General features: G+C 38.3%; 222 protein-coding genes, 2 tRNA genes and 16 pseudogenes (1 of these 240 running past the window's edge). 106 read left to right on the top strand and 134 right to left on the bottom strand.

Annotation, left to right across the window (positions count from 1 at the left end; all coding sequences use genetic code 11):
• Positions 1-2015, top strand: the 3' portion of a protein-coding gene (gene tamL / locus N4G44_RS08985) for a translocation and assembly module lipoprotein TamL (RefSeq protein WP_474926118.1). Its footprint begins 589 nt before the window's first position; the window shows 2015 of its 2604 coding nt (coding positions 590-2604); its start codon lies off the left edge, out of view; it ends in the stop codon at positions 2013-2015.
• Here the strand turns inward: tamL and N4G44_RS08980 are convergent.
• Together N4G44_RS08980 and N4G44_RS08975 are read right to left on the bottom strand one after the other, a co-directional pair.
• Complete coding sequence (locus N4G44_RS08980) at positions 2012-2593, bottom strand: SanA/YdcF family protein (protein ID WP_474926117.1); 582 nt, start codon at positions 2591-2593, stop codon at positions 2012-2014. The two genes, tamL and N4G44_RS08980, sit on opposite strands and share 4 nt — an antisense overlap.
• A 32-nt stretch (positions 2594-2625) precedes the next feature.
• Positions 2626-3748 (bottom strand): annotated as a pseudogene (locus N4G44_RS08975) (2Fe-2S iron-sulfur cluster-binding protein).
• 32 nt (positions 3749-3780) lie between these two features.
• Between N4G44_RS08975 and N4G44_RS08970 the strand changes: the two are divergent.
• The 11 genes and pseudogenes from N4G44_RS08970 to N4G44_RS08920 all read left to right on the top strand — a co-directional run bounded on the left by N4G44_RS08970 (position 3781) and on the right by N4G44_RS08920 (position 14380).
• Positions 3781-4341 carry a TlpA family protein disulfide reductase gene (locus tag N4G44_RS08970; RefSeq protein WP_474926116.1) on the top strand — a complete coding sequence of 187 codons (561 nt, stop codon included), beginning with the start codon at positions 3781-3783 and terminating at the stop codon, positions 4339-4341.
• Positions 4342-4363: 22 nt separating this feature from the next.
• Positions 4364-5335 (top strand): iron chelate uptake ABC transporter family permease subunit, encoded by a 972-nt coding sequence (locus N4G44_RS08965; RefSeq protein ID WP_474926112.1) that lies wholly within the window; start codon positions 4364-4366, stop codon positions 5333-5335.
• A gap of 197 nt (positions 5336-5532) precedes the next feature.
• Positions 5533-6456 (top strand): ABC transporter ATP-binding protein, encoded by a 924-nt coding sequence (locus N4G44_RS08960; protein WP_474926110.1) that lies wholly within the window; start codon positions 5533-5535, stop codon positions 6454-6456.
• 162 nt (positions 6457-6618) lie between these two features.
• Positions 6619-7071, top strand: a complete 453-nt coding sequence (locus tag N4G44_RS08955) for a MarR family winged helix-turn-helix transcriptional regulator (protein ID WP_048503994.1) — start codon at positions 6619-6621, stop codon at positions 7069-7071.
• Between the two features lie 55 nt (positions 7072-7126).
• Positions 7127-9520: a 3-hydroxyacyl-CoA dehydrogenase/enoyl-CoA hydratase family protein gene (locus N4G44_RS08950; RefSeq protein ID WP_474926106.1), complete on the top strand. Its 2394-nt coding sequence runs from the start codon at positions 7127-7129 to the stop codon at positions 9518-9520.
• Positions 9521-9559: 39 nt separating this feature from the next.
• The gene (locus N4G44_RS08945; RefSeq protein ID WP_474926104.1) at positions 9560-9922 is read left to right on the top strand and encodes a four helix bundle protein; all 363 of its coding nucleotides are present in this window, start codon (positions 9560-9562) and stop codon (positions 9920-9922) included.
• A gap of 36 nt (positions 9923-9958) precedes the next feature.
• Entirely contained in the window at positions 9959-11137 is a 1179-nt protein-coding gene (locus N4G44_RS08940) for a thiolase family protein (protein WP_474926103.1), read from the top strand.
• A gap of 115 nt (positions 11138-11252) precedes the next feature.
• A pseudogene (locus N4G44_RS08935) lies at positions 11253-13027 on the top strand (acyl-CoA dehydrogenase family protein).
• A 154-nt stretch (positions 13028-13181) separates the two neighbouring features.
• On the top strand, positions 13182-13436 hold the full coding sequence (locus tag N4G44_RS08930; RefSeq protein ID WP_474926102.1) for a hypothetical protein: 255 nt from the start codon (positions 13182-13184) through the stop codon (positions 13434-13436).
• An 83-nt stretch (positions 13437-13519) separates the two neighbouring features.
• Positions 13520-13855, top strand: coding sequence for a YegP family protein (locus N4G44_RS08925; protein WP_474926100.1), 336 nt, complete (start codon positions 13520-13522; stop codon positions 13853-13855).
• 78 nt (positions 13856-13933) lie between these two features.
• The gene (locus tag N4G44_RS08920; protein WP_474926099.1) at positions 13934-14380 is read left to right on the top strand and encodes a phosphohydrolase; all 447 of its coding nucleotides are present in this window, start codon (positions 13934-13936) and stop codon (positions 14378-14380) included.
• Here the strand turns inward: N4G44_RS08920 and N4G44_RS08915 are convergent.
• From N4G44_RS08915 to N4G44_RS08905, 3 genes are all read right to left on the bottom strand, one after another.
• Entirely contained in the window at positions 14377-14718 is a 342-nt protein-coding gene (locus N4G44_RS08915; protein WP_474926098.1) for a DUF2490 domain-containing protein, read from the bottom strand. The genes N4G44_RS08920 and N4G44_RS08915 overlap by 4 nt on opposite strands.
• A 23-nt stretch (positions 14719-14741) precedes the next feature.
• Positions 14742-15092 (bottom strand): DUF2490 domain-containing protein, encoded by a 351-nt coding sequence (locus N4G44_RS08910; protein WP_474926097.1) that lies wholly within the window; start codon positions 15090-15092, stop codon positions 14742-14744.
• Positions 15093-15163: 71 nt separating this feature from the next.
• Positions 15164-17065, bottom strand: coding sequence for a TonB-dependent receptor plug domain-containing protein (locus N4G44_RS08905; RefSeq protein ID WP_474926095.1), 1902 nt, complete (start codon positions 17063-17065; stop codon positions 15164-15166).
• Positions 17066-17580: 515 nt separating this feature from the next.
• Between N4G44_RS08905 and uvrA the strand changes: the two are divergent.
• Positions 17581-20372 (top strand): annotated as a pseudogene (uvrA, locus tag N4G44_RS08900) (excinuclease ABC subunit UvrA).
• A 57-nt stretch (positions 20373-20429) separates the two neighbouring features.
• On the opposite strand, the gene N4G44_RS08895 reads toward uvrA, so the two are convergent.
• The gene (locus N4G44_RS08895) at positions 20430-21065 is read right to left on the bottom strand and encodes an NAD(P)-dependent oxidoreductase (protein WP_474926092.1); all 636 of its coding nucleotides are present in this window, start codon (positions 21063-21065) and stop codon (positions 20430-20432) included.
• Between the two features lie 264 nt (positions 21066-21329).
• On the opposite strand from N4G44_RS08895, the gene N4G44_RS08890 reads away from it, so the two are divergent.
• Together N4G44_RS08890 and N4G44_RS08885 are read left to right on the top strand one after the other, a co-directional pair.
• A complete protein-coding gene (locus tag N4G44_RS08890; RefSeq protein ID WP_474926091.1) occupies positions 21330-22100 on the top strand; it encodes an alpha/beta hydrolase in 771 nt (256 codons plus the stop codon).
• Positions 22101-22490: 390 nt separating this feature from the next.
• Positions 22491-22562 (top strand) — tRNA-Arg (locus tag N4G44_RS08885).
• Positions 22563-22622: 60 nt separating this feature from the next.
• Here the strand turns inward: N4G44_RS08885 and N4G44_RS08880 are convergent.
• The 3 genes from N4G44_RS08880 to N4G44_RS08870 all read right to left on the bottom strand — a co-directional run bounded on the left by N4G44_RS08880 (position 22623) and on the right by N4G44_RS08870 (position 25668).
• Positions 22623-23537, bottom strand: coding sequence for a helix-turn-helix domain-containing protein (locus N4G44_RS08880; protein WP_474926088.1), 915 nt, complete (start codon positions 23535-23537; stop codon positions 22623-22625).
• Positions 23538-23612: 75 nt separating this feature from the next.
• Positions 23613-24410 (bottom strand): SDR family oxidoreductase, encoded by a 798-nt coding sequence (locus tag N4G44_RS08875; protein WP_474926086.1) that lies wholly within the window; start codon positions 24408-24410, stop codon positions 23613-23615.
• Positions 24411-24609: 199 nt separating this feature from the next.
• Entirely contained in the window at positions 24610-25668 is a 1059-nt protein-coding gene (locus tag N4G44_RS08870) for a 3-oxoacyl-ACP synthase III family protein (protein ID WP_474926085.1), read from the bottom strand.
• Positions 25669-25912: 244 nt separating this feature from the next.
• Between N4G44_RS08870 and N4G44_RS08865 the strand changes: the two genes are divergently transcribed.
• On the top strand, positions 25913-26314 hold the full coding sequence (locus N4G44_RS08865; RefSeq protein ID WP_474926083.1) for a hypothetical protein: 402 nt from the start codon (positions 25913-25915) through the stop codon (positions 26312-26314).
• A complete protein-coding gene (locus N4G44_RS08860) occupies positions 26299-29256 on the top strand; it encodes a DEAD/DEAH box helicase (protein WP_474926082.1) in 2958 nt (985 codons plus the stop codon). Before N4G44_RS08865 ends, N4G44_RS08860 begins: the two co-directional genes overlap by 16 nt.
• A 97-nt stretch (positions 29257-29353) precedes the next feature.
• On the opposite strand, the gene N4G44_RS08855 is transcribed toward N4G44_RS08860, so the two are convergent.
• The 4 genes from N4G44_RS08855 to N4G44_RS08840 all read right to left on the bottom strand — a co-directional run bounded on the left by N4G44_RS08855 (position 29354) and on the right by N4G44_RS08840 (position 32931).
• A complete protein-coding gene (locus tag N4G44_RS08855) occupies positions 29354-30652 on the bottom strand; it encodes a T9SS type A sorting domain-containing protein (RefSeq protein WP_474926080.1) in 1299 nt (432 codons plus the stop codon).
• A 178-nt stretch (positions 30653-30830) separates the two neighbouring features.
• Positions 30831-31331, bottom strand: a complete 501-nt coding sequence (locus N4G44_RS08850; RefSeq protein WP_474926078.1) for an endonuclease V — start codon at positions 31329-31331, stop codon at positions 30831-30833.
• Positions 31332-31347: 16 nt separating this feature from the next.
• The gene (locus N4G44_RS08845; protein ID WP_474926076.1) at positions 31348-31710 is read right to left on the bottom strand and encodes a VOC family protein; all 363 of its coding nucleotides are present in this window, start codon (positions 31708-31710) and stop codon (positions 31348-31350) included.
• Positions 31711-31887: 177 nt separating this feature from the next.
• Positions 31888-32931, bottom strand: coding sequence for a M28 family metallopeptidase (locus N4G44_RS08840; RefSeq protein WP_474926072.1), 1044 nt, complete (start codon positions 32929-32931; stop codon positions 31888-31890).
• Between the two features lie 88 nt (positions 32932-33019).
• On the opposite strand from N4G44_RS08840, the gene N4G44_RS08835 reads away from it, so the two are divergent.
• Positions 33020-34120: an aminotransferase class I/II-fold pyridoxal phosphate-dependent enzyme gene (locus tag N4G44_RS08835; RefSeq protein WP_474926071.1), complete on the top strand. Its 1101-nt coding sequence runs from the start codon at positions 33020-33022 to the stop codon at positions 34118-34120.
• A gap of 226 nt (positions 34121-34346) precedes the next feature.
• Here the strand turns inward: N4G44_RS08835 and N4G44_RS08830 are convergent, their stop codons facing one another.
• Positions 34347-37082 carry a sodium-translocating pyrophosphatase gene (locus tag N4G44_RS08830; RefSeq protein WP_474926070.1) on the bottom strand — a complete coding sequence of 912 codons (2736 nt, stop codon included), beginning with the start codon at positions 37080-37082 and terminating at the stop codon, positions 34347-34349.
• Between the two features lie 133 nt (positions 37083-37215).
• Between N4G44_RS08830 and N4G44_RS08825 the strand changes: the two genes are divergently transcribed.
• Both N4G44_RS08825 and N4G44_RS08820 read left to right on the top strand, forming a co-directional pair.
• Entirely contained in the window at positions 37216-38943 is a 1728-nt protein-coding gene (locus tag N4G44_RS08825) for an amidohydrolase (RefSeq protein ID WP_474926068.1), read from the top strand.
• Positions 38944-39025: 82 nt separating this feature from the next.
• Positions 39026-39979, top strand: coding sequence for a SphA family protein (locus N4G44_RS08820; protein ID WP_474926066.1), 954 nt, complete (start codon positions 39026-39028; stop codon positions 39977-39979).
• 79 nt (positions 39980-40058) lie between these two features.
• Here the strand turns inward: N4G44_RS08820 and N4G44_RS08815 are convergent, their stop codons facing one another.
• From N4G44_RS08815 to pdhA, 13 genes are all read right to left on the bottom strand, one after another.
• On the bottom strand, positions 40059-40670 hold the full coding sequence (locus N4G44_RS08815; protein ID WP_048503974.1) for an inorganic pyrophosphatase: 612 nt from the start codon (positions 40668-40670) through the stop codon (positions 40059-40061).
• Between the two features lie 16 nt (positions 40671-40686).
• Positions 40687-40989: a DUF7935 family protein gene (locus N4G44_RS08810; protein ID WP_474928311.1), complete on the bottom strand. Its 303-nt coding sequence runs from the start codon at positions 40987-40989 to the stop codon at positions 40687-40689.
• Positions 40990-41012: 23 nt separating this feature from the next.
• Positions 41013-41198, bottom strand: a complete 186-nt coding sequence (locus tag N4G44_RS08805; RefSeq protein ID WP_474926063.1) for a hypothetical protein — start codon at positions 41196-41198, stop codon at positions 41013-41015.
• Between the two features lie 24 nt (positions 41199-41222).
• Positions 41223-42335, bottom strand: a complete 1113-nt coding sequence (locus tag N4G44_RS08800) for a hypothetical protein (protein ID WP_474926060.1) — start codon at positions 42333-42335, stop codon at positions 41223-41225.
• A gap of 144 nt (positions 42336-42479) precedes the next feature.
• Positions 42480-43412: a phytanoyl-CoA dioxygenase family protein gene (locus N4G44_RS08795; RefSeq protein WP_474926056.1), complete on the bottom strand. Its 933-nt coding sequence runs from the start codon at positions 43410-43412 to the stop codon at positions 42480-42482.
• A gap of 91 nt (positions 43413-43503) precedes the next feature.
• Entirely contained in the window at positions 43504-43968 is a 465-nt protein-coding gene (locus tag N4G44_RS08790) for a hypothetical protein (protein ID WP_474926053.1), read from the bottom strand.
• Complete coding sequence (locus tag N4G44_RS08785; RefSeq protein WP_474926052.1) at positions 43965-44414, bottom strand: hypothetical protein; 450 nt, start codon at positions 44412-44414, stop codon at positions 43965-43967. The genes N4G44_RS08790 and N4G44_RS08785 overlap by 4 nt, the downstream gene beginning before the upstream one ends.
• A complete protein-coding gene (locus N4G44_RS08780; protein ID WP_474928310.1) occupies positions 44411-44917 on the bottom strand; it encodes a JAB domain-containing protein in 507 nt (168 codons plus the stop codon). Before N4G44_RS08780 ends, N4G44_RS08785 begins: the two co-directional genes overlap by 4 nt.
• The gene (locus tag N4G44_RS08775; protein ID WP_474926051.1) at positions 44854-45087 is read right to left on the bottom strand and encodes a UPF0758 domain-containing protein; all 234 of its coding nucleotides are present in this window, start codon (positions 45085-45087) and stop codon (positions 44854-44856) included. Before N4G44_RS08775 ends, N4G44_RS08780 begins: the two co-directional genes overlap by 64 nt.
• Positions 45088-45122: 35 nt before the next feature.
• Complete coding sequence (locus tag N4G44_RS08770; protein WP_474926049.1) at positions 45123-45701, bottom strand: murein L,D-transpeptidase catalytic domain-containing protein; 579 nt, start codon at positions 45699-45701, stop codon at positions 45123-45125.
• Between the two features lie 15 nt (positions 45702-45716).
• Positions 45717-46385: an ABC transporter ATP-binding protein gene (locus N4G44_RS08765; protein WP_474926047.1), complete on the bottom strand. Its 669-nt coding sequence runs from the start codon at positions 46383-46385 to the stop codon at positions 45717-45719.
• Positions 46386-46581: 196 nt separating this feature from the next.
• The gene (locus N4G44_RS08760) at positions 46582-48198 is read right to left on the bottom strand and encodes a 2-oxo acid dehydrogenase subunit E2 (protein ID WP_474926046.1); all 1617 of its coding nucleotides are present in this window, start codon (positions 48196-48198) and stop codon (positions 46582-46584) included.
• Positions 48199-48306: 108 nt separating this feature from the next.
• Positions 48307-49308 carry a pyruvate dehydrogenase (acetyl-transferring) E1 component subunit alpha gene (gene pdhA / locus N4G44_RS08755; protein WP_474926044.1) on the bottom strand — a complete coding sequence of 334 codons (1002 nt, stop codon included), beginning with the start codon at positions 49306-49308 and terminating at the stop codon, positions 48307-48309.
• Between the two features lie 743 nt (positions 49309-50051).
• On the opposite strand from pdhA, the gene N4G44_RS08750 reads away from it, so the two are divergent.
• From N4G44_RS08750 to N4G44_RS08740, 3 genes are all read left to right on the top strand, one after another.
• A complete protein-coding gene (locus N4G44_RS08750; RefSeq protein ID WP_474926042.1) occupies positions 50052-50573 on the top strand; it encodes a phosphatase PAP2 family protein in 522 nt (173 codons plus the stop codon).
• An 87-nt stretch (positions 50574-50660) separates the two neighbouring features.
• Positions 50661-51137: a BlaI/MecI/CopY family transcriptional regulator gene (locus N4G44_RS08745; protein WP_474926041.1), complete on the top strand. Its 477-nt coding sequence runs from the start codon at positions 50661-50663 to the stop codon at positions 51135-51137.
• An 18-nt stretch (positions 51138-51155) separates the two neighbouring features.
• Entirely contained in the window at positions 51156-52943 is a 1788-nt protein-coding gene (locus tag N4G44_RS08740) for a DUF4153 domain-containing protein (protein WP_474926040.1), read from the top strand.
• A 144-nt stretch (positions 52944-53087) separates the two neighbouring features.
• Here N4G44_RS08740 and N4G44_RS08735 read toward each other — a convergent pair whose 3' ends face one another.
• The gene (locus tag N4G44_RS08735; protein ID WP_048503964.1) at positions 53088-53450 is read right to left on the bottom strand and encodes an RNA recognition motif domain-containing protein; all 363 of its coding nucleotides are present in this window, start codon (positions 53448-53450) and stop codon (positions 53088-53090) included.
• 335 nt (positions 53451-53785) lie between these two features.
• On the opposite strand from N4G44_RS08735, the gene N4G44_RS08730 reads away from it, so the two are divergent.
• From N4G44_RS08730 to N4G44_RS08675, 12 genes and pseudogenes are all read left to right on the top strand, one after another.
• On the top strand, positions 53786-54196 hold the full coding sequence (locus N4G44_RS08730) for a DUF6157 family protein (protein WP_474926037.1): 411 nt from the start codon (positions 53786-53788) through the stop codon (positions 54194-54196).
• Positions 54197-54291: 95 nt separating this feature from the next.
• The gene (locus N4G44_RS08725) at positions 54292-54684 is read left to right on the top strand and encodes an acyl-CoA thioesterase (protein ID WP_474926036.1); all 393 of its coding nucleotides are present in this window, start codon (positions 54292-54294) and stop codon (positions 54682-54684) included.
• Complete coding sequence (locus N4G44_RS08720) at positions 54681-55241, top strand: helix-turn-helix domain-containing protein (RefSeq protein ID WP_474926034.1); 561 nt, start codon at positions 54681-54683, stop codon at positions 55239-55241. The genes N4G44_RS08725 and N4G44_RS08720 overlap by 4 nt, the downstream gene beginning before the upstream one ends.
• 288 nt (positions 55242-55529) lie before the next feature.
• Positions 55530-58361, top strand: coding sequence for a heavy metal translocating P-type ATPase (locus N4G44_RS08715; RefSeq protein ID WP_474926032.1), 2832 nt, complete (start codon positions 55530-55532; stop codon positions 58359-58361).
• A gap of 5 nt (positions 58362-58366) precedes the next feature.
• Positions 58367-59095, top strand: coding sequence for a DUF72 domain-containing protein (locus tag N4G44_RS08710; RefSeq protein WP_474926031.1), 729 nt, complete (start codon positions 58367-58369; stop codon positions 59093-59095).
• A gap of 286 nt (positions 59096-59381) precedes the next feature.
• A complete protein-coding gene (locus tag N4G44_RS08705; protein WP_474926029.1) occupies positions 59382-59948 on the top strand; it encodes a polysaccharide deacetylase family protein in 567 nt (188 codons plus the stop codon).
• A gap of 35 nt (positions 59949-59983) precedes the next feature.
• Positions 59984-60214 carry a hypothetical protein gene (locus N4G44_RS08700; RefSeq protein WP_474926027.1) on the top strand — a complete coding sequence of 77 codons (231 nt, stop codon included), beginning with the start codon at positions 59984-59986 and terminating at the stop codon, positions 60212-60214.
• 108 nt (positions 60215-60322) lie between these two features.
• Positions 60323-60982: a YggS family pyridoxal phosphate-dependent enzyme gene (locus tag N4G44_RS08695; RefSeq protein ID WP_474926025.1), complete on the top strand. Its 660-nt coding sequence runs from the start codon at positions 60323-60325 to the stop codon at positions 60980-60982.
• Positions 60983-61038: 56 nt separating this feature from the next.
• A complete protein-coding gene (locus N4G44_RS08690) occupies positions 61039-62223 on the top strand; it encodes a sigma-54-dependent transcriptional regulator (RefSeq protein ID WP_474926023.1) in 1185 nt (394 codons plus the stop codon).
• 96 nt (positions 62224-62319) lie between these two features.
• Entirely contained in the window at positions 62320-63003 is a 684-nt protein-coding gene (locus N4G44_RS08685; protein ID WP_474926022.1) for an MATE family efflux transporter, read from the top strand.
• Positions 63004-63026: 23 nt separating this feature from the next.
• Positions 63027-63679 (top strand): annotated as a pseudogene (locus N4G44_RS08680) (MATE family efflux transporter).
• 91 nt (positions 63680-63770) lie between these two features.
• On the top strand, positions 63771-64970 hold the full coding sequence (locus N4G44_RS08675) for a hypothetical protein (RefSeq protein WP_474926020.1): 1200 nt from the start codon (positions 63771-63773) through the stop codon (positions 64968-64970).
• A gap of 288 nt (positions 64971-65258) precedes the next feature.
• Here N4G44_RS08675 and N4G44_RS08670 read toward each other — a convergent pair whose 3' ends face one another.
• Both N4G44_RS08670 and N4G44_RS08665 read right to left on the bottom strand, forming a co-directional pair.
• Positions 65259-65762 carry an N-acetyltransferase family protein gene (locus N4G44_RS08670; protein ID WP_474926019.1) on the bottom strand — a complete coding sequence of 168 codons (504 nt, stop codon included), beginning with the start codon at positions 65760-65762 and terminating at the stop codon, positions 65259-65261.
• A gap of 84 nt (positions 65763-65846) precedes the next feature.
• Complete coding sequence (locus N4G44_RS08665; protein ID WP_474926017.1) at positions 65847-66413, bottom strand: Crp/Fnr family transcriptional regulator; 567 nt, start codon at positions 66411-66413, stop codon at positions 65847-65849.
• A 77-nt stretch (positions 66414-66490) separates the two neighbouring features.
• Between N4G44_RS08665 and N4G44_RS08660 the strand changes: the two genes are divergently transcribed.
• Positions 66491-67180 (top strand): HAD family hydrolase, encoded by a 690-nt coding sequence (locus N4G44_RS08660; protein ID WP_474926016.1) that lies wholly within the window; start codon positions 66491-66493, stop codon positions 67178-67180.
• 29 nt (positions 67181-67209) lie between these two features.
• Here N4G44_RS08660 and N4G44_RS08655 read toward each other — a convergent pair whose 3' ends face one another.
• The 4 genes and pseudogenes from N4G44_RS08655 to era all read right to left on the bottom strand — a co-directional run bounded on the left by N4G44_RS08655 (position 67210) and on the right by era (position 71662).
• Complete coding sequence (locus tag N4G44_RS08655; RefSeq protein ID WP_474926014.1) at positions 67210-67638, bottom strand: hypothetical protein; 429 nt, start codon at positions 67636-67638, stop codon at positions 67210-67212.
• A gap of 104 nt (positions 67639-67742) precedes the next feature.
• A pseudogene (locus N4G44_RS08650) lies at positions 67743-70144 on the bottom strand (alpha/beta hydrolase family protein).
• 51 nt (positions 70145-70195) lie between these two features.
• Positions 70196-70720 (bottom strand): DoxX family protein, encoded by a 525-nt coding sequence (locus tag N4G44_RS08645; RefSeq protein WP_474926013.1) that lies wholly within the window; start codon positions 70718-70720, stop codon positions 70196-70198.
• A 67-nt stretch (positions 70721-70787) separates the two neighbouring features.
• A pseudogene (gene era, locus N4G44_RS08640) lies at positions 70788-71662 on the bottom strand (GTPase Era).
• 130 nt (positions 71663-71792) lie between these two features.
• On the opposite strand from era, the gene N4G44_RS08635 reads away from it, so the two are divergent.
• From N4G44_RS08635 to N4G44_RS08625, 3 genes and pseudogenes are all read left to right on the top strand, one after another.
• Positions 71793-72110 carry a hypothetical protein gene (locus tag N4G44_RS08635; protein WP_474926011.1) on the top strand — a complete coding sequence of 106 codons (318 nt, stop codon included), beginning with the start codon at positions 71793-71795 and terminating at the stop codon, positions 72108-72110.
• A gap of 55 nt (positions 72111-72165) precedes the next feature.
• Complete coding sequence (locus N4G44_RS08630) at positions 72166-72729, top strand: Crp/Fnr family transcriptional regulator (RefSeq protein ID WP_474926009.1); 564 nt, start codon at positions 72166-72168, stop codon at positions 72727-72729.
• A 271-nt stretch (positions 72730-73000) separates the two neighbouring features.
• Positions 73001-73326, top strand: a pseudogene (locus tag N4G44_RS08625) (DMT family transporter).
• A 60-nt stretch (positions 73327-73386) separates the two neighbouring features.
• On the opposite strand, the gene N4G44_RS08620 reads toward N4G44_RS08625, so the two are convergent.
• The 5 genes from N4G44_RS08620 to gpmI form a co-directional block, all read right to left on the bottom strand.
• Positions 73387-74157 carry a class I SAM-dependent methyltransferase gene (locus N4G44_RS08620; protein ID WP_474926008.1) on the bottom strand — a complete coding sequence of 257 codons (771 nt, stop codon included), beginning with the start codon at positions 74155-74157 and terminating at the stop codon, positions 73387-73389.
• On the bottom strand, positions 74157-74966 hold the full coding sequence (map, locus tag N4G44_RS08615) for a type I methionyl aminopeptidase (protein ID WP_474926006.1): 810 nt from the start codon (positions 74964-74966) through the stop codon (positions 74157-74159). Before map ends, N4G44_RS08620 begins: the two co-directional genes overlap by 1 nt.
• Positions 74967-75043: 77 nt before the next feature.
• A complete protein-coding gene (locus tag N4G44_RS08610) occupies positions 75044-75475 on the bottom strand; it encodes a BT0820 family HAD-type phosphatase (protein WP_474926005.1) in 432 nt (143 codons plus the stop codon).
• 92 nt (positions 75476-75567) lie between these two features.
• Positions 75568-76545, bottom strand: coding sequence for an acyl-ACP desaturase (locus N4G44_RS08605; protein ID WP_474926003.1), 978 nt, complete (start codon positions 76543-76545; stop codon positions 75568-75570).
• A 152-nt stretch (positions 76546-76697) separates the two neighbouring features.
• The gene (gene gpmI, locus N4G44_RS08600; RefSeq protein WP_474926002.1) at positions 76698-78239 is read right to left on the bottom strand and encodes a 2,3-bisphosphoglycerate-independent phosphoglycerate mutase; all 1542 of its coding nucleotides are present in this window, start codon (positions 78237-78239) and stop codon (positions 76698-76700) included.
• Between the two features lie 186 nt (positions 78240-78425).
• On the opposite strand from gpmI, the gene N4G44_RS08595 reads away from it, so the two are divergent.
• Entirely contained in the window at positions 78426-78749 is a 324-nt protein-coding gene (locus N4G44_RS08595; RefSeq protein ID WP_474926000.1) for a translation initiation factor, read from the top strand.
• Positions 78750-78751: 2 nt separating this feature from the next.
• On the opposite strand, the gene N4G44_RS08590 is transcribed toward N4G44_RS08595, so the two are convergent.
• The 3 genes from N4G44_RS08590 to N4G44_RS08580 form a co-directional block, all read right to left on the bottom strand.
• Positions 78752-79549, bottom strand: a complete 798-nt coding sequence (locus tag N4G44_RS08590) for a leucine-rich repeat domain-containing protein (protein WP_474925998.1) — start codon at positions 79547-79549, stop codon at positions 78752-78754.
• Between the two features lie 158 nt (positions 79550-79707).
• Positions 79708-81852 carry an alkaline phosphatase PhoX gene (locus N4G44_RS08585; protein WP_474925996.1) on the bottom strand — a complete coding sequence of 715 codons (2145 nt, stop codon included), beginning with the start codon at positions 81850-81852 and terminating at the stop codon, positions 79708-79710.
• Positions 81853-82200: 348 nt separating this feature from the next.
• Positions 82201-84030 (bottom strand): cytochrome-c peroxidase, encoded by a 1830-nt coding sequence (locus N4G44_RS08580; RefSeq protein ID WP_474925995.1) that lies wholly within the window; start codon positions 84028-84030, stop codon positions 82201-82203.
• Between the two features lie 223 nt (positions 84031-84253).
• Here N4G44_RS08580 and N4G44_RS08575 point away from each other — a divergent pair, with 223 nt between their 5' ends.
• From N4G44_RS08575 to N4G44_RS08565, 3 genes are read left to right on the top strand one after another with little or no spacing between them, the layout of a single operon-like run.
• Positions 84254-84709 carry a hypothetical protein gene (locus N4G44_RS08575; RefSeq protein ID WP_474925993.1) on the top strand — a complete coding sequence of 152 codons (456 nt, stop codon included), beginning with the start codon at positions 84254-84256 and terminating at the stop codon, positions 84707-84709.
• A 16-nt stretch (positions 84710-84725) separates the two neighbouring features.
• On the top strand, positions 84726-85580 hold the full coding sequence (locus N4G44_RS08570; RefSeq protein ID WP_474925992.1) for a nucleoside phosphorylase: 855 nt from the start codon (positions 84726-84728) through the stop codon (positions 85578-85580).
• A 9-nt stretch (positions 85581-85589) separates the two neighbouring features.
• Positions 85590-86141: a hypothetical protein gene (locus N4G44_RS08565; RefSeq protein WP_474925990.1), complete on the top strand. Its 552-nt coding sequence runs from the start codon at positions 85590-85592 to the stop codon at positions 86139-86141.
• Between the two features lie 85 nt (positions 86142-86226).
• Here the strand turns inward: N4G44_RS08565 and N4G44_RS08560 are convergent, their stop codons facing one another.
• Together N4G44_RS08560 and N4G44_RS08555 are read right to left on the bottom strand one after the other, a co-directional pair.
• Positions 86227-86577 (bottom strand): Rossmann-fold NAD(P)-binding domain-containing protein, encoded by a 351-nt coding sequence (locus tag N4G44_RS08560; protein ID WP_474925988.1) that lies wholly within the window; start codon positions 86575-86577, stop codon positions 86227-86229.
• Positions 86574-86984 (bottom strand): Rossmann-fold NAD(P)-binding domain-containing protein, encoded by a 411-nt coding sequence (locus N4G44_RS08555; protein ID WP_474925987.1) that lies wholly within the window; start codon positions 86982-86984, stop codon positions 86574-86576. Before N4G44_RS08555 ends, N4G44_RS08560 begins: the two co-directional genes overlap by 4 nt.
• Before the next feature lie 531 nt (positions 86985-87515).
• Between N4G44_RS08555 and N4G44_RS08550 the strand changes: the two genes are divergently transcribed.
• The 8 genes from N4G44_RS08550 (at position 87516) to N4G44_RS08515 (ending at position 93050) form a co-directional block, all read left to right on the top strand.
• Entirely contained in the window at positions 87516-89708 is a 2193-nt protein-coding gene (locus N4G44_RS08550) for a type VI secretion system Vgr family protein (protein ID WP_474925985.1), read from the top strand.
• Between the two features lie 2 nt (positions 89709-89710).
• Positions 89711-90520 (top strand): hypothetical protein, encoded by an 810-nt coding sequence (locus N4G44_RS08545; protein WP_474925983.1) that lies wholly within the window; start codon positions 89711-89713, stop codon positions 90518-90520.
• A 12-nt stretch (positions 90521-90532) separates the two neighbouring features.
• Positions 90533-90805 carry a hypothetical protein gene (locus N4G44_RS08540; RefSeq protein ID WP_474925981.1) on the top strand — a complete coding sequence of 91 codons (273 nt, stop codon included), beginning with the start codon at positions 90533-90535 and terminating at the stop codon, positions 90803-90805.
• Positions 90806-90816: 11 nt separating this feature from the next.
• On the top strand, positions 90817-91281 hold the full coding sequence (locus N4G44_RS08535; protein WP_474925980.1) for a DUF4280 domain-containing protein: 465 nt from the start codon (positions 90817-90819) through the stop codon (positions 91279-91281).
• Positions 91251-91721, top strand: coding sequence for a hypothetical protein (locus tag N4G44_RS08530; RefSeq protein WP_474925978.1), 471 nt, complete (start codon positions 91251-91253; stop codon positions 91719-91721). The genes N4G44_RS08535 and N4G44_RS08530 overlap by 31 nt, the downstream gene beginning before the upstream one ends.
• Entirely contained in the window at positions 91691-92392 is a 702-nt protein-coding gene (locus N4G44_RS08525) for a DNA/RNA non-specific endonuclease (protein WP_474925977.1), read from the top strand. Before N4G44_RS08530 ends, N4G44_RS08525 begins: the two co-directional genes overlap by 31 nt.
• Positions 92393-92404: 12 nt before the next feature.
• The gene (locus N4G44_RS08520) at positions 92405-92752 is read left to right on the top strand and encodes a hypothetical protein (RefSeq protein WP_474925975.1); all 348 of its coding nucleotides are present in this window, start codon (positions 92405-92407) and stop codon (positions 92750-92752) included.
• 115 nt (positions 92753-92867) lie between these two features.
• Entirely contained in the window at positions 92868-93050 is a 183-nt protein-coding gene (locus tag N4G44_RS08515) for a hypothetical protein (RefSeq protein WP_474925973.1), read from the top strand.
• Between the two features lie 222 nt (positions 93051-93272).
• Here the strand turns inward: N4G44_RS08515 and N4G44_RS08510 are convergent, their stop codons facing one another.
• A complete protein-coding gene (locus tag N4G44_RS08510) occupies positions 93273-94574 on the bottom strand; it encodes a hypothetical protein (protein ID WP_474925972.1) in 1302 nt (433 codons plus the stop codon).
• Between the two features lie 338 nt (positions 94575-94912).
• Entirely contained in the window at positions 94913-95470 is a 558-nt protein-coding gene (locus N4G44_RS08505; protein WP_474925969.1) for a DNA-3-methyladenine glycosylase I, read from the bottom strand.
• A gap of 134 nt (positions 95471-95604) precedes the next feature.
• On the opposite strand from N4G44_RS08505, the gene N4G44_RS08500 reads away from it, so the two are divergent.
• Positions 95605-95904, top strand: coding sequence for a hypothetical protein (locus tag N4G44_RS08500; RefSeq protein ID WP_040999076.1), 300 nt, complete (start codon positions 95605-95607; stop codon positions 95902-95904).
• 121 nt (positions 95905-96025) lie between these two features.
• The gene (locus N4G44_RS08495) at positions 96026-96838 is read left to right on the top strand and encodes an enoyl-ACP reductase FabI (RefSeq protein ID WP_474925967.1); all 813 of its coding nucleotides are present in this window, start codon (positions 96026-96028) and stop codon (positions 96836-96838) included.
• Between the two features lie 167 nt (positions 96839-97005).
• On the opposite strand, the gene N4G44_RS08490 is transcribed toward N4G44_RS08495, so the two are convergent.
• From N4G44_RS08490 to N4G44_RS08450, 9 genes and pseudogenes are all read right to left on the bottom strand, one after another.
• Complete coding sequence (locus N4G44_RS08490; RefSeq protein ID WP_474928309.1) at positions 97006-97140, bottom strand: glycoside hydrolase family 30 beta sandwich domain-containing protein; 135 nt, start codon at positions 97138-97140, stop codon at positions 97006-97008.
• A gap of 123 nt (positions 97141-97263) precedes the next feature.
• Positions 97264-98315: pseudogene (locus N4G44_RS08485) on the bottom strand (glycoside hydrolase family 30 protein); the annotation flags it as partial.
• 170 nt (positions 98316-98485) lie between these two features.
• A complete protein-coding gene (locus N4G44_RS08480) occupies positions 98486-99310 on the bottom strand; it encodes a glycoside hydrolase family 16 protein (RefSeq protein ID WP_474925965.1) in 825 nt (274 codons plus the stop codon).
• Positions 99311-99373: 63 nt separating this feature from the next.
• A pseudogene (gene bglX / locus N4G44_RS08475) lies at positions 99374-101594 on the bottom strand (beta-glucosidase BglX).
• Between the two features lie 9 nt (positions 101595-101603).
• Positions 101604-103031 carry a glycoside hydrolase family 30 protein gene (locus N4G44_RS08470; protein ID WP_474925962.1) on the bottom strand — a complete coding sequence of 476 codons (1428 nt, stop codon included), beginning with the start codon at positions 103029-103031 and terminating at the stop codon, positions 101604-101606.
• 3 nt (positions 103032-103034) lie between these two features.
• Positions 103035-103232, bottom strand: a pseudogene (locus N4G44_RS08465) (RagB/SusD family nutrient uptake outer membrane protein); the annotation flags it as partial.
• 38 nt (positions 103233-103270) lie between these two features.
• Complete coding sequence (locus N4G44_RS08460) at positions 103271-104584, bottom strand: RagB/SusD family nutrient uptake outer membrane protein (protein WP_474925957.1); 1314 nt, start codon at positions 104582-104584, stop codon at positions 103271-103273.
• Positions 104585-104596: 12 nt separating this feature from the next.
• Positions 104597-106960: pseudogene (locus N4G44_RS08455) on the bottom strand (SusC/RagA family TonB-linked outer membrane protein); the annotation flags it as partial.
• Between the two features lie 31 nt (positions 106961-106991).
• The gene (locus N4G44_RS08450; RefSeq protein WP_474925956.1) at positions 106992-107513 is read right to left on the bottom strand and encodes a TonB-dependent receptor plug domain-containing protein; all 522 of its coding nucleotides are present in this window, start codon (positions 107511-107513) and stop codon (positions 106992-106994) included.
• A 174-nt stretch (positions 107514-107687) separates the two neighbouring features.
• Between N4G44_RS08450 and N4G44_RS08445 the strand changes: the two genes are divergently transcribed.
• The 4 genes from N4G44_RS08445 (at position 107688) to N4G44_RS08430 (ending at position 113100) form a co-directional block, all read left to right on the top strand.
• Positions 107688-108875 carry an MFS transporter gene (locus tag N4G44_RS08445; protein WP_474925955.1) on the top strand — a complete coding sequence of 396 codons (1188 nt, stop codon included), beginning with the start codon at positions 107688-107690 and terminating at the stop codon, positions 108873-108875.
• Positions 108876-108897: 22 nt separating this feature from the next.
• The gene (locus N4G44_RS08440; protein WP_048503925.1) at positions 108898-109686 is read left to right on the top strand and encodes an NUDIX hydrolase; all 789 of its coding nucleotides are present in this window, start codon (positions 108898-108900) and stop codon (positions 109684-109686) included.
• Positions 109687-109813: 127 nt separating this feature from the next.
• Complete coding sequence (locus N4G44_RS08435; RefSeq protein ID WP_474925954.1) at positions 109814-110992, top strand: acyl-CoA dehydrogenase family protein; 1179 nt, start codon at positions 109814-109816, stop codon at positions 110990-110992.
• Positions 110993-111153: 161 nt separating this feature from the next.
• Positions 111154-113100: a T9SS type A sorting domain-containing protein gene (locus N4G44_RS08430; protein WP_474925953.1), complete on the top strand. Its 1947-nt coding sequence runs from the start codon at positions 111154-111156 to the stop codon at positions 113098-113100.
• 66 nt (positions 113101-113166) lie between these two features.
• Here the strand turns inward: N4G44_RS08430 and N4G44_RS08425 are convergent, their stop codons facing one another.
• The 5 genes from N4G44_RS08425 to N4G44_RS08405 form a co-directional block, all read right to left on the bottom strand.
• Positions 113167-115860 carry a PD-(D/E)XK nuclease family protein gene (locus tag N4G44_RS08425; RefSeq protein ID WP_474925950.1) on the bottom strand — a complete coding sequence of 898 codons (2694 nt, stop codon included), beginning with the start codon at positions 115858-115860 and terminating at the stop codon, positions 113167-113169.
• Complete coding sequence (locus N4G44_RS08420; RefSeq protein WP_474925948.1) at positions 115857-116393, bottom strand: DUF922 domain-containing protein; 537 nt, start codon at positions 116391-116393, stop codon at positions 115857-115859. The genes N4G44_RS08425 and N4G44_RS08420 overlap by 4 nt, the downstream gene beginning before the upstream one ends.
• 2 nt (positions 116394-116395) lie before the next feature.
• On the bottom strand, positions 116396-116800 hold the full coding sequence (locus N4G44_RS08415; RefSeq protein ID WP_474925945.1) for a hypothetical protein: 405 nt from the start codon (positions 116798-116800) through the stop codon (positions 116396-116398).
• A gap of 62 nt (positions 116801-116862) precedes the next feature.
• Positions 116863-117498, bottom strand: coding sequence for a 16S rRNA (guanine(527)-N(7))-methyltransferase RsmG (gene rsmG, locus N4G44_RS08410; protein ID WP_474928308.1), 636 nt, complete (start codon positions 117496-117498; stop codon positions 116863-116865).
• A gap of 87 nt (positions 117499-117585) precedes the next feature.
• Entirely contained in the window at positions 117586-118923 is a 1338-nt protein-coding gene (locus N4G44_RS08405) for a M28 family metallopeptidase (protein ID WP_474925944.1), read from the bottom strand.
• Positions 118924-119099: 176 nt separating this feature from the next.
• Here N4G44_RS08405 and N4G44_RS08400 point away from each other — a divergent pair, with 176 nt between their 5' ends.
• The 4 genes from N4G44_RS08400 (at position 119100) to N4G44_RS08385 (ending at position 121809) form a co-directional block, all read left to right on the top strand.
• Positions 119100-120296, top strand: a complete 1197-nt coding sequence (locus N4G44_RS08400) for a pyridoxal phosphate-dependent aminotransferase (protein WP_474925942.1) — start codon at positions 119100-119102, stop codon at positions 120294-120296.
• Positions 120297-120512: 216 nt separating this feature from the next.
• Positions 120513-121100 (top strand): peroxiredoxin, encoded by a 588-nt coding sequence (locus N4G44_RS08395; protein WP_474925940.1) that lies wholly within the window; start codon positions 120513-120515, stop codon positions 121098-121100.
• Between the two features lie 152 nt (positions 121101-121252).
• Positions 121253-121561: a thioredoxin family protein gene (locus N4G44_RS08390; protein WP_040999045.1), complete on the top strand. Its 309-nt coding sequence runs from the start codon at positions 121253-121255 to the stop codon at positions 121559-121561.
• On the top strand, positions 121561-121809 hold the full coding sequence (locus N4G44_RS08385) for a DUF6952 family protein (protein ID WP_034727575.1): 249 nt from the start codon (positions 121561-121563) through the stop codon (positions 121807-121809). The genes N4G44_RS08390 and N4G44_RS08385 overlap by 1 nt, the downstream gene beginning before the upstream one ends.
• 395 nt (positions 121810-122204) lie before the next feature.
• Here N4G44_RS08385 and N4G44_RS08380 read toward each other — a convergent pair whose 3' ends face one another.
• Genes N4G44_RS08380 through N4G44_RS08370 form a run of 3 tightly spaced genes read right to left on the bottom strand, consistent with a single transcriptional unit; the run spans position 122205 to position 124446 of the window.
• Positions 122205-122894: a Bax inhibitor-1/YccA family protein gene (locus N4G44_RS08380; protein ID WP_474925937.1), complete on the bottom strand. Its 690-nt coding sequence runs from the start codon at positions 122892-122894 to the stop codon at positions 122205-122207.
• 34 nt (positions 122895-122928) lie between these two features.
• Complete coding sequence (locus tag N4G44_RS08375; protein WP_474925935.1) at positions 122929-123366, bottom strand: peptidylprolyl isomerase; 438 nt, start codon at positions 123364-123366, stop codon at positions 122929-122931.
• Between the two features lie 45 nt (positions 123367-123411).
• Positions 123412-124446, bottom strand: coding sequence for an acyl-CoA reductase (locus N4G44_RS08370; protein ID WP_474925934.1), 1035 nt, complete (start codon positions 124444-124446; stop codon positions 123412-123414).
• 59 nt (positions 124447-124505) lie between these two features.
• Here N4G44_RS08370 and N4G44_RS08365 point away from each other — a divergent pair, with 59 nt between their 5' ends.
• The 9 genes and pseudogenes from N4G44_RS08365 to N4G44_RS08325 all read left to right on the top strand — a co-directional run bounded on the left by N4G44_RS08365 (position 124506) and on the right by N4G44_RS08325 (position 133602).
• Complete coding sequence (locus N4G44_RS08365; protein ID WP_040999034.1) at positions 124506-124856, top strand: 4Fe-4S binding protein; 351 nt, start codon at positions 124506-124508, stop codon at positions 124854-124856.
• 124 nt (positions 124857-124980) lie between these two features.
• Positions 124981-126044, top strand: a pseudogene (serC, locus tag N4G44_RS08360) (3-phosphoserine/phosphohydroxythreonine transaminase).
• Positions 126045-126168: 124 nt separating this feature from the next.
• Positions 126169-127134: a D-2-hydroxyacid dehydrogenase gene (locus tag N4G44_RS08355; protein ID WP_474925931.1), complete on the top strand. Its 966-nt coding sequence runs from the start codon at positions 126169-126171 to the stop codon at positions 127132-127134.
• A gap of 3 nt (positions 127135-127137) precedes the next feature.
• Complete coding sequence (locus N4G44_RS08350; protein WP_474925928.1) at positions 127138-128382, top strand: DUF1015 domain-containing protein; 1245 nt, start codon at positions 127138-127140, stop codon at positions 128380-128382.
• Positions 128383-128529: 147 nt separating this feature from the next.
• A complete protein-coding gene (locus N4G44_RS08345) occupies positions 128530-129840 on the top strand; it encodes a M28 family peptidase (RefSeq protein ID WP_474925927.1) in 1311 nt (436 codons plus the stop codon).
• A 1-nt stretch (position 129841) separates the two neighbouring features.
• Entirely contained in the window at positions 129842-130966 is a 1125-nt protein-coding gene (locus N4G44_RS08340; RefSeq protein ID WP_474925924.1) for a M20/M25/M40 family metallo-hydrolase, read from the top strand.
• Positions 130927-131199 carry a hypothetical protein gene (locus N4G44_RS08335; protein WP_474925923.1) on the top strand — a complete coding sequence of 91 codons (273 nt, stop codon included), beginning with the start codon at positions 130927-130929 and terminating at the stop codon, positions 131197-131199. Before N4G44_RS08340 ends, N4G44_RS08335 begins: the two co-directional genes overlap by 40 nt.
• Positions 131200-131202: 3 nt before the next feature.
• Positions 131203-132561 carry a M20/M25/M40 family metallo-hydrolase gene (locus tag N4G44_RS08330; RefSeq protein ID WP_474925921.1) on the top strand — a complete coding sequence of 453 codons (1359 nt, stop codon included), beginning with the start codon at positions 131203-131205 and terminating at the stop codon, positions 132559-132561.
• A gap of 777 nt (positions 132562-133338) precedes the next feature.
• On the top strand, positions 133339-133602 hold the full coding sequence (locus N4G44_RS08325; protein WP_474925920.1) for a hypothetical protein: 264 nt from the start codon (positions 133339-133341) through the stop codon (positions 133600-133602).
• Positions 133603-133700: 98 nt separating this feature from the next.
• Here the strand turns inward: N4G44_RS08325 and N4G44_RS08320 are convergent, their stop codons facing one another.
• From N4G44_RS08320 to N4G44_RS08295, 6 genes and pseudogenes are all read right to left on the bottom strand, one after another.
• The gene (locus N4G44_RS08320; RefSeq protein ID WP_474925919.1) at positions 133701-134867 is read right to left on the bottom strand and encodes a retropepsin-like aspartic protease; all 1167 of its coding nucleotides are present in this window, start codon (positions 134865-134867) and stop codon (positions 133701-133703) included.
• A gap of 138 nt (positions 134868-135005) precedes the next feature.
• A complete protein-coding gene (locus N4G44_RS08315; RefSeq protein WP_474928307.1) occupies positions 135006-136046 on the bottom strand; it encodes a peptidylprolyl isomerase in 1041 nt (346 codons plus the stop codon).
• An 81-nt stretch (positions 136047-136127) separates the two neighbouring features.
• Positions 136128-136640 (bottom strand): FKBP-type peptidyl-prolyl cis-trans isomerase, encoded by a 513-nt coding sequence (locus N4G44_RS08310; RefSeq protein ID WP_474925917.1) that lies wholly within the window; start codon positions 136638-136640, stop codon positions 136128-136130.
• 304 nt (positions 136641-136944) lie between these two features.
• Positions 136945-137997, bottom strand: a complete 1053-nt coding sequence (locus N4G44_RS08305) for a spondin domain-containing protein (RefSeq protein ID WP_474925915.1) — start codon at positions 137995-137997, stop codon at positions 136945-136947.
• Complete coding sequence (locus tag N4G44_RS08300; protein ID WP_474925912.1) at positions 137994-138236, bottom strand: hypothetical protein; 243 nt, start codon at positions 138234-138236, stop codon at positions 137994-137996. Before N4G44_RS08300 ends, N4G44_RS08305 begins: the two co-directional genes overlap by 4 nt.
• A gap of 112 nt (positions 138237-138348) precedes the next feature.
• Positions 138349-139421 (bottom strand): annotated as a pseudogene (locus N4G44_RS08295) (branched-chain amino acid aminotransferase).
• Between the two features lie 85 nt (positions 139422-139506).
• Here N4G44_RS08295 and mnmC2 point away from each other — a divergent pair.
• A complete protein-coding gene (mnmC2, locus tag N4G44_RS08290; protein WP_474925907.1) occupies positions 139507-140181 on the top strand; it encodes a tRNA (5-methylaminomethyl-2-thiouridine)(34)-methyltransferase MnmC2 in 675 nt (224 codons plus the stop codon).
• 288 nt (positions 140182-140469) lie between these two features.
• The gene (locus N4G44_RS08285) at positions 140470-140886 is read left to right on the top strand and encodes an NUDIX domain-containing protein (RefSeq protein ID WP_040999013.1); all 417 of its coding nucleotides are present in this window, start codon (positions 140470-140472) and stop codon (positions 140884-140886) included.
• 23 nt (positions 140887-140909) lie between these two features.
• On the opposite strand, the gene N4G44_RS08280 is transcribed toward N4G44_RS08285, so the two are convergent.
• Positions 140910-141614: a DUF4294 domain-containing protein gene (locus N4G44_RS08280; RefSeq protein ID WP_474925901.1), complete on the bottom strand. Its 705-nt coding sequence runs from the start codon at positions 141612-141614 to the stop codon at positions 140910-140912.
• 51 nt (positions 141615-141665) lie between these two features.
• Here N4G44_RS08280 and chrP point away from each other — a divergent pair.
• Both chrP and rpe read left to right on the top strand, forming a co-directional pair.
• Positions 141666-142737, top strand: a pseudogene (gene chrP / locus N4G44_RS08275) (chryseobasin maturation metalloprotease ChrP).
• A gap of 334 nt (positions 142738-143071) precedes the next feature.
• Entirely contained in the window at positions 143072-143722 is a 651-nt protein-coding gene (rpe, locus tag N4G44_RS08270) for a ribulose-phosphate 3-epimerase (RefSeq protein ID WP_474925899.1), read from the top strand.
• 327 nt (positions 143723-144049) lie between these two features.
• Here rpe and chrI read toward each other — a convergent pair whose 3' ends face one another.
• From chrI to chrA, 3 genes are all read right to left on the bottom strand, one after another.
• Positions 144050-144541, bottom strand: a complete 492-nt coding sequence (gene chrI / locus N4G44_RS08265) for a chryseobasin maturation helper ChrI (protein ID WP_474925897.1) — start codon at positions 144539-144541, stop codon at positions 144050-144052.
• Between the two features lie 292 nt (positions 144542-144833).
• Complete coding sequence (locus N4G44_RS08260) at positions 144834-145673, bottom strand: multinuclear nonheme iron-dependent oxidase (RefSeq protein ID WP_474925896.1); 840 nt, start codon at positions 145671-145673, stop codon at positions 144834-144836.
• 3 nt (positions 145674-145676) lie between these two features.
• Entirely contained in the window at positions 145677-145889 is a 213-nt protein-coding gene (gene chrA / locus N4G44_RS08255) for an MNIO class RiPP chryseobasin precursor ChrA (protein ID WP_474925894.1), read from the bottom strand.
• A 189-nt stretch (positions 145890-146078) separates the two neighbouring features.
• Between chrA and N4G44_RS08250 the strand changes: the two are divergent.
• A pseudogene (locus N4G44_RS08250) lies at positions 146079-147922 on the top strand (alpha-L-fucosidase).
• Positions 147923-147981: 59 nt separating this feature from the next.
• Here the strand turns inward: N4G44_RS08250 and N4G44_RS08245 are convergent.
• The 11 genes from N4G44_RS08245 to N4G44_RS08195 form a co-directional block, all read right to left on the bottom strand.
• Positions 147982-148398 (bottom strand): nucleoside-diphosphate kinase, encoded by a 417-nt coding sequence (locus N4G44_RS08245; protein ID WP_474925892.1) that lies wholly within the window; start codon positions 148396-148398, stop codon positions 147982-147984.
• 586 nt (positions 148399-148984) lie between these two features.
• A complete protein-coding gene (gene rsgA / locus N4G44_RS08240) occupies positions 148985-149911 on the bottom strand; it encodes a ribosome small subunit-dependent GTPase A (protein ID WP_260545190.1) in 927 nt (308 codons plus the stop codon).
• A gap of 165 nt (positions 149912-150076) precedes the next feature.
• Positions 150077-151156 (bottom strand): chorismate mutase, encoded by a 1080-nt coding sequence (locus N4G44_RS08235; protein ID WP_040998996.1) that lies wholly within the window; start codon positions 151154-151156, stop codon positions 150077-150079.
• 427 nt (positions 151157-151583) lie between these two features.
• A complete protein-coding gene (locus N4G44_RS08230) occupies positions 151584-152057 on the bottom strand; it encodes a hypothetical protein (RefSeq protein ID WP_474925889.1) in 474 nt (157 codons plus the stop codon).
• Positions 152058-152172: 115 nt separating this feature from the next.
• Positions 152173-153279: a DNA polymerase III subunit gamma/tau gene (gene dnaX / locus N4G44_RS08225; protein ID WP_474925888.1), complete on the bottom strand. Its 1107-nt coding sequence runs from the start codon at positions 153277-153279 to the stop codon at positions 152173-152175.
• A gap of 99 nt (positions 153280-153378) precedes the next feature.
• On the bottom strand, positions 153379-154020 hold the full coding sequence (locus N4G44_RS08220; protein WP_474925887.1) for a TetR/AcrR family transcriptional regulator: 642 nt from the start codon (positions 154018-154020) through the stop codon (positions 153379-153381).
• A 6-nt stretch (positions 154021-154026) separates the two neighbouring features.
• Positions 154027-154893 (bottom strand): aminotransferase class I/II-fold pyridoxal phosphate-dependent enzyme, encoded by an 867-nt coding sequence (locus N4G44_RS08215; RefSeq protein ID WP_474928306.1) that lies wholly within the window; start codon positions 154891-154893, stop codon positions 154027-154029.
• Positions 154845-155282, bottom strand: a complete 438-nt coding sequence (locus N4G44_RS08210; RefSeq protein ID WP_474925886.1) for a hypothetical protein — start codon at positions 155280-155282, stop codon at positions 154845-154847. Before N4G44_RS08210 ends, N4G44_RS08215 begins: the two co-directional genes overlap by 49 nt.
• Positions 155283-155662: 380 nt before the next feature.
• On the bottom strand, positions 155663-155845 hold the full coding sequence (locus tag N4G44_RS08205; protein ID WP_474925884.1) for a helix-turn-helix domain-containing protein: 183 nt from the start codon (positions 155843-155845) through the stop codon (positions 155663-155665).
• The gene (locus N4G44_RS08200) at positions 155800-156021 is read right to left on the bottom strand and encodes a hypothetical protein (protein ID WP_474925882.1); all 222 of its coding nucleotides are present in this window, start codon (positions 156019-156021) and stop codon (positions 155800-155802) included. Before N4G44_RS08200 ends, N4G44_RS08205 begins: the two co-directional genes overlap by 46 nt.
• 95 nt (positions 156022-156116) lie before the next feature.
• The gene (locus tag N4G44_RS08195) at positions 156117-156860 is read right to left on the bottom strand and encodes a helix-turn-helix transcriptional regulator (RefSeq protein ID WP_474925879.1); all 744 of its coding nucleotides are present in this window, start codon (positions 156858-156860) and stop codon (positions 156117-156119) included.
• An 81-nt stretch (positions 156861-156941) separates the two neighbouring features.
• On the opposite strand from N4G44_RS08195, the gene N4G44_RS08190 reads away from it, so the two are divergent.
• From N4G44_RS08190 to N4G44_RS08170, 5 genes are all read left to right on the top strand, one after another.
• On the top strand, positions 156942-157589 hold the full coding sequence (locus N4G44_RS08190) for a DUF1349 domain-containing protein (protein ID WP_474925876.1): 648 nt from the start codon (positions 156942-156944) through the stop codon (positions 157587-157589).
• A gap of 498 nt (positions 157590-158087) precedes the next feature.
• Entirely contained in the window at positions 158088-158252 is a 165-nt protein-coding gene (locus tag N4G44_RS08185) for a hypothetical protein (protein ID WP_474925874.1), read from the top strand.
• Positions 158253-158262: 10 nt separating this feature from the next.
• Positions 158263-158874 (top strand): response regulator, encoded by a 612-nt coding sequence (locus tag N4G44_RS08180; RefSeq protein ID WP_474925872.1) that lies wholly within the window; start codon positions 158263-158265, stop codon positions 158872-158874.
• Between the two features lie 108 nt (positions 158875-158982).
• Positions 158983-159972: an MFS transporter gene (locus N4G44_RS08175; RefSeq protein ID WP_474925870.1), complete on the top strand. Its 990-nt coding sequence runs from the start codon at positions 158983-158985 to the stop codon at positions 159970-159972.
• A 415-nt stretch (positions 159973-160387) separates the two neighbouring features.
• Positions 160388-160804: a hypothetical protein gene (locus N4G44_RS08170; protein WP_474925869.1), complete on the top strand. Its 417-nt coding sequence runs from the start codon at positions 160388-160390 to the stop codon at positions 160802-160804.
• 84 nt (positions 160805-160888) lie between these two features.
• Here N4G44_RS08170 and N4G44_RS08165 read toward each other — a convergent pair whose 3' ends face one another.
• The 10 genes from N4G44_RS08165 to N4G44_RS08120 all read right to left on the bottom strand — a co-directional run bounded on the left by N4G44_RS08165 (position 160889) and on the right by N4G44_RS08120 (position 169363).
• Complete coding sequence (locus N4G44_RS08165; RefSeq protein ID WP_474925867.1) at positions 160889-161404, bottom strand: thermonuclease family protein; 516 nt, start codon at positions 161402-161404, stop codon at positions 160889-160891.
• Positions 161405-162578: 1174 nt separating this feature from the next.
• On the bottom strand, positions 162579-163232 hold the full coding sequence (locus N4G44_RS08160; protein ID WP_474925864.1) for a LuxR C-terminal-related transcriptional regulator: 654 nt from the start codon (positions 163230-163232) through the stop codon (positions 162579-162581).
• Positions 163233-163234: 2 nt separating this feature from the next.
• Entirely contained in the window at positions 163235-164227 is a 993-nt protein-coding gene (locus N4G44_RS08155) for a sensor histidine kinase (protein WP_474925863.1), read from the bottom strand.
• Complete coding sequence (locus tag N4G44_RS08150; RefSeq protein WP_474925861.1) at positions 164200-164424, bottom strand: hypothetical protein; 225 nt, start codon at positions 164422-164424, stop codon at positions 164200-164202. Before N4G44_RS08150 ends, N4G44_RS08155 begins: the two co-directional genes overlap by 28 nt.
• Positions 164425-164600: 176 nt before the next feature.
• A complete protein-coding gene (locus N4G44_RS08145; protein ID WP_474925859.1) occupies positions 164601-164864 on the bottom strand; it encodes a CHASE3 domain-containing protein in 264 nt (87 codons plus the stop codon).
• Between the two features lie 1105 nt (positions 164865-165969).
• Positions 165970-166269, bottom strand: coding sequence for a DoxX family protein (locus tag N4G44_RS08140; RefSeq protein WP_474925856.1), 300 nt, complete (start codon positions 166267-166269; stop codon positions 165970-165972).
• 89 nt (positions 166270-166358) lie between these two features.
• The gene (locus N4G44_RS08135) at positions 166359-167114 is read right to left on the bottom strand and encodes an SDR family oxidoreductase (RefSeq protein ID WP_474925854.1); all 756 of its coding nucleotides are present in this window, start codon (positions 167112-167114) and stop codon (positions 166359-166361) included.
• A gap of 300 nt (positions 167115-167414) precedes the next feature.
• Positions 167415-167795 (bottom strand): VOC family protein, encoded by a 381-nt coding sequence (locus tag N4G44_RS08130; RefSeq protein WP_474925853.1) that lies wholly within the window; start codon positions 167793-167795, stop codon positions 167415-167417.
• Between the two features lie 45 nt (positions 167796-167840).
• A complete protein-coding gene (locus N4G44_RS08125) occupies positions 167841-168434 on the bottom strand; it encodes a dihydrofolate reductase family protein (protein WP_474925851.1) in 594 nt (197 codons plus the stop codon).
• A 53-nt stretch (positions 168435-168487) separates the two neighbouring features.
• Complete coding sequence (locus tag N4G44_RS08120; protein WP_474925848.1) at positions 168488-169363, bottom strand: alpha/beta fold hydrolase; 876 nt, start codon at positions 169361-169363, stop codon at positions 168488-168490.
• Positions 169364-169623: 260 nt separating this feature from the next.
• Between N4G44_RS08120 and N4G44_RS08115 the strand changes: the two genes are divergently transcribed.
• The 9 genes from N4G44_RS08115 to N4G44_RS08075 all read left to right on the top strand — a co-directional run bounded on the left by N4G44_RS08115 (position 169624) and on the right by N4G44_RS08075 (position 178062).
• A complete protein-coding gene (locus N4G44_RS08115) occupies positions 169624-169794 on the top strand; it encodes a bacteriocin-like protein (protein ID WP_474928305.1) in 171 nt (56 codons plus the stop codon).
• Between the two features lie 30 nt (positions 169795-169824).
• Complete coding sequence (locus N4G44_RS08110; protein WP_474925847.1) at positions 169825-169971, top strand: bacteriocin-like protein; 147 nt, start codon at positions 169825-169827, stop codon at positions 169969-169971.
• Positions 169972-170202: 231 nt separating this feature from the next.
• Positions 170203-171474 (top strand): two-component regulator propeller domain-containing protein, encoded by a 1272-nt coding sequence (locus N4G44_RS08105; RefSeq protein WP_474925845.1) that lies wholly within the window; start codon positions 170203-170205, stop codon positions 171472-171474.
• Positions 171441-171944: a hypothetical protein gene (locus tag N4G44_RS08100; protein ID WP_474925844.1), complete on the top strand. Its 504-nt coding sequence runs from the start codon at positions 171441-171443 to the stop codon at positions 171942-171944. The genes N4G44_RS08105 and N4G44_RS08100 overlap by 34 nt, the downstream gene beginning before the upstream one ends.
• A 212-nt stretch (positions 171945-172156) precedes the next feature.
• A complete protein-coding gene (locus N4G44_RS08095; RefSeq protein WP_474925842.1) occupies positions 172157-173164 on the top strand; it encodes a sensor histidine kinase in 1008 nt (335 codons plus the stop codon).
• Between the two features lie 39 nt (positions 173165-173203).
• On the top strand, positions 173204-173818 hold the full coding sequence (locus N4G44_RS08090) for a response regulator transcription factor (RefSeq protein ID WP_474925841.1): 615 nt from the start codon (positions 173204-173206) through the stop codon (positions 173816-173818).
• Positions 173819-174085: 267 nt separating this feature from the next.
• On the top strand, positions 174086-175663 hold the full coding sequence (locus N4G44_RS08085) for an autotransporter outer membrane beta-barrel domain-containing protein (RefSeq protein ID WP_474925839.1): 1578 nt from the start codon (positions 174086-174088) through the stop codon (positions 175661-175663).
• 330 nt (positions 175664-175993) lie between these two features.
• Complete coding sequence (locus tag N4G44_RS08080; protein WP_474925837.1) at positions 175994-177058, top strand: terpene synthase family protein; 1065 nt, start codon at positions 175994-175996, stop codon at positions 177056-177058.
• 2 nt (positions 177059-177060) lie between these two features.
• Positions 177061-178062 carry a terpene synthase family protein gene (locus N4G44_RS08075; RefSeq protein WP_474925835.1) on the top strand — a complete coding sequence of 334 codons (1002 nt, stop codon included), beginning with the start codon at positions 177061-177063 and terminating at the stop codon, positions 178060-178062.
• A gap of 402 nt (positions 178063-178464) precedes the next feature.
• Here N4G44_RS08075 and N4G44_RS08070 read toward each other — a convergent pair whose 3' ends face one another.
• A complete protein-coding gene (locus tag N4G44_RS08070; RefSeq protein ID WP_474925833.1) occupies positions 178465-180003 on the bottom strand; it encodes a toxin-antitoxin system YwqK family antitoxin in 1539 nt (512 codons plus the stop codon).
• 224 nt (positions 180004-180227) lie between these two features.
• A complete protein-coding gene (locus N4G44_RS08065) occupies positions 180228-180794 on the bottom strand; it encodes a hypothetical protein (RefSeq protein WP_474925832.1) in 567 nt (188 codons plus the stop codon).
• A 1226-nt stretch (positions 180795-182020) separates the two neighbouring features.
• Between N4G44_RS08065 and N4G44_RS08060 the strand changes: the two genes are divergently transcribed.
• The 3 genes from N4G44_RS08060 to N4G44_RS08050 all read left to right on the top strand — a co-directional run bounded on the left by N4G44_RS08060 (position 182021) and on the right by N4G44_RS08050 (position 184742).
• Positions 182021-183631 (top strand): sensor histidine kinase, encoded by a 1611-nt coding sequence (locus N4G44_RS08060; RefSeq protein ID WP_474925830.1) that lies wholly within the window; start codon positions 182021-182023, stop codon positions 183629-183631.
• Between the two features lie 8 nt (positions 183632-183639).
• Positions 183640-184269 carry a response regulator gene (locus N4G44_RS08055; RefSeq protein ID WP_474925828.1) on the top strand — a complete coding sequence of 210 codons (630 nt, stop codon included), beginning with the start codon at positions 183640-183642 and terminating at the stop codon, positions 184267-184269.
• A gap of 185 nt (positions 184270-184454) precedes the next feature.
• Complete coding sequence (locus tag N4G44_RS08050; RefSeq protein ID WP_474925826.1) at positions 184455-184742, top strand: hypothetical protein; 288 nt, start codon at positions 184455-184457, stop codon at positions 184740-184742.
• A gap of 249 nt (positions 184743-184991) precedes the next feature.
• On the opposite strand, the gene N4G44_RS08045 is transcribed toward N4G44_RS08050, so the two are convergent.
• The 13 genes from N4G44_RS08045 to N4G44_RS07985 all read right to left on the bottom strand — a co-directional run bounded on the left by N4G44_RS08045 (position 184992) and on the right by N4G44_RS07985 (position 194256).
• Positions 184992-185243 (bottom strand): hypothetical protein, encoded by a 252-nt coding sequence (locus N4G44_RS08045; protein ID WP_474925823.1) that lies wholly within the window; start codon positions 185241-185243, stop codon positions 184992-184994.
• Entirely contained in the window at positions 185183-185656 is a 474-nt protein-coding gene (locus tag N4G44_RS08040) for a hypothetical protein (protein ID WP_474925821.1), read from the bottom strand. Before N4G44_RS08040 ends, N4G44_RS08045 begins: the two co-directional genes overlap by 61 nt.
• Before the next feature lie 45 nt (positions 185657-185701).
• The gene (locus N4G44_RS08035) at positions 185702-187201 is read right to left on the bottom strand and encodes a CocE/NonD family hydrolase (RefSeq protein WP_474925818.1); all 1500 of its coding nucleotides are present in this window, start codon (positions 187199-187201) and stop codon (positions 185702-185704) included.
• Complete coding sequence (locus N4G44_RS08030; protein ID WP_474925817.1) at positions 187162-187443, bottom strand: hypothetical protein; 282 nt, start codon at positions 187441-187443, stop codon at positions 187162-187164. The genes N4G44_RS08035 and N4G44_RS08030 overlap by 40 nt, the downstream gene beginning before the upstream one ends.
• 54 nt (positions 187444-187497) lie before the next feature.
• Positions 187498-187944: a nuclear transport factor 2 family protein gene (locus N4G44_RS08025; protein ID WP_474925816.1), complete on the bottom strand. Its 447-nt coding sequence runs from the start codon at positions 187942-187944 to the stop codon at positions 187498-187500.
• Positions 187945-188018: 74 nt separating this feature from the next.
• Positions 188019-188306, bottom strand: coding sequence for a serine hydrolase (locus N4G44_RS08020; RefSeq protein WP_474928304.1), 288 nt, complete (start codon positions 188304-188306; stop codon positions 188019-188021).
• A complete protein-coding gene (locus N4G44_RS08015; protein ID WP_474925814.1) occupies positions 188291-189034 on the bottom strand; it encodes a serine hydrolase domain-containing protein in 744 nt (247 codons plus the stop codon). The genes N4G44_RS08020 and N4G44_RS08015 overlap by 16 nt, the downstream gene beginning before the upstream one ends.
• A 153-nt stretch (positions 189035-189187) precedes the next feature.
• Positions 189188-190600 (bottom strand): S41 family peptidase, encoded by a 1413-nt coding sequence (locus N4G44_RS08010; RefSeq protein ID WP_474925812.1) that lies wholly within the window; start codon positions 190598-190600, stop codon positions 189188-189190.
• A 144-nt stretch (positions 190601-190744) separates the two neighbouring features.
• Entirely contained in the window at positions 190745-191425 is a 681-nt protein-coding gene (locus N4G44_RS08005; protein WP_474925809.1) for a CPBP family intramembrane glutamic endopeptidase, read from the bottom strand.
• A gap of 69 nt (positions 191426-191494) precedes the next feature.
• Positions 191495-192076 (bottom strand): Crp/Fnr family transcriptional regulator, encoded by a 582-nt coding sequence (locus N4G44_RS08000; RefSeq protein WP_474925807.1) that lies wholly within the window; start codon positions 192074-192076, stop codon positions 191495-191497.
• Between the two features lie 138 nt (positions 192077-192214).
• Positions 192215-192697, bottom strand: a complete 483-nt coding sequence (locus N4G44_RS07995) for a cupin domain-containing protein (protein WP_474925805.1) — start codon at positions 192695-192697, stop codon at positions 192215-192217.
• Positions 192698-192719: 22 nt separating this feature from the next.
• Complete coding sequence (locus N4G44_RS07990; protein WP_474925803.1) at positions 192720-193142, bottom strand: Dabb family protein; 423 nt, start codon at positions 193140-193142, stop codon at positions 192720-192722.
• A gap of 10 nt (positions 193143-193152) precedes the next feature.
• The gene (locus N4G44_RS07985) at positions 193153-194256 is read right to left on the bottom strand and encodes a hypothetical protein (RefSeq protein WP_474925801.1); all 1104 of its coding nucleotides are present in this window, start codon (positions 194254-194256) and stop codon (positions 193153-193155) included.
• A gap of 401 nt (positions 194257-194657) precedes the next feature.
• Between N4G44_RS07985 and N4G44_RS07980 the strand changes: the two genes are divergently transcribed.
• From N4G44_RS07980 to N4G44_RS07965, 4 genes and pseudogenes are all read left to right on the top strand, one after another.
• Complete coding sequence (locus tag N4G44_RS07980; protein ID WP_474925799.1) at positions 194658-195347, top strand: response regulator transcription factor; 690 nt, start codon at positions 194658-194660, stop codon at positions 195345-195347.
• A 26-nt stretch (positions 195348-195373) separates the two neighbouring features.
• The gene (locus N4G44_RS07975) at positions 195374-195961 is read left to right on the top strand and encodes a hypothetical protein (RefSeq protein ID WP_474925796.1); all 588 of its coding nucleotides are present in this window, start codon (positions 195374-195376) and stop codon (positions 195959-195961) included.
• Positions 195939-195989: pseudogene (locus tag N4G44_RS07970) on the top strand (hypothetical protein); the annotation flags it as partial. The gene N4G44_RS07975 and the pseudogene N4G44_RS07970, both read left to right, overlap by 23 nt.
• Positions 195990-196001: 12 nt before the next feature.
• A complete protein-coding gene (locus N4G44_RS07965) occupies positions 196002-196766 on the top strand; it encodes a sensor histidine kinase (protein WP_474925794.1) in 765 nt (254 codons plus the stop codon).
• A gap of 20 nt (positions 196767-196786) precedes the next feature.
• Here N4G44_RS07965 and N4G44_RS07960 read toward each other — a convergent pair whose 3' ends face one another.
• The 9 genes from N4G44_RS07960 to N4G44_RS07920 form a co-directional block, all read right to left on the bottom strand.
• A complete protein-coding gene (locus N4G44_RS07960) occupies positions 196787-197242 on the bottom strand; it encodes a DinB family protein (protein ID WP_474925792.1) in 456 nt (151 codons plus the stop codon).
• An 83-nt stretch (positions 197243-197325) separates the two neighbouring features.
• Positions 197326-198084 carry a glycoside hydrolase family 3 C-terminal domain-containing protein gene (locus tag N4G44_RS07955; RefSeq protein ID WP_474925789.1) on the bottom strand — a complete coding sequence of 253 codons (759 nt, stop codon included), beginning with the start codon at positions 198082-198084 and terminating at the stop codon, positions 197326-197328.
• Positions 198084-199790: a glycoside hydrolase family 3 protein gene (locus N4G44_RS07950; protein ID WP_474925787.1), complete on the bottom strand. Its 1707-nt coding sequence runs from the start codon at positions 199788-199790 to the stop codon at positions 198084-198086. Before N4G44_RS07950 ends, N4G44_RS07955 begins: the two co-directional genes overlap by 1 nt.
• Before the next feature lie 131 nt (positions 199791-199921).
• Positions 199922-200800 (bottom strand): alpha/beta hydrolase, encoded by an 879-nt coding sequence (locus N4G44_RS07945; protein WP_474925785.1) that lies wholly within the window; start codon positions 200798-200800, stop codon positions 199922-199924.
• A gap of 11 nt (positions 200801-200811) precedes the next feature.
• A complete protein-coding gene (locus N4G44_RS07940; protein WP_474925782.1) occupies positions 200812-201978 on the bottom strand; it encodes an esterase in 1167 nt (388 codons plus the stop codon).
• 239 nt (positions 201979-202217) lie between these two features.
• Complete coding sequence (locus N4G44_RS07935) at positions 202218-204509, bottom strand: glycoside hydrolase family 3 protein (RefSeq protein WP_474925780.1); 2292 nt, start codon at positions 204507-204509, stop codon at positions 202218-202220.
• 10 nt (positions 204510-204519) lie between these two features.
• Positions 204520-204729, bottom strand: a complete 210-nt coding sequence (locus N4G44_RS07930; protein WP_332386933.1) for a hypothetical protein — start codon at positions 204727-204729, stop codon at positions 204520-204522.
• Positions 204708-205556: a TonB-dependent receptor gene (locus N4G44_RS07925; protein WP_474925776.1), complete on the bottom strand. Its 849-nt coding sequence runs from the start codon at positions 205554-205556 to the stop codon at positions 204708-204710. The genes N4G44_RS07930 and N4G44_RS07925 overlap by 22 nt, the downstream gene beginning before the upstream one ends.
• On the bottom strand, positions 205553-206743 hold the full coding sequence (locus tag N4G44_RS07920) for a hypothetical protein (RefSeq protein WP_474925774.1): 1191 nt from the start codon (positions 206741-206743) through the stop codon (positions 205553-205555). The genes N4G44_RS07925 and N4G44_RS07920 overlap by 4 nt, the downstream gene beginning before the upstream one ends.
• 399 nt (positions 206744-207142) lie before the next feature.
• Between N4G44_RS07920 and N4G44_RS07915 the strand changes: the two genes are divergently transcribed.
• Complete coding sequence (locus tag N4G44_RS07915) at positions 207143-207892, top strand: NUDIX hydrolase (RefSeq protein ID WP_474925772.1); 750 nt, start codon at positions 207143-207145, stop codon at positions 207890-207892.
• 146 nt (positions 207893-208038) lie between these two features.
• Here the strand turns inward: N4G44_RS07915 and N4G44_RS07910 are convergent, their stop codons facing one another.
• The gene (locus N4G44_RS07910; protein ID WP_474928303.1) at positions 208039-208326 is read right to left on the bottom strand and encodes a DUF3592 domain-containing protein; all 288 of its coding nucleotides are present in this window, start codon (positions 208324-208326) and stop codon (positions 208039-208041) included.
• A 586-nt stretch (positions 208327-208912) separates the two neighbouring features.
• Between N4G44_RS07910 and N4G44_RS07905 the strand changes: the two genes are divergently transcribed.
• Entirely contained in the window at positions 208913-209377 is a 465-nt protein-coding gene (locus tag N4G44_RS07905) for a MaoC family dehydratase (protein ID WP_474925770.1), read from the top strand.
• Between the two features lie 241 nt (positions 209378-209618).
• Here N4G44_RS07905 and N4G44_RS07900 read toward each other — a convergent pair whose 3' ends face one another.
• A complete protein-coding gene (locus N4G44_RS07900) occupies positions 209619-210623 on the bottom strand; it encodes an SDR family oxidoreductase (protein ID WP_474925769.1) in 1005 nt (334 codons plus the stop codon).
• 526 nt (positions 210624-211149) lie between these two features.
• On the opposite strand from N4G44_RS07900, the gene N4G44_RS07895 reads away from it, so the two are divergent.
• From N4G44_RS07895 to N4G44_RS07875, 5 genes are read left to right on the top strand one after another with little or no spacing between them, the layout of a single operon-like run.
• Positions 211150-211401, top strand: a complete 252-nt coding sequence (locus tag N4G44_RS07895; protein ID WP_474925767.1) for a hypothetical protein — start codon at positions 211150-211152, stop codon at positions 211399-211401.
• Positions 211323-211841, top strand: a complete 519-nt coding sequence (locus N4G44_RS07890; RefSeq protein ID WP_474928302.1) for a hypothetical protein — start codon at positions 211323-211325, stop codon at positions 211839-211841. The genes N4G44_RS07895 and N4G44_RS07890 overlap by 79 nt, the downstream gene beginning before the upstream one ends.
• An 8-nt stretch (positions 211842-211849) precedes the next feature.
• Positions 211850-212212 (top strand): hypothetical protein, encoded by a 363-nt coding sequence (locus tag N4G44_RS07885; RefSeq protein WP_474925765.1) that lies wholly within the window; start codon positions 211850-211852, stop codon positions 212210-212212.
• Positions 212213-212226: 14 nt separating this feature from the next.
• The gene (locus tag N4G44_RS07880; protein ID WP_474925764.1) at positions 212227-212994 is read left to right on the top strand and encodes a M13-type metalloendopeptidase; all 768 of its coding nucleotides are present in this window, start codon (positions 212227-212229) and stop codon (positions 212992-212994) included.
• 11 nt (positions 212995-213005) lie between these two features.
• Positions 213006-213179 (top strand): M13-type metalloendopeptidase, encoded by a 174-nt coding sequence (locus N4G44_RS07875; RefSeq protein ID WP_474925762.1) that lies wholly within the window; start codon positions 213006-213008, stop codon positions 213177-213179.
• 261 nt (positions 213180-213440) lie between these two features.
• On the opposite strand, the gene N4G44_RS07870 is transcribed toward N4G44_RS07875, so the two are convergent.
• Together N4G44_RS07870 and N4G44_RS07865 are read right to left on the bottom strand one after the other, a co-directional pair.
• Positions 213441-213528, bottom strand: a tRNA-Ser gene (locus tag N4G44_RS07870).
• A gap of 127 nt (positions 213529-213655) precedes the next feature.
• Positions 213656-214225 (bottom strand): DUF6624 domain-containing protein, encoded by a 570-nt coding sequence (locus tag N4G44_RS07865; RefSeq protein WP_474925760.1) that lies wholly within the window; start codon positions 214223-214225, stop codon positions 213656-213658.
• Positions 214226-214457: 232 nt separating this feature from the next.
• Here N4G44_RS07865 and N4G44_RS07860 point away from each other — a divergent pair, with 232 nt between their 5' ends.
• Both N4G44_RS07860 and N4G44_RS07855 read left to right on the top strand, forming a co-directional pair.
• Positions 214458-217268, top strand: coding sequence for a TonB-dependent receptor (locus tag N4G44_RS07860; RefSeq protein WP_474925757.1), 2811 nt, complete (start codon positions 214458-214460; stop codon positions 217266-217268).
• 4 nt (positions 217269-217272) lie between these two features.
• Positions 217273-218298: a phytase gene (locus N4G44_RS07855; protein WP_474925755.1), complete on the top strand. Its 1026-nt coding sequence runs from the start codon at positions 217273-217275 to the stop codon at positions 218296-218298.
• Positions 218299-218364: 66 nt separating this feature from the next.
• Here N4G44_RS07855 and N4G44_RS07850 read toward each other — a convergent pair whose 3' ends face one another.
• The 12 genes from N4G44_RS07850 to N4G44_RS07795 all read right to left on the bottom strand — a co-directional run bounded on the left by N4G44_RS07850 (position 218365) and on the right by N4G44_RS07795 (position 229778).
• A complete protein-coding gene (locus tag N4G44_RS07850; RefSeq protein ID WP_474925754.1) occupies positions 218365-218667 on the bottom strand; it encodes a hypothetical protein in 303 nt (100 codons plus the stop codon).
• Positions 218668-219308: 641 nt separating this feature from the next.
• Complete coding sequence (locus N4G44_RS07845; RefSeq protein ID WP_474925753.1) at positions 219309-220031, bottom strand: sterol desaturase family protein; 723 nt, start codon at positions 220029-220031, stop codon at positions 219309-219311.
• Between the two features lie 199 nt (positions 220032-220230).
• Positions 220231-220503 carry a hypothetical protein gene (locus N4G44_RS07840; protein ID WP_474925751.1) on the bottom strand — a complete coding sequence of 91 codons (273 nt, stop codon included), beginning with the start codon at positions 220501-220503 and terminating at the stop codon, positions 220231-220233.
• Between the two features lie 36 nt (positions 220504-220539).
• A complete protein-coding gene (locus N4G44_RS07835) occupies positions 220540-221232 on the bottom strand; it encodes a S41 family peptidase (protein WP_474928301.1) in 693 nt (230 codons plus the stop codon).
• 398 nt (positions 221233-221630) lie between these two features.
• A complete protein-coding gene (locus tag N4G44_RS07830) occupies positions 221631-221747 on the bottom strand; it encodes a hypothetical protein (protein WP_474928300.1) in 117 nt (38 codons plus the stop codon).
• Between the two features lie 163 nt (positions 221748-221910).
• Positions 221911-222117 carry a hypothetical protein gene (locus tag N4G44_RS07825; RefSeq protein ID WP_474925750.1) on the bottom strand — a complete coding sequence of 69 codons (207 nt, stop codon included), beginning with the start codon at positions 222115-222117 and terminating at the stop codon, positions 221911-221913.
• On the bottom strand, positions 222114-222650 hold the full coding sequence (locus N4G44_RS07820; protein ID WP_474925749.1) for a hypothetical protein: 537 nt from the start codon (positions 222648-222650) through the stop codon (positions 222114-222116). Before N4G44_RS07820 ends, N4G44_RS07825 begins: the two co-directional genes overlap by 4 nt.
• 205 nt (positions 222651-222855) lie before the next feature.
• Positions 222856-223782 (bottom strand): T9SS type A sorting domain-containing protein, encoded by a 927-nt coding sequence (locus tag N4G44_RS07815; RefSeq protein WP_474925746.1) that lies wholly within the window; start codon positions 223780-223782, stop codon positions 222856-222858.
• A gap of 78 nt (positions 223783-223860) precedes the next feature.
• Positions 223861-225159 (bottom strand): hypothetical protein, encoded by a 1299-nt coding sequence (locus tag N4G44_RS07810; RefSeq protein ID WP_474925745.1) that lies wholly within the window; start codon positions 225157-225159, stop codon positions 223861-223863.
• Positions 225160-225465: 306 nt separating this feature from the next.
• Positions 225466-228774 carry a TonB-dependent receptor gene (locus tag N4G44_RS07805; RefSeq protein ID WP_474925743.1) on the bottom strand — a complete coding sequence of 1103 codons (3309 nt, stop codon included), beginning with the start codon at positions 228772-228774 and terminating at the stop codon, positions 225466-225468.
• Between the two features lie 67 nt (positions 228775-228841).
• Positions 228842-229429, bottom strand: coding sequence for a FecR family protein (locus tag N4G44_RS07800; RefSeq protein ID WP_474925741.1), 588 nt, complete (start codon positions 229427-229429; stop codon positions 228842-228844).
• 37 nt (positions 229430-229466) lie between these two features.
• Positions 229467-229778 carry a hypothetical protein gene (locus N4G44_RS07795; protein WP_474925740.1) on the bottom strand — a complete coding sequence of 104 codons (312 nt, stop codon included), beginning with the start codon at positions 229776-229778 and terminating at the stop codon, positions 229467-229469.
• A gap of 242 nt (positions 229779-230020) precedes the next feature.
• Here N4G44_RS07795 and N4G44_RS07790 point away from each other — a divergent pair, with 242 nt between their 5' ends.
• Entirely contained in the window at positions 230021-230647 is a 627-nt protein-coding gene (locus tag N4G44_RS07790; RefSeq protein ID WP_474925738.1) for an RNA polymerase sigma factor, read from the top strand.
• Positions 230648-230686 lie beyond the last annotated feature (39 nt).

Genomic DNA, 230686 nt, shown 5'->3' with positions numbered 1-230686 from the left:
AAGATTATTACTATAACATCACAGACCCTACCGTAAAAGGTCTTTACTGGCAGAAGCTCGACAAAAGCCTTATCCGGTCCGGACAGAGACTGGACCAGACCGTTCTTGAGAAAGAAGTGACCCGTATCAATGATCTGATGAGAGAAAACGGATATTACAGATTTAACAGTTCGAACGAAGAGATTTATTTCGTGGCAGATTCCCTGAAAAGCAAAAAACAGGTCCCTCTTACCCTTGAAATCCATAAAGACTCTGCCGATCATCCTTATAAAGTAGCGACTATAGGAAATATAGATGTAGCCATCGTTAATGAAGCCGGTGATTTCCCAAAAAATACAGTTAAAGACAGTTTAAGAAGGATTAGGTTCCATAAAATGGACGACAGCTACAAAACCTCTTCTTTATGGAGAGCGGTGATTGTAGACAACAAGAAAGTCTATGACCAGAAAGCCCTTGATCTTACCAAAAGAAATTTCATTGCCATGAATAATTTCAGTATTCTGAAAGCAAGGGATTCCTTAAGAAGAGGAGGCGTTACGGCACCTAATGACAGTATTGTAGATGTGCTTTATGTACTGAAACCTCTTCCGAAATACGAACTAAAACTGGGAACGGATATCAACTACTCACAGATTCTTAATCTTGGGGTATCCCCTTCTGTTGACCTCACCACAAGGAATGTTTTCAGAGGGGCAGAAAACCTTTCTACCAGTATTTCGGGAACATTCGGTTCCATCAGAAGTACAAAAAACATTGATAAAAGAGAGCTTGCCTACGAAATTTCGGCACAGGCTTCCCTGAATTTCCCAAGGCTTCTTCTGCCGTTTAATTATTATAAGCTTCTTCCCAAAAGATACACCCCGATCTCTTCCATTATTTTAGGAGCTTCATTGCAGAACAACATCGGTTTAGGAAGGGTTAACTTTAATACAGGATTGAATTACCAAGCGAATGTAAATGACCAGGTGTCGCACAGGCTTACCCTTTTCAATACCCAGGTCAGCCTTACGAAAAATAAGGATGCTTATTATGATTATTTTGCGAATGATGAGATTATCAGAAGGGATGTATTTGCCGGATATTTTGCCAGCAAACCGCCGGAACTTCAACAACAGTTTAATTCCGGGCAGCTCAGCATAGATGATGTCTCTGAATTAATTCTTGGGGATACGGCTTACCTTCAAACACTTGATAAAAGAGGCCAGGACCTTATTTTAGCGTTTATGGGATCACTGGTTAATAAAGACAGACAGACCCAGGATGTTCTGATCTCTTCCATGATTTATAATTTTGTATATAGCGAAATTGGTAAAAAAGATTATCCCAATGCATTTTATTTTAATGGAAAAGTAGAGCTTGCAGGTAATATTTTAAGCATTTTCAATCAGAAAAGAGATGCAGGAGGCGTTGTGACAAGTCCACAAAGAACCATTTTCGGAATTCCTTATGCCCAGTTTGTGAAATTTGACATCGATACCCGAAAATATTTTAAATTCAATGGAAATCAAACCTTAGTTTTAAGACAGTTCATCGGACTTGGAATTCCATACGGGAACTCTACCGGCATGCCTGTAATTAAGTCGTATTTCAATGGTGGATCAAATGACATCAGAGCCTGGGTGGCATTTGGAGGACTTGGTCCGGCAGACTCACAGGTTGATGAAAGGGTTCGTACCTATATGACCAGCAATGTAAAGCTTACCACAAACATAGAATACAGGATTCCTTTTAATGATATGTATGAAGGTGCCCTATTTACGGATATCGGAAATACATGGAGTCTTAAAAACTACAACGACGGGTACGGAGATGAGTTTAAATTCAATAAGTTCCTGGGACAGATGGGAATCGGCAGCGGGTTTGGGTTAAGGGTAAATGTTGCTTACATCACTTTACGACTTGACCTTGCCTATAAGATCTACGATCCGAACAAGCCTGAAGGTGACCGATGGAGGTTTAAAAATTTCCAGCCTTTTAAACCAACATTGAATATCGCATTCGGATATCCTTTCTAATCCGGAGAAATTCCCAATATGAAGTAGACTACAGCAATCACTCTGGCGAGTATTTCCCTGATCTGGTTTCTGTAGTAGCTTTCGGGCTTCGTAACATCCTGTGCATCGAATCCGAGAGCATTCATATTATTATTTCTTGCAAAAAACAAGGCGCGGAGATTATGAAAACCCTGTGATACAATAATCACGTCTTTCTTTTTATAGACGTCTTTACAGCGAAGTATACTTTTATAGGTGTTAAATCCTTTAGGATCTTCAATAATGATATCTTCGGGAACGCCTTCCTGGTTCACCAGGTAATTCTTCATGGCAGCTGGCTCATTGTAGCCTTTACTTTTTTCTCCGCTTACAATAATCTTTTTGATCTTGCCATGATGGTAAAGAAGTGCCGCCGCATCCATCCTCTTGGTAAAATAAGGATTGGACTGTCCTGATCTCATCTTAGGCGAAGTTCCTAAAACAAGAGCAATTTCCCGGGGCGGAATTTTAGAAATCTTGGTATAGGTACGCCCGTTGGTGAGTCCGAAAACCCATGCATTACAAAGGCATATCAGCAGAATACCTATTTCTGCCGACACAAAACCCAAGTTAAATATGTTCCTGATGATTCTCAACTAAGATCAAAGTTAAGCTTTATTTTCTTACTTTTTGCAATGGACATACAAGCTAATATTTTCCCCTGCAGTTCTTCCTTCTCCGTCAGATATTCATTCTCAAGCAGCTCCACTTCACCTTCTTCAAGATAACATTCACAACTTCCGCAGATACCGGATTTGCATGAGTAAGGCACCGGAAAATTCTGGATCAGAAGCTGCTGCAGGATTTTTTCTTTATTGTCCGGAAGATGGGTTTCATATTCTTTTCCAAGTATTTTAAAGTCAACCTCTATATTTTCAATCAGTGGAAATTCCTTTTCTACAGGATAGATATCATCATTGTATTCTTCAAAAAGCTCAAAATGAATGTTCTTTTTCGGAATGCCGTGGTGATAGCAGGCATTAGCGAGTGATTTAATCATCTCTCCTTTACCGCATATCAGAACTTCATCTACTGCATCCCAGATCGTAGATTCCTCGTCGGTATCATCAAGATGCAGGATCTGATTAATGATGAGATTCAGTTTCTTTTCATCCAGTCTCCCGAAGAAAAACCGGTCAGCCGTTTGCTCTTGCGAAAAGAAATAGAAGATCTGAAGCCTGTCGTCGTAGATTCTTGCAAGGTTGTCAAGCTGTTCTCTGAAAATAAGCTCCTCGGAGCTTTTATTTCCAAAAAAAGAAAAAGTCTGGTACGAGGTTCTGTGTGAAGAATATTCTTAAAATGGCTCAGGATCGGGGTAATTCCTATTCCTGCTGCAAATGCAACAATCGTCCTGAATTCGCTCGGTTTGGAAACCAGTGTAAATCTTCCGGAAGGTTCTCCCACCATCAGCTCATCCCCAACATGATAATTTTTAAACAGCTCTGAAGTAGCACCTTCAGATGAATTGATCTTTATTCCAAGGGAAATTTTTTCTCGTAAGGTGCCGAAGTCATTGAATAATCATTAATAACTTCCTGGCCATGAGCAATAAATTTTATGCTGACAAACTGTCCCGCCTCAAACCTGAAATTCTCCTGCAAACTCCCCGGAATCTCGAATTCCAGAGAAAAAGTATTTTTGGTCAGTTGTTCCTTTTTCGCTATTTTTAACGGATGAAACTGTATCAGTTTCCCTTTATAGATTTGTTGTTCCATACTTCAATTCAAAAATAGTCAAAAAATAATTTATGAAGAAGATAATTTTATCCGCGCTTGTTTTCACTGCTCTTTACAGCTGCAAAAAAGAAGGCCAGAAAACAGACGGCACAGCTGTGGCAGACTCAGTTTCCGTTACAGACCATACAGCATCTGCAACGGAGGCTTATACTTCCAGGGAACTTTCTCCTGAAAACCTTGGGAAATATTTAGCTCAGAAAAATGATACTTTATACGTGACTAATTTCTTTGCCACATGGTGCGGACCCTGTATGAGAGAAATTCCTCATTTTAAGAATAAAATGGAAGAATTAAAAGGTAAGCCGGTAAAATTTACATTCATTAACCTTGATGATAAGTCCGAATGGAATACCTCTGTAAAAACATTTGCGCAGAAAAATAATCTTGCGAAAGACATTATCCTGTTAGATGGCCAGAAACTGGACGCTACGTTCTTCAGTAGCAATTTCAAGCAGTGGGATGGCGGGTCAATTCCTTTTACTTATTTGAGAAAAGGTGACAAAACCGATGAATATCTGGGAATGATGACAGAAGAAGTATTGAACTCTAAAGTTGATGCCCTTTTAAAATAAAACATCCAGATTCTTTCTGACCATGTCGAAAAAATTCAAAATCCTGTGTTTACTGTTGGCGGCTGCTATTATTTTTACCGCAGTCATCAATCTGAACACAGGATTTTTAAGTTTAAATTTCCAGGATTTTTTCCAGGATTCTTCTCAGAGCCAGATTGCTGAAATCCGTATTAACAGAGTGCTCGTAATGCTTCTGGCTGGAATTTCTATTCCTACCTCCGGATTTCTAATGCAGGAATATTTTCAGAATCCTCTGGCAGGTCCTGATATTTTAGGAATCACCTCTGTAGCCAGCTTATCCGTAGCATTTTATATTTTCTTTTCTCATGATTTTCTGATTCCGGAATTTTTACAGAACAGTTTTCTCAGTCTTTCAGCAATTGCAGGAAGCTTTGTTTTGATGCTTGTTTTGCTTTCCATGTCGAATAAATTTCAGGATAAATCTTACCTGATTATATTTGGGTTTCTGGTTTCGGCATTTGCCGGTGCCGTGGTTTCGCTGCTTCAGTTTTATGCGGAAAACCAAAGCCTGAAAAACTATATTTTATGGTCTTTCGGAGCGAATAATATGGTGACAAGGAATCAGATTTATGTATTATCCATTCTTGTTTTTGGCGGAATTTTCATTTGTTTTAAAACTATAAAACCTCTGATCGGAAACTCATTGGGAACTTCCTATGCACAAAGCTTGGGAGTCAATCTCAATCAGCTGAAAGTTCTGATCATTGCCGCTTCTTCTTTGCTTTCGGCTTCCATTACTGCTTTTCTGGGACCTATTTTATTTATCGGGATCATTGTTCCGCATTTCTGCAGGCTCATCTACAACCCGTCCAAACTATGGCAGCAATGGATATTGAATATGTTTCTCGGAATGCTGATCATGATGCTGTTCTCTATAGCCGCGGAAAAGACACAGATCCCTATGAATGTGATAAGCTCTGTATTTGGTATCCCGGTAATCTTAATGATGCTTTTGAAACAGAATAAAGTTTAGGAGTCGATGTCAATAAGTCAATGGTCAATTGTGAATTTAATGCGTTATTCATCCAATAAAGCATAGCAATAATTAAGATCTGCTTGATCTGCTAAATCTGCGAGCGTATATTTTTTCTCTCGCAGATTTAGCAGATCGAGCAGATTTAAAATAGTATTTTTGTAAACAATGCATCTTTAGCAATTAATCAATATTCAATGTTCCTACAAATCAAGCAAGCCAATATAGGCCATGACAAAACTTTAATTTCGGATGCTTACGCAGATCTGAAACTGGGTGATGTATGTCTTTTAATTGGAAATAACGGCGTAGGAAAAACAACACTCATCAAGTCTATTTTACATCAGACTCCCCTTTTAAATGGTGAAATTTTTATCAATAACAAAAATATCAGTACCCTTTCCGTTAAAGAAATCGCTGAAAATATTGCTGTGGTTTTCTCAAAATCAAATATCCCGCAGCATTATACTGTTGAAGATCTTATTTCATTGGGGAAATACATCTACTACCCTTTTTATTTTGAACTTAGAAAAGAGGACAGAGATGAAGTAGCTCATATTATTGATGAGCTGGACCTTAATCAATATAAACACACCCTTCTTAAAAATCTTTCCGACGGAAATCTTCAGAAAGCATTCATTGGCCGGGCGATTACCCAGAATTCTCCGGTGATTATCCTGGATGAACCAACCACGCATCTGGATGAAAAAAACAAACTCATTATCTTAAAGACTCTTCGCAAATTGGCTAAGGAGCAGCATAAAATTATCCTGTTCTCTTCCCATGACTGGAGACTGGCCAAAGAGTTTGCAGACAAGATCTGGTATGTAAAGGATAATCAGCTTTTTTCGGGGATTGTAGAAGATGTATTGCTGCAGCATGAAGAGCTCACCAATGTTTCATTGTTCCAGGTCAATGATAATTTTGTTCCGCCTTCCATACAGGCTCCGCAGGTTCATAAGGAAATGCTGTATTCTTTATTGCAGAAAAATTTCGAAAAAAACCTTTCCGCCCTGCATTTTGAATATAAAAACGGTTTTTGGGAAATTATCGCCGATGACACAACATGTCAATATGAATCCTTTGAAGAAATAGTTAATTTCGTTAAAAACATTCATTAATACCGCATTTACATTAAATATTTCACATACTATGCATGCATAGTATTATGCTAATCATACAATTTAATCTGTTTATTATCAGCTTGTTAACAAAATTTAACGTTAATAAATACTATGCATGCATAATATTTACTACATTTGGGTAACACCATTCGTAGATAAATGATGGATAATAAAGAAAAAATAGAAAACGTAGATTTAGTTTTAAAACAGACCTGGCTGGCTGTTTCTAAAATGTACACAGAACTTGCCCAGGAGCATGACTCTACCGCTGTACAAGCTTTGACCCTTCTTAAAATTGATCCCAAAGAAGGAACCCGCAGTACCAACTTAGGACCTAAAATGGCTATTGAGCCAACTTCCTTAACCAGAATCATCAAACTTCTGGAAGATAACGGGTACATCTATAAGGAAAAAACTACCACCGATAAAAGGGAAGTAATTATTAAACTTACGGATAAAGGTCTGAATTCAAGGAATATGTCCAAGGAAGTGGTCGTGAATTTCAACAAGAAAGTGATGGAAAAGATTGCTCCCGAGAAGATTGAAACCTTCAAGGAAGTAATGTCGGAGATCATGAAAATCGCCAACGAATTATTAAACAACAGAAAATAAATTATCATGAAACCATATGGTTGCATATGACCTTATTAATAATAAAAATTTACATATGAAAAGAAGAATCAAACATGTGACGGTTCTTGGTTCAGGAATTATGGGTAGCGGTATCGCAGCACATTTCGCCAATATCGGGGTAGAAGTGTCTCTTTTGGATATCGTTCCTTTTGAACTGACGGAAGCTGAACAGAAAAAAGGTTTGACCAAAGATGACAAAGCGGTAAGAAACAGAATAGCTTCTGAAAACTTTGAAAAACTGAAAAAAGCAAGTCCTGCCCTTCTCTACTCTCCGAAATTTGCGGATAGAATTACCATAGGCAACTTTGATGATGATCTGCAAAAGATCAAGAATACAGACTGGATTATTGAAGTGGTTGTTGAAAAACTTGACATTAAGAAATCTGTTTACGAAAAAATTGAGCAGTTCAGAAAACCCGGAACATTGATTTCTTCTAATACATCAGGAATTCCTATTCATTTTCTAATTGAAGGAAGAAGCGATGATTTTAAAAAATATTTTGCCGGAACGCACTTCTTCAACCCTGTAAGATATCTTCCTCTTTTAGAGATTATCCCTACTCCGCACACTCTGCCGGAAGTGGTGGATTTCTATATGAACTTTGGGGCTAAATTCTTAGGAAAAACAACAGTTTTAGCCAAAGACACTCCAGCCTTCATTGCCAACAGAATCGGGGTTTTCTCGATGATGGATCTTCTTCACAATGTACAGAAATTAGGTTTAACCGTTTCTGAGGTTGATAAACTGACAGGGCCTGTTATCGGACGTCCGAAATCAGCAACATTCAGAACCGCTGATGTGGTAGGTCTTGACACTCTGGTAATGGTAGCCAACGGGGTGCGCCAGAGCGGTGCCGAAGCCAATGATTTTAATGACGTTTTTGCCCTTCCAGGCTATATCCAGAAAATGATGGATAATAAATGGTTAGGTTCCAAGACTGAGCAAGGCTTCTACAAAAAAGTAAAAAATGCAGAAGGAAAATCTGAAATTCACGGATTAAACCTTGATACCCTTGAATATGAGCTTCAGGGCAAATCTTCTTTCCCTACTTTAGAATTAACGAAAAATATCGATAAGCCAATCGATAGATTTAAAGTTCTAATCGGAGGTAAAGATAAAGCCGGAGAATTATACAGAAAATCTTTAGGCGCATTATTCGCTTACGTTTCCCACAAAGTTCCGGAAATCTCTGATGAAGTCTATAAAATTGACGATGCCATGAGAGCCGGTTTCGGATGGGAAAACGGGCCTTTTGAAATCTGGGATGCCGTAGGAGTTCAAAAAGGTATTGAACTGGCAAAAGATGCAGGCTACGAAGTTTCAGACTGGGTGAAAAATGTTGAGTCCTTCTATAAAGTAAACGATGAAGGACAAAGTATCTTCGTTGATAAAAATTCAGGGCAATACAATACCATTCCAGGTCAGGACGCCTTCATTATTTTAGATAACATTAGAAAGAACAAAACCCTTTGGAGCAATTCAGGATCGGCAATTGAAGATCTTGGCGACGGAATCATCAACTTTGAGATCCGCTCAAAAATGAACTCCCTGGGAGGCGAAGTTCTTGATGGATTAAACAGGGCTATCGATTTAGCAGAAAAAGAATATGACGGATTGGTAGTTGGAAATCAGGGAACCAATTTCTCTGTAGGAGCCAACCTTGCCATGATCCTTATGATGGCTATCGAGCAGGACTGGGACGATCTGAATATGGCAATCGCTTACTTCCAGAAATCTATGATGAGAGTACGCTACTCTTCTATTCCTGTAGTTGTTGCCCCTCACGGAATGACCCTTGGCGGTGGCTGTGAAATGACCATGCACGCAGACAGAGTGGTTGCTGCCGCAGAAACTTATATCGGATTAGTGGAAACCGGAGTCGGAGTAATTCCCGGCGGTGGTGGTACCAAAGAACTGACATTAAGAACTTCCAGAGAATTCCATGCTGATGACGTTAAAAATAACAGACTTCGTGAAGCATTCATGAATATCGCAATGGGTAAAGTAGCCACATCCGCGTATGAAGCTTATGACATGGGAATTCTTGAAAAAGGAAAAGACATTGTCTCCGTAAGCAAAAACAGACAGATCGCCGAAGCTAAAAAAGTTGCCAAACTATTGGCAGAACAGGGCTATACCCAACCTATCGAGCAGAAAGTAAAAGTTTTAGGAAAAGACGCCCTAGGAATGTTCTACGTAGGAACAGACCAGATGCTTACCGGAAAATATATTTCTGAGCACGACAAAAAGATTGCAGATAAATTAGCCAACGTAATGGTAGGAGGAAATCTTTCCGAACCAACCGTAGTTACCGAACAATATTTATTAAATCTTGAAAGAGAAACATTCTTACAGCTTTGCGGTGAAAGAAAAACGTTAGAGAGAATTCAGTACATGTTACAGAATGGGAAACCGTTGAGAAATTAGATTTTTCTGTAAAATGTAAAAAGTATTAATGTATTCACGATGCACAATTTTAGAGATTTAGAAGTCTGGACAAAATCAATGAAACTTTGTAAAATATTTTACCTGGCTTCAAATGATTTCCCAAAGGATGAAATGTTTGGACTTACCTCTCAGTCCAGAAGAAGTCTTTACTCAATTCCTTCTAATATTGCTGAAGGTGCAGGTCGTGATACAAATGCTCAGTTTTCACATTTTCTGAATATTGCTTTAGGTTCTTCATTTGAATTTGAAACTCAGATTTTAATTGCAAATGATTTGGGATTTTTTAAAAATGATGATTTTAATGTCATTTATTCAGAAATCAAACACATACAAAATATGTTGGCAAAATTGAAGCAAAAATTTAATACTCAAACATTTTAATCATTAATACATTTTACGTAAATACTTTAATACAAAATGAAACAAGCATATATAGTAAAAGGATACAGAACAGCAGTAGGAAAAGCACCTAAAGGTTCCCTTCGCTTTACTCGTCCAGATGTAATGGCCGCTACAGTTATTGAAAAATTAATGGCTGAATTACCTCAATTAGATAAAAACAGAATTGATGACCTTATCGTGGGAAATGCAATGCCGGAAGCTGAACAAGGGCTGAACGTAGCGCGTTTAATTTCTTTGATGGGTCTGAATACAGACAAAGTTCCGGGAGTTACCGTAAACAGATATTGTGCATCAGGAAGTGAGGCGATTGCTATTGCTTCTGCAAAAATTCAGGCAGGAATGGCTGATTGTATCATCGCAGGAGGTACGGAATCCATGTCTTATATTCCGATGGGTGGTTACAAGCCGGTTCCGGAAACAGACATCGCCAAAACAAACCCTGATTATTATTGGGGAATGGGTTATACTGCGGAAGAAGTAGCCAAGCAATATAATATTACAAGAGAAGAACAGGATCAGTTTGCTTTCGAATCTCATATGAAAGCTTTAAAAGCTAATCAGGAAGGAAAATTTGCCAATCAGATCGTTTCAATTCCTGTAGAATATAACTTCCTGGACGAAAATCAGAAAATGCAGTCTAAAAAGTTTGATTTTTCTGTGGATGAAGGTCCAAGAAAAGATACCTCCTTAGAAGGATTGGCTAAACTAAGACCTGTATTTGCGAACGGAGGAAGCGTAACTGCCGGAAATTCATCTCAGATGAGTGACGGAGCCGCTTTCGTAATGGTTATGAGCGAAGAAATGGTCAAAGAATTAGGACTTGAGCCGGAAGCCAGATTAGTGGCTTATGCTGCAGCAGGTCTTGAGCCTAGAATCATGGGTATGGGACCAATTTATGCCATTCCAAAAGCTTTAAAACAGGCAGGTCTTGAACTAAAAGATATCGATTTGATCGAACTTAATGAAGCCTTTGCATCTCAATCAGTAGCAATCAAGAAAGAATTAGGCTTAAATCCTGATATTTTAAATGTAAACGGAGGAGCAATCGCTCTTGGTCACCCACTTGGATGTACCGGTACAAAATTAACCGTTCAGCTTCTTGACGAAATGAGAAGACGCGGCAATAAATACGGAATGGTTTCAATGTGTGTGGGTACAGGACAGGGAGCAGCTTCAATCTTTGAACTTCTTTAAAAAAATGTACTGATGTATTTATGTAAAATGTATTTATGAAAGAATTAATCATTAATACATTTTACATGAATACGTTAATACAACATTACTAATCGTTATAAAAATAAAATAATATATGGCAACATTAAAGGGCGGAGAATTCCTGATCAAGGAAATTCCTGCAAATGACATTTTCAGTATTGAGGAACTGAACGAAGAGCAAAAAATGCTTCGTGATTCTGCAAAAGAATTTATCGACAGAGAAGTGGTTCCGCAAAAAGAACGTTTCGAGAAAAAGATTATGCTTTCACAGAAGAAACAATGCGTAAGCTTGGAGATATGGGATTGCTTGGAATATCGGTTCCTGAAGAATATGGAGGTTTAGGAATGGGCTTTGTAACAACAATGCTTGCCTGCGACTACATCTCAGGAGTAACAGGGTCATTGGCTACAGCATATGGAGCTCACACCGGAATCGGTACACTTCCTATCGTTCTTTACGGTACTGAAGAGCAGAAGAAAAAATATCTTCCGGATCTGGCTACAGGTACAAAATTCGGAGCCTATTGTCTTACGGAGCCGGATGCAGGTTCTGATGCCAATTCAGGAAAAACAAGAGCAAAGCTTTCCGAAGACGGAAAACATTATATCATCAACGGACAGAAAATGTGGATCTCCAATGCAGGATTTGCAGATACATTCACGTTATTTGCTAAAATCGATGATGACAAAAACATCACAGGTTTCGTGATCAACCGTTCTGAACTTGAAAATCCGGGAAGCATTACTTTCGGAGAGGAAGAACATAAACTAGGAATCCGTGCTTCTTCTACCCGCCAGGTTTTCTTCAACGATATGAAAATTCCGGTAGAAAATCTTTTAGGAGAAAGAAATAACGGTTTTAAAATCGCTTTAAATGCATTGAATGTGGGCCGTATCAAATTGGCTGCTGCATGTCTTGATGCTCAGAGAAGAATCTTAAACTATTCTATCCAGTACTCCAACGAAAGAAAGCAGTTTGGAGTTTCTATTTCCACTTTCGGAGCTATCAGAAAGAAAATTGCTGAAATGGCTACTGGTGTTTTCGTAAGTGAAGCAGGATCTTACAGAGCAGCTAAGGATATTCAGGATAAAATCGATGAGCTGGTGGCAGGTGGAATGGATCACCAGGCTGCAGAGCTTAAAGGAGTTGAAGAATTTGCTGTAGAATGTTCTATCCTTAAAGTTTTCGTATCTGATCTTGCCCAGCACACTGCTGATGAGGGAATTCAGGTATACGGAGGTATGGGATTCTCTGAAGATACCCCAATGGAAGCAGCTTGGAGAGATTCAAGAATTTCAAGAATCTACGAAGGAACCAACGAAATCAACAGATTACTATCCGTAGGAATGCTGATTAAGAGAGCAATGAAAGGAGAACTTGATTTATTGTCTCCTGCTATGGCGATCAGCAAAGAATTAATGGGTATTCCTTCATTTGAAGTTCCTGATTATTCAGCGTTTATGAGTGAGGAGAAAGCCATTATTGCCAACCTTAAGAAGGTATTCTTAATGGTTTCCGGAGCTGCTCTTCAGAAATATATGATGGATATTGAAAAACAGCAACACTTATTATTAAATGCTTCTGAGATCCTTAACCAGATCTATATGGCGGAATCTGCCGTATTAAGAGCTGAGAAACACTTCTCACCTGATTCTGTGGAAGCCGCAATGGCACAGCTTAATCTTTATAAAGCTGTTGAAAAAATCATTGTAGCCGCTAAAGAAGGAATTATTTCTTTCGCTGAAGGCGACGAGCAAAGAATGATGCTTTCAGGATTAAGAAGGTTTACAAAATATACCAATCATCCTAATGTAGTAGCTTTAACTGAAAAGATTGCAGCACACTATATTGGTAAAGGAGCTTATTAGTCTTTATAACATAAATTTGATTGAAGCGTCTCATCTTTTTGAGGCGCTTTTGCTTTTAACTGAAAGGAATTCAAACCTATATAAATCTATAAAGCCCTAAAAAATTCCGGATTTCAATATTTTTTTATACTTTTATTTAAAATTCAAAAACCTTATGAAAATCTTATTATTTCCTTTAATCCTGATTCCTATAGCGTTATCTGCCCAGAAAGAAGATCAAAAGCAGCCTGTGCTGAAAAAAGATACTACAAAAATTTTCAATTTCAAGCATATAGAAGATACAAAGGCAAAAACCAATACGGATAAGAAGGAACTTTATAAAATACTTACTGTAAAGCCTAAAGATACAGCAGCATATATAGCCTTAAAACAATCTGAAAAAAGGATTATTCAAAATACAGGATACTGAATCCCGACATTCCTGAAAAAACATCAGCAGACACAAAAAAGGCACAGCCTTCTAAATAATTAAAAACAAAAAAATTTATTACTATGGGAAAATTTGTTATCTCGAAAAGGACAGACAATGACTTCAAATTCAATCTTAAAGCCGGAAACGGACAGGTGATCTTAACAAGCCAGGGATACGGCTCAAAATCCTCGTGTGAAAATGGTATAGAATCGGTACGTACCAATTCGCAGGACGATTCGAAATTTGAAAGAAATACAGCCAAGGACAACCGATGCTATTTCAATTTAAAAGCCGGAAACGGGCAGATCATAGGAACCAGCCAGATGTACGAATCTGAAAATGGAATGGAAAACGGCATAGAATCTGTAAAAACCAATGCCCCGGGTGCCTCTGTGGAGGATGAAACCATTATTTAAAATACGTAAAATAATCTCAATAAAAATGTCTTATTTTTTAAGGCATTTTTTATTTTTGTATTCTATTTTCAATTTGAAATGACAAAAGAAGAAATGCTCAACCGAGCCATAAAAATAGCTGATAAAGCACACAAAGGACAAACCGACAAATACCATACTCCCTACATTGCCCACGTAATGCGCGTGATGGAATACGGCAAAACAATAGACGAAAAAATCGTAGGCGTTCTGCATGATGTGGTAGAAGACCATCCGGAAGAGTTCAGCCTGGATTATTTAAGAGCCGAAGGCTTTCCTGAGTATATTATTTTTGCCATCAGCTGCCTCACCAAATTTGATCCCGAAGAAGATTACGATGAGTTCGTTAAAAGAACAGAAAGATCCCCTCTTGCTGTCGCAGTAAAGCTTAATGATCTTCGTGACAATATGGACCTCAGAAGAGTAAACAGAGAACTGACCCCTAAAGATATCAAAAGGTTTAACAAATACTTGAAAGCCTACCGTTATCTGATAGAGAAATATTAATCCGCTCCGGGGAAATCATATGTTTTTGTAGGATGGTTCGTACCGTCGATATTGATGTTCAGGGCCAGGTAAATAAAGTGAAGGTTTCTATTCCCCTTTGCTTCAAATTCACGTTGCCATAAATATCCTGTCAGGATCCCGAAAACATCATCAATCTGATAGCCGAATCCTCCATATACCCTGTTTCTTGCGAAAGTAGGCTTCATCGGGCTTACCAGGAATATTTCATCATAAGCATTCGCGAAAACAGTGCCTTTTTTTACCGTTTTTGCATTAAGGGGAACACTTACGTTCAGACGGTATCTGTAACGCATTCTTTGGGAAGATTTGTCCGTCACAGGTTCATAAAACCAGCTTTTTTCTACACGAAAACGGTTTTCAAACTTAACGATTCCTTTTTAAGATCGATCACGTCCTGCAGCCAGACTCTGAATTCCTCTCTGCTCAAACTGTGATCTTTATAATTCACATATCTTCCAAGACCTATAAATGGTTTGTGGTTTTTGGTTAGATTATACCCTACTCCCCCTTTGATCTCGTAATAATCCGGGTAAGTATAATCTTCATTTCCTCTGAGCTGACCTTCTGCATAGAGGAAAAATTTGGGATGAAACTTGTAGGTCAGAGTCACTGCATTGAAGCTGGAAATGTGTTCCTGGGCTTTTAAAAAGGTCATACTTAAAAGTACACTCAAACTGAAAAAAAGTTTCATAAAAAATTTTTGCAAAAGTAATCGATTTAACAATTTGTTAATATTAATTTTTATTAATCACGAATTAACATTTATTTAATATTGATCGTATATGAGAAGCCTAAATGAAACCATCTTTGGGGCATTTCAACTCCGAATGCTTCCGTATATTTTGTATTCGTTAAATTATTGATCAGCACATAAACCGAAAAGTCTTTTTTGGAGAAGCTCAGCTTTTCATCAAGGAGATTATAAGTTCCCAGATTCAGCCTTTCATTGTAACGGTAAACCAGTTCATTCGTGAAATAGTTCAAGAATTTGGTTTCCAGTTTGGCTACCACCTGATGTTTGAGATTGTCCAAAATATATCTGGAAACCAATCCGTTGGATTCTTTTACCTTACTGTCCAGATACGTATATCCTGCCGTATATTTCAGCCAGTCAAAAACCCTGTGGCTCAATTCTACTTCAACCCCTTTGGTATCAATTTTTCCGACATTCCTAGCATACCATATCTTATCAGCAACATCTGTTTTCACCCAATCGATAGAATTATTGGAATTCCTCATAAACCCGCTCACTTTAGCTAAAAATCTGTTGCTCTGGTATTGATATCCGATCTCAGAGGAAAGGGCATTTTCAGGAAGAAGATCAGGATTTCCCTGTTCAGTTTTACTTATATAATAAAGATCTGTAAACGTAGGAACCCTATGGACTTTGGCGATATTTCCGTAGATTTTATTATTCTGATTGAAATTATAACCTACATCCAATCCGGGATAGAAAAAGTTCCCTTCTTTCGAATAATTCGCCCACGAAATTCCGGGGCTGATGTTCAGCTTTTTATCCAGTAAAGAAAAATGATGCTCAAAGAAAACCTGTGATACAAAACGGTTTCGTTCCCCTAAATTGTTACTGGCCAGAAACTCCTTTCTCAGTTCAACACCCACACCGGTCGTTCCCAATCCCCATTGGTAACTGGAATTTACTTCGCCTCCTACGTTATTCCCGATGTGCATATTTCTGTAATAACCCGGATTATTTCTTAGGAACACATACATATCTTCTCCCCGTCTCCAGTATACATTTGAGTTGATGTTCAGGTTCCCAAACTTTTGCTGATGGGCAAGGCTCACAATAGATGCCTGGGTTTCCTCATACTGCTCCTTTGCATCTTTTGAAGCATAAAAACCATTGGCCCCGAACTTCTTCTCAGAAAAGCCGGCCTGCAGCTTCAGATCCCCGTTTTTAATGTTCAGCCTGCTTTGGTAAAAAACATTCCGGATCTCATAATCCGTATTGTACATATAACCCTGAGATGTCGCCGAATTGGCCTGAAGCGAGTTAGAAAACTTTTCATTTCCCAGCTGAGCATTGAAGCCGAATCCATAAGTTTCGTAATCTCCGCCGTCAGCACTTATTTTTACCCGTTTTCCCGGGTTTGTTTTTGTAATAATATTAATAACGCCGGCGTAAGCATTCTGCCCAAATCTTCTGGCTGCCGGACCTTTGATGATCTCTATTCTCTCCACATCATCCATATCTACAGGAACATTCATGGAATTGTGGCCTGTCTGGGAATCGTTCATCCTGATGCCGTTCAGCAACAGCAGAACCTGCTCAAAAGAACTTCCCCTGAATCCTATATCGCTCTGCACACCGTTGGCCCCTCTCCTTCTGATATCCATTCCCGGAACCTGCTGAAGAATTTCATCGATACTTTTGGCAGGAGAATTGGCAATATCTTCCTTCGTAATAACGGTAATATTCTGATTGGCGCTTTTATAAGGTGTTGAAGTAAACTTTCCCTGAAATTCAATAATTTCAATATCCGTTGTTTTTTCCTGCGCATGCGCGTAAAGCATTGATCCCAATAAAAAAATACTTCCAATCTTCTTGATCATAATAGTTCCCGTTTTGTTCTTAATCAGTTTCTTTAATAATGGGCTCAAAAGTAAGGGAGTTCCTGAAGACAGGCAAATGATACTTGTCATAAAAAAAGATGCAGTACGGATATACTGCATCTTTCGATGGGAATAATTTTTATCTTTTTCTCATTAAATGTGTAACAAGATCTCTGAATAACTTTCTCATTTCTATATTACAAATTTATGAATACAATTTTAACTAATTTTAAAATACAAAGCAATAGTAAAATGCAAAAACATAATGAAAATCATTAATAGTTTTAAAATACGATAAGAATATGCCATTTGAAAACAATGCAGGAGATTTTTTTATTCCAGCCTATGCTTTAAGTCATAAAAGCAAAATATTTCTGTTCCATTAATCCCGGATTATATATTTGTATCGGAGAAATTTAAGCACACTTTTTCCGCTAAAAATTCGTAATTTTGTGGGTCTTAATTTTGTGATGATCAATCTTCTTTTTACATCCTTTTTGACCTCGTTTACTTAGGAAGTAAAGAGCTCTTTCAGAACCAGGAATAAAGAAGTATACTCATCATCATAAAAATAAGTCTCAGTCAGTATAATTTGAATAAAAAGCATGACTAAAACAACAGAAATAGATATAAAAAAACAGATCTTCGTTAAGAATGCACACCTTAACAATCTGAAGCATATAGACGTTCTCATCCCGAAAAATAAGCTGATCGTGATTACAGGAGTTTCCGGAAGCGGAAAATCTTCCCTGGCATTCGATACTATTTATGCCGAAGGACAGAGAAGATATGTAGAAAGTTTAAGTTCGTATGCGCGCCAGTTTTTAGGTAAACTGGAAAAACCAAAAGTGGACGATATCAAAGGACTTGCCCCTTCTATTGCCATACAGCAGAAAGTGATTTCTTCCAATCCCCGTTCTACGGTCGGAACTTCTACGGAAATCTATGATTATATGAAGCTTCTTTTTGCCAGAATCGGGAAAACATTCTCCCCGGTATCAGGTGAAGAAGTAAAAAAGATTCCGTTTCGGATGTGATAGATTTCATCAAAGCTTCTAAAAAAGAAACCTCATTTCTACTCACGGCTCCTTTGGAATATGATGCCGCCAATTTCAAAGAAACGTTGAATGTTTTAAAGTTAGCCGGTTTCACAAGGCTTGAGATCAACGGTAATGTAGCCGGTATTGAAGACCTTGAAAGCTTTGGATTTACACCGGAAAAAGGAATGGTAATCAATCTCGTGATCGACCGTTTTTCTTATGAAGAAGATGAAAGTTTCCTTCAGAGGCTGGCAGATTCTATCCAGATGGCATTTTACGAAGGACATGGTTATTGTGCGCTGAAGAATACCGATTCCGGAAAAGTAAAGGAATTTTCCAATAAATTTGAGCTTGACGGCATGGAGTTCCTGGAACCGAATGTCCATTTTTTCAGCTTTAACAATCCATACGGAGCATGTCCAGCATGTGAAGGATACGGAAAAGTAATCGGAATAGATGAGGATCTTGTAGTTCCAAATAAAACGTTATCCGTTTATGAGGATGCGGTAGTTGCCTGGAGAGGAGAAAGCATGAGCGAATGGAAAAAAGCATTCATCAAAAAAGCCGGTGATTTTCCGATTCATAAGCCTTATCACCAGCTGACTAAGGAACAGAAAAACTTCTTATGGAAGGGAGACGGAAAAAGCAGCTTCCCTTCTATTAATAATTTCTTCAAAATGCTTGAAGAAAACCTGTATAAGATCCAATACCGCGTTATGCTGTCCAGATACAGGGGAAAAACGCTGTGCCCTACCTGTGAAGGGTTGAGACTCCGTGAAGAAACCAGCTGGGTAAAAGTAGACGGGCACAATATCCAGTCTATGATCGAGCTTCCGCTGGATGAGCTTTATCCTTTAATAGACGGCCTGAAACTTTCCGAACACGATCAGGATGTTGCCAAAAGATTATTATACGAGATCAAAACCCGTATTGAATTTTTATTAAAAGTAGGTTTAGGCTATTTAACCTTAAACAGAACCTCCAATACCCTTTCCGGCGGTGAAAGCCAAAGGATTAATCTTGCTACCAGCCTTGGAAGTTCGTTGGTAGGATCCATTTATATTCTGGATGAACCTTCTATCGGACTGCATTCAAGAGATACAGAAAACCTGATCGGCGTTTTAAAGAATCTCCGCGACCTGGGAAATACCGTGATTGTAGTTGAACATGATGAAGATGTGATGAAAGCCGCCGATTACATCATCGATATCGGCCCGGAAGCAGGTTACCTTGGCGGTGATCTGGTATTTGCCGGAGATTATAATGATCTTAAAAATGCAGATACCCTTACCTCAAAATATTTAACCGGAAGAATGGAAATTGAAGTTCCTAAAAAGCGCAGAAAAGCCAAGGAATGGATCCATATCAAAGGAGCAAGACAAAATAATCTGAAAAATATAGATGTAGACGTTCCTCTGGAAAGCCTTACAGTGATCTCAGGAGTTTCCGGAAGTGGAAAATCTACGCTGATGAAGGAAATTTTAACCAATGACATCCAAATCCAGCTTGGAATGGGTGGTAAAAAAGGAGATTATGACTCTGTAGAATTTCCTAAGAAGCTGATTAAAAATATTGAGCTGATCGATCAGAACCCGATCGGGAAATCTTCACGTTCCAATCCTGTTACCTATCTGAAAGCCTATGATGATATCAGGGATCTTTTTGCCAAACAGAAAGTCTCCAAAATGATGGGTTATAAGCCTAAGCATTTCTCTTTCAACGTCGACGGCGGAAGATGTGATGAATGTAAAGGTGAAGGAGTGATCAATGTTTCCATGCAGTTCATGGCAGATATTGAGCTTGAATGTGAGGTATGTAAAGGCACCCGTTTTAAAAACGAGATCCTGGAAGTGAAATTCGATGAGAAAAGCATTTCCGATATCCTTCATATGACGGTGGATGAAGCTTTAGAGTTCTTTAAAGATAATAACGAAGAAAAAATCGTTACCAAACTGAAACCTCTTCAGGAAGTCGGATTAGGCTATCTGCAGCTCGGTCAGAGCTCTTCTACCCTTTCCGGTGGTGAAGCACAGCGTGTAAAGCTGGCCTCATTCCTTGTTAAAGGCGTAACAACAGACAAAACGCTGTTTATCTTCGATGAACCTTCTACAGGACTTCACTTCCATGATATCCAGAAACTGCTGAAATCTCTGCAGGCCCTGATCGATCTCGGCCATTCGGTGATCGTTATTGAGCATCAGCCGGATATTATCAAATGTGCAGATTACATTATCGACATCGGCCCAGAAGCTGGAAAATACGGTGGTGAAGTTGTTTTTGCCGGCACACCGGAAGGTCTTGCCAAGGACAAAAAGTCTCATACGGCAAAATATATCAAGGAAAAGCTTGAAAATTAAATAAAAATAAAACAGAGAGCCGCTTGGCTCTCTGTCTTTTTATCATCATACCTTTACTTATACATTATAAAGAAAGGGACTCTGTTTAATATAGGTCCTGTCATCGATCTGGGAAACCAAAAATTCAGACAGGTCTGTCGCACTGATTTTCTCTCCCGGGCAATCTGTAAGGTTCGTTTCCTTTTTAAACCGTTCGGAAGTCGGAATGATCAGCGGAAGCCTTACTAAGGTCCAATCCAGATGGCTGTTCACCAGAAGATCATACTCATCCTGTTTGTCTTTTGTTGTTTTAGGATAATTCTGATACATCCAGTCTGTGGCTGCCTTTACTTTGCTGTTTTTATGGTCAAAAGGAGTATCTACATTCAGCCCGGTAATGGTAATGTACCGTTTAATTCCATGAAGATTCATAGATTTTATGACGTTTTTTGTTGCATCAGTAAATATAGGATCCTCTCCGGCAGGCTGCCCTATTTTGCTGATAACTGCACTGCAACCCGTAATAAGACGGTTTACAGACTCAAAATCTCTTGCGTCTCCCTGTACAATTTCAATTAAAGGGCTTTCTATAGTTAAATTTCCGGGAGTACGAAGTAAAAGCATGATGGGATATTCTTTTTTCAGAAGCTCTTGGATAAGATAATGTCCTGATTTTCCGGTGCCGCCTATCACGGCTATTTTATCTGTTTTCATAATGATCTCTTTTGTTGATGAGTAGAATGCAATAAAGATGAGGAACAGCTCATGTCCTTATGCATTCTTTGATTTTGAAAAATAATAGATTTGGGTTCAGAAAAATGAACCTTAGGGTTTCAGGCACTTAGAAATGTACCTGAATAAATGGTGATATTTATAAAGAGATATTAATAGTTCAAATATAATTATTTTTCCTGAAAAGAAATACCTTTCCTTTATTTTGTAAAATATTCATTAATTTACCATAATTGAATAAACCATATGAAATATAAAATAATAGGTGTTCCCTTCCTTATTCTGTCATTATATAACTGTTCTTCCAGAACCAATTTTAATCCAGACCATAATTATGAAACCAGGCTGGATACTCTGACATTCTTTGACAAAAGCAGAAACCGGAAGATTCCGGTTGCCTTCTACAGTCCGAAAACAGATCAGGCACTGCCCAAACAGCAGGTCGTTATTTTTAGTCATGGTTACGGTGCCAATAAAGGCGGAGATTATCTCATTTATTCATATTTAACCCAAAAATTAGCTTCAAAAGGATATTTTACGGTGAGTATTCAGCATGAGCTCCCTACGGATGAACTTATCCCTACAGAAGGGAAAATCCAGACCGTAAGAATGCCCTTCTGGGAAAGAGGCTCCGACAATATCCTATTTGTTTTGAATGAGCTTAAGAAAACCAGACCGGAGCTTGATTATAAACACCTTACGCTGATTGGCCACTCCAACGGCGGAGATATGACTGCTTTATTTGCAGGTAAACATCCTGAGCTTGTTTACAAAGTCATCACTATGGATAACCGAAGGATGTATCTTCCCCGCACTTCACTTCCCCGGATATATACCCTACGTTCCAATGATTATCCTGCTGATGAAGGCGTGCTTCCATCCCCTGAAGAACAGAAAAAATATCACATCACCATTCAGCCCACCGATATTAACCACGGGCATATGGATGACAAAGGCAGTGAAAAAGAGAAGGAAACACTGAATAAATACATTTTGCAATATATTGAAAAACAATAATTTACAAACTTATCAACAACAAATTGTGGATAAGTTGTGAATTTTAACATTAAATTCATGTTTTGTATTAAAAATAGTGCTACATTTACTATGTAATACAACTGAAATGAAATCATTTTTTGCTTTTTTCAGCTTTGAAATTGCAATTAAATTTGAAATAAAAATTTAAGCACAGCATTGTCGGCTGTGCTTTTTATTGTTGTCTAATTAAAAAAATGAGATGTATTTATCTACTGGATCCGCTCCTAAAGAGCGGATTCTTTTATGCAACGAATTCTGAAATAAAATTTTTGAAGATACAAGCTGAAAATAACATAAAAAATAAAAGACTTCGGAATGTCGAAGTCTTTTGTTTTTTTTAATTTAATTAGTATTTTTATCATCCTCAAAGGCTCCATAGTTCAACGGATAGAATAGAAGTTTCCTAAACTTTAGATCCAGGTTCGATTCCTGGTGGAGCTACTTTAATATATCATTGACGACCTTTTTAAATGTCTATATCAAGTATCGTATCCAATAAGATTAATTGAAAGATTGTTTATAGCCCAAAGGAGTGATTTCCATTTTCTTTTTAAACAGCTTGTTGAAAGACTGCGGATGCTCAAATCCTAAAGCATAAGCCACTTCTGAAACAGAAAAACTGGTCCCCGTAAGGTATTCTTTAGCCTTTTCGATCAGCTTTTCATGAATATGCTGCTGGGCATTCTGTCCGGTAAGATTTCTCAGCATATCACTCAGATAATGGGGTGAAAGATTCATCTCCGAAGCAAGGAATTCCACTGTGGGAAGCCCTTTGGTTAATGTTTCCTGCCTGTTGAAATAATCTTCCAGTATCGTTTCCATTTTGGATAATAAATCGTTGTTGACCGCTTTTCTTGTGATGAACTGTCTTTTATAAAAACGGTTACTGTAGTTCAGCAAAACCTCGATATAGGAAATAATTACGTCCTGGCTTACCTCATCAATGGCAGTATTCAATTCATTCATAATATTGTCGAGCAATCCGGTTATGGTTGTCTTCTCCTGATCGGACAAGTGCAGAGCCTCATTCGTATCATAAGAAAAGAACCCGAATTTCTTGATATTCTTTCCCAAAGGATAGGTGCGTATAAAATCCGGATGCACCAGCAGTGTATATCCGCAGTAAGAAGTATCCGCTTCTGTCGACAGAATCTGCCCGGGCGCTGTAAACATCATCCCTCCTTCATTGAAATCATAATATCCCTGTCCATAGCCCATTTTTCCATTTTCAGAAAACTTATAGGAAATCTTATAAAAATTCAGATAAAAGCTTCGGTCCAGAAGTTCCTTATGAACAATCATTTTCGTATTATCTACCAGGCTCACCAGCGGATGAAGCGGCTTTGAAAGCTGCAGCATACTGTGAAGCTCCGATATCGACGAAATTTTTATTGGAGTATGATCCTTCTTTTCCATAGTATAAAGTTATTAAATATTTAAATGAAAACAGCACAAGCAGATGACTTGTGCTGCTTCTATATTCAGTGTATATTAGATAAACTGCTTTCCAAACTGTTCTCTGAAAGCCTCGTCTCCCAGTTCCAGACGCTGTGCATAAATTGCTTTTGCATCTTCACCTGCTACATATCTCAATTGTTTCTTACCGTCTGTAGCTGCTTCGTAAACAACCTCAGCAATCTGCTCCGGCTCAGAAGCCGCGGCCATCATTCCTTCCATACTGGAAAAAAGAGAGTTAGTCATTTCTTCGTAGGCAGGACTGGTTGCTGCATCCAGAGAGCGGCTTACGAAATCGGTCTTGATTCCTCCCGGGGATACCGTTTTGATATCGATGCCAAATTTGTTCAGCTCGTAAGCCATACTTTCGCTCCAGCCTTCCAGAGCCCATTTTGTAGCATGATAGGTTGAGCCTAAAGGAAAGGCGACCAATCCACCGATTGAAGTGGTAGAAATAAACATTCCGCTTTTTCTTTCTCTGAAATAAGGAATAAATGCCTGGGTTACGCGGATAACTCCCAAAAGATTGGTATCCAGCTGTTTCAGGATTTGCTCATCTTTTAAGGCTTCCAAAGGACCAATAAGCCCGTATCCGGCATTATTGAAAACCACATCCACATTGCCAAGCTCGACAGCTTTATTAACGGTTGACTTTATCTGTTCCAGGTTGGTAACATCTAAAGGAAGTACAGTTACATTATCCAGAGCGGCAAGTTCAGGTGCAGCATCAGGGTTTCTCATTGTAGCAATTATATTCCATCCTCTGCTTTGAAATAATTGGGCAGCCGCTTTTCCTAATCCTGTTGAAGCGCCTGTTATAAAAATTGTTTTCATTTTGTTCTGTATTAAATTAACAGGACAAAGGTCAGAATTAGCAGGAAAGCTAAAGTTGCCAAATTGGACGAACGTGTAGCCAAAATGAATTTAATCCTGAAAATATGATCTCTTATCAATAATAAAAGGCTCAGAAAAAATTCTGAGCCTTTTTCAAGAAAAGATAGACAGTAGATTCTACCCTTTTATACTGTATATTTTAAAATTTATAGACAAATGCATTGATATTCATCCCTGCACCTACTGATGCAAAAAGTACAACATCTCCTTCTTTTATTTCATGGGTAGGAAGTTCACCGTTCAAAATCATTGTCAGCAGACTTGGAATGGTAGCCACACTGCTGTTACCTAATTTATTAATGACCATTGGCATAATATTTTCCGGCATTGGCAAATCATAAAGCTGGTAAAAACGCTTTACAATGGCTTCATCCATTTTCTCATTGGCCTGGTGGATAATAATCTTATCAAGCTGATTGATGGAGTACCCACTTGCATCCATGCACTTCTTCATAGCATCCGCCACGTTAACGAGAGCAAATTCGTAGATCTTTCGGCCATCCATTTTGATATATTTTGTATCAGGACAGCTTTCGTTATTGTAAGACTTCCCAAAGAAAAGGTAATCTTTTTCGTTTAAAGTATAGGAAGCCGATAAGTGAGATTGTATCCCCTTACCGTCTTCACTGATTTCCAGGATAGCAGCTCCGGCACCATCTGCATAGATCATACTGTCCCTGTCATGAATATCAACCACTCTGGAAAGTGTTTCCGCACCTATAACAAGGCATCGTTTGGCAATACCTGATTTAATGAATGCATTAGCCTGTATCACGCCTTCAATCCAGCCCGGGCATCCGAACAGTACATCGTACGCTACGCAGAAATTGTTTTTAATTTTCAGAAGATGCTTTACCCTGGAAGCAAGGCTCGGAACACTGTCTGACTGGACTGTTCCAAAGCGGACATCCCCAAAATTATGGGCAAATATAATATAGTCCAGGGTTTCAGGATCTATATTTGAATTTTCTATTGCTTTCTGGGCTGCAATCAGTCCCAGATCAGAAGTCACCTGGTGTTCAGATGCATATCTCCTTTCTTCTATGCCGGTAATTTCTTTAAGTTTTCTGGCAATAATATCGTTTGCTTCCTTTAATGACTCTCCGTTTTTATTAATAAAATGATGCTGGTCAAAAAATAAATTTGTAATTGTCTCCGGCGGAATATAATTGCCGACTCCTATAATCTTGCTTGTCATTAAAATAATTATAATTTTTTTAAACTCATTTTGTTTTTTCTCATGAATTTTTAATATTCTACAATAATAACGATAAAATATCTATTAATCGTATGATAAAATATAATTGAATATTTATATTGGTATTCAGAACATATAATGAAGGATTTCTTTCCTTGAAACATTCTTTCTCTTTGTTTTTTTAACCTGCTCCGGAAAATAATACAGATAGTATTGTTGGCATTTTTTGTAAATTCGCACGTCTATGGCAGCCTATATTCTTGACAATACAAGCATCAGTACACTTTCTGTGTATGATCTTCTGAAGCATACTTCGGGTAGTGCATTTCTGGAGCTTAGGGATTTTCACGACATTTACCCCACTGCCATTGAAAGCAATCATGGAATTTTCAGTAAAAGGTCTCCTTTGAATGATTATCCGGATGTTTCCGTAAGCCAGATAGGCAGCTCCATAGTAAGCACATGCACCTGCAATAATCCCAAAGAAAAACTTTGCGGGCATCAGGCAGAAATAATACACTGTATTTTGGAGGAAAAAAATTTCAGGACTTTTTTGATCCCTTTCTCCGCAAGAAACTGTTTATTGCCAAAGCAAAGTCTTACGGCCTGGAAAACGAGCCTGATCTCGACATGTATTTCGAATTAAAATACATCGACCATAAAATTGAGATCCATCCTAAGATCAAAGAGATGCTGCCTATTGATGAAGATCTTTTTAAACAGTATCTGATTCCTCAGCGTTCACCGGTAATCCATGAACTGGCATTACAGGACAGCGGAAAAAGGAAAATACTGGTTATCGGAAGGCATCGTTACTACAGCCATCTTAATTTTTCTCTCATGGAGGCCGAAACCACCCAGACCGGAAAGATCAAAAATCCCATACAGTCTGTTGATGCCATGCAGCTTATCTGGAATGCCGAAGAACCTCAGCATATTAAATTTTATACTGCAGTTTCAGCATTTCAGAATAATTATAACGAAGATTACAATACCGCTGAACTGGAAGCCCTGAAGCTGATCGTACAGAATCCGCTCGGTTTGGAGACTTATTATCATGACCGGGAAATTTCCGAAACGATATCTTCCAAATCTCTTGTCCCCATCCATCTTGAACTTTTAAAGGCCGAAATAAAGCTTAATGTGTTCAAAAAAGAACCTTTTTATGAAGTGACGGGAGAACTTGAGTTCAATGATGTTTCGGTTCCTTTTAAAAATATAGTGATCAGGAACGAATATTTCGTCTACAGCCGCAATACGTTCAGCTTTGTGGATGATCCTGATATGCTTCGGGTCATTAAATTTTTTAAAGCCAATAATGAAATTCTGCTTGTTCATGCCTCAAAATATGAAACATTCATGCAGAGTGTTCTTTCTTCCCTGGAGGAACGCATTCACATCAACTACAGTTACATACAGCCTGCAACCCCAATCCAGCTCGAAGAAAAAGACCATCGGAATGAACGGATCATTTATCTCCGGCAGCAGGGAAATTATGTGGCCCTGACTCCGGTTATGAAATACGGACAGGTAGAAGTTGCCGTTTATTCCAAAAAACAGCTTTTTGATACGGACCAGAACGGCAATGTATTTAAAATTGACAGAAGTGATGCTGAAGAATCACGTTTTACTTCCCTGATCATGAAACAGCATCCGGACTTTGAGGCGCAGATGGATGGCTATGATTATTTTTATCTGCATAAAGATAAATTCCTGGATCAGGACTGGTTCCTTCATGCTTTTGAAATATGGAGAAATGAAGGAGTAATTATTCTTGGATTCAATGAGCTTAAAAGCACCCGGCTTAATTCGTATAAGGCAAAGGTGAATATACAGATCACCAGCGGTCTGGATTGGTTTAATGCTAAATTAAAAGTTAGTTTTGGCCAGAAAGAGGCCGCCCTGAAACAGCTTCATCGTGCGATCCGAAACAGAAGCAAATTCGTTCAGCTGGATGACGGAACGCTTGGAGTTCTGCCGGAAGAATGGATCAGCAGAATGAATGAGTTTTTCCGAATCGGGGAAATAGATGCTGAAGATCTTAAAATCCCAAAGATCAATTTTACAGAGGTATCTTCATTGTTTGAGAAAGATATTTTAAGCAGCGAGGTACAGGAAGAACTTTCTTCTTATTCACTTCAGTTTGCATCGGTTAAAGATATTCCCCAGACCAGTATTCCTTCAGGGTTAAATGCATCATTGAGGGATTATCAGCATAACGGGCTGAACTGGCTGAGCTTTCTGGACGGGTTCAATTTCGGCGGATGTCTTGCTGATGATATGGGTCTTGGAAAAACGCTCCAGGTACTTGCTTTTATTCTTTCCCAGCGGGAAAAACGCGGTCCTGTCACCAATCTTATTGTAGTTCCTACTTCCCTGCTCTTCAACTGGCAGGAAGAGATTGATAAATTTGCCCCTTCGATAAAAACCATGGTACATTATGGGGCCGACAGACTGAAAACTACGGACCATTTTTCCGGATATGAGGTAGTACTTACCACCTACGGAATGCTGCTTTCGGATATCCGTTTCCTGAAAAACTTCCGCTTCAACTGTATTTTCCTTGACGAATCGCAGACCATTAAAAATCCTGATTCGGAAAGATATAAGGCTGCCCGTCTGCTGGATTCAAGGAACAGGTTTGTTCTTACCGGAACACCTATTGAGAACAATACTTTTGATCTTTACAGTCAGCTTTCTTTTGCTTGTCCGGGACTTTTGGGAAGCAAGCAGTATTTTAAAGACATCTACGCTGTTCCTATTGATAAATTTGAATATGGAAAACGTGCTCAGGAGCTTCAGCAGAAAATAAAGCCTTTTATTCTCCGCAGGACCAAAAAACAGGTTGCCAGGGAACTTCCGGAAAAAACAGAAATGGTTATTTACTGCGAAATGAATGCTGAACAGCGCAAAATTTATGATGCTTATGAAAAAGAGCTCCGTGAATTTATTGCTGCCAATGATGACGATGATCTGAATAAAAACAGCATGCATGTTCTTACAGGGCTTACCCGGCTCCGGCAGATCTGTAATTCTCCTGTACTTTTAAAAGAAGGATATTCCGGTGATCATTCCGTAAAGATAGAAATACTGATGGAACAGGTCCAAAGTAAGTCCAAAGGCCATAAAATATTGGTATTCTCCCAGTTTGTAGAAATGCTGGATTTAATTAAAACCGAGCTTGAAAATAAAAATATCCCGTTTGAATATCTTACCGGGCAGACGAAAAACAGAGGTAAAGCTGTTAATAGCTTTCAGGAAAATGATGAAATCCGGGTATTTCTGATCAGTTTAAAGGCCGGAGGCGTAGGACTTAACCTTACAGAAGCAGACTATATTTATCTGGTAGATCCGTGGTGGAACCCTGCAGCTGAAAACCAGGCCATTGACCGAAGCTACCGGATCGGGCAGACCAAGAATGTAATTGCTGTCCGGCTTATCTGCTCCAATACGGTTGAAGAGAAAATCTTAAGCCTGCAGAAAAAGAAAAATGAACTGGCTCAGAATCTGCTTCAAACGGATGGAAATGGCATCCGTAAGCTTTCAAAGAACGATCTTCTTGAAATATTGGAACCTAACCCGTTATAAATCTTTAAATAAAATATTCAGTCATAAAAATAAACCGACAGATAAATCTGCCGGCTTAAAAAACAAAAATTGATATGGATATGATTAGATAAAGTGTTTATTTTTTGATGATCTTCTCAGTAATCATTTTTTTATCACCGGTATATATCCTGATCAGGTAAGTTCCGGTTGCCAGACTATCCATATGGATTATGTCCGAGGTTCCTTCCAGCACCTTTTGTGCTGATGAGTTGTAAACTTCATATTTCTCGACCTTCTCTTCAGTTTTTAAGGTAACCGTTCCTGATGTAGGATTCGGGTAAATTCTGGCTGATGCTTTTTTTACAGCCTCTGATGTAGCCAGATTTGAGGCCAATACATTCAGGGTATAGTCTTCAGCCTGTCCTATGAACCATCCCGCAGGACATGGAAGATTTTCCAGGGTTCCCATCCATGAATTTGATTCATAAGCTTTGACAATCCTGAAACGGGTCTCGCCCAGCATAGCATCGGCAGGAATAGCAATGGTTCCGGTCGTTACTCCCGATTCTTTACCCGGAATAGGATCGGAATTATCCAGGTAGCCCAGATTAAATACTTCATTAGCATCAAATGTATTGTTATGATTAAGATCAATATATGCATAGACCGATACAGTCGTCTGTCCCTGTGTTTCTCCCGTGATTGTTATGGGATAAGAATTTCCTCTGTTCACATTAAAAACCGTTCCGGTAAAGTTTTCCAGTGCATCGGAACTACCATTTACAGGGCTTTCATTTGTAATTCCGGTAAATTCAACTTTATTAATTTCGCTGACGGTAAGGGTGGCAACATTTTCAGTTCCGCAATACGGGGCCGGAAAAATGATAGTATTTCCTATAATATTAACGGTATAATCTTCTGCCTGTCCTGCCCTAAGGCCGGTATCACAGGCCGTAAGAATAGAATTAGTTGCATTTGGATCGGAATAAGCAGCTGTGTTTGTATTTTTCAGCACTCTCATTCTGGTACTACCTGATGCTGCATTTGCAGGAACTGAAACCGTACCGGTTACCGTTAAAGCATTGAAGGGATTTGCTGCTTCAAGTCTTCCAATGTAAAAGCTTTCTCCTGCATCATCAAAGCTTCCGTTTTTATTAAAATCAATGAATACCATCACATCACTCGGAAAAGTGCTGGAAGGTCCTTTTACAGAGATCTGGTAACTGTTTCCAGCCTGAATATCCGCCGACATTGAAGTAAAATCCTCATATACCTGCGTATTGGCCGATTGCGACGTTGATGTATTATTGATGGTCCCAAAACTGACATTGGTAATCATATTGCTGTCTGCGCCATACTGGAATGCCGGCGTACAATACTGCCCGTACATCATCATGTAAAATATCACCGCAGAAAAAGTAGATAGTTTCTTCATTAATTCCTTTTTTGTTGAAACAAATTTATATTTATTTAGAATTAATAAAAATAATAAACAGGTGATATTTATCACCTTTCAATGAATTCATTAAAAACGAGGAAGATAAATTAAATATAGCTTAGAAATTTTAGATAAAACACAGATATTGTTTTACCCGTCTTCAACTTACAATTAATTATGCTCTGGAAAGCTGATCAAGCTTTTTCAAAAGTGCTGGTATTCTGTAAGCTCCGTACATCTGCTCTACTTTCAGCAGTATTTCATCTACATCAGCTCCTTTTGCAGTAAGGAATAAAGGGGTTTTACTTTCTCCTCTCAGTACATTTCTTCTTTGGGAATCGGGTGATGCAAACTCATTTTTGGCAATTCCGATAATAGCATATTTGCGGTCCAGGGCTTCATAAAGATAACCTCCAAGCCCTATTTTGCCATCATTATCAAGGGTTACGTAACCATCAACAATAATAATATCGCCTTCTTTTAAGTCAATTTTTTTCAGCAGACTCAAAATACACGGAAGTTCTCTTTTATAAAAAGCGCCACTTTCATATCCGGAAGTGATGCCTGTTTCTTCTGTAAAAATCTCAGATTCATTTTCTGAGGTCCAGTCTTCAAATGCAATACATACGGTATTGGCATGATCATCATAGTAATACGTATCAAAAGCGTAAATCATCCTTTCTTTTCTGTCATTAAAAAAATTCTCCAAAATGCCACAGAATGCCGGAAGGATCGTGTACAAAGCATTCTTTTCCCCAATCCATTGTTCTGACAGGGGTAAGCTTTACATCTTTATATTTCTCAGTAAGATTCAGGGTCTGAAGCTCTTTCCAGAAGTCTTCTGTATTATTGACTTCCATAAAGATCATGGTATTGTCTATCCAATCCTTGGCATAATAATCCTGAAGATAAAAAGCTGTTTCCTGTCTTTTAAACAGAGATAGTTTAGGCTCAAGAATTACTTCTTCAAACCCAAGGTCTCTGTAAAAGCTGCGGCTTATTTCAAAATTCACTGCACCGATGAAAGGTCTGATCGATTTTACTTTCTGTATCATGATTTTCTGTTTTTCCAGTGATTATAAGTCATTTCAAATTTGAACAAAAATATATTTATTTTAATACTTCCTAGCAATCAGCCTAAATTCAAAAAAAGTTGGATCACTGCAGAGATCTGATTCTGAAAGTTTATATAACCTCCAGTATGATATCATTCGCAATGATCCAACCAATATTTATTTTTTATCTACAACAATCCTTTCCGGCCTGTTGGCAATTTCCCATGCAGTAGCAAAAACCAGCTGAGCTCTTTTTTCCAGCAAAGCATAATCAATTTTCTCAGGATCATCGGTAGGCTTGTGATAATCTTCATGAATACCGTCGAAGAAAAATGCTACCGGAACATTATTTTTAGCAAAATTATAATGATCTGAACGGTAATACAACCTTTCGGTATCTGCCGGATCATCATATTTGTAATTCAGCTCCAGATTATTGGTTTTCTTATTGGCTGCTTCATTGATCACTTTAAGCTGTGAACTCAGCATTTCTGAACCAATTACATAAACGTATTGCTTTCCTCTGTTCTCTGCATCGTCGCGGCCGATCATATCAATATTGAGATCAACAACTGTATTGGCAAGTGGAAATACAGGGTTGCTGGTATAGTAATCGGATCCAAAGAGGCCATGCTCCTCGCCTGTTACATGAAGGAAAAGAATGGATCTTTTGGGGCCGTTTCCTGCCTTTTTAGCTTCCTGGAAGGCTTTTGCAATCTGCATAACGGCCACAGTTCCGCTTCCGTCATCGTCAGCTCCGTTGTAAACAACTCCGTTTCTGGTACCAACATGGTCGTAGTGTGCAGAAATTACGACAATTTCTTCAGGCTTTTCACTTCCCTCAATAAAAGCCAGGATATTTTCTGAGTCCGGAAGATTACCGCCGCCTCTTTTCTTCATAAATTCGGAAGGAACCTTCTGGTAATAGGAACCTAAAGCCTTTGGAGGAGCAATTCCCAGGTTTTTATAAAAATTAATCATATACTCACCCGCTTTTTTCTGTCCGGGGCTTCCGGTATCCCTGCCACCCATTTCGTCTGAAGCGATTATATATAAGTTTTTCTTTAATTCATCAGCTTTAATGGTCTTATATGCAGAGAGAAATGCTTTATCTCCTTTTGCAACGGTGGTAGATTGTGACTTGGCTCCTTCAGAAGTTTTCGTTGTTCCGCAGCTGACTGCCATAGCCAGGCTGATCAACGGGATAAGAATTTTTTTCATATGATAATAATTTGCTTAAAAATAACAAATTTTATTTAATCTTCAATGAATGTGTATTTTTCTTATATTTGATATCAATGCAATATAGATGGAAAAAATTTACGGATTTACACATTATTCCTTTTTCACGGAAATGTCTGAACTTGCAGCAAAACACAAGAGTTTTGACCTGTCACTGGGACTTCCGGATTTTGATATTGATGAACGGCTGAAATCCTTTCTAAGGGAGGCTATAGACTGTAACACCCATCATTATGAGCCGCTTGCAGGAAGTCCTTTGCTTATCAACAATATCATTACCTATAATGCTTCCCGTAAAAACAGCCTCAAACTTAAGGAAAATGAAGTAACCATTATTCCATGCGCAACTTTTGCTTTACATACAGCACTTAAATCCGTTTTAAATCAGGGAGATGAGGTTATTATTATTCAGCCTTCGTATTATACTTACGGTCCTTCCGTAGTGCTCAACGGCGGTATTCCGGTGTATTATGATCTTGATAATGATTTTACCGTAAACTGGGAAAAGCTTCAAAACTGTATTTCTGAAAAAACAAAAGCCATTATCGTTAATTCTCCGCAAAATCCTACGGGAACCATCTGGAAACAAGACGACTGGAACCAGTTATACAATATGATTAAACACCAGGAAATTTACCTGATCTCAGAAGAAATTTATGATACCTACTGCTATGACGGGCTTGAACATTACAGTTCTTTTCTCCATCCTGAGCTGAAAAACAGGACCTTCTGTATTTTTTCCTTTGGGAAAATGTTTCATACCTCAGGCTGGAAAGTCAGTTATTTACTGGCCTCAGAATTCCTTACCTCAAAATTCCGATGCCATCAGCAGTATATTTCCTACAGTGCAAATGCTCCTGCTCAATATGCTGTTGCCAGATATCTGGAAGTATTTGATCCGTATGAAAACAGGTATATCATGCAGCGCAAAAGGGATATATTCAATGAAATGATGGCTTACACTCCGCTACAGGCAACCAAAAAGTCTGAAGGAAGTGTTTTCCAGATCGTCAATTTCAGGAATGTATCCAAAACCATGACTGATGTAGAGTTTTCCAAATGGCTTACCATAGAGAAAAAACAGCCTGCCTGCCTCTTTCTGCCTTCTACAATTCACGGCAGAATTCGGATTATATACGGTTCAGTTTTGCTAAGAAAGATGAGATGATTATCCAGGCTTTGGAATATCTTCAGAAAAATCTTTAGAGAATTGCAACATAATATTACAACAAGTATCACAGTATATGAAGATCTGTGTAAATCTGTGAGATCTGCGGGTAAATAAAATTTAATTTTTTCTTTTATATCCCACAGATCTCACAGATTTACACAGATTTTTAGATATAAAAAAGCACCGCCTTGCAGGCGGTGCTTTGAATATTTGTTTATTGATCTTAAAGGCTTAAAACCCTTACATCAATTCTTCTGTTTTTGGCTTTACATTCATCAGTATCATTAGCTTCACACACGGGGTGCTGAGAACCGTAACCTTCTGCTTCTACTCTGTCTGAAGAAATTCCCAATTCCAGGAGCTTCAGTTTTGCGGTCTGTGCCCGAAGGTTTGACAGTTTCATATTGCTTTCTTCATTACCGGTATTATCTGTGTAACCTCCAAGCTTTATTTTCAGGTCCGGATAATCATTTAAAATTTCAGCAAGATTATTCAGCTGTACATCTGAACCGGGTTTCAGATCACTTGATCCGGTTTCAAAATAAAGATTTTCTATCGTATACCAGTTATTAGGATCTATTACCGTCTGATCTTTTTGTTTTACAGCATTGTATAACTGGAATAGTCTGCTTCCTTCTCCTAATGTAATTGTTTTCCCTCCTTTCAGTTTTACTTCCTGAATCGTTCCGGTATCATAAACAAAGTCTCCGTTTTCATTAAGATGTCCTTTGATTTCTGCAGGAGTAACAGGAATCGCCTGAATACCCGTCTGAGTTGAGGATGAATTTATATTGTAGGTTTGGGTCAGGCTTTCCAGTTTAGCTTTTCTGTTAGCTTCAATTTTATCCTTATGTAACACGGCCAGCGTTGGAGCAATCACCAGTGAAACAATAGACATCAGCTTGATGAGAATATTCATAGATGGTCCCGAAGTATCTTTAAACGGATCTCCCACCGTATCTCCCGTTACGGAAGCTTTATGGGGCTCTGAGCCTTTATAATAGGTCTGGCCATTGATATCCACCCCTTTTTCAAATGATTTTTTGGCATTATCCCAGGCACCACCGGCATTATTCTGGAACATTCCCATCAAAACACCACTTACGGTAGCACCTGCCAGGAATCCTCCCAAAACTTCAGGTCCGAAAATAAACCCGATCAATAAAGGTGAAATAATGGCAATCGCTCCCGGAAGCATCATTTTTCTGATGGATGCATCTGTGGAAATAGCTACACATTTTTCGTACTCAGGCTGGGCTTTTCCTTCCAAAATTCCCGGAATTTCGCGGAACTGCCTTCTTACCTCTTCCACCATCGCCATGGCTGCCTGTCCTACTGCTGTGATCGCAAGTGAAGAGAATATGAACGGGATCATTCCCCCTACAAATAATCCTGCCAGAACATCAGCTCTGTAAATATCAATTCCATCAATACCTGCAATTCCTACGAACGCCGCAAACAAAGCCAGTGCCGTTAATGCAGCTGAAGCAATTGCAAAACCTTTTCCTGTGGCCGCTGTGGTATTTCCTACGGCATCCAGAATATCTGTTTTTTCACGTACTTCTTTTGGAAGTTCACTCATTTCAGCAATTCCTCCGGCATTGTCAGCAATTGGTCCGAAAGCATCAATAGCAAGCTGCATGGCAGTAGTGGCCATCATTCCGGCTGCGGCAATAGCCACTCCGTAAAGTCCGGCACACAAATAAGAGCCGTAAATACCTCCAGCTAATACAATGATTGGAAGCAAAGTAGATTCCATACCAACTGAAAGACCGCCGATAATATTAGTAGCGTGCCCTGTAGAAGACTGTCTTACAATGCTTGAAACAGGCCTTTTACCCATAGCCGTATAATATTCGGTGATAATACTCATTAAAGTTCCTACGACAAGCCCTACCATTATAGCTCCGAAAACGCCCATTTTAGTAAATTCATGTCCTCTGAGCATCATTTTTTCAGGGAGAATGTAAGTAACAAGGAAATATGAGGATATGGCCGTGATCACGATACTTCCCCAGTTCCCTAAATTAAGGGCATTCTGAACACTGGAAGTAGATGAACCTTCATTATCATTAATTCTTACAAATAAGGTCCCTATCATGGAGAAAATAATCCCTGTCCCGGCAATAAGCATCGGCAGGAGAATAGGTGCAAAGCCTCCGAAGGAATCATCAGATATTGTTTCCCTGCCTAAAACCATTGTTGCCAATACCGTTGCAACGTAAGAACCGAATAAATCGGCCCCCATTCCTGCCACATCTCCTACATTGTCTCCTACATTATCTGCAATAGTTGCGGGATTTCTAGGATCATCTTCCGGGATACCCGCTTCTACCTTTCCTACAAGGTCAGCGCCTACATCCGCAGCTTTGGTATAAATACCGCCGCCTACTCTTGCAAAAAGCGCAATGGATTCTGCCCCCAGGGAAAATCCGGTAAGAATTTCGATGGTTCTTTCCATCTCATGGGAATCTACCGTAGCATCGGGAGCAAAGATCTGCTTGATGATCAGAAAAAGGGCCCCTAACCCCAGAACTGCCAGTCCGGCAACGCCCATACCCATAACGGAGCCTCCGGTAAAGGAAACTTTAAGCGCTCTGGAAAGTGAGGTTTTTGCTGCTTCTGCCGTTCTTACGTTTGCTTTTGTAGCGATCTTCATTCCGATAAATCCTGCCAGAGCAGAAAATACAGCTCCTACCGCAAAAGCGATCCCGATACTCCAGTGGGAATTGGAGTTGGTGGATCCCATTACGGCAAGTAATATAGCTACGATTACTACGAAATAGGTTAAAATCTTGTACTCAGCCTTTAAAAAAGCCATGGCACCGTCAGCGATATGACCGCTGATTATTTTCATTTTTTCATTTCCGGCATTCTGCTTACTTACCCAGTTACTCTGCAGGAAAGTATACAATAAGGCGACAACACCAAAAACCGGAATTAAATAGAACAAATCCATAGTTTATTATTTTTATATTAATAAATAGTAATTAGTTTTATAAATATAACAAAAATTCCTTTGGTTTATTAAGCCTGGTCTGATAATATATTTTTTCGTAAATTTAAAGAACACCACAAAAACATTATATCGTATGAAAGCATTAATTTATTTAATATTTTCAGCATCTCTTATTGCTGTTGGCTGTACAGGCAGACCTCCGAAAGAAAAAGCAGACATTCTTTATTTCGGAGGAACAATTTTAACAATGGAAGATACGGCTCCCGAGGCAGAGGCAGTAGTTTTAAAGAACGGCAAAATACTTTTTGCAGGCACCCGATCAGAAGCTGACCGCTATACGGATGATAAAACAAAGAGCATCAATCTTGAAGGAAAAGTTTTACTTCCCGGCTTTATTGATGTTCATGGGCATCTTACTTCAAGAGCAGGAATGATGCAGGCCATCGATCTGTTTCCTGAACCTTACGGAACAGTCAATTTCATTAAAGACCTTCAGAATACCATCAGAAAATATCTTAAAGATCATGCTGTCCCTGCTAATCAGCCGGTCATAGGCAATGGATATGATGATGCCATTATGACTGAGCACCGCCATCCAACCAGGGATGAACTGGATGCTATCAGCCAGACAAATCCCATCATCGTTATCCATACTTCAGGCCATGCCAGTGTAGCTAATACTGCTATGCTAAAGCTTTTAGGAATATCCGAGTCCGCAAAAGATCCGGAAGGAGGACATTACGGCCGGAATAAAAAAACAGGAAAACTTAATGGGAAATTAGAAGAAAATGCAAGTTTTTCAGCGCTTCTTTCCCTTACAGAAAAAATGAGTAAGCAAACAGGAAACACACAGGCACAGGCCATGCAGAATCTGAAGAAAGCTCAGGATGAATGGCTCAGCTACGGCCAGACTACCATCTGTGACGGAAGAACAATGGGCGAAAGTGTGGCTCTTCTAGAGAAAGCAGCATCTGAACACCTTTTTAAAGCAGACGTAGTGTATTTTCCTGATTATGAGTATTTCAAAAAGGATCTGAATACCTTTAAGCCGAAATATATGAAGTACACCAATCATTTAAAGCTTGGCGGTTTCAAATTTTCGGATGACGGCTCGCCACAGGGGAAAACAGCCTGGCTTACCCAGCCTTATTTGGTTCCTCCCGAAGGCCAGTCAGCAGATTACAAAGGTTTCCCGATATTTTCTGATCAGGTCTTATATGATGATCTGAAGACTTTATTTCAAAACAGTATCACTGCACAGCTTCATGTGAATGGTGATGCTGCTATTGATCAGGCATTGCGTGTGATTGGAAGGCTGAAAGAGGAAAATATTTACAGACCGGAGCTTCGTGCCACCCTTATCCATGTTCAGAACAGCCGTCCGGATCATATTCAGAAAATCAAAAATATAGGGGTTATTCCCTCTTATTTTTCTACCCATGTTTATTTATGGGGTGACTGGCATTATTCAAGTGTTTTCGGACCGGAAAGGGCGTCATTCATCAGTCCTGCCAATTCAGCATTACAGGCCGGAATTATCTTCACGATGCATCATGATGCTCCTGTTACCCCACCTGATTTGATTACGGCAATGTATTCTGCCGTGAACAGGAAAACCCGTTCAGGAAGGATCCTGGGCCCCAATGAAAGAATAACCCCGCTTCAGGCATTAAAAGCCATTACGATCAATGCAGCTTACCAGCTTCAGGAAGAGGAAAGGAAAGGTTCCATCAAAGCAGGAAAACTGGCGGACTTTGTCATCCTGGATCAAAATCCTTTAACCATTGATCCTGAACAAATCAGGAATATTAAAGTATTGGAAACAATTAAAGAAGGGGTTTCTGTTTATAAAAGGAAATAAAGATTGTATTCTGTTTTTAGCACGATTCAAATTATACTTTCATAACTGAAAGTTCTACTCCTTTCACACCAAATATATTATTATGAAAAAAAATATTTTAATTGCGGGCTTATTTTTAGGAACACTTGTTTCCGCCCAAGGACATTATAACGGTTCTTCATTCAATCCCAATGATTACTTTGCTCCCCATGCAGGATGGATCATTCCTGTCTGGTATGGGTATGCTGATATGGATTATCATAATGCTTCGGGAAAAAGGTCTGACCGGCTTATCAATCCGGCACCGGGAAACCCTACAGAACTTAATCTTAAACAAAACGTTAAAACACATTCTTTTATACTGATGGCAATTTATGGCGGTAAAGGTAAAATTCTGGGTGCCAATTGGGGAATGATGATTATCCCTACCCTGAACAGCCCGACTGCTGATATTGCTTTAGACTATTATTCTGTTCAGACAGGCTCCGGAAATTATGTGTTCACCAATAAAAGCATAGGAATTGGTGATATGTACATTCAGCCTGTATGGCTGTCATGGACGAAGGGAAAATTCAGCTATGCCTTGAACTATGGAGTCTGGGCACCTACAGGAAAATACAAACCAAATGACCTAGATAATGGTGGTCATGGCTATTGGTCACACAACATCCGTGTAGCGGGAAAGATGAAGCCAACATCAAAAACCAATATCACTGTTGCTACCACTTTAGAAATCAATCAATGGCAGAAAGACACTGATTTTAAGGAAGGAAGCCATTTTACTGTTGATGCAGGCGGATCTTACGTATTGAGTACAAGAGGTGATGAAATAGGTGTTTTCGGACATTATTCTACCCAGGTCGGTGATGATAAGGGAAGCAATGGGGGTTTTGTATCTGATAGGATTGCCGGAATCGGTGCCTTCGGCTCTTACTGGATTGTTCCGATGAAAATAGGTCTTATGGGAAGAATTACTCAAAATTTTGGCGCTGAAAACAGATTTGCAGGATTAGCGATCCAGGCAGGTGTTAATTTTTTAATTCCTTCAAGTCATTAATACAGAAAATTTTCTGTTTAAACCAATAAAAGGCAGATGAACGTTCACCTGCCTTTTTTATCATTTTGGAATGCTGTTTTTAGCCTCCGAATTTTTCTGCGTAATCTTTCTGGGAAGCTTTGATCACTTTTTTAGCATGCTCAGCTCCGTATACTTCATGAATTCTGCATTTTGCAGGCTCATCCGGTAAATTTTTATAGGTCAGGAAATAGTGCATCAATCTTTTCACTTCTGCTTCAGGAAGTTCTGCAATATCTCTAAAATGTCCGAATGCGTGGTCACCGATCATTACGGCAACGATTTTATCATCTGCTTCACCTCCATCGATCATTTTGAAACCACCGATTGGAATAGCTTCCATTAATAATCCTCCTGAATGAATATTGTGAGAGCTTAGTACACAGATATCAAGCGGGTCATGATCACCTTCCGTTACATCATCAGCTCCGGCTTCTATAGCCAGTTTCATTACTTCATTGTGGCAATATGTTCTTGGCACAAATCCGTATAGAGCGGGAATAATATTAGAAAATTTCTGAGGCCTGTCTACCTTTAAAAATCCTGTTTCTTTATCTACTTCATATTTAATAGTATCTGAAGGAACGATTTCCACGAATACGTTTACAACATTTGGCGCATCTTCTCCTGCAGAAACCCCGTGCCATGGATGTGCTTTAAAATTTGGAATCATTATTTATCTGTTATTTTTAAGTTATAATTAAAATTTCTCTTCTAAGGTCTTCTATGGTAGCAGCAATATAATCGTCACCTTCCATATAATTCATGATGAAAATGGTTTTGAACTCTTCAAGATCTGCATTTCCTTTCAGTCCGTCATAGGTTTTGTGAAGTAAATCGATCAAAGCGTTTTTGGAATCCACAATATTAGTCCATGAAGCTTTTGTGATGTACAGCTGCTGGGAAGAATTGTATTCGAACTCTTCATTGATGGTTTTTTCCGTAAGAAAGATGAATTCGTGTACAGCTAAACCTTTATCAAATTTCTGGATGATGTTGGATGGCTTTATTCTTTCTAAAAAAGAGTCATCCTTTCATAGGAATGGGCTTTATTTTCTGAATTTGATTTTACAGAAAGAAGCTTGATCTCCTGATTTTTAAGAGTGATGTACGAGTGTACAAACTGCCTCAGCAAAACCAAAAAAGGAATTGCGATAATCAATGCAAAAGCATATGGTAAATATCCTGAAAAACTAGCCATAATTTTAGACCGCAAAATTACTAATTATTTTCCGTCTTGTAAAGAGTTTTTAAATATATCAGTTTTAGAATTCTGAATATAGATGAGTGACAGGATAATAATGAGATAAAAACCAATCATCATCCTGTTTGCGAGACTTGGAAAAACCAGATATCTTAAAAAGACGGAGACATAAACGGAAGCAAAAAATAAACACTGTGCCCGGCTTTTTTTACTGCTCAAGGAAAATTTATTCGCCAGAATAATGACAATAAACAGTAAGAGCAACGGAAAATACGATCCGTTAAAGTCGAGCATAATGGTTTTCTTTATAAAATTCAAATAATTCGGAAAATAGAACGGATCCGGATCGGATATCGGATAGATCTGAACTTTTGTAAACTGGTTCATAAACAAAGTAGACCACGAAATCTGATTAAAATACTGGATCAGAAAAAAGGATACAAAGACATAGGCATAAGACCAGAATACTTTAACAGTCTTGATCTGAAGGCTGTTTCTGTATAAATAAACCAGGATATAAAGAAATGAGTATAAAATAAAATACTCCGGCCTCGTTAAAACACAAAGCATTGCAAAGATTGTAGCTGTAAGATGCTTTTTCCTTACCATAAAAGTATACAGGCTCAACAACAGTAATAAACAGGACAAACTATCTGCTGAAGCATGTCTGCTGGCTTCCAGAAGCGGCTTGAATAAAGAAATTAATAGGGTTATGATGAATGCTAAAGGATAGTTTTTCACAATCCTGATCAGGAAGCAGAAAATCAGAACCAAAATAAAAGCATAAGAGAGTATGGAAGTCAGAAATATGGAGGTTGTTACTTTAAAACCTAATTTAAAAAACATCAGGTTAACAAAGTTATAAAATGGTTTTACCGAAAACAGCTGCAGCTCTTCTTCATAGGCTTTTGGATTTTCCGACAAGACTTTATAGTAGGTATTCTCCCCTTTTGCGATTTCCTCATCCTGCGGGGTAATTCCGAAAAGTTTTGGGTTTGTACCTTTTAATTCAGCATATACTTTTTTATGAACATCCTCCATTTTCATATCCGGATATTCAGCTTTGTAAACAAGTCCTACATAAGCTTCCAGATCTACGTTGTAATACTGGTGGGTATACAAATAGTATGACATGAGACATAGGTAGAGGGAAAAATAAAAACAAGAATGTTTCTGGTTTTCTTCATTTGCGTGCTGGTTTATTCGTAAGAATGCAAAAGTAAAAAAACTATTCTTTCAGCTGTAATTATTTGACGATTCTTTAAAGAAAGTATGGAATTACAGCTCAAACAAAGCCGGTCTTTGGGTCACTTCGTGATAACATACGCTGTTTTCATCAAAAAAGTGATAAACCAGGCTTTTTCTTGTTCTGTTTTTATCGGTATGCGGTTCGCCGCCATGAAGAATATTGGCATGCCATATGAGCATATCCCCTTTTTTTGCTTTAAAGATTTCCTTTTTCAACCCCAGTTCACGAACTTTTGACTCCAGAAATTCTTCATAAGCACGATAGCTTTTTTTACCGATTTTCAATGCATCACCTTCATTATCATAATCGGAATTAAGGAAATAAGGAAGTTTATGGCTTTTCGGGATATAATGCAAAGCCCCGTTCGTCTCATCCACATCTTCCAAAGCGATCCATACTCCCAGAAGCCCGCCAAGCGGATAAGTAGTCATATGAATACTGTCTGAATGCGTTTTCTGCTGGCTGCCATTAATGAAATTAATACTTTGGAAAAGCTTGGCTTTACCGTCTAAAAGCACAGACAAAAAATCCAGCAAGTTCTTATCACTGCCAATGTTTTTAATAATTTCAGAATGGTGGATGGCAAACATCAGCTTTCCGCCGTAGATAAATTTCAGGGTGCCGTTTTCCATCAGCTTTTCAATTTCAGCATTAATTTTATCGGCATCATCTGCTGTAATAAAATTTCTCAGGATCATGTACCCGTTTTCATCATACTGAAGAGCACTTTCTTTGTTCTCATCATTCAGTTCTTTGAAAAAAGCAGTATTGATGAGTTTATTCTGGTCTATTGTTCTTTCCGAAGCGGGAAGATGGGCAAAATCAGCACTGGAAATACTGGAAAAATAGCTTTTGTTGAGTCCGTATTTTTTATATAAAGGAATATTATGTTTTAATTTCTTCTTATTAAAAAAATTGTAAATAATATAGGGTAGTTTATAGTGACGGATCTGCTTTAGCATGGCTTGATTATTAGAATAAATACTTTATAAAGATACAGAATAATATTTAATTAAAATCATTCTAAATAGTGAAATCAACATGATATTAATCTTAAAAAAACTTTCCTCTCATTAAAAATCCTGTAAAATCCTTAATCAATGTCTTTTTGGAATTTTCTATGACCGCATAGTGTTTAAGTACAGGCCTGAATCCTCTGAAAAACTCTTCAATACTTGGAAGATTACCGCCTTCAAAATCAAAAATATAATGCTCTATATTCTCTTTTATGACGTGATCGATAAGTGTGGATGCCCCAGCCATTTTAATATACTTTTTATCATTAAAAGTTCCTAAAAGCGCAATCGTATCATAATCTGAGTAGATGGCTATCATATTGGTGATCTCATGATGATAATAAAAGGCTAAAAACTTTAAATGTTTTGATAAATGGAAAGTTTCCAGAGTTTTAAGCAAAGTAGCCGTATCATTTTCTTTGTCCAGCCCTATCACATTGTTCTTAATAAAAATCTCTGCTTCCTGGTAGCTTAGTTCTTTAAGCTCTGAATTTTCTATCACCTCCTCATCAAGTCTGAGCTTTCTTTTTCTCTTAGGTGAATATTTGGCAAAAACCTTGGCATATTCATCAGGATACAGAAGGAAATTTTTTTGGTTTTTAATTTTGAGTCAAAATTATTGGTCTCATTGAAATGGTAGGCTCTTATCAGATAGTTCTTCTGAAGGAAATGTAAAAATTTTTCATTGATCTTTTTATCATCTTTATTGGAAAAGACACCCAGCTGCTGGCATATCAATGGATTATGAACAATTTTTATCCCTTTCTTAAGGATATAAGGAACAGGCATTACCGCTTCATAATTATTGAGAACCAAAACCTCCCACTGTTTATTAGTGGTTACATCTAGGAAGTTTTTTGATGCTGAATATTTCCTCTGTTCTGATCTTTCAAGGCAGTCTGTATATTTTTTAAAATCAATCTCGTTGTATTTCAGTCTTCTAATCATAATAATCCTTCATCTGAGAAACTAAGGTAGGCATCGTGTGTAACGATGATGTGGTCTAAAAGCTGTATGCTCAATGTTTTTCCTGCTTCGTCTATTTTCTTCGTAATGCTGATATCTTCCTTACTAGGCTTCAGGGTTCCGGACGGATGATTATGGGCAATGATAATTCCTGTTGAAAAATGATCCAAAGCGGTTTTAAATAAAACCCTTACATCTACAACGGACTGGCTTATTCCGCCTTGCGTCAACTGTGAAATATGGATAACCTTATTACTCTGGTTAAGATAGATGGCCCAAAACTCTTCAGTCCTTAAATCTGACAATTTATTTTTAAGAATAGAATAGGCATCGTTGCTATTTGAAATCACTGCTTTTTCAGGTATTTCCTGGATTATTCTCCTTTTACCTATTTCCAATGCTGCAATAATAGAAACTGCCTTTACTTCCCCACTCCTTTGAACTTCATCAGTTCTTTGTTGGAAAGAAGGCTCAGCTGATGCCAGTTGTTGTTTACCGAAGCCAATATCTTTCTGGCTAATTCCAATGCACTTTCATCCCTGCTTCCGCTTCCCATAATGATTGCCAGAAGCTCAGAATCAGAAAGCGAACTCTTTCCTTTCAGTAAGAATTTTTCTCTGGGTCTGTCGTCTTCAGCAAGGAATTTTATGGTCATTTGTGTGTTATAAAGTTAAAAATAAGGATTCTAAGTTAATAAAATGCATACATGATTACCGGATATTTCGACTGGTCGAGATATTTTGCCGTCTCAACTAAAGCATTAGCAGATAGCATCGGGCATCCAAGGCTCAGACAGGCAGGATTTAAAGATTCCTGATCCGGGATACATCCGTAAGAATGCAGCACAATTGCCCTTTGCATGGCGTTGCTGTTACCAATATCGAGACCGTTCAGCCTGTAAGCTTTTCCAAATTTCCCGTTATAACTGTTCAATATTTCATACTTTCCCAGCGAAGATTGGTATGATCCTTCGGTATTGCTGAATTTCAAATCTTTTGAATTCTTGATAACCGAACCTGAACCATGAGATACAATTGCTTTCTGAAGTATTTTATCATTTTTCAGATCATAGACAAAGTAACGGTATTTTCCGGAATATGTTTTAAAGTTAATAAAAACAGCAATATCCTGATTATAATTTTTCCCTTTTACAAAATCCTTAATTTCCAAAACCTTTGCTTCCGGAAGAATACCGGAAACATTATTTCCTTGAGATTCAGCTTTAGAACAGGAAATAATAAAAAGGACCAGAAATATAAGTTTTTTCATTAATGCAAAAGTATTTTATTCGATAATCATACCGTCTTTCATGACCAGTTTCCGGTCTGTGATTTCGGCAAGGTTCGGGTTGTGGGTTACGATCACAAAAGTCTGATTATACTTATCCCTAAGGTCAAAAAATAATCTGTGAAGATCATCTGCATTTTTTGAGTCTAAGTTTCCCGTAGGTTCATCCGCAAAAATAATTTTAGGCGAATTAATCAGGGCTCTTGCTACGGCTACCCTTTGTGCTTCCCCACCGGATAACTGGTTGGGTTTATGATTCAGTCTCTGTTCTATCTTAAGGTCTTCAAATAAAGCATATGCTTTTTCTAAGGCATCTTTTTCGTTCGCGCCTCCAATTTTTGTTGGAAGAAGCACATTTTCTAAAGCTGTAAATTCAGGAAGAAGCTGGTGAAACTGAAAAACAAAACCGATATTCTGGTTTCTGAATTTGGAAAGCTGTTTATCATTCATATTGATGAAAGACTCTCCTGCAATGCTGATTTCCGTATTGTATTTATTAGAATTGCTTGGATGGTCCAGCGTTCCTAAAATCTGAAGCAATGTAGACTTTCCGGCTCCGGATTCACCTACAATAGAAACCACCTCACCTGTTTTAATGTGAATATCAACACCTTTCAGTACTTCTAAACTTCCATAAGATTTATGGATATTACTCGCTTTAATCATGATTCAAAAATAACAATTACCAAAGGAAAAACATAATTAATTAAAGCAAAAAATAATAATTTAATTTTTTTATACTTTACAGAACAAATCATTTAATTAATTAACCTTTTACAACCTGTATTGAGTAATTTTATTGATCAGTTTAAACAAAAAAACCTCTCGAAGTGAGAGGTTTTAATATTTACAATCCAGGATGTTACAGTAACAAAGTTAAAGGACTTTCCAGATATGTTTTTAAGGTTTGTAAGAACTGAGCTCCCGTAGCACCATCTACCACTCTGTGGTCGCATGCCAGTGAAAGCTTCATGATATTTCCTACTACGATCTGACCGTCTTTTACAATCGGTTTCTCAATGATTGCTCCTACAGATAGGATGGCAGAGTTCGGCTGGTTAATGATACTTGTAAAGGTTTCGATTCCGAACATTCCAAGATTGGAAATAGAGAATGTAGAACCTTCCATTTCATTTGCTTTCAAGCCTTTGCTCTTAGCTCTTGAAGCCATATCTTTTACGGCAGCAGAGATCTGTGTGTAGTTCATCTGGTCCGTATTCTTCAGTACAGGAACCACTAATCCGTCAGGAATAGCTACTGCCACGCCTATGTTGATATTTCCTCTGTGGATGATCTTATCTCCTGCCCAGCTTGAATTTACCTGAGGGTGCTTTCTTAAAGCTATAGCAGTTGCTTTGATGATCATATCATTGAAAGAAATTTTAGTATCCGGTAAAGAATTGATTTCTTTTCTGGCCTCAATGGCTTTATCCATATTGATCTCTACCATCAGGTAATAGTGAGGAGCAGAGAACTTACTTTCAGAAAGACGTTTTGCAATAATATTTCTTACCTGAGAGTTTGGAGTTTCCGTATCTTCACCCTGAACAAAGCTCAATGCAACCTGTGCTGCTGCCGGAGCAGAAGCTGCTGGCTGAACTGCCTGAGCCTGAGAAGGCTGATAGTTTTCAATATCTTTTTTAACGATTCTTCCGTTTTCGCCTGAACCATGAATGCTGTTGATGTCAACCCCTTTATCCTGGGCCATTTTCTTAGCTAACGGAGAAATAGCTACTCTGTCAGAAGATGAAGTATTTGCTGCCGGAGCCGCTTTCTCTTCTGCTTTAGCTTCAGTTTTCTGTTCAGCAGGTTTTTCAGAGGCCGGAGCAGCTGCTTTTGGAGCACCTACCGCAGAAACATCAGTTCCTTCCGGGCCTATAATGGCCAATACTGAATCTACCGGAGCTGCACCGCCTTCTTCTACACCCTGCTTCAATAATACTCCGTTGAATTCAGATTCAAAGTCCTGAACCGCTTTATCTGTTTCGATCTCAGCAAGAAGATCTCCTTCTTTTACTGTATCGCCAACGTTTTTATGCCATTTCGCCACTTTCCCTTCTGTCATTGTATCAGAAAGTCTTGGCATTGTAATAATTTCTACACCTGCAGGAACTTCTGCAGTAGTCTGCTCGACACTTGTAGCATTATTTTCTGTTTTTGATTCTTCTTCAGACTTTTTCTCTTCAGATCCGCCTGCAGCAGGAGCAGCAGCTCCACCTGTTAACCCTGAAATGTCTTCTCCTTCATTACCGATAATCGCTAAAACAGAATCTACAGCAGCAGCAGAGCCTTCTTCTACACCAATATATAAAAGGGTTCCTTCTATTTCAGATTCGAAATCCTGAACAGCTTTGTCTGTCTCAATTTCGGCTAAAATATCTCCTTCCTTTACTTTATCGCCTACTTTTTTATGCCATTTTGCCACTTTCCCTTCCGTCATAGTATCCGAAAGGCGGGGCATCGTAATTACTTCTGCCATAATTTATTTATATGATAATTTAATTAATGTGATAATGTGGTGATGTGATGATTTGATAATAATTTATACTATTAACACATCAGCATATCATCGTATCAGCAAATTATTTTAGTTTTCTAATTTATCTAAGAACGGATAATTTTCCTGAGCATAAACATATTCGTAGATTTTTTCCGGATCCGGATATGGTGAATTCTCCATGAACTCAACACATTCTTCTACAAACTCTCTTGATTTATTGTCGGTCGCTTCCAGTTCAGCTTCCGTAGCCCATCCGTTTTCCAGGATTCTGTGTTTTACCAGCTCCATAGGGTCATCGTTTTTATGAATCGCTACCTCTTCTTTGCTTCTGTAAGGTTCTGCATCAGACATAGAGTGTCCTCTGTAACGGTACGTTCTTGCCTCAATGAAGGTTGGCCCGTCTCCTCTTCTTGCTCTTTCTATTGCTTCGTAAGCTGCTTCAGCTACTTTTTCAGGATCCATTGCATCTACAGCAAGGCAAGGCATTTCGTATCCTAAACCTAATTTATAGATATCTTCGTGGTTGGCTGTTCTTTTTACAGAAGTTCCCATTGCATACTGGTTGTTTTCTACCACAAATACTACAGGAAGTTTCCAGTTCATCGCCATATTGAATGTTTCGTGAAGCGATCCCTGTCTTGCTGCCCCGTCTCCGAAGAAACAGATGTTTACAGCTTTTCTGTCAAAATATTTATCTGCAAAAGCAATTCCGGCCCCTAAAGGAATCTGTCCTCCTACAATACCGTGTCCTCCGTAAAAACGGTGCTCTTTGCTGAAAATGTGCATAGACCCGCCCATACCTCCGGACGTTCCGGTAGCTTTACCACAAAGTTCAGCCATGATTCTTTTAGGATCTACCCCCATCGCCATTGGATGGATGTGGCATCTGTAAGCAGTAATCATACTGTCTTTCGTTAAATCCATTGCATGCGTGAAGCCGGCAGGAATAGCCTCCTGACCGTTATACAAATGTAAAAAACCTCTGATCTTTTGTTTTAGATAAAGAGAACGGCATTTGTCTTCAAACCTTCTCCACATAGTCATATCTTCATACCACTTCAGGTATACCTCTTTAGAAAATTCTTTCATGTGCTAGCTCTTGCTTTTTTATGATGAATAGTGGAGCAAAATTATGAAAAAAACTTTGTTTTTATTCTATACACAGATAACTTTTCGTTTTTTCTGTAAAATCTATTTGCAGGCCGAATGGATTATTCTTAATTTTCGACCCCTTCTAAAGACTCATATAGTAATATTTATCTAATACTTTCTTACCTTGACATATCTGGGATCTGCCTGTTCATATGGCTTTTCTGAAATATCACCTAATTCGGAGATATCGGAATCCGGTACTTTTTGTAATCCTGTTTCTTCCCTCTTTAATTATTGTTAATACATTTTTTGGTTATTTCAACAGCTTCTTTTCTGGAAAAAAATCTGTAAGTTTCAAGGTTCTGTCTTCAATTTCATTAACGAAATTACCATATTGTTTTGTTGTTCTGGCTTTAATCTCTCCATTCTTTATCTGCCATAAATCCTTCCCACGCTGTTTTCATAGTGGCTTCATCTTATTTTCCTGAGAAAGCTTTTATCCAAAAACAAAATAACCTGCAATAATCAAAAGGAATATGAATAGGTGTTTCATGATATAAATTAAAACTTATCAATTAAAGGTATACATTTTCAACAAAATTTTAAATGACTGAAAATAATTTCACTTCATCACAAACGACTGATATTGAATTATTTTCACCTCACCCAATCCCACTCACCCACTGCTTTTCATTTGGTTTTTGAGGTTATAATGGTATATTTGGTTTTTAAATTTAAACATGGAAGAAAAACAGCCTTTATTGGTGCATAAAATTTCAAGAATCATTTCAGATTTTTTCAATCCTCTTATTTCTTTACTTATTTTTTTCATCTATATGAGTGTAAGGGAATATTCACTGAAAGATTCTCTTCTTTACTTTATCCCTTTATTATTAATGATCATTCTTCCGGTGGTAATATGGCTGGTATGGAATGTAAAAACGGGAAGATATACCAATATGGATGTTTCCGACCGGGTCCAGAGGAAAAGCCTTTATATCTTTATTGGTGCCTGTGTGGTTGCTTATCTCGTTTTTAACTATTTCAGAAACGGATATATTGATCTCGTTATGCTTTTTATACTGATTCTTGTTTTCACCATGCAGATCAGCAATTTATTTATTAAAAGTTCGATGCATACAGCCTTTAATGTATTTGTGGCAGCACTGTTTTTCACCCTTGACTGGAAGGCGGGGCTGGTATGGCTGGGAATAGCCGCTTTGGTGGGAATCACAAGAATTATTTTAAAAGACATACCGTAAAGGAGGTATTTATGGGTGCCGCGATAGCATTTGTGGTATCTTTTATTTATCTTTATTGCAATATACAATTTCAACATTAAGAATTCTATGAAAATAAATCATCTTACCGCTGCTGAGGAAAATTTTATGAAGCTGTTCTGGAAGCTTGAATCTTTTTATCTTAAAGACATCATGGAGCAGCATCCTGAACCGAAGCCGCACCAAAATACCGTTTCCACTTACCTGAAAATCCTGGTGGAAAAAGGTTATATCACAACTCAAAAAGAAGGAAGAATCTTTAAGTACACAGTGGTAGTTCCGTGTGAAGAATACAGGAAATTTCTGCTGAAAGAACTTTCACACAACTTTTTCAATGATTCCGGGAAAGAAATGCTTGAGCTGTTGTTTAATGAAAAACTAATATCCCAGAATGACCTTAAAAATTATTTCGACCTTAAAATTGAAATTGTTCCGGCAAAGACTGAGGAACCGAAATTTGAGTATGCAGATGAGATTTTAAATCCTAAAAAAGTTAAAAAGGCTAAAAAAGATAAAGACAAAAAGAAAAAGAAGAAAAAGGATTAAGCACAAAATACACGGATCATGAAAACAAAATTCCGGGAAATAACAGAGAAAGCACAGGAGGTCCTGCTGCGCTATCCAATGGTTTTATTAATGGGTCTTCTATCTTCTATCGGTGCTATCTGTATGCTGGATGGCAAAAACAACAAAGAATTGATGTTTACTCATACCAAATTCACCATTTGTTGCTGCCTGGGAATTTCTTTGATGTTCGCTTTAAAAATACTTTCCCAAAGAATTGGTAAAAGACTATTACTGGAAGTGCTGGGGACAGCCTTCCTTGCAGGATTTTACTTTGTTTTACCCGGAAAAGAGCGGGACTTCACCGAGGTATATGGATTTATTGTTGCCATTACTTTCCTTTTGTCTCATTTATTGGTTTCCTTTGCTGCATTTCTCGAAAAAAACAGGGAGCTTAATTTCTGGCAGTACAACAAGAACCTTTTTGTTAATATCTTCCTGACAGCAGTTTTCACAGGGGTCCTTACAGGAGGCGTGGAGCTGGCAATTCTGGCAGTTGATAAGCTGTTTGATTTTAATTTCCACGACAAACTTTACCTTGGTACTTTTTATGTATTAGCTATATTCGGAAGTTCTTTTATTTTCCTGCTCTTTAACGAAACCGGCCTGAACTATCTTGAAAAAGACGGAACTTATCCTGTGATCTTAAAATTTTTCACCCAGTTTGTCCTGATCCCTTTGCTTTTTATTTATGCAATCATCCTTTACCTTTATTCATTTAAAATCATCATTAACTGGGAGCTTCCGAGAGGATGGGTTTCTTATCTGATCCTGGCCTACAGCGTTGTGGGCATCCTTGCCTTATTGCTTGTATATCCACTGAAAGAAGAGAAAGCAAAATCCTGGGTCAAAGTATTTTCAAAGCTGTTCTATTACACTATAATTCCTTTGCTTGTTTTATTATTTACAGCCATATTTACAAGGATTCTGGAATACGGCTATACGGAACCCAGATATTTCGTATTGCTGCTGGCACTTTGGCTATTGAGTGTGGTGGCTTATTTTATATTAAACAAAAAAGCAAGTATCAAATTCATTCCTGTAAGTTTATTCATATTCGGTATATTTTCACTGATCTTTCCTTATTTAAATGCATTCAGTGTTGCCAAAAGAAGTCAGAAGAACGAATTGATCAAACTTCTGGATCAGAATAAGCTATTGGTCAATAATAAAATAGATTTTCAAAAAAGAGTATCTGACACCCTTGTGATAGAAATTTCAAATAAATTTCAGTTCCTGGCAAAAAGAAAGCAAAAAGATTTCCTGCTGAATCTTGTTTCCGGGAAAACACGTAACCTTTTAGCACGTGATTTTGAACAGCCTTACTTATGGTCTTTCATTACATTGAGAGATGCATTTACCAATGTAGGTAAAACCCAGGAAGCTTCAATACCGGAAAGACTCGTTTTACAATCTGAAACCGGGGTAACTAATATTCAGGGATATCAGTATTTAATTAATTTCAATCATTATACTCAGGAATCGAGAGATATCAATGGAGATACCTTCGAGATAGACAATCAGACAGAAATCAATAATAATGAAACAATAAGGGTAATCCTTAATTCCACTGAAGCCGTAGATTTCGGCCCTGCCATGAACAGACTCTTTGACAGCAATACCTCTAAAACGGGAACGGCAACTATGAAAGAAATTTCTATGGAAAGCGATCTGGGAAAATACCATATCAAAATAGTGTTTCAGAATATGTCAAGAGATAAAACTCCAGACAACAGTAAAAAGAATATCTACTATGATAATGCAGTGCTACTGATCAAAGAAAAATAACTATGCTATAATATATAATATAGATTGAGAGTGGCTTTTTTAGCTGCTCTTTTTATTTCCATTAAAAAATAATTATCCCTCCCTGAATATATCAGGAAGGGATAATTGTACATAAAAAAGCGACTTGAAAGCCGCCTTATATTTTTACCAACGGTTTCCGCCGCCGTTACCTCCACGGTTGTTTCCACCACCGTATCCACCACCGTTACCACGGTTGTTTCCGTAACCACCGCCTCTGTTGTTGTCGAAGCTTCTTCTTGGCTTTTCTTCTCTTGGCTTAGCCTCAGATACGTTTAGTGTTTTTCCGTTAAATTCTTTCTGGTTAAGAGCTTCAACAGCTTGTTTTCCTTCTTCATCGCCCATTTCTACAAAACCGAAACCTCTTGAACGGCCAGTTTCTCTGTCTGTAACAATTTTAGCTGATGATACGTCACCAAATTCTGCGAATAGATCGTGCAACTCATACTCTTTAGTTGCGTAATTGATGTTTGAAACAAAAATGTTCATTTTAAAAAAAATTATAAATTAATAAAAATTTGGTATATAAGAGAAAAACAACATAAATTAATGAACAAATATTGATTCCAAATATAAACGAATGCAAGATACAATTAAAAATTATAAATCAAAGTTTTTTTAAACCATTTATCACGCTGCCATGAATTCAAAGTTTAAATTTATCATTAAGAAACAATTAATTATCGAAAAACAATAATTAAGATGATTTTCATAGAAAGTTAAAGTTAGTTAACATAATAAAAATAATCTTGTAGAATGTTAGAAAACAAGGTTCTTTACGATTAGCTTCCGGAATATTTAACATCAAAACAGAATAAAAAAATATGAAACACACTACCAATTATATCAATACCTTCATTGAAGTCGCCGATGACTGCCCTGTCTCCAGTGCAGAAACCCCTCCTGAAAAGAACATAAAGACTTTAGCACAACTTCAGTATGATCAGATCATTAAAAACCCATACCGGTATACTTCCGATGATATTATTTTCGAATGCTATGCCATGAAAAATGATATTTCTGAAAATGAGAAGGAACAGGAAAAGATCCGGTTTTTCTCTAAAGGGCAGCCTTGCCTCAGATCTTCCCCGCTGGCCAAACGATATGGATTCGGGATTCATCATAATCAGGAAGGTAAAGTGGCTATTTTCCCTGTTGAAAGTAAAGAATATCAGAATTTTTTAAACGATAGCGACATAAAAAAAGTAAAAGCAATGCGTTCCAAAAGAATATGATTGAGAAAATGAATCATTTCCTTCAGATCAGTAAATGCAGTTTTCTTGATAAACCCAGTTTTTAACCTTAAATTTGTCAGGCAAATCATTAAAACATGAACTATCATACCAGAAAATGGGTAAAGCCTGAAGACCTGAACCCCAACCACTCCCTTTTTGGAGGAAGACTTTTACAATGGATCGATGAAGAGGCAGCGCTTTACGCAATCATTCAGCTGGAAAATACAAAAGTAGTGACGAAATTTATTTCAGAGATCAACTTTGTAAGCTCCGCAAAACAGGGAGATATTATAGAAATCGGGATTGAAGCCACCCACTTCGGATCGTCATCCATTACTTTAAAATGTGATGTAAGAAACAAAATGACCCACCAAACTATCATTACAGTAGACAAGATCGTTATGGTAAATCTGGATAATGATGGAAATCCTGCACCACACGGAAAAACCCAAATAGAATTTGTAAAAGACAGATTGAGCAAGCCATGAAAATCTTCATCAAAAATATGGTGTGCAACCGCTGTATTTCCGCAGTGGAAAAAATATTCGGCGAGGCAGAAATAGCAACTCAATCCGTTACATTGGGAGAAGTGGAAACCAAAGCAGATGTTTCTGAAGAAAAAATGCTGGCCATAGAGAAAAGCCTGCTCGATACAGGTTTTGAAAGGATCAAAGACTCTGCCCATCAGCTCGTTGATAAAATTAAAAATATCATTATCATCAAAATCAGTGAACTGGATATTGATGAAAATTTCCTTCTTTCCGAATTTTTAAGTTCGAAAATCCACAAAGACTACAGTTCTCTTTCCAAAACCTTTTCCCAGAACGAAAACATTACCCTGGAACAATTTTTTATCCTTCATAAAATTGAAAAAGTAAAGGAACTGCTCCTTTATAACGAATTCACCCTTACAGAAATCGCCGGAAAATTAGGCTACAAAAGCGTTCAGTATCTTTCTTCCCAATTCAGGAATATCACCGGCTTTACCCCTACGGAATTCAAGAAACTGAAAGATCATCAAAGAAAAACCCTGGACAGTTTCTGAGTTTGAGAGTTTGAGGGTTTGAGTGCCTGAGTGTGGAAGATAAATAAATGGAAAGAGGTTTGACTTTCTATTATTATCCTATTTTAAGCTAAACTATTATATCTAATTCAATATTTACTTAAACACTCCCACCCTCAAACTCTCACACCCTCAAACCCACTCAAAATCCTAAAACCAAATTCTATAACTATTATCCTTAAATTTATAACAGTCTTACCACTTCATTTTGGACATTTGTATTATAAATTCAAGGATCATGAACAGACAATATAATATACTCGGAATGACATGTTCCGGCTGCCAGAAAAAATTTCAGCACAGCTCAACAGTATTGAAGGAGTTACAGCCGATGTAAATCTGGAGAATAATACAGCCACGATCACTTCTGATAAGGAAATCCAGCTTTCAGTTCTCAATAAAGCTTTGGAAGAAATAGGAAAATACAGGCTCGAAGACCCAAACCAACCTGAAAACACTTTTGTAAAGCCTCAGGACAGGGTTTCTCCTTCTTCCGTATATTACTGCCCGATGGAATGTGAAGGCGACAAAGTATACTTTAAACAAGGCGAAAGATGCCCGGTTTGTAATATGTATCTGGTTCCCATCGAAGAAAAACATGCCAAAGACCCGAACCGCAAACCTGCCTACTCTTCTGCTAACCTTCCGGCAAATTTCAAAGACAGTATAGGTAAATATTATTGCCCGATGTTCTGTGAAGGTGATAAAATTTATGATGAAAAAGGGGACTGTCCAGTCTGCCATATGCACCTGGAAGAAATTACAGAAGACCTTGTTAAAAATGCGACTTCTCACAACCATCAACACAGCCATACTCATCATCATGATCACAGCCATCATCATGAAGCTCCGAAAGTTACAGATGATATGGCCGGAAAATATTACTGTCCGATGTACTGCGAAGGCGACAAAACCTATGATTCTAATGTAGGATGTCCTGTCTGCGGGATGGATCTTGTAAAATATCCCGAGAAGAAAACAGCAAAATATACCTGCCCCATGCATCCCGAGATCATCAGAGACGAACCCGGAGATTGCCCGATCTGTGGAATGGACCTTGTAAGAATGCCCGACTCCGGAGATGACGAAGAAGATGAAACCTACAATATTTTAAAAAGGAAATTCATTATTTCTCTTCTCTTTACAGTTCCTGTTTTCATTCTTTCAATGGGTGGAATGTTGATTAATTTTCCTTTTTCCCATACAACACAGGGATTTATTGAGCTTGCCCTGACTCTTCCGGTAATGTTTTATTCCGGGTGGTTTTTATTGAAAAGAGGCTGGGTTTCATTTAAAACATGGAATTTAAATATGTTCAGCCTGATTGCTTTGGGTGTTGCAGCTGCATTTATTTTCAGTATTACGGCTTTGGCTTTCCCGGATATCATTCCTCATGAAATCAGGGGCCACAATCATGAAATTCCGCTGTATTTCGAAGCAGTCTGTGTGATTTTAACGCTTGTAATTTTAGGACAACTCATGGAGGCTGCCGCTCACAAAAGAACAGGAAATGCCATCAAAGAGCTGATGAACCTTTCTCCTGACGAGGCTAACCTTATAGTAAATGGGGAAGAAAAAAGAGTCTTGCTTTCCCAGGTAAAAATCGGAGATCTCCTGAAAGTAAAACCAGGTGAAAAAATCCCGGTTGACGGAAAAATCACAGAAGGAAACTCTCTGGTCGATGAAAGCATGATCACCGGCGAACCTGTTCCTGTAAAGAAAAACATTGATGATAAAGTTTCCTCCGGAACCATCAACGGAAATAAGGTGTTCATCATGAAAGCTGAAAAAGTGGGAGACGAAACCCTTCTTTCACAAATCATCAAAATGGTGAATGAAGCCAGCCGAAGCAGGGCACCCATACAGAAGCTGACGGATAAGGTTTCCAAAGTTTTTGTTCCGGTTGTGATCCTCATTGCTGTTCTTACCTTTGTATTGTGGCAGTTTTTTGGGCCGGAAGGAAAAAGAAGCTTATTCGCCTTCGTTAATGCCGTTGCAGTATTGATTGTGGCATGTCCATGTGCATTGGGTCTCGCCACTCCCATGTCCCTGATGGTCGGAATCGGGAAAGGTGCCAAAAGCGGCATCCTGATTAAAAATGCCGAAGCGCTGGAACAGATGAATAAAGTCAATGTTCTGATCACCGATAAAACAGGAACCTTAACGGAAGGAAAACCATCTGTAGAACATATTGAAACATCTGGAAGTGCCAACACGAACGAAATTCTGAAAATAGCATTTTCACTGAATCAGAATTCTGAGCATCCATTATCCAATGCAGTAATAAAGAAAGCTAAAGAAGAAAATTTAACCCCTGAAAAGGTTGATCAATTCGAAAATGTTTCAGGGAAAGGTGTACAGGGAAATATCAATGGAAAAACCGTTTATTTAGGAAACGAAAACCTTATTACTTCGCACAACATGTCTGTTCCTGATGAATTAAAACAAAAAGCTGCAGAAGTACAGTCGAAAGCACACACCATATCTTATGTTGCACAAGATCAGTCTGTATTGGGCTTTATCAGCTTTACAGATAAAATTAAGGAAACTTCCAGAAAAGCCGTCCAGCGCCTGATGAATGAAGGAATTGATGTAATCATGATGACGGGAGACAACGAGCATACCGCAAAAGCAGTTGCAGATGAACTGGGAATCAAACATTATAAAGCAGGCTGCCTGCCCGAAGATAAACTGAATGAGGTAAAAAAACTTCAGCAGCAGGGTAAAATTGTAGCCATGACCGGTGACGGGATCAATGACTCCCCTGCTTTGGCCCAGTCTGATGTAGGAATTGCAATGGGAACCGGAACCGATGTTGCCATGGAAAGCGCAGAAATTACATTATTAAAAGGTGATATTTTAGGTGTAGCAAAAGCTAAACTTCTCAGTGAAAAGCTTCTTAGGAATATCAAAGAAAACCTGTTCTTTGCATTTATTTACAATGTGCTGGGAATTCCGGTAGCGGCAGGATTATTGTATCCTTTCTTTGGAATACTGTTATCACCTATGATTGCAGCAGCTGCAATGAGTGTCAGCTCACTTTCTGTCATTCTCAATTCATTAAGGCTGAATTCTGTCAATCTGGATACAGAAATAAAATAAATATCATGAAAAAAGAAAGTCTTTACATTGGATGCTCAGGATTTTACAATAACGACTGGAAAGGTTCGCTATATCATGAAAATGCCCAGAGTAAAGACTTTCTTACCTTATATTCACAGGCTTTCAATTCGGTAGAGATCAATTCTACTTTTTACAGAAAGCCAACTGCAAAAACGCTTTCAAAATGGTATGATGAAACTCCCGAAAGCTTCAGATTTTTCATCAAAATACCAAAAGCTATTTCACATGAAAAGCGCCTGAAAGATTCCAGACAGGAGATTTCAGAGTTCTGTGAGCACATTGAAACTCATCTGAAAGAAAAACTTTCCGGGTTTTTATACCAGTTTCCGCCTTCATTCAGGAAGTCACAGGAAAATATTGACCTGATCCTTTCCAGCCTGGATTTCAAATATTTAAATGTCATAGAATTCCGCCATGATTCCTGGTGGTCTGAAGAAATTTTCACCCTTTTAAAAGACAACAATATTGTTTTTTCAGGGGTAAGTTTTCCGGGAAACCTTCCTGAAGAGATCATCATCAATCATCCTGACATCTTATATTACAGGCTTCATGGCAAACCCGTTCTTTATAAATCCGAATACAGTTCAGAGTTTATTGATAATCTTGCTGAAAAGATCAGTCAATCTGAAAAGAAAACATTTATATTCTTCAATAATACCTGGGGAACGGCAGCCATTAAGAATTCTCTTTATCTGAAAGAAATATTAAAATAAATCCCACAGAAAGGAAAATAATACTACTTCAATAATAATAGAGATAAGCTATTATTATTATAATTTTAAATGTTAAAAAACAAGAATAAGAAAAAATAATTCCAAGACTTTTCATTTTTAGCAAAATACCTTTAAAATAAAGATCTTAAAATAAAATTAAAAAACATTATTTTAAGAAAATATGGCATATTATTTGTTAACATTTCAACAATTATTTTAACAAATTTTTAACGATTTAATCTCCATTATCTTTATGAAAAAATTTTTGGGAGAAAAGTCAAAAAATATGACTTTTCTTGGGATGACTGCATTGGTGAGTGCGGCTTCAATTGTATTCAACGGCTGTAACGGCAAAACTGAAGTGAAAGAGTTTGAAAAAACCGTATCACTGGAACATCCCACCGTAAAACCGGTCCCCAGAATAGATGATGAGAATGTAGAATCCGATAAAAGAATTATCTACCTTACTTTTGATGACGGCCCTAACCAGGGAACAGAAAACCTCCTTAAAATTTTAAACAAAAGAAATGTTTGTGCTACCGCCTTTCTCGTAGGAAAACATGCCTATGGAAGCAAAAGGCAGAAAGAGGATCTGGAGCTTTTAAAAAACAATCCCCTGATAGAACTGGCTAACCACAGCTTTAGCCATGCCCATAATAAATACACCGATTTTTATAAAAATCCCGATGCGGTGGTCCATGATTTTAATATTGCCAGAGACAGCCTCAAATTGTATGATATGATCGCGAGAACACCCGGCAGAAATATCTGGAGACTGAACAACATCAACGTAACCGATATCAAAAGCTCTACCGATGCAGCCAACAGCCTTAAAAAGCAGGCTATAAAGTAATCGGCTGGGATCTTGAATGGAGACCTTCCCAAAAAATGACTTTAAAGGGAAGCCATGAAGCTATGATCAAAAAAGTAGACAGCATTTTCTTTAATGACCTGGAAAAAACATCGAGGCATCTGGTTTTCCTTACCCATGATCAGTACCTCAGGGATGCCGATTCCATTAATGAATTGGATATGTTTATCGAAAAGCTTCAGAAAAGCAACAAGTTTGTGTTCAGGAAGATCTCCCAGTATCCACAGATTAATGAGATATTAAATTAATGTAACAATCCAGCAGTGGAACAATTGAGTACTATATACTAAAATCTGGCGGCAACTATTTTACGGATTCATTAGTTTTTTGCTTTTAAAATTCAGAAATTTGCATATATGGAAATTAAAGAAAATTATACAGCAATAAAAAATCAGCTGCCAGCGGGAGTTCAACTGGTAGCCGTTTCCAAAACACACCCTGTTGAAGCCATTCAGGAAGTTTATAATCTGGGGCAGAAAGTTTTCGGGGAAAATAAAGTTCAGGAGCTTATGGAGAAATACCCTCTCCTTCCGCAGGATATCCAGTGGCACCTGATCGGGCATCTTCAGACCAATAAAGTAAAATATATTGCTCCTTTCATTGATACCATTCAGAGTGTGGATTCTGAAAAACTTCTTTCAGAAATCAGTAAAGAAGCCGGGAAAAGCAACAGAAAAATCAAGGTTCTGCTTCAGGTAAAAATAGCTGAAGAAGAAAGTAAGTTCGGTCTTGAAGCTGCTGAGGCAAAAGCATTATTCCAACGATATCTGAACGGAGAATTTCCGAATGTAGAGATCACCGGCCTGATGGGTATGGCTACATTTACTGACGACGAGGAACAGGTAAAAAGAGAGTTTTCGATATTAAAAGGACTTTTTGATGAATTAAATACATTAAAAACACTGGAAACTTTATCTATGGGAATGAGTGATGATTTCCCGGCTGCCATTGAATGCGGTGCCAATTCCGTAAGGGTGGGATCCGCTATTTTCGGCAGAAGAGATTACTCAAAATAGTATATTTAGGTATAGTTTTTGCTAATAATTGAATCAAAAAATCTAAATTTGCAACTATGCAAAAAATCCTTATTGTAGAAGACGAAAAAGCAATCTCGGGAGTACTACACAGTATCCTTTCTGATGAACTTACCGATTACGAATTTGTTATCGCTGAAGATGGCCTCGAAGGCTACAAACAGATAGAAAAAGAAGATTTCGCATTAGTGATTTCTGATATCAAGATGCCTAAACTTTCAGGAACGGAACTTTTAAAGCAAAGTATGGTTCTGAAACCCGAAAGCACTTTCATCATGATCTCAGGCCACGCAGATATTGATTCTGCTGTTTCCTGCTTAAAAGAAGGAGCGTACGATTTCATTTCCAAACCTATCGACATCAACAGGCTGATTACAAGCGTAAAAAATGCTTTAGCCAAAGAAAGTCTTAAAAAGGAAAATAAAAATCTTCAAACTGAAAATAAAACCTTAAAAAGAAAGGTCAACAAAAAATACCAGATGATCGGTGATTCCCCTGCTCTGAAAAAGATTCAGGATATGATCGAAAAAGTTGCTGCTTCTGATGCCCGTGTTTTGATTACAGGACCCAACGGTGCTGGAAAAGAACTGGTAGCCCATGCTATCCACAACCAAAGCGAGCGCGCAAGAGGACCAATGGTAGAGGTAAACTGTGCGGCCATCCCTTCTGAACTTATTGAATCTGAGCTTTTCGGGCATGTAAAAGGTTCTTTTACAGGTGCTATTAAAGATAAGCAGGGAAAATTCGAACAGGCAAACGGAGGTACGATCTTTTTGGACGAGATCGGAGATATGAGCCTTATTGCTCAGGCTAAGGTTTTGAGGGCATTGCAGGAAAGCAAAGTTTCTCCTGTAGGAAGCGATAAGGAAATTAAGGTGGATGTAAGGGTAATTGCTGCAACCAACAAAAACATGCAGAAGGAAATTGAAGAAGGAAAATTCAGGGAAGACCTTTACCACAGGCTCTCTGTGATTGAGATCTACGTTCCGCCGTTGGATGATAGAAAAGAAGACATCAAATTATTGGTGGATCACTTTTCCGATATGATTGCCGATGAGCATGGTACTGCCGTGAAGAAATTTGATGATAAAGCGATTGACGCGCTTAAAGTTCTTTCGTGGACAGGAAATATCAGAGAACTGAGAAATGTTGTGGAAAGATTAATTATTCTTGGCGGAAATACTGTTTCTGAGGAGGATGTTGCCAATTTTGTAAGGAAATAATTTAATTGAACATTAAATATATTATAAAATTGCAGTAGCCTTACTGCAATTTTTTTGCCCTATTTTAAGTAAACTATATATGAATCATAAAATACAATGAACTTTTTAAACAAAAACTACACGAAAGAGTGCCTTACCCTGGCCCTTCCCGTCATGCTTACGCAGGTTGGGCAGGTCTCGGTGAATCTGTTCGACAATATTATTGTCGGAAAACTTTTAGGGGCGGATGCCCTGGCTTCCGTTTCATTGGGAAATGCTGTGTTTTTCTCGGTATTTGTACTGGCACTGGGGTTTTCATTTGCTATTCCCCCTCTGGTTTCTGAGGCACACTCCAAGCAGGATCACGAGACCATTAATTCCGTTTTCAGCCACGGCTTTGTGATCAACATGTCTGTAGGAATTATTTTAATGGCTGTTTTGTTTTTAGGAATGCCATTACTTTACCATTCCGGGCAGCCGGAAAAGATCATCCCAAATACCGTGCATTTCCTGAGTATTATGGCGATCAGTATGATCCCGTTTATGGCTTTTCAGACGCTTCGTGAAGTTTCTGAAGGACTTTCCTATACCATAGGGGTGACCAAAGCGACTATCATTGCCAATATCATCAATATTGCCTTAAACTATGTTTTCATTAAAGGGCTTTGGATCTTTCCTGAAATGGGGGTAAAAGGTTCTGCTTTAGCTACCCTGATCTCCAGAATATTCATGGTGGTCTTTCTTTATATTGTATTGGTTAAAGAGAAAAAACAAGACGATATATTAAAGATTTTTCTTTAAAAATTCGGGTTTTCTCCAGAAATATGTTTGACAAAATGATAAAATTGGGTCTGCCTACGGCTTTACAGATGTTCTTTGAAGTAACCGCTTTTGCCGGTGCTGCATTTATCTGCGGCCTTATTTCAGCTCATGATATTGCTTCCCACCAGATTGCATTGAGTATGGCTTCGTTTACCTTTAACCTTTGTGTAGGATTCAGTGTGGCATCAACGGTTATGATCGGAAGAAAACTGGGGAGCAGAATTTTGTTGAACTGAGAAAAGTCGGGATCAACAACCTTAAAATAGCCTTTATTTTCATGTGTATCTGCGGACTGGTCTTTATTCTGGGAAGAGATATACTGCCTACTTTCTTTACCAAAAAAGAAGAAGTTGAAGTGATCACACTGGCCTCGAAATTAATGATCATTGCTGCTTTATTCCAGCTTTCAGACGGAGTGCAGGTAACCGCTTTAGGAATGCTCAGAGGGATCCAGGATGTAAAGATCCCTTCGATTTATACTTTTATCGCTTACTGGGTCATTACGATTCCTTTAGGCTATTTTCTTTGTGTCACTTTAAAAATGGGAGCTTTCGGAATGTGGATCGCTTTAGGATTGGGACTAACGGTTTCTGCTGTTTTCCTAGTGAAACGGTTTTTGAATATGTCTGCGAAGAAGATTAAGCAGAATTTATAAAGAATGGCCTAAAAAGGCCATTCTTTATAAAATAATTATCTAAGAATCAATTATTTTCTTAATTTGTATACTATAACTAATAGCTCCATATATGTCTAGTGAAATTTTTGAATTATTTAAAGAATTTAAAAAGGAAAATTTAATTGAGTGGCTAAAAGAAATATTTATTTTTTTCAAGTCACCAAGGAAATTTATTCTTGATATAGATAATAAAGATCTTAATGAGGTTTTCTCACAATATATTTTCTATTTCTTTGTATATGCATTATCTTATTTCTTATTAAATTCCACAATTTCAATCAATGAAGTATTTCAACCTGCTATCTTAAATTTTATAATTTCTCTTCCAATTACTCTAATACTATGTATTTCTACTAAATTAGTAATTAATAAATTTCTTCTAAAAAAAACATTAATATTTATTATAAGTTTAAACTTATTTCTAGTTCCTTTAATATTTATACTACATGCTCTTTTTTTAAATAGTGAAAATTATACTTATAAATTAGTTTTATCTATTCTCCAAGCTATTTCAGGAATATATATTCTTATATACGGTTTTTTTATACAATCAAATTTAAAAAAAGGTTTAGTAATTATTTTAACAAATTATATTTTGATTAATACTATATATTTAGTTGTTAAAAGAGTCAACTTTGATCAATATGGCGGAAATAAGAATATTTCTACTATTGACCCAATATTTGATGAATACTATGATATTGCTTCATCATTTAAAAATAAAGACCGAATTCCTTTACAAAAAGTGATTATAATCCAAGATGAAAAAATAAGGTCAACTCTTATAATACAAGAGAATATTCCAAACAAACCCAAAAATAGAACTACAAAAGAAGGCTCTGAATTCAAAAAAGATATACAATCATATATAAAAATTATTACTGAAAAGAATAAGAATTTAAAATTTGAACGTAATAAAATAATTTTTAAAGACTGGTTAGATTATTATAATTTATTTTTATCAGAAGCCGATATTGAAAATATAAATTTAAGTAAAATTAATCCTAAAGAAGTTCACAAAATAGTTGTTAATAATTTTTCGCAAGGTTTTATAATTCCAATAAAAATTGACAAGACTTTTCCTCTTCAATACAATCTAAGAAATTATCATAATAATATTATTAAAAGTGTCAAAATTTCAAACAAACCATTAGAAATTCAAAATTATATAACTTTTTTCCTTGGAGAATTAGGAGATTATGGGCTATATTATTTATTAAAAGAAAATGAAACTAAGCCCTATAATGATAAATTTCAACCTTTTGAATAAAAAATTGTGCGAAATCGGAGATTTCGCACAATTTTTTATTTTGATGCTGTAATATATTTAGAGTTATTATTTATATAAAAAGTCTTCACCTCTGCTCAGATGATAATCTTATAAAAACAGCTTATTATTAGAGATGTCACACTGAGCGAAGTCGAAGTATGAGCATGTTAACATAATAATTTTCAACAATATAAAACTGATATTTCTAAAAGCAAAATAATACCTCTGAGATTGCTTCAGCGCTTCTGAACTACTTTCGCAGACCTTTAGTCTGTTCGCAATGACAGCTTACCCTACTCTTTTCCCTAAAATCTTCAGGCTTCTCTCAACACCATCTAAAATAGCTACATCAGGTAATGTTCCCCAATCTTCAAACCCGAAATTCCTGAAAAGCTTTAAACTGGCCTCATTATGCAGGAAAATAAGAGCGACCAGGTTATTTACCCCGAATTTCCCGGCATTATCAATACAATATTTAAGGATGGTCTTACCGTAACCTTTCCCTCTGCAGTTTTCATCCAGATAAATACTCACCTCTACCGTTCCGCTATAGGCAGCCCTTTCATGGAATGAACTGAAGCTAACCCATCCTATGATTTGTCCATTCTGATCTTCGACCACCCAAAGCGGCCGTGTTTGAGGATTATGCTCATTAAACCATTTTATTTTGCTCTCCACAGAAACATTTTCCATATCTGCCGTTACCATTCTCGACGGGATGGTAGAATTGTATATCTCAACTATTTTTTCCAAATCTTTCAGGTCAGCATTCCTGAATTGCAGGTCTTCCATATTTGTATAGGTTCCGGTTTATTGATGTGCAAAAATAAGAAGCATTATATTCTTATCAGCAGGATCAGGGGAAAAGTTACCTTTTTATTTTTCTAAGTTTTTCAGAGTTCTGTTCAGGCTCCTTACTGTAATTCCCAGGTAGGCGGCCATGTCTTCTTTGGAAATTTCTATTTCCTGCTGCTTCTGGAGCTCAAGGAGCTGTGCAAGGGTATGTTCTGCCGCATACAGCTGCTGATAGGAAGCCCTTCTGGAAGTATTCACGATACGTTCGGCAAAAACATCCAGCAGCAGGTTATTCAATGAAAGATCATTCTTGATTAAATTCTTAAAATATGGAATTGTAACAGCATAAACGGTAACGTCGGTTACAGCTTCAATACTGCACAGACAGGGAATATCCCGGATCAGTTCTATTTCTCCGGTAATCTCACCTTTTCCAAGAAATTCAACAATGTATTCCTTATCATTTTCTTCAACAAAGAAACATTTGGTAATGCCATCTTTAATCAACATTATTTTAGAAGGATTTTCATTCTGTGTGAATATCTTTTCACCTTTGGAAAATGATCTGATGATAATATCTTCCTTACGTTCCTGTCTTTCGTAAAGATCTTCCAGGTAATTTAAAAACAGCTGATTGGTTCTTAGCATTTCTTATCCGGGACAAATGTCCTTTTGTGATTGAATTTTTATACTGAATTTTGTCAGCAGAAAATTACAAAAGTAAAATGAATAATCATATAACAACCATCGCATTTGATGCTGATGATACCCTTTGGATCAATGAACCTTATTTTCAGGAAGCAGAAAAGGAATTCTGTACCCTTCTTGAAGATTATCTTCCTCAACATTCCGTATCCCAGGAACTGTTTAAAACCGAAATGAAAAATCTTCATCTTTACGGTTATGGTGTAAAAGGTTTTATGCTCTGTATGGTGGAAACCGTTAGCAAAATTTCGGAAGGGACAGCATCCATGCAATTGATTAACAGAACCATTGAAATTGGTCAGGAATTGCTTCAGAAACCGATAGAATTACTGGAAGGCGTTACCGAAACATTGGATGCATTAAAAGGAAAGTACAGACTGGTTGTAGCTACAAAAGGAGACCTTCTGGATCAGGAAAGAAAGCTTAAAAACTCAGGCCTGCAGGACTATTTTCATCATATAGAAATTATGAGTGATAAAAAGGAAAGCGATTATCAAAAGCTGTTGAATCATCTGGACTGCAAGCCGGAACATTTTCTGATGCTTGGAAACTCAATAAAGTCCGATATTCTTCCTGTATTGGAGATCGGGGGCTTTGCAGCACATATCCCTTATCATGTGACCTGGAGCCATGAGCAGCATGAACATCATCTGGAGCATAGCAACTTTATGGAGCTGAAGAGTATTGATGAGATATTGAAATACTTATAAAAAGCCGTTCAAATGACCGGTTTTTTTTATTATCTCTGATATAGTTTTTCCAATTCACTATTGTCTTTCCATCCTCTGGAATTATGCATTGAAGTGATGATCATTTTTTCAAATTCCTCCAATGTTGTAGAGCTTCCGTTTACAGTTGCTCCTTTCCAAGGTCTATCATTTTCCGGAATCACATACTCGATTCTATATTCATCATAATACCTGGACTTAAAAGCATTAATAACAATATAATAATCTGAATCCTCAAAATCATTATTAAATATAAGCAATGATGCATGAGAAGTTAATCCATACAAAACAGTTTTCTTAAACATTTTATTGATGGATTTCAAAACTTCCAGCATTGGAGTTCCCGTATCTCCGATCTTGGCATCAGATTTCGGAATTAGCTCTTTATAAAACTCCTCTAATGACTGTCTATTCTGTTCAAAACGTCTAATTATTGGCATAGTAACATTATTAATTACAAATAAAATATTGTTAATACTGATAATTTCCAAAACTTAAATAAAAAGCCCATTCCAAAAGTGAACGAGCTTTTTGTTAAATTATTTTATTTCTTCAGACACTTCTCAAGGAACTGATCCTGCTCCCATAAAAGGTGTAAAATATTCTCTTTGGCAACATAGCCATGGGCCTCTTTTGGAAGAAGAACCATCTTTACAGGTGCGCCCAGGTTTTTCAGGGCCTGGAAATATCTTTCCGTCTGCAAGGTGAATGTTCCCGGGTTATTGTCCGCATCACCATGGACCAATAACAATGGCATTTTCATTTTGTCTGCATTCATGAACGGTGACATCGTGTTATAAATTTCAGGGACATCCCAGTAATTTCTCTGCTCGCTCTGGAACCCAAACGGAGTCAGAGTTCTGTTATAAGCACCGCTTCTTGCAATACCACAGGCATAATCTTTAGAATGGGTCAAAAGGTTAGCCGTCATAAAAGCGCCGTATGAATGGCCTCCTACAGCCACTTTGGTCCTGTCAATATATCCCAACTGGTCTACCGCGTCTATGGCAGCTCTTCCGTTGGCCACCAACTGCGGAATAAAGGTATCATTCGGTTCTGTTTTCCCTTCGCCGATGATCGGGAAGGCAGCATCATCCAGTACCGCATATCCTTTTGTAGTCCAGTATACGAAAGAACCGTAATATGGGAAGGTAAAGTCGTTAGGATTTTGGGTATTCTGTCCGGCTGTATTTTTATCTTTATATTCTGTAGGATATGCCCAGATCAGTAAAGGAAGTTTTTCTTTTTTAGCTTTTCTGTCGTAGTTGGCAGGCAGATAAAGTGTACCCGTTAAAGTAACTCCGTCATTTCTTTTATAGGTGATCACCTCTTTATAAACATCTTTAATGCTTTCAAAAGGGTTGGCAAAATGGGTTACGGCTTCTGCTTTATTGGATTTAATATTCTTTTTAAAATAGTTCGGATAAAGGCTCGGGGACTGTTGGGTCGTTAAGATTTCTCCTTTTGAAGGATTGAGAATATCAATAATCTCTTCCTTACCATTCTTTATGTTGGAAGTGTAGAGCCTTTTCTTTTTCAGTGACTTTACATCCATTTCATCAATGAAAGGATGCTGCCCGTCTTTCGTGAATCCATCTCCTATAAGGTAGGTTTTCCCGCCTTTCATATCAATAACGGTTCTTCCGTACTGGTTTTTTGCTGTATTAAAATTTCCGGGATCACTGTAAACATCCTGATAGTTCCTGTCATCAATAACTTTTGATTCACCGTTATTAAGATCTACCAGGAAAGATTTGGTATTTCTCGTATCGTACCAGCCTTCGGAGACTACGGCATAATGATCATTCGTCCAGCTCACCCCTTCATATCTCTGTTTGGTTTTAAAGAATGACTTCGGAGCAGCTGTAAAAGGGGCTTCCCAGGTAAAGATCTCATCTCTGTACTCTGCGGCTTTAGATTGGTCTCCCCGTCCAGAGCTTCGGCAAACACTAAGGTAGCCGGAGCATCACTTCTCCAGCCCATGCTTCTTTTTCCTGTTCTTACCGATGAGAATCCTTTCGGCATGATTTCATTCAAAGGAACATCATTTACTGTTTTTACAGCATTTCCTTTCAGGTCATATACCGTCGTAGTCGAAGGGAATCTGTTTAATGGAACGATATACGAGAACGGTTTTTTGATCACAGTGGCCATTAAATAGTTTCCGTCCGGGGAAAAGCTTAAACCGGAATACATATCCTGATCTTTTACTTTTTTAAGGTTTCCGTTCAGGTCAACGTTGTAAATCTCAGAAGCGGTAAGAACTTCAAAGTTTTTTTCATCCTGAGGATTTTTAAGAAGGTCCTGATAGGTTCTGTTTTGCGAAACTTTACCGTCAGCAGTAGAAACAATGGGTCCTGTCGGAAGATCTTTGCTGGCATCTATCAGAGCCGGTCTGTTTTGGGGAAGAGTTCTGACCAGCAGGCTTTGTGAATCATTGGACCACGTATATGGAGCTCCTAAATTTGCATTCAGGTTATCACCGGTAATCTTTTTGGCTGAAGCGGTTTCCAGATTGACGATCCAAAGCTCAACTCCTTTATCGGTTGTGTGGGTAAATGCCAGTGTTTTTTCATCCGGCGAAAATGAAATATAGGTAATCTTAGGATTGGCCGGCAGGTTCTTTACCTGGATCTCATTTTTATCATTGATCTTTCTGATCTTCAGATTATTGGAATAAGTAACACTGCTTGAGATATTGGTCACCGGATTAATCCTCAGGCCGGCAAGCTTCATTTCCTGCTGGTTAAGGTCCTCCAGAGTTTTATAGGTAGGACGGTAAGTGAAAACCACCCAGTCTTTTTTGCTGTTCATCAGAACACTCGGAGGTCTTTCGTAATCTGCAAGCTTTAGAATTTCAGCGGATGGCTTTTGATAAGTAATATTTTCCTGTGCATCATAGAAATTGAGAAATGCCAGAAGGCAAATTGTCAGTTTTATCTTCATATAATTCATTTTCTACGAAAATAGTGATTTTAAGCACCTGAAACAGCTTATTCAAGTCATTATTTTCCAGAAAATCCAAAAATTTAAAATTTTAGCACATAAAAAAAGAGCACTATATCTAATGCTCTTTTGCTTTATATGAACCGGATTACCAATCCGAAGCTCTTTTCTTTTTTCTATCATATGATCTACTGATATTTTTCCGGCGCCAAAGGCCATCAGCAGAAGATAAACAGACAGGTAGATAAGACTCAGCTCTCTTTTGTCAAAAGGATCTGCCCCGTGAACTAAAAAAGCAGCAATGGCCATTGTAAAGATCAGGAAACCTAAAGAAACTCTTGTAAAAAGACCTAATATGAGAAGTATTGAACAAACGAATTCAGCAATAACCGTAAGAACAAGGCTCACCAAAGGCCCTAATCCTATAAAGTTGAAGAACTCTATTTTACCGCCTTCCAACAGCATCTGAAGTTTCGGAAAACCGTGAGAAAGCATGGCAAAACCTACAAATACTCTCACTGCAAATAAAACAATATCTTTAGGTAGTGAGCTGGAATTGGACTGAAAATAGTTCATTTACTAAAAATTTAGATTAAAGTTACTAAAAATCTTTTAATAGAACGGAATTTCAGGTGTTTTTAGTTTATCTGTATCCGAAATTTTTCAGATCTCTGTCATTTTTACGCCAGTCTTTTTTCACTTTCACAAAAAGATTCAAATGTATTTTTTTGGAAAAGAATTTTTCAAGATCCAGCCTCGCTTCTGTTCCTACTTTTTTTATAGCTTCTCCTTTATGTCCGATGATAATTCCTTTCTGGGTATCTCTTTCTACATAAATAATAGAATCGATGAAAATAATTCCTTCTTTTTCTTTAAACTGCTCGGTAACTACCTCCACAGAATACGGGATTTCTTTCTCGTAGTTGAGAAGAATTTTTTCACGGATGGCCTCGTTCACAAAAAAACGCTCAGGTTTATCGGTGTACAGATCTTTGTCATAATAAGGAGGATTCTCCGGAAGCAGGGATCTTAGTTTTGGCAGAATAATATCTGTATTGAAAGCATTCAGGGCAGAAATAGGAAGAATTTCCGCTTTCGGAATCCTGTTGTGCCAGTCTTCCACCAACTTTTCCAGTCCTTCCTGTGTGGTCTGATCTACTTTATTCAGAAGAAGCAGTACCGGAACCGGGATCTTATTCAGTTTATCAATTAAAAATTCTGAAGGCTCGGCTTTATCGGTAACGTCTACAATGAATAAGAATACATCCGCATCCTGTAAAGAATCCTTTACAAAATCCATCATTTTTTCCTGAAGGCCATACTTGGCGTCTAAAACTCCGGGCGTATCTGAAAATACGATCTGTAAATCATCTTCATTATAAATTCCAAAAATCCTGTGGCGTGTTGTCTGTGCCTTTTGTGTTACAATAGCCAGTTTCTCCCCATTAATTGGTTTAATAAGGTAGATTTTCCGGCATTAGGCTTTCCGACTATATTTACGAATCCTGCTTTGTGCATATATTATTTTTTAGGCTCAATATTGAACCGGGGTGCAAAGTTAGTGAAAACAAAATTTAATTGGGTTTTGTTTCTGTGAAAAGTAAGTCCGGCCTTTGAAAAAGTAATATATTTATAGCAAAAATGAATTATGACCGAAGCAGAAAAGCATTTTGCTGAACTGGCAGCCAACATGCCGGAAGCCCAACAGGGCAAAATGTTTGGTGCTCTTTGCCTTAAAGCTTCTAACGGTAAAGCTTTCCTGCTGTCTAAAAATGGAAATATTGCAATTAAGCTTGGTGGTAAACTCTTAGAAGAAGCTTTGGATTTGAAGGGTGCTAGCATTTTTGAACCGTCGGAAGGAAAAAAGATGAAAGGATGGGTTCAGATTCCTGCCGAGCATCAAAACAAGTGGAAATATTTTGCTCAGTCTGCATTTGAAGAAGTGGAAAAAGCCATAAAAAAATAAAATTTCCAATTAACCCAAATTGTATTAATTTTTAAAACTGATATCTAGAATTTTTATGGATATAGACCAAATCCTTGACCATATTTACAGGATGCCTGAAGCTTCTAAAGATGCTTTAAAACAGCATATCAAAGAAGTCTCATATCCGAAAAACTTCTGCCTCATGGAAGCAGATAAAATCATTCCCTACATCTATTTTATCAGGAAAGGTATGGTACGGGCGTATGCTTCCACTCAGGATAATGATATTACATTCTGGTTCGGAAGTGAAGGTGAAACCATTGTTTCCATGAAGAGTTATGTGGAGGATAAACCCGGCTATGAAAGCATTGAGCTTCTGGAAGACTGTGATCTGTACGTCCTGGAAACAGAAAATCTGAAAAAGCTTTTCAATGAGGATATTTATATTGCCAACTGGGGCCGGAAATTCGCAGAACGGGAGCTTGTAAGAACGGAAGAACTGATTATTTCAAGGCAGTTCAAAACCTCGCTGGAACGTTATAAAGATCTGATGACTAATAAACCGGACCTTTTAAAAAGGGTTCAGCTGGGACATATTGCTTCTTATCTTGGAATTACGCAGGTAAGCCTCAGCAGAATACGTGCGGAGATCAAATAAGAGGGCTTGAAGATGGAAGATGGAAGATGGGAGCTGGGAGCTGGACGTTACCATCGGGCATTCATTTTCAACAGTTACCTTTAAATTTAATGAACAGTAAAATAAAATTGCTTTCCAGCTATGCTTTCGGGAATCAATAACTCCCCTCCTCCAGCTTCAGACTTCCTGCCTACATTCTCCAACCCTGATTAAAATATCGTCATTTTTTAACAATTGTAAAATTTTGTTTCCTCTCAAATCCTGAAATTTGCAGGAGAGAAAATTTAAAAAAATGAATTGGATTATTTTAATTGTCGCCGGATTATTTGAGGTTGCTTTTGCATCATGCCTGGGAAAAGCCAAAGAAACATCCGGAACTGAAATGTATTTGTGGTACGCCGGTTTCCTGATTACCATGACCATCAGTATGGTACTGCTGATCAAAGCTACACAAACTCTTCCGATGGGGACAGCTTATGCAGTATGGACAGGGATAGGAGCCGTAGGAACAGCCCTGATGGGAATTTTCTTTTTAAGGATCCGGTAAGCTTCTGGAGGATATTTTTCATCGTCACCCTTATTGGTTCCGTGGTGGGACTGAAATCTGTCTCTCACTAATCAGGAAAACAATTTCTATCTATATTAAATAAACCCGACTTCATAAAGAAAGCGGGTTTATTATTTATTTTTGAAAACTACAGGTAAAATCTCGTTTTTCCTTAACCCGTATTTTTTGATTTCTTCTTCTGAAAAATTCTGAGAGTAGAAATTCGGTTCGGTTTCAAAGCCGGCTTTTCTCAGGCGATCGAAATAATCTATTCCATACCAGCGAACATGGTCGTACTGTCCGAAGTGTTTCTGACGTTCTTTAGGATCAGTAATGGTGAAATCTTCGTAGGTTTTTTCCATAGAGTTTCTCATCGGAACCTGAAAGATTCCCCAGCCTCCGGGTTTCATTACCCTGTACAGCTCACTCATAGCTTTTGCATCATCTTCTATATGTTCCAGAACATGATTACAGAATACAATATCGAAACTGTTATCTTCAAAAGGCAGATCCAGGATATCAGCTTTCACGTCTACAATCGGAGAGAAAAGGTCTGCCGAAATATAGTTCAGGTTTTTCATCATTTTGAATTTCCTGAGAAATTCCTGTTCGGGGGCAATATGCAGCACTTTGGCATTTTTGATAAAAAAATCTGTCTCATTCTGAAGATAAAGCCACATCTGGCGATGTCTCTCCAGGCTCAGCGTTCCCGGAGAAAGGGCATTTTCCCTTTGCTTTCCATAGCCATAAGGAAGGAATTTCCGGTAAGATCTTCCATCAATAGGGTCATAGAATTCATCTCCCTTGAAAAACTGGTAGATAAGCGGCCTCGCCCAGATACTCATTTTTATAAGCATTGGGCGAGGTATTTTATTAAGTAAAAGTTTAGTTACTTTTTTCATTAAAAATCCAATTGGAACGGCTTTTCCTCATCACTTACAATCCCTAAAGCCTCATAAACATATTTAAATGTGGAAAGCAGTACCGGTTTCCCATTGATCACCGCCACATCATGCTCAAAGTGGGCAGAAGGCAGATTATCCAAAGTGGTTACCGTCCAGCCATCATTATGAAATTTCACTTTTTCCGTTCCCAGGTTTACCATAGGCTCGATGGCGATGGCCAGACCGTCTTTGATGACTTTTCCGCTTCCCTGTCTTCCATAATTCGGAACCTGTGGATCTTCATGCATTTGTCTTCCAAGGCCGTGCCCTACAAGTTCTTTTACCACGCCATACCCTTCTTTTTCACAGTGCGACTGGATGGCATGGGAAATATCCCCTATCCTTTTTCCTCTTACACACTGTGCAATTCCTTTATAAAGGGATTCTTTGGTTACCTGCAGCAGTTTTTTAACCTCAGGTTTTACTTCCCCGATTTCAAATGTGTAGGCATGATCGCCTACGAAACCGTTAAGAACAACCCCACAGTCCACAGAAAGAACGTCTCCTTCTTTTACAATATCCTTATTAGGGAAACCGTGAACCACCTGATCATTCGGAGAAATACATAAAGAATTCGGGAAACCTCCGTATCCTAAAAAAGCAGGTTCTGCTCCATGATCTTTAATAAAATCATGAGCCAGCTTATCAAGATATAAGGTATTGATTCCCGGTTTTATTTCTTTGGCAAGCATTCCCAGCGTCTTTGAAACCAGGTGTGCACTCTCCTTCATCAAACGGAGTTCTTCTATTGTTTTTAATTGAATCATTGTATTAATTTACCAGTGTAACAATTTTGCAAGTGATTATTGTTACATTGTTATACTATTAAATTGTTATATTATTTTTACCAGAAAAGTCCTTTTTTCTTTTCTTTTTTCAGTTTTGAATAAGCTAAAACTTCTTTTCCTTCTACACGGAATTCTATTCTTTCCTGGATAATATTATAAATTTCACCCCAGCCCGGGAATCCGCCCAGATTTCTGTCGTCGATGAACCAGTCTGCATCCAGTTTTCTGGATTGGTTCTCAGGATCGAAAACTTCTCCTTCAAAGCTTGAATTTACAGCATAAAACTCTACTCCGTTCTGTCTGCAGAATTCTACGGCTTCATCTAACGTTTTTCCGTGTCTATATGTCCAGAGGATTAATCTGTATCCTTCTGCCTGAAGTTTTTTTAGTGTTTCAAAAGCAAAAATTTTTGCTTTGCCAATTGCCGGATATGCATCATCCACGATAGTTCCGTCGAAATCTACAGCAATTTTTTTATTATTTAACATTTTGTCTTTTTTTAGCTTTGCAAAGATAAGAAATAAAAAGAGTGCCGAAAACGATGGCACTCTTAAGTTTTTATAATTTAAGTAGTATAGAACTAACTTTTCACCCAATTAAACTGGAACTGAAGGTCCGGTGTAGAAACTCTGTCTGTGATTTTCTGTAGTCTTGCAGGCAGTTTCATTAAATATTCCTGAGCTTTTTCAGCTTTTTCGGTAAGTCCTTTTACGTGTTCAATCTTCCATTCATCCAACAGGTCTGATAAAATATTGATATAATCGTTTCCTGTATACACCATGCATCTCTGGGCAGCATCTGAGAAATGTCCCCAAAGCTCTCCGGCTTTCTGTCCGGACTGTCTCATCAGGTGGGCAGGCATAACGATTTTCTTACGCATCATATCTTCGAAAGCAAGAATCATTTCTGATGGGTCTATTTCAAGAATTTTGGCAACGAAGTGCTTGTAAGCTTTGGCGTGTCTGGCTTCATCTGCAGCAATAACACCACACATTTTTGCCAGTTTTCCGTTTCCGGACTGCTTGGCCAGTGTTCCTACTCTACGGTGAGAAATGTTGGTTGCTGTTTCCTGGAAGCTTGTATAGATGAAGTTTCTGTAAGGGTCCATGCTTGTTCCCAGATCAAAACCATCGTTGATAAGATATTGAGTGGTAATTTCCACTTCTCTCATGTTTACTCTTCCGCACAGGTAAAGATACTTATTAAGAAGATCTCCGTGTCTGTTTTCTTCGGCAGTCCATGCTCTTACCCAGTTGGCCCAGCCTACTTTTTCTTCCTGGTCGATTCCTTCAACACCCATTAACCATGATTCATAAGATGGTAATGCTTCTTCTGTAATACAGTCCCCGATCAGGGTTACAAATAAGTCGTAAGGCATCTCACGGGCAAAAGTCTGAATTTCTTCAAGATCATATTTAAAATCTGAGCTTGACGGATCAGGCAGGTAATCGGAAGGCTGCCATATTTTTTCAATTGGCGTTAAAAATTTATCCAGAAAAGAGGTTACTTCCTTTTCCAATATTCCCATTACTTCTTTCCTAACAAGCTTTTGATACATCTGACTAAATAGATTTTAATTTGCAAAGATATGATTTATTTATTATTTGTGGCATAATAACGTATGCAACCCATACCATGACTGATATAAATCATACAAAAATGCCGCCATCTGTTATAATAATGGCATTTTTATGACAATATTATTAAATTTTAGCTAACTAAAATGTCTCCTGTCATTACTTCCGGAATTTCCACACCCATTACTTTTAAAATAGTAGGCGCTACATCACCCAGTTTTCCGGGTTTTAAATTCCATGTGTGGTCCTTATCCATAACAATAAACGGGACAAGGTTGGTGGAATGCTGAGTATTTGGTGTTCCGTCCGGATTGATCATTACATCTGAATTTCCGTGGTCAGCCAGGATAAATACAGCATAACCGTTTTCATAGGCAGCGGTTGCTACTTTTTCAATGCATTTATCTACTGTTTCGGCAGCTTTTACGGCAGCTTCAAAAACACCTGTATGCCCTACCATATCTGTATTAGCAAAATTTAAGCAGACAAAATCAGCGGTTCCGTTTTCAAGTTCCGGTACGATGGCATTGGTAATGTCATAAGCAGACATTTCAGGCTTAAGATCGTAAGTAGGCACATCTTTCGGACTTGGGCATAGGAGTCTTCTCTCCCCATTGAATTCCTCTTCCCTTCCTCCGGAAAAGAAGAATGTTACGTGAGGATATTTCTCTGTTTCGGCAATCCTGATCTGCGTTTTTCCGTTTCTTTCAAGAATTTCACCCATTGTTTCCTTCAAAACTTCTTCATCAAATACAACCTGTACATTCTGGAAGGTCTTGTCATAATTGGTTAAAGTAATATAATGAAGGTTCAGCTTACGCATAAAAAATTCAGGGAAATCTTGCTGGGAAAGTACTTCTGTGATTTCACGTCCTCTGTCTGTACGGAAATTGAAACAGATAACCACATCATTATCCACAATTTTTGCCACCGGAACTATATTTCCTGTCGCTGTAGTGTTGACTAAAATGATAGGTTTTAAGAATTCATCGGTTACATTATTATTGTAAGAATCTTTGATGGCAGCCAATGCATCTGTGGTTTGCAGCCCTACACCTTCTACCATTGCATCATATGCCAGTTTTACACGCTCCCATCTTTTGTCACGGTCCATAGCATAATATCTCCCGATTACGGTTGCCAGTTTTCCTACAGTTTTCTGCATATGCTCCTGCAGTTCTTCTATAAAGCCAAGTCCTGAATGCGGATCACAGTCTCTTCCGTCCGTAAAGGCATGTACAAATACATTTTCATTCAAACCATACTCGTGAGCAGCGGTAAGTAATCCTTTCAAGTGATTGATATGGGAGTGTACCCCACCATTGGAAACCAATCCGATAAAGTGAAGTTTTTTATTTTCTCTTTTAGCATATTCGAAAGCATCCTGAATAACCTGCTGCTGTCCCAGTGTTCCGTTTTCCACTGCCATATTGAGCTTTACAAGGTTCTGGTAAACTACCCTTCCTGCTCCCAGATTCATATGTCCTACCTCAGAATTCCCCATCTGCCCTGCAGGAAGTCCTACAGCCAGGCCGCTGGCCTCCAGAGTTGTATGTGGAAATTTTTGATAACAGCTGTCTATAAATGGAGTGTTTGCTTTATCCAGGGCAGAAACCTCAGGATTTGTCCCCAGTCCCCATCCGTCAAGGATTGCTAATATTGCTTTTTTTGACATTTTGTATAACTTTTTGTTACACAAATTTACCTAATTTCGGATGAATAGAAGAATTTGGAGGGTTTATTTTGAAAAGATCAGGAGAAAAAATGATGTTTCTTCAGGCTACTGGTATCAATAGAAATAGCATAATTAATTTTCAAACTTGCTGATGTACTTTTATAAATTATTATTTAATTTTGCTCTATGGATTTACGAGACCAGTTAAAGAACCTATTTCCTGAACACGAAGAACAGGATTTTGAGATGCCTAAAGAAGAATTTAAGCAGCAGGAACCTTTGGTGTGCAAATTTGAGAAGAAAGGCAGAAACGGTAAGCCTGTAACGATTGTTGGAGGCTGGGAAGGCAGTGAAGAAGATTTAAAGAAAATCTCTAAAAAAATAAAAACCACCCTGGGAATAGGTGGCTCAGAGAAAGACGGAACGATCATTATTCAGGGTGATAACCGTGACAAAATAATGAATATCCTTAAAGAAATGGGATACAAAACCAAAAGAGTCGGCGGATAGATCTAGAAATAGATCTGGGTTTCCGGCATCAGGTTTTTTAACCGTTCAATCTTTGTTTTTTCTATTGGATTTCCTGTCAGAATAAGGGTTTTCAGCTTTTTCAGCTGTGTTATTTCTGAAGGAAGATCTTTCAAATGGTTATGGGCCAGATTCATACTGACTATATTTTCCAATCCTTTTATCTTAGGAGAAATTTCCGTGATGTGATTGCTGCTTGCATTCAAAAATTCAAGATTCTGAGCCTTGAAAAGGTTTTCCGGAAGTTTTACAATTGCATTCTGCTGCAATTCAAGGTATTTTAAATTTTTCGGAAAGGAAAGGTTTCCCAGATCATTAATCTGATTTTCAGATAAATTGAGAAATTTTAAATTTTTGATCCTGTACAAACGGTCAGCAATGATACTGATCTGATTTCCCTGCAGGTTAATTTCTTCCAGTGCAGGAATTTCCATCAGTGCCTCCGGAAATACATTAAGATTATTGGCATCAAAATGCACTGCCTTTAAATTTTGAAGTTTGGCGATATTGGAATTAATGCTTGAAAGACCATTCAGGTTCATCGAGAAAGTGTTCAGCTTTTTCAGATTTCCTATTTCATCAGGAATGTATCTGATGCTGTTTTCATTCACATTCAAAATCTCAAGTTCAGTTAAGGTAAAAATCTCCTGATCCATTTTTTCAAGTTTGTTTCCCATGATGTTCAGGAAAAACAAAGACTGCAGTCTGGAAATCTGCGGGGGAAGATTGAAAAGCCCTTTTTGCCTGAAACTTATACTATAAACCGTCTTTTCACTGTTCAATGCCTCATCAATGCTGGTAAAAGTGGGATATTTTACCGGATCGATCTGTGCCCTGATCTGGCAGAGATATAAAACGGAAATAAATAGGATAATTTTTTCATAGAAAGAAGTTTTGGCTGCGGCGGCTTCGCCGCCGCAGCCAAAACAGATATTAATATTTACTTTTTCAATAATTTCACGGTCTTCTGGAAACCGCCTTGTGCCTCAATATTCAGAACAAGGATGCGGGATGATTCCAGCTGATGGGTAAAATCAAGATCCAATGATCTGTTTACTCCACTGAATTTTCTGGTATAAACAATTTTTCCGTCTATGCTGTATGCTGTTACTGAAATATCTTTCAAGCCTTTTGGTGAATTGATCTTAACAATTCCTGAAGTAGGATTTGGAGCTACATTAACCGTATTTTCTGCATTTTCGTTTTCAACCGTTCCCAATGCTCCGGAAGTTCCCAGGTTTTGCTTTAAGGCAATAACAACCGTAGCCGATTTTCCTCTGTAATCGATCGTATTTCCTGTAGCATCTATATCTGTAGTAATGGTAGAATCAGGGTGCTGGATCGAGAAGAAACCGAATTTATGGTCAGGAGTAAACGTTAGTCCTGTCGGCTCCGATCCTGCCGGCATTGAAGCGAAAAGTCTTACTTTAGGATTGGCCTGCGTATGATCCGGGGCAATAACCCAAATATAATTTTTCCCACCATCCTGAAGAACCCAAAGGTTTCCAAGCTCATCAAAAGTAAGGTTATCGTTTCCATCGCCCCATGCTTCACTCTTCATTCCCTGTGGAGTATTGAATGAGTACGTGGTAGAGGAACCTCCTACAAAAGTTTCAACCTGAGAAGCAGTTGCTCCGTTATCCTGAAGACGGTATACTTTATCCAGACCTTTGGCTGTAAAATAAATTTTTCCATCCAGCGGGCTGATGTCTACATCTTCTACTCCGTTAAATCTTGTTCCTCCAAGCGACTGAGCAAGAGCTGTGGTGTTATTCTGATCTGCTTTTATCTTATTCGGAACCTGGATCCATGTTGCGGTAGTTACTACAGGATCTCCGGCAACGCTTAATCCCTGGTCCAGTTTTAATACATACAGATTTCCTGAAGAAAGATCGTTTGGAGTATCCATTACATATTTGTACACCATATGAGTTCCTCCGTCTTCTCCGTAATAGGCTGTAGTTCCGGCATTGTTTACCACTACATTTTCGTGGTTCATGATGCCCATCTGCCAAAGCTTTCCTTTAGACCCGTCTGCATTTTTAGAAATCACCTGTGCCGTAGCAGGATCAATTTCCACTAACCACCCGTAATCTTTATAACCGTCACCGTTTACATCGTTGGAAGTAACAGATTCTTCGGCTGTAACCACTGTTCCCCAAGGAGTAATTCCACCTGAACAGTTTCTGATTGTCTGAACCAGGCTAGGATCTGAAAAGCTTACAGCTCTGGATCTTGTCAGCTGCCAAAGTTTTGTAGAAGCATTGTAATTCACCTCAGCCATGGTAACACCTCCCGGATTGGTTTCGTGGTTTACAGAAAGGTACCCGTTTGTGCTGCTTCCTGCTTTGGCAACATAGGCTGTGAAGTCATTCTGGCCGCCTACCATTCCGCCTCCTTCAGTATAATTGTCGCCTTCTTTTAAGAGAAGCTGGTATTTGTGTTCTGCAGGAATAATCAGTTTATTGGTTTGTGCAGTAGGAACAATTGAAGTAAAACAGCTGATATGTGTTCCTGTGCATCCTGCTACAGTTGGTATTGTCTTTAAATAAGCATCTATTCTAAGGTCTGAACTGGCTCCGGATCTGTTATGAAGCTCTACGGAAATCCTGTTGGTACCATTTACAAAACTGGATTTCGGAATAGAAAAGGTATTATACACATTTTCCGCCGCACCATCAATTGTAGTGCTGGACGGTGTACTGAAAGCAATAGTCCCTGCAGGCATATTATCCCTCGCAACTTCTACCCCGTTAAGGTAAACTACAATTCCGTCATCTCTCATCACTCCCAGTTCCATATTATCGGTAAGAGTTGATAAATCTACCGTAAAGTCTTTAGCAAAATAAGCTGTTGTAAGACCTGAGCTGATGGTAGTAGTTACAGGATCACCATATCCAAGAGGTCCGTTTCCGACTGCCCATGATGAAATGTCAAATGTTTGCCCTTTCCATGAATCTGCCAGTGCCTGGTTATTGTCTTTGTAGCTCCATGACGAGTTTTTATTGAATAAAAAAGTCTGCGCCTGTGCAGTAAAGCCGGCAACCATTGCCAAAGCCGCAATTGTAAGTAGTTTTTTCTTCATTTTCTATTGATTTATTAGACACTGCAAAACTATTTTTTTGGCCTGGCACCTCTGTTAATAGGACTTTAAATATAAAGAGGAGAATATTAATTTATTTATAACCCAATGTTAAGGGAATTAAATAATTGTTAAATGATGCGGGTTTCGGGATGCGAAATACGGGTACGATTAGGTTCGGGATGCGGGTTTGGTGAATGAACGAAAGAAGGTTATTACTCGGGATTGGTTAATGATAGTATTGAGTATAATTCTGAACTTGATTTTTTACAACTCTTAAAACCAAAATAATTTTCACCCAAACTTTAAACTCAAAACTCGAAACCAATTAACCCGAAACCCGAACCACAATTACTTCGCCCTGCTGATATCCGTCAAAGAATTCAGAAAGACAATAATCTGTCTGATCTCGGTTTTTGTAAGATCCAGTTTATCCGGTGGTAAGGTCTGGTTTTTCATCTTTAGGCCCAATCCTTCTCCCCCGCCTTCGTTATAGAAATCCATTACTTCTTCCAGAGTGTTGAAAGCTCCATTATGGAAATAAGGTTTGGTAAGTGCGATATTTCTCACCGTAACTGTTTTGAAAGAATAATCATAGATCCAGGACTTTTCTTTTTTCACAGGGCTGTTTCCTCTTCCCGGATCAGAATCCAGCTCAACAGGAAGCTGATTGACAGGCTTTGTTGTAATGCCCAAGACCTCGGATTCATTTTCATTAAAAAACGGGGGTACAAGGCCTGAAAAATGCGGAGCAAAATGACAGGTGGCACAATTGGCTTTCCCCATAAAAAGATTGTATCCTTTTTTGACCTCTTCAGAAATATCTTTTTCATTTCTCATAAAACGGTCAAAATCACTATCGAAAGAATACAGGGAGGCTACATAGGAACTTAAAGCCTTGGAGAAATTTTCCTTATTTATTTTACCATCCTTAAATGCGGTACGGAAAGCTTTTGTATATTCAGGTTTTGTTTTTAACTTCCGGATGATTTCTTCATAGCTGGTATTGAATTCATCATCATTGTAGATAACATGTTCCGCCTGCTGCTCCAGATAAAATGCACGCAGGTCGTAGAAAAATCTTTTGGCGAAAACAGCATTATACAAAGATGGAGAATTTCTCAGGACGGTTTTCCCTTCCACATTACTCTGCGATTTTACTTTGAGGTCTGTAAAAGCATTTTTCTGAAGATGGCAGGCCGCACAGCTCATTTTACCATTCTGGCTTAAATTCTGATCATAGAAAATAGATTTCCCAAGACTTCTGAGGCTGGCATTGTCTTCTGAAGATTTCAGTAAAGTGTAGAAATACGGATCCAGAAAATCGCTGCTGAAAAGATTCCTGCTCTTTACATTCCATCCGGAAAACTCCTTGAGATCGTCCTCTCTCCCATCCCATTTTCCAAACTCTTCATAAAGAGGCTGGATATATTTTTTGTAAAATTCAATCCTGTCAAAAGCCTCAAAATCTTTATGGTCTGAAAGGTAACCGATCCCTTCAGTAAGGATTTGACTGGCTTTCTGAACGTTATAGTTTTTAAAATAAGCATCATCATTGATATATTGTTTAATTCCGGTAAATGCATGTGAAGCTTCTTCGGAAATATTCAGGGAACCTGGTGTATCAAAGCCTGTAACTCCAAGGGTATATATTCTTATCAGTTCTATCCTTAAAGGCAGTGTTTTGTTGTTTCCTCTGCTTAGTCCGTTCTTCACTGTACTCAGGTAAAAGCCTGAATAGGAATTGTAGAGAAAATCTGTAATGGTTTTGATCTTTTCTTTTTCTTCCGGAGCTTCATCAGAAAATATCAGTTCGTCCAATACCTGAAGTCCTTCCGGAGGCAAAGTATATGCAGAAGTGCCTGCAGCCTCTATATGAAACAGAGGAGCAGCATTAAGATGTGTTTTTGTAAATTCCGGATAATGATAGGCAATATAAAACTCAATTTCTTTAAACGAATTTCTGGTATTGCTTAAAGAATTCCGGAGCTCCTGGATAGAAATCTGATCTTCCGAAAATTTATAGACATCCGACTTCAGCTGCTCAAGCTTGTTTTTAAAATCTGACAAACCTTTATTAACAAAGGTATTTTCGTTTTCTTTTCCCTTATCAACCGGGTTAAAAGACATGACAGCCAAACCTATCAAAATAACTACAGCAAGCAGCGGATATAATCTCATGAATTTTTAGCGGCAAAACTACCGTTCCGATGTTATCTTAAGTTTAAGCACAGATTAAAAAATGTTTATATTTCAGGTAAAATATTTTTATTAATTTTAAACCCCGAAATCAAATTCATTATACTTGGAAACGGCTGATTTCTGAAAGCCGGTTAAAAAATGATGACGTAAGATATTGGGAGAGTTTTTTTTAACATCATTTCACTAAAAACAAAATATGATCATGAAAGCAAAAGTTTTATTCGCATTTGCGGCGGGTTTCCTTTCAGTTTGTGCATTTTCACAGAAGAAGAAAGAAATGGCTGTTTATGCCGAGAAAAAAGGTAACGATTATTATCTGATACGCCTGGAAGAAAATAAAGAAATTCCCAATGTATATGTGTATTCAAACGGGGTGACAAAACCTTATAAAAATTATACAGACCTTAAAGATGTCGTAATGGACTTTCCGGGAATGATGGATTCCAATAACTCAACCAAGGAAGAAATGGTTTCCGTATTAAAGAAAGGTGACAAATTTTACGAAATAACCACCCAAAGAAAAGACCCGAAAAATTTTGAAAAGACCATTGTTACAGTCTACGAAATTTCCCAGGGACAGAAAAGGATTGTAGAGGAATACGATACGATTTATGATCTTGCCGGATCTCCTTACAAAGAGGCTATTTTCATTAATTAAAAAAAAAATATAAATTATGCTAAATAAACTTGCTGCCTCAGAGCTGGTGCTGAATGACGACGGAAGTGTATACCACTTAAACCTTTTACCTGAAGATATTGCTGATAAGATCATCCTTGTAGGAGATCCTGACCGAGTGGCAAAAGTTTCAAAATATTTTGACAAAGTAGAAATCAAGAAAAATAAAAGGGAATTTTATACCCATACCGGAACATTACGAGGAGAAAGAATTACCGTAATGTCCACAGGTATCGGAACAGAGAATATCGATATCGTGATGAACGAACTTGATGCCCTTGTGAATATTGATCTTAAAAATAAAGAATTCAAGACAGAACACAAAGCTCTTGAACTTTTCCGTATGGGAACCTGCGGAAGTGTAAATCCTGACGTACAGGTTGATAATATGCTGGTAACCCAGAATGTGGTTGGTCTGGACGGGCTGATGCATTTTTATCAGGATTACAGCTTTGAGAACGAGTTTTCCAAAAGCTTTATGGAAAAATTCCCTTATGAAAAAATCAAGCCGATGCTTTATTTCTCGGACTGGGCAGAAGAAATGGGAGAATATTATAAAGATGCCAAATACCATGGAAATACAGCAACTTTCCCGGGATTCTACGCTCCTCAGGGAAGACAGCTTCGTTTAAAAGCAGTTGATGATAAGTTCCTGGAAACATTAAACGATCTTGGAATTACAAACTTTGAAATGGAAACCTCTGCCATTTATGCGCTTTCAAAATTATTAGGCCACAAAGCCATTACCGTCAACAATGTTATCGCCAACAGAAGACGTGGAGAGTTCTCTGCAGACCATCATGCCTCTGAAAAGAACCTTATTAACTGGGTGCTGGAAAGAATCATTAAATAACTAAAGGTAATGGGCCAGGATATCACATGTCTGATCATTAAAGAAAATATTGAACTAGATAAAAACATAGTTCATTTCAGGATTAAGGAATTGACTTTCATTCCTTTTAATACTTCATGTGACCTTGGCATAGAAGATGCTAAAAATTTTGACCTTTTGAGTGATTATATCCAGCATCTGGAATCCCAGAACAACTTTGATCACTATCCCTACAATCGGGATAATGATCATTGTGATCTGGATATTTTCAAAATAATAAGAGACCACCACATTGAAAGTTTCATCATAGAACACTCTTATGACTGGGCGGACATGCCTGTGGAATATTATTTTATGCAGGTTCAGGATGGCACAATCCTCAAGAATTCTTTGGTATATGATGATAGTGAGCTTTCAAAAAGTAATAAAGCCAACATTCAGGAGGCTAAAAAAATTTCGGCCTTCATTTCAATTGGTTGGACAGAACTGATCTATTTTACTCCTATTATCACGCTGACAGAGCTTATACTCTACAGCAGGCAAAATAGAATTTCAATACCTGAATCTTATTCTATTGCCTAATAAAACGCAAATATCTGCTTGATCTGCTCAATCTGCGAGCAATTTTTCTCTCTCAAACATCAAGCCGTTTTATTTTAAAGTAATTCTAATGAAACTCACAAGGATCAGGATATTTGAAAATAAAATCCAACTCTGAAATCATTTTCGAAGGCAGAATTACCTTTCCTTCTCCTACTTTTTCTTCAATAGCCGATAAATTTTTCTGCGCATTGATCACCTGTCCTTTTGAAGGATGCTGAGGAGCTGCTATATTGTAAAGCTTACCTTCCGAGCCCTTTTCAATCATTTTTTCAATAACACGGCAGATATCTTCATAGTGAATATGATTTACCGGAGCGTCAAGGTTGGATACATTATAGTTTTTAAGAAGCCTGTTATCCCCCATCAATCCGGCCAGCCTGAGAATATTCGCCTGCGGATATTTATTTCTGATCATCCTCTCCCCGGAACCTTATCCGTCGAAAGGCTTTCTTCTCTATATTCTCCCGGAGCATCCGGATATACTCCTGTAGAACTCATCACAAACATTTGCCCCTTGAAATCACCTGTAAATGATAATAAATGCTGAATTCTATTATACAGTGAGCTTACACAACAGCTTTTTCCGGAAAGAGGAATGGTAATAATCAGAACATCCATATCCTTAATCTCACTCCATTCTTCGATTTTCTTTTCCAGCTGAAAATCAGGGAAGACCGCCACAGAAGCATTAAATCCTTTGGCCGACAGGTCTTCCACTTTATCTACCATTGTTGCTGTAGTATATATTTGATATCTGCCAGACATGGATTCTGCAATTTTTGATCCCAGCCACCCACAGCCGATAATTCCGGTTTTCTTCATAATTTCCTGCTAATTGTATGCACGTTAATCTTTTATTTCTTCCTTTATATAAAGAAAACAAAAGAAATTTGATCCGGTAAAATTAAACCATTTATTCCATAAAATTTTCCCTGATAAGTTACTTTTTAATGACAGTAATGAGCGTTTTTCCGATAAGAAAGCAATAGCCTAACAACTGTTAGTAGTAAAACTACGACAAAAACTGAAATTAACGACCACTTTTTTCCTATTTGCTTCATTGCTGCTTATATTTGTTTCACATGGACGTGATTTTAATAACAGTATTATAAGTCTGTAATTCAGAATATTAAATTCATGTAAATAATATATTAATTGTATTTTAAAACTTAAAAATATATCGGGAGCTACCCGGACATCAAGTGAAAACAGAACGATAATTTCCTCACAAAAGATACTATTCTGTTGGCATAACCAGACAGTATTCTATCTGAAGTGAGTGATAAGAAAGACCTCAGGCAGCTCTGCAATCCGGACTGCTGTTTTTAAAACTGAACCCAGAAAAAATATGTTATGTTCCAAGATAGTGAGTCATCAAAAAAGCCAGGTCCAAAATCCAGGAAAAATCTGGACAACCTGCAGTCTGCAGCTAGTAATGCAGGTAAAGAAGCAGTAAAAAAGGCCGACAGTAAAATTCAAAAAACAGTACAGACAGCCGGACAGGCCCTCTCCTACAGCAATACATTTCTGAATCAGGTTTCCGGTCCGAATACCCCATTGGTAAAGGAAAGCAAAATCTGGTCGGAACAGCCAACCTCTAAAATACATAATGCCGGATCTATTCCCAAAAGTGAGCTTTTAGGGATCAACCGCGTTATTAAGCTTGATATTATTATTGAAGGTAAAATCATCAAGCATTTCAAACATTTTAAACTTACTCAGAGTGCTGTTAAGCATCATGAATTCGATCTCACCCTTGCCCATGATACATTGGGAGGTGCCGAAAACCATAATCTGGAACAGGCCCAGAATTTCCTGGGTAAAAGGATCACAGTCGTATTCAAATATAAAGACGTTGAGGAAAGTCCTGAAAGAAACTTCGTGGGAGTTATTACAGAAGTAGGATTCAGTCAGGATAAGGGAAGTTTGGGGAACATTGTGCTTAGCGGAAACAGCCCTACCGTCCTTTTAGATGCAGCTCCGCATATTCAGAGTTTTGGCGGACGGCAGGAAATCAGCCTGAACAGTATTGCAGACTGGGTGATTAAAGAAGGTCTTGGCTCCAATAAATTTGATTTCAGGGTAGATTCCCAGCACGGAAATGTTTCTTACAGTTCACAATACGAAGAAACCCACTACAATTATCTGGCAAGAATAGCAGAAGCTTACGGGGAGCAGTTTTATTATGATGGCGAAGTGCTGCATTTCGGAAAACTGCCTCCACAGGAAAAGCCGGTTCAGCTGGTGTATGGCAGCAGCGTACATGACATTAAGATCAAAATGAGGGCCCAGCATGTAAATCCTACTTTCTATGGATACAACAGCAGCAAAAATGAAAAACTTACAACAGGAAACTCAAAAATAAACCACCAGTCAGATATTGCCAAACGTGCCTATGAAATATCGAGGACAACCTTTACGACCCCTTCATTGAGGGTAGCTCCTATCAAGGCTTCAACCTTTATGGATATTGATGCCTCACAAAAAGGAACGGCAGGAAGTAAGGCTGTCAATGTATTTATCACTTCAGGAAGCACTTCGGTACCATTTTTATATCCCGGATGCGTCGCGGATGTAGAAATGCGGAAATCTGCAACCAACCAGACCGCCTATTTTACCAAGCTCATGATCACGGAAATCAGTCATGAGGTAGATGCACGGGGATATTACTCAGGAAATTTTGAAGCTATAGCAGCGGATACAGGATTTATACCACGTCCTGAATTTGAAGTTCCAAAAGCAGAACCGCAGTTTGCCAAGGTCATTTCCAATACAGATCCATTAAATCAAGGCCGTATACAGGTTCAGTTTGACTGGCAGAACGGACAGGATACCACAGAATTTATCCGTGTGATGACCCCTGATGCAGGAGGCAGTGATAAGGTCAGTAAAAACCGTGGATTTATGGCCATTCCCGAAGTTGGCGACCAGGTGGTTGTTAATTTCGTTCATCAGCACCCTGACCGTCCTTTCGTGATGGGAGGCATGTTTCACGGAGGAGTCGGAGGAGGCGGCGGAGCAGGAAATAATGTGAAAAGCCTGAGCAGCAGAAGCGGTAATAAACTGGAACTTAATGACGGTGAAGGCTCTGTATTTTTAACTGACCAGGGAGGAGCCAATATGAAATTTGACGGAGCAGGAAATGCACTGACCCATGCGAATAATAATAAAACAGTAACTGTTGGAAATAATAATACAGTAAATGTAGGCAGTGTAAGCGCTATTAATGTAGGTGGAAAAGAAGGCGGAGGGGCAAATTCCATGTTCAAAATGGATAATTCAGGGAATATTACCCTGGAATGCGATACAACGGTCACCATTAAAACAGGAAGCAGTTCAATTACCATGACGACTGGAGGAGATATCACCATAGAAGGTCTCAACGTAAAAGTCATAGGGAAAACGACAACTGAACTTGGAAAAGCCGGTGCCAATCCCGGAATTAAGATTGATGATAATATCAATGCCAACGCTACCAAAATTAATAGTTCATCTTCAGGACCTACCAATATTAAAGGTGCCGATGTGGAAATCAATAAAGGATAATCATGCAGGTTAATATAGAAAATAAAGGTGAGTACCGTAAGTATACTTTTCTCAGAGAGGAAAGGTATCAGTTTCAGGGCCTCCGGAACGAAAACTACATCGAAGCAGAACTCAAAGTCACTTTATCTTCTATTGAAAATGACAAACCTGTCTTCACAGTAGAAATGCCACTATATAAGCAATCCAACAAAGATGGAATGTACAAATGGGTGGGAGATCTGCATGAACTGAGAGAAAAAATAGTATGCACACTGGATGAAAACGGGCAGCTCGGAAAGATCATCAATTTAACTGATATACAGAATAAATGGCGTGAAATAAAGCCTAAAATAATTTTGAAACACAGGAGCGAGAAGTATCGCGAGATTTTTATTAAAGGGGTAGAAGAACTTTTGGAAGACGGAAGCCGCCTTGCCGAAGCCCTGCGTTTTGCAATGCCCTATCAGCTGCTTTTTCCGGGTATTCATTTCAAGGAGTTTAAGAAAAACCAGATTATCAACGGATATCGTGAGCTTCCCAATTTTATTGCCGCTAAAAGTGTTCCTATTACTACTGAAGAAAGAATTTCAGAATTGGAAGACGGAAAGTATCAGATCGATGTGAAAGGAAGTATAGATGAAAATAATTTTGAACAGGATAAAGTAACAGCTATGATCCGTATTTTAAAAAATCGTCCACGCGTACCGACACTGCTTCAACTTAACTATATGGAACGCTATCTGCTGGAAGAATGGCCTTGGTCTGAACAGAGCATGTGTATGAGCCTGGCACAGATTCCCGGCACCTTATACCGTGAAGAAAAAATATTTTAAAAGCCGCTGCTCATGACCGTTCCCCTGCTTGATATTGTTTTTCAGAACGACCGCTATTATCTTCTCTTTGATGATGAGCGGATTCTGCAAGCTATGGCTACCCGCGAATGGTATGTATATGCAGAAGAAGGATATATATGTTCTATTAAGAATTGTAAAGTTTCGGAGCTGTTGAAAGTTCCGGGAAAGATTTTTCTGGAAACCCAGGAAAACCTGAATAAACTGGAAAATATTTTCAGAAAATTGAAAAATGTAGTCCTGAGCTCAGATAAAATTAACCTCTAAATCATCGCATTATGGCAAAAAAATACGTACCCGAAGGTGCCTTTTTAGCTTGCGACAAAGGAACAAGTCCATCCACCCTAAGGGTCAGCAACAATAAAAACACGACCATATATAGTGTTCCCATGGCTTCAGAACTGGATTTTCTTCCTTTTTTCAATATCAAACCCATGGGGCTCTGCACCAATCCTTTGAAATGGTCAACGGGAGTTTCATGTCTGCCGACTATTATTACAGGATGGCAGCAGCCAAAGGATGGGGTAAAAATCAATGGCAGCAGGATGCTTTTGGAAGATTCCTTCTGTAATTGTATATTTGGTGGGAAGATCAATATTTTCTTTGACAGAGCTGCAGCCGTATCATATGGTGTCGGAGAGGGAAAAATGCCCACCGACTATATTAAAGAGGGATTTGACTGGGTTGCGGAGCAAAATAAAAGAGCCGTGAAATGCGGGACCAGATGCTCCCCGACTGGATGAAACCTGTAACAGGGGTCGGCGACTGGTTCAATGATCTGGGTACAGGATTGGTAGAAGGTGCTGTAAACGGAGTTGTTGGTTTAGGTGAAACTATCTATCAGGTTGGTCAGGATCCTGTGGGTACTGCTGAAGCTTTGGGCGGAATGGTAAGTGATGGCTGGAATGCCACTACCAAAGGGCTTGGAAATGCATGGGACTGGGCAAGCAAAGGAGATAACTGGACAAATGCCGCAGAAGGAGCCTGGAACTGGGCCAGTGACGGGCAAAACTGGGCCGATGCCGGAAATGCAGCCTGGGAAGGTACCAAAAATGCAGCAGGCTGGGTTGCCGAAAACCCCAGAAAGATAGGAACCACTGTAGGAGAATTTGTTCCTGATGCAGTAGCCGCGGTATATTCCGGGGATCTTCATTGGCCGCAACTGCCGGAAGAACAGTATTAAAAGAAGGAGCTGAAGCCGTTGTTGAAAAGACCGCTAAAGAAGTTGCCGCAGAAGCTGTGGAACAAGGCGTGAAGAAAGGAGCAGATGATGTAGTAGAAGCCGGTGCCAAAAAAGGAATTGCGGAAACAATGGAGCAACTCGCCAAAAAAGAAGGCGGGGATATTGCTAAGGTTACAGATGGTGTTGCAGACGATATAATAGAGTTAGCTCCAGGCTCAAAAGGAAACTGGAATAAAGCATTGAACGGAACATTGAAACCAAATTCTAAATATAAAGTTGGGGACAAAATTTATGAAACAGATGAACTTGGAAGGGTAAACAGAGTTTCTGGAAATTTAGAATTAGGAAAAATTGGCAGAAATGAATATCAACAAGGAAAATCCGTAACTTTAAAAGATGGAACAAAAGGAGTTGATGAGGGTGGACATTTAGTAGGTCATCAATTTAAAGGCGCTGGGGAACAAATTAATTATGTACCCATGAAAGGATCACTAAACCAAGGCGCATGGAAACAAATGGAACAAGATTGGGCAAAAGCTCTAAGAGATGGAAAAAAAGTAGAAATTGATATAAACCCTATCTATGAGGGCGCAAGTAAAAGACCCTCTGAAATTGAAGTTTTTTATAAAATAGATGGTAAAGAATATATAAAAACTTTCCCAAATAACTAAATTTAAAATATTATGACAGTAGATGAAATTTATTTAAACATTGGACGAAGCATAGTAAATGCTATAGAGGATGAAAGTTGGAGTGAGGCAAAATTAAATATCGAAGTTGTAGGAACAGGTGTGGTAAGCTACAATGGAGAATATATAACGGATAATAATGAAGTAAAAAACATATCTGTAAGAAATATTTCCAGAGATATTAGAAATTGGATCAGAGAATTACACGATATTACGACAGAAGGAGATAGTAATAAATGGAATAAGGCCATTTTTAATCTAAATGCACAAGGCAAATTTAATATGGAATTTATCTGGGATCAGGAACTGCACGATGAAATAGTAAGATTATCAAAAGAATAGAATAGTATAAAGGGGTTCAAAATTGAAACCCTTTTAAGTTTTATTGACAAAAAAATGCTGAAAGTCAAAAAAATGCAAACCTCATTGCAAATTTGCTTCTTAAAAATTTAAATTTATGACAGTTGACGAAATTTATGGCTCTATAGCCAATAATATTAATTCTGTAATTAAAGAAGAATGGATTAAGGCAGAGTTAAATATAGAAGCTATTGGAGAAATGGCCAGTTTTACAGGAAATTATATTAACAGCAATAATGAAAAAAGCAAATTGATGTTGATGAGTTCGATTTTCAATTAACATTTGATATTTTAGAGCTTCACAAAATAACAACTGAAGATGGCAGTAACAAGTGGAATAAAGCTATTTTACCTTACAATCAGACGGAGAGTTTGATATGCAGTTTATCTGGGATCAGGAGCTGCATGATGAAGTAGTAAGATTATCAAAAGAATAAAATAAAAGGGTTTCAAATTGGAACCCTTTTTTATTAAATCACAAATCAAATCACCTTTATTCAGCTTAAAACTCATTAATCATCACATAAAAATGTCCGGAATACAAGCTTTCAGCTCCGCCTGAGATATTGGTGAGATTGATCGTAACACTCGTAGTAGAAGTCATTCTTGGATTGGATACCGAAAAAGAAGTATTTCCGGCAAAATCGCCCGCCGGAGAAACCACAACTGCTGCTCTTACAGAACCAGGTTGCATATTTGCAGGTACAGGGATCTCAAGCGTAACGGATTTTCCGGGTGCCAGATTACTTACAGAAACTGATGGCCAGGCTTCAAAACTGATCTGGTTTTTCTGTATACTCCCCTTTTCGCCCAGTTTATATTGGCCGTTTACATCTAATTTAGCAGAAGTATTGGGAGTTGATGTCCCTATCCCAATATTGGCATTATTATTTCCAAGGATAACTGCATTGGCCTGAGAAGTTGCTGCTTCGTAACCTATTGCTGTAGAAAACTGACCGACAGCATTTGCACCCGACCCTACTGCTGTAGAATTCTGGTTATTGGTGAGTGAATTATATCCTACTGCGGTTTCGCTGTTGGAATTTGTTTTTGCATTATACCCAACCGCTGTAGACTGAAACCCGGACGCTGTAGAATTCTTTCCCAAGGCCGTTGCATCATTCATTGTTGTTTTGGCATTAAAGCCTAATGAAATAGACTGGAAACCTGCCGCTTCAGCATTATTCCCTACAGCCATAGCTTCATTTGCCGTTACCTTAGCATTAAAACCTACTGCTGTTGACTGATAACCGGAAATTTGAGTATTGGCACCCAGCGCTACCGATTCATTAGCTGTTACAGAAGTATTCATTCCGATCGCTATTCCCTGGTAGGCACTACTGGAATTACCAAGGGCAATCCCGTTTTGTTCTGCCTTAGCTCCATTCCCAAAGCTTATTGAATTATTAACTCCCAGCCTTCCCATTGTGATAGAATTAACTTTGAAAATTAGATCGTCCAAAGTATTGGTTCCCAAAGAAAGACTGGTATTGGCTCCACTATAATTACCACTGTTGGTAGCCGAAGTATTCCATCCGGCAAGCGGAGCTATATTTCCACCGTTTGTTCCGTTGCCTGTGCCAGTAGACAACATATTCCATCTCGATTTGCTCCAGTAATAAATACCTGCGTCCGTTAGCGATCCTGTTCCGTTATTCCATACCATCAGTCCTTCAGCCGGGTTTTGAATGGTTACCTGGTCTGTAACTGATCGTAAAGATACGCTTGGAAAAAGTACTCCTTTGTTTTTTGAACTGATTTCCAGCATGGCAGAAGAATCAGGATTAGGAGTTCCGATCCCCACCTGTGCGTATATAAATTGATTAAAAAGTAAAAAAAGAAGGAACAGTTGAAGTCTGGTGATATTATGCATTGCCTGATTAGTAATAGTTATTTTTTTGAGGCTGCAAATATACGAATTTATTTAAAAAATGGTTATTTTTTTATTAATTTCACAAATAAAAACACTTAATAGTGAATAAGCACTTATTTAATCACTATTAATTGAAACATTCTTTCTTATTAAATGAGCTACAACCCTTTACTGTTCTCATGTAATAGGTCGTAGCCTTCAAAAAAAACAATTTTAAAATTACATTTTAAACAAAAAACATCACTAAAAATTGAATAAAATAAAATCCATTAATTTCTGGTAAAACAGCTTTCAATATGATCATTTACCATTCCGGTTGCTTGCATGTGAGCATAAACAACTGTAGATCCCATAAATTTAAATCCTCTTTTCTTAAGATCTTTGGCAAGCGCATCTGAAATTTCCGTAACGGCCGGAACATCACTTAATGCTTTAGGCCGGTTATCCAATGGCTTTTCTCCGACAAAACCCCAGATGTATTTTGAAAAGCTTCCAAACTCTTTCTGAACTTCCTGAAATTTCTGCGCATTGTTTACTGTTGCTTTTATTTTGAGGCGGTTCCTGATAATCCCGGGATCATTCATGAGCTCCTCAATTTTTTCTTCCGTATACAGAGCAATTTTTTTATAATTAAAATGATCAAAAGCTTTTCTGAAGTTCTCTCTTTTAGAAAGGATGGTGTACCAGCTTAGTCCGGCCTGGAAGCTTTCAAGAATCAGGAATTCAAAAATAGTATCATCATCGTAAAGAGGGCGTCCCCACTCTTCATCATGATATTTCCGGTAGAGGTCATCTTTCTCGCACCAGCCACAGCGTATTTTTTCCATAGAATAATTTTAAAATAAAGATAAGAGTGATTTGGAAAAGTATAACAAAAGATTAAGAAAACTTTAACAGTAGCTCCGGATTTTAGGAATAGTTATTGTTTATTTACTGGTACACAACAATAAAATATTACATTATGAACAATTCAGAATACAACAAAGCGGAAAATGCAGTAAACAACACTGAAAACTCTTTAAAGAATGCAGCAGACAATGCGAAATGGAAAATTGAAGATCTTGCAGACAGAGCTAAAGATTATATCAATGAAAAAAGAAACAATGATGAGGAAGCCCAGCAGGAAGACTGGTTTGAAAAAGTGAAAAATAATGCGGCTGATGCTTGGGATGATATTAAAGATAAAGCAAATGAAGCATGGGAAAAAACCAAAGATGCTGCAGAGGATGTAAAAGCAGAATGGAATAAGAAAACCAATTAAAATTTCAGTTATATAAATATTTTCAAGAAAATGGAGTCTTAAATCAATAAGGCTCCATTTTTATTATGTCGCAAACACAAATTATTGCTACATTTGTATTTAAAATAAACATTAAAAAATTATGTCATACGGTTTACTTAAAGGCAAAAAGGGAATTATTTTTGGAGCCCTTAATGAGCAATCTATCGCATGGAAAGTTGCAGAAAGATGTCATGAAGAAGGTGCTGAATTTATTTTATCAAACGCCCCTATTGCTTTGAGAATGGGAGAACTTAATGGTTTAGCAGAAAAAACAGGATCAGAGGTGATAGCCGCAGATGCTACTTCTGTAGAAGATCTTGAAAAACTTTTTGATGCCGCTGTTGCAAAATTTGGCAAAATCGACTTTATCCTTCACTCTATCGGAATGTCTATCAACGTTAGAAAAGGAAAACATTATACAGAAATGAATTACGACTGGTTGGAAAAAGGTTGGGATATCTCGGCTGTTTCTTTCCATAAAGTAATGCGTGTGGCTTGGGAGAAGGACTGTATGAACGAATGGGGAAGTATTTTGGCCCTTACCTATATTGCTGCCCAGAGAACATTCCCGGACTATAATGATATGTCTGATAACAAAGCTTATCTTGAAAGTATTGCAAGAACTTTCGGAAACTATTGGGGTGAAAGAAAGGTACGTGTCAATACTGTTTCTCAATCTCCTACTATGACCACTGCAGGTAGCGGTGTGAAAGGTTTCGGAGGATTCCTTGGATATGCAGAAGATATGTCTCCGCTAGGAAACGCTACAGCTTTAGAATGTGCAGACTATTGTGTTACTCTATTCTCTGATCTTACCAAGAAAGTAACGATGCAGAACCTGTTCCATGATGGTGGTTTCAGCAGTTCAGGAGTTACACAGAAAGTGATCAGTAAATATGATCTTGAAAATTAATTATCGTTTCAGATAAAAGATATCAGTAAAAATTGCGGCGTACCAAGGTACGCCGCAATTTTATTTTAAAGAAAGTTTATTATTTCAGAGGTTAATGAACTTTGCTTATAATGGAAACCGGCGGCCTCGAAGAGGCCGCCGGTTCTATAAAAATAATCAATATGAAGTTACAGGATAACAGTCTGGATAGAATGGGCCGGTGCAGATAACTTGGCAGACATTCCTTCAATCCAGAGATTCGTGTCAATATCATTTTCGGAATCGTTCATAATAACAGTAACCAGCTGGCCGTTTTCATTCATGAAAGTCGTGGATGTAAGCGCGGCTCTGTTGGAAGAGTTTCCTATTCTCTGCGCATTGGGCTTAATGAATTTCGATACGTGCCCTACATAATAATATTCGTAGGTGTAATGTACTTCTCCTGTTTTGGTATCGGCAATGATAGGGGCAAAACAGAAATTGCCGACATGGTTCGGACCTCCGGTTTCATCAAGCAGTACATTCCAGTCGGTCCATAGAGCGGTTCCTTTATTGAAATCATTCAGCATATTCTTTCCATATAATTCTCCTAAGCTTACATCATAAATTCCGGACATTTTGAACTGTTCTTTACAGCCTTCAGTGAAAGCCAGGAATTTATCAGGAAAAGCTCTCTGGGTTTCTGAGAGATTATCGAAAAGCTGGGTTTTATTATTCCAGGTTTCGTACCAGTGATAACCAATTCCGTTGGCGTATTTTGAGGTTTCAGGATCGCTTAGAGTGGTGGTTGCTCTTTGATAGATCAGGTCCCTGTTGTGATCCCAGATCATTACTTTTTTGTCTTTGTAGCCGTTTTTCCAAAGGGTCGGGCCTAAATTATTCTTAAGAAACTCACCTTCTTCCTCAGCAGTATAAATACAGGATTCCCAGGTCTGAGTGGCCATTGGCTCATTTTGTACGGTCAGGCCCCAGATATTAATTCCTTTTTTTCGTATTCTTTGATGAATTTAATATAATAATCTGCCCAGGTCTGGTAATACTGATTTTCCAGTCTTCCTCCTTTGTAAAGGCTTTTATTGGACTTCATCCATGCCGGCGGACTCCACGGAGAGAAATAAAATGTAAAATCTTTACCGATTGCTTTCTGGGCCTCTTTGATCATCGGGATTTTATACTTTTCGTCGTGAGCGATATTGAAAGTCTTTAAAGATGTATCATTATCCTGCACATAAGTATAGGAATCGCTGGAAAAATCACAGGAGTTCATATTGGTACGAACGACCGTATAGCCTAATCCGTTTTTTCCAAAGTAAGCTTCTATAATTTCTTTCTGCTTGTTCTTAGGCAGTTTATAAAAAGTTTCTGCAGAGGCATCTGTTATGGCACCGCCTATCCCGATCAGCTTCTGGTATTTAAAATCCGGATCTACAAAAATACATGCATCCGTTTCCTTCGGCTGACCGAATTTCTCAAACTTAAAAATTCCTTTGTCGGCCATCTTTTCATTGGTCTTGGAACTTGTTAAAATGACTTTCGCTGTTTTTCCCGCATTCTTTTTCCAATAGTTCTGTGCATTAGCATTCAGAAACACTCCTACTGTCAAACAGCTCACAATTAGTTTTTTCATAATTTTTTCTTTCTGTTTTTGGGCAAAAAGCCCTCTCTTCATTATTTATTTTGATAAACCCTTACATAGTCTATATAATATTTTTGCGGAAATATGCTGTTGTCTATTCCTTCTTTTCCGCCCCAGAAACCGCCTACCGCCAGATTTAGAATAATAAAATAAGGCTGATCGAAAGGCCATGCTTCATAGGTTTTTTCTTTATTTTCATAAGTAAAGAACTTTTGTCCGTCAATGGAAACCTCTATTTTCTCCGGTGTCCAGTCTGCTTTATATACATGGAATTTTTCACTTACGTCCTTTACAATCATTGTATCTGTCTTCTGGGTTCCCTGAATATGATTGTATTTTTTAGTGTGAACTGAGGCATGAACATATCCCTGATTAAATCCTACATGCTCCATGATATCCAGTTCGCCATCGTCCGGCCACTTTTTCATATTTTCGCTCATCATCCATATGGCGGGCCAGGTTCCGCGGCCTTTTGGCAATTTTGCCCTCACTTCCACCGTTCCATACTGAAAGGAGAATTTTCCTTTGGTTAAAAGTCTTGCAGAAGTATATTTGTTCTTTTCCCAGTTTTCTTTTCTGGCTTCAATCACAAGGTTTCCGTTTTCCATCCGGGCATTTTCAAGTCTGCTTTTTGTATAAAACTGGGCTTCATTATTGCCGTAACCGTCTCCTCCTACATCATAATTCCATTTTGAGGAATCCGGAAGTCCAGTTCCGTTAAATTCATCGCTCCAGATCAGTTTTTTTCCCGGTTCTATTTTGTTTGAGGCACAGCCTGCAACAGAAAAAAATAATATTCCTGCTGTACATAGCTGAATGATATTTCGGGATTTTATTTTCATGGATGATATGATCATTAGGTTTTGGCTAAAGCCGTTATATATTTTTCATTAAGCGGGCTAAAGCCCGCTCCTATTGAATTATTTATTCCAATTGATTCTTTTGGCCTGAACATCCCGGGAATTGGTTCCGACCATAATATCGAATTCTCCACCTTCCCAATCGTAATTCAGGTCGTTATCAAAGAATTTCAGGTCTTCCGGGGTGAGTTTGAAATCCACTTTCCTGCTCTCTCCTTTTTTGATGAATATTTTCTGGAAACCTTTCAGTTCTTTTACAGGGCGTACTACTTTTCCAAAAAGATCCCTGATGTAAAGCTGTACGACTTCTTCACCATCGAATTTCCCGGTATTGGAAACCGTTACGCTGATATTTAAAGTCTGATTTCCTTTAAGATCGGCAGAGCTTAAGCTCATATCAGAATATTTAAAATCTGTATAACTTAACCCATACCCAAAAGGAAATTTAGGATCATTGTCTAAATCGATATAAGCGGAAACATAATTTCTGTCCGTATTATTTTTTGCAGGCCTTCCTGTATTGTAATGATTATAATAAACAGGAATCTGGCCTTCAGTTCTTGGAAAGCTCATCGGAAGTTTTCCGCCCGGGTTTACTGTTCCGAAAAGAACATCAGCGATGGAGTTTCCTGCTTCAGTTCCCAGCCACCATGTATAAGCTATTGCCGGGATATTATCTGCTGCCCAGTTAAAGATCAAAGGTCTTCCGGCGTTGATCATTAATACGATTGGCTTTCCTGTTTTAGCAATTTCTTTCAAAAGCTCCTCCTGAACTCCTGAAAAACCGATATTGCTCCTGCTCTTCGCCTCACCGCTCATGGCATGGCCTTCCCCTAAAGTCATGATCACCACATCTGCTTTTTTGGCTGTTTCTATGGCCTCTGCAAACATAGATTTGTCCTGATCATCTACATTACAGCCTTTTGCATACAGTAAGGTTGAATTTTTATCAAGCTGATTTTTAATTCCGTCAAACTGGGAAACAATTCTTTGGCTGTCATCTTTAAAAGCAACAGACCAGAAACCGTGATTGGCAACAGTTTCTTTCCCGAAAGGACCTATGAGTGCTACTGTTTTAACAGTTTTTGAAAGCGGAAGAATATTTCCTTTATTCTTCAAAAGAACGATACTTTTTGAACCGAATTCTCTTCCGAATTTTCTGTTTTCCTGATTATCGGTCTGCTCTTTCTGTCTTTTTTCGTTGCTGAACCTGTAAGGATCATCAAAAGGCCCATTTCGAATTTTTTAGCTAAAATTCTTCCTGCTGCTTCATCCACAAGTTTGGCATCTACTTTTCCTTCTTTCACCAGTTTTGGAAGCTCTGCCATATAAACACGGCTTTCCATATCCATATCGTTTCCGCCCAGAATGGCTCTTTGCGCAGCTTCACCGGCATCTTTGGCATATCCGTGAGGAATCATTTCCCCGATACTTCCCCAATCGGACACCACAAAACCTTTGTAATTCCACTTTCCTTTAAGAAGTTCTCTCTGAATATATGCATTGGCTGTAGCGGGGATTCCGTTGATGTCGTTAAAGGAATTCATGAATGTGGCTACTCCTGCTTCAGCTGCCGCTTTGAAAGGAGGCAGATAGGTTTCGTTCAGTTGTCTTAAACTCATATCCACAGAATTGTAATCTCTTCCGCCAACGGCTGCTCCATACGCTGCAAAATGCTTGGCACAGGCCATAACAGCATCAAGACTTCCTAAACCTTTACCCTGAAAACCTTTAATCCTTGCCAGGCCGATCCGGGTTCCCAGATAAGTATCTTCGCCGGAACCTTCCATTACTCTTCCCCATCTCGGGTCTCTTGCGATGTCTACCATTGGCGCGAAGGTCCAGTGGATACCGTAAGCGGAAGCTTCTGTGGCTGCTATTCTTTCTGATTTTTCTATCATCGCCAGATCCCAGCTTGCTGCCTGTCCCAAATTGACGGGAAAGGTTGTTCTGTATCCATGGATCACGTCCTGACCAAATAGTAAAGGAATTTTCAGTCTGGACTCCTGAGCCAGCTTCTGGAAAGCTCTTGTTTCACCGGCTCCGGCTACATTAAGCATAGAGCCTACTTTTCCTTTTTTATTTCTTCCAATACCGCTGCAGAATTGGATTGCTGGGGGCCGGTAGCATATTCGAAGCCGCTGTACTGGACCATCTGCCCTACTTTTTCTTCCAATGTCATTTTAGACAGCAGTTCTGCCACTTTCTGATTAATTGATTTCTGTCCGCAGACATTCATTCCCAATGCTGCAACTGCAAGTAAGAAATAAGTTTTTTTCATGATATTAAATTAAAAAACATAAGTCGCTGCCGAATTTCCTGATAAGGTTACGGGAGCGGTCTTTCCGTTATATTTGATATTAAAGCTTTCATCGGCAGTGTTTGCGTTCTGAACGATGAGCACTGTTTTTCCGGCAGGAGTTTTAAATGCTGCCGTAGAAATGGTTTCCGTTTGTGTAGAGGCAATACGCTGTGAGCCTGCAGGCACAAACTTAGAAGCGTGTGCAATAATGTAATAGGAAACATTTCTGGTGAAACTTTCACGGCCGGAAACTGTTATTGCTCCTTTACATTCTGTACATCCTCCATCTGTATGAGGTTTGTACTCCGGATCATTTGCCAAATTCCATTCTAAAGCGATACTGCTCCAGTTTCTCATAGAACCGATGATAACGTTTTTAACATGCCAGTTGAGATCTTCATTAAAAGTTCCCTTTGAACCGGTCCACTGTTCGGTAAAATACAAATTTTTATCAGGAAAAGCGTTATGCACCGTACTTAAAGCAGAAATATCTCCTTCGTACAAATGGAAAGCTGACCCATCAATATACTGATAGGCTTCCGGATCTTTCAGAATATCAAGGGCATATTCCGGTTTATTGCAGTTGTGGTCATAAACCACAATTTTTGTTTTGATATTGTTGGCTTTAAAAACAGGACCTAAATAACCTTTAATAAAATCTCTTTGCTGCTCAGACGGCATATACAGGCTCGGATTGTTTCCGGGATGCAGGGGTTCGTTCTGAGGGGTAATGGCATCAATACTAATCCCTTCTTTTTTCATTCCCTGAATGTATTTTACAAAATATTCTGCATACACCTTATAAAATTCCGGCTTGAGACTTCCTCCCTTGGATTTTCCGTTATCTTTCATCCAAACCGGGGAAGACCACGGAGCTGCAATGATTTTAATTTCAGGGTTAATTGCAAGGATTTCTTTCAACATAGCGATCAGATCTTTATCTTTTGCCAGACTAAATCTGGAAAGCGTAGGATCTGTCTGCCCCTCCGGAAGATCGTCATAGGAAAAAACTTCCCCGTCGAGATCGGAAGCACCGATACTGAGCCGAAGATAGCTTATGGAAATTGAATTTTCATCTTTTCCGAAAAGTTCATTCAGAAGTGCTTTCCTTTTTGAGGCTGAAAGCCGGTTAATCACCTCAACACTACCTCCTGTCAGCGTATACCCAAAACCGTCAATATATTGAAACTTTTGAGTGTCATCAATTTCAATATTCTGCCAGCCATTAGGATTTTTAACAAATTTAACGGGAGCCTGCTGCTGTAATTTTACACTTTCATTACCTTTGGTCAGCCAAGACTGAACATTACTTTCCTTGTTTCCGTTTACCGAAGCACATGATACAGGAAAAAGTACCACGCCGCAAAGCAGCGCAGTACCTTTAAAAAAGAAACTATATAAGTTGTGAAACTTCATGTTTTAGTAGCCTGGGTTTTGTTTTAAAGCGGTATTAGGCAATTCATTAAACGGAATAGGTAAAATTTCGTTTTTGTTGCTTACAAATCCTTTGAAAGCCAGCTTTGAAGGAGCATCGCCCCATCTTACAAGATCAAACCATCTGTGTCCTTCTCCTGCAAGCTCTCTCCTTCTTTCATCTTTAATGGCCTGTAAGGAAACAGGAACTGACGGAAGACCTACTCTTGCTCTTACTGCATCTAAAAGAGCCTGGGCTCTTCCCCGGCGGCCCCTAAGGCTTCTGCTTCCATCAGATAAGTATCCGCAAGTCTTATGGCTATATAATTTTGTCTGAAATTCAGTTCTGCCGGCCCTGGAAGTGAGCTTTTTAAATCGTTTGTCGGTAAATATTTATTCAGGAAATATCCGGTATCTGCATAAGCCGGACTGTAAGAAATTTTACCGTCTGTTACTAGTTGTTTTGCATTGAAAACAGTAACGTTTAATCTCGGATCTCCCTGCATGAAATTAACAAAGTTATCCGTTACTGTATTGAAAGCCCATCCTGAGTAGATGTCCGGAGCATTATTATTAGGAACATTTTTTAAGGAATAAGAACGGGGTCCTACCATTACATTAATAGAGTTTCCTTCATCTTTTCCCTGTCCCCAGAATCCCCAGTCGGAATTTCCTTTGTTGGTATGCATTACTTCCAGGATGGATTCTGTTGAGAACTTGTATGGATCTGCTGTTTCAGGTCCTACCTTAAACAGATCTGCATAGTTGGCCACAAGCTTATATCCATATTGGCTGGTTCCTCCGGGAGTTCCGTTGACTTCAGCAAACTGCTCTGCAGCCTGAGGCATTTTTTTATCATACAGATAAATTTTCCCCAATATTGCTCTGGCTGTTCCCTGCGTAATTCTGCCTCTGTCGTTACCGCTGGCAGTCATCATTAGATCCGGAATTGCAGCAACGATATCACTCTCTATCTGAAGATAAACCTCAGCAGGTTTTGCCTGCGGTATATTCCAGTAATCATCCCCAAACTGAATCGTTTTGAAAACTAGCGGGATGTTTCCAAACATTCTCACCAATTCGAAATAATATAAGGAACGAAGCACTTTGGCCTCAGCAATATATCTTCTCTTAACATCTTCTCCCATAGTAGCTCCCGGAACCTTTTCGATCAACAGATTAGCTCTTGCTATTCCCTGATAATAATCTTTCCAGTAACTCGCTGGCATTGTATTAGGGTTAATGGTATAATTATTCAATCCCTGGATTCCTGCTCCATCATTGGAATTTCCACCACCGGAATAAAAGTCATCAGATCCTGCATTAAAAAATGTAACTGTATTCTCGAATCCTCCTGAATATTTTCTTAAAACATCATAAACGGAAACCAATGCACTGAAAGACTGCTGTTCATTCTGAAAATACTGGTCGGTATTAAAAGAACCGGAATTCTTTACATCATCCAGATATGAATCACTACAGGCAATATTGCTAAAACTAAGGCCTGTAAGAAAAGTAACAGCAAGCCCTTTATATAAAATATTCTTATTTTTCATTTTATTCATTTATTAAAATTGGATATTAGCACCTAGCAAAAATGTTCTTGCTTGAGGATAGTAAGCTCTGTCAACTCCTATTATATCTTGCTCGGAATTATTTCTTCCCGCAATTTCCGGATCGTATCCTGTATATTTGGTGAAAGTAAATACATTCTCTCCCGTAATGTACAGTCTTACTTTATTCATTCCAAAACGGTTAGTAACTTCCTGAGGAAGTGTATATCCTAACTGAATAATTTTCAAGCGGACATAATCTCCTTTCTGAAGATAATAATTTGACATCCAGGAATAGTTATGGTTAGGGTCGTTCCTTGTAATTCTCGGGTTATCATTGGTTGAACCTTCCCCTGTCCATCGGTCTAAAACTTTTGTCTGATAATTGGCATCCAGCATATCCAATCTTCTTAAGCCCTGGAAAATCTTATTTCCGGCCTGTCCCTGTGCAAACATCATGAAATCGAAATTCTTGTAATTTAAATTGACTGTAAGTCCAAAAGTATATTTCGGGATAGAACTTCCTAGGTTTACTTTATCATTGTCATCAATTTTACCATCGCCATTATTGTCCTGCCAGATGAAATCTCCCGGTTGGGCATTGGCCAATAATTTAGTTCCATTGGCATTAACATAAGAATCGATTTGTGCCTGGTTCTGGAAAACACCACTATATGTGTATCCGTAAAAAGAACCGTAAGGCTGTCCGACTGCGACTCTGGATACAGCTCCCATCGTCTGGAAAGAAGCAAGGTTGAAATAATCTATATCATCTTCCAATCTTAAAACTTTGTTTTTAATAGTGGCAAAGTTTCCGTTAACTGATATACTGAAATCTTCCCAGTTCTTTTTGTAACCTAATTCCAATTCAAGACCTGAGTTTTCCATATCCCCAACGTTTGCCCAAGGCAAATTAGGAACACCTACATAACCTGGAATGTTCACTTGTCTTAGGATATCGGATGTTTTCTTTTTGTACCAGTCTGCCGTAAAAGTGAAGTTGTTGAAAAGCTTTAAATCCGCAGCGATATTCAGCTGGCTGGTCTCTTCCCATTTCAGGTTCGGGTTCTCCAGTGTACTTGGCGCATACCCTATGATAATATTGTTTCCTGCATTGGTATAATTGCTTCCGGAAACCATGAAACTTGCAAATCTGAAGTTCTCCATTTCATCATTTCCTAAAACTCCGTAACCTCCTCTCAATTTTAAGTTATTAACCACTTTATTTTGTGGCCAGAAGTTTTCTTTATGAACATTCCAACCTAAAGACATGGACGGGAAGGTTCCCCAGTGCTGGTTGGTGGCAAACTTTGATGAACCGTCTCTACGGATTGTTCCTGTAAATAAATATTTATCGGCATAATCATAAATGACCCTTCCGAAATAAGATGCCTTACGGGTCTGAATTCCGTCCCATCCCGTAGCTGTAATATCATCCTGAGGGATATTAAAGTTGAAAGAAGCATCCTGCCAGTTATCAATAGGCAGATTAGTGTATGTTAAACTTGTTCCTCCTGATATATTATATCGGTATACTCCTTGCCCAATCAATACACTCAAATTATGATTACCGAATTTATTCTGATAGGTCAGTGTATTTTCCATGCTCCATTCGAACTTATTTTCGTCTACCTTATTCAGGCTGTTAAAGCTGGTATTGCTATAATTGGGACTTAAATAATATTTCGGTGTAAAAGTGCGGCTTCCCCAATAGGATTTTTTGCCGTTAAGACTTGTTTTAAAAGTGAAGTTTTTAAGGAATTTAAGCTCAGCAAAAACATTCCCTACAAAATCATCAGACCAGTTGTAATTTCCCTGCTGAATATGTTTGAAGGCTTGCGGATTGGTCATTTCCTGATTTACGTAACGGGAAATTCCGTACGGATTACCATTCTCATCACGGATAATGTATGGGTTGGTATAGCCGCTCGGATCCACTGTAGACCAGTCTGTAACGACTACCGGAGTGGTCGGATCTAAGTTAACGGCAGAAGCTAACGGACCTCCGAATTCCTCATTGGCACTGATTCCCTGGGATTTTGTTCTTGTATAGGCAAAGGTTTGGCCTATGGTTAAATAGTCCGTTACCTTATGGGTTGAATTAAATCTTGCATTGATTCTTTTATAGTAAGAAATATCGCTCATTACAATACCCGTCTGATCAAAATACCCGAACGATGTATAGTAGGTTGATTTCTCGTTACCTCCGGTAATACTTACCTCATGAGAAGATTTTTCGCCGGTTCCGAAGATAGCATCCTGCCAGTTTGTTCCCTTTCCAAAAGATGAAGGGTTGGTATATCTCGGTGCCTGCCCGTCATTGATGAAACCTTCATTGATGATGTTTGCATACTGAGTAGCATCTAAAAGATCTAGCTTTTTGGAAGTGTTTGAAAAACCATAAAACCCATTATAGGAAAGGCTGAGTTTTCCTTTTTTCCTTTTTTGTCGTCACCAGAATTACCCCTTTTGCGGCAGAAACCCCATAGATAGCTGATGATGCTCCATCCTTCAGCACTTCCATACTTTCTATATCCGATTGGTTCAGCCATCCGATGTTATCTACCACAATACCATCCACTACCCATAAAGGGCTGTTACTTCCTGCTCCAAAACTGGTAATCCCACGTACTCTTACTGTAGCAGCAGCACCGGGCTGTCCGGAATTTGTCACGACGGAAACCCCTGCAGCTCTACCCTGCAGTACCTGCTCAGGCTTCCCTGCCGGAATGTTCTCTATATCGCTTGCTTTAATACTTGCAATAGCTCCGGTCACATTACTCTTTTTCTGTGTTCCGTAACCGATCACGATAACTTCTTCTATTTTATTCTCTTTCGGAACAGTGTCCTTTACGCTGGTCTGTGCATTAAAATTGGCTGTAAAATACAGCACGGCAACCAATCCCAGACTTCTTGATATTCTTCGATTCATATACAGTTAGTTTTTAATTCTCAAATTGAGACAATAAAAATATATTTTTTTAAATAATTAACATTGTATTCACAATTATTTTAATTTTTCGTTTATTTTTGGGGGCTGAAAGCCCTAATTTATCTTCATAATTCATAAAAAAATCATAAAAAAACAATAAAAAAATCTCCCAAAATGACAGCCAAGCTTTCCAGAATCTCACTTCCTTTAAAACTGACCTTTCTTATTTTTTCAATGGTTTTGAACTGCATGGGCATTGTCATTCTTCAGCTTTCGGAAGCTAATATCACTTATGAAAAGCTAGGTTTTTTAGAATCGTTCAAGGATCTTCCTATTGCGTTTATTTCTCTTTTTGCGGTGAATTTTATAAGCAAAACCGGAACTAAAAAGGCATTAATTTCAGCTTTGATCATTGTGGGAATCTCTTCATGCTTCCTTCCGTTTATAGAAGATTTCTGGTTTTACAAAGTATGGTTTGCCATTATCGGGACATGCTTTGCTGTGGGAAAGATTTGTGTTTTCGGGATTATCCGTAATAATATTTCAGATGAAAAGTCTCTTGCCAAAATGATGAACAGTGTCGAGGCTTCATTTATGGTTGGTATTTTTGTGGTGAATACCGGTTTCGGATGGCTGATCTCCAGCCGTTATTCAGAATACTGGAAATTTGGGTTCCTGTCTATATCCGTACTTTGTGCCGTAACAATATTTTTATTTTCAAAGCTGAATATTTCGGAAACTCAAAAAACGGACAGCAAAAGCCTTATTTCTGAACTCTCAGCATTTGTAAAACCGGCAACCGTTGTATTTCTCTTTGTCATTTTTTTCATTGTATTTGTGGAACAGGGATTTAATTCGTGGCTGCCTTCATTTTATAAAAATCACCTGAACGTCAATTCTTTTTTTGCTTTGCAGGCCACTTCCTTCCTTGCCCTTTTCTCTTATGCGGGTAGAATGCTTACGGCCAATATAATCCAGAGATTTTCTTTGTCAAGGTATTATATTTTGTGTCTCTTTTTAATTATAGCTGTTCTGATGATCATTTTGGGAATCCAGTATTTTGATTCTGTGAATTCTAAAATTATTTTGTTTTTATTTCCTGTCATCGGGCTTTTTCTGGCCCCGCTCTACCCTGTTATCAATTCAAAAATGATTGCGCAGATTGACAAAGAAAAAATCAATCTGTTTACTTCCCTAATTGTTATTTTCTCGTCATTGGGAAGTTCAGTAAGCTCTATTATCATGGCTGTACTGTTTGAAAAACGGCTGCTGAACTACTATCCGATGTACATATTACTGGCTGTTTGTGTGCTGTTTACAGTCAGTTTGATATATTTTAGGTTGACAGCAAAGAAATTATAGAAAATAATTTTATTTTTATGCCATGAAAATCAAAGAAACCAAAAATAAAGAAACGCTTCAGGAACTTATTGATACAAAAGATTTTGTAGCACATGTATCTGTTGACTGTACCATATTTGGTTTTCACAATAATATTTTGAAAGTTCTTCTTTTGAAATATCATGACCTGGATCTGTGGTCTCTGCCGGGTGGTTTTGTTTTCAATGATGAAGATCTTCGCGAAGCGGCAGCCAGGGTTTTGTATGAAAGAACGCATCTTAAAGACCTTTTCCTGAAACAATTTCACACGTTCGGAAGAATAGACCGTACGGAGAATAATGTACACCAGATTCTCCTCAATAACAAAGGAATTGAAGTTCCGAAAGATCACTGGATTTTTCAGAGATTCATTACAGTAGCTTACTGCAGTCTTATTGATTTTTCCATTGCCAACACTTTTCCGGATGCCTTTAACGAAAGCTGTGAATGGTTTGAAGTAAACAATCTTCCCAAAATGGCTTTTGACCACGACAGGATTATAGAAACCGGTCTGGAATACCTGCGTATGAATATCAATACCGAGGTGGCAGCCAGTAATCTTCTTCCTGAAAAATTCACCATGAAAGACCTTCAATCCTTGTATGAAACTATTTTGGGAGAAAAATTCAGGAGAAACAATTTCCAGCGCAAGATTTTGAGCTTAAATATCCTGGACCGACTGGAAAAACTTTACGACGGATCTGCAAACAAAGCCCCGTATCTGTACAAGTTCAAAAGTAAAATACACAATGCTGCCAACCAGTATCCTATCTCCAATGATGAGGAGGCCTAAAAAGTCCTGTTTTTACTTAAAACCTGCCTGTTTTCATTTATCTCACTGAAAATCAAAGGCAATAAAGATTTGCAAAAAAATTTTTCAAACCGGCGAAAAGTATTACTTTTAGGCAAATCAAAAAATCATGTCATATTATCCTCTTACAAGCATTCCAGACTATTACGGAATTGATGCTTTACTTACTGAAGAACACAAACTGATCCGTCAATCGGTAAGAGATTGGGTGGAAAGTTTTGTAATGCCGCAGATTGATCAGGCCGCACAAAATCATACAGATATTCCGGGCTTAATGAAAGAATTGGGAAAAATTGGAGCTTTGGGTCCATATATTCCTGTTGAATACGGTGGTTCAGGGTTAGATCAGATTTCTTACGGTTTGATTATGCAGGAACTGGAAAGAGGAGATTCTGCAGTACGTTCTGCTGCTTCGGTACAGAGCTCGCTGGTGATGTTCCCGATCAATGAATTCGGTTCCGAGGAGCAGAAGAAAAAATACCTTCCTCATCTTGCCGCAGGAGAAATGATCGGTTCTTTCGGACTGACTGAGCCTAATCACGGTTCTGATCCAGGTTCTATGGAAACCTATTTCAAAGATATGGGAGACCATTACCTGCTGAACGGGGCCAAAATGTGGATCACCAATTCTCCGTTGTGCGACATTGCCGTGGTTTGGGCAAAAAATGAAGAAGGAAAAGTACAGGGATTGATCGTTGAAAGAGGCATGGAAGGTTTCACCACCCCTGAAACGCATAACAAATGGAGCTTAAGAGCATCAAAAACAGGAGAACTGGTATTTAATGATGTGAAAGTTCCCAAAGAAAACCTACTTCCGGGAGTAACTGGATTAAAAGGACCTTTATCTTGTTTAAATTCAGCAAGATATGGAATTTCTTGGGGAGTTATCGGAGCTGCCATTGACTGTTACTGTACGGCTGTTCAGTATTCCAAGGAAAGAAAGCAGTTCGGGAAACCTATTGGTTCTTACCAGCTTCAGCAAAAGAAACTGGCAGAATTCTTAACCGAAATTACAAAAGCACAATTGCTTTGCCTTCAGTTAGGAAATCTTAAAAATGCTCATAAAGCAACTCCGGCCCAGATCTCAATGGCTAAGCGCAACAATGTGAAAATGGCTATTGATATTGCAAGAGAATCCAGACAGATCCTTGGCGGTATGGGAATCATGGGCGAATTCCCAATGATGAGGCATGCTGCTAACCTTGAATCTGTAATCACTTACGAAGGTACTCATGACGTTCATTTACTGATTACAGGTTTAGATATCACAGGTATCAACGCTTTTTAAATAAAACTTAAAATATATTATAAGGAGTCCGGCCGAATGGCCGGACTCCTTATTTTACTCACTTTGCAGGGAACTTATATTCAGTGAATAATTATTGATGTATTAATATTAATGAGATTTTATTAAAAATATTTAATTTAAATTCATTAAAAAATATTGATATGAAAAAACTATCCGCTCTTTTATTAAGTTGTACAGCGCCATTCTTTTTCGCCCAACAGGCAGGAGATGTTGCCAGCTTTGAACAGAAATTAGACCTCACTCCGCAAGGGGTAGCCAATTTTATCGCCAATAATCTTGGTGACCAGAATGCTCCGGACTTCGTCAGTTATCTCAATGGATTCAATGTAGGCCTGAAAGGATACAAAATAACGTATTATACCAAAAACGAAAAGAATGTTTTGGTAAAAGCTACCGGGCTTCTGATGTATCCCAATGTCAATTTTAAACTGTCTACGGTCGTATCCGATCATGGAACCACCGACAGCAGAAATAATGTACCCTCCAACTTTAAAGGAGCTTTAACAGCCGGATTTGTAGTGGAACTGTCCTATGTTCTCAACGGCTACATCCTCATGGCTCCTGATTATGTGGGGATGGGAAGCGGAGACGGAGTTCACCCCTATGTAGATGCAGCTACGGAAGCAGGGGCTACAATAGACTTTGTAACGGCAGCCAATAAGGTTTTGGGGCAGTTAGGCGTAAAAAGATATGATGAATATTTTCTGGCAGGTTATTCCCAGGGAGCCCATGCGGCCATGTCTACTTTAAAGACCTTAAATACCTCCAACCCTACCAATCTGAAATTCAAATACGCTTATATGGGTGACGGACCTTATGATTTTTCAGGAGTTACTTTAAATAAAGGAGTTCTGGAAAAAGATTTCTATCCGTTTACCTCTTTCCTTGCCAATGTTCTCCATACCTGCAACAATACGGGGTATAAAACCTATAACACCAGCATTTCAGAAGTGATTTCCCCTGAATATCTTGATAAATACAACTATCATGTGGTTCAGGATAACGGAGGACTTCTTTGGGGGCCTGTCATCTGGAGAAATCTTTTCACTCAGAATTTTGTGAATGATGTCACCAATAATCCGAATAACAACCTCAGAAGATGCATGAAGCCTAAAGATGTATACGATTGGTATAACAAAACACCGATGACATTAGGACATTCGACTGTAGATCTGGCTATTCCACCGGAAAACACTTCTAAAACCATTGACGTGCAACGTGGATATTACGCCTGGTGGGATCTGAACAAATATAAGCTGGATTCGTTTTACTGGGGACCTTTAGGGCATGTGGGAGGAATTGTCCCTTTCACTCTGGCATCGAATGCAAAGTTCAATACACTCAGAAGCGGCGGACTTCTGAACGAATGGGCTATACTCACTTCTAAACAACAGCAAAACAGCCAGCAACAAGCCCATTCACTTTATTCTTCCCAGCTAAAACCGGATCTTGGTAATATGCAGCTGGTGGGAATCACAGATTTCAATCAGGAGAAAGCAGCAAGCAGATCAGCCACGGAAAACAGTTTATCTAACCTAAAAGATGGAGTTTACCTTTTAAAAGTACAGGAAAACAATAATCAAAAACTAATTCCTTACGTTAAGAATACACCAATAGAAGTACCTGAAAATGAGATCATACAGTCTGAAAATAACCATATTTTAAAACTGAAAGTTTCTCAGGAAGAGCTTATAACAGTAAATATTTTTGACAGCAATAAAAACCTTCTGAAATCAGTCTCTAACGAACAATACAGCAAAGACGGCGGGATTGACATAAAAGACATTGACAATCAAAACAATACCTTTGAAGTAGTTACTCAATTCTATAATCTGCAGTTCAAAAAAACATTGACTGATGGGCCATTAGCCAATAAAACTGAAGTATTTACCCAAAACCGCCAGATAATTGCAAAAGCAGATAACGGCATCAAAAATATCAGCATTTACACTATTTCCGGTGCCCTGATCCTTCAGCAGGATATCAATAAGTCGGAATTCAAGTCAAATAATTTAGAATCAGGAGTTTATGTCGTTCAAATGATTACCTCCGATGGAAAAACAGTCAATAAGAAAGTCAAATTATAACAAAGTTTCATAATATATTCTTCATTTCAAATTGATGGAATGCACTTCAGTAATGGAGTGCATTTTTTAATTGGAATAAGGTTTTACATTCTCAATAAAACTGAGATCCGGATTTAAAATTTCCAGGATAAGGTTCTTTACAGACTGCATGGCATCATCAATGTCTCCCTTCTCAAACTGCAGGGAAACCACGCCTTTTTTAGCTTCTGCAAAACTCCAGATGCCTGTTTCTATAGGAAGACCCCAGAATTCGGGAAGATTCTGAACGACATAATGATAAATACATAACTGCAGGGCCTGCTTCCTTTCACTGTTATGGAAATATTCAGCGACATTAGTTTCATCTATTTTTACCGTAAGATTTTTGATCTTTGCCGTTTTGTAATCGATAATTCTCAGCGTTCCGTTGAGGCGGTCTATTCTGTCAATAAACCCAAAGAAAGAAATTTTGTCACTGCCGTCAAGATAGAAATCTACGTTTTCAAACCTTTTTTCAATGTCCAGAATTTCTAAAGTATTTCCACTTTTCACCAGCTGAAGATCATGGTTTAATACATTTTCAATTACTTTTTTAGCAATAGCCCTGTGGATATAATTCATGCCCTTTTCGTAGAATTCAGGCTGGTGTTTCAGCTTTTCAATGGCAACATTGATATATTGATCTATTTCTTTAATTGAATTTTGTAAATCCTTTTCTTTTAAAACCTTACCTTTAAGTATCTCATATACTTCTTGAAGTGAATAATGAACCAGATTTCCGTAATTTTTTACCGAAAGCTCTTCTTCTATTTCATCTGTTTCGGAGGTCTTTAATATCTTCGAAAGGTAAAAATCAATAGGATTGTAAAGATAGCTGGTAAGGTGGGAAGCCGAAACTTTTTCTTTCCATTTCTGAAGTCTTTCCAACACAATCGGAGTCTTAAGAATTTCTATAGGCTGCGAAACAATAGGCTCTGAAGAATTCTCAATTATAAGATGCTCTATCTGATGAGAACTCTCCATTTCGATCTGGGTGATAAACCTGCTTTTCTCCCCGGTATTCACTCCGGAGCTAAGTGCATTGTACAAAAGATGCACATTTTTAGAATCCTGGATCAGCCTGTAAAAGTGATAGGCATAGATACTGTCATTTTCCAGGAACGTATGAAGATCAAAGTATCTTCTGATATCAAACGGAATGTACGTATTCTGAGAATTCCCCAAAGGAAGCTTCCCTTCATTCACGGAAAGCATAATAACATTTTCGAAGTTCAGAAGACGGGTTTCCAGAAGTCCCATAATCTGGAGCCCACGGAGCGGCTCCCCCTGAAAATCTATACTTTCTGAATTAACGTGCTGATTGATAAGAATTTCCAGCGTTTCCATTTTAATCTCAAAATCATACGGACTAAGCTGATTTTTAATGATCCTGAATGCATTCTCAAAATGGGAAACATTTTCGTACTGGATATCATCTATTTCCAGCCATTTAATCTGCCGGCAGAATTCAATAAGCATATCGAGATAAACACCCGTATGGTCAGCTTTTTTAAGAAGCCCGTAATACGAAAGCCCGCTCAGAAGTTCTTCTAAAAGCTTTTTTGATATATAAACAATATTCCTCTCCTCTACTTTTGTTCTGAAATTACTGATAATCAGCTCATCTTCAGCAGATTTCGGGAGCTCTTCAAGGATCGGGAAAATATCTCTGTAATAATAGGAGGATTTATTTTTCTCCAGCTGTTTCTGAAGATAGAACAGCTGTTTTACCGCATTGGAAAAAGAAAGATTCTTCAGCGGAAAACCCATGGTAATATTCAGGTTTTCAACCCCGTACATCACATCTAAACTTGCAGGAAGAAGGTTTTCGTCCAATAAAACCACAGCCGTATTGGAATAGGTCTTATTTTCAATTTCCTTGAATATTTCAGGCAGCACCTTGGTCTGCGTTACATTTCCGGAAACTTCATAAACTTTGATGTTTTTAGGCTGGTTAAAATCATCTTCTATCCACTGAAAAGCCCTGTTATCATCAAATTCCTTCCACATTTTATGATTTCTGAGGAATTTCCCGGCTTCCTGTCTTTCATCATCGAAATAGTAATGATCTGCCTGAAAGAAACACTGTGCTTTATTCCATCTTAGCAGATTTCTGACCAGCTTCTCTTCTACCGGCGTAAAGGCATTAAAGCCACAGAATACAAAATGCTCGGAAGTACCTTCAGCAAATCCTGCAATCTTCGCTTTCGCCGTTTCATGGATCATTCCGGAAGTCGCCCAGTTCTTTTCCTGCAGTTTTTTCTTTAAAGCCGGAAGAAAAATATTCATATTCTGCCAGAAATTAAGGAATTTTTTACGGGGAACATCATCGTCTTCACCCAAGTCCTGTGCCCATTCCTTGATCCTTTCCTCATCAAACATATACTGCAGTACGGCTTCATCACTTTCGGAGAACTTCAGGATATCGTCCCAGTCTTTCTGCAGGGTCGGAAACCACTTTAAAAAGTCCGAAAAATCATCCTTGGGGATAAGCCCAAGGCTCCGGTAAACATCAAAGGCAAAAAGCCACAGTGAAATTCCCTGGACAGGCTGTTTTTCTGCAATCCTGTCGATCAGTTCTTCTATGGTAAAAAAATTGGGAAGGAATCCTGAGTAATTATTTTCTTCCAGGATCTGCCTGATGAATACGATGGGACGCTTTCCGGGCAGAACAATATTGAACTCCGAAAGATCCGGGTTTTGGGCCAGCAGTTCGCTGATTATTTTATTGAGGAATTTCAAGAGGCTTTATAGCTTTTTAAGTTGTCCAGTTCTTCAGCAATGAGGGCATTATATTCTGCCTGCTTTTCTTTATTCATCCCATGTTCCGTGATTTTATCATAGGACATCTGAAAGTTTTTGTAATCGTTGGATATCTTGCTGTAAACCGCATTAAAATTTTTATTGTAATCCCCAGAGGTTTTGATCTTTTCTGCTATTTCTTTTCTGAATTTTCTGACAAAAAGCTCTGCAATATCAAAATGCTTCTGCTCATGCAGCAGCACATAATCATTGATCCTTTTCACGTCTTTCCAGGATCTGTCTTCATTGAAGATGGCGGTAATCTCAATTTTAACCGGCGATTTCGGATTGGTGGATTTTACAACGGAATACTCCCATCCGCAATGGGTATAGGCAATCACATCCGAATTGTTTTTTCTGCTTACTGCGCTCTTAAAATTATCCCAGACCAGTTTGCGATCTTCCTTCCAGATTATTTTTTGTCCGAAAAGTGCATTTGTAAAGAGAAATAAGCCAAGCGAAATCCATTTCATTATTATTCAACTACAATTGTTTTGGTGATCCAGCTGTTGCTGCCGTTCCAGAATCTGAAGGTATAGGTTCCTGTCTGGCGCGGGTTGAATTTGATCTGGCTGGCTCCTACATGGGTTTCGTGGGTACAAGGTCCTTCTGTAGTATATTTATAAGCGGTAACAGATCTTTGCAGACTGCTGTCGTGAATATAATCATATCCGTAAAACCCCTCACATTGGGACGAATATGTAGAATACGTCTTAATGCTCTGTATGGAATAAACGTCCATGGTATCTTTCATGATCTTTACACTGTCGATCCTGATCTTTCCTATGGACTGCACGGTCTGGTAATCATCGTCTTCACAGGAGACAAAAACCAGCCCTAAAAACAATACAGAAAATCCAATATTTAAAAGTTTTTTCATAACCTTAAATTTACTGATTATCAATAATAATTCAGCAAAAATTACAACTTAATTTTAAAAAATCAAGAGTTAAAATTGCCTTTTGATACATAAATCACTTTTTTAGTATCAAAAAATTCTTCATCAAAATAGTTTTTAAGGTTGAAGATTTCACATTTAATTCCGGCCAGCTCCTCAGCAAGGTCACCGCCTTTCAAATATAAAACTCCGTTATGTTTGGGATTAATTTGTTCTTTTTCAAATTTTCCTTTCAGCCATCTCAGGAATTCAGGCATTTGGGTTACTGCCCTGCTGACTACAAAATGGAATTTCTCTTTCACTTTTTCAGCTCTTCCGTGAATAGCCGTTAAATTTGTCAGCCCGATGCCTTCTGCAACCGCTTTCACTACAGTAATTTTCTTTCCGATAGAATCAACTAAAGTAAATTCTGTTTCCGGAAATAAAATGGCGAGGGGAATTCCCGGAAAACCGCCTCCGGTTCCAATATCCAAAACTTTTGTTCCCGGCGCAAATTCCATTATTTTCGCAATTCCCAAAGAGTGCAGAACATGCTTCTCATACAGCGAATCCATATCTTTTCTTGAGATCACATTGATTTTTTCATTCCACTCATTATACAATTTCTCCAATTGGGAAAACTGCTCGATCTGCTTCTCTGTAAGATCAGGAAAGTATTTTAATAGTAACGATGCTGCCATATGAATTATTATAATCTGCAAAAATAAGTTTTATTTCCGTTGTATTCAAATGAAGTTGCTCCGGGAAACTTTAACAATAAAGTGATATTATCTTGCAATGGCCGGAATAACAGGAACGCTTAAGTTTCCACTTTGGTTAACGGCCTGTACTGCGAAAATATAATTATCCTTTGAAAGCGGGATTTTAATGGTAAGTTCTTTGGTAAAGATCTTTTTCTGCCACAGGGGACTGTCCGTTTCTCTTACCAGAACATAATATCCAGCCGGGGAACCGGATTTCGGCCTTTCCCATTGCAGTACAGTAGAATTGGTAAGCTCTTTTACTTTTACTTCTACCTGTTCAGGTTTTGAGGGAGCTTTCGCGAGACTGGCCAAAACTGCAATATTTGCAGCAACATTCCTTTTCAGGTAGTTATAATCTATATATTGGGGAAGGTCTCCATACTGTTTGTTATTCTCCATCCTGATATCCTGGTGCTGACGGTCATAATTTTCATAATATTCCGTAAGCCTTACAGAAGGAAATCCCTGAGTGACGAAGCTGGAATGATCTCCTCCACGCAGGAACCTGTCGTTTCTATAGATCAGCTTTACTTCAAGCCCTTTCACATATTCTTCTGCAATTTCCTTAATATACCGGGCGAGCTGCCTGGAATCCCCATCGTTTTCCATCCCGAGGTTTCTTATATTCATTGCTTTTTTATCCAGTTCCGCATAGGGCATCCCTTCACTGAAAACTCTCAGCGTATGATTATTGATCTTCCCGGTTTCTCCTTCTTCAGGATTTCCGATCATGTCGTTATTAATAACTGCTTCTATCTGTAGGTTTTCTTTTTTGGCCTTTTCTGCAAAGAGTTTAGACCCAAGCAATGACTGTTCTTCGCCAGAAAAAGTAACGAAAATAACAGATGCAGAAAAAGAAGACTTACTCAGAATTCTCGCTGCTTCTATCACAGCACTTACCCCACTCCCATCATCATTAGCACCAGGAGCAAACGAGGTTCTGTTCATGACATCTGTGACCCGTGAATCCAGGTGTGCGGAAATCAGGAAAATTCTTTTATCATTGGGGTCTGTACCTTTCAGAAACGCTACAGGATTCCCTAGATTGGTAACCTTATCCACTCTTTTTCCATCAGGCTGAATATCCTCTTGCTGCAGGTACACCTCCATTCTTCCTCCTGAATTTTTTGCATAGTCTTTAAACTTTCCCAACACCCAGCTCCTTGCCGCTCCTATTCCTTGATTTTTATCATCCACTGAGCTTAAAGTATGCCTGGTATGGAAGCCCACCAGTTTATTGATATAGGATTTTAAAGAATCTGGGCTCACTTCAGAAACGTATTTCTTTATTTCATTGTCTTTTGTATGGACTTGTGAAAAACCTGCAAAAGGCAGAAACAACAAGAGGATGGAATATTTCATAACGTCAATTATAAGATTGCTAAATATACAAAAACAAAAGAGGGATAAAGTCTTATTTAAACTTTAATTTGCTTCCGGTTTACATCAAAACCTGATAAAAATCTTTTTTCCTGTGCCACTTTTATTTCCCGGCAAAACGTTTTTATTATATATTTGTTTAAATTCAAAAACATCATATGGATAAACTTTCAGATAGAGTAAAAAGATTAGGTTACTCACAGACTTTCGTAATGTCGAACAAAGCAAGAGAAATGAAAGCCGCCGGCATTGACGTGATTAGTCTTACTCTTGGCGAACCGGATTTTGATGTTCCGGATAATATCAAACAGGCCGCTTTTGATGCGATCAACCAGAATTACAGCCACTACTCTCCTGTTCCCGGGTTTCTTGAGCTTCGTGAAGCGGTAGCCTACAAATTGAAAAGGGACAACCACCTTGATTATAAACCTTCCCAGATCTGTGTTTCCAACGGAGCCAAGCAGGCTATTCTGAATGTTCTTGCCTCTGTGATCAATGACGGTGATGAAGTACTGCTTCCTGCACCATATTGGGTAAGTTACGATGAAATGGTAAAAATGATGGGAGGAAATTCGGTAATGCTTCCTACTTCTTACGTTACAGATTTTAAAATAACTGCCGAACAGCTTGAAGAAGCCATTACAGATAAAACAAAAGCAATCCTTTTCAGCTCACCGTGTAACCCGTCCGGTGGATATTATACCTATGATGAGCTGAAATCCATGGCGAAAGTTCTCGCCAAATATCCTCATGTGACGATCATTTCGGATGAAATTTATGAGTATATCAACTACGAAACGAAAACAACATCCATTGCCCAATTTCCTGAAGTATATGAACAGACCGCAGTAATCAACGGGATGTCTAAAGCATTTGCCATGACGGGATGGAGAATCGGTTATTCCGCCTGCCCTGAATGGCTGGCAAAAGCCTGTGAAAAAATTCAGGGACAAATGACCAGCGGAGCCAATACAATGGCGCAGAGAGCTTCCATTACGGCTTTGAAAACAGATCCCTCCGAATACAGATACATGATTGATGCGTTTCAGAAAAGAAGGGATCTTGTGTATGACCTGATGAAGGAAATCCCAGGATTTAAAGTACTGCTTCCAAAAGCTGCCTTTTATTTCTTCCCGGATATCTCCTATTATATCGGAAAGACACTGAACGGTACAAAAATCAAAGATTCCGATGATTTCGCCATGTTCCTGCTGGAGAATGCCCATGTAGGATGTGTAGGCGGCGTATCTTTCGGAAGCCCTGAATGTATCAGATTTTCCTATGCCGCTTCTGAGGAAGATCTGAGAGAAGCGATGAAACGAATCAAGGATGCATTGGCTACCTTCAATTCATAAATTAGACTGAATAAAAATTAGTATAAAGTAAACAAAAAGCTCTGATTTCAGGGCTTTTTTCCTATAGTTCCATTAAAAACAATTATAGATTTTATTTATCAATATTGATTTGTTTGATAGATAAAATGGTTGTATCTTTGCACAAGAAAATTTAATATAAAAACAGAAAATTATGTCTTTAGTAGGAAAAAATTCCCAAATGTAACCATTGATGCAATGTCTGAAATGGGTGATGATCTAAGAATCAACATCCTTGAAGAAGCAACTTCCAACCAGCAAAAAGTTATCTTATTCTGGTATCCGAAAGATTTCACTTTCGTATGTCCTACAGAGCTTCACGCTTTCCAGGATGCTTTAGGTGAATTCGAAAAAAGAAACACAAAAGTAATCGGTGCTTCTTGCGATACTAATGAGGTACACTTTGCATGGTTGAACACTGCAAAAGATAACGGAGGTATCGAAGGGGTAACTTACCCGCTTTTAGCTGATACCCACAGACAGCTGGCTAACATCTTAGGAATCGTAGATCAGGATTTCGAATACAATGAAGAAGGTGAAGAAACTTTCACAGGTTCTAACGTAACTTACAGAGCAACTTATCTTATTGACGAGACAGGAAAAATCTTCCACGAGTCTGTAAACGATATGCCGTTAGGAAGAAACGTGAAAGAATATTTAAGACTAATCGATGCTTACACTCACGTTCAGAAGCACGGTGAAGTATGTCCTGCCAACTGGGAAGAAGGAAAAGATGCCATGAAAGCAGACAGAAATTCTACAGCAGAATATTTAGCAAAGAACTAAAATAATGTGTTAATATGGCAATGAGATAATTTGCCGATGAACTATTTCAGATCATTTTCAAATTATCTCATTCTTTTTTACAGACCTGGCAAAAATCAATTGCTCACAGACATTTAACACATCATCAAATCATCCATTAACACATCAACAACATGTACACAGAATTAACAGAAGATACATTACAGAATATCGTAAACGACAATGAAAAAGTAGTTGTTCAGTACGGGGCAACATGGTGCGGAAACTGCAGAATCATGAAGCCGAAATTCAAAAAACTGGCATCAGAAAACGAAGACATCCCTTTCTTATATGTAGATGCGGAAAAACTTCCTGAAAGCAGAAAACTGGCCACCGTTGACAACCTTCCTACTTTCGCAGTTTTTAAAAACGGTGAATTGGTAAACCAGGTACAAAGCAACCAGGCAGAGAGTTTAATTAATCTTTTTAAAGAAATACAGTAATGAAATTACCCGTAATCAGACAGTTTTATCAGAACCAGACTCCGGAGAATCTTGAAAAAACTCTGGAAGTTTTAGAAAGCTTCTGCGAATTCAGAGGAACCAGTGAAGAAGACCTGAATGTAGCCGGAGAACTGATCACCAATATCTGCGGTGCTTTGGAAGTACACGCCAGCGTTCAGAACGGTATGAGCGAAAAAGATGCTCTGAATTCTTTTGCACAGAAGGTCTTAGGATCTATTGACAAGTAATTTTTTATTGAATCATTTAAAGATTTAATCGAAGATTACAGACCACAATACTACTGAGGTTTTCCTCGACACTATATTTTCTCAACTCTTTAATTTCACTTTAAACATTTGTACAAAGCTTCTGTAATATGCCATTGCTGATGCTGTTACCATTGTTTTTATAATTAAGGAATAATTAAAATCCTGGTGATCATTTCATCAGGTTTTTTTGGTTTAATTACTTAATTAAAACACTAATAGCACGAATATTTTCACTAACGATACAAATAATCCTAATCCTCATTAGTGATATTTGTGAAAGCATTGGTGACATTTGTGTTTAAAAAGAATAAAAATCCCGATGAAATGATCACCGGGACTATTATTGATAAGAATTTAAAATTATTCATTTTAAATTAGCTTCTTCTGCTCATTAAGATTCTCAGGATATACCAGAACAGCAGCATAATGGATGCAAAAAGCTGTAAAGAAGCCCCTACATATTGTCCGGTAGTATATACATTTTTAAGTTTGCTTGTTTCATAAAGGATACTTGCAGAAGCCAGAAGCACCATTCCTACAGAAAACCAAAGCCCTAAATTGAACCCGAAAATAGCTCCGGCTACAATAAGCCCTATCGAAAGAAAACCTCCGATAATAATGATATTTCTTAAGAATGAAAAATCTCTTTTAGAAGTAAATGCCACCGCAGAAAGCCCGGCAAACATGGCAATCGTAAGCATCGCAGCCTGGAAAATAATATTTCCGCCACCTTGCATATTGGCCGCAATATAAATCATAGGCATGAAAATTACAGCCTCAAGGACGATATAAAATCCTAATCCGAAATACTGCGTTGTTCTGCTCTGGGAAAGCGACCATTTGGAAGCCAGCATAGAAGCCAGCCAGAAAACCCCGATAATAAGCAGCCAGGTATATTTCTGCCCGAACATCATGGCAATAACCTCTACGGGAACGGTTTTCAGTAAAATAGTTTCAACGCCGATAAATGCGAGGATGGATAGAGCGACATGTAAGTACGTTTTTCTGTAAAAAGCTGCTTTTTCTACTTCTGAGGAATGAGCAACCAGGACATCTGTCATCATAGTTAGTATTTTTTAATTTTGTTTTGAATATTCATTATTTTGTCTTTTTGGCCGGCATTACCCCAAGGATTTTCCCATCCTCTTCAAATACAGCCATAATCACTTCTTTTGATTCCCCTGCATATTTGTAATGAATGCTTGGAAGGTTGGAACCGTCCATCAGTTTATGATATCCTGTACTTAAAATTTCAAGCTTTTTATTAACATCAAAGCCTTCTTTTACTTTTTGCAGAACATCATCTGTAACGATTGCCTTCACTTTATCTGATAAAAGGGCGTCTACACCTGTACGGTCCGGAGACTTAAGTGCTTCAACGAACTTCAGGAAGTTCTCGTTATATAAAGCAACCTTTTCCTTGTCCAGCTGTGCCGGAACTTCTTTCTGAACCTTTTCAACCTTTACTCCCGTCACTTTCTGAGCCAACATCAGCTGTGCGGCAAGCACTGTAAGTCCTAAAAATATTTTTTTCATAATCTTTCTGGTATTTGGTAAAATAAGTGAGTTAAGATACGAAAATCAGACCACTTCCAAAAATTTCATTGTATCCACATTATCCGCATACGTATCCAAAGCAGGATGCTGTGCTTCACCAAAAGGAATTGAATCCAGCCCCAATTCGTCTTTAGCCACAATACACTGAATATTTTCTTCGTTTTCAGCAATGAATTTTTTTACATCATCCAATGATGAGTATCTGCTGAAATTGATTACCGATAGCGGACTGAAAAGCTTCTCATCCTCTTTCAGCATCACAAAATTATTATCCCAGAATTTATCCTGATTCAGAAGGTAAACCGCTCTGTTATAATCATAATTGTTGGCATATTTATGATGATTGATAATATCCTGGAAGCCTAAAAAGCTTTCAAATAAACGGTCGATCACAAAATCTTCCGGAATAAAAATCCTCGTTACATTTCTGCATCCAAGCCCGAAATACCTGAAAATATCTTCGGCCAGAAGCTGAAGTTCTTCAGGAGTCTCGTTACCTTCCAGTACAGCAACCGAAGTCCTGTTTTTACGGATAATATTCAAATGATCTTTGAAATAATATTCCAGGTAACGTGCTGTATTGTTACTTCCTGTAGCAATTACAGCATCAAAATTTTCCAATTTTTCTACCAGCTCAAACTGAACAGCTCCACCGGACAGCTCATTCCATTTTTTCAACAGAAACGGAATCATCTGCCTGTCCTTGGAAGACAGCTTGATTAACGGAATATGGCCGCTTAAAACAACCGATATCACATCATGAAGCCCAACAAGAGGAATATTTCCGGCCAGAATTAGTCCTACCCTTTTCGGAGTCCTGGAAACAGAATAATTTCTGATCCAGTTGTTTATATTTTCCTTCGTAAGTAAATTCGTCCATTCATTCAGAGCAAATTTCTGATTTTCAATGGTAAACCAAGGATTCTCTATTTCAGACCTTTTAAGCAATAAGTCAAACTCATTATCTGCTTCATTATAATCCTTCTGATTCTTTGCCAAAAACTCTTTTATATACTCACTTAACTTAATAAGTCCTAAAACTTGATTTTCGATATTCATAATTACTTTTAAATTGGGGAATATTTTGTAATTTTGTGCAAATTTAAAAAAAATTAGCGATGGCTATTAAAATAACTGATGAATGCATTAATTGCGGGGCCTGTGAGCCGGAATGCCCAAATAATGCAATATATGAAGGGGCCGTAGATTGGAAAGCTTCTGAAGGTACCGCTCTTACTGGTACCGTAACCATGCCGTCAGGACTTACTGTAGATGCAGATTCGCCACAGGAACCCGTAAGTGATGATGTATATTTCATTGTAACAGATAAATGTACCGAATGTAAAGGATTCCACGAAGAACCTCAGTGTGCGGCTGTTTGCCCGGTAGACTGTTGTGTGCCTGATGAAGACCATGTAGAATCTGAAGAAACCCTGCTTAACAAAAAAGCATTCTTACACGGTGAATAATAAAAGCTCCGTCTCAGCATAATGAGGCGGTTTTTTTAACTATAAATCTGAAATAATCCAGTAAAATATCAAGAAATAAATGGCAAGTCCTTAAAACTCTTGCACAACCAAAAAAAGTAAAAATATGAGCAAAAAACACAACTTCAGCGCAGGACCATGCATCTTACCTCAGGAGGTTTTTGAAAAATCAGCAGAAGCTATTTTAGATTTTAACGGAATTGGATTATCCCTTCTTGAAATTTCTCACAGAAGCAAAGACTTTGTTGCCGTAATGGACGAAGCCCGTGCTATTGTGAAAAGGCTGATGAACCTTGGCGATGATTATGAAGTGCTTTATTTAGGAGGGGTGCAAGCCTTCAGTTTGCAATGGTTCCTTATAACCTTTTGAAAGTAGGCGGTAAAGCAGCGTATCTGGATACGGGAACATGGGCGGCAGGAGCTATCAAAGAAGCAAAAAAATTAGGAAATGTAGATGTAGTAGGATCTTCCAAAGAAGAAAATTACTCATTCATTCCAAAAAACTATACGGTAGGTTCGGAATATGATTATTTCCACTGCACATCCAACAATACCATTTACGGAACTCAGATGAAATCTTTCCCGGATGTGGATACTTTGATGGTTTGTGATATGAGCTCAGATATTTTCTCAAGACAGCTGGATTTTTCCAAGTTTGACCTTATCTATGCCGGTGCTCAGAAAAATATGGGTCCTGCAGGAGTTACTTTGGTGGTTATTAAAAAAGAAATCCTTGGAAAAACAGGAAGAGAGAACATGCTTTCTATTCTGGATTATTCCCAGCATATTTCCAAAGAATCCATGTACAATACCCCTCCGGTTTTCCCTGTATATGCTTCCCTTCTTACCCTGCAGTATCTTGAAAGAAACGGAGGAATTGCAGCAGCTGAAATCAGAAATGAGGCTAAAGCAAAACTTTTATATGAAGAAATCGACAGCAATCCTCTTTTCGAAACTTTCTGCGTAAAAGAAGACCGTTCTTTAATGAATGTTTCTTTCAAACTGACGGATGAGAGCAAAAAAGAGGCATTTGACAATGCATGGAAAGCAGCAGGAATCAGCGGACTGAACGGCCACAGAAGTCTGGGCGGTTACAGAGCAAGTTTGTACAACGCCTTACCTATTGAAAGTGTGCAGGTTCTGGTAGATGTAATGAGATCTATTAAATAATTTTTAGCATAAAAAAATTCAAAGATTGAAAGATGATAGCAGTTAATTAAAATTTATTAATTTGCGACCCGATTTAAAATTTTTAAATAGCAGAATTTTTCAATCTTTAAATCCAACATAATACATGAAAGTTTTAGCAAACGACGGAATCTCAAAAACAGGAGAACTGGCACTTAAGGAAGCAGGATTTGAAGTCCTGCCCAACAGGGTGGCACAGGATCATGTTATTAATTTCATTAATGAAAATAACGTAGATATCCTCCTTGTAAGAAGTGCCACGAAAGTGAGACAGGATATGATCGATGCCTGCCCCAGCCTGAAAATTGTCGGACGCGGTGGTATCGGAATGGATAATATTGATGTTGATTATGCCAAAAGTAAAGGCATAAAAGTGATCAATACCCCTAATGCATCCTCAAAATCGGTTGCTGAACTTGTTTTCGGACATTTTTTTGCACTGGCAAGATTCCTTCACGAATCAAACCGCCTGATGCCATTGGAAGGGGAAACCCACTTTGAGGCCATGAAAAAGTCATTCGGCAAAGCTTATGAACTTTCAGGAAAAACACTTGGAGTAATCGGCTTTGGAAGCATCGGCCAGGAAGTTTTGAAAATGGGAATCGCTTTGGGAATGAAAGTCAAAGTACTGACAAGAAATCCTAAGACAAAAGTTCTTAGCCTTGATTTTTTTGATGGGCAGACCTTAAACTTTGAAATCACTTCCACCAATGATATCGATGCTTTTCTTAAAGACACAGACTTTATCAGCATCAATACACCAAAAACGAATGAATATATTATAGACACGCCCCAGTTTGAAAAAATGAAGGACGGAGTCTACATAGTGAATACTGCAAGGGGCGGTGTAATCAATGAGGTAGCCCTTATAGATTTCATAGAATCTGAAAAAGTAGCAGGAGCAGCACTGGACGTTTTCGAGAACGAACCTACTCCCGAGTTACCTTTACTGATGAACCCTGCACTATCCCTTTCTCCTCATGTAGGAGGCAACACCGTAGATGCACAGGAGAAAATCGGTGCAGAACTTGCAGAACAAATTATTAAGCTACAAAAAGAAACTATACGATAAACTATGCCTGTTTTTAAACCTTTCCGTGGAATAAGACCTCATAAAGACTTTGAGAGCACTTTCCCTACCCATCCGCTGGACAATTTCACCCAAGAGGAGATTGCAGAGAAAGCTCAAGTTGAAAATACTTACATCAATATGATTAAACCCTATGTTGTAAGTAAATCTAAAGATATCGACCGGAATTTAAGGAAGATCCGTTCAACATTTGAAGAACTTCTTGAAGAGAAAAAACTCATCCAGGACAGTTCAGCGTATTATCTTTATGAGCAAATCTATCCCAATAAACAGGTTTTCAGAGGATTACTTGGATTAGCAAGTATTGAAGATTTCTGGAACGGAAAGATTAAAAGACACGAAAGTACCATTCCTCAGAAAAAGGAAAAACTAGCCCATTACCTGGACAAAGTAAACCTTCAGGCTGAGCCGGTACTGCTCACCTACCCTTCCAATTCCAAGATTGAGCTTCTGATGAACCATGAGGAAAAGAACGTTCCTATTTTCAACCATGTTGATTCTATCGGGATCAGGCATAAAATCTGGAGAATAGACAACCGTCTGAAGCTTCAGCAGTTCAAGGAAGTGATCGATCAGATTGATTCTTTCTACATTGCCGACGGTCACCACAGGATCGGTTCCACAGCATTGAATGCAAAGCATCACAAAGAAAAGAATAAAAGGCATAACGGTACTGAGGCTTATAATTTTGTATACAGCTTCATCGTCTCCAACCAATCCATCAAGATCCACGATTACAACAGAATATTATCCGATCTTAACGGACTTTCCAGCGAGGAGTTCTTAAAAGAGCTGGACCAGTATTTCCTGATCCACGAAAAGGGTGAAACTCCCTATTTCCCTTCACAGAAGTTCCACATTTCAATGTACCTGGACGGTAAGTTTTACTCTCTTCACGTGAAGCACGACCTGCGTTCTACAGAAATGTCTCTTGATAATCTTGACCACCATCTTTTGGACAAATACATTTTCAAGAATATCCTGAAAATAGAAAATTCCGACAGCTCTGAAAAGATTTCCTATATAAAAGGGACGTCCAACATTCAGGGAATTAACTTTTTAAAGGAGAAAATAGACAATGGTGAAGGCAAAGTAGGCTTTGGGATTTACCCGGTGAGTTTTAATGATATGATTAAAATTTCGGATCTTAAGCTCAGTATGCCTCCAAAATGTACATTCATTGAACCGAAACTGGTTACAGCCCTGTTAATGTATGATATGAAACCTTAATAAATTCCTAAATTTTCCCTACTTTTATCTTCGGAAAAAGAAAGGTAAATAAAAAATGAAAAAAATCTTCATTATACTTCCACTCTTTTTGAGTGGATTTTTATTTTCTCAAAAAAGCCACAGAAAAAACCGGTAAAAAAAACAACCGTGGCTAAATTCAACTATCATGATGAATTCAAAAGAATCTCCGACGAGGTAATGACCAACGGTACTGCCTATGAAAATCTTGGCGAGCTTACCAGAGGGATCGGCCCCCGCTTCAGTGCAACTCCCGGTTATATGAAAGCGGTGGAATGGACTGAGAAAAAACTCAAATCTATCGGTATTGATATGATCTGGCGAATGGAAGCCAAAGCCCCGGTCTGGATAAGAGGAAGAGAAACTTTGCAGATAAAAGCAGGGAATGGAGACTGGACGAATATCAGAATGCTGTCTTTCGGGAATTCCGAAGGAACAGGCGGGAAAGACCTTACAGGGGAAATTGTTTTGATCAATTCAACTTCTGAGCTTAACGCCATGTCCATTAAACAATTGAAAGATAAAATTGTTTTTGTTAATCTTCCGATGGACCCAAAGATCATTAATACAAGTGATTCTTATTTAATTACCGCAAAATCTAAATTAATTTCCGCTTCCGTGATTGCTAAAACCGGAGCAAAAGCTTTAATTATAAGGTCTTTAACAACAGCTACGGATGATACACCCCATGCAAAAATGGTGTATTACGAACCCGATGACAAAGTAAGGATTCCGGCCTTATCTATTGGAGTAAAATCCGCTGATGAACTGGAAAAATTATTAAAAAGCCAGAAAGTTACCGCCAAACTGAATATGACCGCACAATCAAAAGGTGATACTACCAATCCGAATATTATTGCTGAAATTCAGGGTAAAAAAGATTCTAAAGTGATTGTTCTAGGAGCTCAGTTAGATTCATGGGATTTCGGTGAAGGAGCTATTGATGACGGAACGGGTGTTGCCCAGTGCATTGAAGTTTTAAGGACATTCAAAGCGCTTGGCATTGAAAATAATCATACGATAAGGATTGTTTTATATGCAAACAGCGAAAACGGAGGGCAGGGACGCGAAATGTATGCAGCCTATGTAAAAAAGAAAGATGAGAAGCATGTTTTTGCTTTAGGAACGGATGCAGGAGGATATTCTCCGAGAGGATTTTCATTAGATATGCCGCCACAAAGACGAAGACAGATCTTCGAATGGAAAAATTATTTTCTTCCCTACGGTATTTATGATTTTGACCAGACTGAAGCGATCCAGGATATTTCTCCACTGAAAAAGCTGGATATTCCCTTAGCTGAATTGGTTGTAGATACTCAAAGATACTTCGATTACCACCACTCCGAACAGGATACTTTCGATAAGGTGAACAAAAGAGAACTTCTTTTGGGAGCAGTCGCCATGACACAACTTATTTTTATGATCGATAAAAACTGGTAAAATGAAAAAGACTACCATCCTTTCACTTTTAATGGTAAGCATAGCTGCTTTCGGGCAATATAAAGAAGATTCGATACAGTTCAGCAGGATTTCTACGGAAATACTGAACAATGGGAAAGCTTACAACGAACTGAAAGACCTTACTAAAAACATCGGAAACCGTTTAAGTGGCACCGAAGCCTATGAAAAATCTGTGAAATGGGCAGAACAGAAGCTCCGGGAAGCCGGTGCGGATAAAGTTTGGCTGCAGGAAGTAATGATTCCGGTCTGGGTAAGAGGAAAAGAATCCCTGCAGATTAAAACCGCAGACGGAAAGTGGAAAAAACTGAAAATGCTTTCTCTCGGAAATTCCGAAGGAACAGGCGGAAAAGATGTCTCCGGCGAGATTATCATGGTAAGATCATTAGAGGAATATGACAAGCTTCCGGCAGTTCAGGTAAAGGATAAGATCGTATTCTTTAACTACCCTTTTAATCAGTCACATGTACAGACTTTTATTGCTTACCGGGAAGCTGGGGCATACAGACGTTCGGCAGCTAATCTGAATGCTCAGAAAGGAGGGAAATTTGCCATCATCAGATCTTTATCTTCTGCTTTTGATGATGTTCCCCATACAGGCAATATGCGCTATGACGACAATGTTTCCAAAGTCCCTGCGGTAACTATCGGAAATACAACTGCTGATGAACTGGAAGCCTTATTAAAAAATAAAAAAATTACAGCAAAGCTCAATTCCAACTGCGGAATGAAAGGTGAAAAACTCTCCCATTCTGTGATCGGTGAGATTACCGGAAAAAAGGACCAGAGCGTGATTGTTGTCGGAGGACATCTGGATTCATGGGATGTAGGTGAAGGTGCTCATGATGACGGTGCCGGAATTGTACAGAGTATTGAAGTTTTGAGAACATTTAAAAAGCTTGGAATTAAAAATAACCATACCATCAGAGCTGTTTGTTTTGCCAATGAAGAAAACGGAACCAAAGGCGGAAAGCAGTATGGAAAAACAGCAAAAGAAAGCAATGAAAAACATCTTTTTGCGATAGAAACCGATGCAGGGGCTTCTCTCCAAGGGGTATTTCACTGGAAATGGATGACAAAAACAGAAACCAGATCAAAAGCTGGGTGAATCTCTTCCTGCCTTACGGAGTATACAATTTTGAAGGTAAATATTCAGGGTCTGATATCGCTCCACTGCATGAAATGGAGGTTCCCACCGCAGAACTGGTTCCTGATCCGCAACGTTATTTCGATATTCACCATACAGAAGAAGACACTTTTGAAAAAGTAAACCGCAGAGAATTGCTTCTCGGTGCCGCGGTAATGACACAACTTATTTATATGATCGATAAAAATTGGTAAACTATGAAAAAGATAATTGGAACTTCATTATTATTCCTGGGAATAGCTGCTTTTGGCCAGTCCAAAGAAGATTCCGTCCAGTTCAGCAAAATTTCCACAGAAATCCTGAACAACGGAAAAGGCTATACAGACCTTAAAGATTTGACTAAGAATATCGGCCACCGCTTAAGCGGCTCTCCGGCTTATGAAAAGTCCGTAAAATGGGCAGAACAGAAGCTCCGTGATGCCGGTGCCGATAAAGTATGGCTTCAGGAAGTAATGGTTCCCGTCTGGACCCGAGGAAAAGAATCTCTCCAGATTAAAACCTCTGACGGCAAATGGAAGAACCTGAAAATGCTATCCCTCGGAAATTCTGAAGGTACCGGAGGAAAAGATGTTTCCGGCGAGATCATCATCGTGAAATCTATGGAAGAATATGATAAGCTTCCGGCAGATCAGGTAAAGGATAAAATCGTGTTCTTTAACTACCCTTTCAGCCAGTCTTTTGTAGAAACATTCAGAGGCTACAGCGACGCTGCAAAATACAGGGTAACCGCTGCTGCTTTAACGGCTAAAAAAGGAGGTAAATTTGCCATCATCAGATCTCTTTCTTCCGCCTTTGACGATGTTCCGCATACCGGAGCCATGCGTTATGAAGATAAAGTTTCAAAAATTCCGGCTGTTACCATCGGGGCCACAACAGCTGATGAACTTGAAGCCCTTTTAAAGACCCAGAAAGTCAGTGCAAAACTTAATTCCAACTGCGGGATGAAAGGTGAAAAACTCTCCCACTCTGTCATCGGTGAAATCACCGGCACGAAAGATCAAAGTGTAATTGTAGTTGGCGGACATCTGGATTCATGGGACGTAGGCGAAGGCGCACATGATGACGGCGCAGGAATTGTACAAAGTATTGAGGTTTTAAGAACATTCAAAAAACTGGGGCTTAAAAATAATCATACAATCAGGGTTGTTTGCTTTGCCAATGAAGAAAATGGTGTAAAAGGAGGCGTTCAATATGGAAAAACGGCCAAGGAAAAGAATGAGAAGCATCTTTTTGCCATAGAATCCGATGCCGGCGGCTTTGCTCCAAGAGGAATTGCACTTGAAATGGATGATGAGAAGAGAAACCAGATTAAAAGCTGGGCCAGTTTATTTTTACCATACGGAGTTTATAATTTTGAAGGGAAATATTCCGGAACAGATATTTATCCTCTTCATGATATGGGTGTCCCTACAACAGAACTGGTGCCGGATTCCCAGAGGTATTTTGATATCCATCACACGGAAGAAGATACATTTGAAAAAGTAAACAGAAGGGAGCTTCTTTTAGGAGCCACTGCTATGACCCAGCTTATCTATATGATTGATAAAAACTGGTAGGAATTTGCTCTGACCTCCTTTAAATAGTAAAAATTTCATCAACAAGTTAGTTCTGATGAAGCTATGTATGGCTTTATGGAATTAACTTGTTGATTTTTTGAAGTATGGATAGGACAAGTGTTTCTGATCGTAGAACCACCCCGTCAAATCTTTGATTTGCCACCCCTCCGGAGGAGGGGAATGCTGGGCCCGGAGATTGAAAATGGGTTGGTTCAGTAAGTTTTTAAATTTTCTTTTATTTATTTTAAAATTAAGTTTTTTCTGTTGTAATAAAGATTTTGAGAGGATTTTTGAATCCTGAACTTAAAGTTACTTAGCAGTAAAAATATATTGAAAAAAATCACTTTGGCATGAAATTCGCAAGCTAAATCATTGAAAAAAATTATTTAAAACACAGACGATGAGAAAAGGTTACTGCGGAAACTTCTGTTTCTGCTGAGCCGGATAGGATTGGTATATATTTTTATATGATCCTTTTTCTTTAGATACCGTATGCAACGGAAAAGATAATCCTCTTATCAATTCCATTTACGATGATGATTGTGTACGGTGTCGTAAAGCTCATGAATCCATTCCCGGATTCAATACTGTTTTTTAATTAAAACTTTTTGGGCAGCTTAAAGCATACCCTTATGTAAAAGAATCAAACGGCCATAAGATCATAACCTTAGCCAAGTTTAACTATGATCCATGTGCTATTTCATGATAACGGAAAATGATTCCGGACCGTTCTATGGAAGAACGGAAAACAGATGTATAACCCTTAAAAAGTGATTAATGATGAGAGCCTTTTTTGAAATGATTTTTAAGAGAAATGAAGATGCCGCAAAATTGAATATCTGGAGCCTGATGCTGCTGATCAGTTTTGCCATTTTTTCCGTACTGGTATATTTTGCATATGCCTCAAAACCTGATTTTAACAGCTTAATAGTATATCTGACCGCATTTGCGGCGTATATCGGTTTTGGAATTGTATTCATCAGTTCCCTTACCGGAAGAATGAATTCTTCTTATATGAGTAAGAAATCAAGAAACATATAACTTTAATTTCTACTTTACTAGAAAGCCGTTCAATAAATTTGAACGGCTTTTTTATTATCTTATGGTCAATACCCTTAAACACAAATTCTCTCGAACACTCAAACTTTTAAAAACTCCTTCTTTTCAAGCTTCACCTGCATTTCCTTTCCCTCTCTTCTGATTTTCAGATCAATTGTTTTCTGTCCGTTTTCCACTCTATTGATAAAATAATGGCAGGCGCCGTCTTTGTCAAGAGTGTCCAGGTTTACGTTATTGATACTGATAATAGCATCTCCCACCTTTAGCGGGAAATTTTCTTCCTGAAATACAAAGGCCACGGTTGGTTTTGAATCTATAAAACGATACCCGAAGCCGAAAGATTCCAGTTTGGCGGGTTCATTTTTAATCTGCTTCATATAAATCTTGTTTCCGGACCAATCGAGGATGAAAACAAAGTTTTTAAAGAAATCATTTCCGATCAGGCTTGCATTTCCGGTAGCAATTATTTCGTTTGCAAAGCTTTTGTTTCCCAATGACAGAGCAGGCGTTCTGAAAATATATCCCGGCAAAGGTTTTCCTGCCCCGTAAGCACCTACAGAGTTGGTTCCATAGATTTCTATGCTCTTTAATGCTTTTTGCGCGTCATATGCAGCATCTGTGATCTTCACTCTTCCGGAAAACCCGGTATCGAATGTAAGATCTATTTTTTTGCCCTGCAGATCAGTTTCTACAACGGGCGTTTTCTGTGGTCTTGGATTGAAAGGAATAACAATATCATAATCTGCAGGATTAAATTGAGCCACGTCTTTTGAAGCTTCAAGGGAATTCTCGGCATAATTGACTTTCCAGGAAAGCTTTGCCATTTGGTTGGCGCCCAGAATACCATCAATTTTGAAGCAGCTTAATTCAGAAATACTGAAGTCCATGACGATCGCCCCGACATTTTTAAAAACAGCCTGATCAACAATCATTTCCGGCAGAATGGTAAAGATCTGCTCCTGCTTGTTTTTCTGTGAATCCTTTACTTTGGCTGTATGCTTTTTTTCAAGCCCCAACTCAGTGTATACTGCTGTAGAAATTACGGTAGGAGCTCCGGTATCAAATAAAAAATTATACGGCTTCCCGTTGATGCTTACCTGTACAAAAGGCAGATCATTAGCAAATCTCAGATTGATTTTTTCTACAGGATTCTGAAGCTTTACTTCCCCACTTTTGAAAAACTTCTTTCCCTGGGCGGAAAAAGTGGCAGTTGATAGAATGAGAAGGGTGTAGAGAACTTTTTTCATTGAATTATTTTAAACGAAAATAGGGAATTTGCATCAAAATAAAAACATCTGTTTTATGATCTGTTGAAACTTTTATTCCATTAATTTTAACAAAAAAAGCCATCCTCACGGACGGCTTCAATATATTTTAAAATTCAATTATTGAACTTTCACAAGCTCAACATCGAAAACTAACCATGCGTTTGGCGGGATAACACCTCCTGCACCTCTTTCTCCATAAGCCATTGCCGGCGGAATCAGTAATGTAGCAGTCTCACCTTCCTTTAATAACAGGATACCTTCATCCCATCCTTTGATCACTCTTCCCATTCCGATTGGAATTTCGATAGGCTCGTTTCTTTTGAATGAAGAATCGAATTCTGTTCCGTCGATTAATTTACCTGCATAATGTACAGATACATTGTCACCCGCTTTAGGAGCTTTTCCTCCTGCAACTGTTTTAGTGATTTTGTAATATAATCCGGATTCAGTTTTTTGCATTCCAGCTTTAAGGTTTTCCACCATTTTCTCCTGGTTAGCTTTGAATTCTTCTTCTTTTTTCTTTCTCTCAGCTTCTTCTTTAGCGATATAAGCTTTGTTGTTTTCTGCGATTTTAGCTTTTCCTTCCGCGAAAGTTTTTGCTGCATCGTAGTTTTTGTATTCGTCTCCTTTACTGAATACAGATACTTTTTCTAAAATAACATCTGTTTTAGGCTTGTCCTGAGCTCCTTTTTCTACGTTAGCGATCGCGTCTATCACATCGTTACCTTTTACCACTTTTCCGAAGATCGTGTGTCTTCCGTCTAACCACGGAGTAGCTACTTCAGTGATGAAAAACTGAGAACCGTTGGTATTAGGTCCTGAGTTGGCCATAGAAAGAATTCCTTTACCTGTATGCTTAAGGTCGTTTTTCTCGTCCTCGAATTTATATCCCGGATCTCCCATTCCTGTTCCCTGAGGATCACCTCCCTGGATCATGAAATCTTTGATCACTCTGTGGAAAATAGTTCCGTCATAATAAGGAACTCCTTTTGCCTTTGCTTTGTTATCTATTTTTCCTTCTGCAAGACCAATAAAATTGGCTACAGTTACCGGTGCTTTTTTGTCTTCGAACTGCACGATCAGGTTTCCTTTAGAAGTCTGAAGATTTGCATAAAGTCCGTCATGAAGACCTTCGTAAGTTTCTTTGTCTACGTTCATTTTTTTATAGATTGGGGTACAACTCATCAGCGAAATACTTGCCGCTGCCAGAATTATATGCTTGTTAAACAATTTCATTATTTATAGCGCTTTTAATTTTATGATTAATGGGATATCGTTGTCTATATTCTTTTCGTCTCCAAAGGTACCGTAGGCCAGTGAAGAAGGGACCAAAAGCGTTACTTCCTCTCCATCATGCATAAAACGCAAGGCATTCTCTACCGCTTTCAGTTCATCAAAATGCCCGAATCTGGCATCTCTTCTTTCAAAAGGTTTATCGTAGATCTTGGTTTCATCAAAATCATACAGATCATAAGAATAAGAAATCGGGGTATTATCCGCTCTTCTTTCTCTCTGATCAAAACCTTCAACACTTACCCAGTAATTAAGCTGTGTAGGATAATACTTTACACTCTGCCCGTTGATCCAGTCCTGAATCTGTCCGCGCTCTATAGTATTCAGATTTCTCATCCTTTCCTTGGAAACATCCAGATCTTTCTGACTCAACACTCCGCCTACAGGAGGATGTGCCACAGGAGCTTTCCGGTTGCAGCTTAAGAGGGTTATTGCTGATATGAAGAGTAATTTTTTCATAAACTTTTGCGAAAATACGCATTTCGGAGAAATATTGTTCCATAGGTTGAAAAAAGATTCAAAAATTAGAAGATCAAAAAATTTAAAAATGAACGATTCGACGATTGATAAATTCCAGACATTTTAAACTTTAATTTTTAACCATTAAGAAGTAATAAGTGTTTAAGATTATTAAGTTAATTCCAGATATATGCTTTAAATCATTACATCAATCATCCGTTCAGCTTGCAGAAATATTTTTGGTCCAAAAACAAATATCACCCATAGCGAGTGATATTTTATTTTTTTATATTAAATAATTGTCTTATTGAATGGTCACTTTAATCATCTGCGGAAGTGAAGGCAGTGTATTGAACTGGTTTGGGTTGGCAAGCTGCTGTACCGGCTGGCTTTCAGCCTGCGCCGGCGCCGCTCCTATATGGGCCCCAGGAAAAGAGCTTTCCAGGGTCCCGCTGTCAAAAAGCCCCATAATAGAAGAAATATCACCTCTGGTGGAACCATCTACCCCATTATTGGTAGCTGCGATAAACCAGTCGTTGGATTGTGCATACATTGTTGCCAGAGCAATACGGTCTCCTTTATGGGCAGATATTACCTGTGAGGCTTTACCGCCATCGTTGCCGTTTATTCTGGGCTGTAAAATACTTGTTGCCGGATCTTTAAGGACGAATACCTGTTTTACTCCGGATTTTGTTTTCAGAAAAGCTGCCAGAACATCGGCATTACCTTGCTGGGAAAGCTCCTTTAAACCCTGGCCGCGATCATTTTCGCCGGTTTTAAATATTGGATTATCGTTACCGCTGTATACTACGACCAGTACAGGTGAGAATGCAGAATTAGAACCTGTAATACCGGTAAGATATTGTTCCAACGTGGTCGTTTTTCCGGTTTCAGCAAGATCTGTCAAGCCATTGGCTGAAGGTTTTCCCGGAGAAAAAATAGGATCCTGTTTCAGAAGTGTTGTTCCTGAGATATGGGAAACAGCCCAGACTCCGGCACTGATTGGAGTTTCATTGGCTGTGCCACCTGAGGTATTGGTTAATTTCAACGTGAATTTTGTTCCTCCTTCATGGGTTATTTCTGCTTTTAATAACTGTGAAGCCGGCAGGTAAGCATGTCCCTGATCATCGGTTCCTGAAACCTCGGCAACATTTTTCACATTGGTTTCTGCTGTACCGGGATGGGTAACTGTAGACCCAGGAACTTCATTAACCCGTGTTCCGTTGTCCCAGAGCTTGATCTGTGAAGATACATCTCCCGTTACCGGATCGCCGTTATTCTGATAGAGCCTGATTCCCGGATTGGCGGGTGCAAAAAACAGGTCATTACTGTTTCCGTACATCGCTGCAAAACTCACCGTTTGTCCTTTTCCTGCATAAAAAGTAAAAGACGCCGATTCCCCGGATTAATCACAGGTGATGAACCTGCGTTCTGGAAGGTTCCAAACTGTGTCAGTGCTTTACTTTCAATTACATTTTCTACAGTTATGGTAGCTGTATCATTTACCAGCATTTCTCCGTCATCATCTTTACTGCATGAGGAGACTGCCAAAACACTGATCATAGAAAGCAGGCCAAGAGGTAATTTGAACTTCACGAATTGCATATATTCTAAATTTTCTGAAAAATTACCAATATTTAACGAGAAAATAAAAAAACCGGCAGAAATTTATTCTGCCGGTTCTATTGTTGAATGAAATAATGTTAAATTAAACAGTTTCCAGAACGTCTTTTTCAACCACAACTCTCCATCCGAAAGGATCTTCGCTAAGGTTGTTCTGAAGATCTGTAAGATCCTTTTTAAGGATTGCTGCAAAGCTTTCCTCATCAGAAAGTTTTGGAAGCTCAAGCTTCTCTCCCTGATATCCCAAAGCCTGGAATACAGTAGTTACAACAGCTGTACCTACTCCCCAAACTTCTTTCAGGGTTCCGTTCTTTTGAGCTTCTATAACGGTTTTTACTGCTACAGGCTCTATTTTCACTTCAATTCCTCTCTTTTTAGCAAGCTGGATAAAGCTGTCTCTTGTTACCCCGTCAAGGATTTTTTCAGAAGTAGGTGGTGTATAAATGGTATCGTTAATTCTTACAAATACATTCATTGTTCCACTTTCTTCAAAATATTCGTGAGTTGCATCATCCGTCCAGATAATTTGCTCATACCCTTCTTCGATAGCAAGCTGTGTAGGATAGAAAGAAGCGGCATAGTTACCTGCTGCCTTGGCAGAACCTACTCCTCCGTTTGCTGCTCTTGAATAATGGTCTGAAATTTTTACGGAAACAGGTTCTGAATAATAGCTCTTTGCTGGCGTTGCAACGATGGCAAACATGTATTTATTGGCTACTCTTGCTTTCAGAGCTTCCTCTGTAGCAAAAATCAATGGTCTGATATATAATGACATTCCTTCTCCCTGCGGGATCCAGTTTCTGTCGATATCCACTAATGCTTTTAATCCGTCTAAAAACATTTCTTCAGTTACTTCCGGCATTGCCAGACGTTTCGCTGATTTGTTGATACGTTCAAAATTCTTTTCCGGCCTGAAAAGGAAAACCTGCCCGTCTTTGTCTTTATAAGCTTTCATACCTTCAAAACAAGCTTGTCCATAGTTTACACCCATCATGGCTGGTGTAAATGGTATTGGGCCGTAAGGAACCAATTTTACATCCCCCACTTTCCATTTTCATACTCACATATCACCATATGGTCGATAAAAGTATTTCCAAATGAAAAATTGTTCGGATCGAAGTCCGGAAGTCTGGAGTTCTCGGTTTTTTGAATTATCATTTTTTAAAATTTTTACGATGTTCTACAAATTTAACATAATTTTCTAAATATAAAAATTTTAGAGTAAATTTGACAAAAAAATAGCTTGAAAAGAGAAATTAAGACTACAAACGACGGAAGTAAAACATTGTTTATCAATGATTTAAATGAAAACTACCATTCTCATCACGGAGCACTTCAGGAAGCAGAACACGTGTTTATCAAAAATGGACTAAATCAAGTAAATGATTACGAAATTAATATTTTAGAACTCGGTTTTGGAACAGGTTTGAATGTTTTGGTGACAATTAATGCATATTTAAAAACTGACAAAAATCATGTCATTAATTACTTTTCCCTTGAAAAATATCCGATAAATGAATCCGAAATTAATGATCTTGCCTATTTTGAGCATTTTGATAACCCGGAATTCAAAAATATTTATCAAAAAATTCATCAGGCAGAGTGGGGAAAATCAACAGAAATAGTTACAGGTTTTAATCTGAAAAAGATTGAATGTGACTTCTTTGACCTGAAAGACATAGACTTACCAAAAATCAACCTTGTCTATTATGACTGTTTCGGAGCGAGAGTACAGCCGGACCTGTGGGAAAAGCCATTGTTTGAGATGGTTTCCGACAAAATGTCCGTTAACGGATTATTAACAACCTACTCTTCTAAAGGAAGCGTAAGAAGAATCCTCCAGGAGCTGAATTTCAAAGTGGAGAAAAAACAGGGACCTCCGGGAAAACGGGAGATGATTAATGCGGCGAAGCAATAGCTGGGCGAAAGGGCTAAAAGGCGAAACTGCCGTGGAGAGCGAAGAAAGCTAAGCAGGCAAATAAGGCTAAGGTATTAGGAATATATAAAAAGCCGGAGAAGTCAAAAATGATAATTAAAAAGAGCAAATAGGCAATTAGCCAATTGAAGCCCTATCCACGAATTTACTTTATCAGCTTTCTTTGCTTTGCCTTACTCCTTTTCGCCCTTTAGCAATTCTGCCTTTTTGCCTTTTAGCCCTTTTGCCCATTCCACTTATTTGCTTATTTTAGCTATACAAAATATTATTATGATTGATAAGATCAACATTAGAGTATATGCATGTGCAGTAAAAGACAAAAAAGTACTGACCCTGTTTGAAGAATATGCCGGTGAACCTTTAATGAAATTTCCGGGAGGAGGCCTGGAATTCGGGGAAGGACTTTTAGAATGCCTTCACAGAGAATTTGATGAAGAGCTGAATGTAAAAATAGAAATTGTAGAGCATTTTTATACGCAGGAAGATTTTCTGGTTTCACGTTTCAGAGAAAATGAGCAGCTGCTTACCATATATTATATAGTAAACATTACTAATGAAGAAGATTTTCTAATCCTTGATCCATGCATTGAAAAAACGGAATGGATTGATATTGACAGACCGGACAATCCTTTTCCACTGCCAATAGACAAAATTGTATTTGATAAATTAAAAGAAAAATTCCTGTAAGCAAGCTTACAGGAATTTTATATTTATTTTCTGACTTTAAAATCGGCGGCTCCGGGATAAGGCTGCAGGTAGCCTGAATTCCAGTTGGACTGAAGAAGGGATTCTATAAACTCATCCGTTCTGTTCGTGTGGGGATTGTATTGGTCTTTCAGGTCAATGTCTGCCATTTTACCTTTTACATTCCACCAGAAGGCGCTCCATCCGCCTCTCATTTCTTTTATGATTTCATAAACATTTTTTCCGGTTGCCCTGTTCATCAGCTTGGCGAAAACCTGGCCTTCAGTTGTTGTAAGATCTCTGAGTTGTTTTTCGTATTGGTCGGCCAGCATGGTCTGTCTGTCTTTTACAAATTTCCTTTTAGCTTTACTGTCCATATCGGTCATATCAGCCTGGATGTCTCTGTATTGCTGAAGTGCAGTGAGAAATAAGGGGTATACCCTGTTCAGCTTTTTATTAAGGAAGTAATAGTAGTTTTTGTCCAGCTGATTATTGAACCGCGGCTTATTCACCAGAACCAGCTCATCCAGTACGACTACGGGTTCACCGTTAATTTCATAAACCTTCATCTTCTGACGCTCATCATAATAGTATCTATTACCGAACTCATCTGTTTTTAAAGATCCAGCGGGATATTGGTTGAGAGGTTTTGCAATGATAGAATCCTTCTGGCCAAAAACACTGACTCCGAAAAAGAAGATAAAAAGACAGACAATCTTACTAAAATTCATTATTTTTACACTTATAATAACAAAAATTACACGCAAAAATCATTCCTTTTTATGAAATTTGAAAAGAAATCTTTGAAATTTTTAGAGAAATATTTAAATACTTCATCACCAACAGGTTACGAACATAAAGGCCAGGAAATCTGGATGGATTACATCAGACCGTATGTAGATAAAATAGAAGTAGATCATTATGGAACTTGCTATGGCATAATTAATCCCGATGCTGAATTTAAAGTAGTAATTGAAGCTCATGCAGACGAAATCTCATGGTACGTGAACTATATTACCGATGACGGATTAATCTACGTAATCAGAAACGGAGGCTCGGATCAAACGATTGCTCCTTCAAAAGTTGTTCATATCCACGGGGAAAAAGGAATCGTAAAAGGGGTATTCGGATGGCCTGCCATTCACACAAGAACCAACCAAAATGAACCGACTCCGAAAATTGAAAATATATTCATCGATTGTGGAGCAATTTCCAAAAAAGAAGTTGAAGAAATGGGAATTTATGTAGGATGTATGATCACCTACCCTGATGAATTCTTTGAAATGAATGATCGATATTTTGTCTGCAGAGCCTTAGACAACAGAATCGGCGGTTTTATGATTGCAGAAGTAGCAAGGCTTTTAAAGGAGAACAAAAAAACATCCCTTTTGGATTGTATATCACTAATTCCGTGCAGGAGGAAGTGGGTCTTTATGGTGCAGATATGATTGCTGATACTATCAAACCCAATATCGCCATTGTGACTGATGTTACCCACGATACAACCACTCCAATGATCGAAAAGAAAAAGAAGGCGACCAGAAATGTGGTGACGGACCTGTAGTTTTCTTTGCGCCAAGCATCCACCATACCATCAGGGAACTGATCATAGATACTGCAAAAAGCAAAAAAATTCCATTTCAAAGAGCTGCGGCAAGCAGGGCTACAGGAACAGACACAGACGCTTTTGCCCACTCTAATGGCGGAGTTCCAAGTGCTTTAATTTCCTTACCTTTGCGCTACATGCATACTACAGTAGAAATGGTATCTAAAGAAGATGTAGGCAACGTAATCCAACTGATTTATGAAACCCTTCTAAAGATCAAGCCGGAAATGAAGCTGAAGTATCATTAAATGAAGAATATCTTTTATCATTTAATCCGAAAGCCCACTTTTATATCAATTTTAACAGCTCTTTTTTTATTTATATAGCTTTTTTAATTGTATATAAAATGTTTGATCCTCCCAAAACAGGCTCAGCATATAATATGATTCTTGAAATGTTATTGATTTTTAGTATTGTACCTTTAGGATTATTTATAATTGACAGGTTATTAGTTATCAAAATTAATTATATCAAATTAACAATCATAGAAACAATTGTATTTGGAGGTATCTTCCTATATTATTTTTTGGTTGTTAATCCGTTTTAAAGGATTGAAATCTAAGTAAAGTATAAAAAGTAAAAATGAAAACGAAGCTTATTGCTCCATCCCTATTATCCGCAGACTTCGGGAATCTGCAAAGAGACATTGAAATGCTGAACAACTCCCAGGCAGACTGGTTCCACATTGATGTTATGGACGGGAGATTTGTTCCTAACATTTCATTTGGCTTTCCGGTCATGAAAACGGTACAGAAGCATGCCAAAAAATTTGTTGATGTCCATCTGATGATTCTGGAGCCGGAAAAGTATGTGGATGAATTTATCGATCACGGTGCGGATCTTGTCTCTGTACATTATGAGGCCTGCACGCATCTTCACAGAACTATTCACCATATTCAGAGCAAAGGGGCAAAGGCTGGTGTTGTTTTAAACCCTTCCACTCCGGTACTGATGCTTGAAGATATTATTGCCGATGTGGATCTTGTTCTTTTAATGAGTGTAAATCCGGGATTCGGAGGCCAGAAATTCATTGAAAATACATACAAAAAGATTGCAGAGACCAAAGATCTTATTTTAAGCAATAATTCTACGGCTCTTATTGAAATTGACGGTGGGGTAAATCTTGACAATGCTTCTAAACTTTTCGAAGCAGGAGCAGATGTTCTTGTAGCAGGAAATGCAGTATTTTCTGCAGAAAGCCCTGAAAGGACAATTGAATTACTCAAGATTTAAAAATCTGAAGTTTTAAACATCTATACGGAAAGGCAGCCTTTGGCTGCCTTTCCTCTTTAAAATTAGCTCAATCGTTCTGTTGAAAATTAGCACAAAAACTCTTTAAAAGTAAACTTTCAAACAATGACAAAGAAAAAGGCAGCCCTTGGGAGACTACCTTTCTTCTTGCGGAATTTGAGCTTATGTGGTTATTAGTTTTTTGTCGTAAGACTTTCAATGCTTAAGATTCCATTGTGCAATTACTGATGTAAATTTCCAAATAAAATCCTATATGGCGCATCCGTAGAAATACTGAATTTTCGATTAAGTATTTCTACGGATTCCAGATTATTCCGGAACAGATCTGTTCCAGATACACGCACAGATTACCAGAACAATACTGATTACTGAAAATACTGTTCTGATATTGTTTAAAAGATTCCAGCGGTTTTCAAAATTGCCGCGCATCTGACTGATTGCCGCTGCTGTCGAAGCATTGATATCAAATTTATCAAGCAAATCATTCAGAGGAACATTTCCGGCAACTGTTACTCCAAAAACGCCTATGAGATAAGCAGCAGTTGCCAGTAAAAGAAAAAGAAAGGCAGGTTGCTCACCCCGAAACAGAAACGTCGTGACCGGAAGTAGCACCGCAGTTCCCATAAAGCTCATAAAAAATATAGGATTAAGGATTTCCCTGTTGATGCTCTGCATCGATTTCAGGTATTCCGCATCGGAAAGCTTACCCAATCCCAGGACTACAGAACATGAATAGGCATAAAAAAGCCCCGCAATTAAAGCCGTAAGTACAGCCGTAATTAATAAAAATAGCGTTGTCATTTTCATATATTTTGATTTGTGATGTATCGTGAAAATATCCTAATAAGGATTCCATTTTTTGATAATTTGCTGTGCGGTTGTAATCATTTCCTTATCCCAGTTTTCTGGTTTGAAATAATAAAATACCTCATTTTTTACAGATTGGGCAGTGTTTCCCTCGAATAGTATTTTTGTGAGTTTTGTCTGCTCTTCATACAGCAGCAGATCCTCCACCGGCTCTGAAGATCCACTTTTTCTTTTATTCCATGCTTTTTTATTCCAGCGGGGAAATCTGAAACTTCAATAATTTCTTTTACTTTGTTAAAATCATCAAAAAAAGCTGTTTTTGAGCTTCGGTATTCAGGGTATGTCCAAGCCTTTCAATAATAACATATTCAAGATTAGGGCATTGGGAGAAAACTTTCGGAAGAACATTTATTATTTCTTCAGGAATATTATCATCATGAGTATCTCTTCTTACAGGTTTGTTTCCATAAGCACTTTCCTGCCAGCTTCCCCCTGAAAGATGAATTTCCTTCACGTTTTCCAAAGGGTACAAATGGATAATTTCCTGCATGTCAATTTCAAAATTACAGGACTGACAGTAGATATTGTGGAGATCAAGAATAAGAAATCCGTCAATATCTTCTATAAGCTTTTCCAGAAATTCACCCTGCTCTTTTACATCATCTATAGAAAATGAAAAAGCAAGATTCTCCACTCCTACCGGAACTTCTACGGCTTCCTGAAGTCTTCTGAGCCGGTCTTTGCCTATCTGAAGGGTTTTGGAATGCAACGGAACGGGCAACGGAACACCCTGATGGAAATTTTCGGTATTCATAAAACCAAAATGTTCGGTAATATGATTGTATTTTCTGTGTCTGAATTCTTCTTTCAGTTTTTGAAGCCAGTCTTTCTGACGGCTTGTCCATCTGGCATCAAAAAGGGAATAATAAACACCATGACCCAGAAGACGGTCATTTTCTGCATAAAAATCAAGAAGTCCGGAAAGCCATTCCGGTTCTTCCACATCATAAAAGGTATCGAAAGACCATTCCAGTACATCCACAAAATTATTTTGCAGGATAGGAAGTATGGCGGAAACAAAATCTGCTTCCGGCATCATAGCCAGTCCTAACAACGGTTTTTTCATATTTTATCCCATTCCACAGGCAGGGCATGCACCACCACTTCCAAGAACAGTGTCTTTTCGGGGTACAAACTTTGTTTCTGCGGTCTTTACAGGCTTTGGAGATTCTGCCTTTTTAGTTTTACTAACCGTTTTTTTTACTTTTTTCACAGGTCTTGTAGTCTGACCTGATACACTTACAGCCAATAAGCTGGCCATTACGAATGCCGGAACTTTCATAATACATTTTTTAATAAAACTTACAATAAGTATTCCAATACGATGATGTTAAAAATACAACAATTTATTCAGTCACCTTTTTAAATTCAATATTAAGCCCTTTATTTTAGGAATTGAATAAGATTTAAAGGCATTATCCGGATAATTAAAACTTCTTTATCTATATTTAAGCTTTAATTTAAAGGAAAAATGAAGAACATCATGATGAAAGCTTTTTTCCTGGGATTGATGGCGGCGTCATGCCATACCAACGCCCAGGAAAGAACTTCTGAAGATAAAAAAATGATATGGTTTAAAAATGCCAAGCTAGGTATCTTTATCCATTGGGGAATATATTCTGTCGACGGAATCTCTGAGTCGTGGTCTTTTTTAACAACTACATCAGCCACGAAAATTATATGAAGCAGCTGAATGGCTTCTCAGCTTCAAAGTACAGACCTGAAGAATGGGTTGACCTGATTAAAAATTCCGGGGCACAATATGCAGTCATCACCACCAAACATCACGACGGCGTTGCACTCTGGAATTCAAAAGCTGAGAAGGCTACAACGATCCCTGAACACTCTTCTGCTAAAAAGGATGTCGTATTCCCTTTTGTTAACAGCCTTAAAAAGTCCGGTCTGAAAACAGGATTATACTTCTCTCTTCCGGACTGGAGCCATCTGTATTATGATATCAGTACCCGTACAAAAAAGCGGTATGAAATCAAAGAAAATCCAAAACGCTGGCAACAATTCATTGATTATTACCAAGCCCAGCTCAATGAACTTTCATCACAATATCACCCTGATTTGTTATGGTTTGATGGTGACTGGGAGCATACTTCTGCTGAATGGCACGCTCCACAGACTTTAGATATATTAAAGAAATACAACCAGGATATTATCATCAATTCAAGGCTGAATAACCACGGTGATTATGATACCCCTGAACAGGGAATTCCTGTGGTAAGGCCCCAAAGTAAATATTGGGAGCTGTGTTACACCATGAATGATTCCTGGGGATACCAGCCTTATGACAATCATTATAAGACTCCCAATATGATCGTGAGAACACTGACAGATGTGATCAGTATGGGCGGCAATCTTCTTCTTGACATCGGCCCAAGGTCCGATGGGACTATTCCCGAAAAACAGGCTGAAATTTTAAAAAACCTGGGAAGATGGACTTCCAAAAACAAAATAGCCGTCTATAATACCTCCCTTGGTATTCCTTTTGAAAATTTTAAAGGAAAATCTTCTGTTTCAGAGAACAAAAAATCAATTTTTCTTTATCTCGAAGAAGCTAAAGATTTTGTAAAAGTATATGGTTTGGGAAGTAAACCGTCTGCAGTAAAGATTGTAGGTGATGAAAATGCCAGGGTAAGTTTTAATTTCAGCAACGATACCACGATGACTCTTGACCTCTCTAAAATTAAATTTGATCAGGATGTTACTACGGTAGAACTTATTTTTAAAGACCCTCCGGTTCTTCTTAAGAATTTTAAACCTGACCTTTACCCTCTCGCCGATATTTTGCAGAATACCAATACAAAAACAGCAGTTTATGACATCGCAAACAGTATTCACAGCGGCAAAAATATACTGGATGGTTCGGGTCTTACCAGCGACGGTGAGGATATGAAAATCCCCGGATCAGAAAAAGCGAATGCGGAAACACTTCAGTGGATCAGCAAACATGCCGAAGCCCTTTATGATACCGGGCAGGGCCTTCCGGAAGGACATTATTCAGGAATGAGTGCGCTTTCCAAAGACAGGCAGACGGTTTACCTTTTTGTAGAAGGCATTCCTACCGGTCCTGTAGCTTTAAAAGGTATCAAAAATAATATTGCAAGGGTAAGGATTGCAGGTGAAGGATCTATCATCAGCCACGAAATATACAACAAGCTTTACTGGAGCGATACACCGGGAATTATATACATTGACATCCCCAAAGACCGGCTCGACAAAAACCTGACCGTGATTGCCATATTGCTGGACAAGCCTTTGGAACTGTACCGGGAAAAGGTCACGGCAATTGAAAATAATTTATAATCAGACAAACAAAAAAGCCGGAGAAAATCTCCGGCTTTATATTTTTTGAGGGGTTTTCCTTAGAAAATTTCTCTTCCTGAAAAATGGAATTGAGCTTCGATAACAGCGTTCTCGTCAGAATCTGAACCGTGAACTGCATTTTCACCGATGCTTCTTGCAAACATTTTTCTGATTGTACCTTCTGCAGCTTCCGCAGGGTTGGTAGCACCAATCAATGTTCTGAAGTCTTCTACTGCATTGTCTTTTTCTAAAACAGCAGCTACGATAGGACCTGAGCTCATGAATTCTACCAACTCACCATAAAATGGTCTTTCAGCATGTACTTCGTAGAATTTTTTAGCGTCAGCAACAGTAAGCTGAGTTAATTTTAATGCTTTGATCTTAAAACCTCCTTCTGCGATCTTCCCTAATATAGCCCCGATATGTCCATCTGCAACTGCATCAGGCTTAATCATAGTGAATGTAATGTTAGACATAAATGTATATTTTTTTAATGCCGCAAAATTACAAAAAATATCTTTGATTTTTATTTTAATTTTTTTTAACATAAAAATAACTTTTATTAAGAAATGGTCCAAAACTTTGGCACAGTAATTGTTAATTCTATTACGATTCTCATGTTTAATTTGAGTTTTCATGGTTATTAGTTTTTACCCAGCTTCGGCTGGGTTTTTTATTGGCAAAAATTCAAGGTTTTTATTGAGAATTTAATAATTTAAAAAAGCGATTAAAATCATATTAATACATTATTGCTTCTTTTTCAATCAATGAAATAATGTTAATTTTTTAATATTTTTTTATTTCATGTATTTGAATTTTAAAAACCTGCCATATCTGGTAAAAATTTAAAGACAAAAGTGGACTTATTGTGAAAAATGTAAGTGTATTTACTTAAGAATAAATATTGTTTGGGGAAAAATTGTGACCGTGAAAAAATAGAGGTCTATGATTTTACAAAATAAAGGCTGCAAAATAGTATTCATCTTTAATTAATAGATGAAACAAAAAGCATATTAAGCCCTTTCCTTAGATATCTAATCCGGGATTAAACTTGATAAAATTTTATTTCTGGGAAGCTTCCTCAGCCTCTTCCATCAATTTTACGTAGTTGGCATAGCGGGAATACTGTATTTCTCCGGTTTCCAGGGAAGCAAGGACAGCACATTTCGGTTCATTGATATGAAGACAGTTGTGGAATTTACATTCTTCCCTTTTCTTGAAAATTTCAGGGAAATAATGCTGTACTTCTTCTTTTTCAATGTCGATCATAGCAAATTCACGTACACCCGGCGTATCGATAACATTACCGCCAAAATCCCAGAAATGCATTTGAGCGAAGGTAGTCGTGTGTTTTCCTTTCAGGTGGGAATCTGAAATTTCAGAGGTTTTTAAATTTAATCCCGGCTGCAATGCATTAACCAAAGTAGATTTCCCGCAACCCGAATGTCCGAAGAATACGGAAGTTTTATCTTTAAGAAGCTCCTGAAGCTGATCAAAATTCAGTTTGGAATAGGAAGAAATTTCCAGAGTGTCATATCCTATTTCCTGATAAAGGAATTCTATATCTTTTACCAGCTCTATTTCTTCATCGTTCAGAACATCGATTTTATTGAACAGAATGAGAGGTGTAATATTATAAGCCTCGCAGCAGGCCAGAAAACGGTCCAGAAAACCAAGTGAAGTTTCCGGATGTTTCAGGGTAAAAATAAAACATGCCAGATCTATATTGGAGGCAATAATATGGGCTTCTTTTGAAAGGTTGACCGATTTTCTGATCAGGTAGTTCGTGCGGGGCTCTATTTTCGTGATCCATGCAATACCGTCTGATTCTAACTGAAACTCTACAAAATCTCCTACAGCAAGCGGGTTGGTAAGCCTTGTTTTAATCAGTTTGAATTTACCCCTGATCCTGGCTTCGAAAATTTTGTCCGTTTCGAATTCCATGACCTGGTACCAGCTGCCTGTAGATTTAATGATTTTTCCTTTCATAAATAATGTGATGCAAATATAAGGAATTAGGGCTTAGAGTTCAGGATATAGTTGAAAACAAAATATAATTTCTCCTATAATCCAAGCACCCTAAGCCCTATTGTTAGTTTTCACAGAAATTCTGGAAGGATCATTCCTTATCCCTTACTTCTGATTCCTAATTCCTTACTTCTCGATCATAATACTGTTCTGTACTTCAATAGATTCTTCATGAATAGCTTTGAAAACCTTCTCAATAAATTCCTGAGACATTCCGGTTTCTTTTGCTTTTTGTGTCGCGTATTCCGTGATCACTTTCCATCTTTCAGGCTGGAAAATTGCTATGTCATTTTCTTTTTTAAGCTTGCCGATCTTTTCGGAGATCTTCATTCTTTGGGAAAGCAGCTCGATCAGCTGGAAATCAAGATCAGAGATCAGGGTTCTGTGTCTTCCCATTTCGTTATCAAAACCTGCAAGACCGGAATTTCTTACTTTCAGATTTCCAATAAGTTCTGCCAATACTTCCGGAGTAATCTGCTGGGAAGCATCGCTCCAAGCCTCATCAGGATTGCAGTGAGTTTCAATAATAGCACCCTGGTATCCCACATTTAAGGCTTCCTGCGTAACATCCGCAAGACCAGTTCTGTTTCCGCAGATGTGGGAAGGGTCTATCAGCATTGGAATATTCGGGAACTGGCTTTTGAAATCAAGGGCGATCTGCCAGTTGGGGTTATTTCTGTATTTTGTTTTCTGGTAAGTTGAGAATCCTCTGTGAATAACTCCCAGATTTTTAATATCCTGTCCTAAAAGCCTTTCCAAAGCACCAATCCATAGGGCAAGATCCGGATTAACAGGGTTTTTAACGAATACCGGCTTATTGGTTCCTCTTAAAGCCATTGCAATTTCCTGAACAGTAAAAGGGTTTACGGTAGATCTCGCCCCGATCCAAAGAACGTCTACATCCGCTTCCAGGGCGGCAAATACGTGATGAGCGTTTGCTACTTCCGTAGCAGTTTTGAAACCGTATTCTTCTTTTACTTTTTTCAGCCAGTTCAGTCCGATCACTCCTACTCCTTCAAAACCGTTAGGCTTTGTGCGGGGTTTCCAGATTCCTGCACGGAAAATAGGCACCTGAGCATTGGTTTCTTTTATTCTTTTGGCGGTTTCAAGCATTTGTGCTTCACTTTCAGCGCTGCATGGCCCGGCGATCATTAATGGCTGCGAAAGCTCGTTGATCCACTCGTTTTTTACATCTTTTAAATTCATATTTTTAAATTTATTGTTTTTTTATTTTCTAAGTTTACAGCAATAGTCCTTTCATTATAAAATTCATTTTATAATTCTTTTCAAAAAATGCCGTTCAAAATGGTTTAAAGGAATCAGGAAAATGTAAGGACTTTACTTCTCCTGTATTTTTTGGAAAGAAATTCAGTTAGCAGTACCAATAAAATCGATAATACGTTCTGAAATTTCTATAATAGAAAGCAGAAAAACTAAAATAACCGCTAAAGAAATCAGCGGGTACAAAATGAAACAGAGATGGGATTAGTGATTTTTCCACTGGATTCTGAAACTTCTGTTGTTTAGTTTAATCTTATTTGTTTTTGTCAAAAACTTATTTTTTGCAAAAATCTTTGACAAAGATATAAAAAAACTTATTCTGACAAAATAAAATTGTGATAAATACAATAAGTTAAGTCAAATCGAATTTCATCAGATCATCCAGATCTTTTAAAAGGGGATTTTTTTCGATAAATTTTTCGAATACTTTTCTTTTGGTAAGCACTTCAATTTTAAGGTTATCGAAATCACGCTGGTAATCGACCACAATAGCATGATTGTGGACTTTTGTTTTGAAGTGATTAAAGAATTCTCCTGAAATTTTATCAAACTCAACCTTAGCCGAATCGGAAGGATACAAGACTTTAATAGTATTTTCTCCCGTCTTTACCAGCTTGAATGTTTTAACCGCATTAAAGATAAAGCTGTTTCTGGTCTGAAGCTGTTTGAGCATCAGGTTCCATTCCATCTGCAGATCAGTTTCTGTAAAATGGTTCTGGGGAAGGTTTTCTGTTTTTACAGCTACGATTTCTTCTTTCTCTTCTTTTTCTTCTTTATTTAGAAAAGAATTGATGCTGAAACCTGAAGAAATTCCCTGTCTGGACAAGGGTTTGGTAGTTTTTACTGATGTTTCAGCAACAGTTTCGGGCTGAAGCGCAGGTTTTACTTCTGGTGCTTCTTTCTTCTCAGGAGATTTTTCAGGGATTTTTACTTCCTGTTTCTCACTGAGGAACGGAGCCAGTATTAGGAACTTTTTTTTTAGTATCGCCTGGATTAGCTGTCAGGGAAGACAGCTGCATCAGTGCAATTTCTACTGTAAGTCTTGGATTTTTGGAGTTTTTGTAATTGATGTCCGCATGGTTGCAGATTTCTATCCCATCGATCAGTTGCTGAGGGCTCCATTTCTGGCTTTGCTCTACAAATTTCACTTTGGTCCTTTCCCCTACTTCAATAAGCTCGATTGTCCTGGCATTCTGTGCCATCATCAGATCTCTGAAATGGTTTCCTAAGCCGGCAATAAAGATATGGGGATCGAAACCTTTTTTCACAATTTCGTTAAAAGCAAAAAGCACTTCAGGGATTTTATTTTCTTTGGCGAGATCCACTATATTAAGGTACTGATCGTAATCAAGGATATTGAGTACTTCAGCAGCTTTGGCCAATGTGATGTTCTTCTGGGAAAATGTAGAAAGCCTGTCAAAGATAGAAAGGGCATCTCTTAAGGCACCATCCGCTTTCTGGGCAATCAGATACAGGGCATCATCCTCATACTGAATACTTTCTTTCTGTGCGATATTGCGTAGGTGTCCCTGTATATCTTCGATCGTGATCCTCTTGAAATCATAGATTTGACATCTGGATAAGATGGTAGGGATTATTTTGTGCTTCTCGGTGGTCGCCAAGATAAAAATAGCGTGGGCAGGCGGTTCCTCAAGGGTTTTAAGGAATGCATTGAAGGCCGCGGAAGACAGCATGTGCACCTCATCGATAATATAAACTTTATATTTACCTACCTGAGGCGCAAAGCGAACCTGATCTATCAGTTCCCTGATGTCATCCACGGAATTATTGGACGCCGCATCCAGTTCATAGATGTTATAGGCAAAGCCGTCTTCTGAAACAGAACCGTCCTTTTCATTGATCTTCCTGGCCAGGATTCTGGCACAAGTGGTTTTTCCCACTCCCCTAGGACCGCAGAAAAGTAAGGCCTGAGCCAATTGATTTTCTCCAATAGCATGTTCTAAGGTATCTGTAATATGGGATTGCCCTACTACAGTGTCAAACTGCTGAGGACGGTATTTTCTTGCAGATACGATAAAATTTTCCATTGGTCAAAAATAAGAAATATAGTTTTAATCTGAAAATTAAAAGTTTTCAAATGTCAACAAAAAAATATATTTCGGGTTAAATTGGAAATCTTTTAATGGTTAATCTTTTGCTTTTTTTGTTTTGTAGTAATAGTCTATAATCTCAACGATTACTTTCTGCACTTCAGCTCTTCCTTCTTCGGTTCTCATATCGATACCACAGAATTCGGTTCCATTGTATGCCGGGAACAGGTTCAGGTAGTAAACACCTGCTGCAATCAGTGCCAGCATGGCTCTAACGTTTGTGGCATTTTCTCCAAAGTAAGGATCGGTTACGTTTTCAAACAGGTTAGCCGCTACATCCTCTCTTTGCTTCAATATATTTTTAAGTATCGGCTTGCTTTCCGAAAGCTCCCAAAGAATAATTTTCTGTAACTCCTTATTTTTCTTCAGGCTTTCAAACTGCATAAGAATTCCTTGGGTTAAGGCTTCCTTACCTTTACCTACCTGTATTTCTTCTTCAATATCGGGGCTGAATTTACTCCAGTAATCCTGAGATCTTATATATTCGTCAATAAGTTTGTCGGTACTTCCAAAGTACTCATAAATAAGCTTTTTGTCGAAACCGGCTACTGCTGCAATCTTACTTACTTTCAGACCGGAGTATCCTTTAACTCTCAAAATTTTACCAACTGCTGCGAGCAGCTTCTGCTTTGTTTTTTCTTTGTCCCTGATGGGGCCTTGCACTACTTTTCTGGGCATAATTTATTATTTTTTTGCAATATGCAATTTTTTATTTATATCATCAAAAACATTAAGTGTTTTATCTAGATGTTCTTTCTCGTGACGGGCTGTTACTGTCATTCTTATACGGGCATCTTTTCTGGCTACGGCGGGGTACATAATAGGATTGGTATACACTCCTGCCTCAAGCAGTATTCTTCCGATATCCCACATTTTATTCTGGTCTCCTATTTTCACCGGAATGATGGCTGAGCAGGTGATTCCTGTGTCCAGACCTAAATCATTAAGGCCTTTCTTGAAATAATTGATATTATCCCATAGCTTATCTTTCCAGAATGGCTCTTCATCAATAAGATCAATTGCCTTTAAGATTCCGAAGGAAGAAGGTGGTGGTGTTACTGAGAAAATATGCTGCCTGGACTGGAACTTAAGGAATGATGCTATTTTTTTGTTAGCAATGGTATATCCTCCCAGGTTGCCAAAGGTCTTGCTGGATGTTCCTGTTATAAAATCTACCTTATCCAGTAAACCGTCGTCCTCAAGGGCTCCTCTTCCGGTTTTTCCCATAACTCCAACGCCGTGGGCATCATCTACCATGAGATAGGCATTATATTTTTTTACAAGAGCATATATTTCTTTAGTGCGCGAAGTATCCCCTTCCTGAGAGTATACTCCATCTACAATAACAAGCTTTGTACGGTACGTATCTTCACATACTTTCAAAATGTGTTCCAAAGCTTCCAAATTATTGTGCGGAAATGTTTTTTTATTGGTAAAAGCACATCCTTCGTGTACGCTGGCATGCACGCCCATGTCCAGAATGGCAATATCTTCTTTCTGCATTAAGATCTGTAAAGTGGCACTGTTAGCTGCATAGCCGGTAGTAAACAGTACAACCTCATCTTCATTTCTTCCAAAAAATCTGCAATCTTTTTTTCTATGGCATTATGGTAATCAAAATATCCGCCGATCAAAGGCGACGCTCCTGTACCTGTTCCATATTTCTCAATTCCTTCAATAGCCGCCTGTTTTACTTTAGGATGTTGTGTAAATCCTAAATAATCGCTGGAAACGAAGCTTATATATTCATTATTTTGGTTGGCTATATCTATATTGAGTGTTGCGTTGCTTCCTGAAGTATTTTTCAGTCTGTAATTCATATGTCCTCTGGATTTCATATGATCCAGAAATTCGTAAAAATAATCTGCTCTCTGAGCAATATCATAATCAGGGATATTCTCAAAATCTTTAAATGTTGCTGTTGTAAAATCAATGGTCATCCTTAATGTTGTTAGTTGTTAAATGTTAGTTGTTTAAGTAACAAATATATGATTATTAGAGACCGTAAAATCTATCTGTTGTATTAAAATATTATCATGTGGTATCATATGTACACGAGTTATGATCTGATAATCAAATAGCTTTACTGATCTTATATCTGTTATGTTTTGTTTTATTTATCTGAATCTAAATTTAACAAAAAAGCAACAACAATAAACCACTATTAATAAATAAATCACAAAAAAAAGACAAATGTTTCACAATTGCCTCATTTCTAAAATCTTATTCCCATTTAGGGTATCCGGATACAAAAATATCCGGAAGAATTGGTGCATTGAAGAAGCTTCATGAGTATTTTTTCAACGGTCAGAAAGGTTCTTTATGGAGTACGTCTACTGTTCTTCCTGAATTGCCCGGGTGTAGTTCCCGTCATTTTTTTAAAGAATTTTGAAAAGTTGGAGGGGTCGTAGGTGAACATTCTTGCAATTTCTGCAATGGAAGCTTCTGAATCTGTAATTATGTCTTTAGCCTTATCAATAATTTTTCCGTCATAAAAAAGCAAGGGTGCTGCCCGGTCTCTTTTTTCACAGTATCTGTAAGGTGTTTATGGGAAACGGCAAGCTGCCCTGCAATCTCATTCAGCTCCATAAATTCGGGAACAGCTCCGGTGATCACCTCATGAATATGCTTTTCAAGAAAATTAAAATACTGTCTGGTGATTTCTTCACTTCTTTTCATTTTTCATCAATATTTATAGAAAGATTTTAATCTATAAAATTAAAGATAAGAATAAAAAAAACATGGTGAACTTTTCAGCATCAGGATGGAAGCGATTAATAGAAACTATCTTTAAACGCCTGAACAGAATTTTTAACTTTCAGTTTTTCAAGAATATTCTGGCGGTGCCTGCTTACCGTATTAATGCTTATTGATAAAAATCCTGCTATTTCCTTACTGGCATATCCTTCTCCTATATATTTCAAAATTTCCAATTCTCTCTTTGAAAGGATATTCTGGTAATTCAGCCTGTCTTTTACAACAATCTCTCCTTTAGCCATATTGACAATCATAAAACCTGAATCGGGAGACAATGCCCCATCCAGGACCAGCTGATAAAGACACAATGCAAATCTCAGCTTCCCGTTATCGGGTGAATAAATATAGAACATACGGTGTTTTACGAGTCTATATTCGTTATTTTCATCTTTCATCCTTATTGTTGAAAGAACAGAATAGTCCGTTCTTAGGTCCGGATCCATAGTCTCCATCATTTCATAAAACCTCAGTTCATGAATGTATTTTTTAACCCTGTCGTCCGGATGGATCTTTTTAATAATCTCTTCTTCCCAGATGGAATCGATTTCCGATGGATTTTCTTTCATGCTTAAACCCAATGCAATTGCCGCTTTGGATTTGTACACATAGCTTTTATCAGCCTGCATATCGCTTAGAACAGAGATTGCCCCTTCCATCTCTGCATACATTGACGCTCTCTGCCTGTACACTTCGGTATCAAGCTTACATTTCCGGGACGATTTATCCAGAAGTCTGCTGTTCAGTTTTTCTATGATCTCCATAAATGGTTATTTATCAGTATTGATGCAGTATGGGTTAAATTATACTTTTGCTAAAATAATAATTTACCACCATTAAAGAGGATGAAGAGACTGATTTTAAGTTTATGTGCAGTATTTATGGTTCAGAAAACGTTTGCACAGACTTTGGAAAAAATGAACTGGTTTAATGAACCGGAGCAATGGGAAATCAAAAACAACAGGCTGTCCATGACCGTCACTCCTCAAAGTGATTACTGGAGAATTTCCCACTATGGATTTACGGTAGATGATGCTCCTTTTTATTATACAACCTATGGCGGGGAATTTGAGGCAAAGGTGAAGATCAGCGGAAATTACAAAACCAGGTTTGACCAGATGGGGATTATGCTGAGAACGGATAAAGAAAATTACATCAAGGCAGGTATAGAGTTCGTAGACGGAAAATATAATCTGAGTACCGTGGTTACTCATGGAACAAGTGACTGGAGCGTTATTGCACTGGAAAAAATCCCTTCTGCAGTTTGGATTAAGGCGGTAAGAAGACTTGATGCCGTGGAAATATTTTATTCTTTTGATGATCAGAATTACATCATGATGCGCAACGCTTATCTACAGGACAACACGCCTGTAATGGTAGGCTTAATGGCTGCCTGTCCGGACGGTAATGGCTTTACAGCAGTTTTCGAAGGCTTCAAAGTAAAGCATCTCCCTGACCAGCGCAGACTGAAATGGCTAGAAAACAACAAATAGCGATTGAATTTACATTCGATATACAGTCAATTTTTATTCACCTCCCTTTTCCGGGAGGTTTTTTCTGTTTAACGGGGTAAATTTCATATCAAAATCTAGTCATTATAATGATTAATGTGTACAAAATCACTAATTTTACGGCTTAAAACAAAATTTGTTTAATTACAAGACACAAAAACACGTAAAATGTTGAATGAAAAATGGATTCAGTATTCCCCGCTTAAAAAACTTCGGCTTGTATAATGACTATTATTAATCATTTTCCGTACTAATCAAACGGAAAGCATAGATCATTGATGTATTTATGAAAGCCCGGACATTGTTTTTTGTAATTTTGTTTCCGAACATTTACAAACAGCGTCATCTTTTTGCATTTTATAATATTAGCAACGGATCTCTACAAGAAAAGGTAAGAACCGTCGTTAAGCTACGTCATGATCCTCTGCCAGGCTTTAACAAAAAAAACTAACAATAATAACCGCCGATACGGGAAAAGAAATGTCTGCTGAAAAGACTCATGAGTATATCAGCCTGCCTCACCATCCAGAGTTTGAAAATCCTGATTTTAAAAGGAAAAACCATGGAGCCGGCTATTCGTCCTTTCACATCAGATTCAGGCAAAACCGTCCCGAAAAAACTATCGCTGAAACACCTCTTATTTAAACCTATTTATATGAATGAAAGAATCTTAATTGCTGATGATCACTATGTAGTAAGAGCAGGAACTGCTTTGGTACTAGAGTCTGTTTATCCAAAAACCAATATAGATTTTGCAGAGAATTATGACCAGGTAAAGGAGCATATATCCAATCATGATTATGACCTCCTCCTTCTTGATATTGACATGCCCGGAACACAGTACAAGAAAATGGTCTCTGAACTTAAAGGCATTCAGAAAAACCTGAAAATCCTTGTTTTTTCAGGACATGGTAAAGATGTAGCCATACAGTATATCCGGGAAGGCGCCGAGGGCTATCTTAATAAGCAGAGCAGCAAAGAACAGATCAGGGAAGCAGTAAAATCCGTCATTCAGAAAGGGTACTACTATCCCAGTGAACTGATCGGGCTTATCGTTCAGAACAAAAAAAGCAATCCTTCAGAAAAGCTATCTACCCGGGAATATGAAATTTTTCAGCTGCTGGCCAAAGGATCGGGAAACCTGGAAATCGGCAATAAGCTGGACATCCAGATGTCTACCGTGAGTACTTATAAAAAAAGGATCTTTAAAAAACTGAATGTATCCAATATCGCAGAGCTGATCAAGGTGTACGAAACGATGCATTAAGAAAAACTACTGTTTAAGTGATGATTAAGATATTTTTACCATTCAAAAATATAAGGTAATTTTCCGGACTTAAGTTTTGATAAAAAGTACGGATTGCAAATATACAACATGAATTTAACTGAAAAAGCGGATAAAGGAAGCCGGCGTTTCCGGTATATAAAGCTTTGTATTTTCTTTTCAGGGCTTTCTGTCTTTGCCCAGCTTTATCTTTTTCAGCCTATACTCCCCACCGTCTCTGAATATTTCAGAACAACCGCCGGCGACAGCTCTCTTCTGGTATCTTCTTCCACTATCGGGATGGCCATCGGACTGCTGTTTTTTGCTTTTAAGGCTGACAGTTATTCCAGGAAGGGCCTGATGACTTTTTCACTGGTTTCTTCTGCAGTACTTACTATTGTTTCGGCGTGGATGCCGAGTCTCAGCCTGCTTATTGCAACGGGTATTTTAAAAGGCTTTGTGGTATCCGGCGTTTCTGCAATAGCTCTCGCCTACCTTACTGAAGAAGTACATACTTCTGTGGTTGGGCTTGCCATCAGCATGTATCTTAGCGGCAACACCATCGGGGGCATGAGCGGAAGAATAATGGCTACCATCCTGGCGGGTGAACTGGGCTGGCGGAATGCTGTTCTTATGATAGGTATAGAAAGCCTCATACTGGGTCTTATTTTCTGGAAACTGTTTCCGGAATCCAGATTTTTTAATCCTCAGGAAACGGATTACTCCCTGAAGGTAAAGCAGATGAAAAAATTTCTTACGGATTCTTATATGCTGCGTTTGTATTGCATTGCTGCTTTGCTGATGGGCTCATTTGTCAGTGTATACAATTATTTATCTTTCAGGCTGGAAGCTGCCCCGTTTTCTTTAAGCCACTTTGTAATTGCCTTTATCTTTTTAATGTATATTTTCGGGGTATTCGGGACCATGATCACGAGCAGACTTTCCAAAAGGTTCAGCAGCCAGCTTATATTGAAAGCTTCGGTTTTGTTTATGCTTGCAGGCACTGCGCTGCTGATGTCGGAAAATATTTATATTATTATTTTCGGTCTTGGCTTGTTTACCCTTTCTTTTTTGCGGCCCATACTATGGCCAGCCAGATGACTGCGCTTCATGCGAGGCAGGGAAAGTCTTCTGCAACTTCTATTTACTGGCTTTTTTATTATTTCGGATCTAGTATTCTCGGAACCGGCACTGGATATATCCTCCATGCAACTTCATGGAATGCCTTTATTATTTTACTTCTCTTTTCTGTAGGAATTTCCTTTTTACTTGCCTCAAAGAACAAAAATTAGGATTGTTAAATGTCTTTAACAAAAAACAGATACCACATAGATACCACGTTGAATTTCTTAAAATTCATGAATTTAACAAATCAGATGGATAATTTTAACATAAAATTAATTATTGATATCAAAAATCAATAAAATTCCAAAAACTTATAAATATTACGGACATGCAGGGCATAGTATTTGCAAGTAATTTAAGAACTATCACACCTTTCTAAACTCACAATATTATGAATGCAGCAGATCTTAAAATCAAAAACTTAGTTGAATACAAAAACCAAATTTACACCATCACTGAAATATTTCAGGGTAAAAGTCAAGATTACTTTGTAAAAATAGAAAACGACAGTCAAAGGATTTCGGTACCGGCAGAGGCTATCAAGCCGATTCAGATCACGGAAGAATGGCTTGAAAAACTTGGCTTTTTACGAACGTACAGTTCAGAACAAAGAATCCGGTATGAAAGACCTGAAACATTTATTAAATACGATATTGACCTGAGTTCAAAAAAGATCCTTGAAGGGCTGAAAATATATGGCAATTCCATCAGATGCAAGTATATTCATGAGTTTCAGAATATCTTTTCGTGTCTGTTCGGAAAAGAGCCTTCAACTTCTAATTTTGGACTATTGAAAACCGAGTCCTAGTTATTATTCTTGTTTATTATTTATAAAGAAACCGCTGTAAAAACAGCGGTTTTGATTTTTATACAGCTTGTACTTTTTCGCATTCTACTTTTGTACCTGCTGACCCAATTGGCTTTGAAGTCTTTTCATTCTGGCATTTTCACGCTGCTGTTTCCGGAAATCCCAGGGAGAAACCGCTTTTTTATCCTGCCACAAGCCCAGCCCTTTAATTCTGGCAGCTTCCTGCATTTCTCCTAAGTCTGTATTTTTAGAATAGGAATAATACCACCAGCCGTATCCGGCCTTTATAATTTCTGCTGAAAGATATTTTCCATTGTCATAGTACACTTTGGCTACCGAACGCCCGTAACGGTCTTTATCGGTTTCTGTGAACGTGATCTGCCTGGCAAAAACCTGATCGGAGGTAAACTTTTTAGCATTTTTACCGAACGGCTGCCTGTTTTCCGGGCAATCTACTTCTGCCAGCCGGAGCTTTTTCTGTACATTTCCGTCCAATAAAACGGTAATGGTATCTCCGTCTGAAACTCCAATTACTTTAGCCGTTGTCTGTGAGAAAAATAAAATGGGAAAACATAATAAAGCGGTAAGAAGCATTTTCATGGTGCGAAATTATGTATTTATTTCGAAAACCTGCTGCCAGCCTGGATTTTTTATTCATTTGCCGGCCAGAAAATCAAGGTTATGATTCCTTGAAATAAAAAAGGAGGCTGGCGCCTCCTTCTTTCCGTATAAAATGATCTGTAAGATCAGGTTGACTTCTTTATATCAATTTGTGTTTTTAGAATAATTTTTTTCCAAGAAGTTCTTTTAAGATCATCTATACTCTTTATTTTCATCATTTGTGTTTTGTAAAATTCATCATTTGTAATCAATCAGGAAATATTTTTAATGAATAAACCTTTTCTATTTGATTAATTTCACTGCGACAAAGTAACGACATTATGAGATAAAGTTTATTATAATCTGAATCGATATATGTCGATAACGATTAAGATATTTATCACAGGAAAGGTTTAAAGGAACAGCTGTTATTTCGGAACGGCAGAATAAATTTCACCTAATAAAAAAAGGAGGCTAAAGCCTCCCTTTTTATTGTACAAATGATCTACAAAGACCAAGTTAACTTCTCTATATTAATTTGTGTTTTTTTAATAATTTTTTCAAGAAGCTACTTTTTAAGATCATGTATACACTTATATAGATCTCATCATTTTGTGTGTCATAAAATTCACCATCCGGAATAAAAACCAAAAAATATTTCCCATGAATAAAACTCTTTCAGACGGCTCCTTTTATTGAGACAAAGTAACAACATTATATGATAAGGTTCCTCATGAACAGCGTCGATATATATCGATAAGGATGTAGATATTTATCTACTAACCGAGATATTAAACCAGCTATTTAGTAAAATCTATTCCCGGTTTCAGATCGTATTAAAATAAAAAGGAGGCTAAAGCCTCCCTTTTTTACTGTATAAAAATGACCTACAAAGACCAAGTTAACTTCTCTATATTAATTTGTGTTTTTTTAATAATTTGCTTTCGAGAAGTTCTTTTGAGATCATGCATACACTTATATTTATTTCATCATCTTTGTGTGTTATAAAATTAACCAGTCCAGATCCGAAGTGTTTCAGTTGATTAATTTTATTAATACAAAGTAACAACATTACATGATAAGGTTCCTAACAAATCACGTCGATATATATCGATAAAGCCATCGATATTTATCGAAAAAACTTCGGTTTAAAAGAAATAAGGATGATAAAACGCTATATTTTGTGATGAGTATTGATAAGATCGATCAGCTCGACAAGATTTTCAATTTTTAATTTATCAAAAATATTTTTCTTGATCGTACTTACAGTGTTCTGCTTGATATCCAGGTGATTTGCAATTTCCAGATTTCCGTGCCCTTCTGCGTACATTTCTGCAATCTGCAGCTCCCTTTTGGTTAAACGGCTGAGAGGGTTAATGAGATCCGGATTCTGAACCAGCTGCAGCATTAAGTTCCTCGAGAGCGGGGAAAAATATTCGCCTTTGTGTACAATATCTGAAATTGCCTGTCTTATTTCTGTCTCCTCACTCAATTTACTTACATATCCACTGACTCCGGCTTTGATGAATTTAAGCACATGCAGTTCTTCTTCAAGACCCGTGAATACCAATATTTTAATATCAGGATTGGCCATTTTCATCAGGGGTACAATATGCAGGCTGTTGCCATCAGGAAAATGAGCGTCGATAACGGCTACTTCTACTCCGTTCGCTTTTATCATCTCCACGATCTGCTGTGAAGAGGAGGTTTGATAAATTTTTGAATTCGGAACAACTTCATCGACCAGGATCGCCATTCCCTGACGTACGATGCTATGATCATCCGCTAAAAGAAATACGATCTCATTATTTTCAATTGGTTCTTCCATTATTATTTACTTAAATTTAAATTAATTCTGAATGTTACTTTTGTTCCTTTGTGAAGCTTGCTTGAAACAGAGATATCCCCGTTGAAAAGCTCTATAATTTCTTTGCAAAGGTTCAGACCCAATCCTGCTCCAAAATTATCTATCTTATCAGAAATCATGCCTTGATAATACGGTTCGAAGATTTTTTCAAGATCAGACTCGGAAATCCCTACCCCTGTATCACCTATCGTAGTGATGAGAGAAATAGTATTTTCATCTATTTTCTCAGTAGCCATGGTAAGATCAATCTGTCCGTTTTCCGTGAATTTATTGGCATTTCCCAGAATATTCATGAAGATCTGGTTAATTTTGATGTAGTCCGAATTGACAATCAGATTTTCAGGAATTCTGTCGGTTACCAGAAACTTATTATTTCTTGTTTCTATATAAGGCGTAATGGCTTTGACAATAGAATTAATTTCATCTTTAAGATTAAAAACGGTCTTGACCAGTTTTTTTTCTGTTTCCTGGTTTTTGGTGTACTCAAGAATCTGGGTAGACTGTATAAGCAGGGTGTTGTTGGTAAATTTTATTGATTTAAGGTAATCTTTTGTGGTCTCATCTGCTGTGGTCCTGTTGATTTTGTCAATGAAAATATTGACGATCTTCAGAGGCGACATCAGTTCGTGGCTCAGCATACCAAGAATTCTGTTTTTGAAGTTAAGACTCTTTTTAATTTCTTTATTCGCCGCATTGAGTTTCATTTCATAAATGAATGCGATTCTCGTTAAATACATGATCAGGATAGACACTACAAACATCAGGATCATCAGTCCAAGTACAAGGTAAGTTCTGATTCTGTTGTTATTGGAGCTCTGTTCGTTGTATTCTTTCTCGAGTTCGGATTTAAAATCTTTAATGGCTTTTTCGTACACATTAATCAGCCTGTTACTGTAAACCAACAGCTTAGTGAAATTGCCGTAAAACCTTAGACTTTCCCGCTGGTTCGCAGCCATGGATTTCTGATTCCGGACACTAGAGAGCTGGATTTTTTGACTTCAGTAGTATAATACCTGTTCATGGATTTTGCCAGGCTATCCATTCTCAACTTTACTTTCGAAAGATTGGCCGGCTTTTTATTGGTCATGGTAATGACGGTACTCTCCTTCTGAACATTTACCTTACCTGAAATAGCATCTCTCAGACGCCCCATGAGTCCTTTCTTTTTGATGGTATCAGAATAGGTCTGCGTCTGTATATTCAGATCTTCAAAATTATCATTATTCTTATAGCTTTCCAGCTCATACTGCTGATTCTGGACTTCCTGTACTGGTGGTTTCGAGGAGGTCTGGTATACGGAATCTATGATGGTTTTCAGCTTGACGATTTTTACAGTATCTTTTTTTGCTGGGCGAGCCTGTTTTTCAATCCGGGATTTATATTGCCATAATCGTTTATTTTTTCGAAATTGGCATTAAGCTTCCTGAGTGACTGGAAATACAATTTCAAGTCCTTATCGTCCTGGCTGATCATGTATTTCTGGAGGTAATTCTGCGCATCCATGAAATCCTTCCTAGAGTTATCAGTCAATCCTCCCAATACTCTGCTTTCTTCCAGTTGACTTTTAATAAACTTGAGTTTCTTTTCATTCACAAATTCATTATAAAAGAATATAGCTATAATAACCTGTATCAATAGTATACACACGATCAATGAGTAATGAACGACTTTCCTCAGTTTAAAATTTAAGAATTTATATTTCATATCTGCTTCTCAGCTAATTTAATTTTCTGATTATTTAAGTTTTCCGGGTATTAGTTTTTTTAACGGTACAATAGTATGCTAAAGTCTTAACCGTTACAGCGTTTTATTTTGTTACAAAGTTAAAGTAATTTTTGTCTATTTATATTAGTAAATACGTGTTGAATAAAGGGGAATTCATTTACTTAAAATTACAAAAAATTAACAAAACTCCGGGATTATACTCAGTATAAGTATTTTTTTCTATACAAACATAGATATTGAAAATAATAATTGTTAGTTATTCCTAAGTTCATAATTTCCTTTTAATAAAAAATCATACCATTTTTTTGTCTATCCTAAAATTGAACAGGATTTTATTAAGTCCTCAAACAAAACACAGCTCCTCATTAAAAGCCTGAAAATATATCAATTACACTATTTTATATCTATTTTTTGTATAATACCACATACCTTGTGTATAGCATTCAAATAATTTTATATTCCTAGATCATAATTCAATATTTTGAGAATTAATATTTTTATCACATATTTACATAAAATTCAATTATAAGATAATAATCACATACATAATATATTATTTATTAAATATAAGATTAAAACTCTATAATATTAAATAAAACATCAAAAAATAATAACCTGAAAGCCATTTATTATGATACCCACTTCTATCAGACATAATTTTTATAATTTTTTTTAATCGACCTGATCTTTTGGGATTAAAACAACAATAGAATCTTCTGCAGATGGACTACTGGCATATTAGCATTATCTTAAAATTTTTATTACTAATCCATACTAGTCTATGGGCAGACCAAATCTGGCCTGCCCATAGACATCAATAACATTTATATAACCGGAACAGACACACTAGAAATGAATTATCCGGAAAAATTCTAATATTTGGGAAGCAATAAATCATTGGCTGTTGCCGACTTATCCTTTCATTAAGCACTTTTCAAAGGATATTGCAGGTAAATAACCACCAGATTCAGGACTAAAAAGGAAGCTCAATAAGAACTCCTTTGAGATCCCTATCCAAGAGATGAAGGCAAATGATGAGTAATATACCCGCTGCCATCAGAAAGTTGCCCCAGACAAAAGTTTTGGGAAACAGGATCAGCAAAGCTGCAATGATGGTGACACTGCCATTTATTGTTAATGCTGTTTTGTTAAATCCCCATTTACCGAACATCTCTATCATTTCAGGTTTGCCCGCAATCATTGCATAGCCTTGCTTAACACCCATGTATACAGCAAAAAGAATCAGTATTGAATTAATTATCCTGATGATCATGATTTCATGTTAAAAGTTGAAATGGATAACGGATTTTATTAAAAATCACATTATCCATTCAATGGTTATATATTTTTTTAATAATTAATTTACCTTGTAGTATATCCTCCGTTGGCAAAAATGGTCTGCCCGGTGATCCACCATCCGTCAGTTACCAAAAACTCCACTAAAGGTGCAATATCCTTGATATCAGTAAGTCCGCCTAATGCCGATGCAGATTTATGATAAGCTACAGCATCAGAAGTTTCCTGGCCGTAAAAGAAAGGCGTATCCATAGGACCCGGAGCTACAGCTGTCACAGAAATTCCCCTTTCCCCGAACTCTTTGGAAGCAGCTCTTGTAAAATGCTCTACCGGAGCTTTGGCCCCTGCATAAGTTGAATACAAGCCTGTATATGCAGCCAATAGAGAAGTAACAATAGTACAAATTTTGCCGTGGTCATTCACTTTTTTGCCGGCTTCCTGAAGGAAGAAATAGGCCGATTTTGAATTAACCCCGAACATGGTATCATACTCAGCTTCAGTGGTTTCAACGAATGGCTTTTTCAGTACCATACCGACCGTATTAATGGCAATATCAATACCTCCAAAAGTTTTTACCGCCTCATCAAAAAACTTCGTAATGTTTTCTACCTGGGTAAGGTCTCCCTGAAACAGGAATGCTTCAGCGCCTAATGCTTTTACCTCAGCCAAGGTTTTTTCGCTTTCCTCTTTTGAGCTTTCACTGTTGTAATGAATGGCAAGTTTTGCTCCTTTCGCTGCAAAATCCCTGCTTAACAGTCCTCCGAGGTTTTTACCGCCTCCCGCTATAAGTACCACTTTTCCATTTAAATCATTTCTTGACATAAGAATGTTTTTTTAATTGTTTTAATAGCACAAATATGGGGACTCAATAATTTTAAATCATGGTGAACCTTTCGGAAGTTGTATGTAATTCCGAATTTCTTTTGTTTATTAATGACTGAACTGCCTTTTGACCAGACAGATAAGTTTTTTTAAGGCTTTTTCCTATATTTATTACTCTAGGATCAATATTGATGAGTATAAATGCAGTATCGAGGGTTCTGCACCCATAAGCCTTTAAACAAATACATATTATTTCTTGCTTCCATACGGGAAATAGAGAAAACTTATCCCAAAAACTTCTTATAATATACTCTTTTGCGTTTGCTGTAAATTAAAAACCGTCCCTGCAGGATCTGTAATCCAGTGCATATTTTCAGGAAGCTCCTCAATTTCGTCGCAGGTTTCCACACCGTTCGATTGTAAATATGCTGTCGCTTCTTCAACGTCGGGAACGGTAAGCTGCAACCACGTTTCAGAATGGGTATAGTTATCCACACAATCCAGCCATATAATATTGCTCCCGAATTTCACCTCATGAGTTCTCGAAACCGTCGGATTGGCAATCGGTTTCTCTTCAACCTTCAGCTTCAGGACATCCCTGTAAAAAGCAACGGTTTTTTCATACTTATTTTTCGGAATTTTTATGGCGATATTAATTCCTGCTTCAAATTTTGTATTCATAGTATAGTTTTAGGTTGGGTAAAACGGCTGACCGGATAAAATCTTTTACAGTTCAATATCTCCTGTTATAATCTCACCGGAGCGTTTGTAGTTGGCTAAAATAACTCCTTTTGAAGTCACATGGCTCTCTGCCAGGACAAAGGCAGCCGGAAGAGCATTATTGTCAATCCATTTTTTACCTTCACCGAGGATCAAAGGGTAAATTTTAAGCCGGATTTCATCTACAAGATCATGTTCCAGCAACAGATGAACAAGCTCACTGCTGCCCCAGACCTGAATATCGGCACCTTCAGTTTGCTTAAGCTTCTGTATATCTGTCAGGTTTTTAAGGAAAACAGTATTTTCCCAATCTGTTTTTTCCTTCGTTTGAGACAGGACATATTTGGTCCCTTCGTTGACGGCAGGCCAAAAATTGGCATGTTGCGGCCAGTAAGATTCAAAAATATCAAATGTTTTCCGGCCCAAAAGATAGTCAGCAGGTTTCATTTCTTCCTGCATGATCTGTCCAAAAATTTCATCTCCATACGATACTGTCCAGCCTCCATATTTAAAGTCTCCGGATGTATCTTCTCCAGGACCGCCCGGTGCCTGCATAACGCCATCCATTGTAATCATTGATAAAACGGTTATTTTTCTCATATTCTCCTGTTTTATGGGGTTAAAATAAAGTCTGACTCCTTGTTAATTTAGAATTACTTCAAAAAATTGTTTAAATAGTTCAGGATCGTGTCGGTTTGCATCATCAGACTCACATGACTCTGCCCCGGAACAATTGCCAACTGGGACTTCGGCATAGGCGCCAGATCGGCAGAAATACCTCCTCCCAGTAATGTATAGGTTTTTGCAAGCTCTACTTTATCAAGCCCGTCATTGTCTCCGGATATGATCAGGACAGGTGCGGAAATTTTGGAAATATTGGAATCTCCCAGGTCAAACGGTTGCCCGGCAGTGGCAATCATCTGCTCCAAAAATGGCGTCCATTTTGTTTTATCAGGTGCCACCGCATCGTAGGCGGTATGCATTGGGCTGTTCGTAAAAAGTTCCGGCTTCATCGATTTAAATGCACTGCTTACCTGCGGTATCCATCCTGTACTTTTATAGGCTGCGGAAATAATCACCAGCTTATTTAATTTTCCGGGATTCTGTATGGCAAACTGATAAGCTATTGCTCCGCCAAAGCTGTACCCTACTACATCTGCCTTATCAATTTTCAGATAATCCATCACTCCTGCCACATCACTGGCTAAAGTGGTATGTGATAATTTCCTTTCAGAAAACGGCGTATGGCCATGCCCCTGTAATTCGACGGCAATAACTTTTCTGTTTTTTGACAGTTCCGGGATCAGCTGCCCCCAATTCGTATCGATCGTCATAAAAGCTCCATGCAGCAAAACAACAGGCTTGCCTTTGCCATACACTTCATAATACATTTTAATGCCGTTAACAGGTGCATAACCGCTTTCCGAGGGTTTTAGTTTTTGTCCGTACACTTGTTGTGACCCTGCAAGCATAATGATGACCATCATCATCAGCTTAAAAAACCGTTTGGATTTTAATACATTTTCCATATTATTTTAGATTTTGGTTAATTAAAAAACTTTGAATCAAATTTAACCAGTCATTGTGAAAGGTAACTTGCCACAGGACAAGATTTTATACATCCCGGAAATTATTTTTTACAGATCTGTTTAAAAAAACTTTTTTAAAATTTTTACAAGCATATATCGGTTGATATCTGCAGGTTTGAAGCAAAATATCAGCGAATACACATCTACTCAAGTTAAATATTTTTTCAGAATAACACATGGTAATTGACTAAAATTTATTAATTTCGAAGAGAACTAAACTCTATTATTATGAAAAATTTAAAAAAATCAACAGACAGGAAATGAAAGCAATTAAAGGCGGGATCAACTGTACAGGCGGCCAATTATGCTTAATCAACGGAAAATGGGAATGCAGACCATACGATGGATGTGGTGGCGGAAACCAGCCTTAATTTCTAAAATTTAACCCAATTACTATTATTATGAAAAATTTTAAGAAAATTTCAAGAGACCAGTTGAAGAGTATAAACGGCAGTGCACTCAGCTGCTCTGAAGCATGCTGCCCACCTCCGGGAATAAAAAGATGCCCTTGGGTAATCTGTGTAGCCCCGTGTGATATATTAAGCTAGACAATAGATCATCAGAAATAATAACCTTAGATTTTTAATCTAAGGTTTTTTTATGGAAAGTAATAAAAAAAGTAAGGAGTAACTCAGTAAAAAAGAAATATTAAGCCAAGTTTAACAACTTTCTATCAATAATAATGATTTTTATTCAAAAATTTTACAATAAAAAGTTTCCCAAAGCATTTAATATTATGTATTCCGCAATATCTTTGTACCAGGCTAATAATATGATCTGTGCAAAAGTATATCTCCTCCGTTTTCATCTTTATCTTTTCCATTATTTACAGTCAACAATATAATATTCAGTTATATAATACTGACAACGGCCTCCCGCAGAACAGTGTAAAGGATATCATACAGGACAAATACGGCTTCATATGGCTGACAACCGAAAACGGAATTGTAAGGTATGATGGAATGAAGTTTGTGGTTTATAAAAACTTTCCGCTAAACAACCAAAGGGTTACATTTTTCTACGGTTATCCTGAAAAAGACAGCATTTTTACCACAGGAGATTCCGGGAAAATCTTACTTATCAACAAAAGGTCTCCAAACGTCACAAAAACTTCAAAAAGAAATATCGATTTTATATCCAGGGACAACGTCAATTACTTTTTATACTGTTCTAATTATATCTATACCACATCTCCCGGTATAAACCTTTATTTTCCCTGTCAGGAAGGCATTTATTTTATAAGGGAAAATTCTATTAAATACATCAATAATCTTTCTAAAGCAGAAGAAAATCTGAATATAAAAGCAAAATATAAAAATATTGCCAGAATATTCGTGATCGATAAGTCTGTGTTCTTTATTGATTATCAGTCAAAAAATATTCAGAAAATTGAAAGGGGAAAAATCGTTAGCTCTTATAATGAACCGCTATTAACCGATGCTAAAAGCAAAATTTACTGGAGCAGAGTCAATAACCAGGTTTTTATATTAAACGGAAACAGCATTTACCGGTGCGAGTATAAAGACAACCGGTTCAAAGTATCAAAACTTGTGCAGCTCACTGATATTACTAAAAATATCATCAGCATGTATTATGACAAAACTTATAAAAAGCTTTATCTGGGAAGCAGCACTTATGGACTGCAGATCATCAGCTTTACAGACTTTACCACTGTCCGGAGACCTCCTTCTAAGCCTGAATCTGTTTTTTATGCTACTTTACCATACGGTAGCTCATCTGTAATCAATACTTTCGGAGAGGTATACAACCGAAACGGACTTGTAGAAGATAAGCACTTCAAAAGCATTGTTCCATTCTTTTTGGCTTATGATCAGGAAGATAACATTATTGCCCGCAAAGCAACTGACCTGCTGCTGTATCAGAAAAAGAAAGCTTATGCAAAAATGATTTCCAAACGGAATATTATTTTAATAGACTTTTTTTCGATGCAAAAAGGTACTATACTTTTGAAGCTCTTGAAAAAACGGACGGAACCATTGGATACAAAGGGGTTCTTATGGTATACAATGACCTTTCGTTCAAAACATTAAAGAAAAGATTTTCCTTTAATGACGAACCTACCAAATTCCTGAAATTTGATAAAGATCATCTGCTGGCCGGCACAACGCAAGGTTTATACAAAATCTCATTAAAGACGAATAAAATAATCAAATTAAATCCGAATACCGGATTATCTATCCGCAACATCATACAATCCAGAGATGGCAATTTCTGGATCACCACTTCAGGGAAGGGATTTTATCTGCTGAAAAACGACCACCTCATCAAGATGCCTTATGATTCGGACAATAATATTTCCTCTTCCCATACTATCTTGGAGGATCGGAACGGATTTTTTGGGTTTCCACCAACAACGGGCTTTACAAGGTTTCGGAAAGCCAGCTGCTCCGGTATGTTCATGATAGAAAATTTAAAATTAATTATTATCGGTTCTCAAAAGAATCGGGTTTCAATACCAATGAATTCAACGGAGGCAGTAATAATTGCGGCAACAGGCTGACAAACGGTGAATTTGTACTTCCTTCTCTGGATGGCCTGGTTTTCTTTAATCCGGCAAAGGTAAAAAGCTATTATCCCAGGGATGTTTATATAGAAAGAGCTGTTATAGATAATAAAGAGCAGCATTTCCAGAAGACACTCAATGTAAAACCGGAATCCAACCGTATTGATATTTTCATTGACGTTCCCTATTATTCAGATCCCGACAATCTGGTGATAGAAGCAAAACTGAACGGAACGTCCGGTAGCATTTGGGAGCCTGTAGGAAAAGACGGAAAATTCTCCATTTCAAATCTTAGCTATGGAAACCATTCTTTTGTAGTAAGAATGCTGGTTTCCGACAAGGGAGAATACATTTACAGAAAAATAAACATCATTATTCCACCTTATTTTTATCAGACTGTATGGTTCAAGATATTTATTTCATCCCTTATATTGCTCTTTTTATACTTTCTGGTAAAATGGAGGCTGCATGTTCTGAAAAAGAAAAACCACGAACTGGAAGAAATCATAAGCTCCCGTACCAAAAGCCTTTCTGATACTGTTGAAAAGCTCGAAGTCACCAAAATAAAACTTCATAAAGAAATTGAGCAGCAAAAGAAACTTATCGGAACTATTACCCATGATATCACAACCCCTGTAAAATTCATCGCCCTCACAGCAAAAGAAGCTCTGAATCAAAATGAACTGAGCAGCCAGCAAAGTGGAAAGATCCTGAGTTCTATCTACAAATCCTCGGATCAGCTGTATAATTTCACCATTACTTTAAAAGAATATGCGGATATCTATACCCATCACCGTTCCGATAAAAGGGAACTTTATTCTTTATATAATCTGATAGAAGAAAAAAGGATTCTTTTTAATGCCATCGCAGAAAACCACAACACAAACATTATCAACAAAGTAGACGAAAAATTAATGGTATGGATCAGCAAAAATATATTGGCTGCCATTGTCCATAACCTGCTGGATAATTCCGTAAAATTCACAAAAAACGGAACGATAACAATAGAAAGCGGCACCGACAAAGACCTTATTACCCTGCTGATAACCGACACCGGTATTGGAATGGATGAAAAGAAAATAGAATATTACACAAAGCTTCAGGACAATATTGAAAACGAAAAGTTATTACTCCAAAAATACGGAATGGGGCTTCACCTCGTCCTTCAGCTGCTTCAGATGATCGAAGGCAGAATTGCTTTCAAAAAAATACAGTAAAAGGAACCTCATTCCAACTCATTTTAACCAATAAAAAATATGATTAAGAATATCCTCATTGCCGATGATCACGAGATCGTTTTAGTAGGCACAAGTATGATTCTGGAATCCAAAATCCAGGATGTGGTGATAGACCAGGCCGAAGATTACCCGGAAGCTTTGGAAAAAATATCAAAGCAGAAATACGATCTTGTGATCCTGGACATCAATATGCCGGAAAGCAAAAACAAAAAAATGATCACCGAAATTAAAGCGCTGGATCCCGACATAAAAATCCTGATATTTTCGGCTTATGAAGAAGAAGTAGCCGTACAGTACATAAAAGCAGGTGCCAACGGGTACATCAGCAAACTCAGCAAATCTGAGGAAATATCAGATGCCGTCAACAAAATATTTTCTGATGGTTTTTATTATCCGTCATCCATTGTACAGCAGCTCCTCCAACAGTCTCCATTGGATGCTATAAAAAATTTATCCGCAAGGGAATATGAAATTTTCATCCTGATGGTCCACGGTAACGGTAATCTGGAAATCTCCAATAAAATGGGGATTCAGATGCCAACGATCAGCACCTATAAAAAAAGAATCCATAACAAGCTCAAAACCAAAAATTTAGCAGATCTCATTAAATTACACCAAACCTATATTACCTGATTTTTGCAAACCACCCATACATCCCAATACGTAGAAAATTTTCTACATTAACCTTTAGTTTATTCTACGAAAAAACCTGTTTTTTCGTAGAACATTTCTATACTTTTACATTATGAATAATTATAATTTAAAAATTAAGCTAAATATTAATTAAATAAACAATATTTAACAATCAATTAATACAGAATTATGATTCATAAAGCAGTTTGATAACTACTGCATCTCATCAATAATGTTCGGGAATTAAAAAATTTAAAACTAAAGTAAATGTTAAAAAAAATTACAAAATTGGGACAGATATTAGGGCTGGCAACCTCATCTATTGTATTTTCGCAAACAGGGAATATAGGAATAAACACCCCAAATCCCGGATCAACCATAGACATTAACGGATCTGTAGCGGCCAGCTACACTGCAATTAATACAGCCACTTACAATTTAAGCTCAACAGACTTCCATGTTTCTTACAATGGTACCGCAAATGCTGTATTCAACCTTCCGGCAGCCATCAGCGGCGTAGGAAATTTCAAGGGACGACTATATACCATTAAAAATAATACAAATTTTACCATCACAGTTAATTCCGCAGCACCGGAAACGATCAACGGGAATGCAAATATTTCCATACCTCCAAATCAGAGTGCCCAGCTAATTAATACAGGGCTTACCGGAGCCAACTCTACATGGGAAGTAGTTTCATTGGGCTCTTCTTCAACAGGTGATTATATTATTGTAAAGCCTAATGCAGCACAATCTATATCAACAGGATCCGATGTAACATTTGGATCTGTAATTGCCTCCAACAATATTACTTACAGCGCCGGCGTCTTCAATTTAAAAGCAGGCAAAACCTATGTCTTACGTTGCCAGCTGCATGTTACAGATTTTTCTCTGGCAGGTGGTTTTTTCGTTTACGAATGGGTTGATGCTTCTAACAATTCCGTACTCCCTTCCAGTACCACTGGAGTTGTTGACGCGATAAATAATTATCCTGCAACCACAATAGGAGGACAACCGGAAGCCTATGCTATCTTCAGACCTACTGTAGACACATCAGTAAAAGTAAGATTGGGTGGTGCCGGAACCGCTCAACTAAATCCGGGTATAGGATTTATGTCAATCACAGAGCTTGAAGGAGGTAGTGGCAACGGAACTACCATCATCAATAACAATATCACAGCCAGTAACGGCCTTTCCATGTCAGGCACTGACGTTAAATTAGGTGGCACCCTATCTCAGCCAACCAATATCGCCACAGGCGGAAATAACCTGAGCATCAACGGAAGCGGAAAAGTCCTGGTAGGCACCAATACAGTTCCCACAGGAGCAGGCAATTCCAAAATAGTCATAGACAATGGCACCACAAATGGCGCATTGCAGATTAAAGACGGAACCCAGCAGCTAGGCTACGTACTAACCAGTGATGCCAATGGTCTGGCTACATGGTCATCAACTGTTACTACTGCATTTGCCAACAACTGGACCTCTTATTCAGGAACACTGGCTAATCCTTTTACCGGAGCTACGGGAGGAGGGAATCTGCCAACAGGGATTTCTGTAGTAATTCCTGCCAAAGGATGGTATTTTTTCCGCAGCGGTATTGCCATAAATTCCGATTGTAACGATTACACCTTCTACATTAACGGAATCGGAGATGTATGGAAAAGCTACTGTACTTCCAATACGGCTGTTTATATGGCCCCAAGAGACCAGAACCGGGTGTTATACTTTTCTACTCCGGGAACCTACACCGTTCTGGCCGTTAAAACCAACGGTATTATTCCAGGCAGTTTTAATGCAGGAAATCCAAGTTTTTACCTTGATTTTGTGAAATTCCAAAATTAAAGGAACACTTATCATTAACTACTGTAACTTATTTTAGATTAGCAATCCCCCTGACCATCATTATACCATTACTCAGATGATGAGAGAGAAATTTGTTCCCAAACAAAACGGGGGATTCTAATTTTACTATCAATTATTAAAATCATTACATAATTTAAATATTTATTTTAAAACAATAAAAATAAATAGTAAATTTAAAACATAATTCATGATTGTATCTGACTATTATTTAGCATAATACGTCAATCAGGCAACGCGTATTTCCGTTATTGCATTTTTAAGTATAATAACGTATAGATAAATAAACGATAACCATTAAAACTACAAATCATGAGTAATGAAAATTTTAATCCGCTTGAACTGCTCACGAGCAAGTTCAGGTACCCTTTCCCCACCCTTAAAAATCCCCATGCAGACGAACTGCAGCAGATCACAGAAAACGAATGGATCGATGGGGAATATCTCTGGATCTATAAAAACAATCCCCAAATCCGTAAAAAGTACAAAAAGACCCTGACCGCACACATTGCAGCCCAGTGGTTTCCTACAGCTCCGATAGAAAGGTTTAAACCGATCTGCAGGTTGATGCTCTGGACTCTTTATAACGATGACTTATATGAGGAAGAAGAACCGGAAAATATTGATTATGTACATGCTCAGTCAATTGCGATACTGAACGGGGAAATCACCGCCTGGCAATCCGGAATACCATTAGGCAAAATGCTTGCCTCGCTCAGGGAGGAGCTGCTACAGTTTATACCACAGGAGTCTATCCTTCGTTTCAGCCGGATGATCAGCAGATATTTTGAAGGATTGAAAACTGAACTGGAATACAAAAGAAATAAAAAGTTTCCAACGGTAGCAGACTGCATAGCTTTAAGAGAAGATTCTATCTGCCTATACCCTTTTTTACAGCTTACAGAGGTGGAAACGGGCATTATATTACCCCCGGAAGTACATGACCACCCTGTTGTCCGGCGGCTGCAGGCTCTGGCCTGTCATCTCGTCACATTTTTCAATGAGGTGCAGTCTGTGACAAAAGATGAAGCCACCGGAAGTATTTACTACAATATTGTCAAAGTTATCCAGAACGAGCGGGGAATCTCTCTGGAAGAAGCATGTCTTGAAGATCTGCGCCTTCACAACGAAGACCTGAAAGAATTTGTAACTCTGCAGGCTTCCCTTCCTGATTTTGGCATCTGGCATGAAGCCGTAGTGAACTGGGTGCATTATATGAGTATGGTACTAAGCGGCTGGAAAAATATCTCTACGAAACTGGCCCGTTACAATGCCATGGAATTTCCCAATACAGAGGAACTCAGGGAAAAGCTAAATGCCCCATCGCATGAGTCCAAAGAAATTAACAAAACAACACAAATATCCCTAAACAAATAAAAATGACACCAGAACAATTTAACAGCTCGGATTATTTACCACGGGGGTTTTATCCCTGGCCTGATCTTATCAATTCGCATGAGGAACAAATGGGAAAGGATATGGATAACTGGATTGACAATGATTATACCTTTTTAACGGAAAAACAGCGCGAAATTTATAAAAAAATGAGACTTCACAGGTGTACTGCCCGTATGTGGCCGGATTTAACCTACGAACAGGCCGTTCCCTGCAACAGGTTCATGCTCCAGTACGTTGCGCTCGACGATCAGGTAGAGCATTTATCCCTTGAGGAAATTCAGCAGTTAAGAACCCGTTGTACAGATATTCTCAGAGGTGCCGAGCCTGCTCCGGAAGAAAATGCCCTTTATCATCATATGGCAATGATCCGGGATGAATTTCGTGCTTTCATGCCGGATCTGTGGATGGAACGCTTCATTTACTATTTCTATCAGTCTTTCAGATACGGAATAGAATTGGAGTTTCCTTACAAAATAGCCCACCGCCCCCCTTCCCTGAATCTTTTTAAAACGATCCGGGAGTATTCCGTTCTTATGCGTCCTTATCTTATCCTTGGCGAAATTGAATCGGGACTTGTATTGCCACAGCATATCTTTGAGCATATCGTAGTACAAAAAATGATCTCCCATATGACACTCGTGGTGGCCTGGCAAAATGACATCCATTCCCTTCCGAAAGAAATGGCAAAAGGCACAGAGGTATTTAACCTGATTTTTGTATTGCAGCAAGAATATAATCTTTCATTGGAGGATGCCTGCGCAGAAGCTTTACGCATTCATAATGAAGAATTAAAAAACCTTATGGATTTGCATTCGGAATACCGGGAGTTTGGTGAGTATCAGGAATATGTTGACAAATTCGTCTATTATGCAGGAGTTGGCCTTCAGGGTGTAAATACTTTTTATCTTGAAACCAACAGATACAAGCATGGCGGAGTCGGTTTTGCCTGGCCTGAGGATCATGCTTCCAACAAAAGCCTGTAATACATCTGAAACAAAAAAAACATAATTACAATAAAGCTCCCGGGTATTATTTGGGAGCTTTATTTGAAATAATGAACTTCCGGGAGATTACAATAGCATTACTATCATCTCCCCACTATAATTTTTTGAACAAGCTTTACAGTTTCAGTTAGATATCCACCCAAACCGCAGGAAAAAGAGTTGGATAATGTTTTTTGAAAAACTATGATGTCCTTTATGTTTTTGTTTCAATTTGGTAAGTGCTTTCCTGCAGTTTGCTGGCTTTTTATGATTGGAGTTTCCTGGTTATTAGTTTTTTTAGCTTAAAGTATCAATGCTGCTAAAAGGCATCGTTCAAACTTTACAGCATCCTTTTATATAGTCTGTGTGATGTTGTGGATGTTTGAATAGTTATTAAATAAGCTATATAGGTTCAAAAAATTCATACTGAAGATCAGCCTCTGTAATCTGTGTATTTAATGAATTATAAGAATCCTGCTCTCCCTCTTCCGCAAGGACTTTGGATTCCTGAATTAATTTTCCTTCAGTATTAAAAACTTTTACCAGAACCCATTTTCCGCTGCGTTCCAGCTCTTTCAAACCGTATTCGGATTTATATTTAATTTTTCCGCTTTGAAGGATACCGTCTTTTACAACTGCTTTATTGGCAGGTTTTCCTTTGGCATACTGTACAATCTGTGCTGTGAAACCACTATCCTGCCCTACCGGCTGGCTGTAGGTATAGGCAATAGCCCCCTTTTCATCATAAACAGTAGAATTATATACCGTCTGATCTGCATTAATTTTTGTTTCTGCTTTTAAATTTTCTTCGTCTCTGAAATACCTGGAATGCACTAAAACGCCATCCTTATAATGCTGCTCTACAAGTCCCTCATACAGGGTACCGTTATAAGGCATGTCATCTTTATAGGTCACCGCACCTTTTGGTTTCCCGTCCGGATAATAATACCTGATCTCCTGGGTCATCTCATCTTTCAGTACCTGTTCGGAAGATAATTTCCCGTTTTCATCAAAATATTTTTTCAGGACCGCAAAACCATTTTTATAAGACTCAATGGTAACAAAACCGGAAAAATTATAATTGAACTGATAATCTTCTCCATCCTGAGGCTTGTAAGATTCGGTTTCTTTATCATAGATATAGGTAAGATTGCCTATCAGCTTTCCTGTTTCATCATACGTTTTTTTATAGCCTCCTTTCTTGTTTTTCTTTTCTTCCTGCAGAATTTCACCTTTTGTGGAGTAGATGATACTTTCTGTTACTACTCCTTCTTTATTCTGCTTTTCAATTTTGGACACCTTCATAGGATCCTGGTAGTACTCTACCGTTATTTTATCAGCAGAATTTCCGGAACTGTTTACCCCGATAAATTTTCCTTTTTCACCATAAAATTTGGTTTCGAACGCTCCTGTATTGCTGTTACTTACAGTTTCATAACGGATTCCTTTAATATCCTCATCATAAACAACGGATTTGAAGCTATCGGGAGTTTCATAGGTAGTAACCGTGTTATAATAAGACATTTCTTCCGGATTTTTATAATTGTAGAGTTTGCCTGTAAAATTACCGTCTGCTTTATAAACCAAATCCTCCAGAATTCTTCCCTGCTCATCAAAAGTTTTAGCGGGTCCAACCTGGTTACCGCCCGAGAATGTTCCTGTACTTAAAACTTTACCTTCTGCATTGTACCAGGTAACCTGACCTTCATATACTTCGCTTCCCGGTGTAGCATCCGAAACAAGTCCTTCCATCTGAAGCGTTCCGTTTTTATAAAAATCCTTGATTAAAATGAGTTTTCCTCTATTTTCGGTTTCCCGGTAAAATTCCATCTTGCTCTGAGTGGTTTTCTCCCAGTTTTCATCAAAATAGATTTTTTCCTGTGCGTTGGTGTGAATGCTTATGATCAGGGCGAAAACCGCTGATGTAAATAATTTTTTCATTTTAAAAAAGATTTAGATATACATAAAAGCCATAAAGAACAGCTTCCAGTGTTTTATCATAGTTCTGATATATCTTTCCGGACACTTGAAAAATTTTCATCATTGTGTTTTTTTGTGCCGAAATGACGTTGCCAAAGGTCTGTAAAATCGCAATGGCAAAAAATCCCTGTTTTCAGCTAATTTGTGATCTTAGGGTTTGAAAATAAAAATTGTTGTATTGAGTCTTAGCAGTCAAACTGAATGGCAACTTCAGCTGCTTTTTTAATCAGTTTTCCTTTTTTTGCTTTGGAAGAAAGATATAGGATCACCCTTTCCTCTTCATAATCCCGGTTGGCACCGAAAATAAAGTCTGGTTTCCCATCTTTATCAATATCTCCTATGAAAAGTAATTCTACAAAAGTATCGTTAAATGATTCTTCCTCTAAAAATAAGGTTTCCGGAGAATTACCCGCTGACAGATAGAGCTTATAATCTTTTACATTCTGATAGAGCTCTTCGCCTTCATCGGTGTGCACTTTTTCTGATGAAAGCACTTTTCCTTCTGCACGCAAAGTATACTCCTGATCTCCGAAATGAAATTTTAATTTTTCTTTTGGCCAGATTTTATTTTTCAGGATTTTAACTGTTTTTATTTCCCCTTGTGTCAATCGCGGATTACCTAGTAGTAAAAGGCTGTTATTTTTAGAATTAATAATTCTGGTAGAGTCTCCTGAGCATTCGGAATATCCTCTTGTAATGGTATAATTTGCCTTACCCAGATAAAATTTTCCGTCCTTCTGATATAAATCCAACCAGTGTTTTTTAAGGGCATTCACTTCGTTTTCGTTCCCAAAATCCCGGTATTCTTTGGGTAAAAGGATTCCAAAATCTTCATTTGCCTCTTCAACCGGATTGGGCTCCGGATCTTTTAATTTTTTACCGGACTGAACTTCCTGTTGAGGATGTTTTACCTCTTTTTTGTTTCCTGTATTTTATCTTTGCAGGATATCACCATCATTAAGGGTAAAAAAATTAAAATTGTTCTCTTCATTATTTTGCTCTTTTGTTTATTCTATGCTGTCTTAAGACGCTGATTTCTGAAACTGATTTCATCACTTTTCCTGATTATTTTTGCAGCTGAAATCTTAAATAATTTGCTTCCACAAATAAAGAGCAAATTTGTAAAAAAATAGGTTTGAAAGACATCCCTTTTTTCAGCCAGTTTAGTCTACATGCCCTATTTAAAAAGAAAAAATGTAAAATTTTACCCAAAATTAGCTGAAAGCAGGGATTGGAAAACCTGAAAACAATAACGATTTTTGGCTGTAAATGTGAACCGGTCATATTTGATGATATAACATGCCCGGTGAGAAATAGCAAAGTAATAACTTTGCAGCGCTTACAAACCATACAATGCTGATCAATTTTTTTCTTTTTTGCGCGCTCCAATTATCTTTATATGTCTTGTATTAGCTGGTCAGGCTGCATCTGCCCAGGAACTGCACAACAGCCTGGAACAGCAATATAAAAAGTATAAACCGGGAAGCACGCAGCGAATGATGATTACCGGAAAGTATGCACAGGCACTTTTTTTAATAATCAGGAGGATAAAGCTTTTGCCATTTTAAATGAAAATATTGCTTATGCCAAAAAGCTGGCAGATGGAAAGTATGCTGCTTATTTATACATTATTTCAGCAATCAATTACAGACTGCTGGATAATGTCAGGGCCTATGAAAATGCTTCCAGGCTTGCCCAGCTTTATAAAGAAAAAACAAAAGATCTGGAAACAAAAGGCTATGTATCCTACGGGCTTGGCTGGATCCAGGAACGTAATCAGAAGAAAGCTGAAGCGGTTCGTTATTTTTTAAAAGCTTTATCATCTTATGAAAAAGCACCTTACTCTGAAACTTTAAATACCAGGAAAGCGTCTGTATACCGGGAATTAAACAGTATTTATGCCGATTGGAACGATTATCAGCTTCAGGAGAAGTACAGCAAGCTATCGCTGGAAATTGCCCAAAAGCAGAATGATCCTATGAACTTATTCGATGCTTATATGGCCATGGGATATATGTACGAGAAACGCTACGAATCCACTTCTGATAAGGCCTTTATCCATCAGGCTGAGTCTTATTACATCAAAGCAGTAGAGACCTATAAAGCCAATAAGGCCCATATCCCCATTCCTTCCAACCTCTCTTTTGTAGCCATCAATCTGGCCAATTTATATTTAAATTATTTCCCGGAATCTTACAGAGATAAGGCACTTTATTATGCCAATTTAGCTAAAACCCAGGGGATCGCCACAGGAAATCACGACCATGTAGCCTCTGCCAATGGTCTTCTGGCAGAAGTAGCCTTACAGGATGGTAATAAAGAAGAAGCAAAACAATATCTTTTGGCAGCCCTTGCAGAATCTGAATATGATAAAGTCACTGATCTGAATATCAAGCTGTCGATTTTTGAAAATCTCTCGAAGCTGTTTGAGGATGAAAATAATTTTAAAGAAGCTATATTCTACCAAAAAGCTTACTTGGAGACCTTCAAAAAAGTGTATGATCAAAAAAGTGCTGCTTTGGGTAAACAGCTGGAAACCCAGTATGAAAGGGAAAAGCAAAAGCAGCAATTGCTAAGGTTACAACTGGCATCTGAAAAGCAGGAACAGCGGCTCAAAGAAATGAGCTGGCATAGTTTACAGCAGGCCCAGAAATTGGAAAACCTGGAACTCACGAAGGAAAACCAGTTGAGAAAACTGGAATTTACTGAAATGGAGAACAGTAAAAAAGCACAGGAACTCCGTTTATCCCAGCTGGAATCTTTTAACAGAAAACGTGAAGTAGATCTCTACAAAGCCCGTATTGACTACAAAGAGAAAACCAATACATTTTATATCGGGCTGACGGCCTCTGTTTCTTTACTGCTCATCTTACTGCTGTATGCCTATTTTCAAAGGGCAAAAGGCATAAAGCAAAAAGAGAAACTACATCTTCTCGAGATGGAAAAAATCATACAGGACTCAAAAATATCCAATCTTACGGTGATGCTGGAAGGACAGGAACAGGAACGGGGAAGAATTGCCCGGGATCTGCACGACGGCCTGGGAAGTCTGCTTTCCGGAACCAAAATGAATCTGTTCTTATTAAAGGATAAATCCAATGCTGATCATCAGCTGCAAATAGAAAGATCAATGGAACAGATCGATATAGCAGTTGACGAGCTTCGGCACGTTGCGCATAATCTCATGCCGGATCTGCTCCTGAAGTATGGACTTCAGGAAACATTGATGGAATATGTTTCCAGGATGACTACTCCGAAGCTGGATGTTGATGTTCAGTTTCTGTATTATTCCAATCAATTACCCTTAGAAAGCCAGCTGCTTGCCTACAGGATCATTCAGGAGCTGGTGAACAATGCCGTAAAGCACGCTAACGCAAGCCAGATCATTATTCAGTTCATTGAAAATGAATCCGAATATGTCATTATCGTGGAGGATGATGGAAAAGGGTTTGATATAAATACTTTGAATCACTCGCATTCTGCAGGGTTTCACAATATCCGTTCCCGCGTTGAATTCCTGAAAGGTACTATGCATATAGAATCCCAGATGAATGTAGGAACCAATATTGAAATCAAATTTCCAAAATAAATAAATTTATGACTAAAATCGCTATAACCGACGACCACCCATTATTGCTTGAAGGCTTAAAAAATATCCTTTCCCAGCAAGAAGGTTTTTCCGTAGTCGGGTGCTATTCTTCTGCAAGTGAGCTTTTTGCAGGATTAGAAAAACAGAGTCTGGATGTGCTGCTATTAGACATTAATCTTTCCGATGGGAACAGTATAGATCTGATTCAGCCTATATTAAAAAAATATCCTGACACTCAAATCATTATTTTGAGTGTGCACAATGAATTTGCAGTCATTAACAGCACCTTAGAGGAAGGCGCTATGGGATACATCCAGAAAAATGCTTTGGTCACAGAAATAATTTCAGGAATACAGACCATACTTAAGGGGGAGAAGTTCTTATGCAACCAAACCAAAAGAATTGTAGAGATGAAAACGAATTCCGGGCTCAATGCGGTACCTAAATTAACCCGCCGGGAAAAAGAAATTTTGCTAGAAGCATCTTTAGGTCTTACCACCATCCAGATAGCAGATAAATTATGCATAAGCCCTCATACCGTAGAAAGCCATCGCAAAAATCTGATTGTCAAATTCAAAACCACCAATTTAAGCACAGCAATAAAATTGGCAATGGAATATGGATTGGTTCGACAATAAACCGAGCCGTCAATATCATCTTGATTTTTAACAGTTTCAGATCAACATTGAATTATATTTTACCTCAGCAGGATTTTTAACCATCCTTGCAGGCATTATGACTTCACTCATATAATTTCCGGAAAGTAACTGTTAATTTTGAAAGTGTAGAGCCAATTCAACATTAATTCACAATTAATCAGCTTATGAAAAATCTATTTTTATTCCTCATTGCCATTAGCTTTACTGCTTTGGCCTGTAAGAAAAACGAAACTGAAAGAAATACTACAGAATCTGTTAATATGCAAAACAGTCAAACTGATACGGCATCTTCAGCATCCGAAAGTTCAAAAGACAGTGCATCAAAACAGGATAGTATCAATACAAAGACTCACATAGGCGGAAGAAAAACGAGCAATAACAATACGGGTAATAGCAGCGGTAATGTTAACGCTGCGGTGTCAGACAGCCTGCAGCCTTCAAGACAAAAATGATAAGAGAGTCTTCATTAGGGTTCTATTCCGGATATTAAAGTTTATTCCTGAATGAATATTGATATAATGTTCAATTTTTTTGTTATGACAACGTTGTGATAGAATTGTAAATCTTATCATCAATAACTAATCATTTGATTTTTATTTATTTGACATTTGCTTCATATGTCAGGCGAAGTTTTCGGTTAATTTTGACATTCTTCTAACCTTTTTAATTATGCTTGTACTAAAGGTAATAAAAACAAGATTTTATTTATACAATACCGGTTCGGTTATACCCGCTTTTTTAAGCTGTTTCTTATTCATTTCGAAATGCATAATGGTCATATCGTTATAATATTTTCTGAAAGAAGGTAAATTGTATTGAGCTCTCCATTTGTCGACCTGGGTACTGTCTGTAAGTCCGTATTTGGGAATAGCCTGCCCAATTTTGTTATACGTTACCTGTGAGCCAAACCGTTGTTTTTTCTTTTGATTGACTGCAATTCTATCCTCCAGCATCGCGTAATGGCTTCTGTCAGCATTTTTTTCCTGATTTCTTTTTTCAGGACTTTCAGCATTTCTTGCTGGAACGGAACATCATTATCCGCATGCTGAATTGAGATCCAAAACTGGGTTTCTTTTTCACCGATTTTATCATATCCGAGGTAGCCGTATTTTGAATAAAGCCTTTTTATTTTATTTTGGTTTTCAAGGTCAACACTGTCTCTCATTTTCAGGAATACATCCCACATTTTTTCTTCTCCATATTTTTCTTTCAACTCAGGAAAAGGAATACCTGCATATTTTTGGTCAATGGTATAGATGTGGTCAAGTTCGTCCAGAATAGTTTTTCTCTCAGCGTCAGAGATTTTTCCGGATCTGCAACTTAGCGCTATAAAGCTTAAGAATATCATTATCAGATATTTTTTCATATACATAATTTATCTTTTAGAAGTTGTTAAAGAAACTTACCTTAATTATTTCAAAACAGGGATTTCAACAAAACTATCATTAAACCACCGGATCACCAACGGTTCTTTTGCATCGGCAATGGTTTCGGAAGTTACTGTTTTTCCGGTTCCGTAGTTCAGTTCTGAGAAAGGATTTTTATTGACATTCAGTACAATGACCAATCGGCTTCCTTTCTGCAGTTGCTTACTGATCAGATGTGTATTTTCAAATGTGATGGTTTCTTTTTTGCCGGGAGTCAGCAATTGTCTTTTAGTATTGTCTTTGGCATAGCTTGCACGGCCGATATAGTAGGAAAGATGAAAATATTTTCCTTCCGGTGTGAGTTCATAAAGGGTTAGCCCCAGATCTACGTCTTTTTTGTTGATGCTCAGTTTTATATTTCCAAGGAATGACCCGTTCACGAGCATGGCATCCAAAGGTTCGCTTATAAAAATATAGCCGTTACCAGAAACGCTTTCTCGAATAATAGGATCCGGATAATAATCATTATTGCTGATTGTACGGTCCGCAAAATCTACTTTCTGAACCAAATATTTATTGGGTTCAGGTTTGTTTTGACTCAGTAAATATTCGTTATCGCTGACTTTAGCAGCACTCAGATAAAATTTCAAATAACTATTATGCATAGCCTCCAGTGAAGCAGCGCTTCGCCATTCATCTGTTCCCATAACCTGATAATTGATCTTATCTTTCAGAAAAGCAGGTTTTTCAGCACCTTTCAGAATATAATCCAGCCATTGATACGTGTATTCCTTGATTGGAAATAAAGCATTTTTACTGACTGTATATCCGTTGATAATTTCCTGCCCTCCCATTTGTGTACCGAAATGGCCATAAGGACCAATCACCAGATAAGCAGGCGTCTGGGGACTGTACTTATTGAGCTCTCGCAGATAATAAATTCCTGAATTCTGGGAATCATTATAATAACCGTCAAATGCTAAGACAGGAATATTAATCCGGGCAAAATCTTCTTTATAGGGAGCCATATTCTGCCAATACTTATCAAATGCGGGATGATTTATCCACCGCTGAAAAAGGCGGTTCGGTGTGCCATCAATACTATCCATTTTACTATAGGCTGCTCCGGTTTCCCACCATTTGAACATCATATTTCGGAATCTTTTGCGGTCATCTCCCGTTTTATTGTCAAGGTATTTATTGCTGCCTACATAAAAAGACCATTCGTAATTGGGATTGATAAAAATATTATTTTCCATGGGAAGCCCCATTCCGGGGCGGTTGGCAACATATGGTACAATTGTTTTCAGTGCAGGATGAAGATTTTTAGCTGCCGCCCATTGTGTGAAGCCATTGTAGCTTCCTCCATACATTCCTATTTTACCATTAGACCATGGCTGTCTGCTGATCCAGTCAATGACGTCATAGGTATCTTTTCCATCGGTTTCATAAGGATAAATCTCAGATTTGCTGAAACGCTTTCCTCTTGTGTAAGCCATAACACCTACATATCCCCTATCTGCAGCTTCTTTAAGCGACTGCATATCCCGCCCCTGATCCCGCACATAGATGGTAAACTGTAATACGACAGGTCGCGGAACATTATCATTTTTTTGCGCACAACCATTGCAGAAATCTCCGCTCCGTCTCTTGTACGGATCATCACACTATCCTGAATATTGTATAGAGTCTGGTCCTGCTGACGGGCCCAGAGAGTCTGCTGGGCATATAATGAGCAAAACCCCAACGCTATAAGAATGATTGTCAACCTTATTTTATTTACCATAATGATTCTTTTAATCTGAATATCCTTATTTCTGCAATCCTGTTATCTATACCGTTAATTCTTGGGCAAATCCCACCAGGTATAACTTTTTTGTACAATTTTCCAGCTTCCCTTATATTTCATCAGTAAAAAATAATCAATAAATTTTCTCCAGCCCGGGACTACAATCTCCCCTTTTGCGATGGCGGCATCTTTTTCAACATCAATCGAGATAATGCGTCCGATTCTATTCACTTTATTGCCCGGTTTTATAGCATTGATATATTGTTGTCCCGAACGGATCCAAAGTGTATCTGAAGTTACGGTATACAGATTAAAATCAGGATGAAATGCTTTCCGGAGCTTTTCCGGTTCTCCGTTAGCCACTCCGTCCATATAGTTGTAAAGCGTTTCTTTAATCTGTTCTTTATCGGTGTTCTGGGCATTTTTATCATCCGGTTTCTGGGCAAAAACAGTTCCCGAAACAAGCAGGAGCGGAAGGATGATCCGTATTGTTTTCATAGTATCATATTAATTTGTTATTGACTGTTTGCAGGCTTGGTGTACTGTTGGTGTTCGTTTACTCTATTTCCTGATTATTTCAAAGTCTTTTTTATGTCGTTCAGAAAATCAAATACAGGAAAAGCATCCCCTTGATTGGTCAATGCAATGACCGTATTGCCGTTTTTCAGATCTCTCCAGAACAGGCTTCTGAAACCTGCCAATCCACCCGTATGTTGGGCAATCATCGAACTGTCAGATTTCTCGATAAACCAGCCTGATCCATATTCAGAATGGGTTCCGTCTTCCAGAATGGGTGTCTGATACAGTAATTTGGTGCTTTCTTCTGATAATAATTGATGGGTTCTTAACGCCCTGTCCAGTTTATAAAGGTCTTCCGCCGTAGCGTAAATCCCCCGTCTCCAGTCGTAAGAATGGAATAGTCATCCACTTTTTTATCCCTGTTATATCCTATAGCTTTATCGGGAATGACTGTATTTGATTCATAAACTGTGGTATGATGCATTTGCAGGGGATGGAAGATATTTTCTTTCAAAAATTGGGCATAGGACATTCCGGAAACCTTTTCGATAATTAAGGACAGGATAATATAGCCGGAATTGCTGTACTGAAATTTTGTTCCGGATTTAAAGTCTAATCCATCCTGATTTTGAAGCCAATGGATAACATCATTATTGGTCAAACCTTTTTTTGTAAGTCTATTTTCATAATCTCTTATTCCCGAAGTATGATTCAGCAATTGCCTGATGGTAATATGTTGGGCGTAGGCAGGAAGATCATCAACAAACTTTACGGCATGATCATCGAGTGAAAGAAGTCCTTTTTCTGCTAGTTGAAAAATGGCAACGGCAGTGAAGGATTTACTTAATGAAGCGATATAAAACGGGGTTTCTTTTTTCAGTACCGTTTTGTTATGTAAATCCCGATAGCCGAAAACGGTATCCATAATGACTTTATCATTTTGAGCGATTAATATACTTCCATTGAATTTTCCCTTTCGGTAATAGTTATCAATCACTTCATCCGGAGTTTGACTGGTAGTCTGACACCCCATTACTATTAAAAAGAAGATAAAATAAAAATGTTTCATATTAATTTTCATTTTGGTAAATCTTTCCACACTTCCCGCCTTAAAATATGAATTGATTATGTGGTTTAGTTTATACTTAGGACAATTGTCATTTTAGAACTATTACATTTCGGTTTGCTCGTATATGTTTTGTTTTGCCTGATCTAAATTCACTTACTTTTTATTTATTAACTGAATAGCATAATCTAACTCTGCATCTTGCTTATTGATCCAGTTTTCGAATGTAGTTGCTATTTCATGATCCGGTATTGTGCCGTGGCCGAAATTTTTATTCAGATCAACCGCATTGGTGTATTTCTGCAAAGGTATAGTAATAACCAACCCGGTCGGAATTTTAGCCTTGCTCAGCATTCCACTTGTATTCCCCTGATAACCACCACCCGTCTCCTGCCCGATCACGACAGCTTTTTTGTTATACGACATCACTGCCGTAAAATCAGCACAGGATGAAAGGCAAAGACCATTGGTTAGCAGATAGCTGTTTCCCTTAAAATTCATCTTGGCAGGTTCCTGCGGTTCGTAGTAATCGAATTCTTTTGTGATCCATGATTTTTTCCAGAGATACAATCCATTATTTTCCTCAGGTTTTTTGTAGAACATCTTATTGACACCCTTGATCTCTTTCGCTACAGCTTCTGTAACTTCGATCTTATCCCAGTATCGGAATGTCTTGTCGAAGAAGAAAGAGGCCAGCAAAGCTGCATTATCATCCGTTCCTCCCGTATTGTTCCGTACGTCAATGATAAAATTCTTGATATTCTGTTGTTGCAGAGTCTGAAATACGTCCCTGATAAATTTCTTAAAATTCTGCCCACCCTGTTTTATTGCAGTATCGGCAAAGGAATGAATTTTTAAAATAGCCATTCCATTTTTTACCTCAAACTCAAGGGGCAAATTATAGTTTTTTTCAAGCTGTTCCAAAGGTGGAAATACATCTTTGGAAGTACCGTTCAACTCAAAGGTCTGATCAATACCTTCTGATCTCATAACAACTTTGAAAACTTTAGGTGCATCTATTATTTCCTGATACCAAAATGGAAATCTGTAATTCAGCAGAAGAATCTTTTCCGTTTGGTTATATCCGTCTGAAGGAATTGCATCAAGCAGCTTTTTTAATACCTCTGAAACAGGAGCTCCATTAATTGAAACCAACTCTGCCCCCTGTTTAATACCTTTATTTTCCGAGTAATTCTTGGAGACTAATACCTTCTGATTCCTGGCATCCACGAAAAGTTCTAACGGTAACAAAGTATTAGAATTATTAAGATAATCTTTATATTCTTCCGGCAGCTCAATTCCGGTGTGAAGGCATCCAATCTTAGCAAATAATGGTTTCAGTTTCCTGTAATATTGCAGTTGGGTTAAAGAATCCTGAATGCTCTGTTGAGTGGAATCAATCAACAATCCAAATTTTTCCTTATCCGTATATCTGTAGAATCCCGGATGTTTTTTGCTGATCTCATCCATTAATCCTAATGTAAATTGACGTAAGCTGTCTGCCGGATATTTGTGATCAGGTTTAAATTCCTTTGTCTGCCCAAAGAAGTTTAGCGTTGAACTTATCAATATTATAATTGTTAATGCCGGTTTAACAAAATAATTTTCTTGCTTTGATAGATTGATCATTGTTTATCTAGTGATTTAATTCTAATATTTCCTCCTATTTTTCGTGTTGATATTTAAATTAACCTAAATATCTTTTCAAAAACTTTATTTCCGGGTCTTTTCGAGAGATTTATAGAAGATCACAAATGCAATCCAGATCACCAATAATATAACAATTAAGATCAATTCTGTCTGATGGAGGCCATTTCTGAAAAAATTGTTCAGCGAATGAAATCCGGCAACAGCCAGTAATGAACAGGTCTTAGTATACACCTTACCAATTCCCCAGGTACCTAAAAACAATACACCGAGAAAAATCATATTGGAAGCAGTGAATTCAAAATTCAGATGCCAGATAAACCATAAAACGGCAATAATGATGATGCTTTGAAGTTTCGGCAGATCTTTCAGCTGTTCCTGCAAGAATCCGCGCCAACCGATCTCTTCCAATAAACCATAGACCAAAACCGTGAAAAGCAGTACAAAAGGAAATTGTCCCTGCTGAATGTAGCTGACTGTTCCAATGAGAACAACAGGAAGTATCCAGAAAATAAGCAAAGGCAAAAGTAAGTTTTTGTAATTTCCTTTCAGGGACAGCTTTAAGGGAATATTAAACAATTTAACCGAAACCAAAGCACCGATAGCAGGACCAATTCCCCGGAGTAAAATTTTTATAAATTCGTTGTCGGTAAAATTAAACAGATTGGTTTTCACCGCCAAAAAGCGAAACAGAATGGCAATAGCATAAAAAACGATAATGCTCCCAAGTCCTTTTCTTTCTTTCATAGTTTTTTGAATTAGAATCATTCAAAATTAATTATAAGAAAGATAAATCCACTTGACGATGGGTAAGTTTTACTTCCCGGTCACTCTTTTTCTGAGGCGGCTTAAGCTTTCGGCAGTTAATCCCAGATAAGAAGCGATTATTTTTAGAGGTGTACGCTGGAAAATTTCGGGACGCTGGCTGATGAGGTTGAGATAACGTTCTTCCGGGCTAAGGGTCAGAAGGTTGATCTGATCCTGTTGTTTTCTTAAGAACAATATTTCGGGGATGGCTTTGCCAATCCTCAATCCTGTTTCATTACGGGAATAAAGCTCATTAAGGTCAGGGTAGCTGATCGACCATAGGGTGCAGTCTTCCAATGCCTGTGTTTTAATACCTGAAGGCTGCTGCTTGAGGAAAGAAAAATAATCGCTCATAAAACTGTGTTCATACAGTAAGTTGATGCAGATGTCTTTTTTCCCGTTCCAAACGAATAGACCGACAGAACCTTTGGCTACAATATTCAAATATTTTTCTACACCCTGATAATCTTTTATAACCTCATTTTTCTGAAATTCCCTGACCGTTATTTTTTCCGAAAAGCGTTCCCAGATATTGGTTTCAGCATTATAAAACGGAGAAAAAACTTTTTGAATTTCTTGGGGTGTAGGCATATATTCAATTTTTACCTACAAATTTAGAATTTTCAGCCCAATTACTTACTGAACCGGCATGGTTCGTAGTGATCAAAATATTTTTATGAAGTGAAAAGCTAAAAAACCATTCTCTAACGAGAATGGCCTGTAGTATCTTTATTTCAAATTATCCGCAATGAAAAAATCATCAGCATTTTCTGAGATTGGGATATAAAGCCTCTCCCATTCTTTGCTCTTTACCATATCCCAACTGTGTCCTGTTCCTTTCAGATCCTCAGCAAGCAGGACGGTACCGGGTTTTATCATAAAAGTTGAACCATCGGTAACCTTAAATCTGATGTTCCCCTTAATCGTAATTACATATTGTCTTCTTGGAGCCGGATGGGCATTTTTCTCCCATTCCTCAGTCTTGTTGCTCATCCAGAATGTACTCGTATTCATATGCTTCAGCGTAGGAATTTTTCCTTTCTCGAATGTACATGATCCGTCCGGGTTATTGACCAGCCTTATCGCCGGAATGAATTCGCTGGTTTCCTCAGCTTTTACGCTTACATTTTTGTGTCCTTTGTGCTGTGCATTCATCATTCCGAAAGAACTCATTGCTAAAACAAGGCCCAAGCCTTTGATAACATTTTTCATTTGTTAAATTTGATTTTAAGTTTTAATTATAAACAGTATCGTGAACCATCATTTTATCAAAATATGGTTTGTATTTTGCGACCAAAGCCAAATGCTCAGGGAGTTTCCCATAGGCTTCAAGATCTTCCAAACTATCGAACTCCATAGAAACATTGTATGTGAAAGTGTTATCCAAAACAGCTCTGGGAGTGGAATTTGCTGGTTTTCCGAAACGTAGGTTTTTCTGGTAAGGTAATTTTCCGAGTCCTTTAAAAAAGTTTTCAAATTCTTTCACCTCCGTTTCAGAAAGGTCTTTTTTGAGCCAGAACAAAAGGTAATGAAAGTAAACTTTCTTCTTCTTTTCAGGCTTATCCCGTCCTGGAAAAGCTGAAGCCAGCAGATTTCCTGAAATCAACAAAAGAGCGGAAGCCTGTAATGAGCGAAATAAAAATTTTCTTCTTTCCATTGTAAGTATTTTAATTAAAGTCTATTCTGTATTTCAGCACAAACTGCCATTTTCTGTCTGAAACCACTGCACCGTTCGCCGCATCATTGGTATAGACAGGCCTGTTTTGAGCATCAAAGGTCAGTCTGGAAGACATTCCGTTCATCAGTAAGGAAATTCCTGCATCGTATACCACTGCATTATCCTTCAGAGCCTCGAGGTTTGATAATTGTACTCCCACAGCCGGTTGCAGCTGTAAATTTTTATTATCTTTATTGAAATAAGGCAGTGTTCCTCCTACCTGCAGATAATAGGTATTTCCCGTTCCTATAACCGGCATTGCATTTCCCGCTCCATTCAGACTTGCCTGTGTGGCATCCACTCCGGTGGCAGGATTGTTGGTCCCGACATAACGTACATAGTTCGGTCCATAATCGTTATGCATGGCCATGGCGTATGCGCTGACGGATGTTCCTTTATCTTTGTTCAGCGGAGCATCATAAAATAGATCTACTGCAAAGCTTCTCATATCGTCATTGACCGTATTCTTGTTGTTATCAAGATGCCACATTGCGTTATGGATATAATCGAAACCGGCTCCCAGGCTCAGCACATTCTTTTTTCCAACATAAGTTCCGGAATTAAAAGGTGTTGAGATATTTTCCTTATCCAGAAAAGCGTATCTGAAATACCCTGAAAAATCCTTCCCCGGAGCATTTTTGCTAAAACTTGCCACATTGATTTTAGGATCGGAAGTCGCCATTGTATAAGGATCGGCAAGTACCAGACGGTAATCAAATTTTCCAAGCTGACCTTTGATATATGCACTTAATTCTCTTACCGTATAATCGGTAGCTCCCGCATTGGAAGTCGCATACGCCGGAAGATCATACAATAAAGTATTCAAAGGGCCTGTAGTAAATCTGGATAATCCTCTCCATGTGGAACGGCCTGCTCCGAAAGCGATCTTGTCGTTAAAGGAATATTCTGCATAAGCATCCAGCAGGTCAAAATAGTTGCTGCTTTTTGCATTAAGGTTCACATTGGTGGTTCCTCCCTGTAAAACAAACATCAGCTTCTCTGTGGGTTTATAGGTCATTTTTACCCTTACCCTTCTCAGTGATAGGTCTGACACCTGTGATTCAGCCTCATTGTTCACTAAACTTCCGGGATTCAGCTGTGTATATCGTGCCCAGATCTCTGCATAACCACTGAAAGACAGGTATCTGGTATGGGCATCGTTGAAGTAATGAGTAAGCGGCGGATTGTTGAAATCATTTTTTTCTGTGCTTTTACTTGAGCACTTAAACCTAGTGCTGATAAAATAATAAGCCCGAGCTTAAAAGATTTTCTGTTCATGATTTTCCTTATCTAAATTTTTTGTTTGCTTTTGACATGACAAAATTAGATTCGAAAAAGAAGGAAGACCGTTAGAAAACCATTAGAAAAGCTTTAGAAATTTATTAAAGTAAGCTGTTATCTATCTCATAATAAAAATATGGAATACCTTTGCATAGATTTGAATGTAAAGTTCTGATGAAAGTTCTGATTATAGAAGATAACCCCCGTGTATCTTCACTTTTAAAAAGAGGCCTGGAAAGCCAGGGGTACCAGATTTATATCTCCGAAGATGCTGAAGACGCATTGATAATGATAAGGAAGATTATGTTTGACCTGGTCGTTACAGATATCATGCTGCCCAAAATGGACGGTATCGAACTCAGTAAAACAATCAAACAATCTTACCCTGACCTTCCCATCATTATGCTGACCGCCTTGGGAACCATTGATGAAAAGATCGAAGGTTTTGATGCAGGTGCCGACGACTATATGGTAAAACCTTTTGAAATAAGGGAGCTGTATGCCAGAATAAAAGCTGTTCTGTTAAGAAAATCAGCTGCACTGCCCAAAAGCGAATCGTCAGGAGAAATTGAATACCGGAATCTTAAAATCAACAAGAAAACCAATCAGGTTTTCCGGAACGAAAAGGAGATCAGCCTCACACCTAAGGAATTCAAACTCCTGTTTTTTCTGATGACCAATCCCGAAAGAATACTGAGCCGTGAAGAAATCGCAGAGAATGTATGGGGAAATCATTTTGATACAGGAACCAACTATATTGATGTTTACATCGCCTACCTGAGAAAGAAAATCGATAAAGACCAACAGGAAAAGCTCATCCATACAAAACCGGGAATGGGATTTATTTTCACTTTTCACCTGTAAGTTCATTCAGCAATTTGGAACGTCCCATGAAAATAGCTACCAGAACAGCCCTTAATTATACCATTCTTACTGCAGGAATTCTTTTGGTTTTTGCTTATGTGGTGTATTTTATTTCCGAAAAAAACCGTCAGGACGAATTCATTGACCGTTTGGGCTATAAGATTACCTGGCGATCCGAATTTATTTTCGACGCCGATATTGATTCGTTAAAAATCCTGGAACTTCACAGGCGTAACAAAAAACTTTTGAATGAAGCAGACATAAGCGTTTATAACAGTAAAAAACAATTGATATTTACCGATATCAGACCTTCCTCCAAAAACCAACACTATCTGGAACAGTTGATCCGAACCGGTAAAGAAAGAATAACCTGGCAAAGGAGGGACCGGCAGTATATGGCAGTCCGATATCAGTTTGAAAATAAGACCTACTACGTTATAGGAAGCGCGATTGATGTCACCGGATTAGCGCACATTGCGGAATTCAAGAAAGATATCATGGTGACCTATGTCATTTCGATACTGATTGTCTTTGTGATCAGCTTTTTTCTCCTATTATACCTTAAAACCTTTAAAGGATATAATCATTCAGATCCGAAACATTTCCGAACATAACCTCAACAAAAGGCTGGTTGTTCCCAAGGCAAAAGATGAATTGTATGAGCTGACAGAAACTTTTAATTCCACTTTTAACCGGCTGGAGAAATCATTCAACAACCACAGGCAGTTTGTGACAACTATTTCACACGAATTCCGTACTCCTCTCTCGATTCTGATTACAGAACTCGAACTCGCCAAAGAGCTGAATGTAACCTTGGAGGACTACAAAATATCCATCGATAATGCCTTGCAGGATGCCAATCATGCTTCGCAGCTTTCTTCAGCACTTCTGGATTTTGCAAGGGCAAGCTATGATGTGTCGCAGATCAGTTTTGCAGATCTTCGTCTGGATGAGATCCTAGCCGATGCCAAACTAGCTTTGCTTCAGAAAAACAAAGGCTATAAAATCGATATAAACTATATGGATAATGATACCGATAAGGATGAAAGCAATTATGATTTTCGGGGAAATCCTTATCTGCTTCAGATCGCTTTTCTCAATCTTATGGAAAATGCCTGCAAATATTCAGCAGATAACCATTGTAATGTAGAAATGAAGGCAAGTAACCATGATATTACCCTATGCTTTATCGATAAAGGTATAGGAATATCAGAAGAGGATCAGAAAAAGATATTTGATCTGTTCTACAGAGGAAATAATAAAAATTACGAAAAAGGAAATGGTATCGGATTATCAATTGTAAAAAGGATCATCGAAATTCACCAGGGAAATCTGCATCTGAGTTCGAGGCCTGACAGCGGATCTGTTTTCCGGTTGCAATTTGACTCCACACTGACTTCTGCTGCAAAAAGTGAATAATATTTACTTTAACCTGTAATTTAAACGAACTTCTTAATGCTCATCATATAACCTAAGTGCAATCCTTCGTGAAAATTATTCCATTCAAAGGCATCCTGGATTGAGGTTAAATGAAAACCTGTTCCGGTTGTACGTTCGTTGTAGACAAGAAATATATTATTCTTAAAATCATTAAGGGTTGGTTGAATTTGTGAAGTGAGCAATTCCTTCAGCAAATCTGCTTCTTCTTGCGACACAGGCAATTCAGGTTTTGTACCGGATTGATATTTATAAAATACTTCCTCGGGGATATGTCCTTTCAGACCCGAACCTTTATAAATTAATTTATGCTGTGTGGCAATAATGTGCCCGATATTCCATATCAGGTTATTGTTGAAGGCATCCGGAATTACATTCAGCTGTTCCAATGAATAGCTTTCAAAGAAATTCAGGTAAGCTCTTCTGCTCGTTTCCCATGCTTTAAAAAGGGCTTCCATTTTTATATAATACTTTTATTACAAAACTAAAAAATAGTATTCAATAAAAAAGGTAAAGGAAAAAGTTCCTTTACCTTTTTTATTTATTGTTTTTTGGGCTTCAGATCTTCAAATTGTTTATCAGCCGGGAGAATATGTTCTACCTTTTCAATTACCAACTCTTTTGTTACATCAATTTCTGCCTTCTGCCTGATATCTAACGATGAAGCACCTACCAGAATTTTATATCTTCCGGCTTCAGCTACCCAGGCGGATTTTCCTGTTTCAAACGAAGCTAAATCTTTCTTGTTTAAAGTTAAAATAACAGTCTGTGATTCACCGGGATTTAATTCTTTCGTCTTTGCATAAGCTTTTAATTCAGAATTTGGTTTGTCAATGGTCTTTCCGGGTGCGGAAAGATACAATTCAACAATTTCTTTTCCCGGTACCTTTCCTGTATTTTTAATATTGACACTTACTTCTAAATGATCATTAAAGGTCTTAGAATTTGTTTTAATGTTTGAATACTCAAAATCAGTATACGATTTTCCATACCCGAACTCAAACGAAGGTTTTATTCCAAAAGTATTAAAATAACGGTATCCTACATAAATACCTTCCTTATAAGTCACATCTACAGGATTATCCGATGGCTCACCCGGAAAATTCTTTGCTGATGCGTGGTCTGCATAATTTACAGGGAAAGTCATTGTCAGTTTCCCGGAAGGATTCACTTTTCCGGAAATCACATCTGCCACAGAATGTCCGCCTTCCTGGCCAGGCTGCCAGGCCAATAAAACGGCATCTACCTTGTCTTTCCATGAAGCTGTCTCAATGACACCACCGATATTCAGTATGACCACTACTTTTTTCCTTTTGCGTGGAAAGCTTTGGAAATTTTATCAAGCATTTCTATTTCTTCCGTGGCCAGATTAAAGTCATTGTTCACTACTCTATCCCCTCCTTCACCGGAATTTCTTCCCAGTGTTACAAAAGCAATTTCAGAAGTTTCCGCTTTTTTAGCAATGAAGGCATCATCCATTTTCATTTCAGGAAGCCTCTCCGGCAATGCTAAAATTCCCCTGGCTTTTCTTCTTTCCTTTTCTGCTGCAGCTTCTTTTTCAGCATGCGGTTTATATAATTCTACCAGCTCCTTGTCTAATTTATACCCTGCAGCATTCAGTCCTTCCAAAAGTGAAACCGTATGTCTGTTGTTCACACTGCCACTTCCCGTACCTCCTGTAATCCATGCATAAGAGGTCACTCCGAACAAGGAAACTTCTTTCTGCTTGTCTGCAAAAGGTAAAGCATTGTTTTCATTTTTAAGCAAAACCATTCCTTCCGCAGCAGCGCTTCTGGTTACTGCAGCATGTGCGTTCAGATCTGGTTTGTCACTGTATTTATAATGTGCAAATGTTGGTGTACTGAAAATATATTTCAAAATTCTTTTCACGTTGAGATCCGCCACTTCTTGTGATAATCTTCCTGAATCCAAAGCTTCAAGCAACACTTTTTTCTGTGCCGGAATTCCAGGCATCAAAAGGTCATTTCCTGCATTCATCTGTTTCACAACATCAGAAATACCACCTGTTCTGATGGATTCAAACCCGGGAAATCCACCGAACCAGTCAGTCATTACGATTCCTTTGAATCCCCATTCGTTTCTTAAAACCTGAGTTAGTAAATCTCTGGAATCTGAAGTATAAACACCATTCACTTTGTTATAAGATGACATTACCGTCCATGGCTGAGATTCTTTCACGGTGATTTCAAAATTTCTCAGATATAATTCTCTCAATGCTCTTTCAGATACATGGGCATTGATTGTTAAACGATTGGTCTCCTCATTATTCGCAGCAAAATGTTTGACAGAAGTTCCTACTCCCTGGGACTGGACTCCATTGACAATTGCCGCAGCAGTTTTCCCTGAAATTAAGGGATCTTCTGAATAATACTCGAAATTCCTTCCATTTAATGGATTTCTTTGAATATTCAAGGCAGGCGCCAGCAAAACATCAACGCCGTATTCTTTCACTTCATTCCCCATTGCTTTTCCTACGTCTTCCAATAGCGTTTTGTTCCAGGTTGAAGCTAAAGCGGTACCTACAGGAAATGCCGTTGCATAGTACGTTTTGGAATCATTTTCCCTGGTTGGTGCAATTCTTAAGCCTGCAGGCCCATCCGCAACAACAGTAGCCGGAATTCCGAATCTTTCCAGATTAGCTGTTCCACCTGCAGCTCCGGGAACAAGCCCCTGCTTTGAATCACCTACAGGTCCGATTAATACTTCAATTCCGGGCATTCCTGTACCGATCAGTAAATCAACTTTCTCTTTATTGGTCATTTGCCTGATGATGGCATCAATTCTTTTATCAACCGGAAGTCTTGTATCTTCCCATACGTCCAGTTTACCGTTTTTATTGGGATCTTTGAACGTTTTTCCGCCAACAGTAACTGTTGGGTTATTTTGAGCCTTTGTAAGAGGTGATACACCCATTAAAGCCAAAAACAATACCGAATATTTGTTCCCGGAAAAAAGTCCGATCAGTGTTGAGATATTCTTATTCATATTTAGATTTAGTTTTTATTAAACAGAGCATAAGTTTGAAATATGCTTTCCAGAAACCACAGCATATTCTGCCCCGGGACAGAAAATACCATGAAAGAAACTATATAAAAAGTATTAAATGGATTAAATAACTACAAAAAGTTATGGAACCTCAACCAGTCGAGATACACATCAGACCATTTGTCGACGGGTAAATTTTGTTTTCCCATACCAAAGCCATGACCTCCTTTTTCATAGATATGGAGTTCAGCGGGCTGCCCTGCTTCCAGCCATTTGTTATACAATAAAACTGATTTTGGTGCCAGTTTCAGCTGATCATCACTAGCAGCACAGATAAACATTGGAAGAGCAACTTTAGGAACCTCGGTGTTTAGGATTTCCTGGCTTGGTCCGCCATAAATGGAAGCCGCAAAGTTGGGCAACGTTGAAGCATCTTTACTATGGAGAACACTTTCTAAAATTACACTGGCTCCGGCAGAAAATCCAACCACTCCTAATTTTTCAGGATTGATCTTCAGTTCTTTCGCGTGCGTTCTGATATATGAGATCGCAGTTCTTATATCTTCTCCGGCCATCACTTTAACAGGAGCTGTTTTGGCATCAAAAGCATTTCTGTCTTTGATATTCTCCATCATTTCTTTGGCAGGGTCATTGGATTTCGTTTCCAGCAATCTGTATTTTAGAACGACTGCTGTGATTCCGTTTTCTGCAAGTTTTTTTGCCAGATCAATTCCTTCGCGGTTGATCGATAAGCTTTGAAAGCCACCGCCGGGAGCAATAACAACAACTGTTCCGTTGGCCTTGGTTTTATCTGCCTCAAAAACCAGTATCGAAGGCTGGGACACGTTGAAAACCACTTCCGTTTTGAACAGCTCGCTGAATTGCTGTGCTTCTTTCTGCTTCCAGTTTTCTGTTCCCGGTGCCTTTCCCTGATATAAAGGAATAGATTTTTGTGCATATGCATTGTATATTCCTGAGATAAACAGTGCGGTTATGAATATTCTTTTCATTTTCAATTTGTTTATTTAAATAACTGAGGAAGAAAATCATTCAGATAGGTTCTCCAATTGCTCCACGTATGACCGCCTTCGGATTCTACGTATTGGTATTTGAAGTTCATCCTGTTGAGTTTTTCACGATATTCTGTCACGTTTTTGTAGAGAAAATCTGTTTTTCCGATGGCAATCCAGTACAACTTGTACGAATTGGTTTGCTGGGTTTTCAGCTTTTGATCTAAATTCTGATAAACAGGACTTTTCTTTTCATCAGGCGGAAGAATGGCCGGAGAAAACAGCCCTACATAATCAAACGTTTTCGGCAGATTGGCAGAAATATACAATGAATGGAATCCTCCCATGGAAAGTCCGGCGATTGCTCTGTTTCCTGCGTCTGATTTTACCCGGTAATTATGCTCTGTAAATTCCATGATTTCCTTGAAATAAGTCTCCATATCACCACTGAAAATATCCGGTGTTTTCATATCAATCTTATAAAAACCTTTGGAAGATTCGCCCGGCGCTGCAGAATTGCTTGTATGACCGTTTGGCATTACAACAATCATAGGTTTTGCTTTTCCCTGAGCAATCAGATTATCCAGGATCTGTGAAGCTCTTCCCAGGGTCATCCATGCTTCTTCGTCACCGCCCATTCCGTGTAAAAGGTATAAAACCGGGAATTTTTCTTTCGAATTTTCATATCCCGGAGGAGTGTAAACGGTTAATCTTCTGTCTTCTTTCAATCCGCTTGATTGGTACCATCTTTTGGAAACGGTTCCGTGCGGAACGTTCTGAACTTTGTAATTTTCAGATTGTTTTCCATCAATCAAAATCATACTCATCACCGATGAAACATCACGAACCTGATAAGAATTGTTCGGGTCATTGGCTTTTACCCCATCTACAATAAAAGAATAGGTATAGATATCAGCAGCCAGATTATTTTCAGAGAAAGACCAGATTCCATCTGCATCTTTTTTTAATTCTACGGTTCCCGGTTCCCAACCTTTTCCCGGCATCCAGTTCCCCTGGAGTTTTACTGTTTTTGCCTCCGGTGCACGAAGGCGGAATGTCACGCTTTTACCTTTGATCTCCGGTGAAACTATTTCTTTCTTTCCGCTGAAATCGAGGTTTTCCTGGGCAAACATTAATGAACCCAGCATTACTGAATAGATTGTGAATTTGATTTTCATATTAATTTGTTTTTTACCACAAAAGGCACAAAAGTTTTTAACACTTTAGTTATTTTAAGTTGAATGCTATTTTTTTAAGATCACTTAAATTTTGACAATCTTTGATCTCAATTTTGTAAACTTTAGAATTATTATTTCAGAATTGAAGCTTTTGTGACTTTTCTGGTTAAAAAGTTAATCAGTTTTTAATTCAAAAATAAAATTCTGAGCCTGTAAAATACAGACTCAGAACCATTCAATTACTTTTTATATTTCTCTGTTCTCGCATCTTTAATCACACCTGACCAATTCATTCCATATCCGAAATCATAGTTGTGACCTTCGGAATCTTTATGCGTTTCCATATCGTAAGGAACATCTTCTTTTTGCTTTTCAACTGTTGCCATATTTGCAGGCATCTGAAGCGGAAGTAATCCTGATGGCTCGTATTTTCCGGTTATGATATCTACAACTGCCTGATTGGAGACATTGAAGTTCATCAGAATGGCATCAGCATGCTTTTCAAATTCGTTGAAAACCATCGGTTTTGAAGCCGTTACAGAAACAATGACAGGTTTTCTGTTCATGGCCTTGTACGTGTTTTCAATGGTCAGCAGATCTGTAAAGTTGGTAGCGGTTGAAGTTTTATTTTTAAATGTTCTGTCGTGTACATTCGGAGCTACAACCGGGTCACCTGCTGCAATACTTTTCTCACGGGCTTCTGTTGCTGTATAGGTTTTGTATTGGAGAGAAATCGGAAAATATCCGTTTCCGCCTTCTGCAGCATCAATATCGCTGTAACCACCTTCTTCACTGTGCGGACTTTTCACAAAAACCAATGCGAAATCAGCTTTAGCAGGATCTTCCGTTACGTTATAATGTTTTTTGATTTTTTCTAGGTCAACAGGATAATCCAGAGAAGGAGCCGTGTAAATTCCCCACCAGTTAAATGTTGCCGGAGAATATCTCTTAGGAATGTAAACCGTTTTTCTTTCTTTGATAGGAAGAATATTGGATTTATTTTTCAACATCACAATGGATTTTACCTGAGCTTCATACCCTGCTTTCATAAATTCAGGATTACCTACTATTTTTTTGGTTTCTTCAATGTTGACGTAAGGATTTTCAAACAATCCTGTTCTGAAGAAATTTCTTAATAAACGAACTGCAGACTGCTCAAATTTTGCACGATAGTCTTTTTCACCATGTTCTTTCACTCCCATCTGATACGCTTCCAGAACAGGTCCTTTATCATTATTCCCTCCGAATTGATCAACGCCGGCTTCCAGCACTTTGTAGTGACGTTCTGCAATGGATAATTTCTCAGCACCCCAGGGTTTTCCTGCAAATCCTCCCGGAGTTTTGGGTTCATCAGCAGTAATCAGCCAGTCGGTACACACCACACCATCGTATTTGTATTTTCCACGAAGCAAATCTGTAATCAGATACTTACTGTAGCCGTTTCCGACGTTCTCCCCGTTTTTTGTATCCTGATTAAAGCTGATTGTATAATAAGGCATTACTGCAGAAGCTTCTTTTGTGCCTCCATTTAATTTGAAAGCACCTTCGGTAAAAGGTTTCACGTGATTCTGGAAATTATTCCCCGGATAAACCGCAAATTTTCCCATCGCCCAATGGCCGTCACGACCGCCTTCTTCGGGACCGCCTCCCGGCCAGTGCTTTACCATCGCATTTACACTTTTATTACCCCAACCGTTTTTGCTTCCGATGGTTGTCTGGAAACCATCAATATAACCTCTTCCTAAATCTGCTGTCAGTTCCGGACTTTCAGAAAAAACGTAAGCGATTCTGTACCAGCGAGGCTCTGTTCCCAGGTCGATTTGAGGAGACAAAGCTGTTGAAATCCCCAATGCCCTGTATTCCTGAGCTGCAATATTTCCGAATTTCCTGACCAGTTCCGGATCAAAAGTGGCGCCCATTGCCAGGCCATCCGGCCAAAGTGAAATCTGCCCACCTGCTCCTTCATTAAACTCAGCCGTTACGGTTGCAGAATGTCTCGGGTCTGTACTGTTATTGGCTGGAATTCCCAATCCCAAACCTTCAATATAAGCCTGGATGTTGTTGCTCCATTGTGCTGCAATTTCGGGGGACTCAACAGTTGTTACCAAAACATGACGCAGGTTATCTTCTTTTAAGAATTTCTTTTGCTGGTCCGTTAAATCCGAGGCTTTTGCCCCGCTTTCTTTATACAGCTTTCCATTGTATTTACCTGCCCGGAAACCGTCTGCAGGTGCAGGAACAGACTGATGGCCGCTGTAAAGCATTAGCCCTGCAATCTGTTCAACACTCATTTTTGAAGCTAAATCTTTCGCTCTTTCGTCGACGGGAAGTCTCCAGTCTTCGTATTTATCAAGCTTTCCGTTTCTGTTTAAATCTTTGAATTTATTTCCTCCAATCGTAAGAATTTTCACCCCTGAATCTGCAGAATATCCTAAAACAGGACCTTTGGGATTCTTGACCATCTGAATATTCTGTGAAAATGCTGTTACTCCAAAAAATAATGCAGCAATATTTAAAACCGTCCTTTTCATTGTTTATATTTTAGAAATTGAAGTTTACTGATAATTGACCTGTCAACGGCATAATGTACGTTCCTGTCAACAGTTTTCCGTAATATGGACTTGCATCTGTAATCAATTCAGCACCATTGATGGTTCCACTCGCTCCTCTTTGGTTCAGGAAGTTGATCACTGTCGCACCGATGTTGATGTTTTTGTTAACGGTATAGCTTACTCCCCGAAAGTTTCCCATCTTGGCGCAAAGTATAACGCATTGGTAAGATTCGCATATTGTTTTGAGAAATATCTGAAACTCGCCCAGAATCTCCATTTGTCAATAGAATAGCTTGGGTCGATTTCCATTAAAACTTTAGCAACCCCCAATACATTGTTATCATTATAGTCATAATCTTTCCCGAAAGCATTGAAATTAAATTTCTTATACACAGGATTCTGGAAAGTAACCAGGTAATGTAAATTGAATCCTTTGAATGGTTTTAAAACAAAATCCGTAGTCCAGCCCAGCGTCTGAATATCATAATAAACGGTTGTGGTTTGCGCCTGAGAACTATTTGCAGGATTTACCAGATTATATCGGTTAAGGTTGTTATTTTTCTTCAGATAGGTAGCCTGAGAAATCAGCTGAATCCAGTTGGTATTCCAGAAAACTCCGAATGCTCCCAATGGGCTTTTAATTTTATTGGTATTGGGTTCGAAAGCCTGGGAATAACTTTCCAATCTTCTGTTTTCTTCTGTGTATAGGAAGTTGGCTAAGACCCCGAAGTTCTTGGTAATGTTGTAAGTTGCGTTCAAACTTCCTGCAATCTGGAAGAAACTCTGACTGATGTGATTAAACTGGCCCGGATCTGTAAAGCTAAAGCCAATAGTCCTTGGAGCCAAAGAATACTCTCCGTCAATGATGTGATTTCTCAAATGTAAACCATAGCTCAGATTAAAGTTGTCGGTAACTTTCCATTCATCAATACCATACAGTGAAAATTTGTTCTCTGTTCCACTATGGTATTCTCCGCCTGCATTGTAGTTGTAGAAGCCATCAGAATCAGTATTCGGACCAATCAAGCGTTGAGGCTGCGGCTCAACAGTCTGGAAGAAAAAGTACGGTTGGAGGTGTATTTGTTGACGTGATAATATTGCTCCAACGCTCCAAATGTCAAATTATGATTTCCTACCTGCTTGTTCAGAGAAAAACGTCCTGCAACACTGGTAATCGGGGTTTCCGGTGTATACATTCCCAGAATAGTTCCTACCTGCCCAGAATAAGCCTGGCCGTTGGAAGCCAAAGTATATCCTGCTGAAGAATCTGCATTGAAAATACTTAAAGGAATCATATTGGACATTTTTACTTTTGAAAAATGTGCTCTTGTTGAGAATTTGAAATTCCATCCATTGTTCAAAAGATAGTTACCAAAAATATCAATGTTATGAGACTTCGACCTGTTATCATTTCCACTCATAGAAGCCCAATAATAATCTCCTGTAAGAATATCTTTGACTTTCATCTGTCCGTCTCTTACTACATAGGAATCTCTGCCAATTTTGAAATTATCAAGTTCTGTTACTTTTCCGTTTTCCCCATATTGAAAAACAGCATAATTGGTTATGCTATATGAATCTGCATATTTGTAAAGTGCGGTAATCTGTCCTTTATTATTGTCAAAATACTTGGTGACGCCTGCTCTGAAAATTTTTGTTTCATCAGCATTTCTTGCAAATCCTAATTTATAGGTGCTCGGGTCATAGTTGGCAAAAGCTCCTGCGGTATACGTCCAGCCATTTTTGGAAATAGGACCCGAAACATTGGCATCGGCCTGTAACCAGCCAAAATTACTGGTGGTAAATTTGCCTTTGATCTTAAGATCTTTAGTTCCTGTCTGCGAATATGAATTGACTGCAAAACCAAGATCTCCCGTCGTATTGGCCAACTGGTCCATTTTTAAAAGTCCTGTTTTTTCCAGTCCCACACTTTGCCTCCATGTTTTATTGGGCAGTTCGGGCCAGAAGAAATAAACAACCGGAAGGTCATTTTCGAGGATCGTGATTCCTCCAACGGTAGAAGGAAGACCAATATTTACATCGCGGGGGCTGGTATTATTGGCAGCATTGAGCATTACATTCCTGTTGTTGTCCTCTTTGGAGGAAGTGATTGCTTTTTTCTTTAAAGCTAAGCTGTCGGTTTGCTGTCCAAATGCTGCTCCACAAGAAAACATGAGCAATAAAGTGGAAATTCGGAGTCTTGAGTTTTTCATAATTATCAATTAATCTGTTTTTTGTTTGGATTGTGTAATGAAATGTTGAATTTCAGATGGGTAACTAATTTTAAATTAAACAAATAGCGAACAGGATTTTATCCGTATAATTTTTAATATTCCTTAATGTTTTTTAGTTGCTTCATAATGAAGCGACTCAATATTACATTCTTTTTTTGATACAGCCAAATGAATGTTAAAAAAATATCAACACAATAATAAATTGCTGAATAACAATAAATTACATTTAATAAAAACAAAATAAAATGGTGAAAAAAGCATTTATTTACCCGGAAATGTAAATTCTATGTTACCAAAAAGTAATGCTAAAAAGACTGAATGTTTGTTCTTTCCTTAATATCCCCTTAACTTTGTTGAGCACGAACAATTAAAATAAATATGAACCCTCATCAACAGATTTTAGAAAAATCAGCAGAAGCCTATCAGTTATATCTTCCCCATATTTCTATTGACACGGTTATCTTCGGATTCAGTGAAAATGAGCTTAAAGTTCTTGCCATTAAGATGAAGTTCAACAATCAATGGTTTTTACCGGGCGGCTACCTTAAGAAAGAAGAGCATATTGATGATGCAGCAGTAAGAATTTTAAGTGAGCGTGCTGGTGTAACAGATCTCTTTTTGGAAGAATTTTCCGTTTTTGGGAAGAACGGCCGAAGTGAGGAAGTTTTTAGCGATTATGATGATACTTTGTGGCATAAGCAAAGGTTTATTTCTATCGGTTATTATGCGCTTGTGAACTACCATGACGTTTCCCCAAAAGCTGATGAATTAAGCAACGAATTTGAATGGCTCGATGTTAATAATCTTGATCATTATCAGATCACAATGGATCATAAACAGATTATTTTAAGAGCACTATTAACACTAAGGGAACGAATAACCTACAAGCCTATCGGCTACAATTTATTGCCGGAAAAATTTACGATGACAGAATTTCAGCGATTATATGAAACAATATTAGGCAGAAGTCTGAACAGGGGTAATTTCTACAGGAAAATAAAAAACCTGGGGATTCTAACCAAGCTGGATGAACAACGAAAAGGAGGTGCCCACAAAGCGCAGGATCTCTATTCATTTAATAAAGAAAATTATGAAAAGGCACTTCAGGATGGGGTGAACAGCTGGTAACCTATTGAAAAGTCAATCGAAACCAATCAAAGATTTATCTATTCTGATCAACTTGTATATGGATAAACATTTTTTCGATTTCGTCAATGAATATAGAATTGAAAAAGCAATGCAAATCCTTAAGGAACAGTGGTGGAAGTAAAATTTTACAGAATAAATTTCGCAGCAATAAAATACCCACCTCCAATAACTAATAACGGAAGTGCTATCGATAGCAGAGCCAATGTCCATATAAACAATCTAAAATAAGTATACAAACTCACCTTAGATGGATCAGCAGGATCATAGATTACAGTTGCTGTCTCCCCTATTTCCCAAGCTGGAGGATCAGTTCCTTCGGCTAATTCGTAGGTAACTGAGAGGTTATCCTGAGTCCGAAAATTGAAGACCGGCGCGAATGATTCACCGTCTGATTCGTACCTGTGAAGGTCGATGACAGTTGCAATAGCTTTATTTCCTTTTTTAGAAATACCATAGTATTACGAAAGCTGTAGATGGATAATACAAGGAAAGCCAGCCCTAGGCCAAGGATTAAATAATACTGCCACATAATTTTCTTTTTGTTTGGTTCACTTTAATTACCACTTATATCTAACTGATAAATATTCACTAACGAATATAATACAATTTTCAAAATGTTAATTAATCTTCTGATTGGTTATGCTGCTACAAAAAATTATGGCTTTAGATTAAATTGCTACTATAACAATGGACAAACCTTTTAGCCCGATAGCCCAATCCCCAAAATAGTAGTTATTCATAAACTTTAAATATTAAGACTGAACCACAGAGGGGTAGCTTACGTATGTTTCTAAATATTCAAAACCGAGATCAGCTGTTTAAAAATTTTCACGCTGATGAGTCGCCTAAAAGCTTAGTACACCAGAAATTATCGGTAGGATTAAATAGGCTTCGATTTGGCCGAATATTTGAAATATAAAAAGAGATTTAACTTCAAATTATTAAGCATTTATGTGAAGTGTGATTAATAAAATGTGTTAAGGAATTAATATAAATTATATGGTGATCATTAACAGTTTTGAAGAATATAAGGCATATGAAGGAAAGCTAATCGGCGTATCGAATTGGCATACCATTAACCAGGACCAGATCAATATGTTTGCAGATGCTACCTTGGATTATCAGTGGATCCATACCAATAAAGAAAAGGCAGAAAAAGAAGGTCCCTTTAAATCGACTATTGCACACGGTTATCTCACCCTTTCGCTCATACCCTATCTTTGGAAACAAATCGCTGATGTAAGGAATGTAAAAATGGAAATCAATTATGGAATTGAAAATTTCAGGTTCGGCCAACCTGTCCGGGTGAACACCAGGGTTCGGCTACAAGCCTATGTGAAATCTGTCTGTAATCTCCGAGGTACCGTAAAAGTAACGGTTGAGGCAAAACTACTCATAGAGAATGATGAGAAGCCAGCCTATGTTGGCGACGTTTTATTCCTTTATCATTTTGATACTATCTAATTCGTTCCTATGCAGGATTGTTGCGTGTAGGTTTAAGAGAAAAACATTGATTTAGCAGCTTGTAGTTTAATAATTTTAAGGGGATAACATAGAACTGTATAGCTCCGAAAGGCTATGCTGAATATTGATATTATAAATCGGCAGCCGGAAAAAAGCCAATCTTACAACAGTTATAAGATTGGCTTTTTATTTTTTGAGCCTTTCCTAAGAGAAATTCTCTTTTATATTTGTTGTTAAAGATCTACGGCTGGCCCTTTCCTCCTGCTGCTCCATAAATTTGTCCTGTCGCAAAACTGGCATCATCCGCTGCTAACTGAACAAATATAGAAGCCAGTTCTGCAGGCTGTCCCGGTCTTCCGAGAGGCGTATCACCGCCAAATTTCATCAGGTTTTCCTGCGTCTGCCCTCCGCTTACCTGAAGTGGAGTCCAGACAGGCCCGGGTGCAACGCCATTGACCCTTATACCTTTAGGACCCAGCTGCTTGGCAAGAGATTTCACATAGTTGGTTGTTGCTGCCTTGGTTTGCGCATAATCATAAAGATCAGCGGACGGGTCATAAGCCTGAATGGACGATAACCCGATAATAGAAGAACCAGGTTTCATATGAGGTAAAGCAGCCTTTATGATCCAAAAAGGTGCATAGATATTTGTTTTCATGGTCCAGTCAAAGTCTTCAGAGCTAAGATCAAGTATAGATTCATTGGCTTTCTGATGTCCTGCATTATTAATGAGAATATCCAGCCCTCCTAGTTGCTGTACAGCCTGATTGACCAATTGTTTACAAAAGTCTTCGCTACGAATATCTCCAGGAATGGCAATAGCTTTACGACCTTCCTTCCTGATGAGCTCAACTACCTGCTTTGCATCGTCCTCTTCCGCAGGCAGGTAATTAATGGCTACATCCGCTCCTTCCCTTGCATAAGCAATGGCTGCAGCTCTGCCAATCCCTGAATCACCACCTGTGATCAATGCTTTTCTTCCCTCCAGTCTTCCTGAGCCTACATAGCTCTTTTCTCCATGGTCGGGCACCGGTGTCATTTTACCTGCCAATCCGGGAAAGGGTTGAGATTGCTTATTAAAAGGCGGTTTGGGGTATTTGTTCCGGGGGTCCGTGAGCTCTTTTACATTCGTTTTTCTTGTGTTGCTACTCTGTGACTGCGCCAGAGCACTTGGAGCAACCGCAGCAACGGCAACGGTTGCGGCTATCTTTCCGATAGCATCTCTCCTTGTTATTTTACTTTCCATATCAATATAAATTATTTGGTGTTTAAGAACTATGTAATGATAAAACGAGCAGCAAGATACCCTAATATTCAGAGCGCATTACTGGCAAGATACTTACCGTCAATGGTTAGGGACTAAAGTCACTTGCCGGATACCTCACTTAATGATTAGGATTGTAGTTGATCAGGTATAATAATTATAATCTCATAGCAATTATAAGTGAAGTAAGGTGTGTAAATGTAATGAATTGAATAGCAAAAGTTTTATGAGACAGATCATAATTTAACCAGTGTGAAAAAGCAGGTTGGTTAAAAATACCGTACACCGTAATCTGCCATTGGGAGGCCATTTTACTTATGGATACAGTGCTACGACTGACAATTTTGTCAGTTATTGCCTAATCGGCAAGATGTCCGCAATTTTATTATTAAATTGCGTTTAACAAGAAGAGGGTAAAAATGAAACAGAACATCGTTAAAAGATAAAAAAAATTTCTCACTACTTTAAACCGATTAATTAAACATCTGAAGATTATACATTTATAAGTATGAAAAACTATAAGTTAACAATATTTTTAATTATTATAACGATACTATTTTCTTGTAAAACTGAAAAGAAATCGAACATTCATTCTGTTTTCAATAATTCAGGTTTTGATAACAGCAATATTGATTCTACCAAAAATCCATGTATTGATTTTGATGGCTTTGCCAATGGTAACTGGAAGAAAAAAATCCTCTTCCCGCTACTGAAAGCAGATGGGGCGCCTTCGAAATTCTCGATCGGGATAATAAAATGAAACTGAAAAATATTGTAGACAGCATCAGTAAATTACCCAATCTCAAATCAGGTTCAGAATCTCAGCAGATCGCTGATTTTTACAGATCTTATATGGATACTGCTACCATAGAAAAATTAGGGCTTTCACCGCTTGACAGCTATTTCGAGCGAATTGATCATCTTAAAGATTATACCGATTGGGTAAATTTCTCCGGGGAACTTCAAAAGCTTGGCGTACCAACTTTTATCAGTTATAAGGTAGAAGCTGATGCTCATAACAATCAGATGAATATTCTTTCGTTAGGGCAAGGCGGACTAACTTTGGGCGATAAAAGCTATTATGAACCAAAAGAATCTAAAAATGCCAACTTAAAAGACAGAATGATTCAGCATATCGACATTATGTATAAAAGCGCAGGCTTTAAAGATATCTCCCCGGTTCCAAAATTTATGAATTAGAGCAAAACGTGGCCCGTCTGCAGCTATCTGGTCTGATGTTGCGCGATCAGATAAGAACCTACAATAAGATGTCTGCCCCGGAACTCAATCGCATAGCACCAAAATTTAATTGGAACGGTTTTTTAAAAGCGCAAGGGATTAATACCCAGACTGTTATTATTGAAGACCGGGCTTATATGAGCAATTTAACAACTCTCCTGTCCCAAACACCATTAACTGTATTGAAATTATATACCCGGTGGCAGCTTTTATCTCATTTTGCCCCTTACCTTCCCCAGAAATACAGTAACCCTCACTTTGCTTTTTTCGGAACAGTAATGGCTGGAAAAAAGAACAAAAAAGCCGCACAGATACAGCAATTAAAGAGTTAGAGCAAGCACTGGGCATGCCTTTAGGTAAGCTGTTTGTTCAAAGATATTTCCTTGAACAGGATAAACAAAAGATACGTGAAATGATTGAAAATGTGCGCTGGGTTTATCATCAGCGTATAGACAGCTTACGCTGGATGAGCAATGGCACCAAAGCATCGGCACACAAAAAATTAAGCGCAATGACTTTCAAGATCGGATACCCGGACAAATGGCCCGACTATTTTGGGATCTCCATACAACCATCACGTCTGATAGACAATGTTATTTCTGTAGCAGTTTTTCATCATAATGAAAACATCAGGAAAATTGATAGGCCGGTAGATAAAGGAGAATGGCATGCAACGCCACAGACTGTTGATGCCTTTTACGATCAATATACTAACAGTGCATGTTTCCCTGCTGGTATCCTGCAGCCACCTTTTTATAATCATAAAGCGGATGATGCTATAAATTATGGTGCCATAATCGCAGCAATAGGACATGAAATAACCCATGCTTTTGATGACAGAGGTTCGAAATTCGACGCGTCGGGTAATTTAAATAACTGGTGGACATCAGTAGACAGACATAATTTTGAAAACCTCACAAAACAATACATTGATTATTTTAACCAAATGGAGGGCCAGCCGGGATTGCATATTAATGGACAGCTCACTATAAGTGAAAATATAGCAGATCTTGGTGGACTTACTCTCGCCTATCATGCACTTGAAAAAAGTTATGATAAAAAAAGCAGCCCGCACCTATTAGTGGTTTCACCTGGCAGCAACGTTTCTTTTTAGGATGGGCACAAATGTGGCATGGCAACATCAGTCCTGAAGCTTTACGTAATGAACTGCTTACCAACCCTCACTTACCTTTCAGATTTAGAATAAACGGCCCCTTGGCACAGTTGCGGGAATTTAAACAAGCGTGGAATTGTGATAAAAAAGGTTCAGCCAATTTCAAAGGAATAGAAATTTGGTAACCTGTTTATTCTGGCTGAATAATCACAAACCGAACAAATTTAAATTCATTTTTAATGTCTGTCCGTATACGTTGTATGGCTTCAGTCATCTCTTCAGTGTCAAGATGTAAGCTGTAGGTTTGGATAACTTTAATTTTTAAGGGTTAATAATAATTCAGAACCTTTATACCTGCAAGATATTCAATGGATGAACAGGCTGTTAACTTCAAACAACAAAAAAGCCTTTAAATACTAAGATTTAAAGACTTTTGGTTTCTAACCTGGCGGAGAGTGAGGGATTCGAACCCCCGGACCTGTTACAGTCAACAGTTTTCAAGACTGCCGCAATCGACCACTCTGCCAACTCTCCTGAATAACGGCTGTACCGTCGTTTTCAGTGGTGCAAATATATAACGTTTTTTGAAACTGGCCAAATATTTTTTAAGCTCTTTTGTAAAAAGATTGAAATACGGAACGGATTAGTGCTATCCTTTCATTTAAGAGGACGGCATCCATCCTGTTTTTATTCTCCAGGCGATATACTCTGCATCTTTATTATCTAATTCAGCAATAGCCTCTGTACCTGGAATTTGTTCAATCTTGTCCTTTGAAAAAGGCGGTAAATTAACTTTCAGGCGTTCTTCATTCAGGTGACTTTTATTTTCTACAGGATAAGGTATACCTTCCGCGGTAAGCTGCGTTCCGTACTTTTGAGGCTGGCTTTGAAAGACCTGGATTCTGTCGTACAGATAGGCTATATTTAAGGGATTGATGTCGTTTTTGTTTTCAATCATCATCTTATAGCAGGCTTTCATCAATTCGGGCTCACCAATGGAATGCTGAATAACCAGCCATGCTGCATCACTGGCCTCCTCTCCTACTTTTGAAATTGTGGGATAACCTATTTCTTTAATGATGTTCCGCAGTCTTTCCGTATTCTGCCTGTGGATCAGTTCCATTTCCGGATGATAACCATGGGAAAGCTTTCCTTCAGAAGCCAGCTTTTCTCTCACCGACAGGTCTTTTTCGGCAAGTTTAATCAGTTCTTTTGCAAATGCTTCATTCATTATTATCATTTTAATGTTTGACTTAAATAAATATAAATCTGTTATCTAAAAGGAATGGCTCCATTTAAACTCTAAAAGTTTAAAATTAGGAATTCTCCTGCAATTATTATCACATTTCTTATTCTATCGCAGATCTCCTGTTCATAAATCCTTAAAACAATCGTAATCTACATTTCAAGCGATTCCCCAAACAGACGTTTAATTTTGCTTCTACTTAATATACTGTCATACCATGAAGAAAATCTTTACGTCTGTTTTATTTTGTGCCTCCATCTTTTTCTATGCACAAACCGGTACGGTTTCCGGAAATATTAATGATGATTCCAAATTATCGCTGCCGGGTGCTAAAATTTCGCTCACCCCCGGAAATATCTATACTACTTCAGATGATCACGGTAATTTTGTTTTCCTGAATGTCCCGCCGGGAAATTATACAATGACTGTCAATTACCTTGGTTACGGGATCAGTGAGTACCAGGTAACGGTAGAGGCTGAAAAAAATACAAGACAAAACATTATTTTCAACAGAAAGGAAACGGTGATTGCGGAGGTGATTGTAAGCGGATCTACCCTGAAAAACCAAGCCAGAGCATTGAACAAACAAAAAAATAATGCCAATATCACGAATGTAATCTCTTCCGATCAGATCGGACGCTTTCCCGACGCCAATATCGGGGATGCCCTGAAACGCGTTCCCGGGATTACCATACAGAATGACCAGGGAGAAGCAAGAAACCTGATCATCAGAGGTCTTGCCCCCAATTTAAATTCCGTAACGCTGAATGGTGACAGGATTCCGTCTGCTGAAGGCGACAACCGTAACGTGCAGATGGACCTTATTCCTTCTGATATGATTTCTACCATAGAAGTTAATAAAACGCTGACTCCGGATATGGATGCTGATGCCATCGGAGGTTCTGTTAACCTGATTACAAGAGCTTCGCCCAACGGGCAAAGGATTTCCGCCACCCTCGCAGGAGGTTACAACCCGATCCGCGAAAAAGGAAATTACACCGCAGGATTTGTCTATGGGAACCGCTTTTTAAACAAAAAATTAGGAGCTGTTTTCAGTTTTTCTTACAACAACAATAATTTCGGGTCCGATAATATTGAGCCTACGTGGAGCCTTGCTAAAGATGCCGCCCAAACCGCTTACGTCAGCAAAATGGGAATCCGTTATTATGACGAGCATCGTATCAGGCACAGTTTTGACCTGAATATGGATTATGAATTCAATTCAAAAAACAAAATTTATGCATCGGCAATGTATAATTTCAGGACTGATAAGGAAAACAGGTTTGCACTGGGTTATAAAATAAAACCGGTTTATAATGCCGATGAAACGGAGATCACAGGATGGAAAGGCAGCATCACAAGACAGAATAAAGGTGGAGATTCCGATAACGACAATACCCGACTTGAAAGACAAAAAGTGCAGAATTATGCTTTAAGAGGGGAACATCTTTTAGGCTCCAAGGTTGACCTCGACTGGTCCATGAACTATGCTACTGCCAGCGAAAAGAAACCTCATGAAAGGCATATAGAGTTTGAAAACGGAAAGATGAATTTCTCTTCAGACCTGAGTGATCCTCGCAGGCCGATGATCACTCCCCTTTCTGCAGATAATCCTGGAGTTTACGAACTAAGTGATCTTTCGGATTCCAATAGCTTTACCCAGGAAAAAGAATTCGGGGCAAAGGTAAATGTACGTTTCCCTTTTTCTGTTATTGACAATCAGAAAGGGAGACTTCGGGCAGGTTTGCGTCTTCGTGTAAAAGAAAAAGAACGGGACAATGATTATTATGCTTTTGAACCACTGGATACCATGGGAAGTCTTCTGTCTGTTCCTACCGTATATTTTGACGGTCAGAATTTTCAGCCCGGAAATTATGTTCCGGGAACTTTTGTTGATCCCTCCTATCTAGGCGGGCTTGACCTGTTTAATCCTAATTTATTCAAAGGTGAGCTGAAACCGGAAGAGTTCCTGTCGGGCAATTATACTGCAAAAGAAAACATCTATGCCGGATACATCAGATGGGACCAGGATTTCAACGATAAGCTTTCGATGATCGTAGGGGCTCGTATTGAAACTACAAAAATTGATTATACAGGAAATTATGTATTGAATGAGGAAGATCTGGCGGGGAAAATCAACCGTACCAATACATATACCAATATACTTCCGAATATATCCTTCAAATATGTTCCTGTTCAGGATCTTGTCCTCCGTGCAGCATTTACCACTGCTTTAGCCCGTCCGAATTACTATTCGCTGGTTCCTTATCTAAATGTAGTTTCCGGGGATGAAGCCATTGCCGCGGGAAATCCTGATTTGAAGGCAACCTATGCCTATAATTTCGATTTTATGGCTGAGAAGTACTTTAAGTCTGTAGGAATCCTGTCGGGAGGTGTGTTTTATAAGAATCTTAAAGATTTTATTTATACCTATTCAAGAAGGAATTACACATCAGGGGATTTTGCGAATGATTTTGCGGGACAAACCATCCCTGTTCCTCCGGGAGAAAGCAACTGGAGCTTTACACAGCAGCGTAACGGGGACAATGTAGATATTTATGGTTTTGAGGTTGCCCTTCAGCGCCAGCTTGACTTTATTCCGGGAGCCTTCTGGAAAGGCTTTGGAGTATATGTGAACTATACCTACACCCAATCTAAAGCAAAAGGTATTACGAATGAAGACGGTGTGGAGAGAACGGATGTAGGACTTCCCGGAGCTGCGCCCCATATGTTCAACGGATCGCTTTCATGGGAAAACAAACGTTTTTCAGCAAGGGTTTCTATGAATTATGCATCTCATTATATTGATGAATTGGGCGGGAATTCATTTGAAGACCGTTATTATGACAAGCAGGTTTTCCTGGATGCCAATGCTTCTTATAAGATCACCAACCAGCTGAGAATTTTTGCAGAAGCCAATAATCTCACGAACCAGCCGCTAAGATATTATCAGGGAATCCAGAGCCGTACTGCGCAGGTGGAATATTATAAGCCAAGATTCACTTTAGGATTGAAATTTGATTTTTAAACGTATGAAAAAGTTACCATTTATTATAGCAGTTTCTATTGTCCCTTTTGTGGTAAGCTGCACCACACAACATTCAGGTATAAAGCCTGCCGTTATTACAGAAACGGTGGTACACGATACGGATGATCCGGCAATCTGGATCAATCCCGAAAATGCTTCAAAAAGCATCATTATAGGAACCGATAAGGACACTGACGGCGGATTGTATGCCTTTGACCTGAGCGGAAAAATCACCAACAAAGTTTCAGGATTAAAACGCCCGAACAATGTAGATATTGAATATGGCTTTATGCTGAATAGAAAGAAGACGGACATTGCTGCCGTTACGGAAAGGGAAACTAATACCGTAAAGCTTTACAGCCTCCCCGATCTGAAGGAAGTGGGTGAATTCACGGTTTTTGACGGTGAAACGGAACGCGGCCCGATGGGAATTTCGATGTACAAAAACCCGGCAACGGGAGAAATTGATGTTGTAGTGGGAAGAAAATCCGGGCCTTCGGACGGCTATCTGTGGCAGTATAGACTTTCTGAGAAGGATGGAAAAATCACTGGTGAAGTAATCCGTAAGTTCGGCAAATACAGCTGCCTGAAAGAGATCGAAAGCATTGCCGTGGATGATGAACTGGGCTACATTTATTATTCTGATGAGCAGTTCGGGGTGCATCAGTATTATGCAGATCCGGCGAAAGGAAATGAAGAGCTTCTGGTGTTTGGAAAAGGAGATTTTAAGTCTGACCTGGAGGGAATTTCTATTTATCCTACCTCATCAAACACAGGCTATATTCTGGTTTCGAACCAGCAAAAAGATACTTTCAATGTATATCTGCGGGAAGATCCTGCAAAAGGAAGAATTGCCGAGATTCCGGTTTCTACAAGTGAAAGCGATGGCTCAGAGGTTACGAACATTAATCTGGGACCACAGTTTCCAAAGGGCATGCTGGTTGCGATGAGCAATGGCCGGGTTTTTCATTTTTATGACTGGCGGATTGTTGAGGAAAGGATAAAAGCAGCGCGGGCGGCTGGAAAGTAGAGGAATTTTGTTTTAGTTTTATTATAGTTCAATTTAAACCACTGTTTTGGCAGTGGTTTCTATTTTTTAGTGAGAAGAATTGAACGATTGTCCAATGAATCTCAAAATATTAGATACCTTGTTGAAATCATAGGCTATCACTTCTCTTTCATTCCTTAAAATTTTCTGAAGGAACTCCCAGTCTTCTGCCAAACTTCCTGTCGTGAAATTTGCGGGCTCTTTATAAACATTATATAATTCCTCGTCAGGAATATTCCAATATAAATCTTCGTATAATATGATTTTAGTATCAGAAGCTTCCAGCTTATCCATCAAAATGAATAGTATTTGCTTTATATCTTCTTTTTGAATTTCAATATTATTTTCCATTTTTAATTTAATTAAAGTTTAATAAATATAATGGTTATTGGAATCAAATCACTGTTCCTAAAGTTACCCATTCTCTAACCGTCTAAAGGTATTAATAAACTGTCTCCTAATACTTATACAAGTATCTTTGCTCAGTTCTGAACTGCCTGTAGACGGTTTGCTAAGTGGCTGTAACTTCTTTTGAAGGGTCTGCAGCTATTTGTTTAAGTATCTTTAGCCAATGAATAAGTGCCTTTAACCGGTTTGTGAAATGGCTAAAGGCACTTAGAAATTACCTGCAGTTTTTGTAAAGGTACCTTTGGACGATTGTAAACCGGCTATCCCCTTCGGAAGGACATGTAGCTACTTTAGGAATGTTTTTGGTCTCTTCAAAATACTGTGAGACTGTTCGAAGTTTATTGTGGTATTGGCCTGCCGGGTAAGGGATATAGGATTTTAGCCACGGATTTCACGGATAGGCACGAATGTTTATGCTGACGTTTGGTGAAAATGTTTTAAAAAGGCAGACTATTTATGGTTAGTAAAATTTGTACCTTTTACATAAAAAATTGGATTAATGATTGGTATAGAATGACCCAATAAATATATATTTATCATTGATGACTTCAACTGCAATCCGATAATAAATCCGTAATACACCATTACCGATAAGTCCCAAAGAGTCTGTCCCAGATGGATGTGTAGAAGCCAAAATTCTTAGTTTCATCCAGATGGTGTTGATTATGAAATCTGGTGGTTCCTATAAAAAGGCGGTCAAATGATGCCGGGAAAAACTCCCTGTTCAAATGCCCTATCGTTCCCCAAATTAAGTTGATGCTAAGATAAAGAACTATAGAAATTATAGAGAAATCATAACTCATGAGTAAGGCAAGAATCATTAGTCCAAAACCTATTGTTTCAAAAGGATGCAAAACAAAAAGACTTAAGAAATTGGTGCTGACGTGCTCATGGTGCTTTCCATGCAGTATTTTATACACAAAAGGCAGATGGGCCGCATAATGAAAGAAATACATCAAAAGATCCATCAGGAAAATCAAGGCAATGGTTTCCAGAAAGACAGACCCTACGGAAGGTTGAAGGTCAATAGTAATCCAGTTGTTTTTCCATAAGAATGCCCCAAGCAACATGACGAAACTATTGCAGACAACTGTAAGAAAACTGAGATAAGCATCAGATTGATTAACAGGATGATTTTGCTTCTGCAGCAGGTCTTTACGGCATGTTTTATCAATAAACTGATAGAGAGCTATTGAAAACAGGTACAAAAAAACATTCGATACCAGACTGAAAACAACCCACTGCAGCCAGCTGAACTGCCAGAATATCTTTAAATAACCGGAAAAATCAAACCAATTAAGATTCATAATCATTATCTTTCACTCAGATTATAAATCTATGAATTTCAATTTAAAGAATCAATGGTTAGCGATTGAAAAGAGAGAGAATATTTAACCATTAAAGAAACCAATTAATTCTATAGTTTCAATCTGAACTTCCTTAATCACTAAATTTTCCTTAATGGTTCAAAAATTCCAATAATTTGGTTTAAATTTTTCACAAAAATCATTTCTGCTTCACCTTTCTTTTCAGTTCCCGGACCCGTAAAGTCAGCTGCTTACGCAAATCGTTATGATATTGTCTGTAATTTTTTATACTTCGTTCCAGTTGTTTTTTCTGAGCCAGATAATCTTCATACAGCTCACTTAATTCCGAGATTTTCGAAATCATATCAGAAGGTTGGATCTCCGGATCTCCGGCTGTTTTTTTAAGCAGACCGCGGTAATATTCCATACGGTCTGTAAGGCTGCTGTGAAATTTTGGTTCTATTCCCTGCATGGTTATGGGTTTAATATATTAAAATTTAAAAGACGGTCACTTCCCGATGGCTGCAGAAGGTGTATCGCTCTGAAATAAAATCTTAATACTTCCATCCAAAGCATTGTTACCTGCTGATTTTGAATAAATATTATTCATAGCTGCTGAAATAAGGGTTTCCTGAGCATCTCCAAGAGGCAAAAGCGGTAATGATGTATATTCACCAGCTGCCATCTGCGGAGGGATCCCGTTGCTGTATGCCCCTTCCCCATCGGCATTGAAAACTTTATAAATAACCGGGTGCAGCTGCCATGAGATTTTCTTAGGTTTCCTTTTGTCCTCCACCATAAATCCGGCCATATCTTTACCCAGCGTTACATCCCCTACCTGAATTACCTGAATATACGGTTTAAGATTATTGATCACAATTTCCGAAGCAGATGCCGTACTTTTTGAAGTTAAAACATATACTTTATTCAGGTTCAAAGCATTGGTACGAAGGGCATTGAAATCAAGGGCAGCCGGGTCGTAGGCAATTTGCTGCGCAAATGTTCTTTTTACTTCGCCTCCGTTTTTGTTTCCTTTATAAATAATAAATGGAGAAGAGGATGATATTCCCGCTGGAATCATTGAGCAGAGTGCTGCTGCTGAGGAGACAGATCCTCCGTAGTTGTAGCGAAGGTCCAGGATCAGTTCCTGTATTCCTGCTGCTTTGAAAGCTGCAAATTTTTGGCTTAATGAGGAAGTCATTCCATCCGGAAAATCATAAATATAAAGGTATCCTGTTTTTTTACCGTTTTTTTCAAATATTTTAGATTCCAGAGGCTGTTCAAAGGAATATCCGTAATATACTGTGATATCTTTTTCATCGGTAACGGCACCGTTTTTCCAGTTTCCTACCCTGAGTTTTATCACCGTTTTATCTTTAATGGATGAAGTTAATTCTTCCGCATTGGCCGCAGTAATAGCCGTACCATTGATTTTGGTGATCATCATCCCTCTTTCCAGCCCGGAGTTGAATGCCGGGGAATTTTTCATAACCAGTTTTACCGTTGTCACTACATTCCCATTGGGCAGTTGGATCACGGCATAGTCAAAACCATACATATTCCGTACAGAACGCGGATAGGAAGAAGGATCCTGGGTATCTACAGCAAACGAAAAACGGTCCTGAGCGGAAAGCAGACTTTTAAAAAGTCTTTTACCGGCAGATGATAATCCGGTTTGGCGGGCATCTGCTCTGCCCAGTAATAATATCTTTTCATGCTGTCCTGTACCCAAAGGTTGACCCATTCCGTACTTCCTTCCGGAAAAACAGGAGTTCCCTCATCATCACTACGGGTGCATGAGGTACATGATAAGATAAAGACAGAAACTGCAACAAGAAAGAGCAGCTGAAAGGTAAAATGCTTTTTCATAGAAACGGTTTTACAGATAATCTGCCACATCAATCTCTCCCACGACCGTAAAGACTCCGTTGACCATCTTTTCCTGAAGAACGATCAGGTTGGCTCCCATATCCTGCTTTATTTTTACCCGGATAATTTCGGAGCCGTTATAAGGAGTATCTGTTCCGGGCTTATACAATTCCAGATAAACCGGAGCTGTGTTGCTGAAGAAACTATATATTTTCACCGGTGTGAAATCTTTTTTCCAATAGGATCAAATTCGGCAAGTATGGCTCCGTTTTCTCTTTTCAGAACTCCTTTCACGCCAGTAAGTGAGGTGCCGGAATATTCGCCGAGATTCGGGAAAATAAATTCAAAACCTACTTTTCCCAGATTCACCTGTGGCTTTACGGCGGAAGCCTGGAGAAAGATTCCCGGAAGGTTGAAGAAGTTCAGCGTTTTATAATCGTTGATATTGTCGTAAGTAAGATTATAATGGGCTATTTCGAGGCCGGTTTCGTTATTGTAAATACCAAGCCGGTCTGTTTCGCCCTCATCAAGCACAAATTCCAGTCTGGTTTCTATTTTATTGGTATAAGAAGTGTTTCCGTTGATGGATACAGGAGCTCCGTTAAGCCGAAGCTGGAGAACATCCGGTTTTGAATACCCTTTGATATTAACCTCTGCAGGTTTCTGAGATCGGTCAAATGGCTGCATGACGCTGCTGTCCGAACAGGAAACAAGCAGCATAAAAAATACCAGTGTAATGAATCTATTCATTTATATTAATTTAAATTGATAAAGTCTAACCTAGAAATATTGCCCCGCCCGGTGAGAACGGGACAATAAAAATTATAAAAAAACTAAGCTGGATATGTTTGTGATCAGGAGGTTGTTGCGGGGAAACTTCAAACCCTCCGGATCGATTAAGTTTTCATGGTAATTCTGCAGAATGCACTGCAATTCACGGATAAATGCTGCTTTATTATTTTTTGATGAACTTCAGCCTTTCCGTTATTTTTCCGTCGGAAACCTCTGCTGTGTACATTCCTGGTTTTAATGATGCTACATTCAGAGATCTGCTATAAGAAGCTGAAAATACTTTCTGTCCGGTGATATGGTAAATAGTAACCGAAGTTTTATTTTCTTTAAAGTTGGGATTCAGTTTAAGCTGAAGGAGCTCCTTTACCGGGTTTTCCTCTATTTTCGTTAAATTTTCTGTTTTATTCTTTACATCTGCTGTTCCTAAGAATGATGAAGCATAGATCGCCATTTCATCAATGTTGATATTCTGAAGGTTATTACCGCTCGCCTTTCTGTTCGACCATAAGCCTATATAGATTTTTTTACCTGCAAAAGCCGAAAGGTCTACAACATCTTCTGTAAACTGGGTAAGATCGTTGGAAAAAGGATTATCAGTGGTTCCCGCTATGATACGGTATGGGCTTGCAATGTCATTTCCGTTGGCATCAACTGTCATGGCCTGGAAATCTGACAGTTCCGGAACCGGCTTCTGGGCTGTGCTTACAAAAATGAAAAGATCACGTCCAAGGTTAAGGTGCGAAGTTCTCTGTCTTCCGATAGAAGCTGCAAGGCTGATGGTTCCTGATGCACCTTCCAAATTGATCTGCGGGGAGATGATCCAGTCGTTTTCAGTACCGAAACCGGAAGCATTACCTGTTGGGACAAGGCTTACAGAATAACGGAGTACACCTGATGTACCGTAGGTTAAAGCAGTCCCGTTGTGATAAATATTCTGTCCCTGAACCCATCCGTTTCCGTTGGCGTTAAGGTCATGAGTAGTCCATCCCTGAAGATCGGCCGGTGTATCAAAAGAATTGCTCCATACCTGAAACTGCGCAGCTGCAGCCTGTGATATCAATACAATAGATAATAAAAATAGTTTTTTCATAATACTGATTTATTAGAGGTTTTTTGAAAAATAAAAAAGCAGGGAAAGATATGGGAATCTTCCCCTGCATTTAAAGTTTTACTCCTGAATAGAGAAGTTGTATTTCGTCCATACACCCTGGAAGTTTCCACAGTTTCTAGGCGATACGTTCCATGGTCCGTCGTTGAAGAACGGCTGGCTCATTCCCCATGCAGAAGCTGTAGTTCCTGTCAGTAAATTGGCCGCCGGGATTGATGCCGTACCGGTTCCTGTAACAGAAGTTGTAAATCCGTGTACTTTGATGGTGCTGAAGTTGGAAGCAGAAGAAAGCTCAGAACCTGTACCTTCTACTTTGATTCCTACAGGATAACCTGTTACAACAGCGTTGTTTAATGTCAGTTTACCACTTCTTCTGATGTGGATCCCGTTTTCGTAAGCTGATCCTTGTCCTGCAATACCGTTTTTAGCCCCTATGATCGTAAGATTGTTGATAACAGGGTTGGTAATAAGCGGTGTAGCAGTACCTTCTGCGTTGTTATCAAGCTCGATACCGTTAGAATCCGGGCTGCCTCCGCTAAGGCTGTGGGTAGAATTGTAATCTGCCAAAGCAAGAGCACAGGTAATGGTTCCTGTATATCCGTTATCGAAATCGAAGTTATCGTCATCCGCAGCGAAAGAAACAAGGTTAGAAGCATTTACCGTACCTCCGAAGAATTCAAAAGAATCGTCTTTACCGTAAGATACCTGGATGTGATCCAATGTCGTTCCGTTTCCAACTCCTCCTAAAGTAAGACCGTTGATTTCGTTTCCTGAATTTGGAGCCAAAAGGTCATATCCTGCAAATTCAATACGAACATATTTCAATGTTCCTCCGTTGTGAGAAGCATTGGAACCTCCGTAGAAGAAATCAGGACCTGTTAATCCTTCGATCGTTTTTGTAGAAGGGGTATTGGTAGGAGCATCACCTAAGATGATCACACCACCGAAGTCACCAGGAGCAGCCGTTGTATCTTCATTTCCATCCAATAGTTTATAACTTGTAAAAATAATAGGCTGAGCTTCTGTACCGGTAGCGTTGATCTTACCTGTTTTAGAGATCACCAATACTCCTGTAGCCGTATTGGTTGTGTTTGGTTTTGCTTTAATGAAAGTTCCTGGCTGAATAGTCAGTGTAGCACCGTTCTTAACCGTTACGATTCCGTTAATTTCTACCACACCGCTCCATGTCGTGTTTGTTGTGATATCTCCGCTTACGCTGGTTACCGGAAGTGCAGATGCCGTGATGTATTCAGCAGATGCAGACTTCATTTCGAAAGGAGTGGAAGAATCTGCCAGGTGATCATTTTGACAAGCAGTAAGGGATAATGCTGCAGCAGCAATTAAAGTTAATCTTTTCATTGTTATAATTTTTAATAGATCCGGGTTTATGGGTTTTGAGTCCGGAAATTTTTAATATTTAGGAATATCCGCCTCTATATTCCTGCGATTTGGTTTTTACTTTACCCAGCGTTTCAGGAGGGGCTGTCCTGCCGGGGTTCCCTTCTTATCCGTCTCTGTCCGGGAAAAACAGGGACGTCCGGTTTTTATCTGATCCGGTACTGCTGTGCGCATCATCAGTATGGGTTTCCGGTCATGTTTCAGGTTCCGAAACCTGTACGCTTCTCTATCAAGAGCTCTTTTTATCTTTATATCAGGATCTTCAGGCTAAAATGTGTAATTCACACTCAGACCGAATACCCTTCCGCTGTAAGCACGGAATGTGATCTTATCAATATCCTTATCATATTTGTTGGTGGCTCCCGGAAGCAGTTCCCAGGCTTCCCTGTCTGTTGCTACATTGCTTCCTCCATCTCCTTTCGGAACTGAATAGGAATTGAAATTGTTATAAAATTCTTTCACCCGGTTGAAGAGGTTCCTTACATTCAATTTCAATTCAAGATTTCTGTTTCTCAGGAATTTATAGGAAATCTGTGCATCTGCCACGGCATATGGGCGCTGTATCTCTTCTCCGTTGTAGGCATATCCCACGGTAATGTACTGGTCGCCTTTGGCATTATATAAAAAACTGGCTCCCAAACGGTTTCCATCAAAGGTTAACCCTAAATTATAGGCATAAGGAGTCTGTCCGTATAAAGGTCTTTCCACTTCATAGGTTTCGTCATTATCGCCGGTTTTATATTGATTTTTAAAAGCGATTACTTTTGTTGTATTGTAGGTAAAATTTCCGCTTACAAAAAGCTTTTCGAGTAAAGAACCTTCTGCAATAAAGCCAAGATTCTTCCGTACCTCAACCTCAACTCCTTTCAGTTTTGCATTTTTAGAATTTCCGTTGTACAGGAACAGGTTTCCTTCGTTGGAAAGATGGCCTTCACGCTCAATAGGCTTATCAATGTTCTTGTAATACAGTCCTGCGGAAAATATTTCTCCCAGTCCCGGAAACCATTCAAACTTGAAATCATAATTATTGACTACCGATGAGGTCATTTCCGTATTATAAATCAAGCCGTTGGCCACCGGATCAAAGTAAGGAAGTCCTGTTCTTTCATTAAACTGGGGACGAATCACTGTTTTGTTATAAGCCAGCCTTACATTAATTTTATTGGTGGGGCTGTAAGTGAAATTTACAGAAGGCATCCACTGCCATGGTTTATCATCGATAGGTTCTTTTATAACCGATTGATTATCTGATACATCAATCTGCTGAGAAATAAGGTCATATTTGAAATATTCTGCACGAAGTCCCCATACCAATCTGAATTTGTTTTTCCACCGGTTATCAAACATCACATATAAGGCATGCTGAGTAACCTTCCCTTCGTATTTATCATTTTTATAGAGCGGTCTGGTTTGCCATCCGATACCTCCCGGAACATACTGCGAACCGTCAAACCAATTCGCCAGAGCGCCATACATGGTTAAATAATTTTTTTCGTTGTTCGGCACATCCCTGTTTTCATCTACTCTTAGAAAAAACTTCTGCTGCTGGTTGGTATTGTTTTTTATAACGCCGGCGTAACCTGCTTTTATATCATTTTTAAAGTTTCCCGTATCCATATTCCATTTCAGGGAAGCTCCGTAATTATAATCTGTTTCTTTATTTTCGATATATCCACGGTAAAAATTGCTGCCGGAATTGTAGATCCTGTGATAGGTTAAGATTTCGCTGCCGATAAAATCATAAAGGGTCAAATACTGCGTATAATCTTTGGTATCCGATTTTACTCCTGTTCTTGCTGCAAACCAGTTGATTTCCGCATTTCCTATTTTGTGGTTTCCTTCCAGTTTATTCTGCAGAAGGGTTTGGTAGATCGGGTAATTGGTATTGTCGGTATAAGGTTTATCAAGGCCTTTGATCTGTGAAGGATCGTTATTGGGAATAATCCCGTTATAAAAATAATTGTAGGATTCTTCTGCATTGGCAGGGGTTCCGCTACCGTTGGTATACTGGTTCCAGCCCGTTACCCTGGTCAGTGTGTTATCATAAATATGGGTATATGAATTCCTTAATGAAATCCTGCTTTTTCCAAGCTGAAGTCCAAAGTTCAGCATTCCGGCCAGCGTAGAATTGTAATTATAGGAAGCTCCTTTGTTTTTGAAATTGTAAAACACGATAGGAGCTGTTCCGTTTGCCTGCCAGTTGGGATCATATGGATCTGTAGTATCCAGCCAGTTTCCTCTTCCCGTATGGTCTATATCCAGCTTACTCTGCTCGTTTCTTACTGTAAATGCTCCTGCAAATCCCCATTTATTGTTGTTTTTAAGAGCAAATGTCCTCCCCAGGGCAATCTGAATATTCGATCCAATATCCCCTGTCGTACTGAAGGTCGAAAAGTTATCATTCTTAAATCTTTTAGACTGCTCAAAAAATATGGGATTGTTCCAGTCTGTAGCTTCAAGGTCTTTGGGAAAATCCCTGGTTCCGTCATCATACCCGAAATAATCATACTTTCCGCGTTTACGGGTGAGAAATTCTTTAAATGCCGATTGATCGTTATAGGAAGTTCCCACACTTACCGTCGTAAAGTTTTCATTGGGGATATCTTTGGTTCTTACTTCTACATAGCCTCCTGCAAAGCTGGCATTCATATCCGGAGTTGCCGTTTTGCTTACGACTATACTTTCCACCATTGCGGTAGGAATAATATCAAATGAAAAATTCTGGTTATAGGCTTCTGTACTGGGCAGATTGATCCCATCCATTGCTGCTGTATTCCAGCGTTCTCCCATGGAACGGACTACTACATATTTGTTATCGATGGTGGTTATTCCCGTTACTCTTTTCAGGGTTCCTCCTACATCATTATCCGGTGTCTTGGCGATCTGCTCGGCAGAAATACCATCGCTCATCTGGGCTGCTTTTTTCTGTTGGGCAAGAAGTCCGGCCTGGGTATCTGCTTTTCGGGTTCCGGTAATCACCACTTCCCTGATGTCTGTGATCTTATCCGGAGCCTGCTTCATGGCAAAGGATACGGTATTTGTTTCATTATTGGACACTGCAAGCTTTTCTACCCTCAGGGGACTGTATTTGGGAGCTTTTACGGTTAAGGTATATATTCCGGAAGGAAGGTCTACCACGAAATCTCCATTATTATCTGTAACAACGGTCTGTTTAGCGATTGTGACTTCAGCTCCGGCAACCGGATTTCCTATTTCATCTACGATCTTTCCTGAAATTCTTCCGTCTCCTGTTACGGAAATACCCGTTCCTTCATATTTTATCGAAATAAGGTCCCCACGGAGTCGAAATGCCACCGGAAGCCCATTGGTAATATCTTTAAGACAGTTGCTGACCGTTGCATTTTCACAGTTTACGCCTTTTACCTTCAGCTCTCTGATATCCATTTTTGAATAGGCCAGCCTCATTCCCGTTTTTCCTGCAAAATCTTCCAGTACCTCAATAAGGGGTCTGCTTGCCGGGACAGAGAATGATACCTTCCGGACCAGTTCCTGAGCTTCGGCTGCTACCGTAAAAAATACTGCTGCAACGGTAAGACCGCATTTCAATCTTTTCATATGTTCAAGTTCTCTTTATTAAAAGTTTTATTTTTTTTAATGTTATTTCTGGGGTTGATTTATTTTTTCAGGGTGTAAATCTGATCTTCTTTATATACTTCAAGTCCAAGGATAAAGGCGAGAGCTTCCATATTTTCATCCGCTGTGCCTCCTGTGAAGTCTGCTGTGATTTTTTCCCGGCAGTTTCCTTCGGATAGATAATCCTGATTTTATAATTGGCCTGCATCACTTCCGCCACTTCTTTAAAGGAAACATCATTGAAGCTTAATGACAGTAATTTCATATTCTGCTTTCCTGATTTATTTTCTGTAGTAAGTGAGATCACCGCTGCGGTATGGGCGATCCCGAAATTGGTCCATTTCTGGTTCGGTTTCAGGTAAGAAACAGGAGCTCCGGCGTAGGATACAGCAACTTTTCCTTCGTACAACTGTACAGATTTATCTTTCCCGGACTGTGAAACTTTAAAAATAGTCCCCAATACTTTGGTACTGAAACCATCTGCGCGAACAATGAACGGATGTGTTTTTGATTTCGCCACGGAAAAGACTGCATCTCCTTTCAGGTCAACAATTCTTGTGGAAGCAGGAAAGGATTTGTCTACGGTAAGCTCCGCACCTTTCAGTAGTGTCACTACAGACCCGTCTGCCAGATACACTTTACGGTTTCCTGAACCGGCTGTATAAATATCCGGCTTAAAAAAGTATGATAGGTAAGAATTCCCCCAATGACAACATAAGTATAACCGCAGCAGCCATTGTATAAGCATATTTCTTAAACGGATATATGTGAGTTGATTTTACAGGTTTGATGAAATAAAGCTCAAGTTCGGATAAGATCCTTTCTTTGGCTTCCTTCATATGGAACTGATCAAGATCCTTTTCTGTACGGATGTTCCATTGGTTTAAAATTTCAGCTTCCTTTTCTGAGATTTTTTCTTCGGAAACTTCCCTCTGCCAGAGTTTAAAAACAAACGCTGCAGTATTCTTATATTTTCGGCTTTTCATAAAGTATTTCATGGTATTCACAGATCCTTCTGTCTATAAGACTGTGAAAATGAAAAACTTCCCCAGGCCGTTCTTAATATTGTATTCACATTAAAACCAGCTTGTTAACAATTTTAATTCATTTTATAGTTTTCTCAACATTTGATTCACATTCTGGGGATATTTTTCAGAAATAATTAATCTACGGATCCCCAATGTTCACAAAAAGTTAATTTTTCTTTAGGTAATTTTGCGGTAACGATATGAAGCCTACAGATTATACATTACTGAAAAAAATAAAATCGGGCGACCGTCCTGCATTCATGCTGCTTTACGAGCGGTATTGGGACAGTCTTTACCGTTTTGTTTTTATGAGGACAAGAGACAAGGAAATGTCTGAGGAACTGCTGCAGAATCTTTGGATCAGGATCCTTGAAGATACGGCAACCATACATACCGATGATTCAGAAAGTGCGAAGGGGTATCTGCTCCGGTACCTTCATTACCGGATTATCGATCATTACAACAGCTCAAAAAACACACCGCCAACTATAAGCATTGATGAATATGACCCTGCCGGTGAAATGGATCTGTCGGATTCGGAATATTTTGAAATCCTGGAAGAAAATGAGATCTCGGTTCTATTATCAATGATTGACGAAGTCGTTTCACAGCTTCCTTCCACAGAGCAAAGTGTGTACGATATGCGGATCAGGAAGAATATGTCTGTACACGAAACAGCAGAAGCTCTGGGAATCAGTAATAAAACGGTAAGTAATAAATTAAGCAAAGCTTTAGGGGAAATACGGGATCAGCTGAACCCGGAATACCAGTCTTCTAAAAAGCTGATATCTATTCTGATGCTGATGGAATTGCTGACAAAGTATTGAATTCAAGGAAAGGAAGGCAGGTGTCTGGTGAGGGAAGTT

The sequence above is a fragment of the Chryseobacterium sp. GTID13 genome, assembly GCF_056172655.1.
This window is presented reverse-complemented; position numbering and strand designations above follow the sequence as displayed.

Coding starts and splice junctions, on each gene's coding strand:
- N4G44_RS08130 (WP_474925853.1), bottom strand. CDS start 167,795: ATGAATACAAAATTTGAAGCAGGAATTAATATCGCCATAAAAATTCCG.
- N4G44_RS08395 (WP_474925940.1), top strand. CDS start 120,513: ATGTCTGAAATGGGTGATGATCTAAGAATCAACATCCTTGAAGAAGCA.
- N4G44_RS07810 (WP_474925745.1), bottom strand. CDS start 225,159: ATGAAAAGATTAACTTTAATTGCTGCTGCAGCATTATCCCTTACTGCT.
- N4G44_RS08945 (WP_474926104.1), top strand. CDS start 9,560: ATGCACAATTTTAGAGATTTAGAAGTCTGGACAAAATCAATGAAACTT.
- N4G44_RS08165 (WP_474925867.1), bottom strand. CDS start 161,404: ATGAAAATGCTTCTTACCGCTTTATTATGTTTTCCCATTTTATTTTTC.
- N4G44_RS08085 (WP_474925839.1), top strand. CDS start 174,086: ATGTTAAAAAAAATTACAAAATTGGGACAGATATTAGGGCTGGCAACC.
- N4G44_RS08785 (WP_474926052.1), bottom strand. CDS start 44,414: ATGATTAGAAGACTGAAATACAACGAGATTGATTTTAAAAAATATACA.
- N4G44_RS07905 (WP_474925770.1), top strand. CDS start 208,913: ATGGTGATCATTAACAGTTTTGAAGAATATAAGGCATATGAAGGAAAG.
- N4G44_RS08210 (WP_474925886.1), bottom strand. CDS start 155,282: ATGACCATTGATTTTACAACAGCAACATTTAAAGATTTTGAGAATATC.
- N4G44_RS08725 (WP_474926036.1), top strand. CDS start 54,292: ATGAACTATCATACCAGAAAATGGGTAAAGCCTGAAGACCTGAACCCC.
- N4G44_RS08840 (WP_474926072.1), bottom strand. CDS start 32,931: ATGAAAAAAATTCTTATCCCGTTGATCAGCCTGGCTATGGCAGTCAGC.
- N4G44_RS08520 (WP_474925975.1), top strand. CDS start 92,405: ATGACAGTAGATGAAATTTATTTAAACATTGGACGAAGCATAGTAAAT.
- N4G44_RS08925 (WP_474926100.1), top strand. CDS start 13,520: ATGGGAAAATTTGTTATCTCGAAAAGGACAGACAATGACTTCAAATTC.
- N4G44_RS07840 (WP_474925751.1), bottom strand. CDS start 220,503: ATGCAGGGAATAGAACCAAAATTTCACAGCAGCCTTACAGACCGTATG.
- N4G44_RS07830 (WP_474928300.1), bottom strand. CDS start 221,747: ATGAAAAGATATTATTACTGGGCAGAGCAGATGCCCGCCAAACCGGAT.
- N4G44_RS07790 (WP_474925738.1), top strand. CDS start 230,021: ATGAAGCCTACAGATTATACATTACTGAAAAAAATAAAATCGGGCGAC.
- N4G44_RS08180 (WP_474925872.1), top strand. CDS start 158,263: ATGAATGAAAGAATCTTAATTGCTGATGATCACTATGTAGTAAGAGCA.
- N4G44_RS08655 (WP_474926014.1), bottom strand. CDS start 67,638: ATGCCAATAATTAGACGTTTTGAACAGAATAGACAGTCATTAGAGGAG.
- N4G44_RS08005 (WP_474925809.1), bottom strand. CDS start 191,425: ATGAAAGAAAGAAAAGGACTTGGGAGCATTATCGTTTTTTATGCTATT.
- N4G44_RS08420 (WP_474925948.1), bottom strand. CDS start 116,393: ATGAAATGGATTTCGCTTGGCTTATTTCTCTTTACAAATGCACTTTTC.
- N4G44_RS07975 (WP_474925796.1), top strand. CDS start 195,374: ATGAAAATAGCTACCAGAACAGCCCTTAATTATACCATTCTTACTGCA.
- N4G44_RS08670 (WP_474926019.1), bottom strand. CDS start 65,762: ATGGAAGACCTGCAATTCAGGAATGCTGACCTGAAAGATTTGGAAAAA.
- N4G44_RS08080 (WP_474925837.1), top strand. CDS start 175,994: ATGAGTAATGAAAATTTTAATCCGCTTGAACTGCTCACGAGCAAGTTC.
- N4G44_RS08470 (WP_474925962.1), bottom strand. CDS start 103,031: ATGAAGTTTCACAACTTATATAGTTTCTTTTTTAAAGGTACTGCGCTG.
- N4G44_RS08070 (WP_474925833.1), bottom strand. CDS start 180,003: ATGAAAAAATTATTTACATCAGCGGTTTTCGCCCTGATCATAAGCATT.
- N4G44_RS08855 (WP_474926080.1), bottom strand. CDS start 30,652: ATGAAGAAACTATCTACTTTTTCTGCGGTGATATTTTACATGATGATG.
- N4G44_RS07935 (WP_474925780.1), bottom strand. CDS start 204,509: ATGAAAAGGACGGTTTTAAATATTGCTGCATTATTTTTTGGAGTAACA.
- N4G44_RS08940 (WP_474926103.1), top strand. CDS start 9,959: ATGAAACAAGCATATATAGTAAAAGGATACAGAACAGCAGTAGGAAAA.
- N4G44_RS07900 (WP_474925769.1), bottom strand. CDS start 210,623: ATGGAAAGTAAAATAACAAGGAGAGATGCTATCGGAAAGATAGCCGCA.
- N4G44_RS08320 (WP_474925919.1), bottom strand. CDS start 134,867: ATGAAAAAAGTTCTCTACACCCTTCTCATTCTATCAACTGCCACTTTT.
- N4G44_RS08160 (WP_474925864.1), bottom strand. CDS start 163,232: ATGGAAGAACCAATTGAAAATAATGAGATCGTATTTCTTTTAGCGGAT.
- N4G44_RS08735 (WP_048503964.1), bottom strand. CDS start 53,450: ATGAACATTTTTGTTTCAAACATCAATTACGCAACTAAAGAGTATGAG.
- N4G44_RS08415 (WP_474925945.1), bottom strand. CDS start 116,800: ATGAAAAAACTTTTAAATATTGGATTTTCTGTATTGTTTTTAGGGCTG.
- dnaX (WP_474925888.1), bottom strand. CDS start 153,279: ATGGAAAATTTTATCGTATCTGCAAGAAAATACCGTCCTCAGCAGTTT.
- N4G44_RS08445 (WP_474925955.1), top strand. CDS start 107,688: ATGACAGCCAAGCTTTCCAGAATCTCACTTCCTTTAAAACTGACCTTT.
- N4G44_RS07895 (WP_474925767.1), top strand. CDS start 211,150: ATGAAAAACTATAAGTTAACAATATTTTTAATTATTATAACGATACTA.
- N4G44_RS08450 (WP_474925956.1), bottom strand. CDS start 107,513: ATGAATCGAAGAATATCAAGAAGTCTGGGATTGGTTGCCGTGCTGTAT.
- N4G44_RS07995 (WP_474925805.1), bottom strand. CDS start 192,697: ATGAAAAATGTTATCAAAGGCTTGGGCCTTGTTTTAGCAATGAGTTCT.
- N4G44_RS08930 (WP_474926102.1), top strand. CDS start 13,182: ATGAAAATCTTATTATTTCCTTTAATCCTGATTCCTATAGCGTTATCT.
- N4G44_RS07940 (WP_474925782.1), bottom strand. CDS start 201,978: ATGAAAATCAAATTCACAATCTATTCAGTAATGCTGGGTTCATTAATG.
- N4G44_RS08220 (WP_474925887.1), bottom strand. CDS start 154,020: ATGCCCAGAAAAGTAGTGCAAGGCCCCATCAGGGACAAAGAAAAAACA.
- N4G44_RS08825 (WP_474926068.1), top strand. CDS start 37,216: ATGAAAGCATTAATTTATTTAATATTTTCAGCATCTCTTATTGCTGTT.
- N4G44_RS07875 (WP_474925762.1), top strand. CDS start 213,006: ATGTGGCATGGCAACATCAGTCCTGAAGCTTTACGTAATGAACTGCTT.
- N4G44_RS08920 (WP_474926099.1), top strand. CDS start 13,934: ATGACAAAAGAAGAAATGCTCAACCGAGCCATAAAAATAGCTGATAAA.
- N4G44_RS08195 (WP_474925879.1), bottom strand. CDS start 156,860: ATGGAGATCATAGAAAAACTGAACAGCAGACTTCTGGATAAATCGTCC.
- N4G44_RS08660 (WP_474926016.1), top strand. CDS start 66,491: ATGAATAATCATATAACAACCATCGCATTTGATGCTGATGATACCCTT.
- N4G44_RS07795 (WP_474925740.1), bottom strand. CDS start 229,778: ATGAAAAGCCGAAAATATAAGAATACTGCAGCGTTTGTTTTTAAACTC.
- N4G44_RS08950 (WP_474926106.1), top strand. CDS start 7,127: ATGAAAAGAAGAATCAAACATGTGACGGTTCTTGGTTCAGGAATTATG.
- pdhA (WP_474926044.1), bottom strand. CDS start 49,308: ATGAAAGAATTTTCTAAAGAGGTATACCTGAAGTGGTATGAAGATATG.
- N4G44_RS08310 (WP_474925917.1), bottom strand. CDS start 136,640: ATGAAAAAATTACTCTTCATATCAGCAATAACCCTCTTAAGCTGCAAC.
- N4G44_RS08340 (WP_474925924.1), top strand. CDS start 129,842: ATGAAAAAGACTACCATCCTTTCACTTTTAATGGTAAGCATAGCTGCT.
- N4G44_RS08745 (WP_474926041.1), top strand. CDS start 50,661: ATGAAAATAAATCATCTTACCGCTGCTGAGGAAAATTTTATGAAGCTG.
- N4G44_RS08350 (WP_474925928.1), top strand. CDS start 127,138: ATGCCTGTTTTTAAACCTTTCCGTGGAATAAGACCTCATAAAGACTTT.
- N4G44_RS07930 (WP_332386933.1), bottom strand. CDS start 204,729: ATGGGAAACTTTCGGGGAGTAAGCTATACCGTTAACAAAAACATCAAC.
- N4G44_RS08460 (WP_474925957.1), bottom strand. CDS start 104,584: ATGAAAAATAAGAATATTTTATATAAAGGGCTTGCTGTTACTTTTCTT.
- N4G44_RS08515 (WP_474925973.1), top strand. CDS start 92,868: ATGACAGTTGACGAAATTTATGGCTCTATAGCCAATAATATTAATTCT.
- N4G44_RS08970 (WP_474926116.1), top strand. CDS start 3,781: ATGAAGAAGATAATTTTATCCGCGCTTGTTTTCACTGCTCTTTACAGC.
- N4G44_RS08100 (WP_474925844.1), top strand. CDS start 171,441: ATGGTATACAATGACCTTTCGTTCAAAACATTAAAGAAAAGATTTTCC.
- N4G44_RS08700 (WP_474926027.1), top strand. CDS start 59,984: ATGACTTTAAAGGGAAGCCATGAAGCTATGATCAAAAAAGTAGACAGC.
- N4G44_RS08665 (WP_474926017.1), bottom strand. CDS start 66,413: ATGCTAAGAACCAATCAGCTGTTTTTAAATTACCTGGAAGATCTTTAC.
- N4G44_RS08795 (WP_474926056.1), bottom strand. CDS start 43,412: ATGCTAAAGCAGATCCGTCACTATAAACTACCCTATATTATTTACAAT.
- chrI (WP_474925897.1), bottom strand. CDS start 144,541: ATGACAACGCTATTTTTATTAATTACGGCTGTACTTACGGCTTTAATT.
- N4G44_RS08610 (WP_474926005.1), bottom strand. CDS start 75,475: ATGTTAAATAATAAAAAAATTGCTGTAGATTTCGACGGAACTATCGTG.
- N4G44_RS08890 (WP_474926091.1), top strand. CDS start 21,330: ATGAAATATAAAATAATAGGTGTTCCCTTCCTTATTCTGTCATTATAT.
- N4G44_RS08280 (WP_474925901.1), bottom strand. CDS start 141,614: ATGAATTTTAGTAAGATTGTCTGTCTTTTTATCTTCTTTTTCGGAGTC.
- N4G44_RS08040 (WP_474925821.1), bottom strand. CDS start 185,656: ATGAAAAAATATCTGATAATGATATTCTTAAGCTTTATAGCGCTAAGT.
- N4G44_RS08125 (WP_474925851.1), bottom strand. CDS start 168,434: ATGAGAAAAATAACCGTTTTATCAATGATTACAATGGATGGCGTTATG.
- N4G44_RS08505 (WP_474925969.1), bottom strand. CDS start 95,470: ATGGAAAAAATACGCTGTGGCTGGTGCGAGAAAGATGACCTCTACCGG.
- N4G44_RS07980 (WP_474925799.1), top strand. CDS start 194,658: ATGAAAGTTCTGATTATAGAAGATAACCCCCGTGTATCTTCACTTTTA.
- N4G44_RS07960 (WP_474925792.1), bottom strand. CDS start 197,242: ATGGAAGCCCTTTTTAAAGCATGGGAAACGAGCAGAAGAGCTTACCTG.
- N4G44_RS08645 (WP_474926013.1), bottom strand. CDS start 70,720: ATGAACTATTTTCAGTCCAATTCCAGCTCACTACCTAAAGATATTGTT.
- N4G44_RS08355 (WP_474925931.1), top strand. CDS start 126,169: ATGAAAGTTTTAGCAAACGACGGAATCTCAAAAACAGGAGAACTGGCA.
- N4G44_RS08325 (WP_474925920.1), top strand. CDS start 133,339: ATGATGAGAGCCTTTTTTGAAATGATTTTTAAGAGAAATGAAGATGCC.
- N4G44_RS08315 (WP_474928307.1), bottom strand. CDS start 136,046: ATGAACGTAGACAAAGAAACTTACGAAGGTCTTCATGACGGACTTTAT.
- N4G44_RS08075 (WP_474925835.1), top strand. CDS start 177,061: ATGACACCAGAACAATTTAACAGCTCGGATTATTTACCACGGGGGTTT.
- N4G44_RS08585 (WP_474925996.1), bottom strand. CDS start 81,852: ATGAAGAAAAAACTACTTACAATTGCGGCTTTGGCAATGGTTGCCGGC.
- N4G44_RS08435 (WP_474925954.1), top strand. CDS start 109,814: ATGTCATATTATCCTCTTACAAGCATTCCAGACTATTACGGAATTGAT.
- N4G44_RS07880 (WP_474925764.1), top strand. CDS start 212,227: ATGCCTTTAGGTAAGCTGTTTGTTCAAAGATATTTCCTTGAACAGGAT.
- N4G44_RS08740 (WP_474926040.1), top strand. CDS start 51,156: ATGAAAACAAAATTCCGGGAAATAACAGAGAAAGCACAGGAGGTCCTG.
- N4G44_RS08955 (WP_048503994.1), top strand. CDS start 6,619: ATGATGGATAATAAAGAAAAAATAGAAAACGTAGATTTAGTTTTAAAA.
- N4G44_RS08770 (WP_474926049.1), bottom strand. CDS start 45,701: ATGAAAAAACTTATATTTCTGGTCCTTTTTATTATTTCCTGTTCTAAA.
- N4G44_RS08555 (WP_474925987.1), bottom strand. CDS start 86,984: ATGAAGAAAACCGGAATTATCGGCTGTGGGTGGCTGGGATCAAAAATT.
- N4G44_RS08150 (WP_474925861.1), bottom strand. CDS start 164,424: ATGGGGCGTCTGAGAGATGCTATTTCAGGTAAGGTAAATGTTCAGAAG.
- N4G44_RS08875 (WP_474926086.1), bottom strand. CDS start 24,410: ATGAAAACAATTTTTATAACAGGCGCTTCAACAGGATTAGGAAAAGCG.
- N4G44_RS08110 (WP_474925847.1), top strand. CDS start 169,825: ATGAAAAATTTTAAGAAAATTTCAAGAGACCAGTTGAAGAGTATAAAC.
- N4G44_RS08495 (WP_474925967.1), top strand. CDS start 96,026: ATGTCATACGGTTTACTTAAAGGCAAAAAGGGAATTATTTTTGGAGCC.
- rsmG (WP_474928308.1), bottom strand. CDS start 117,498: ATGGCAGCATCGTTACTATTAAAATACTTTCCTGATCTTACAGAGAAG.
- N4G44_RS08405 (WP_474925944.1), bottom strand. CDS start 118,923: ATGAAATATTCCATCCTCTTGTTGTTTCTGCCTTTTGCAGGTTTTTCA.
- N4G44_RS08090 (WP_474925841.1), top strand. CDS start 173,204: ATGATTAAGAATATCCTCATTGCCGATGATCACGAGATCGTTTTAGTA.
- N4G44_RS08805 (WP_474926063.1), bottom strand. CDS start 41,198: ATGGCTAGTTTTTCAGGATATTTACCATATGCTTTTGCATTGATTATC.
- rpe (WP_474925899.1), top strand. CDS start 143,072: ATGAAAACGAAGCTTATTGCTCCATCCCTATTATCCGCAGACTTCGGG.
- N4G44_RS08185 (WP_474925874.1), top strand. CDS start 158,088: ATGTCTGCTGAAAAGACTCATGAGTATATCAGCCTGCCTCACCATCCA.
- N4G44_RS07855 (WP_474925755.1), top strand. CDS start 217,273: ATGAAAAAGTTACCATTTATTATAGCAGTTTCTATTGTCCCTTTTGTG.
- N4G44_RS08025 (WP_474925816.1), bottom strand. CDS start 187,944: ATGAAAACAATACGGATCATCCTTCCGCTCCTGCTTGTTTCGGGAACT.
- N4G44_RS08015 (WP_474925814.1), bottom strand. CDS start 189,034: ATGAAACATTTTTATTTTATCTTCTTTTTAATAGTAATGGGGTGTCAG.
- N4G44_RS07820 (WP_474925749.1), bottom strand. CDS start 222,650: ATGAATAGATTCATTACACTGGTATTTTTTATGCTGCTTGTTTCCTGT.
- N4G44_RS08560 (WP_474925988.1), bottom strand. CDS start 86,577: ATGATCAGAAATAAATATCCGCAGGCGAATATTCTCAGGCTGGCCGGA.
- N4G44_RS08550 (WP_474925985.1), top strand. CDS start 87,516: ATGTTCCAAGATAGTGAGTCATCAAAAAAGCCAGGTCCAAAATCCAGG.
- N4G44_RS08575 (WP_474925993.1), top strand. CDS start 84,254: ATGAAAGCAAAAGTTTTATTCGCATTTGCGGCGGGTTTCCTTTCAGTT.
- N4G44_RS08030 (WP_474925817.1), bottom strand. CDS start 187,443: ATGGTAAATAAAATAAGGTTGACAATCATTCTTATAGCGTTGGGGTTT.
- N4G44_RS08490 (WP_474928309.1), bottom strand. CDS start 97,140: ATGAATGAAAACGGCCAGCTGGTTACTGTTATTATGAACGATTCCGAA.
- N4G44_RS07860 (WP_474925757.1), top strand. CDS start 214,458: ATGAAGAAAATCTTTACGTCTGTTTTATTTTGTGCCTCCATCTTTTTC.
- N4G44_RS08175 (WP_474925870.1), top strand. CDS start 158,983: ATGAATTTAACTGAAAAAGCGGATAAAGGAAGCCGGCGTTTCCGGTAT.
- N4G44_RS08690 (WP_474926023.1), top strand. CDS start 61,039: ATGCAAAAAATCCTTATTGTAGAAGACGAAAAAGCAATCTCGGGAGTA.
- N4G44_RS08545 (WP_474925983.1), top strand. CDS start 89,711: ATGCAGGTTAATATAGAAAATAAAGGTGAGTACCGTAAGTATACTTTT.
- N4G44_RS08765 (WP_474926047.1), bottom strand. CDS start 46,385: ATGATTAAAGCGAGTAATATCCATAAATCTTATGGAAGTTTAGAAGTA.
- N4G44_RS08120 (WP_474925848.1), bottom strand. CDS start 169,363: ATGGAAAATGTATTAAAATCCAAACGGTTTTTTAAGCTGATGATGATG.
- N4G44_RS08675 (WP_474926020.1), top strand. CDS start 63,771: ATGTCTAGTGAAATTTTTGAATTATTTAAAGAATTTAAAAAGGAAAAT.
- N4G44_RS08760 (WP_474926046.1), bottom strand. CDS start 48,198: ATGGCAGAAGTAATTACGATGCCCCGCCTTTCGGATACTATGACGGAA.
- chrA (WP_474925894.1), bottom strand. CDS start 145,889: ATGAAAGTTCCGGCATTCGTAATGGCCAGCTTATTGGCTGTAAGTGTA.
- N4G44_RS08140 (WP_474925856.1), bottom strand. CDS start 166,269: ATGATCATCAGGATAATTAATTCAATACTGATTCTTTTTGCTGTATAC.
- N4G44_RS08880 (WP_474926088.1), bottom strand. CDS start 23,537: ATGGAAAAGAAGGATCATACTCCAATAAAAATTTCGTCGATATCGGAG.
- N4G44_RS08595 (WP_474926000.1), top strand. CDS start 78,426: ATGGATTTACGAGACCAGTTAAAGAACCTATTTCCTGAACACGAAGAA.
- N4G44_RS08055 (WP_474925828.1), top strand. CDS start 183,640: ATGACTAAAATCGCTATAACCGACGACCACCCATTATTGCTTGAAGGC.
- N4G44_RS07845 (WP_474925753.1), bottom strand. CDS start 220,031: ATGAATCTTAATTGGTTTGATTTTTCCGGTTATTTAAAGATATTCTGG.
- N4G44_RS07950 (WP_474925787.1), bottom strand. CDS start 199,790: ATGAATAAGAATATCTCAACACTGATCGGACTTTTTTCCGGGAACAAA.
- N4G44_RS07815 (WP_474925746.1), bottom strand. CDS start 223,782: ATGAAAAAACTATTTTTATTATCTATTGTATTGATATCACAGGCTGCA.
- N4G44_RS08260 (WP_474925896.1), bottom strand. CDS start 145,673: ATGAAAAAACCGTTGTTAGGACTGGCTATGATGCCGGAAGCAGATTTT.
- N4G44_RS08375 (WP_474925935.1), bottom strand. CDS start 123,366: ATGAAAAAAATATTTTTAGGACTTACAGTGCTTGCCGCACAGCTGATG.
- rsgA (WP_260545190.1), bottom strand. CDS start 149,911: ATGAAAGGAAAAATCATTAAATCTACAGGCAGCTGGTACCAGGTCATG.
- N4G44_RS08815 (WP_048503974.1), bottom strand. CDS start 40,670: ATGATTCCAAATTTTAAAGCACATCCATGGCACGGGGTTTCTGCAGGA.
- N4G44_RS08775 (WP_474926051.1), bottom strand. CDS start 45,087: ATGACCATAAAATTCCTTGCTGAAGACGACAGACCCAGAGAAAAATTC.
- N4G44_RS08835 (WP_474926071.1), top strand. CDS start 33,020: ATGGAAAAAATTTACGGATTTACACATTATTCCTTTTTCACGGAAATG.
- N4G44_RS08430 (WP_474925953.1), top strand. CDS start 111,154: ATGAAAAAACTATCCGCTCTTTTATTAAGTTGTACAGCGCCATTCTTT.
- N4G44_RS07990 (WP_474925803.1), bottom strand. CDS start 193,142: ATGGAAAGAAGAAAATTTTTATTTCGCTCATTACAGGCTTCCGCTCTT.
- N4G44_RS08630 (WP_474926009.1), top strand. CDS start 72,166: ATGGATATAGACCAAATCCTTGACCATATTTACAGGATGCCTGAAGCT.
- N4G44_RS07920 (WP_474925774.1), bottom strand. CDS start 206,743: ATGAAAAACTCAAGACTCCGAATTTCCACTTTATTGCTCATGTTTTCT.
- N4G44_RS08635 (WP_474926011.1), top strand. CDS start 71,793: ATGACCGAAGCAGAAAAGCATTTTGCTGAACTGGCAGCCAACATGCCG.
- N4G44_RS08535 (WP_474925980.1), top strand. CDS start 90,817: ATGGCAAAAAAATACGTACCCGAAGGTGCCTTTTTAGCTTGCGACAAA.
- N4G44_RS08540 (WP_474925981.1), top strand. CDS start 90,533: ATGACCGTTCCCCTGCTTGATATTGTTTTTCAGAACGACCGCTATTAT.
- N4G44_RS08605 (WP_474926003.1), bottom strand. CDS start 76,545: ATGTATCAAAAGCTTGTTAGGAAAGAAGTAATGGGAATATTGGAAAAG.
- N4G44_RS08685 (WP_474926022.1), top strand. CDS start 62,320: ATGAACTTTTTAAACAAAAACTACACGAAAGAGTGCCTTACCCTGGCC.
- N4G44_RS08045 (WP_474925823.1), bottom strand. CDS start 185,243: ATGCTGGAGGATAGAATTGCAGTCAATCAAAAGAAAAAACAACGGTTT.
- N4G44_RS08705 (WP_474926029.1), top strand. CDS start 59,382: ATGACTTTTCTTGGGATGACTGCATTGGTGAGTGCGGCTTCAATTGTA.
- N4G44_RS08695 (WP_474926025.1), top strand. CDS start 60,323: ATGGAAATTAAAGAAAATTATACAGCAATAAAAAATCAGCTGCCAGCG.
- N4G44_RS08035 (WP_474925818.1), bottom strand. CDS start 187,201: ATGCAGTCGCTTAAAGAAGCTGCAGATAGGGGATATGTAGGTGTTATG.
- N4G44_RS08335 (WP_474925923.1), top strand. CDS start 130,927: ATGGATGACAAAAACAGAAACCAGATCAAAAGCTGGGTGAATCTCTTC.
- N4G44_RS08050 (WP_474925826.1), top strand. CDS start 184,455: ATGAAAAATCTATTTTTATTCCTCATTGCCATTAGCTTTACTGCTTTG.
- N4G44_RS08285 (WP_040999013.1), top strand. CDS start 140,470: ATGATTGATAAGATCAACATTAGAGTATATGCATGTGCAGTAAAAGAC.
- N4G44_RS08800 (WP_474926060.1), bottom strand. CDS start 42,335: ATGTCATACTATTTGTATACCCACCAGTATTACAACGTAGATCTGGAA.
- N4G44_RS08895 (WP_474926092.1), bottom strand. CDS start 21,065: ATGAAAACAGATAAAATAGCCGTGATAGGCGGCACCGGAAAATCAGGA.
- N4G44_RS08620 (WP_474926008.1), bottom strand. CDS start 74,157: ATGAAAAAAGTAACTAAACTTTTACTTAATAAAATACCTCGCCCAATG.
- N4G44_RS08960 (WP_474926110.1), top strand. CDS start 5,533: ATGTTCCTACAAATCAAGCAAGCCAATATAGGCCATGACAAAACTTTA.
- N4G44_RS08235 (WP_040998996.1), bottom strand. CDS start 151,156: ATGAATTTAAAAGATGTAAAAAACGAGTGGATCAACGAGCTTTCGCAG.
- N4G44_RS08565 (WP_474925990.1), top strand. CDS start 85,590: ATGGGCCAGGATATCACATGTCTGATCATTAAAGAAAATATTGAACTA.
- N4G44_RS08530 (WP_474925978.1), top strand. CDS start 91,251: ATGCGGGACCAGATGCTCCCCGACTGGATGAAACCTGTAACAGGGGTC.
- N4G44_RS07850 (WP_474925754.1), bottom strand. CDS start 218,667: ATGGAAAATAATATTGAAATTCAAAAAGAAGATATAAAGCAAATACTA.
- N4G44_RS08060 (WP_474925830.1), top strand. CDS start 182,021: ATGAACTTATTCGATGCTTATATGGCCATGGGATATATGTACGAGAAA.
- N4G44_RS08330 (WP_474925921.1), top strand. CDS start 131,203: ATGAAAAAGATAATTGGAACTTCATTATTATTCCTGGGAATAGCTGCT.
- N4G44_RS08385 (WP_034727575.1), top strand. CDS start 121,561: ATGAAATTACCCGTAATCAGACAGTTTTATCAGAACCAGACTCCGGAG.
- gpmI (WP_474926002.1), bottom strand. CDS start 78,239: ATGTCAAAAAAAGCAATATTAGCAATCCTTGACGGATGGGGACTGGGG.
- N4G44_RS08170 (WP_474925869.1), top strand. CDS start 160,388: ATGAATGCAGCAGATCTTAAAATCAAAAACTTAGTTGAATACAAAAAC.
- N4G44_RS08730 (WP_474926037.1), top strand. CDS start 53,786: ATGAAACACACTACCAATTATATCAATACCTTCATTGAAGTCGCCGAT.
- N4G44_RS08580 (WP_474925995.1), bottom strand. CDS start 84,030: ATGAGATTATATCCGCTGCTTGCTGTAGTTATTTTGATAGGTTTGGCT.
- N4G44_RS08715 (WP_474926032.1), top strand. CDS start 55,530: ATGTTCCGGCTGCCAGAAAAAATTTCAGCACAGCTCAACAGTATTGAA.
- N4G44_RS08480 (WP_474925965.1), bottom strand. CDS start 99,310: ATGATCATATCATCCATGAAAATAAAATCCCGAAATATCATTCAGCTA.
- N4G44_RS07915 (WP_474925772.1), top strand. CDS start 207,143: ATGAACCCTCATCAACAGATTTTAGAAAAATCAGCAGAAGCCTATCAG.
- N4G44_RS08750 (WP_474926042.1), top strand. CDS start 50,052: ATGGAAGAAAAACAGCCTTTATTGGTGCATAAAATTTCAAGAATCATT.
- N4G44_RS08190 (WP_474925876.1), top strand. CDS start 156,942: ATGAAGAGACTGATTTTAAGTTTATGTGCAGTATTTATGGTTCAGAAA.
- N4G44_RS08865 (WP_474926083.1), top strand. CDS start 25,913: ATGGCAGCCTATATTCTTGACAATACAAGCATCAGTACACTTTCTGTG.
- N4G44_RS08200 (WP_474925882.1), bottom strand. CDS start 156,021: ATGAAAAGAAGTGAAGAAATCACCAGACAGTATTTTAATTTTCTTGAA.
- N4G44_RS08155 (WP_474925863.1), bottom strand. CDS start 164,227: ATGGCTGCGAACCAGCGGGAAAGTCTAAGGTTTTACGGCAATTTCACT.
- N4G44_RS08710 (WP_474926031.1), top strand. CDS start 58,367: ATGAAAAAAGAAAGTCTTTACATTGGATGCTCAGGATTTTACAATAAC.
- N4G44_RS08440 (WP_048503925.1), top strand. CDS start 108,898: ATGAAAATCAAAGAAACCAAAAATAAAGAAACGCTTCAGGAACTTATT.
- N4G44_RS07835 (WP_474928301.1), bottom strand. CDS start 221,232: ATGACTTCCTCATTAAGCCAAAAATTTGCAGCTTTCAAAGCAGCAGGA.
- N4G44_RS07945 (WP_474925785.1), bottom strand. CDS start 200,800: ATGAAAAGAATATTCATAACCGCACTGTTTATCTCAGGAATATACAAT.
- N4G44_RS08500 (WP_040999076.1), top strand. CDS start 95,605: ATGAACAATTCAGAATACAACAAAGCGGAAAATGCAGTAAACAACACT.
- N4G44_RS08245 (WP_474925892.1), bottom strand. CDS start 148,398: ATGTCTAACATTACATTCACTATGATTAAGCCTGATGCAGTTGCAGAT.
- N4G44_RS08720 (WP_474926034.1), top strand. CDS start 54,681: ATGAAAATCTTCATCAAAAATATGGTGTGCAACCGCTGTATTTCCGCA.
- N4G44_RS08870 (WP_474926085.1), bottom strand. CDS start 25,668: ATGACAAGCAAGATTATAGGAGTCGGCAATTATATTCCGCCGGAGACA.
- N4G44_RS08370 (WP_474925934.1), bottom strand. CDS start 124,446: ATGAATATCGAAAATCAAGTTTTAGGACTTATTAAGTTAAGTGAGTAT.
- N4G44_RS08365 (WP_040999034.1), top strand. CDS start 124,506: ATGGCTATTAAAATAACTGATGAATGCATTAATTGCGGGGCCTGTGAG.
- N4G44_RS08845 (WP_474926076.1), bottom strand. CDS start 31,710: ATGATACAGAAAGTAAAATCGATCAGACCTTTCATCGGTGCAGTGAAT.
- N4G44_RS07805 (WP_474925743.1), bottom strand. CDS start 228,774: ATGAAAAGATTGAAATGCGGTCTTACCGTTGCAGCAGTATTTTTTACG.
- N4G44_RS08860 (WP_474926082.1), top strand. CDS start 26,299: ATGTATTTCGAATTAAAATACATCGACCATAAAATTGAGATCCATCCT.
- N4G44_RS08905 (WP_474926095.1), bottom strand. CDS start 17,065: ATGACAAGTATCATTTGCCTGTCTTCAGGAACTCCCTTACTTTTGAGC.
- N4G44_RS08380 (WP_474925937.1), bottom strand. CDS start 122,894: ATGATGACAGATGTCCTGGTTGCTCATTCCTCAGAAGTAGAAAAAGCA.
- N4G44_RS08850 (WP_474926078.1), bottom strand. CDS start 31,331: ATGATTTACGCTTTTGATACGTATTACTATGATGATCATGCCAATACC.
- N4G44_RS08400 (WP_474925942.1), top strand. CDS start 119,100: ATGGATAAACTTTCAGATAGAGTAAAAAGATTAGGTTACTCACAGACT.
- N4G44_RS08135 (WP_474925854.1), bottom strand. CDS start 167,114: ATGTCAAGAAATGATTTAAATGGAAAAGTGGTACTTATAGCGGGAGGC.
- N4G44_RS08965 (WP_474926112.1), top strand. CDS start 4,364: ATGTCGAAAAAATTCAAAATCCTGTGTTTACTGTTGGCGGCTGCTATT.
- N4G44_RS08910 (WP_474926097.1), bottom strand. CDS start 15,092: ATGAAACTTTTTTTCAGTTTGAGTGTACTTTTAAGTATGACCTTTTTA.
- map (WP_474926006.1), bottom strand. CDS start 74,966: ATGATTCAATTAAAAACAATAGAAGAACTCCGTTTGATGAAGGAGAGT.
- N4G44_RS08570 (WP_474925992.1), top strand. CDS start 84,726: ATGCTAAATAAACTTGCTGCCTCAGAGCTGGTGCTGAATGACGACGGA.
- N4G44_RS08000 (WP_474925807.1), bottom strand. CDS start 192,076: ATGCCTACACCCCAAGAAATTCAAAAAGTTTTTTCTCCGTTTTATAAT.
- N4G44_RS07865 (WP_474925760.1), bottom strand. CDS start 214,225: ATGAATGAAGCATTTGCAAAAGAACTGATTAAACTTGCCGAAAAAGAC.
- N4G44_RS08820 (WP_474926066.1), top strand. CDS start 39,026: ATGAAAAAAAATATTTTAATTGCGGGCTTATTTTTAGGAACACTTGTT.
- N4G44_RS08390 (WP_040999045.1), top strand. CDS start 121,253: ATGTACACAGAATTAACAGAAGATACATTACAGAATATCGTAAACGAC.
- N4G44_RS08830 (WP_474926070.1), bottom strand. CDS start 37,082: ATGGATTTGTTCTATTTAATTCCGGTTTTTGGTGTTGTCGCCTTATTG.